Origin of the sequence: Brevundimonas sp., assembly GCF_046299595.1 — a bacterium.
In the GTDB taxonomy this organism is placed as follows: Bacteria; Pseudomonadota; Alphaproteobacteria; order Caulobacterales; family Caulobacteraceae; genus Brevundimonas.
In genome coordinates, this window is the sequence record NZ_JBKBHQ010000001.1 from 1,255,214 (window position 1) to 1,477,559 (window position 222,346).

Genomic DNA, 222,346 nt, shown 5'->3' on the forward strand with positions numbered 1-222,346 from the left:
CCTTCGACGAGGCCACGGTCGGCGCCGCGCGCCATGTGGCCCAGAAGGTGCGCGAAGGCCAGCTCACCGCCGTGGCCGGCGGCGGCGACACGGTGGCGGCGCTGGCCCATGCGGGCGTCACCGGCGACATGAGCTTTGTGTCCACGGCCGGCGGCGCTTTCCTGGAGTGGATGGAAGGCAAGGCCCTGCCCGGCGTCGAGGCCCTGCGCGAACCGGCCTGATTGCCCGCAGCCGCTCATGCTGCGCACCCCGGCGGGTGACAAATGCGGCCAAGGCAGCTAGAGACCGGCCCCATCAGCGGTCCGGGCCAGATCTCAGGGTCGGCGTCCGGGCCCGACAAGAAACGCACGGCAAAGCTCGCTTCACAACCCAGGGGACACCACGCATGGATCTCGCAGCGCTTAACGCAGTGGCAACGGCAATGGTGGCGCCGGGCAAGGGCATTCTGGCCGCAGACGAGTCCACCGGCACCATCAAGAAGCGCTTTGACGCCATCGGGGTCGAGAACACCGAGCAGAACCGGCGCGACTATCGCGAGCTGATGTTCCGCACCGATGTGGCCATGCGCGAGCACATCTCGGGCGTGATCCTGTTCGAGGAGACGCTCTATCAGAACGCCGCAGACGGCACGCCCCTGGTCGAGCTGATCACGGCGGCCGGTGCCGTGCCCGGCATCAAGGTCGACAAGGGTGCCAAGCTGCTGCCCGGCTTCCCCGGCGAGACCATCACCGAAGGGCTGGACGGCCTGCCCGAGCGCCTGATGAAGGACCGCGCCCGCGGCGCGCGCTTCGCCAAGTGGCGCGCCGTGATCGACATCGCCGACGGCATTCCCTCGTGGGGCGCCATCAAGGCCAATGCCCACGCCCTGGCCCGCTATGCCGCCATCTGCCAGCACTCGGACATCGTGCCCATCGTCGAGCCGGAAGTGCTGATGGACGGTGCCCACGACCTGGATCGCTGTGACGAGGTCACGCGACTGGTCCTGCAGACCGTGTTCGACGAGCTGTTCCAGCTTCGCGTGGCGCTGGAGGGCATCGTGCTCAAGCCCAACATGGTCATCAGCGGCAAGAAGTGCCCCGATCAGGCCAGCGTGGAGCAGGTCGCCGAGCGCACCATCGCCGCACTCAAGGCCACGGTGCCCTCGGCCGTGCCCGGCATCGCCTATCTGTCAGGCGGCCAGAGCGACGAGCAGGCCACCGCCCATCTCGATGCCATGAACCGCATCGGCGGCTTCCCATGGCCCATGACCTTCTCCTATGGCCGCGCCCTGCAGGCGGCACCGCAGAAGGCCTGGTCAGGCAAGGCCGAGAATGTGCAGGCGGCCCAGGATGCCTTCACCCATCGCGCCCGCATGAACGGCCTGGCCGCGCTCGGCCAATGGAGCGAGGCGCTGGAAAAGGCGGCCTGATCGCGGACCGCTACCAGCTTCCGTACTGACGGCGGAAGCGCGAGCGCAGATTGTCGACCTCGGCCTCGGCCCAGCGCAGCTCGGGACCGACATCGCGGCTGTCGTCCAGCGCCCGGTCGCGGTCGCGGCGCAGGCGGCGCAGGCGCTCGCGCACCGCATCGCGCTCGGCGTCGCTCAGCGCGCTGTCGGCCAGGCGATCCTCCTCGCGGCGAATCTCGGCCTCAAGCTGGCGCGCGCGCTGGTCCGCCTCGTCACGGATACGCACCAGATCGTTGACGCGATTCACCGCAGCATGGACCAGCAGGCCATCCTCGATGCCATAGCTGAAGGCCGCCTCAAGCTCGCGCGGGCAAACGCCGGTGCTGCGTCCGCCCTGCATTCCGACGCGAAAGCCGTTCTCGGGCGTGCAATAGACCACCAGACCGCGCTGACGCCCCCGGTCCCAGGCGACCGGATCAGGGCTCACGCCGTGACGCGCGCAGGCCTCCTGATGGGCCGAAAGCCTGCCCGGTCCATAACCATTCGTGCCGTCCGCATAGCCGATGCCGGCCCAGTCGCCAGCAAGGCACTGTTCCTGATTGAGCGTGGCGCAGCTCGACAGAGCCACGGCGCCAAGCCCGCCGACCACCGCCATGGCGGCCCAACGACAAGCTGTCATGATCTTCCCCCGATCCCGATGTCAGCTTGACCATAGCGGGCGATCAGCGGCTTGTCAGCGCCGCAGCCTCGCCCTTGCCCGCCGCCGCCGCCTCGGTCTTAATCGCGGGCGACATCACCGACGAGGAGCCCGCCCATGCGCCGCCGCACCTTTCTCGCCAGCCTTCCGGCCAGCGCCGCCATGATCAGCGAGGCTGCGGCCCAGTCGGTGGCGGGCAGGTACCTCGGCATCCCGCCCGGAGATCGCATCACCGGCCCGGCCTTTTCAACCCGCTCGGTGGTCTGGGGCACGGGCGGCGCGGCGGCGACGGCCCATCCTCTGGCGACCCTGATCGGGATCGACACCCTGAGGCGCGGCGGCTCGGCCATTGATGCGGCCATCGCCATCAATGCGGCGCTCGGCTTTCTGGAACCGGTCGGCTGCGGCATCGGCGGCGATGCCTATGCCCTGATCTGGGATCCCGAGACCGCTCGCGTCACCGGTCTGAACGGCTCGGGCCGCAGCCCGCGCGCCCTGTCGCTGGAAACGGTGCGCGCGCGCGCCGTCGACGGGCACATTCCGTCCTATGGCGCCATTACCGTCAGCGTGCCGGGGGCGGTCGACGCCTGGTGGCAGGCCCATCAGCGATACGGCCGCCTGCCCTGGGCCGATGTGCTGGAGCCGGTCGCCAATCTGTGCGAGCGCGGCGCGCCCGTGCCCCAGCTGATCGCCTGGTATCTGGAGCGCGCCATGGCCGGATACCAGCGGCCCGAACGCAACATCGAGGAGATCGCCAACGCCGTCAGGGTGTTCATGACCCACGGGCCGGGCGGCGGGCGCACGCCGCGCGAGGGCGAGGTGTTCGCCAATCCCGATCTGGCGCGCACCTATCGTGCCATTGCCGCGGGCGGGCGTGACGCCTTTTACGAAGGCGAGCTGGCCGAGCACATGGAGCGCTATTTCGCGCGCATCGGCGGCTGGATGACGCGGGCCGATCTGGCTGCGCACCGCAGCGAATGGGTCACGCCCCTGATGAGCCCCTATCGCGGCGTGGAGGTCTATCAGCTCGGGCCCAACACCCAGGGCCTCTCCACCCTGCAGATCCTGAACATCTGCGAACAGTTCGACATGGCGGGCATGGGATTTCTCAGTGCCGCCTCCCTGCACCATCAGGCCGAGGCCAAGCGGCTCGCCTTCGAGGACCGGGCGCGCTATTTCGCCGACGAGGCCTTTGTCGCCACCCCGACGCAGTGGCTGAACTCCAAGGAGTACGCGCGCGAGCGTGCCGCCCTGATCCGCCCCGACCGCCTGATGGAGCGGCCTTCGTTCGGCGAGGCGCCGCACCAGGGCGACACGACCTACTTCTCGGTGGCGGACGGCAACGGCATGATGGTCAGCTGGATCCAGTCCAACTATCGCGGCATGGGCTCGGGGCTGGTTCCCGACGGGCCGGACGGGCGCACGCTGGGCTTCATGTTCCAGAACCGGGGCGAGCTGTTCGCCCTGCGCGACGGGCACCCCAACATCTACGCACCCGGCAAGCGGCCCTTCCACACCATCATCCCGGGCTTTGCCACGCGCGAAGGGCGTCCCTGGATGGCGTTCGGCGTCATGGGCGGGGGGATGCAACCTCAGGGCCAGGCCCAGATCGTGATGAACATGGTCGATCACGGCCTCGATGCCCAGGCAGCGGGCGATGCGCCGCGCTGGCAGCACTATGGCTCGTCCGAGCCCACAGGCCAGATGGCCGTTGATGCCGGCACGCTTCACCTCGAGAGCGGCGTGCCCGCCCAGACGCGGCGCGAGCTGGAGGCCATCGGCTGGCGGCTCGGCCCGCCCGACGGCGGCTTTGGCGGCTATCAGAACGTGGTGCGGATGGACCACGAAGACGGCAGTTTCACTCTGGGTGCGGCATCGGAATCGCGCAAGGACGGGCTGGCCCTGGCCTGGTGAGGCGCCATCAGCCAAGGCCCCGCTTGCACGCGCGCGCCGTCGCCCCACATGGCAGGCATCATCTGCACAGGAGTCCTCATGATCACGCGCACGCTGCACGGCTTCGAGATTCCGGCCCTGGGCCTCGGCACCTGGAAGCTTCGCGATGACGAGGCGCGCCACATCGTCGAAGCGGCGCTGAAGGGCGGATGGCGTCACATCGATACCGCCGCCATCTATGAGAACGAGGTCGAGGTGGGCGAGGGCCTGCGGGCCTCGGGCGTGGCACGCGATCAGGTCTGGCTGACCACCAAGGTCTGGAACGATGCGCGCGATGCCGACGCGGTGCTGCGCGCCGCCGAGGCCAGCGTGAAGCGCCTTGGCGTGGACCGCGTGGACCTGCTCCTGCTGCACTGGCCTGTGGATGCGCCGCTGAAGGATCGCGTGCGCGGGCTGGAGCGTGCGGTGCGCGAGGGCCTGACCCGCGCCGTGGGCGTCTCGAACTTCACCCGCGCCATGTTCGAGGAGGCGTGCGCGCGCTGTGACGAGCCAATCCTGACCAATCAGGTCGAGTATCACCCCTATCTGGACCAGTCCGCCCTGATCGCGGCGGCGGCGGCGCGAGGCGCTGCCCTGACGGCCTATTCCCCCCTGGCCCAAGGGGCTCTGGTGCGTGACCCGGTGATCGGACGGATTGCGCAGGAAAAGGGCGCTTCGGCGTCTCAGGTCGCCCTGGCCTGGTTCCTTGCCCAGCCCGAGGTCATGGTCATTCCCAAGACGGCCACGCCCGAGCGCCTGCCTGAGAATCTGGGCGCCATGGACCTCAGCCTCGACGAGGCCGACATGGACGCCATCTCGGCCCTGAAGCGCCCCGATGGTCGCACCATCAATCCCTCGTGGGCACCGCACTGGGACAGCTGAGCGAGGCTGTGCGGCCCTGCGGCGGCGCGACGCTCCAGTCGGACCGTGACACGGCGCGCGCGCGCGCCTAAGCCTTGGCCATGGCCTATTCCTCTCTGCGCGATTTTCTGGACACTCTCGAGGCTGCGGGCGAGCTGGTGCGGGTGCGCGAGCCCGTCTCCACCGTGCTGGAGATGACCGAGATCCATACCCGCCTGCTGCGCAATGGCGGCCCGGCGGTGCTGTTCGAGAAACCCGTGCTGGCGTCGGGCGAGATCAGCGACACGCCCGTGCTGGTCAATCTGTTCGGCACGGTGCGCCGCGTGGCCATGGGCGTGACGATGGAGGGGCGCACGCGCACCACCGCCGAGGAACTGCGCGAAGTGGGCGAGCTGCTGGCCTTTCTCAAGAACCCCGAGCCGCCGCGCGGTCTCAAAGAGGCCGTGGACCTGCTGCCGCTGGCACGTACCGTGATGGGCATGCGTCCCAAGGTGGTGAAGAAGGCTCCGGTTCAGGAGGTGGTGCTGAAGGGCGATGACATCGACCTGAACCGCCTGCCCGTCCAGACCTGCTGGCCCGGAGAGCCCGCGCCGCTGATCACCTGGGGGCTGGTGGTGACGCGCGGCCCGTCCGATGCGCGCGAGGACGACTTCAATCTGGGCATCTACCGCATGCAGGTGCTGGGGCGCGACAGGGCCATCATGCGCTGGCTGGCCCATCGCGGCGGTGCCCAGCACTATGCGCGCCACAAGCGCTCCGGGCGCCGCGAGCCCTTGCCCGCCGCTGTGGTGCTCGGCGCGGACCCCGGCACGATCCTGGCGGCGGTGACGCCCGTGCCCGATACCCTGTCGGAGTATCAGTTCGCCGGCCTGCTGCGCGGCGCGCGCGCCGAGCTGGTCGCGTGCAGGACCGTCCCCCTGATGGTGCCTGCCCAGGCCGAGATCGTGCTGGAGGGCCACGTCCTGCTGGACGAGCACGCCGACGAGGGGCCGTATGGCGATCACACCGGCTATTACAACTCGGTCGAGCCCTTTCCGGTCTTCGAGGTCAGCGCCATCACCATGAGGCGCGATCCGATCTATCTGTCCACCTTCACCGGACGCCCGCCCGACGAGCCGAGCGTGCTGGGCGAGGCGCTCAACGAGGTATTCATCCCGCTTCTGCGCGCCCAGTTCCCCGAGATCACCGACTTCTGGCTCCCACCCGAGGGGTGTTCCTATCGCATCGCCGTGGTGTCGATGAAGAAGGCCTATCCGGGCCACGCCAAGCGGGTCATGCTGGGCGTCTGGAGCTACCTGCGCCAGTTCATGTACACCAAGTGGGTGATCGTGGTGGACGACACCATCAATGCGCGCGACTGGAAGGATGTCTGGTGGGCCGTCTCGACCAAGATGGACCCGGCGCGCGACATCACCCTGATCGAGAACACCCCCATCGACTATCTCGACTTTGCCAGCCCCGAGAGCGGGCTGGGCTCCAAGATCGGTCTGGATGCCACCGACAAGTGGCCCCCCGAAACGAAGCGCGAATGGGGCGAGGAAATCCGCATGAGCGAGGATGTGATCGCCCGCGTCGATGACCTGTGGGACAGCCTCGGCCTGCCCGGCGACGGCTCGCCGATCTGGAAGCCGGGGAGCTGACCGCCATCGCCTGTCCGATCACGCCACATCCGCTACAGAGGCCGCCGTGCGCCTGATATTGCCGATCCTCCTGACCCTTTCGATGACGAGCGCAGCCATGTCTCAGGACTCCTTGCCCAATGCCGCACCGTGGGACCGCGAGTTCCTGCCGCCGGTGCCCGCCTGGTCCGGGGCCAGCGAGGCGCTGATGGTGGCCGACGATCACCCCTGGGTGACGCACTTCGAGCTGTCGCGCGGCATGGCCAGCCCGTCTTACGAGGAAACGCGGGCCTGGTTCGAGCGGGCAGCGGCGGCGTCCGATCTGGTGCGCATCGAGGTGATCGGCATCTCGCCGGAAGGGCGCGAGATCTTCGCCGTGATCGTCAGCCGCGACGGCGCCACACTCGACCCGCAAAAGCCGGTCCTGCTGGTGCAGTCAGGCATCCACCCCGGCGAAATCGACGGCAACGACGCCAGCCAGATGCTGCTGCGCGACATCGTGTTCGGGGATCGCGGCGAGCTGATCGATCAGGTCAATCTGGTGCTGGTGCCGATCCTGAGCGTCGATGGCCATGCGCGCGCCTCGGCCCATTCGAGGCCCAACCAGCGCGGGCCGGAGGTGCAGGGCTGGCGGCACACGGCGCGCAACCTCAATCTCAACCGCGACTTCATGAAGCTGGACAGCCCCGAACTGCGCGCGGTCTTCTCGCTGATCCAGCGCTATCCGCCATCGCTTTACCTCGACGTGCACGTCACCGACGGCGTCGATTACCAGTACGACATCACCTATGGCTTCGAGGGCGAACAGGGCCGCTTTGCCCGCTCGCCCGCCATCGGGCGCTGGCTCGATCAGGTGTGGCGTCCGCGCGCCGATGCCGCCCTCGCCCAAGCCGGGCACATCCCCGGCCCGCTGGTCTTTGCCGTCGATGACCGCGAGCCGCGGCGCGGGCTGTCGGTGGGCATGCTGGGCGAGCGTTTCTCCAACGGATGGGGCGATGCGGCGCACATCCCCACCGTTCTGGTTGAGAACCATTCGCTCAAGCCGTTTCGCCAGCGGGTGCTGGGCACCTATGTGCTGATCGAGCAGTCGCTCGTCATCCTCGCCGAGGACGCGGGCGGCGTGCGCGCGGCGATTGCATCCGATCGCGCCCTTCGCCCCGAGCGCGTGCCGGGAAACTGGCGCCCGGACGAGACACCCACGGGCGAGATGCAGGGCTTTCTGGGCATCCGCTTCGAGATGTACGACAGCGCCGTCTCGGGCGGCCAGGAGGTGCGCTGGCTGGGCGAGCCGGACCCCGAGCCCTGGACCATGCCGCTGTATGGCTCGTCACCCGGGCGCCATTTCGAGCGCGCTTCCGCCTATCTGGTGCCCGCGACCCATCCCGAGATCATCGAGCGCCTGCGCGCCCACGGAATCGAGATGCAGGTGCTGGACGCGCCTGCCACCGTCGAGGCCGAACGCATCCGTCTCGGCCCGGTGCAGATTTCCTCGCGCGTCAGCGAGGGCCGCATCCCCATGAGCGTGGAGGAGGTCACGACCTTCACCGCGCCCCATGCCCTGCCCGCCGGATCGGTCCGCGTGCCCACCGACCAGCCGCTGGGCGACATCGTTGTCCTGCTGCTTGAGCCACAGTCCTCCGAGAGCTTCTTTGCCTGGGGCATGTTCGCCGAGGTGCTGCAGCGGGTCGAATACATCGAGGGCTATGCCATCGCCCCGCTGGCCGAGGCCATGCTGGAGGCCGACCCGCAGCTGCGGGCCGACTTCGAAGCCCGGCTGGCCGACGACGAGGCGTTCCGAAACAACCCCGATGCACGCCTGCAATGGTTTTATGAGCGCACGCCCTTCTACGATGATCGCTTCCGACTCTATCCCGTCTCGCGCGTGCCCTGACCGGGCCAGCATGAAAGGCTGATCCCATGCCTCTGGAGTCTCCCGTCCATGCCCTCGCCCTGTGGGCCGGGCTGCATATCCTCCTTCTTCTGGTGCTGGCGGCCCTGGTGATCCGCATCCGCAGGCGCGAGCGGATCGGCCTTGGCGACGGCGGCAATCCGGCGCTGGCGCGCGCGATCCGGGTGTTCGGCAATGCGGTCGAATATGCCGCCCCCGCCCTGATCGGCATGGCTGTTCTGGTGATGGTGGGTGCAGGCGCCCTGCTGATCCATCTGTGCGGTGCCCTGATGCTGACGGGACGGGCGCTGCACGCCTTCGGCCTGACACGCACCAGCGGCGCCAGCCGGGCGCGGCTGGGCGGGATGCTGCTGACGCTGGGAGCCTGGCTGCTCATTGGCCTCAGCCTGCTGGCACTGGCCTTCAGCAGCCCGGTCCTCGTCTAGCAGCAGCGGTTGCGCCTCACCGGCCTTGCGGCCATATGAGCGGCCATGTCCGATGACGCCTCCTCCGCCGCAAGCCCCGATCTTCTGCACGATCTCGTCACCAAGGCCCTGAAGGCCGGGGCCGATGCGGCCGAGGCCGTCTCGACCGCACGCGCCACCTTGTCCGTCTCGGTGCGCAAGGGCGCGCTCGAGGAGGTCGAGCGGGAGGAATCGCGCGATCTGGGCCTGAGGGTCTTCATCGGGCGACGTCAGGCCAGCGTGTCTTCCAGTGACCTGTCAGAGCCCACCCGCACGCGACTTGTCGAGCGCGCCGTGGCCATGGCCCGCCTGGCGCCCGAAGACCCCCATGCCTCGCTGGCACCTCAGGACCGGCTGGCGCGCGCGCCTCATGCCGATCTCGACCTGTTCGACCCCAGCCAGCTCAGCCCCGCCCAGCTGGAGGAGCGCGCGCGCGAGGTCGAGGCCATCGCCCTGTCCCAGTCCGGCGTGACGCGCTCGGAGGGCGGCTCGGCCAGCCATTCCACAGGGCACTGGACGCTGGTGACCAGCCACGGCTTTTCCGGTCAGCACCGGGGCAGCGCCTTTTCGCTCTCGGCCAGCGTGATCGCCGAGCGCGACGGCCAGATGGAGCGCGACGGCGAGGGGCGCACGCTGCGCCACCTTGCCGACCTGCCCTCGGCCGAGACCATCGGGCGCGTGGCTGGCGAGCGCGCCGTACGCAGACTGGGGGCGCGCAAGGTGGCCTCCACCACCGCGCCGGTGATCATCGACCGCCGATCGAGCGCGGCCCTGCTCTCGCCGCTGATCCAGGCCATGGCCGGACCGTCGGTGGCGCGCGGCGTCTCGTTCCTCAAGGACCGCATGGGCGAGCAGATCCTGCCCGAGGCCATCACCCTGATCGATGATCCCCTGCGTCCGCGCGCGCTCGGCTCGACCCCTTTCGACGACGAGGGCGTGAGCGTCCGGCCCCTGCGCCTGATCGATCAGGGCCGCCTGGCGAGCTGGCTGCTGAACACCGCTTCCGCCGCCCAGCTCGGCCTTGAGAGCACCGGCCATGCCTCGCGCGCGCTCGCCGGTCCGCCCGGCGTCTCGGGCCACAACATCCATCTGGAGCCGGGAGAACGCAGCCGCGAGCAGATGATGAAGGATGCCGGCACGGGCCTGCTGGTCACCGAGATGTTCAGCCCGGCCCTCAACCCCAACACCGGCGACTGGTCTGCAGGCGTGAGCGGCTTCTGGTTCGAGAACGGAGAGATCGTTCATCCGGTCAGCGAGGTGACGGTGGCGGGCCAGCTTCTGTCGCTCTATGGCCGCATGATCGCGGGCTCGGACCTGGAATTCCGCGGATCGACCAATGCGCCCTCGCTCATGTTTGACAAGGTGGCCATCGCCGGGCTCTAGAGACCGCGCCCTGCCCTCCACCCCCAAGCCATCAGGACATCCAGCACCATGACCGATCATCGCCAGCTTCTGCATCTCGTCATCGGCGGAGAGCTCAAGGAACTGGGCGGCGTCGAGTTCCGCGACCTCTCCAAGGTCGATCTGGTGGGCGCGTTCCCCAACTACGAGGAGGCGCGCAAGGCGTGGAAGGCCCGCGCCCAGGCGACCGTGGACAATGCCCACATGCGCTATTTCATCATCCACGCGCACCGCCTGATCGACCCCGACGGGGACGGACGCGCCGACTGAGGGTGCGCGTGTGCCCAGCTGCATCCGCCACAGGCGCGCGCGCGAACCTCTCATGGCCCTTACGCCCTCTCGCCACCCCTGCTAAGGTTCTGCGATCATGACCCTGTTCGGCACCACGATAGAGCCCCAGCAGCTCATGGCCCTGATCATGCTGCTGACCCTGATCGCGTTCTGGAGCGTGGTGCTGATGCGCGAGCGCGCATGGGAGAAGTGGTATCGGGAGTGGGAAGCCCAGCGCAAGGCGCGCCGCCAGGCGCAGGTCGGGCGCACTCCCGATGACCCGAACCGCCCGCGCGGCCCCTGGGGGTGAAGACGGCAAGGCTGTCGCTATTCGCGCCGCAGCACCTTTTCGGTCAGCATCTTGCCCCACCAGTTGGCCTTGAAGGTGGCCTTGAGCGCATCGGGGTCGAACCGGTCGCTCATCACCCAGTCGATGAAGCTGATGCCGCGCGGCTCGACCTCGGCGAGATAATGCTCAAAGAAATAGTCCAGCACGCCGGTCAGGCCCTGGCGCACGTGCAGGGTGCGAAAGCCCAGCTCCTCCACCGCCTCCGATATGGGATGGCCAAGATGAAAGTGGCGGTAGAGCACGGCCATCAGCCCGGCCCGGTCCGCGCCGGATTTGCAGTGCATCAGGGCCGGATATTCGATGCGCTCGAACAGATCGCGCGCCAGCAAGATGCGCTCGCGCGAAGGCACCTCGCGCGAGCCGAGCGGCGCAGTCACCAGCGTCATGCCCAGCGCTTCGGTCGCCTCCTGCTCAAGCAGGTACCACGACTGGGGCGAGCACCCGCGCAGGTTCAGCACGGTGCGGATGCCACGTTCCTGCCAATACTTCAGCTGATAGGGCCAGGGCTGGTTGGTGCGCACCATCTTTTCGTCGATCCAGTGCGCATTGGTGAAGGCGGTCCGCAAGATGCCGTGGTCCGACATGGCGAAATGCCAGTAGGCGCCGAGGCGTCCGTCGATCCGGGCAAGGTCATGTCTGGCCATCAGCGCCCCTTAGCGGGTGAATGTGACAGAGTCACCTCGTGCGCACCGCTTGACTTGTCGCCCGTAAGGTCCGACCGGAGAACATCTGGATCATGGCCCGACGAGACGACGACGTGAGCGCGCCCGCGCACGATACCCCCCCTGACCGCACCGGGCCTACCGGCGCTGACATCCCCGACGAAAAAGCCGCGCGCTCGGCACCCGTGCGGGCCCTGATGGCGCGCATCTGGCGCGACTATCTGAGAAGGCGGCTGGGGCCGCTGCTCACCGCCATGGCTCTGGCGGGGGTCACGGCGGTGCTGACCGGTGTGCTGCTGCGCCTGCTCGAGCCTGCGGTCAACGGCCTGTTCGTCGAGCGCAATCCGCGCGACCTGTGGCTTATTCCGCTGGCCATCGTGTGCGTGGGGCTGGTGCGGGGCCTCGCGTCCATGGGCCAGGCCCTGCTGGTGAACCGCATCGGTCACGGACTGGTAGGCGAGATACAGGTCGCCCTGTTCCAGCGCATGGTCCACGCCGACCTCGCCCGCCTCAAGGCCCAGCACTCCGGCAGCTATGTCGCCTCGGTGCTGTTCGACGCCAATCTGGTGCGCGAGGCCTTTACCAAGGGGGCGGTCGACTATGTGCAGCACGGCCTGACCCTGATCGTGCTGATCGGCTTCATGCTGAGCATCGACCCGCTGCTGACGGTGGTGGTGCTGCTGGCCATACCGGCGGTCAACGCCATATTGCGCGTGTTCTCGCGGCGCACCCGCAAGGCCGCCAGCGGTGCCATGAACGAGACCTCGGTGCTGTCCACGGCGCTGATGGAAAACCTAGACGGCATCCGCGTGGTCAAGATCGAGAACCGCGAGAGCGCCGAGGAGGCGCGCATCACCGAGGTCATCCGCCGCCGCCAGAAGTTCGTGATCAAGGGTGCCGACGCGCGCGCCCTGTCCGCCCCGGTCTCGGAGATGATCTCCATGACCGTCGTGGCCGCCGTCATGCTTGTGGCGGGGTGGCAGGCCCAGCAGGGGGCCATGAACGTGGGCCAGTTCGCCGCCTACATCGGCCTTCTGATGGCGGCGGGTCAGGCGGTGCGCCACCTGTCGGTGCTCCAGACCATCATGAGCGAGGGCTTCACCGCCTCGTCGCGCCTGTTCGACGCCCTCGACGTGGAGCCCGAGATCCGCGACAGCGGGCAGGCGCGCGCCGTGCCCGAAGGCCCGCTGTCGATCGAGCTGAGGGATGTCGACTTCGCCTATGGCCAGGATGCCCACACCTTGCAGGGCGTCTCGATGAAGGTCGAGCCGGGCGAGACGGTGGCCCTGGTCGGCACCTCGGGCGGGGGCAAGAGCACCATCCTCAGCCTGATCCCGCGCTTCTACGACGTGGCGGGCGGATCGGTCAGGGTGGGCGATGCCGACGTGCGCGAGCTGTCACTGGCGTCGCTGCGCTCGCGCATCGCTCTGGTGACGCAGGAGCCGTTCCTGTTCGACGACACCATCGCCGCCAACATCGCCTATGGCCGCCCCGAGGCCGGGCAGGACGAGATCGAGGCGGCGGCGCGCGCGGCGGCGGCCCACGACTTCATCATGAGCCTGCCGCAAGGGTACGCCACCCGCGTAGGCGAGGCGGGCGGTCAGGTCTCGGGCGGCCAGCGCCAGCGCATCGCCATCGCCCGGGCCTTCCTGAAGGATGCGCCCATCCTGCTGCTCGACGAGGCCACAAGCGCGCTGGACACAGAGAGCGAGACACTGGTGCAAAGCGCGCTCGAGGAACTGATGAAGGGGCGCTCCACCCTGATCATCGCCCATCGCCTCAGCACCGTGGCGCGCGCAGACCGCATCTATGTCATCTCGGGCGGGCGCGTGGTCCAGCAGGGCACCCACGCCTCGCTCTCGCGCGAGGACGGGCTCTATGCGCGCCTCGCCCGCTCCCAGAATCTCAGCGGTGAGCCGCTGATGCCCGAGATGACCGGCTGATGCGGCCGCTGCGCAATCCCGTGGTCCAGGCCCTGGCCGCGCGCCTGCTGTCGGGGTGGATGAAGCTGTGCTTTGCCACCATGCGCTGGCGCCATGAAAATCTCGACCAGGCCGAGCAGGTCTGGCGCGAGGGCGGCGGCGTCATCGTGGCCTTCTGGCATTCGCGCATCGCCCTGTCGCCCGCCGCATGGCCGCTGGATCGCGCCCAGCCCGCGCGCGCCCTGATCTCGCTGTCGCCCGACGGGCAGTTCATCGCCCGCGCCGTGGCGCGCCTCGGCTTTCCGGCCATCCACGGCTCCACCGCCAAAAAGGAAGCGCCCGAGCGCGCCAAGGGCGGCTCGCGCGCGCTGCGCGAGGGCCTGCGCCAGCTTCGCATCGGTGCGCTCGCGGTCACGCCGGACGGGCCGCGCGGGCCGGACCGCAGCATGGGCGAGGGCGTGCCCCTGATGGCCAGGATGTCGGGCCGCCCGGTGCTGCTGCTGGGCCTCGCCTCCAGCCCGGCCATCCGCCTGTCGAGCTGGGACCGCGCGCTCATCCCCCTGCCGTTCTCGAAAGGCGCCGTCGTCTGGGAGCTGCACCACTATCCCGAGGACACCGCCACGGGCGAGGTGGCCGCGCAGTGGAAGGCCGCGCTTGATCGCGTGACCGAGCGTGCCGAGGCTCTGGTGGGCTCATGACCCTGATGCTGGGCCTGTGGCGTCTGGCCACCCAGGCGATGGAGCCCGTGGCCCCGCACATCCTGCGGGCACGGGCGCAGCGCGGCAAGGAAGACCCGGCGCGCCTCGCGGAGCGGCTCGGCCAAGCCAGTGCCCCGCGCGCCAGCGGGCCGCTGGTGTGGGTGCACGGGGTCAGCGTGGGCGAGAGCGTTTCGGCCCTGCCGCTGGTGCGCCGCATCGCCGCGAGCGGGGCACGGGTGCTGATGACCTCAGGCACGCCGGCCTCAGCCGAAGTTCTGGCCACGCGCCTCGGCCACGCCGATTTCGGCGGGCGCGTGGTGCACCAGTACGCTCCCCTCGATGCGCCGGGCGTGGTGGGCCGGTTTCTCGATCACTGGCAGCCGGATCTGGCCCTGTTCGTCGAGAGCGAGCTGTGGCCCAACACCCTGATGACGCTCAGGGTGCGCAACATTCCCTCGGCCCTGATCTCGGCGCGCATCACCGAGCATACCGAGGCCGGCTGGCGCCGCTTTCCCCGCTCGGCGCGCGCGCTGCTGTCGTGCTTCGACCTCATCCTGGCCCAGGACGAGACCAGTGCCGCGCGGCTGGAGAGCCTTGGTGCGCGCACCAGTGGCCTGCTCAATCTCAAGCTGGCGGGCGAGGCCCTGTCCCACGACGCCGCTGTCTTCTCCCGCCTGTCCGAAGCCATCGGTGACCGACCGGTGGTGCTGCTTTTGTCCACCCACGAGGGCGAGGATCTGCCGCTGCTGCGGGCCTGTCGCGCCATCCGGCCCCGTCCGCTCATGATCGTCATGCCGCGCCACCCCGCCAGAGCCGATCATCTGTGCGATGCCCTGAGGGCCGAGGGCTTCACCCTCTCCCAGCGCAGCCAGCAGGAAGCCATCGCACCGGATATCGATGTCTATGTGGCCGACACCCTGGGCGAAGCGGGGCTTTTCATCCGCCTTGCCGATATGGTTGTGGTGGCGGGCTCGTTCCTCAGCGGCATCGGCGGGCACAATCCGCTGGAGCCCGCGCGCCTCTCCCGAGGGGTCATCACGGGGCCGGACATCGCCAACTGGGCCGGCGTCTATGAGGAACTGATCGGTGCGGGCGGAGCACTCAAGGTCGAGACCGCCGCAGACATCACCGCCGTGCTCTCGCAGCTTCTGGCCGATAACGATGCGTCGCGGCGCATGGGGCAGGCGGCGCAGCGGCATACGCTCAGCCTCGATGCCGGACTCGATCAGCTCTGGCCCCGGCTCGAGCGCCTGATGCAGGGGCCGGGCGCATGATGCTGAAAACCCCGCGCTGGTGGTATGCGAGACGGCCCGCGCCCGGCCGCGTGGTGCGCGCCCTGCTCACGCCGCTGTCGTGGCTGTGGGCCGCCGTGACGGCACGAAGGCTGCGCAAGGCCGTGCCCGAGGACGTGGGCGGCCCGGTGATCTCGGTCGGCAATCTGACCATGGGCGGCTCGGGCAAGACGCCCGTGGCACGCGAGATCATGCGCCTGCTGCGCCAGGACGGCCTGTCGGTCCACGGCCTCTCGCGCGGGCACGGCGGGCGCGAGCGCGGACCCTTGCGCGTCGATCCGGCCCTCCACAGCGCCCTTGATGTGGGCGACGAGCCCCTGATGCTGGCCCACGATGGTCCCCAGTGGATCGCAAGGGACCGCGCCGCTGGCGCGCGATCCGCCCTCGCGGCCGGAGCAGGCATCATCGTCATGGATGACGGCCACCAGAACCCGACACTGCGCAAGGCGCTGTCCCTCGTGGTGGTCGATGGCGAGACCCGCGATGGCGAATGGCCCTTTGGCGACGGGCGCGTGTTCCCTGCCGGTCCCATGCGCGAGCCGCTGAAGGCGGGTCTGGCGCGCGCCGATGGCGTCGTGATCCTGCTGCCCCAGGGGCTGGAGCGGCCCGACCCGGAGCTTGAGGCCCTGTTCGCGCCCCTGCCCGTCTTCATTGCGCGCCTGCGGGCGCAGGAAGCCCCGCCGGAAGGGCCGCTGGTCGGCTTTGCGGGCATCGCCAAGCCCTGGCGCGTGGAGCGGGACCTGCGCGCGGCAGGCGCGGACCTGCGCAACTTCGTGCCCCTGGCCGATCATGCCACCGTGAGCGAGGCGAGCTTTGCCCACCTCGTGGCCTGCGCCCGCGACGAAGGGGCCCGTCTGGTGACCACCGAAAAGGACTGGGTGCGCCTTAGCCCCGCCCGGCGCGCTCAGGTGACGCCATGGCGGGTGCGCGCCGTCCTTGCGGACGAGGCGCGGTTCCTGGTCTTCCTCCGGGACCGGCTCGGTCAGTCGCGGCGATAGATGCGCCCAGCGCGCATGACGAAGCGCACGCGCTCAAGCTCGGTGACATCGGCCAGAGGATCACCGCTGACGGCGATGATGTCGGCGGCCATGCCGGGGCGAAGGCGGCCGATCTGACGATCGAGACGCAGGTGCTGGGCCGCATTGACCGTGGCGGTCTGAATGGCCTGGAGCGGGGTGAGGCCAGCGCGCACCAGCAGGGCGAACTCCTGGGCATTGTCGCCGTGGCGGCTGACGCCGGAGTCTGTGCCAAAGGCAATCCGCACCCCGCCCCTGTGGGCGCGCCGCACCATTTCCAGCATGAGTGGCCCGGCCTCCAGCGCCTTGGCGCGCTGGTTGGGTGTGAGCCAGGTGTCGGGACGGGCCGCCTCGCGCGCCACGAAGTCACCGGCCATCAGGGTCGGCACCAGCCACGCCCCGCTGGTGCGGAACAGACGGATGGACTCCTCGTCCAGATAGGTGCCGTGCTCAATGGAATCGCCGCCCGCGCGCAGGAAGCTGTTGACCCCGTCCGTGCCGTGGGCGTGAGCGGTGACAATGCGGCCCATGGCATGACCGGCCTCGACGATGGCCTCCAGCTCGGCCTGGCTGAACTGCTGGTTCAGGCCCGCCGCCGTATCGGACAGAACCCCGCCCGTGGCCGTGATCTTGATGATGTCGGCCCCCGCGCGCACCCGCTCGCGCACGGCCCGGCGGCAGTCGTCCGCGCCCGAGCAGACCGAAGGCGGGCGCAGCACCGGCACCAGCTCCTCGCGCACGCCATTGGCGTCGCCGTGACCGCCGTGGGGCGAGACGCTGCCCGCCGACACCAGCATCCGCGGGCCGGGCACGACGCCGCGCGCAATCGCGTTGCGCAGCGCGATCACAGCCTCGCCCTGACCGCCGAGGTCCGCCACGGTCGTGAAGCCGGCCTCGAGCGTGATGCGGGCATAGTGGGCGCCGTCAAACGCGCTTTCCGCCGCGCTCTTGGTCATGCGGTCGAAGCGACTGGTCGGGCTTTGCTCCGAGGTGATGTGGACATGGCTGTCGATCAGGCCCGGCAGCACGAAGCGGTCCGACAGGTCCACCACCTCGCCCTCGCCCACGAAGCCGTCGCGAATCTCGCGGATCAGCCCGTTCTCGACCACGATGGTCTGGCGGCTGCGCACCTCGCCGGTGGACGGATCGGCCAGCAGGCGACCGGCGTGGATGTAGATCACACTGGTGGCCGCATCGCTGGTCTGGCGCGCATCGGCTCCCGGCCCGGCCAGAGCCAGGGCGAGCACGCCCAATGCGGCGGTGATGACACGTTTCATGAGCGGCTCTCCCGATCCCCTGCAAACTCCCGAAAGGCACAATAACCTCTGCGTGATCGAAGCCAAGGCTCAGGTTGATCGCATCGGGATTTGGCGGAATAATCGGCTACACGCCGTGAACGGGGCGGAGCATCGCGGGGCGGTCGCATGCAGTTTTCCAGACGCCGACTTCTGAGCATGGGTGCGGGGGCCGCAGGCGCGGGCCTGACCGGCGCCCTGTCAGCGTGTTCGTCTCATATGAATGGCCCCGAGCCGGTTATGGCGTCAGCGCCCGTGCGCGCCGCGCTTGAAGTGCGCCCCATCCAGATCAGCGTGCGCCCCACGCTCGACCCGGCAGGGCTGATCCGCCCCGAGCTGCTGTCACGCGCCCGCGAGGCGCTCGATTTCCATGCCGGGCGCATTGCCAACCGCGATCGCATCTATCTGGTCGATTTCGCCATGCACTCGGCCGAGCCGCGCCTCTTTGAGCTCAACATGATCTCGGGCGAGGTGGAGGCGTTTCGCACCGCCCACGGTCGCGGGTCGGACCCCGAGCACAGCGGCTTTGCGCATCGCTTTTCCAATGTTCAGGATTCCCACCAGTCCAGCGTGGGCGCCTATCTGATCGCCGGGCCGGGCCATGGCACGATCCACGGGCCGAACGTGCTGCTGGACGGTCTCGACTACACCAATTCGCTGGCGCGTCAGCGGGCGATCATCATTCACGGCGCCGACTATGCCGAGCCCGACTTCCTGGCCCGCGAGGGCAAGCTGGGGCGCTCTTTCGGCTGTTTCTCGACGGCCCATGCCGACCTTCACACCCTGCGCCAGCGCATGGGCGAGGGCCGGATGCTGTTCGCCTTCGGGTGAAATCCCCGGAAATATCGGCCCTGCGCCGCCCCCGCGCTTGAGCCCGGCAGGGTGATCGTTCACCATTTGGCGCGATGAACGCCCCCCTGAAACCCGAGAGCCTGAGGCCAGACGCCCATGGCACCGCCCCGCAAGGCAGAGCCGAGCCGGTGATCGCGCCGGGCACCACGCCGGTGATGGCGCAGTTCCTTCAGGTCAAGGCGGCCCATCCCGACGCGCTCGTGTTCTTTCGCATGGGCGATTTCTACGAACTGTTCTTCGAGGACGCCGAGCGCGCAGCTGCGGTGCTGGGCCTTGCTCTGACCAAACGCGGCAAGCATCTGGGCGAGGACATCCCCATGGCGGGCGTGCCCGTCCATGCCGCCGAGGGCTACATGGCGCGCCTGATCCGCGCAGGCCTGCGCGTGGCGGTGTGCGAGCAGGTCGAGGACCCGGCCGAGGCGCGCAAGCGGGGCTCGAAAGCGGTGGTGCGCCGCGAGGTCGTGCGCGTGGTCACGCCGGGCACCCTGACCGAGGACAGCCTGCTCGACCCCAAGCGCTCCAGCCTGCTGGCGGCGGTGGTCAGCCACCGGGGGCGCTGCGCCATCGCCGTGGCCGACCTGTCGTCGGGGCGCCTTGAGTGCCTCGCCTGCGCGCCCGCCGACCTTGCCACCGAACTGGCGGCCTTCGCGCCCTCGGAGCTTCTGGTTGCGGATGGCCAGATGAACAGCGAGGAGCTGGCACCCCTGATCGCTGCGGCGCGCGCGCGCGCAGAGCCCGCATTGCAGGCCCTGCACCACGGCGTGGCGGATGTGGCCGCCCATCGCAACCGGCTGGAGCGTTTGTACGGCGTGCTCACCCTTGACGGGTTTGGTGAATTCAGCCCCGCAGAAGTCTCGGCCATGGGCCTGATCGGGGCCTATATCGAGCTGACCCAGGCCGGGCGCGTGCCCGCGCTCAAGCCTCCGCGCCGCCATGGCGAGAGCCCGTGGCTGGCCATCGACGCCGCCACCCGAACCAGTCTGGAGATCGAGCGCAACACCTCGGGCGGACGCGAGGGCAGCCTGGTCGATACGCTGGACCGCACCCTGACCGCAGCGGGCAGCCGCGCCCTGCTCGACCGCCTCGCGCGCCCGCTGCGCGCGCCCGAGGCCATCAACGCACGGCTCGATCAGATCGAGGCCCTGCTGAGCGATTCCGTCCTGCGCCAGAGCGTGCGCGAGCACCTGCGCGGCTGTGCCGACATCCAGCGCGCCCTGTCGCGGCTGGCGCTTGCCCGGGGCGGGCCGCGCGATCTCAAGGCCCTCGCTCTGGGTCTGTCCTGCGCGAGAGATCTGTCAAACCTGACCCACGGTGCCCATGGGGCGCTCGCATCGCTTGCACACAGCCTTACCCTGCCCGACGCGATCACGGCCCTGCTCGATGACCTGTCGCGCGCCCTGGTGGACGAGCCGGGCCACAACCTGCGCGACGGCGGCTTCATCGCACCGGGCTTCCGGCCCGATCTGGACGAGACGCGCGCCCTGCGTGACGACAGCCGCCGCATCATTGCGGCGCTGGAAGGCGAGGCCCAGAGCGAGACCGGCCTCCCGCTCAAGGTCCGGCACAATGCCGTGCTGGGCTATTTTCTCGAGACCACCGCGCGCCATGGCGAGAGCCTGATGCGCGAGCCGCTGAACGCGCGCTATTTCCATCGCCAGACCCTGGCCAGTCAGGTGCGCTTCACCACCCGCGAGCTGTCCGAGCTGGACGCGCGCATCAGCAAGGCCGCCGCCACGGCCCTGGCCATCGAGATCGAGACGTTCGAGGCCCTTCGCGAGCGCGCGATCGGCCTCAATGGCGCCCTCCAGCTCATCGCCGACGCCCTGGCCGAGATCGACGTCGCTGCGGGCCTCGCCGAATGGGCCGAGGATCATCGCGCGGTGCGCCCCCTCGTCGACGACAGCCTGTGCTTCCATGCCGAGGGTGCGCGTCACCCGGTGGTCGAGGCAGCGCTGCGACGCGAGGCCAGGCCCTTTACCGCCAACGACTGTCGGCTGGATGCCAGCGGCGAGCAGGGCGCGCGCCTGATCATCGTCACCGGACCGAACATGGCGGGCAAGTCGACCTTCCTGCGCCAGAACGCCCTGCTGGTGGTCATGGCCCAGGCGGGCTGTTTCGTCCCGGCCGTCAGCCTGCGCCTAGGCGTCGCCGACCGCCTGTTCAGCCGCGTGGGCGCGGGCGATGATCTGGCCAGCGGGCGCTCCACCTTCATGATGGAGATGGTCGAGACCGCCGCCATCCTGACCCAGGCCAGCGAGCGCTCTTTCGTGGTGCTGGACGAGATCGGGCGCGGCACCGCCACCTGGGACGGACTGGCCATCGCCCACGCCACCGCCGAGGCCCTGCACGAGCAAAATCGCGCGCGCACATTGTTCGCCACCCACTATCACGAGCTGGCCACGCTGGAATCCAGCCTGTCGAGCGTGGCCAACCTGTCCATGCGCGCACGCGAGTGGAACGGCGATCTGGTATTCCTGCACGAGGCGGCACCGGGCGCGGCAGACCGCTCCTACGGGGTGCAGGTGGCGCGGCTGGCGGGCGTTCCCCATGCGGTAGTCGAGCGCGCGCGTCAGGTGCTCGAGCGCCTCGAATCGAGCGCCGGTCCCACGGCGCGCCTCGACGACCTGCCCCTGTTCGCCGTGGCCGAGCCTGCGCCAGCCATCCTCGATGACCGGCTGCACAAGGCGCTCGCCGACCTTGACCCCGACGATCTGAGCCCGCGAGACGCGCTCGATGCGCTCTACAGGCTCAAGTCCCTGCTCTCGTGAGCCCGCGCGCCAGCCGCCAGCGTCATGACGAGGCCCTTGAGCGCCTGATCAGGGAGGCCAGCGCGGCCGGTCTCGATGCCCCTCAGTTGCGCGAGCGCCTGAAGGAGCCTCTGCGCCAGTGGTGGCTGGAACGCCTGCGCCGGGCCGAGGCCCGCCTGATCGCAGGCACCGGCGGGCTGGAGGTCGCGCGCTCGCTCGCCCGGCGGGCCGATGCCCTGCTGGTCCATCTGTGGACCCTGGCCACCGAGCAGCTCTATCCGGCCCCGAACGCACTGGACTCCGAGCGCCTCAGCCTGCTGGCCACAGGCGGATACGGGCGCGGGGTGCTGGCGCCCCATTCGGACCTCGACCTGCTGTTCCTGCGCCCGTGGAAGGCCAATGCCCGCGCCGAGGCGGTGACGGAGTTCATCCTCTATGTGCTGTGGGACATGGGGCTGAAGGTGGGCTGGGCCGCCCGCAGCCTCGATGACAATCTGCGCGTGGCGCGCAGCGACATGACCGTGCGCACCACCTTGCTGGAGGCGCGCCCTGTCGCAGGCGACGAGAGCCTGAGCGCGGCCTTTCTGGAGCGGTTCTACCGCTTCATCGACCGCAGCGATCCGCGCCCCTTCATCGCCGCCAAGCTGGAGGAGCGCGACCGGCGCCACATGAAAGCCGGGCGCTCGCGCTATCGCGTCGAGCCGAACGTCAAGGACGGCAAGGGCGGCCTGCGCGATCTCAACAGCCTGTTCTGGATCGCCCGCCACCTGGCCCCTGACAGCCCGCTGGGCGCGCGGGTCATGGGCGATCTGCTGACTGCACGCGAGGAGCGGCGCTTCGAGGAGGCTTTCGACTTCCTGTGGAGCGTGCGCGCCCATCTGCATTTTCTGGCCGGGCGGGCCGAGGAGCGGCTCAGCTTCGATCTCCAGCCCGAGATCGCCCGGCGCATGGGCTGGTCCGGTCGGGGCGAGGAACCGGCGGTGGAGCGGTTCATGCGCCGCTATTTCCTTAATGCGCGCGAGGTGGGTGCACTGACCCGCGCCCTGTGCGCCAAGCTGGAGGAACGCGGTCAGAAGACCGCCCATGGCCTGTCGCGACTGCTGCCGCGCCGGGTCAGGAAGCTCGATGAGCCCGGCCTGATCATCGCGGGCGGACGCCTCAGCGTGGAAGGGCCCCATGTCTTTACCGAGCGTCCGGCCATGCTCATGGGCCTGTTCGCCGCCGCCGACCGGCTGGACCTCGACCTGCACCCCGATGCCTTTGCCGCCGTGATGCGCAGCATGGCGCGCGTCGGCCCCTCCCTGCGCCGCGACGCCGGAGCGGCAGGTGCGTTTCTCGATGTGCTGGCGCGAGGGCGCGAGCCCTACCGCGTGCTCAGCCTGATGAACGAGACCGGCCTGCTGGGCCGCTTCATGCCCGAGTTCGCGCGCGTGGTCGGCCAGACCCAGTTCAACATGTATCACGCCTATACGGTCGACGAGCACACCTTGCGTGCCATCGGCATTGTCAGCGACATCGCCAGAGGGCGGCTGCGCGACGATCACCCGCTGGCCAGCGAGATCGTGCCGCGCATCATCGACCGCGAGGCCCTGATGCTGGCCATGCTGCTGCACGATGTGGGCAAGGGCGGCGCGCGCGGCCAGCTCGAGGACGGTGCCATCGCCGCGCGCCGGGCCTGCGAGCGGCTGGGCCTGAGTGCCGCGAGATGCGAGCTGGTCGCCTGGCTGGTGCGCCATCACCTGCTGCTGTCCGATACCGCCCAGAAGCGCGACGTGAGCGATCCCGACACCGTGCGCTGGTTCGCCCGCCAGGTGGGAGAGCCTGAGCGGCTGCGCATGCTGCTGGTGATGACCGTGGCGGACATCCGCGCGGTCGGGCCGGGCATCTGGAACGGCTGGAAGGGCCAGCTGATGCGCGATCTTTACAAGGCCACCTTGCGCGTGTTCCGCGGCGAGAGCCTGGAGCCGGTGCGCGTGGACGAGGACTTTGCTCCGCTGATCGCACGGGCGGGACGCAGCGGGGCCGCCGCCCTGCTGCGAGAGCGCACGGACCTCAACACCACCGAGCTGCTGGTCTGCGCGCCTGATCGCAAGGGACTGTTCGCGGACATCACCGCCGCCCTCGCACGCCTGCACGCCAATGTCATCAGCGCGCGCATCGTGACCCACGACGACATGGCGCTTGACCTGTTCGAGCTTCAGGACCGGGGCGGCGCGCCCTTTGCCCGGTCCGATGAGGCCCTGCGCTCCAGGCTCGTCTCGCTGGTGGAGCGCGCCGCACGCGGCGAGGTCTCGCCCTCGGCGAGGGAAGCGCCGCCCGATGCGCGCACGGCGGCCTTCGAGGTCATCGCCTCGGTCAGCTTCGACAACAGCGTGAGCGCCGAGGCGACCGTCATCGAGACGTCAGGGGTGGACCGGCCGGGCCTGCTGGCACGTCTGGCGGCCACACTCAGCGATCACGGGCTGTCGATCCGATCGGCCCATGCCGCCAGTTTCGGCGAGCGGGCGGTGGACGCCTTCTATGTCACGCGCGATGACGCTCCGCTCGACGACAAGCGCCTCGACGCCCTGCTGAAAGCCGATCTGCTGGAAGCGCTGGGCATCGAGCGCGCGCCTCCGCGCCGCGCCGACCGTGCCCTGCCGCGCGCGCGTGCGAGCCGCAGCGAGTAAGCCCTTGCAGGGCGCGGCGCTAAGGCATAGAGCGGCATTTCGCCGGGCGGCCACAGGCGCGCTCCGTTTCCACCTTGCAGGCGCCCGCGCGCCCCTGAGGGCCAGAGCTTGAGCGATCCCGCGAAGTCCCGCCCTGAAACCATGAACCCATCGGATACCGGCAAGGGTGGTGGCTCTGGCAGCGGTAGCACTGGGGGTGGCTCTGGCGGCATGATCCGCTCCAGCATCGTCTATGGCGGGCTCACCCTGATAAGCCGCGTCATGGGCCTGGCCCGCGATACCGTGGCCGCTGCCGTGCTGGGGGCCAGCGCCACCATCGCCGCAGACGCCTATTACACGGCCCTGAGCTTTCCCAACCTGTTCCGCCGCATCTTCGCCGAAGGGGCCTTCACCGCCGCCTTCGTGCCCGCCTATGCACGCACTCTCGCCGAAAAGGGACAGGCCGAGGCGGACCGCGTGGCCGTCGATGCCCTGGCCGTGCTGGCCACGGTGACCACCGCCCTGACCATCGTGGCCATGCTGGCCATGCCGTGGCTGATGACGATCATCAATCCGGGCTTCATCGACAATCCGCAGAAGTTCCAGCTGGCCGTGGTGCTGACCCAGATCACCATGCCCTATCTGCCGGCCATCACCATCGTGGCGCTGCTGTCGGGCGTGCTGAACGCGCGGGGCAAGTTCATCGTCTCGGCCTTGGCGCCCACGCTGCTGAACCTGTTTATCCTGGCGGGACTGCTGATCCCGAACCAGAGCCCGGCTGGCGCGTCGTTCTCGGCCTCGTGGGGGATACTGGCCGCCGGTGTGGGTCAGGCCCTGATGCTGGTCTGGGGCGTGCGCCGGGCCGGGGCCTCGATCCGCCTGCGAATGCCGCGCATCACACCCGAGATCAAGGCCGTGTTCGCCCTGGCCATTCCGGGCGTCATCGCGGGCAGCGCCACCCAGATCAACGTCTTCATCAGCCAGGCCCTGTCCTCGCAGGTCGATGGCGCGCGTGCCTGGCTGAGCAATGCCGACCGGCTCTATCAACTGCCGCTGGGACTGGTCGGCGTGGCCGTGGGTGTGGCGCTGCTGCCCGCCCTGTCGAAGGCCATCGGCGCGGGCGAGGATCAGCGCGCCCAGTCCAGCATGGATGATGCCCTGGGCTTCTCCATGGCCCTGACCCTGCCTGCGGCCACGGCCCTGATGGTCATTCCGCTGCTGCTGGTCGAGGGCCTGTTCCTGCGCGGTGCCTTCAATGCCTTCGATGCCCAGCAGACCGCCGCCGCCCTGTTCCACTACGGCTGGGGCGCGCCCGCCTTCGTGCTGACCAAGGTGCTGGCCCCCGCCTTCTTTGCCCGGCGCGACACCAAGACCCCGATGTATTTCGCCCTGGCGGCAGTGGCCCTGAACGTGGTGCTGTGCTTCGTGCTGTTTCACTTCATCGGCGTGCCGGGTCTGGCCATCGCCACCTCGGCCTCGGCTTGGCTGAACGTGGCCCTGATGGTCGTGACCCTGCAAAGACGCGGCACCTGGTCACCCGGTCGCAGCGTGGTGGTGCGCATCGCCAAGGTGCTGCTGGCGTGCCTCGGCATGGCCGTGATCATCGGGCTGCCCGCCAGCCAGCGCAGCGTGATCGAGCCCGTGCTGCGCGGCAAGGAGATCACCATGCTGGCCATCTGTGCCCTGGGCGCGCTGGGTTACATGGTGCTGCTGGTGGGTCTGCGCGCCATCACCCCGTCCGAGATGCGCGCGGCGCTGAAGCGTCGCTAGCGCCGGTCTTCATTCGCTCGAAAGCTGCTGGTATCACGCGCCCATGACCGACGATTCCTCCCCTGCATACAACGGCCCGCGCCGTATCCTGTCCGGTATCCAGGCCTCGGGTGCGCTGCACCTGGGCAACTATCTCGGGGCACTCAAGCGCTTCGTCGCCCTGCAGGACCAGGGCGCGCCGGTGTTCGTCTTCGTGGCGGACCTGCACGCCATCACCGTGTGGCAGGAGCCGGAGAAGCTGACCTCCCAGACCCGCGAGATCGCGGCGGCCTATCTGGCATCGGGCCTGGATCCGGCCCGCACCATCATCTTTCCGCAGTCGGCCGTGCGCGCCCATGCCGAGCTGGCCTGGGTGTTCAACTGTGTCGCCCGCCTCGGCTGGCTGGACCGCATGACCCAGTTCAAGGAGAAGTCGGGCAAGCACAAGGAGCGCGCGTCGGTGGGGCTCTATACCTATCCGGTGCTGCAGGCCGCCGACATCCTTCTCTACAAGGCGACCGAAGTGCCCGTGGGCGAGGACCAGAAGCAGCACCTGGAGCTGACGCGCGATATCGCCCAGAAGTTCAACAACGATTTCGGTGCGCCCGGCTTCTTCCCCCTGCCCGAGCCCGTGATCCAGGGCCCGGCCACCCGCGTCATGAGCCTGCGCGATGGTCAGGCCAAGATGAGCAAGTCCGACCCTTCCGACCTCAGCCGCATCAATCTGACCGATGATGCCGACACCATCGCGGCCAAGATCCGCAAGGCCAAGACCGACCCCGAGCCCCTGCCCGACAGCCTCGATGCCCTGGGCGAGCGGCCCGAGGCGCGCAACCTGATCGCCATCTATGCCGCCCTGTCCGACCAGAGCCGCGAACAGGTGCTGGCGCAGTTCGCCGGTCAGGGCTTTGGCGCCTTCAAGCCCAAGCTGGCCGAGCTGGCGGTGGAGTCTCTGGCCCCCGTCACCGCAGAGATGCGCCGCCTGATGGGCGATCCCGCCGAGATCGACCGGGTGCTGCGCGCAGGCGCGGAGCGGGCCGCCGAAGTGGCCGACCGCACGGTCGCCGAGGTCAGGCAGATCGTCGGCTTCTGGAACGGATAAAAAAAGCCCCGCTGTCGCCAGCGGGGCTCTTTTCTGGCCGGCGCGAGGGCCGATCAGGCGTTGGCCGCCGTGGGCATGGCCTGAGCGCGGATCATGGCCATGGCCACCAGACGATCCCAGCCGTAGAGCGAGATCAGGTGGGCGTAGATCTGGTGCAGGGCACCGTTGTCACGCAGCTCGGCCATCTTCTCGGGCGAGAGCTTGCGCAGCTTCTCCTCGGAGACGGCGAAATAGTCGGCGATCTTCTGGGGCTCGCCGGGCGAGCCGTCCGGGTTGCGCGGCGTGAAGACCGCGTCGCGCGTGTCGAACAGGTCGAGCTCGGTCAGCAGCTTGACGAAGCTGTCGGTGCGCTGGCGCTCGGTCTCGAAGTCCTGACAGAACTTGAGGCACTGCTCGAGGTAGGGCGTGGGCTTGCCGTCCTCGAACAGACGCACCTCGCCGCCCTCCACCACCTGATCGGAGCCGCGGTCGATGCACAGGATCATGCGCTCGGCCTGCTCGTCGTTGGCGAACACGAACGGATAGCGGCGCACGAAGGCCGGAACATAGGCATCGGCACGGAAGGTGCCATCCGCTTCCACGAACAGGTTGTCGTTGGACGACAGGCCCATCACCGCCAGAGGCATCTTCTGCTCGCCCAGGAAGATGATCGGATAGGACAGGGCGCTCGAGGCGAACTCGGAAACCGTCAGGGGGATCAGATTGCTCTGGGCGACGAACTTGAACGGTGTCGGCGACGGGTTCAGGCCCAGATTGGCGTGCTGCTCGACATTCACCGGCTCGGGGCTGGTGTAGAACAGGACGTTGCCGCTGACCGGGCTGGCGGGGGGATTGGACTGTTGCATGGACTTCGATGATGCTCGCGTAAAGGCGTGGAGGCGGGCCTTCTAGCCCAGGAAGCCCGCCTCGGCAACGCGAGGGCGCCGCTCGCACGAAGTGCGCCCCCTACGATACCCCCGTCAGGCGTGAGGCATGATTAATGCCGCTCCCGGCGCGTTCCCCCGCCTCAGAAGCGATAGGCGAGGCCGACGCGCACATTGCGCCCCGGCAGAGGGGCCAGATCCTTCAGGAACGAGGCGTGCTCGCGCATCTCGGCATCGTTGAGGTTGCGCCCCTCGACATAGAGCATCAGGCCGCGATCGGGGTCGGGACGCCAGCCGGCAAAGGCATTGAGCGTCACATAGCCGTCGGTACCCAGCTCGAAGTCGGCGACGCGCTCCTGTGCCCCGACACGGCGCACCTCGAAGCGGCCCAGCCACGGTCCGCTCTCGGCATTGATCCGCGTGGCAAACGACCACGGCGGGATGCGGGCCGCAGGGCCCAGATCGGTCTCGCCGCGCACCCGGTCGTAGGTGAACTCGACGCCGATGCGATCGCGCCCGCTCGTCCAGACGTCGAAGCCCAGGGTGGCCTCGAGCCCGCGGAAGGTGGCGTCGGTCTGGACATAGTTGAACACCGGCAGGCCATCGTCCTCGGTGCCATCGGGGCGCAGGTCGATGAAGCCGTCATAATCGGCATGGAATACGTGCAGGTCGAGGCGCAGCGGCCCCGAGCGCCAGTGCATCGTGCCCTCGATGGAGGTCACGGTCTCGGAATCGAGGTCCGCATCGCCGATCTCGAAGGCCTGGGTGGCGATGTGCGGCCCCTCGGCGAACAGCTCTGCCTCGGTCGGCGCGCGTCCGTTGCGCGAAACCGACAGGCCGAGGAACAGGGGGGTGACCGGGCGGAAGAATACCCCGGCGCTGGCCGAGACATTGCTGAAATCGCGCGAGGCGGCAGCGGTCTCGAGACTGCGGGTATCGAGGCGCAGGCCTCCTTCAAGCCCCCAGCGGCCGAAGTCCATGCGCTGCAATGTGTAGAGGCCCAGCTCGCGGATGTCGGTCTGGGGCACATAGGCCTCGTCGCCGACCGCATCGAAATCGCGCACCAGACCCTGCACGCCTACCGCGCCGTCCCAGCCGCCGCGCGTGGCCTGGACCAGTTCCAGACGACCCTCGAAACCGCTGGAAGTGAACACCGTGCCGACATCGCCGTCCTCGAACTCGGTGTGGGTGTAGTCGCTGTAGCCGCCCGAGAAGCGCAGGCGCTCGAACGGGCCGAAGCCGAAGCGCCACTCGCCGCGCAGGTCCACGCGGGTCTGACGCAGGCCGATGGTCACGTCCTCATCGTCGTGGTCGTGGTCATGGTCATGATCGTGGTCATGATCGTCGTCGTGATCGTCATGGTCATGATCGTCGTCGTGGTGGTGGTGATGATGGCCGGGCACGCCGTAGTCGCTCTCGGTGCGCTTGACCGACAGCCCGATGAAGCCGTTGGCGCCGATCCACGAGCCGCCGATGCCGTAGGTGCTCAGATTGACGAAGCTGTTGTCGAGGCGCGTGCGGCCGGGAGGGGCGATCTCCTCGCCCTCATCGAAGCGCAGACGGTTGGACTCGGCGTCCACGGGGATGCGGTAGTCGCCCGACTCGCGGCGCTGGCCGTCGATGCTGAAGGCAAAGGGCCCTGCGCCGAAGGTGACGGAGCCCCCGACATTGAAGCCGTCATCGACGCTGGAGCCCTGTGCGAACACGCGCCCGCTCATGCCGCCTTCGGGCAGGGCCTCGGGAATGCGGTCGTCGATGACATTGACCACACCGCCAATGGCCGAGCCACCATAGGCGAGGGTCTGGGGCCCGCGCAGCACCTCGATGCGCACCGCCTCGCCCGGATCGGCCGAGACCTGATGGTCGGGCGACAGCGCGCTGGCGTCGATCAGGCCCAGCCCGTTGGCCAGAACCTGCACGCGCGGCCCGGCAAGACCGCGGATCACGGGGCGGCTGGCTCCGGCCGAAAAGCTGGACGAGCGCACACCCGGAATGCCGTTCAGCAGATCGCCCAGCGTCAGGGCCGGGGCCATCAGAAGCTCGTCCTCGGTGATGACATCCACGGCAATGTTGGTCGCATCCGTTGTGATGCGATAGGGCGCGGCGGTGATCACCACCTCCTCGACGCGCGTGGGCTGGCCCTGGGCCTCCGTCGAGAGGGCCTCGCCGGAGAGGGCAGGCGAGGCCAGCCCGGCAAGCAGGGCGCCGATGGCGCTGGCCCCCATCATGCGGCTGCGGGCAGGGACGTGACGACGGGCAGGGGCAGTGGTCATGGCAGGGGACTCGTTGATGTCTTGACGCTGGAGGCAAACCCGCGCGCTTTCGCCGGGGGCTTGATATTCGAGCGATGTGTTATGAAATAACATCACCTCTCGTCAAGGGGCATGGTGCGGACCGCCCGCCTTGCCCTCTCCACCCGACTGGATTACCGAAAGTTCATGAGCGCCTCCTGCCAGCATCACGACCACTCCAGCGGCCTGTCGGGAACAGGGCTTGAAGATGCGCTGTCAGCTGCCGAGGCGCGTTGTGCGCACAGCGGCGAGCGCATGACCGCCCCGCGTCGGCGTGTGCTCGAACTGCTGCTGGAGGCGGGTGCGCCGGTGAAGGCCTATGATCTGATCAGCGGCTTCGGCGCGGACGGCCAGGCCGCCAAGCCCCCCACGGTCTATCGTGCGCTGGAGTTTCTGGAGAACCAGGGGCTGGTGCACCGCATCGCCTCGATCAGCGCCTATGTCGCCTGCCGCAGCGCCGAGCAGGACCATGCGGCCGCCTTCCTGATCTGCGACTGTTGCGGCGCGACCGCGGAAATCTCGCCCATCGGCAATACAGCCCTTGCCAAGGCTGCGGACGAACAGGGCTTTCGTCTGGCACGCACCACCATCGAGGCCCATGGCCTGTGCGAGGCCTGCGCGGGCAGCAGCCACGCCTGAGCGACGCTCCTGCCGCTCCACGGCCCCTTGCGACGGCAACTCACCTATCACTGATATTTAACCGCCGGGGCGTTAGGAATGTGCCATGTTTGAGGGGCAGATCAGAACGATCGACCACAGCGTGCTCAAACAGGTGCTCGAAGCCCACGCACGCTTCACGTCCGGCCAGCCGGGCGGCAGGCGCGCACGCCTGCGCCTGATCGAGCTGTCAGGCCTGGCCCTCGATGGCGTGGACCTGCGCGGAGCCGACCTGTCCGGTGCGCGCCTGCGCGACACCCTGTTGATGGGAGCCCGGCTGGAGGGGGCAAACCTGTTCGGCGCGGACCTGCGCGGGGCGGACCTGCGCGAGGCGCGCCTCGACGGAGCGGACCTGCGCGGGGCGTGCCTGAAAGGCTGCAATCTGGTGCGCGCCTCGCTCAATGGCTGCGACCTGCGCGAAGGGGCCATCGCCGTCCAGAAGTCGAGCGAGGACTTCCACTTCCTGCGGCACGACCCGCGGGCCGGTGACATGGAGCGCGCGGTGCTGTTTGATACCGCCCTTGCCGGAGCACGGCTGCCGGGCCGCTTCAGCGCCGATTTCTCCGATGCCGACCTGTCCCATGCGGCCCTGCGCGGGACGAAGCTGCATGGCGCGCGCCTTGACGGCGTCATCCTGTCAGGAGCCGATCTCGATCAGGCGGACCTGAAGGGTGCCAGCCTGAAGCGCGCGGTGCTGGCCGGGGCCGACCTGTCGCGCACGGGGCTTGAAGGCGCTGACATGAGCGGTGCACTCGAGCCGCCGCCGCCCATCGTCTTCATCGACGACATGCCCCTGCACCAGCTCATCGCCGATCACCAGCGCTGGTGCGACAGCGAGGGTCTCGATGGCACGCCCTTCCGCTATGCCATGACGGACTTCCGCACGCTCAGGCACCTGAAGGGTGCGCGGCTCAGCGCCATGCGCGCGCGCGGCTCGGTGTTCTTCGGCATGGATCTGGCCGGGGCCGAGCTTCAGGGCGCGGACCTGAGCGGATGCGACTTTCGCCAGGCCAATCTGGAAGGGGCCGATCTGCGCGGCGCACGGCTGACCGATGCCCAGCTGGTGCGGGCCAATCTTCGCGGCGCACGGCTGGGCCCGCTGGATCTCGGACAGGGCCGACAGGCACGTGCCGATCTCACCCGCGCGAACCTCATGATGGCGGACCTGTCGCAGGCCTCGCTGGTGCGCACGCGCCTGCTCGAAGCCGAGCTTCAGGGTGCGTGCTTCACGAGCGCACGCATCGCTCGGGCCGAGTTCGATCCGGGCTTCGATCCTCTCGCAACCCTGGCCGCGTGATCGCCCGCGCTTGCCAAAGCCCCTGTCAGCGCCAACATCCCTCCCCTGCCCGCAGAGCGCCTGAACGGCTGCTCATTTTTTCAGTATCGGCCTCGTAACCAGACGCCCAGCCCATGACAGACAGTTCCCTTCACGCGACCGGAAGGTCCGGGGCACCGCGCCAGCAGGCGATCACCCTCACCATGGCCGATGGCACCATGGGCGCGTTGGACATGGGCGATCCGGCCCGGCCATTCGATCTGGTGTTCCTGCACGCCAATGGCTTCAACGCGCGCACATATCTTGGCCTGCTTGAGCCCCTGTCGCACAACTGGCGCGTACTGGCGCTCGATCTGCGCGGTCACGGAAGCACGCGTCTGCCGACCCGGACCGCAGGACGCCGCAACTGGGCCGACATGCAGGCCGATGTGCGGCTCGCGCTGCAACAGGTCGAGGCCGAGCGGATCGTGCTGGCCGGGCACTCCATGGGCGGCAGCCTGTCGATCCTGACCGGCGCGGGCGCACCCGACCAGGTTGCACAGATCGTGGCCATCGATCCGGTGGTCTGGCCGAGGCTGATAACCGTGGCCCTGAACCTGCCGGGGGTGTCTCGCCTGGCTGCGCGGACCCCGCTGGTCAGTGGCGCGCTGCGCCGACGCAACGGTTTTTCGAGCCCCCGGAGCGCCCTTCAGGGCTGGCGCGGACGCGGCGCCTTCACCGGCTGGCCGGATGCGGTCCTGCAGGACTATGTGGCCGATGCGCTGGAGAGGGGCGAGGACGGGCGCTGGCACCTCACCTGCCCGCCCGTCTGGGAAGCCTCCAACTATGCGGCCCAGGCCCAGAATGTCTGGCGCGCTGCCTCCAGGGCCTCGCAGCCGATACGGGTTCTTCGGGCCGAGCGCGGCTCGACCTGCTTCTTTCCCGAAGGCGACAGCCACGGCGGGCGCATGAGCGTGACCCGCGTGCCGGGCACCACCCACTTCATGCCCATGCTGAGCCCGGAGCCGGTGCGCTCGGCGCTGATTGCGGCGCTTCAGTCGCGCGAGAGCGTCTGAAGAAAGGCCCGCAGCGGGCCGGGCAGGGGCACGGGCCTGCGTGTGGCGCGGTCCACATAGACGTGCACGAAATGGCCCTGGGCCGCCGCGCGCTCAGCGCCCGCAGCGAACAGTCCCACGCCATAGCGAACGCTGGAGGTGCCGATGTGCTCGGCCCGGATGCCCGCCTCGATCACCTGCGGAAAGCTGAGGGCCGCGCCATAGCGACAGCCCGTCTCGACCACCAGGCCGATGACATCGCCCCCTTGCGGGTCGAGCACCCCCGCCTCGATCAGGGCGGCGTTCACGGCGGTGTCGAAATAGCTGTAATAAGTGACGTTGTTGACGTGCCCATAGACGTCATTGTCCATCCATCGCGTGGGAATGTCGCGCCACAGGACGAAGTCCTTGCGCCCCGCCATGGGCTCGCGCGGGCCGCTCACAGGGCCTGCTCGTAGAGCGCGCGCGCATCTGCGAGGCTCACCTCGCGCGGATTGTTCACCAGCAGGCGCGTGACCTGCATGGCATCATGGGCGAGGCGATCAAGATGCTGGCGCTCCACCCCGACCTCGCCAAGCCTCTGCGCCATGGGCATGGCCGCCACCAGCCGCGCCATCTCGTCGACCAGAGCCTCACCTGTGCCGTCGAGACCAAGATGGGCCGAAAGCTCGCCATAGAGCGGCTCGCACCCGGGCAGGTTGAAGCGCATGACCGGCACCAGCACCAGCGCATTGGACAGGCCGTGGGGCACATGAAAGATGCCGCCGACCGGATAGGCAAGGGCATGGACGGCGGCGACAGGCGCATTGGCAAAGGCCATGCCCGCCAGCAGCGATCCCTGAAGCATGGCCCGGCGCGCCTCGATGTCCTGCCCGTGGCTGACCGCGCGTTCGATGTGCGCGTGCAGCAGCTTGAGCGCCGCCACGGCCAAGGCGTCCGAGACCGGGTTCTTGCGATGACGACTGGTATAGGCCTCGATGGCGTGAACCATGGCGTCCACCCCGGTCATGGCCGTGACGGCGGGGGGCAGGCCCAGCGTCAGCTCGGCATCAAGCACCGCCACATCGGGCAGCAGCAGGGGTGAGACCACGCCTTTCTTCTGATCGTCAGGCGTGGTGACGATGGCGATAGGCGTCACCTCGGAGCCCGTGCCGGCTGTGGTGGGCACCTGGATGAGCGGCAGACGCGGGCCTCTGGCCAGGCCGATGCCATAGAGGGACTCCAGCGGCTGGGGCGTACGCGCCAGCAGGGCAATCAGCTTGGCGCAGTCGAGCGAGGAGCCGCCGCCCAGGCCGATCACCACATCACAGTCCTGCGCGGCAGCAAGCCCCTGCATCACGCAGGCCTCGGGCGGATCGGCGGTGACCGCATCGAACAGCACCACCGCGTGTCCGTCCTGCTTCAGTGCCGCGGTGACACGATCGGTGACGCCCGCACTCACAAGGCCCGCATCAGTGACCAGCAGCACGCGGCGCGCAGCCGCATCGCCCGTGACCGACGCCATGATCGCCGACAGCCGCGCGCTGGCGCCATCCTCGCAGACGATCCGGGCCGTGGTCTCGAAGGTGAAGCTGGCAGCTAGGCTCATCGGGGGGCACCGTCACCGGCGTGATAGAGGCGCACAGCAAGCCCCAGAGCCCGCCGACAATCAAGATCACGCAGGGTCAAGAGACGGCCGACACGCAGCGGGCACCGGTCAGACCGGCAGGGCGCCACGCTTGACCACGGTGCGCATGGCCACGCTGGAGGACACGCGCGTCACGCCTGCAATGCTGGTCAGGGCGCGCGCGTGAATGCGCTCCAGATCATCGACATCGCGCACCACGAGGCGCAGCAGATAATCGGCACTACCGGTCATCAGATAGCACTCGGTGACCTCGGGCACGCCCGCGATGGCGGTCTCGAAGGCCTCCAGAGTGGCCTGGGCCTGCGAGGCCAGGGTTACGGTGACGAAGACGCTGAGCGGCAGACCAACAGCGCGCTCGTTCAGCAAGGCGGCATATCGACTGATGACACCGGCATTCTCAAGAGCCCGCAGCCTTCGCAGGCAGGCGGATTCGGACAGGTTCACCCGTCTGGCCAGATCGACGTTGGAGATACGCCCGTCCGTTTGCAGGACTCGCAGCATGTTCCTGTCGATGGCATCCAGCTCAATCGCAGATACCGTCTTCATGATGCGCTTTTATCGCATGACCTGCCAGATGACTACCGCCCTCCACCTGCATTGGGCAGGAACCTGCGTGCCCTGCTGGAGTAAAACATCGCAGGACAAGAAGGCGCGAACAGGCGCGCCCCATCAGGAGGAAATGCCATGCGCGTAGGTGTGCCCAAGGAAATCAAGGCCAATGAGCACCGGATCGGCCTGACCCCGTCAGCGGCCCGGGAATATGTGGCCAACGGCCACGAGGTGCTGATCGAGAAGGGCGCGGGCCTCGGCGCGGGCTTTTCCGACGAGGTGTTCGTGCGCGCGGGTGCCCGCATCGTCGAGAATGCCGACGCGGTGTTCGAGCAGGCCGAGATGGTGGTCAAGGTCAAGGAACCCCAGGCCGTCGAGTGGAAGAAGCTCAGCTCTGACCAGATCCTGTTCACCTATCTGCATCTGGCGCCCGATCCCGACCAGACCAGAGGCCTCATCGACTCGGGCTGTGCGGCCATCGCCTATGAGACCGTGACCGATGCGCGCGGCGGCCTGCCCCTGCTGGCGCCCATGTCGGAAGTGGCCGGACGCATCGCGGTCTTTTCGGCAGCCGAGACCTTGCTCAAGCACAACGGCGGCATGGGTCTGCTGCTGTGCGGCGTGCCCGGCGTGCCGCCCGCGCGCGTGGTGGTGCTGGGCGGCGGCGTGGTCGGCATGAATGCGGCGCGCATGGCCATGGGCCTGAATGCCGAGGTGGTGGTGCTGGAGCGCTCCATCCCCCGTATGCGCGAGATCGACGACATCTTCCTCGGGCGCGTGCTGACCCGCTATTCCTCGCTCGATTCCATCGAGGACGAGATTCTCAAGGCCGATGTGGTGATCGGGGCGGTGCTGACGGCCGGGGCCTCGGCGCCCAAGCTGGTCAAGCGCGAGCACCTGTCGCGCATGAAGCCCGGCTCGGTGCTGGTGGACGTGTCCATCGACCAGGGCGGCTGTTTCGAGACCTCGCGGCCCACGACCCACGCCGAGCCCACCTATGTGATCGACGATGTGGTGCACTACTGCGTCGCCAACATGCCGGGCGCAGCGCCCCGCACCTCGTCCGAGGCGCTGAACAATGCCACCTTGCCCTTTGGTCTGGCGCTGGCCAACCACGGCCTTGCCGCGCTGGAGAAGGACAAGCATCTGGCCCGCGGTCTCAATGTGCTGGGCGGCAAGATCACCCATCCCGCCGTGGCCGAGGCGCTGGGCTACGATTTCCACGACCCCTACAAGGCCTGGTAGGCATCGCCCGCCCCGCGTCATCGCGCGCGGGTGACGCGGGCAGCGCGCTCGTCTAGGAGAGTGGGCCATGAGCATCGAGCCCGGCCCGCCCTCTGGGGAAAAGACCTCGCCCTTCGGCTTTCGCGACGTGGAGGCCGGCGAGAAGGTGCGTCTGGTGCGTGGGGTCTTCGACAGCGTCGCCTCGCGCTACGACCTGATGAACGACCTGATGAGCGCGGGCGTGCACCGTTTGTGGAAGGACGCCACTGCCAGCCGCCTCAATCCCCAGCCCGGCGAGACCATCCTCGACTGCGCAGGCGGCACCGGAGACATGGCGCGGCGCTATCGCGACATGGCCGAGCGCGCGCGTGCCCGGCGCGGCGGCACGCCTGCGCGCATCATGGTGCTGGACTACAACGAGGAGATGATCCGCGCCGGGATCGAGCGGGGAGATGACGAGGGCCTCGAATGGCTGGTGGGCGATGCCATGGCCCTGCCCCTGCCCGATGCCAGCGTGGACGCCTATTCCATCAGCTTCGGCATCCGCAATGTCGCCGATGTGCCAAAGGCGCTGAGCGAGGCGCGGCGCGTTCTGAAGCCGGGCGGGCGCTTCCTGTGCCTCGAGTTCTCGACCCCGTCCGCGGCGGCGATCCGCAAGGCCTATGACCTGTTTTCGTTCAAGGTGATCCCGGTGCTGGGCGAGAAGGTCACGGGCGATCGCGAGAGCTATCAGTATCTGGTCGAGAGCATCCGCCGCTTTCCCGACCAGCAGCGCTTTGCGGCCATGATCCGCGACGCCGGGTTCTCGCAGGTGGGCTTCACCAGCTTCTCGGGCGGCATTGCGGCCCTGCATACGGGTCGTGCGTGATGAAGCCGGGCGTGTCGGCGGGTGTGCGGCTGATAGGCTGGGGCTGGGTGCTGGTGCGCCATGACGCCCTGATCCCGCGCGAGATCGCCCATCTTCTGCCCGCATGGCTGCGCCTTGTCACCGCGCCCCTGCGCCTGCTCGCCGGGCCGCAGGCACGCGCGGGCCGCCCCGGCCAGCGGCTAGGTGCCGCCTTCGAGACGCTGGGGCCGGTGGCGATCAAGCTGGGTCAGGTGCTGGCGACGCGCGCCGACATCTTCGGCACCGAATTCGCCACCGATCTGGGACGACTGAAAGACCGGATCGACCCCTTCCCCCTCGATCAGGCCCGCGCCGAGGTCGAGCGCTCGCTGGGCCGGCCCATCGAGAGCCTTTTTGCCACGTTCGACGCGCCGCTGGGCGCAGCCTCTCTGGCACAGGCCCACCCGGCCACTTTGCATGACGGTCGGCGCGTGGCGGTCAAGGTGCTGCGGCGCGGCATAGAGCGGCGCGTGGCCGAAGGGCTCGATGCGCTGCGCCTCGGCGCGCGACTGACCCGGCGCTTCGTCCCCCCCGCACGCCGTCTGGAGCCCGAGGCCTTCGTCGAGACGATCGCCAGCGCCCTTCGCCTTGAACTGGATATGCGCCTCGAGGCCGCCGCCGCCAGCGAGCTGGGCGAGATCATGGCGAAAAGCGATTACATGGGCGCCCCTGCCGTGATCTGGGAGGGCGTCGGCAAGCGCGTGCTGACGCTGGAGTGGGCGCCGGGAGAGCCCATGACGCGCCAGTCGGCACTGGAACAGCCGGGGCTGGACCGCAACCTTCTGGCCGACAATGTGGTGCGTGCCTTCCTGACCCAGGCGCTCGATCACGGCACCTTCCATGCCGACCTGCACGAGGGCAACCTGTTCTGCGCCCCGCCCGCGCGGGTCACGGCGGTGGACTTTGGCATCGTCGGGCGGCTCGATCCGGCCCAGCGGCGCTATCTGGCCGAAATCCTGTGGGGCTTCATCAGCCGGGACTACGGCCGCATCGCGCGCGTCCATTTCGAGGCCGGATACGTGCCCCCGCACCATTCGGTCGAAACCTTTGCCCAGGCCCTGCGCGCGGTCGGCGAGCCGGTGGTGGGGCGACAGGCCAGTCAGGTCTCCATGGGCCGCCTGCTGGGCCAGTTGTTCGAGATCACGGCCCTGTTCGACATGCACCTGCGCCCCGAGCTGGTCCTTCTGCAAAAGACCATGGTGTCCGTGGAGGGCGTGGCGCGCAGGCTCAATCCCGACCATGACCTGTGGGCGGCGGCCAAGCCGGTCGTGGAGGCCTGGATCGCGCGCGAGCTTGGCCCCAGGGCTCAGGCTCGGGACATCTTGATGGAAGCGCGCGACGTGCTCAAGGCCCTGTCCCGACAGGCGCGCCAGCCCCAGCCCCCGCACACGGTCATCATCCGGGAAGGCCCCTTCGCCCTGCCCGTCGGGCTATCGCTGCTGGCGGCGGGGCTGGCGGCGGCGGCCCTGATCGTCACCCTCACCTAGACCTGCCGCCTTGATAATGCCGCGAGGGCGCGCCATGAGCGCGTCATGCCTCTTGCCTGCCCAAAGGAAACCGCGATGAAATCCTCGAAATCCACCGCTCTGATGGCCGCCGCCCTCGCCGCCGCCATGCTGGCCGCCCCCGCCAGCGCCGCAGTCCTGGCCCAGCAGGACGCCGCAGCCCAGGTCGTCATCAGCGACGACCTCGCCCTCAATGAGCAGCGCCTGCGCGAGACCATCGCCTCGCTTCAGGCCGGAACGCCCGAGTATGACCGCATGAGCGCCGAGATGGCCGAGCTGGTGCGTGCCCAGTCTCCGGCCCTGAGCGGCCTGTTCCAGCAGCTCGGCGAGTTGCAGGGCGTCGAGCACCTTACCGAGCAGAACGAGCTTCAGGTCTATCGCGTCACCTTTGCCAATGCTTCGACCCTGTGGGCGATCGGCGTCTCGACGGATGGCACGGTTCAGGCCCTGAGCATCGGCCCCGATCAGTAAGGCCAGAGTGGGTCAGCAGGCCCGAAGGGGAGCCTCGCGCTCCCCTTTTTCTTTTCAGTTCGGCTGCAGCCGATAGCCGCCCGAATCGGTGATCAGCAGCCGCGCATTGGACGGATCAGGCTCGATCTTCTGGCGCAGGCGATAGACGTGCGTTTCCAGGGTGTGGGTCGTGACCCCCGCATTGTAGCCCCACACCTCGGCCAGCAGCTCCTCGCGCGAGACGGCCTTGCTGCCCGCACGATAGAGATACTTGAGGATGTTGGTTTCCTTCTCGGTCAGCCTGATCTTGCGATCCCTGGCATCGGTCAGGGTCTTGAGCGCCGGGCGGAACTCATAGGGGCCGATGGTGAAGACCGCGTCTTCGGACTGCTCGTGGCTACGCAGGTGGGCACGGATGCGCGCCAGCAGCACCGCAAAGCGGAAGGGCTTGGTCACATAGTCATTGGCGCCTGAATCGAGACCCAGGATCGCGTCGGAATCGCCCGCCGCCGCGGTCAGCATGATGACCGGGGTGCGCACCCCTGCCTGACGAAGCTGGCGACAGGCCTCGCGCCCGTCCATGTCCGGCAGGTCCACATCGAGCAGGATCAGGTCCGCGCGCACCTCCTTGCCCATGCGCACGCCCTCGGTGGCCGTGCCCGCCTGGATGGCGCGAAACTCCTCATGAAGCTCAAGCTGCTCGGCCAGGGCCTCGCGCAGTTCGGCATCGTCATCAATGATCAGCAGGGTCTTGATCTGGGGCATGGGTGCAAAATGGGCTTATTCCGTCCGAATCGCCAAGGGGCGAGGGCCAAAAAGCTCTGATCCGATGCGAACATGGGTCGCGCCAAGGCGCACGGCGGTCTCGAAATCGCCGCTCATGCCCATGGAAAGGCGCGAAATGCCGTTGCGCGCCGCGATTCTGGCCAGAAGCGCGAAGTGCATGGCCGGCTCCTCCTCCATGGGAGGAATCACCATCAGGCCCGCAGGCTCGATCTGAAAGTCGCGGCGCAAGGTCGCGATGAACGCATCGGCGTGCCCGGGAAGCACACCGCCCTTCTGGGGCTCTGCACCGGTGTTGACCTGCACGAAGATCTCCGGCCTGCGGTCCAGTCTGTCCATGGCCTCGGCCAGCGCGCGCGCCAGGCTGGGCCGATCAAGGCTCTCGATCGCATCGAACAGGGCGACGGCATCTTCGGCCTTGTTGCTCTGAAGCTGGCCGATGAGGCGAAGCTGAAGGCCCTCGCGCCGGTGAGCCCAGCGCGCCGCAGCCTCCTGGACGCGGTTCTCGCCGAACACCCTTTGCCCTGCCGCCAGCGCCGCCTCGATGCGGGCCTCGGGCTGCTGCTTTGAGACGGCCACGAGTGTGACGCCCGCCCCCTCACGGCCCGCCGCGCGGGCGGCACGCGCAATGCGATGGTTGATGCGCGCGCACTGTTCGGTAAAGCCCGCTATAGCTGTGCTCATGGCCGTGCCGTCCGATCCCATGGATGCCCTTTTGAACGCCGCCGAGGCCCTGATGGCTGCACGGCACGCTCAGTCACAGGCTTTAGGCGCAGGCACGGGCGCTGTCAGCCTGCCTTGCCTGTGGTTCTTCACCGATCCGAAGCGCACGCCCGACCCGCTAAAGGTCATTGCGAGACTGCCGCAGGGCACAGGGGTGGTGCATAGGGCCTTCGGGCGCGACGAGGCGCTCTCACACGCAATCATCGACGCCTGCAAGGCGCGCGGGATCATCGTGCTGATCGGAAAGGATGAGCGTCTTGCCCGATCAGGCGGTGCGCACGGCGTGCACCTGCCTGCCAGCGACATGGCGCGCGCAGCGGCCATCCGCGAGGCGTGGCCGCGCGCCATCATCACCGCATCCCACCACGAACAGGAACCGCCGCCGGCCGTGCAGGCGCTGGACGCCCTGTTTCTATCACCGCTGTTCGAGACCCGCTCTGGCGCAGGGCGCAGGCCTCTGGGGACGGATGTGGCCAGAGCAATCAGTGCATCGGTGACATGCCCGGTCTACGGCCTTGGCGGCATTACGGTCGCGCGGGCGCGGGCGCTGAAAGGCACAGGCCTTGCGGGCTTTGCGGCCATCGATGCTGTGGTGAGCGCGGCAGCTTACGGCCAAGGCCGCAGGCCGGATTGAGCGATCAGAAGCGGAAGATGCTCTCGAGGCGAACGCGCGGCTGGCTGCGGCGGTCGCTCTCGGCGGCACGGGCCGGATCGGCCTCGGGCTCGCCCAGACCCACGGCACCGCCGACGCGCAGGCGCGGGTTGACGCGATAGAAGGCCCCGGCCTCCACATCGCTCCAGTCCGCATCCCGGCCCACGGGCTGATTCTGGTTGAGATTGAGGCCCCAGCGCCCCCCCTCGTAGAACTGCACACCGCGGCGCGCGGTGGCAGGCTGGCCAGACGGCGGCGTGGTCAGGGAAATGGACGGCGCAGTCATGGCGCGCGAGGCCGTCGGGCCCTGCTGGGAGCCCTGCGCCCGAGCATCGACCACGCCCGCCACAAGAGCGAGCGCCGCAGCCGTGCCAGCAACCATAATCAGACGACGCATAATCCTGACCCTTCAAGTTCCGCGCGGCGCGGAACCCAACTCATCGCTGATATGGTGACAAAGCCCTTCGGGAAAAAGGCCCGCCCCCTCGCCAGCGATGGCCCCGGCACCTGCTGGCACCGAAGTCCCCTCCATAAGCCACGCGCTCGCTCGCGGCGTCAATGAAACGGCGGTTTCCCAAACCAGTTCCACCGGCATCTGTGGCTCGCGTGACACGAGAATCGCAACCGGGCGGTAAAGAGGGGCGGATTCTGCGCGCTACCGGTGTCTGGCGCATGGCCTACTGAGCGCCCTGTCAGAACCCCTTGGCCCAGCTGCGGGCCCAGACTGCGGGCCCAGGCTGCGGGCCAGGGCTGCTGCCTGATCCCATTGTCAGCGCACGCCCTTCCCATGCTATAGCGCCATGTTATAGGAAGATGCGGACTTGACGGGGGCGTTCGCGCCGCCTGATGGCCTCAATTGCCGTCTTGAGTGGTCGCTGGCCCACAAGACCGGCGATAGGGTCGGACGGGTCGGCCATTTCGGTTCATATGGAGACAGCCTGATGGGCTTCATTCGCGGTGCCTCGATCGTTGTGATCGCCTCGACCCTCGCGCTTGCCGGCTGTGCCCAGCGCGGCGAGGGCGGCCTGTTCAATCGCGGTGCCGCTCGCACCTCGGGCAGCGCCGACGCAACCATCGGCGTCAATGCCTTCCTGTGGCGCGCCGCGCTGGACACCCTCTCGTTCCTGCCGCTGGAGTCTGCTGATCCCTGGGGCGGCATCCTCAACTATGGCTGGGTCGAGAACCCCGAAGCGCCCGGCGAGCGGGTCAAGACCACGGTGTTCATCCTCGATACGCGCCTGCGCGCCGATGCGCTGAACGTCACCGTGACGCGCGAAGTGCGCAACGCCGAGGGCAACTGGGTGGCCGCACCGGTCTCGCCCCAGACCGAGGCCGACCTGAAGAACGCGATCCTGACGCGCGCGCGCCAGCTCAACCTCGCCACCATCAACAACTGATCTGACACATCTGAGGCGCGTGCGAGCGCGCGCCCGCCCAAGGACTCATGGCCCGTTACAATCCCAAGGACGTCGAGCCCCGGCAGCGTGCGCGCTGGGAAGCCGAGGATGTATTCGCTGCGGGAGACGGGTCGGACGGGCGACCCAAATATTTCGTGCTCGAGATGTTTCCCTATCCGTCGGGCAACATCCACATGGGTCACGCACGCAACTATGTGATGGGCGATGTGGTGGCGCGCTACAAGCGCGCGCGCGGCTTTGACGTGCTGCACCCCATGGGCTGGGACGCTTTCGGCATGCCCGCCGAGAACGCCGCCATGGAGCGGGGCATCCACCCGGGCGAGTGGACATGGTCGAACATCGCGGCCATGCGCGAACAGCTCAAGCTGCTGGGGCTGGCCATCGACTGGAGCCGGGAGTTCGCCACCTGTGACCCGGCCTACTACGGCCGCCAGCAGGCCCTGTTTCTCGACCTCTATCGGCGCGGCCTCGTCTATCGCAAGGAAGGCGTGGTCAACTGGGATCCGGTCGACAATACGGTGCTGGCCAACGAACAGGTCATCGAAGGGCGCGGCTGGCGCTCGGGCGCCCTGATCGAGAAGCGCAAGCTGAACCAGTGGTTCCTGCGCATCACCGACTATGCCGACGAACTGCTCGAGGGTCTCGGCTCGCTGGATCGCTGGCCCGAAAAGGTCCGGCTGATGCAGGAGAACTGGATCGGCCGTTCGGTCGGCGCGCGCGTCAACTGGGTGCTGGAGGGCGATCCTCCCGAAGGCGCCGAGTCCACGCTCACGGTTTTCACCACACGACCCGACACGCTTTACGGGGCATCCTTCGTGGGCCTAGCGCCCGATCACCCGCTGTCGGCGGCCCTCGCCCAGCAGCAGCACGCCATCGCCGATTTCATCAGCGAATGCCGCAAGGGCGGCGTCTCCCAGGCCGAAATCGAACAGGCCGAGAAGATCGGCATCGACACCGGCCTGCGCGTGATCCACCCGCTCGACCCTGACCGCCGCGTCCCGGTGTGGATCGCCAATTTCATCCTGTCGGACTATGGCACCGGAGCCATCTTCGGCTGTCCCGCCCATGACCAGCGCGACCTCGACTTTGCGCGCAAGTATGACCTGCCGGTGCTTCCCGTGGTGCTGCCGGACGGCGTGGATGCGGACAGTTTCGCGGTGGGCGACGAGGCCTATGTGGGCCCCGGCGTGATCTACAACTCCCAGTTCCTCGACGGGCTCTCCATCGAGGACGCCAAGGCGCGCGTCATCGCCCGTCTCGAGGCCGAGGGCCTTGGCCAGGGCACCACGCTCTATCGCCTGCGTGACTGGGGCGTCAGCCGCCAGCGTTACTGGGGCTGTCCGATCCCGATCATCCACTGCGAGGCCTGCGGCCCCGTGGGCGTGCCCGAGGACCAGCTCCCGGTCGAACTGCCCGGGGACGTCACCTTCGATGTGCCCGGCAATCCGCTAGAGCGGCACCCCACATGGAAGAAGGCCTCGTGCCCGTCATGCGGTGCCGATGCGCGGCGCGAGACGGACACGCTGGACACCTTCGTGGACAGCTCCTGGTACTACGCGCGCTTTGCCGATCCGAAGGCGGACGCGCCCATCAATGCCGAGGCCGCGAACCGCTGGCTGCCGGTGGACCAGTATATCGGCGGGGTCGAGCACGCGGTGCTGCACCTGCTCTATGCCCGCTTCATTTCACGCGCCCTGTCCGACGGCGGCCATATGGAGGTGAAGGAGCCCTTCGCGGGCCTGTTCACCCAGGGCATGGTCGTGCACGAGACCTATCACGAAGGCACCGACGAGGTCGGCAAGCCGCGCTGGGTCGAGCCTGCGGACGTGCGCATCGAGCTGCGCGATGGCGAACGCATCGCGACCCGCATCTCGAATGGTGCACCGCTGGTCATCGGCGACATCGAAAAGATGTCCAAGTCCAAGAAGAACGTCGTCGCGCCCGAGGAAATCCTCGAAACCTATGGCGTCGATGCCGGTCGCCTGTTCGTGCTGTCCGACAGCCCGCCCGAGCGCGACGTGCAATGGACCACCGGCGGGGTGGAGGGCGCGCACCGCTTCGTCAACCGCGCCTGGGCCGAGTTCCAGATCGCAGGTGAGAGCCCTGGCGATGGTGCCCAGTCCGAGAGCTTGCGACGCGCCACCCACAAGCTCATCCGGGCCGTGACAGAAGGGCTGGAGAGCTTCCGTTTCAATGCGGCCATCGCCCGGCTCTATGGTCATCTGGGCGTGCTGAAAGCCTGTGCCCTTGCCTCCATCGAGGCCCGGCGCGAGGCGCTGACGGTCTATGCCCAGCTGATTGCGCCCTTCGTGCCCCACCTGGCCGAGGAAGCCTGGACGCACCTTGGTCATGAGGGCCTGATTGCCCGCGCGCCATGGCCCGAGTTCGATCCGGCGCTGGCCGAGGACGACGAGATCGTCCTGCCCATCCAGATCAACGGCAAGCGCAGAGGCGAGATCCGCATTGCGCGCGAGGCGCCCGACGCCGATGTCGAGGCTGCCGCACTGGCCAATGGTGCCGTTCAGGCCTACCTTGCCGACCATGGCCTCGGCGTGCGCAAGGTGATCGTAGTGAAGGGACGCATTATCAACATCGTGGCCGCGCCATGAGAGCGGTGCTGGCCGCCGTGATGGCGCTGATGCTGGCCGGATGCGGCTTCACCCCGCTCTATGGAACGGCGCAGGGCGGCGGTGTGCAGGGCGGCGGCGTGCAGGGCCTCTCGGCCACCGAAGTCAGCGTGCCCGACACGCGCGCGGGCTATCTGCTGCGCGAGGCCATCACCGACACCTTCGCCATCGCTGGCGCGCCGCAGTACCGACTGGAAACCGACATCGAGGCCCAGCGCCTGGCTCTCGGCCGGCGCGTTGACGACACGGCCACGCGCTACGAGCTGCGTCACATCGTGCGCTACCGCCTGACGCCGCTGGCAGGCGGGCGCGTGTTCGAGGGCGAAGTCAGCGTCAGCACCACCTACGCCGATGCCGAACAGCCCTATGCCGGGGTGATCGCCATGCAGGATGCCGAGGCGCGGCTGGCATCGGATGCGGCGCGGCGCATCCATCGCGATCTGGCGCGACAGCTTCACGCCAGCCGCTGAGCGGGCGTCATGATCCTCTCCAAGCGCCCCGAGATCGAGCGGTTCATCAAATCGCCGCCTGACGATGTGCGCGCCTGCCTGATCCACGGACGCGACCGGGGCGGCGTGCACGAGCGCGCCACCTTGCTGGCCAAGGCCCTGGTGCCCGACATCCACGATCCGTTCGATGTCTCTGCCCTCTCCGAGAGCGACATCGATGCCGATGCCGCCCGGCTCGACGACGCGCTGTCGGCCCTGTCGATGATGGGCGGTCGCCGCCTCGTCTGGCTGCGCCTCACAACGGAAAAGGCAGGAGCCGACAAGGCCTGCGCGGCGGCGCTGAAGGCGCACCTCGACGGTCAGTTCAACCCGGAGGCCTTTTTCCTGATCGAGGGCGGGGCACTCGGCCGTGACAGCGCGCTGCGCAAGGCCGCCGAAAGCGGGGCCGCCAGCGTCAGCATCCCCGTCTATGAGGACGAAACCGGCGATGTGGCGCGCATGACGCGCGAGGTGCTTGCGCGCGATGATGTCGGGCTGTCGCGCGATGCGCTGGACCTGTTCGTCGGCCGCCTGCCGCGCGAGCGGGCACTGGCGCGTGCCGAGATCGAGCGGCTGGCACTTTTCATCGGGCCGGGCTCGGGGCGCACCATAGATGTGGCCGAGCTTGAGGCCCATCTCGGCGTCGAGCCCGAGGCCTCCTTGTCGGATGCGGCCATGGCGGCCTTTGGTGCGCGTGCAGGCGAGGCGCAGAAGATGCTGCGGCTGGCCTTCGGCGAGGGCGAGACCCCGCCCGCGGCGGCGCGCGCCGCCATCGCTCACCTGACCCGCCTTCAGCGCATCCATACCCTGACCCGCAACGGGGCCTCGGCCAAGGAAGCGGCGAAGGCCGCAGGGGTGTTCTGGAAGCAGGAGGCCGAAATGCTGCGTCAGGCGCGCGTCTGGGGCGATGCCCTGCTGGCCGAGGTGCGAGAGCGGGCCATCGAGGTCGAGGTGGCGACCAAATCCACCGGACAGCCCGGCGCGCTCATGGTCGAGCGCCTGCTGATGGAGGTCGCCGGACGCGCGCGGCGCATGGGTCTCTAGTCGTAATCGACACCCACCAGATAAAGCCCGCACGCCGGGGCCACGGGGCCACAGGCGGTTCGGTCGCGCGCGAGAAGTGCGGCGCGCACATCCTCGCGGCTCCAGCGGTCCAGACCGACCTCGGCGAGGGTGCCGGTCATGGATCGGACCTGGCGGTGCAGGAACGAGCGGGCCGAGAAGCGAAGCTGAACTTCATCGCCGTGAGCCTTGACCTCGGCCACTTCCAGCGTCTTTTCCGGCGAGCGCGCCTGACACTCGATGTCGCGAAAGGTGGTGAAGTCGTGATGACCCAGCAGCTCTAAGGCCGCATCGGCCATGGCCGCCACATCCATGGGTCGTTTGACGTGCCAGACCCGCCCCTGATCGAGCGCAGGCGGGCCGGGGCGGCTGAGAATACGATAGAGATAGTGCCTGCGCGTGGCGCTGAAGCGGGCGTGCCAGTCGCCCTCCATGCGCTCGGCGCTGAGGATCGAGACGGGTTGGGGCACCAGATGGGCGTTGATCGCATTGGCCACGGTGCGCGCGGGCCATTCGCGAACGAGGTCTGCATGCACCACCTGCGCGGTGGCATGAACGCCCGTGTCGGTGCGCCCGGCGGCCTGAAGGCGGATGCGCTCGCCGCTGAAGGCAAGAATGGCGTCCTCGATGGCCTGCTGAACGCTCGGCAGGCGGGCCTGGGCCTGATAGCCATGGAAGGCCGAGCCATCATATTCGACGATCAGGCGATAGCGCGGCATCAGCCCAGCACCGCGCCCGCCGCCAGCGGATAGCCGCGCAGGAAATCGGCGCTGGACTGCACCGCACGTCCCTCGCGCTGCAACCGCGTCAGGCGCACGGCACCGTCTGCGCACGCCACCACGACGCCGCCCTCATTCGCCGCCAGAACCGTGCCTGCCTCAACCGTGCCCCCCTGAACCGTGCCCCCCTGAACCGTGCCTGGCTGAGCCTTTCCTTCCTGCGCCCCATCAGCGAGGTCGTGGTCTGGCTCGCACGCGGACATCAGCACCTTGATGCGCACGCCTTCATGCATGAAGTAGGCGCCGGGCACGCTGGACAGGCCGCGGATGTGCCCGTCCACCTGCCGAGCGGGGCGCGTCCAGTCGATGCGCGCCTCGGCCGCGCTGATCTTCCTGGCATAGGTGCTCTCGCCCACCTGCTCGACAAAGTTGGCCCCGCCGCGCTCCAGAGCGCCCAGAGCCCGTGGCCACAGGCTCGCGCCGAGCGTGCTCAGCGCCTCGCCCAGCGTACTGGCCGTATCCTCCGGTCCGATGGCCAGCCGCTCGGACAGCAGCACCGGGCCTTCGTCGAGGCCCTCGCTCATGCGCATGATCTGGACGCCGGTCTCGGTATCACCGGCCATGATGGCCCGCTGGATCGGCGCGGCACCGCGCCAGCGCGGCAGCAGGCTGGCGTGAAGATTATAGGCGCCGAGCCGCGCGGCATCGAGCACGCGCGGCTTCAGGATCTGGCCATAGGCGACCACGATCAGGGCATCGAGATCGAGCGCCTCGATCGCCTCGGCCTCACCGGCAAGCGTCGCCGGTGTGCGCACCTCGATACCGAGGCTCTCGGCCAGTTCCTGAACCGGAGAGGGCCGAAGCTGCTGGCCACGGCCGCGCGGCCTTGGCGGCTGGCTGTAGACGCAAACCACCTCGTGACCGGCCGAGACGATCTCGACCAGCGAAGGGACGGCAAAGGCGGGGGTTCCCATGAAGACCAGGCGCATGGGTGGGCTCTAGACCAGCGCGGCTGCGGGCGGAAGCCCGACGCGCAAAACCTCAGTACCAGCGGGTGCGCACGCCGCCGCCCTCGTCCCACTCGCCGCCCGCGTCAATGACCTCATCGAAGCTGATCAGGCGGTTGAGCAGCACACCGGCCACGACGCCAAGCGCGGTCACGGCCGCCAGAGTGGCCAGACCGCCGAGGCCGACCTTCTGGGCGCGGGTGAGGCGGCGCGAGGACGGCAAGGCACGCGCGGCGCGGGCAACCTGCTGCTTGATCCGGCGGGGCGCTGTTCGGGCCATCAGGCAGCCTTCCTTTCGCGCATGGTCTTCTTGACCTTCGCCATGGCGCGATCGCGGCGAAGGCGGGACAGGTGATCGATGAACAGCTTGCCGTTCAGGTGGTCGATCTCGTGCTGGATGCACACGGCATACAGGCCGTCGGCCTCCTCCTCCACCGCATTGCCGTGATAGTCGAGATAGCGCAGCCGCACGCGCGCGGGCCGCTCCACGGTATCGAAATATTCGGGGATGGACAGGCACCCTTCTTCGTAAGGCGCCGTCTCTTCGGATGCCCAGGTGATCTCGGGATTGACGAAGTAGCGCGGCTCACGCACCGGCTCGGCGGGCGCTGCGTCGCTGCCCGGCCCTTCGCGCTCCGACCCATCGCCCTCTGAGGCTTCACGCTCGCCCAGATCCATGACCACGACCCGCTGCATGACACCGATCTGGATGGCCGCAAGGCCGATGCCGGGCGCGTCGTACATGGTCTCGAGCATGTCATCCATCAGGGCGCGCGTCTCGTCCGTGACCTCGGCCACGGGCGCGCAGACGCTCTTGAGCACGACAAGATCGGCAGGGTTGTTCACGGTCAGAATGCGTCGGATGGCCATGGCCGTGAGGTAGGCTCTCGCGCCGCTCAGGTCAAGATTTCCGAGCGCTGCGCTGGGTCTTGCGCCCTGCGTTCAGGCCTGCTCCGAAGCGGTTTTCAGAGCGGGTCCTGCAAAGACCAGTCGCGGTTGGCCAGCGCCTCGTCGAGGGGGCGCGGGCGCCGGTGCTGATCTATGGCCACATAGGTGAACACGCCCTCGGTCACGCGCTGCATCTCGTCCTGACCGCGCCCGCGCTTCCACGCCTCGACGTGCGCGGCGATGGAGGTTCGCCCCGTACGGATCACGCGCGCATAGATGCTCACCTCGTCGCCCACCGCGACGGGCTGGTGAAACACCATCGAGTCCACCGCGACCGTGGCACAGCGACCGCGCGCCAGATTGAAGGCCGGCGATGAGCCCGCCAGATCCATCTGGGCCAGCAGCCAGCCGCCGAAGATGTCGCCTTCGGGGTTGGTGTCGGCGGGCATGGCGATCATGCGCCCGACGGGGGCCTCATCGGGCGGGGTGTGTTCGCTGGGCGAGGGGGAGGCGGACATGAGGGCGGCATAGGCGCTGGCGCGGGCGGCGTCCAGAGGCCGGGCGATCAGGCCTGATCGCTCCCGTCTGTGCCGATCAGTTCGGGCCGGGTGAGGGCGCGCGGCGAGGAGTCCACCGGTGCCAGCTCCGGCAGGGCCTTGCCCTGATGATCGGCCTGCAAGTCCTCGAAGCGGCGCGCCTGCACCATCACCTGGCTCTCCAGAGAGCCGACGAACTGGTTGTAGCGGCGCACGGCACGATCAAGGTCCGCCCCGACGCCTGCGGCATGGGCGCCCATCACCGACAGGCGCTTGTAAAGCTCCTTGCCGAGGGCCGCGATCTTGTCGGCATTGGCGCTCTGCTCCTCTGCCCGCCAGCCATAGGCCACGGCCTTGCACAGGGCGAACAGGGTGCTCGGCGTCACGATCACGACCCGCGCGTTCATCGCCTGGGTCATCAGGTCGGGTTCGTGGTCCAGCGCCGACGACAGGAACGCATCTCCCGGCACGAACATGGCCACGAAATCGGGGCTCTGCGCGAACTGGTCCTGATAGGCCTTGGAGCCGAGGCCGCGCACATGGGCCTTCAGGCTGGCGGCGATCCGGGCCGAACGAAGCTGATCGCGCGCGGTCTCGTCGGCCTCGTCCTCGCCCTCGAAGCTGAGCGGCACCTTGGCATCGATGACGAACATACCGCCGCCGGGCAGGCGCACAAGGAAGTCGGGGCGTGACTGGCGGCCCTCGTCATCGGCGCGCGAGGACTGTTCCACGAAGTCGAAACGGCCCGCCATGCCGGCGGCTTCCAGCACGTTGCGACAGGTCTGCTCGCCCCAGCGCCCGCGTCGCCCCGTATTGCCGCGCAGGGCCTCGGTGAGACGGCGCGTCTCGTCGCGCGTGACCGTGTTTGCCTGCATCAAGAGCGCAAGCTGTTCCTTCAGGCCCCCTGTATCTGCCGCGCGCACCTTCTCTACCGCCTCGAGCTGCTCGCGGAACTTTTCGAGGGTCTCGGCCACGGGCTTTAGCTGGGCCTCGACCCGCTCTCTCGCCACACGGTCCTGAGCCTGAAAGGTCTCGCTGGCGCGCGCCACCAGCCTGGCGGCCACGTCCTCGGCCGATCGGGCCGCCTGGGCGCGCACGAATTCGGCAGCAGAGGCACGCTCGTCCTCCATCATCTCGATGCGGCCCTCGGCCGTGCGCAGGTCCGCAGTCGTGCGCTGCCAGCGCGCGAAGACCCACAGGAAAGCCCCGGCAAAGACGGCAAGCAGGACGGCCAGAATGATCGTAATTTCGTTCATGCTCCGTTCCTACAGGATTCGCGCATCCGCAGGAAGCGGACAGAGCCCCCGCCCTCAGCCCCCGCCCTCAGGCCCCGCCGTCAGGCCGGGCGGCGCGCGCGCAGGGCCTGGACGATGGTGCCGTCATCCAGCCAGTCCAGCTCGCCGCCCACCGGAACGCCCCGCGCGAGCGAGCTGATCGTCACCTGCGCCCCGGCCAGCCGGTCGGCCAGATAGTGCGCGGTGGTCTGGCCATCGACGGTGGCGGGCAGGGCGAGGATGACCTCGCTGACCTCGGGCGCTGCGGCCCGCTCCACCAGCTCGCCCACGCGCAGCGCCTCCGGCCCCACGCCGTCCAGCGCCGACAGAAGCCCGCCCAGAACGTGATAGCGCCCGCGAAAGCCGCCCGCGCGCTCCATGGCCCACAGGGCACCCGCCTCCTCGACCACGCACAAGAGCGAGCCGTCGCGGGCCGGATCGGCGCATATGGCGCAGGGATCGCGCGTGTCCGGCGCCCCGCAGCGCGAGCAGGCGCGCACCTTGTCTGCGGTCTCGCGCAACGAGGCAGCCAGAGGCTCCAGAAGCTGTTCACGGCGCTTGAGCAGGGCCAGGGCCGCACGCCGAGCCGAGCGCGGTCCCATGCCGGGCAGCTTGGCCAGCAGGCCGATCAGCCGCTCGATCTCGGGTCCGGCAAAGCTGGCCACGCGCGCCTCAGAACAGCTTGGGCATGCCGGGCAGGTTCATGCCCGCCATGGGGCCCGCTGCCTCACGCATCAGCTCGGCATTGGCCTCGTCCAGCCTGCGCTTGGCGTCGGCATGGGCCGCCACGATCAGGTCCGAGAGGATCTCGCCCTCGCCTTCGGACAGCAGGCTGTCGTCGATGCGCATGGAGACCAGCTCGCCCGAACCCTTGAGCGTCAGCGCCACCATGCCCCCGCCCGAGGAGCCCTCGGCGGTGGTGTTGGCCATCTTGACCTGGGCCTCCTGCAATTTCTGCTGCATGGCCTGCGCCTGTTTCATCAGGCCGGAGATGTCTTTCATGGCAGTGTTTCCTGTTCGATGGGCATTCAGGAGGCGTCGTCGTCATCGAGGGCGTCAGCCTCGATGATCTCGGGCAGGACGGGGCTGGGCGCGGGCGTGCGTACCTCGATGACCTCGGCACCCGGAAAGCTGTCGAGCAGGGCGCGGATGGCGGGCTGCGACAGGGCGGACTCGCGCGCCTCGCCCTTGCGGCGGCGCTCGCTCTCGTGGCGCGTCTCGCCCCCGCCGCCGCTTTCGGTGACGATCAGCCATGTGCGCCCGGTCCACTCCTTGAGGCGGCTGGCCAGCCTGCGCGACAGATCGGCGGGCGCGCCCTGTGCGGGCTCGAAGGTGATGGCTCCGGGTCGGAAGCTGATCGGGCGCACATAGCGCTCGACATCCAGTTGCAGGCGGATGTCGCGCTTCTCGCCGATCAGGCGCAGCGCCTGCTCGAAGCTCTGCGGATCGGCGAGGGATGAGACCTGAGGGGCGGGGCTAAGGGCCGCACGCGCCCCCCCGCCCGCACCGCCGCCGCCGCGTGGCCCTGTGCCCTGGGCGTCGGGCGAGGCCCCTGCACCCAGCAGCTTGAGCGCTTCTTCCGGGCCGGGCAGGTCCGCCGCATAGGCCAGACGGATGATCGCCATCTCCAGCGCATCGCTGGGCACGGGCGCGCGGCGCACCTCATCGTGGGCCTTGAGCAGCATCTGCCACAGGCGCGACAGGGTTCCCGCCGAGGCTGCCGCGCCCAGCGCTGCCAGCCTCGAGGCCTGATCGGCAGGCAGGCGTGTCGCCTCTGGTCCCAATGTCTTGGCCAGGGCGCTGGCATGGGCGTGCTCGAGCAGATCGCTGACCACCTGCACAGGATCGGCCCCAAAGCCGTAGAGCGTGCGATAAAGCTCCAGGGCGCGCGGGGTCTCGCCCGACAGGATCGCCTCGAACAGGGCGATGGTCTGGGTGCGGTCGGCAAGACCGAGCATGTCGCGCACCACCTCGGCCCGCACGATCTCGCCGCGCCCGCCCTGCACCAGCGCCTGATCCAGCAGGGACAGGCCATCGCGCACCGAGCCCTCGGCGGCCCGTGCGATCAGGGCCAGGGCATCCTGCTCCAGCCGCGCGCCCTCGCGCTCGGCCACGCGCGCCAGGTGCGAAGACAGGACTTCAGGCTCGACGCGGCGCAGGTCGAAGCGCTGGCAGCGCGACAGGATGGTCACCGGCACCTTGCGGATCTCGGTGGTGGCAAAGATGAACTTGGCGTGGGGCGGCGGCTCTTCGAGGGTTTTCAGCAGGGCATTGAAGGCCTGGTTTGACAGCATGTGCACTTCATCGAGCACATAGACCTTGTAGCGCGCCTCGACGGGCGCATAGCGCACGCTGTCGAGAATGTCGCGGATGTCGCCCACGCCGGTGTGGCTGGCGGCATCCATCTCCAGCACGTCCATGTGCTGACCGGCCATGATCGCGGCACAGTGCCGCCCCTCGCGCGAGAGGTCCATGCTGGGCCCGCCCGCACCGTCCTGCGCCTCGAAGTTCAGCGCCCGCGCCAGCAGCCGCGCGGTGGTCGTCTTGCCCACACCGCGCACGCCGGTCAGCATGAAGGCATGGGCGATGCGGCCCGTGGCAAAGGCATTGGTCAGGGTGCGCACCATGGCGTCCTGACCGATCAGATCCTCGAAGGTGCGCGGCCGGTATTTTCGCGCCAGCACCGTATAGGCCGCGCCGTCGGCCTCGGCAGGGGCATCGGTGCGGGCCGCAGCCTGAGCCTGAGCCTGTTCCGGTTCCGCCCCGAACATGTCGTTGGTGTCGGGATCACGCTCGGGCGCATCGGGCGGAGCATCCGACAGCGGTCCGGCGGCGCGCGCCTCATCATCCTCCCACGGAGGATGGGCCTCGGTGTGCGGCGGGGCATCACTGCTCATGTCTTCGTCTTAGCCGAGCGCCGCAGCGGGCGCGAGACGCAAAAGGGCTGCAAGCCCGCCATGCGCCTCTGGCGTCCACAGCCGTTTCGCCACCCTGGCGAGCCGTGAGCGCCATGAGTCATGCCGCAGCGCAGCGCCTCATGCCGCGCCCAAGCTGACTTTAGGCGGGCATGATGATCAAGAGGGGGAAAATGAGGTGGAGACTGGACAGCGACCCGAAGGGGAAATCGTTGTGGCTGCTTCCTTCCGGACCTGACCAGGTTGGCGATGCCTTCGCCCGCGCCAGTCTCCAAGGCCTATATCGCCCTGCGCGGCGGCAAGATCAAGGCGGCAGATGGCAAAGAAGGGCTGGCGCGCGCCGCCCGGATGCCGTTCAGTCGCGCCGATGAGGTCTCCGTTTCACAATACCTTTGCTTCAGGTCCGCTGGATCGCGGCGGCGATCAGCGCAACGCGCCCGGCTTTGTCGCGCATCACACGGGCGATCCCGCCGCGCGCATGATCGGCTTTGTCGGCGGCGAGCCGCTGCTGGAGGGTGCGCATCTGGCGCGCCTGCCGCTCGGGGAGAGCACGCCGGAGATTTTCCTCGGCTTCGAGAACGGTGCGCCGCTGTTCGCCTGCAAGCTCGAGCAGGCCCCGCCTGCGCTCGAAGCCGTCGGCCTGCGCGCCGCCGCCGCCCTGATCGGCGAGGCGGACAGCGCCATCGCCGCAGCGGGCCGCAGCCTCATTCACTGGCATGAGCGCAACGCCTTCTGTGCCGCGTGCGGGGGCGCGAGCACAGTGTCGGGCGCAGGCTGGCGCCGGTGGTGCGCGCACTGCAAGCTGGAGCATTTCGCGCGCGTCGATCCGGTGGTCATCATGCTGGCCATCCATGGACGGGGCGATGATGCGGTCTGTCTGGTCGGACGCCAGTCAGGCTGGCCGGAGGGGCGCTTTTCCGCCCTGGCGGGCTTCATCGAGCCCGGCGAGAGCCTGGAGGATGCGTGCGCGCGCGAACTGTTCGAGGAGGCAGGCGTGAGGGCCGTGCGCTTTGCCTATCACTCCAGCCAGCCGTGGCCGTTTCCCGGCCAGCTCATGATCGCCATGATGGCCGAGGTCAGCGGGCGCGATCTCACCCTCGATCCTGCCGAGCTGTCAGAGGCGCGCTGGCTTGACCGCGCCAGCGTGCGGGCCATCCTCGCCAGCGAGGCCGGCCATGACGGCGTGATCGCCCCGCCCCGGCTGGCCATCGCGCGCAGCCTGCTGGAAGCCTTCGCTCAGGAGCGCTCCGTCACGTCGCCCGTGCGCGCAGGCGCGCCGTCGAACTCGTCGGCATAGGCGGCATTGAGCAGCCCGCGAAAGGCGCTGAGCGGCACGGCGATCTCATAGCCGCCTTCCGCATGAGGCCCCACCACATAGGGTCCGATCAGGAATATCAGCCCGCCCGCACGGCCCGGCGTGGTGGAGGGGGCCAGCACATAGGGCGTGTCGGCAGCCCTCGGGCAGGCCCAGCCGTCGCTGCGCTCTAAGGTGAGAATCTCGCTCGAGCCGGTGCGTGCGCGCTTGGCCTGGTTGATGGCCTGGCACAGGGCGCGATCAAGAGCCGTCAGGTCCGCGCCGCGCCGGAACAGGTCGCGCGCCCCGACCTCGCGGCGCAGGGCCTTGTCCCACAGCACCGAGCCATAGGCATTGTTGGGATGCGCCCCGCCCGCATATTCGTAATCCAGACGGCGCAGGCTGAGCAGCTTGCCGGTCTCCAGCGCCAGGGCGTATTCGATGTTGCGCGCATAGGGGGGAAGCTCGATCTCGCCCTGGAACTCGCTGCGGTCGGCCTGGGCCCCCTCGCTGAACTGGCGCAGCACCCTTACGCCTTCGCGATAGAGGCGCGCGTGCAGGTCGGGCTGGCTGCGAATGGCGTCGGGAAAACTCATCTCGACGCTGGCATAGGGGCTGCTTTCCTCGAAGCTCATGGGCGCGCCTGCATCGGCGGGCGTGACCTCGGGCTCCTCGACGGCGGGGGCGGGCTGCGGCGCGGGCTCCTGCGGCTCCTCGCGGCGCTGGCAGCCGGCCAGGAGAGCCGTCGCCACGAGACCCGTCAGGGCCAGAGTCTTCACCATACGAGCGTTCATCTGCAGCGCCTTCCCGTCATGCTCACCGGCCTAGAGCCCCCACTGACCCAGCAGCAGCGCCAGAAGCAGCAGCAGGCCCGTCTCGCGGTTGGAGCGGAACAGGCTGAGCGCGCGCGCCGGGCTGTCGGGCTTCATTCTAGCCACCTGTGCCGACAGATGGCCAGCCACCAGAACCAGCCCCCCGAAGTAGGCTCCGCCCGCCCCGGCCACCACGCCCGCCGCCAACAGCAGGGCAAGCATGATACCATAGAACAGGCCCACACCCGTGCGGGCATGAGCCCCCAGCCGCAGGGCCGAGGACTTCACGCCGATCAGGGCATCGTCTTCCATGTCCTGCTGGGCATAGAGGGTGTCATAGCCAAGCGTCCAGAACACCAGCGCCGCGTAGAGAAGCCAGACGGACAGGTCGAGCCTGCCGCCCGGCTCCAGCGCCGAGAGAAACGCCAGAGGGGTAAAGGCCGCCGCAAATCCCATCAGCGCGCCCCAGTTGAAGGTCAGGCCCAGCCAGGCCTGGGGCCACCAGGTGATGCGCTTCATGAACGGATAGGCGGCCACCAGGGCCAGCGAGCCCACGCCCAGCAGCACGGCGGTGCGGCTGAGGCTGAGCAGGATCAGCAGCGAGATCAGGGCGCAGCCAGCCACGAATGCAGCGGCGGCGCGCACGCTGATCACACCCGAGGCGACGGGGCGGCTGGCGGTGCGCGCCACCTTCGCGTCGATGTCGCGGTCGATGATGTCGTTGTAGGCGCAGCCTGCCGCGCGCATCAGGCAGGCGCCAAGCCCGAACACCAGCGCCATGGCCGCCATGCGCGACCAGCTGATGTGGGCATTGACGATGGCAGCCAGCGCCAGACCGTGCAGGCACGGCAGCCACAGCAGCCAGATGCCGATGGGCCGGTCGAAGCGCCCGAGCTTCAGCCAGGGGCGCAGGGCAGGCGGCGCAAGGCGATCCACCCAGTTGTCCGCGCCGGCGTCTGGCAGGCGGGTCACGCGACCGCCCCGACTGGCCTAGCGCGCAGGCACCTGGGGCCGCGCTGCCACGGTGTCGGACCACTGCACGATCTGGTCCGTGATCTGGTCGGTGCCTGCGCTGTAGGCAGCCACGATGGCAGAGACACGATTGTCGGCGGCGGGCACTGTGGTGGCAAAGGTGCGCTCCTCGGCGATGACGCGCTCGGGATACTGCAACATGCGCGCGTGCACCACCATGTGCACCGTGGGCGCGGCTCCCTGTCCGCCGTCATAGCGCGCCTCGAACTGGCGCACGTCCAGTTCCAGCATCAGGTCGGCCGGGGTCAGTTCGTTGCGACCGATCAGGCGGACCTGGCGCGAGCGCACCGAAAAGCTGTTCTCCAGGGCATCGGTGAACAGCACGTCCGCAGGCGACACCCAGCGCGCACCGGCCAGATAGGCGGCCTGATCGCCCGTGACCGCCAGGATGCGCTCGCCCGAAGTGGCGCGCGGGAACTGCACCCGGCGCAGAGCCACGGGCCGGGTGCCCGCCCTCGCCAGCCCCTCGGACTGCAGGTCAAGGTTGGCGCCGAAGCGGTAGAGCTGCACCGGATCGGGGCTCGAGAGCAGGGCGCACGCCGACAGACCCAGAGCTGTGGCTGACGCAATGGCGGCGGTGAAGGCACGGTTCATCGGGATCACTGTTCGACCTCCAGTTCACGCGAGGGGGCACGCTGGATGAAGTCCCGTGGGCTCTGGCGCACGTCCTCGACCAGACGCTCAAGGGATTCGGTGGCGGCCTCGAGGCCACGGATAGCCGAACTGAGCTGAGGCAGACCGGTGTTGGCAAAGTCGTTGACCGGGCCTTCGAGCCCGCCGGTGATGCGGCGCACGTCGGACATGGCGCGCTCGGCCTCGCCCGCAGCCCGCTCCAGGCTGGCGAGAGCCCGCGCGCCGTCGCCCTCGACGAGCCCGCGCGCCGAAGTGGCGAGCTGGCGATATTCGGCAAGGGCATCGGCCGCCTCGCGCATGGCGCGCTCGGCCTCGGCGATGATCGAACGGCGCGCTTCCAGCTCGGCCGTCACCGCTTCCACGCTGGAAAGCGAGGCGGAGAACGAGCGGATGTTGTCGTCGGACAGCACCCGGTTGATGCGGTTGAGCGCATCTACGGCCTGGGCCAGCACCGTGCCGCCGCCCTGAAGCAGCTCGGCGATGGGCGAGGGCTGGCTCTGGATCACCGGCACCTGATTGTCGGCAAACTGGGTCTTGAGCAGCGGCGTGTCGGGCGTGCCCGCCGTGATCTGGATGTAGTTGACCCCGGTGATGCCCTGAGGCTCGAGCTGGGCGCGACTGTCCACGCGCACGGGGGTCTGGGAATCGAGACGGATGCGCGCGATCACGCGGTTGCCGGTGCGCCGGTCCAGATTGAGCTGTGTGACCTCACCCACGCGGATGCCGTTGAAGTGCACCTCGCCGCCCGTGGACAGGCCGCGCACGGGGCCATCAAACACGATGTCGTACACATCGTAGTCGCGCGAGAACTGGAACCTCGCCAGCCAGATGGAGAACACGACCAGCGCCGCCACCAGGGCAATGGTGGCGAGGCCGACGGCTGCATAATGGGCGTCTCTTTCCATGGACACTCAACCTTCGTCTGGGCGGGAGGGCGGCCTGCCCTTGGTTTGTTCGGGTCCGGGGCCTTTGCCTTGGCCATGCGTCCCGTCAGGATCGGCGGGGGCTTTCGCGGCCACCGCAGCGCGCCCGCGCGGCCCCAGGAAATACTCCCGGATCCACGGATGGTCCGAACGCTCCAGTTCGGAAAGGGTTGTGTGGGCCACGACCCTTTTGTCGGCCAGCACCGCCACGCGGTCACACATGGCATAGAGGCTGTCGAGGTCGTGGGTGATCATGAACACCGTCAGGCCCAGATCGCGCGACAGATCGCGGATCAGCGCATCAAAGGCGGCGGCCCCGATGGGATCGAGACCGGCGGTAGGCTCGTCGAGAAAGAGCAGTTCGGGATCCAGCGCCAGAGCCCGCGCCAGGGCCGCGCGCTTTCTCATGCCGCCCGACAGCTCGGCGGGCTTCTGATGGTGGCTTTCGGGCCTGAGGCCGACCATGGCGATCTTGAGCTGCGCCAGCTCGTCGATCACGGCACGCGGCAGGCGGGTGTGCTCGATCAGGGGCGCGGCCACGTTCTGAAGCACGGTGAGCGATGAGAACAGGGCGCCATGCTGGAACAGCACGCCGATCTTGCGGTCCAGCCATGCACGCTGGGACGGGCGCAGCGTGGCCACGTCCTCGCCCAGCAGACGAACCTCGCCCGCATCGGGGCTTTTCAGGCCGATAATGGTGTTGAGCAGCACCGTCTTGCCGGTGCCCGAGCCGCCGACCACGCCCACCACCTCGCCGCGCGGCACGACCAGGTCGAGGTCCTCGTGGATGACCAGGTCGCCGAACTGGCTGCGAAGACCGCGCACCTCGATGGCGGGCCCGGTGGCCTCGCGCGCATCTGGCGCATCGGCAACGAGGGTTTCGGGCGCACTCACAGGCCCATCTCCAGATAGATCAGGGCAAAGACCGCATCGATGGCGATGATGGCAAAGATGGCCTGCACCACAGCCGCCGTCACCCGCCGCCCGAGGGACTCCACGTCGCCGCCCACGCTCATGCCCTGGCGCGCGCCTATACCGGCGATGATGATGGCGAACACAGGGGCCTTGGACATGCCGACCCAGAAATGCTGGGACATGAAGGCGTCGGACGACAGGCGCGTCAGGAAGAAGGCCGGGCCGAGATCCAGCTTGGCCCAGGTCACCAGCATCCCGCCCAGCAGGCCAGAGACCATGGCGATGAAGGTCAGCAGGGGCAGCATCACCAGCAGGGCGGCCAGACGCGGAATCACAAGCGCCTGGAAGGGGTCCACGCCCATGACCTGCATGGCGTCGATCTCCTGGTTCATCCGCATCGAACCGATCTCGGCGGCAAAGCTGGAGGCCGAGCGGCCCGCCAGCAGCACGGCGGTGATGACCACAGCAAACTCGCGCAGCACCGAAGAGCCTATAAGCGGCACCGAAAAGACCGCCGCGCCGAACTGGGTCAGGATGTCGGCGGCCAGAAAGGCGATCACGGCCCCGACGAAGAAATTGGTCATGGCCACGATGGGTATGGCGTCGAGACCGGCGCGCTCCATGTGGCTGAACCAGGCCGGCCAGCGAATCCTGCCGGGCGAACGCAAGGTCTTGCCCGACGCCACCAGCAGGCGCCCCAGAAAGGCCAGCGACAGCCACAGCTCATTGGCGAAGTCCAGCGTGCCGCGCCCGACCCGGGCCATCATGCGCGTCAGCCAGTCGGCCTTTCGCGGTGGCGCAGCGGCATTGCGCTCGAGCCGCTCGACCATGGCGAACAGGCGCCCGGCCTCTGGGCGGCCTGCAAAGGCCCTGTTGCTGATGCGCCCGCCCGAGGCGTGAACGAGAACATGGGCACCGGAGGTGTCGAAAGCGCCAAGATCATCGAGATCGACACGATGGACCTCACGTCCGGCCAGTCTGCGTGCCAGCCGCTCGGGAACGCGGCCCAGCGACAGGGCCGTCCAGTCGCCGCTGAGCCGCAGCACCAGTCCCTTGCCGTCCTCCAGGATGTCGAAGTCCGCAGCCGTCATGGCCGAGATATACCCCGTGCACCGCAAGCGCGGATGCACCCATTGAGGGCACGCCAGCCAGCCCGGTCATGACTGCGGCAAAACGGCATCAGTTCTGATTTCCCCGACAAGACCCGCACGCTGGCGCGCCGGGTTGAAAAACGATTCCGCCTCCTCAACGCCCGGGTGCAAAAATCGTTCAACCACAGTCGCTTCCGGCCTTGTCAGCGCTCCAGCGCGGCACGCTGAAGACGGAACAGCTCCGCGCAGCCCGTCTCGGCCAGGGCGAACAGCTGATCCAGCTCGTCTCGGGAAAAGCCGCGCTTCTCGCCCGTGGCCTGCACCTCGATGATCTGGCCCTTGCCCGTGAGAACGAAGTTGGCATCGGCCTCGGCGCCCGAGTCCTCCTCATAGTCGAGATCAAGGCGCGCCTGCCCGCCCACCAGCCCGCAGGAGACCGCCGCCACCTGATCGATCAGGGGATCGGTCTTGAGAACGCCCTCGGCCTTCAGATAGCCGAGCGCCTGCGCCAGGGCGACCCAGGCCCCCGTGATCGAGGCGGTGCGTGTGCCGCCATCGGCCTGGATCACGTCGCAGTCGATCAGCACCTGCCGCTCGCCCAGCGCCCTGAGATCGACCACCGCGCGCAGCGAGCGCCCGATCAGCCGCTGGATTTCCTGGGTCCGCCCTCCGACCTTGCCCGCCGTCGCCTCGCGGCGTCCGCGCGTGTGGGTGGCGCGGGGCAGCATGCCGTACTCCGCCGTGACCCAACCCTGTCCCTTGCCGCGCAGCCAGCCGGGCAGGCTCTCCTCCACCGTGGCCGTGACGTGCACGCGGGTGTGGCCAAAGGCGATTAGGCACGAGCCCTCGGCATAGCGGCTGATGCCCGTCTCGATGACGACGGGACGAAGCTGGTCGGTGGAGCGGTCGGCGGCGCGCATGGCGGAAATCCGGTGGCATGAGAAGGGAAGGCGGGCATATTGGAACCCGGCCGGGCGCTGCTTATACTCCGAAACGTGCGAGTGTCGCCCCTCACCCCTGATCGCCGTGTCCGCCTGCGCCCTGCCGTTGCCGGCGACGCCGTGCGTCTGCGCGTCTGGGATGCCCAGCCCCATGTCATCAGTGCGACCACCGACAGGCACGATGCCGAGCGGGCCTTCCCCGATTCGGACTGGGACGAGGAACTGGCCGCTCAGAGCGACGTATTTCGCTATTTCATTGCCGAGCTGGATGGTCGGCCCATCGGGGCCATGCTGGTGATCGATCCCGCCCGCGAGCCCAGTCACTACTGGGGTGTGATCGAGCCGGACCTTCGTGCCATAGACATCTGGATCGGAGAGCCGGACGCGCTCGGCCAGGGCCATGGCTCGGACATGATGGCCCAGATGATCGAGGCCTGTTTTGCCGAACCCGAGGTGGTCGCCGTCGTCATCGACCCGCTGGCCTCGAACGCGCGCGCGCATCGCTTCTATCAGCGCCTCGGCTTCGAGGTGGTGGGGCGGCGCCGGTTCGGTGAGGACGACTGTCTGGTTCATCGGCTGGAGCGTGAGCGCTGGACTGCGCGCGGCCCCCATGGCGCAACGGAGGTGACCCCTTGAGCGCCGACACACTGGCTGCGCTGGACGCCCGCGCGCGCGAGATCTTCCGCAAGGTGGTCGAGGCCTATCTCGATACGGGCGAGCCGGTCGGATCGCGCACATTGTCGAAAAGCGGGGTGGCCCTCTCGCCCGCCTCGATCCGCAACACCTTGCAGGATCTGGCCCAGGCAGGGCTTTTGTCTTCGCCCCATACCAGCGCCGGGCGCCTGCCGACCCACGCGGGCCTGCGCCTGTTCGTGGACGGGCTGATGCAGGTGGGCGACCTCAACGAGGAGGAACGGCGCGAGATCGACGCGCGCCTCAGCGCACGCGGGCGCGGTGGACCCAGCGGGTTTGCAGAAGCCCTCGACGAGGCCAGCGCCCTTCTGTCAGGGCTGGCGGGAGGTGCGGGCGTGGTAGCCTCGCCCGTGCGCGATGCGGGCGTGCGCCAGGTGGAGTTCGTGCCCCTCGGCGATGGTCAGGCGCTCGCCATTCTGGTGGCCGATGACGGGGCGGTCGAGAACCGCCTGATCCGCCTGCCGCCCGGCGTGGCCAGCAGCAGCCTTCAGGAAGCGTCCAACTATCTCAATGCCCGCCTGCGCGGTCGCCGCCTCGCCGAGGCACGCAGCGAGGTGCTCGGCGAGATCGAGGCGGCGCGCAGCGCCCTCGATGCCACAGCCGCGCGTCTGGTTGAGGATGGACTGGCCGCTTGGTCCGGCGGTCAGGGGCGTGAGCGCAGCCTGATCGTGCGCGGGCGCGCCAACCTGCTGCATGACGCCGAGGCCCTGGCCGATCTGGAGCGCGTGCGCTCGCTGTTCGATGACCTGGAGCAGAAGGAACAGCTGATCGAGCTGATGGACGATGTTCAGACCGGCGAGGGTGTGCGCATCTTCATCGGCGCCGAGACCCGGCTTTTCTCGCTTTCGGGTTCCGCTGTGATCGCCGCGCCCTATATGACAGGCCGACAGCGCGTGCTGGGCTCGATCGGGGTGATCGGACCGGCGCGCCTGAACTATGCCCGCATCATCCCGCTGGTGGACTATACCGCCCGGGCCCTCAGTCGCATTCTGGATGAACAGTCGTGACCCAAGATTTCCCCGAGCATGACCCTGATCAGAACGAGCCTGTCGATGTCATCGAGGCCGAGGGTGCAGAGGACGCCCCTGCCGATGACGACGGCATGGATGTCGAAGCGCTCCTAGAGGAGCTGGCGCAGTGGAAGGACCGCGCGCTGCGCGCCGCTGCCGATGCCGACAACATCCGCCGCCGCGCCGAGCGCGAGACGAATGATGCGCGCGCCTATGCCATCCAGCGCTTCGCCAAGGATCTGCTGGGCGTGGCCGACAACCTGACCCGCGCCATGGGCGCTGCGCCACGCGACAGCCTTGATGCCCAGACCCAGGGCCTCGTCACCGGACTGGAAATGACCGAAAAGGCCCTGCTGGCCGCCTTCGAGGCCAACGGCCTGTCGCGCCTGGCCCCGGAGGCAGGAGAGCGCTTTGACCCCAACCAGCATCAGGCCATGATGGAGCAGGTCTCGGACCAGCACGAGGCAGGTCAGGTCACGGCCCTTCTTCAGCCCGGCTATGCGCTGTTCGGCCGGGTACTGAGACCGGCCATGGTGGCCGTGGCCGCCAAGGGCTCGGGCACCGGGATCGTCGGCGAGGGCGGGGCCTCCACCTCGGCGGCCTCGGGCGCCGCGGCCTATCAGAAGGTGGCCCGCGATACCGGCCAGACGAGCTGACCGCGCCTTCGCCCTCTGGCCGCCGCCGCACAACGAAAGAACCCCGCCTCGATCGAGACGGGGTTCTTTTTTCGCCCTCAGACAGGCGGATCAGGGAGCCGGTCAGAAGGTCCGGCGCCAGCTTCCCATCACGGCAAAGCCGGGGCGGGCGTCGGCACGGTGGTTCTCCTGATGGATATAGACCGTGTCCAGTTGCAGGTCGGCCCCGCCCGGCAGGCGGAACAGGCTGCGCAGGCCCAGATCGATCTGGCGTCCGCTCGGGGCGGCCGAGAACTCGCGGCGCGAGAAGCTGACCGGATCGAAATACTCGTCCGGCACATTGGCCAGATCGGCGACGAAGGTGCCGCGCTCGACCCGCAGGGGCTGGGACAGCTCCAGCGTCATGCTGCGGCAGGCGAACTCGCCGGGCAGGCGCAGGCCGCCGCAGTCCTGGGTCACGCCCATGCGCCAGCTCGAGGTCATGGCCGCCTCGCCCAGCGAGAGGAAGCGACCTTCGATCTCGGTGCGACCCGCGCCGTATTCCAGCGACAAGGTGCGCGTCGGGCTGAGGTTGAAGCTGGCACCCACGGCGGCAAAGCGCGTCTCTGACGGCAGGGCGAAGTCGGAGGTCGAGGGCATATAGGTGCCCAGCGGCCCGAGGCGCTCGCTCAGGGTGCCGGCATTGAAGCCGAGGGTGAAGTTGTCGCCGATGAAGTTGATGCCCGTGCGTGCATAGGTCGAGGCCTCGACCTCGCGCTGACGGAACGGCGAGTAGCGATCGCCGAGGCCCAGCTCCGAGGACACGAGGAAGCGGCCGAACAGGCTCTGGGCCCGCACGGCGCGGTCGGCCTGGGCCAGGGCGGCGAAGCCGTCACCCACGCCGGTGCGGAAGGGCGCGCGCGCGCCGCCGCGGCCAGACCAGGCATCGAAGGCCAGACGATCACCGAAGCTGACGCTCATGGACATCTCGGCGCGCTCCTCGTGGCCCAGCCAGGGCGCATCGAACGGGCTGATGCGCCGCACGATGGGCTCGGGCGCAGAGCGATCGGGCGCACCTGCGCGGAAGGCGAAAGCGAGGCCCGCAGGACCGGCCATCTCGATGGCCACATGGCGCGTGGGCTCGGCGGTCTCGGGCTGGAAGCTGCGCCGCGCGGCGGTGGGATACATGGAGCCCATGTCGATGGTGAACAGGCGATCAAAGCTGTCATAGGCAATGGTGGTCAGACCGTCATGACCGCGCAGGGCATCGCCAAAGGCCGCGCCGATGAAGGCGCCAGGCTCTGGCGTGATGCGCACAGCGTGTCCGTTGCCCATCGGGCTGGAGGTCGGGCCCACAGGGGCGAAGGCGCGCTCGAGGTCCAGAAGGCCGCGCCCGAACTCGATGTCGGTGCCCGGCGCACCGGCATCACGCGCCGTGGTCAGCAGGATCTCGATGGCCTGGGCACCGGTCAGGTTGGGGAAAGCCTGCAGCAGCAGGGCCAGGGCACCCGAGACGTGCGGCGCGGCAAAGCTGGTGCCGTTGACCCGCCAGCACGAGGTGCCGTCACAGGCGGTGATGATGTCCGAGCCCGGCGCGGTGATGGTGCCCGACATGGCCACGCCCGCCCGGTTGGAGAAGCCCGAGAGCTGCTCGGCCGCATTGCTGGAGCCGACCGCGATCACCCGGCCCTGGAAGCGCGGATCCACCGCATAGCGGGCGGGCCATTTGGGATTGTCCTCGGAATCGTTGCCCGAGGCAGCCACGATCACGACACCGGCGTTGACCGCGCGCAGCAGTGCGGCCTCGAAGGCGGCGCCCTGAGGCCCGCCGCCGCCAAGCGACAGGTTGATCACCCGCGCGCCGTTGGCGACCGCATAGTCCAGCGAACGAGCCAGGTCGCCCGAGCTGAAGCACACGTCATTGTCCGGGTCCGAGCAGGTCGAGATGTCGGCACGGATCGACAGGATGGTCGACTGATAGGCGACGCCGATGGTGCCGAAGCCATTGAAGTTCGAGGCGATCACGCCGGAAACGAAGGTGCCATGGCGGCTGGTGCTGCCGCTGGGCAGGTTGCGCCCGATGATGATGTCGGTGGAGTTGGGCGAGATGCGACCGACCAGATCGGCCTGGTCAAACTCGATGCCCGTGTCGACCACGGCCACGGTGATGCCTGCGCCCGTCGCGCCCTGGTTGAAGGCGGCGCTGGCGCGGATCTGGCCCAGGCCATAGTTGCGCATGTACTCGGCGCTGGCCGGATTGGGCGGCGGTGGCGGAGGCGGTGGCGGAGGGGGCGGTGGCGGCGGAGGGGGAGGAGGCGGGGGAGGCGGCGGGGGCGGGGGCGTGACGACGCCACCTCCGGCTCCGCCTCCGCCACCGCCGCCGCAAGCCGCGAGCGTGCCGCCCATGGCGATGACAGACAGAGCCACTGCAAGCCGCAGACCGGCCAGTTTCGCCTTGCTCAACATATCGAACTCCCTCGCGCCCAGCCTCGAGGAAGCCACTGACGCAGACCAAGGATCACCCTTCCGGGTGTCATAAAACGGCAATCACGAACACTTTTCACCTAAAAAGAGCAGTCGCGGGCCATTTTTCGCCTCAATGAGACAGCCAGCGCCGCGACAGGCCCGTCACAGGTGCGCGGAGAAGTGCGCCAGCAGCGCCGCCCAGCCCTCACGCGCGGCGGCCTCGTCGTATGAGGCGCGATAGTCGGCGTGAAAGCCGTGCTGCGTGCCGGGATAGACGTCGATCCGGCTGCCCTCCTGCCCGCCCGCGATCAGGGCCTCGCGCATCTGTTCGACGCTGGACAGCGGAATCCCGGCATCGTTCTCGGCATAGAGCCCGAGCACGGGAGCCTTGAGGTCGGCGGCGACGTCCACAGGCCAGGAACGCGCCTCGCCCGTGGGCTGTTCGGGCGGCACGAGGCGACCGTACCAGGCGACGCCCGCGTCGAAGGCGGCAAAACGCGCGCACGCCATCCAGGTGACGGCCCCGCCCCAGCAGAAGCCCGTGATGCCCAGGCGTTCGGCATCGGCATAGAGCTGGCCCGACAGCCATTCCAGCGTGGCGGAGACATCGCCCATGACCTGTTCGTGGCTGGCGGCGTTGACGATCTGGCGGATGCGCGCCATGTCCGAAAGGGGCGCAGGGTCTTCCACCCGCACGAAAAAGGCCGGAGCGACGGCGACATAGCCCGATCGAGCCAGGCGGCGGCACACATCCTTGATGTAGTCGTGCACGCCAAAGATTTCCGAGACCACCACCACGCACGGGTGCGGCCCGTCGCCGGCGGGGCGCGCCACATAGGCGGGCAGATCAAAGCCGTCGGGGGCGGGATAGCTCACCTCGTCGATCACCAGGCCCTCGGCGCTGGTCGTGACCGGCTGGGCCGACTGGGCCAGCGCTGCGGTCGCATAGCCGGAGAAGAACAGCCCGCCCAGCATCCGCCGCGTCAGCTTGAGCTCGTCCCCGGTGTGGCCCTCGGGCCTGAGCAGATGGGTCATGGTCGGCAACTCCCGCAGCGATCAAGGGCCGTCAGTGGTCCTCGAAACGGCGCGGTTGTCGAGTCCCGATTTCGTGCGCGCCGCACTCCGGTCGTGACGGCCGCCCTGCTGTGGAAAGCCGCGCAAATGCCCTCGTCCATGCCCTTGCACAGATGAGGGTCTTTCCCATATGCGAGCCTGACAGCGGACCTTGAGGACTGCACGGCCCCGCCCGCATTCCCCCCGGTCGAAACCCGCTGCCGCGAGGCCTTGCCCTCGAGGTGGCACAACACGGGGGCGGTCGAAACGGCGCTCAAGCACACCGAGGCCTGCGCACCGCCCGCCAATATGGAGTGAAACGAAAACGCCCATGAGCAAGATCATCGGCATTGACCTCGGCACGACCAACTCGTGCGTGGCCGTCATGGACGGCAAGAACCCCAAGGTGATCGAGAATGCGGAAGGCAACCGCACGACGCCTTCGGTGGTCGCCCTCCAGGACGACGGACAGATTCTCGTCGGCCAGCCTGCCAAGCGTCAGGCGGTGACGAACCCGTCGAACACCTTCTTTGCCATCAAGCGCCTGATCGGGCGCAGCTTCGATGATCCGGTGGTGGCCAAGGACAAGGGCATGGTGCCCTACGAGATCGTCAAGGGCCCCAACGGCGATGCCTGGGTGCGCGCCCACGGCAAGGACTATTCGCCCCAGCAGATTTCCGCCTTTACCCTGCAAAAGATGAAGGAAGCCGCCGAGGCTTACCTGGGCGAAAAGGTCGAGAAGGCGGTCATCACCGTTCCGGCCTATTTCAACGACGCCCAGCGCCAGGCGACCAAGGACGCGGGCAAGATCGCGGGCCTTGAGGTGCTGCGCATCATCAACGAGCCCACGGCAGCGGCGCTGGCCTATGGTCTCGACAAGAACGACGGCAAGAAGATCGCGGTCTATGACCTCGGCGGCGGCACTTTCGATGTGTCGATCCTCGAGATCGGTGACGGCGTGTTCGAGGTGAAATCCACCAACGGCGACACCTTCCTTGGCGGCGAGGACTTCGACCTGCGCCTGGTCGACTATCTGGCCGACGAGTTCAAGAAGGAGCAGGGCGTCGACCTGCGCGCCGACAAGCTGGCGCTGCAACGCCTGAAGGAAGAGGCCGAGAAGGCCAAGAAGGAACTGTCTTCGACCACCCAGTACGAGGTCAACCTGCCCTTCATCACCATGAATGCCTCCGGGCCGCTGCACCTGAACATCAAGCTCAGCCGCGCCAAGCTGGAGGCCCTGGTCGAGGATCTGGTCCAGCGCACCATCGGGCCGTGCGAAAAGGCCCTGAAGGATGCCGGCCTCAAGGCCTCGGACATCGACGAGGTGGTGCTGGTGGGCGGCATGACGCGCATGCCCAAGGTCGTGGAGGCGGTGAAGGCCTTCTTCGGCAAGGAGCCGCACAAGGGGGTCAACCCCGACGAGGTGGTGGCACTGGGTGCCGCCGTTCAGGCCGGCGTGCTGCAAGGCGACGTCAAGGACGTGCTGCTGCTCGACGTGACGCCTCTGACGCTGGGCATTGAGACGCTGGGCGGGGTGTTCACGCCCCTGATCGAGCGCAACACCACCATCCCGACCAAGAAGAGCCAGACCTTCTCGACCGCCGACGACAACCAGTCGGCGGTGACCATCCGCGTGTTCCAGGGCGAGCGGCCCATGGCGGCCGACAACAAGCTGCTGGGCCAGTTCGATCTGGTCGGCATTCCCCCCGCACCGCGCGGCGTACCCCAGGTCGAGGTCACCTTCGACATCGACGCCAACGGCATCGTGCACGTGGCGGCCAAGGACAAGGCGACCAACAAGGAACAGTCGATCCGCATCCAGGCCAACGGCGGCCTGTCGGACGACGACATCGAGAAGATGGTCAAGGAAGCCGAGGCCAACGCCGCCGCCGACAAGGCCCGCAAGGAACTGGTCGAGGCCCAGAACGCGGCCGACAGCCTGATCCATTCCAGCGAAAAGGCTCTGGCCGAGCACGGCGACAAGGTCTCTGCCGACGACAAGGCCGCCATCGAGACGGCCCTGGCCGATCTCAAGACCGCGCGTGAAGGCGACAACGCCGAGGACATCCGGGCCAGAACCCAGACTCTGGTGCAGGCCTCCATGAAGCTGGGCGAAGCCATGTATCAATCCCAGGGCGGTGCTGGCGGTGCCTCCGAGGCCGCCGACACCGCGCCTGCCGACGACAGCGTGGTCGATGCCGAGTTCGAGGACGTGACGCCCTCGGATGACGAGCAGAAAAGCGCCTGACGCGATCCTGCGATCCGTTCACGACAATCAGGGCGGGCCTTCGGGTCCGCCCTTTTTTTGTGACCGGGCCTCTTACCGCGACCCATGCGGGGGCATGCAGACAGAAGGTGTTGCAGGCGGAAGGTATGGGGTCAGGGCCACACCGGTGCGCCGAACACGGCTGAAATACCCCTCACCTGCCAAGGGTCATTGCATCTGCGGCGCTACCACCTATGTCGGTGCCATCAGTTGTCGAGACCATGGCCACCCGGAAAACCGGGGGCCGGACGTCAGGAGTTCAGGGCCAGGGCGCAGGCACAGCGCGCTGATCCCCCTGGGGCGAGAGGTTGGAAAGACGCGTCATGGCGCGCTGTTTCTATGAAGTTCTGGGCGTCGAGCGCAGCGTTGACGCCAATGGCCTGAAGGTCGCTTACCGCAAGCTGGCCATGCAGTATCACCCCGATCGCAACAACGGCGATGCGGAGGCAGAGGCGCGCTTCAAGGAAGTGGGCGAGGCCTATTCGATCCTGTCCGATCCCAACAAACGCGCGGCCTATGACCGCTTTGGCCACGCAGGCGTGAACGGCGCAGCCGCAGGCGGCGGTGCGGGCTTTCACGACGTCAATGACATCTTTGCCGAAGTGTTCGGCGACGTGTTCGGCGATGTGTTCGCGCGCGCAGGCGGCGGGCGCGGGCGCTCCGGCCCCCGGCGCGGCTCGGACATCCGCTATGATCTCGAAATATCGCTGGAGCAGGCCTATCGCGGCGAGGAGGTCACCATCGAGGTGCCCACCACCTCGGCCTGCGACACCTGCCAGGGCTCGGGCGCCAAGCCCGGTTCCTCGCCGGTCACCTGCCAGGGCTGTCACGGCGCGGGGCGCGTGCGCCAGGCCAACGGCTTCTTTGCGGTCGAGCGCACCTGTCCGCAGTGCGGCGGGCGCGGACAGGTGATCCGTGATCGCTGCGAGCCCTGCTTTGGCCAGGGCTACGTGCGCAAGCACCGTAGCCTGTCACTCAAGGTGCCCGCAGGCGTGGACGACGGCTCGCGCATCCGCCTGGCGGGCGAGGGCGACATCGGCCTTGGCGGCGGTCCGCGCGGCGATCTCTACATCTTCGTCTCGGTGCAGCCGCACGAGCTGTTCGAACGCGACAACCTCGACCTGCTGGTCACCGTGCCCGTGCCCATGGCCGTAGCGGCCCTGGGCGGCGAGATCGAGGCGCCCTGCCTGGTGTCCGAGGCCTGCGACGGCCAGTGCAAGGCCAGCGTGAAAGTGCCCGAAGGCTCTCAGACCGGCCGCACCATCCGCATCAAGGGCAAGGGGATGCCGCACCTGAACGGTCGCCAGCGCGGCGACCTGGTGGTCGAGCTGTTCGTGGAAACCCCCACCAATCTCAATGCGCGTCAGAAAGAATTGCTGCGGGAGCTTGCAGCCTGCTGCGGAGAAGGCCAGCATCCGCGCAACACGGGCTTTGTGAAGAAGGCGAGACGATTCTGGAGCGAGATCATCGGTCAGGAAACGCCCACGGCGTGAAGGCCCCCGTTCACATCGGACTTTCGGGCGCGCGCGGGCGCATGGGCCGGGCGGTATCGAGCGTGCTCGACGAGCGCGAGGATCTGGTCGTGGCGGCCCGCTTTGATCGCGGCGAGAGCCCCGACCTGTCGCTGTGCGATGTCATCATCGACTTTTCCACCCCTGACGCCTCGGTCGAGCTGGCCGAGGCCTGCGCCGCGCGCCGGGGCCCGGCCCTGGTGATCGGCTCTACGGGCCTCTCGCCCGAGCAGGACCAAGCCATCGCCCGCGCGGCCGATCACGTCGCCATCGTGCGCAGCGGCAACTTCTCGCTCGGGGTCAACATACTGGTGGGCCTGATCCAGCAGGCGGCCGAGCGGCTGGACGGCGAGACCTGGGACATCGAGATCCTGGAAGCCCACCACCGGCGCAAGGCCGATGCCCCGTCCGGCACGGCGCTGATGCTGGGGGAGGCGGCGGCCAGGGGGCGCGGTCGCAGCCTCACTGAGCTGCGCGAGCCTGCACGAGAAGGCATCACCGAAGAGCGCGCGCGCGGCACCATCGGCTTTGCGGCCCTGCGCGCGGGAGGCATCATCGGCGAGCACACCGCCCTGTTCGCCGCCGAGGACGAGGTGATCACCCTCAGCCATTCGGCGCGCAATCGCCTGCTGTTCGCCAGGGGCGCGGTCGCCGCGGCCCTGTGGGTGCGCAGCCAGCCGCCGGGGCTCTACACCATGCAGGATGTGCTGGGCTTTCGCTGAGGCCGGCACTCGCGAACCGGCCCTGTGAGCGCTCGCGACTGTGCGCGCCCGATTATGCACTCATGAAAACGGGCGCGACCCGCCAGAATCGCGCCCATCATCAGTCTGTTCAAGGGTTTGCCTACGAGGGCGCACCCCGGCAGGGGATCGGGGCCGGGGCGCGGTTCTCGATCTCAGAGGCTCAGGTCACCCCAGATCAGTTGGCCCAGATCAGGCCACCTTGGACTTGCGGCCCTCGATCAGCTTCTTATCGCTGACGATGTCGATGCGGCGGGGCTTGAGCGCCTCGGGCAGCTCGCGCTCCAGCGCGATGGACAGAAGGCCGTTTTCAAGACGGGCCTCCTTGACCACCACATAGTCCGCCAGCTGGAAGCGCCGCTCGAAGTCCCGCTCGGCCAGGCCGCGATGCAGGAACTGGCGCTCGCCGCTGTCATTGGCGGCCTTGCGACCGGTCACGGTAAGCAGGTTCTCGCGCACCTCGATGTTCAGCTCATCGGGCGAGAAACCGGCCACGGCGATCTCGACGCGATAGCGGTTCTCGCCGGTGGTCTCGATGTTGTAGGGGGGCCAGCCCGCCTGCTCTGCACGGGATGCGCTCTCGAGCATGCTCGCCAGACGATCAAAGCCGACGGCAGAGCGATAGAGGGGGGTCAGGTCAAGGGTACGCATGGTGTCCTCCTGTTCACAGCAAGGCGTGGAGCCGGACGCGTCAGCCCGGCCCTCGGTTGTCGATGAGAGCGGATGCCCGAAGATGGCGCATCGCCCCCGAAGAGCCCGTCATTCGGCGCCCTTCAGCCAGGGATTTAGGTGGCCCGGATCGCGTTGCAAGGGGTGCGCGTCAGGCCACTTGTCCCCTTGCACCCGAGGCCCTTTCGCTTAGGGTGGCCGCTTCCCTATTGCCTTGCGGAGCCCCTGCCATGCGCACGTTGAGCTGCCTTGCTGCCGGAACCCTTCTTCTCGCCGCTGCCTTCGCGGGACAGCCTGCCGCGGCCCAGGCCCAGCAGGGGGCGGGCGTGTTCGCCACCCAGCGCGGCCAGGCCCAGCCGCCGCGCTTCGACGAGGAAGACCGGCTGGCCGCCATCATCGCCTCGGACAGGCGCAGTGAGGCAGACCAGGCGCGCGACGTGCATCGCCGTCCCTATGAGGCCCTGACCTTCTGGGGGCTTCAGCCGGGCATGACCATCGTCGAGATCGAACCCGGCGTCGGTGGCTGGTGGACCGAGATTCTGGGGCCTTACGCGGCTGAAACCCAGGGTCAGTACATCGCGGCCTGGATCGATCTGGCCAACCCCGCCACCAGCGATGCCGCCCGCACGGCCCGCGCCAATCTCGAGCAGCGCCTGGCCGATCCGCGCTATGGGCAGGGACGCGCGGTCAACTTTGGCCCGCAGTCGGGCCTCGACCTGCCTGACGGGTCCGCCGATTTCATCCTGGTGGCGCGGGCGTTTCACAATTGGGCGCGGGCCGAGGGGCGCACCGACCAGTACATGAGCGAGTTCTATCGCGTGCTGCGCCCCGGCGGGATTCTGGCCATCGAGCAGCACCGCGCCGAGGAGGGGCTCAATGTCGCCGATACCGCGCCCACCGGCTATGTGCCCGAAAGCTATGTCATCCAGGCCGGACAGCGCGCTGGCTTCGTGCTGGACGGACGCTCGGAGCTGAACGCCAATGCGCGCGACACCCGCGATCACCCGTTCGGGGTCTGGACCCTGCCGCCGGTCCGCCGTGACAGCCAGGACGGGCGCACCCTGACCGAGGCCGAGCGGGCGCGCTTCGATGCCATCGGCGAGAGCGACCGGATGACCCTGAGATTTCGCAAGCCCGAGTGATCGCCCTGCTTTGACGATGCGGGGTGATGGAGTTAAGGCCGTGGCCACCGATGACAGCGAGAGCGCTGAGCGGGCGGGCGGGCAAGCTGAGGGGTCGAGAGACCATGAACCATAGTCTGATCGGGCGAGGCCCGCTGTCGCGCCGGGGTTTGCTGGCCGGTGCCGGTGCCCTCGCCCTTGCCGGCGTTTCAGCCTGTGACAGCAACCGCCCTGCGCCCGACAGCAGCGATGAACCCGCCGATCCCAACGCTCCCTCGCAAGGGTCGCTGGAATGGGCCGTGGCCGGTGACTGGCGTGCGGCGGACAGGGCCAGGGACGTCTATCGCCACCCCATCGAGACCCTGAACTTCTTTGGTCTTGCCCCGCGCATGACCGTGATCGAGTTCTGGCCGGGCGCTGGCTGGTGGACCGAGATTCTGGCGCCCTATCTCGCGGCCAATGGCGGCACGCTCTATGCCGCAACCTTCCAGAACACGCCCGAGTCCGATCAGAGCCTCAACCAGATCGTGGCCCGCTTCGAAAACCGCTTTGCGTCGAACCGCAGGCTCTATGGCGATGTGCGCATCAGCGAGTTCGGCCCCACCAGCGGGCCGGTCGCGCCCGAGGCCAGCGCGGACCTGGTGATGTTCATGCGCAATCTGCACAACTGGATGGCGGCGGGCATCGCGGAGAAGGCCTTTGCCGATGCCTATGCGGCCCTGAAGCCCGGCGGTGTTCTGGGAATCGAGCAGCACCGCGCCGATGCCGGTGCCGTGCAGGACCCCGTGGCGGCCAACGGCTATGTGCAGGAAGCCTTCGTCAAGCAGCTCGCCGCCGAGGCCGGTTTCGCCTTCGTTGCCGCTTCCGAGGCCAATGCCAATCCGGCCGACACCAAGGACCACCCCTTCGGCGTCTGGACCCTGCCGCCCCAGAGCCTGACAGCGCCGCGCGGCGATCCGCCGGATCCCGAGTTCGACCGCTCTGCCTATGACGCCATCGGCGAGAGCGACCGCATGACCTTGAAGTTCAGGAAGCCCGAGTGAACCGAGCCGCCGCCTTCGCTGCCCAGGCCCCTCTGATGGGCGTGCCCGGTGCCATGCCGCCGCCGTCTGGCCGGGGGGACTGGTTCCGAGGTGCCGGTGGCCTGCGCCTGAGAGCCGGCCTTTGGACGCCTGCGGGCGGTGTGGTGCGCGGCACGGTGGTGCTCAGTCCCGGACGCACCGAGCCGATCGAGAAATATTACGAGCTGATCGGCAATCTTCTGGCGCGCGGCTTCTGCGTTCTGGCCCACGACTGGCGCGGTCAGGGCCTGTCGGCGCGCCTGCTGCCCGACCGCCTGAAAGGCCATGCGCGCGCCGTAGAGGAGTTTCTCGACGACTATCAGCGCCTGCTGGAAACCTATGAGGCGCGCCTGCCCCGGCCCTGGATCATGATCGGCCATTCCATGGGCGGGGCGCTCAACCTGCTGACGCTGCAAGAAGGCGAGGCACGCTTCTCGGCGGCCCTTCTGTCCAGCCCCATGCTGCGCATCCGCACCGACAAGCGCTCGATGTGGTCGGTCAAGCTGGCCGTGCGCTGGAACCTGCGCCATGGGCGCGCGGCGGACTACGTGCTGGGCAACAGCGACGATCCGTTCGAGCACAGCTTCGAGACCGACGCCCTGACGCGTGACGAGGTGCGCTACGAGCTGTGGCGCCAGCAGCTCTATGCCTGCCCGCACCTGGCCATCGGCGGTCCCACCTGGGGATGGCTGGCCTTTGCGCTCGATGCCGGAGAGCGCGCGCTCAAGCCCAAGGCGCTCAAATCCGTCAAGATTCCCGTCTGCATCGTTCAGGGTGCCGATGACAGCCGCGTGTGGAAGCAGACCGCGCGCTGGGCCGCCAGGCGTCTGGGCCGGGGGCGCTATGTCGAGGTGGAAGGCGCCGAGCACGAGGTCATCATGGAAACCGATGACCGCCGGGCCCTGTTCCTGCGCGAGTTCGACGCCATGGCCGACTATGTGGCGCCGCGCGAGGAAGCGGCCTGATCGCTCACGCCTCGGCTGAGCGCGCAAAGGCCACAAGTGCCTCGTCGAGCACGGCGCGCTGGCCGCACGCGATCACCTGACGCGCACCACCGGCAAAATCGCGGGCCGGATCGAGGCGCAGCGGCTCGCCGCGCCAGTCGGTGAAGCTGCCCCCTGCCCCCTCCACGACGGGCTGGAGCGCCATCCAGTCCCAGACCTTGAGGCCCGACTCCGCCACCAGATCGATGTGACCGCTGGCGCACATGGCGTAGGCATAGGCATCGCAGCCCAGCCGCGCGAGGCGCGCCGCATGCGCCACCTGCCGCCAGGCGCCCAGCTCCGCGCCGTTGAACAGCCCCGGGTCCGTGGTCGCCAAGGTCGCTGCACCAAGGGTTTCGCACGGGCGGACCCTCAGCACCTGATCGGCACCGTTGTCGCGATGCAGGACGCTGCCCGTCTCGGTGCCCACGAACACCTCGCCCAGATACGGCTGGGCGATCAGCCCCAGCACCGGGCGGCCCTGGTGGCACAGGGCGATCAGCGTGGTCCACAGCGGCAGACCCGAGATGAAGGCGCGCGTGCCGTCGATGGGATCGAGCACCCAGACGAACTCGGCATCGGGCCGGTCCTGACCATATTCTTCGCCCACGACGCCATGATCAGGCAGGACATCTCCCAGAACCTTCCTGATGGCGGCCTCGGCCCCGCGGTCGGCCTCGGTGACCGGATCGAAGGCGGCACCGGGCTTGGTCTCGGCCAGCAAGGGCGAGCGGAACAGCGGCAGAGCCACCTCGGAAGCCGCCCTGGCGCAGGCACGCGCGGTCAGGACCAGATGGTCGAGATGATCGGAAGCGAGGGCACCGGAGGACTTGGACATGGCAAGCGCTTAGCCCAAGCCACCGGCAAGGTCACCTGCACACCACGCCCGATCAGGCCGCCTCGCCGTCGGTATGCAGCGACTTGGCCAGGTCGAGAAGGCGGCGGCGCGGACGCTCGCCGAGCTGGTAGTAGGCCTGGATCAGGTCGAGGGTTTCTTTTCTGGAAAACATCTCTCCGCGGTCGCTCGCGGCCTCCTTGCGCTCCAGCGCGTCCTCGATGCCGTCATAGAAATAGCTGACGGGGGTCTCGAGCGCCTCGGCCAGTTGCCACAGACGCGCGGCGGAGATGCGGTTGGCGCCGCACTCGTACTTCTGCACCTGCTGGAAGCGGATGCCGACCTGATTGGCCAGTTGCTGCTGGGTAAGGCCGAGCAGGCGGCGGCGGCGGCGCAGCCTGCGTCCCAGATGAAGATCGATTTCAGTAGCCATGCCCCTGTCCCTTCATGTGCGTGGCACCGTCCCGATCTGGGACGGCTCGCGTGACACGCGGCAAGGCCCGTGCCGCATTCGCCTCCACAGGGAACCCGGCACCCCTGTGGGCGAGTTCGAGGGTTAACGCTCGCCACTCTGGCGGCAGAGTGTGACGGGCTTGCGAAAGGGCGGGTTCGGCGCAATCGTAGCATCGAGGAATCGTCGCGAATCGGGGGCGCGGCGAACTCTCGGGCCTGCAAGAACGGCCACGGCTGGCGCGGCCGCGCAGGCCCTCTCGCAGAGGGAGGAAACATCATGACCGGATTTGGCATCATTGCCTGGATCGTCATCGGCATAATTGCCGGGTGGCTGGCCGAAAAGATCATGAAGCGCGACCATGGCCTGATCACCAACCTTATCGTCGGTGTGGTCGGCGCGCTGATCGGTGGCTTCATCGCCAACTCGCTGGGCTATGACGCGGCCGGCAACTGGATACCGGGCATTCTGATCGCCACCTTGGGTGCTGTGGTCCTGCTGGCCATCCTCGGCCTCATCCGCAGGAAGTAGCGTGAGGCAAAAGGGCGGCCCGCGCATGCAGGCCGCCCTTTCCACGCTTTCGGGCCCCTATTCGTAGGGGCTGATCTCACCCTGGCGTTCGCGCTCGGAAGAGCCGCCCGACTGCGGCGGACTCTCCATACGCTCCTGCGGCGCACGCTCGAAGCGCGCCCGGGTCCAGCCCATCACCATGGCATCGCCCTCGATGCTGGCGCTGCCCGCAGGCACGGAGCGCACCACGCCATCAGAGGTGCGAACCAGAACGCTCTGGACATAACCGCGGGTGTTGCGCGTGGTGCCGACCACATGACCGAGCATCTCGCCGTCGCGGGCGTAGACGCTGGTTCCAGCGTTCACATCGGCCTGTGTGGAAACGCGGCGACGCTCGACGCTCACACGGGCGCTGGCATCGGCATCGGCACCTGCTCGCGCATCCGTGCCGCGCACGGCATCACGCGTGCCCGACAGCGTGTCGCGGCCGAAATCGCGGGTGTCACGAACCGTGTCGCGCACGCCCAGATCAGGGCGGCTGGTCTCGATCCCGCCGGTCACGCCGCCCGTGACACGTCCGGTTACGCCCCCGGCCACCTGGGCCATGGCAGGCACAGCCGCCATCATGGCGACTGTCACCCCCGCCAACAGTAACGACTTGCGCATGAGAACTCTAAGCTCCTGAAACACCGGAAAAGACGCTCCGGCAGGTCAGGAAACGCCGCCGCCGCGACTCGGGTTCCAGCTTTGCCTTGAATTTTCTGCAAGTTAACAGCGTTAACCGCAGATCATCAGACTCAGTCCTCGCGCACGCGCTTCTTGCGGAAGCTGGGGTTCAGCACCTTTTTGCGCAGGCGGATCGACTTGGGCGTCACCTCGACCAGCTCGTCTTCCTCGATATAGGCAATGGCCTGCTCCAGGCTCATGATGCGCGGCGGCGTGAGGCGCACGGCCTCGTCCTTGCCCGAAGCGCGCACATTGGTGAGCTGCTTGCCCTTGATCGGGTTCACGTCCAGATCGTCCGAGCGCGAGTTCTCGCCGATGATCATGCCCTGATAGGTCTTTTCGCCCGCGCCCACGAACATGACGCCGCGCTCCTCCAGGTTCCACAGCGCATAGGCCGCCGTATCGCCGTCCGAGTTCGAGACCAGCACGCCCTTGAGGCGCCCCTCTATGGCCCCCTTGTGGGGCTCGTAGTGCGAGAAGACACGGTTGAGCACGCCCGAGCCGCGCGTGTCGGTCAGGAATTCGCCCTGATAGCCGATCAGGGCGCGCGAGGGGGCCTTGAGACTGATGCGGGTCTTGCCGGTGCCGCTGGGGCCCATGTCGGCCAGCTCGGCCTTGCGCGCCGACAGCTTCTCGATCACCACGCCGGTGTATTCATCATCGACGTCCACTACCACGTCCTCGATCGGCTCGAGCCGCTCGCCATTCTCGCCGCTCTGATAGACCACGCGCGGGCGCGAGATCGACACCTCGAAGCCCTCGCGGCGCATGTTCTCGATCAGAACGCCAAGCTGAAGCTCGCCTCTGCCGGCCACCTCATAGGCATCGGCACCCGGCGTCTCGGTCACGCGGATGGCGACATTGGCCTCGGCCTCGCGCAGCAGTCGGTCGCGGATGACGCGGCTTTGCACCTTGTCGCCCTCGCGACCGGCGAGCGGGCTGTCGTTGACGCCCACGGTCATGGAGATGGTCGGCGGGTCGATGGGCTGGGAGGGCAGGGCCTCGCTGACCTCAAGGGCGCACAGGGTGTCGGCCACGGTCGCCTTGCTCATGCCCGCGATGGCCACGATGTCGCCGGCCTCCGCACCCTCCTCGATGGGCTGGCGCTTCAGGCCGCGGAAGGCGAGCACCTTGGTGATGCGGCCCTGTTCGATGGTCTTGCCGTCACGCGACAGGGCCTTGATGGCCATGCCCGGCTGGGCCCGGCCCGACTCGATGCGCCCGGTCAGAAGGCGGCCGAGGAACGGATCGCTCTCGATCAGCACATTGAGCATCTGGAACGGCTCGTCGCGGCGCTGCATCTGGGCGGGGGCGGGAACGTGCTCGACGATCAGGTCGAACAGGGGTGCCAGATTGTCGTTGGGCTGGTCGAGGTCGCGCGTGGCCCAGCCCGCCAGGCCCGAGGCATAGATGTGCGGGAAGTCGAGCTGCTCGTCCGTGGCACCCAGCGCCGCGAACAGGTCGAAGGTCTCGTTGTGCACGCGGTCCGGCTCGGCATTGGGGCGGTCGGCCTTGTTGATGCACAGGATCGGGCGCAGGCCCATGCGCAGGGCCTTGGTCAGCACGAACTTGGTCTGGGGCATGACGCCCTCGACGGCATCGACCAGCAGCACGCAGCCGTCCACCATGCCCAGGATGCGCTCCACCTCACCACCGAAGTCGGCGTGGCCGGGCGTGTCGATGATGTTGATGCGCGTCTCGCCCGCTGCGCCCTTCCACACCACCGAGGTGCATTTGGCCAGAATGGTGATGCCGCGCTCACGCTCCTGATCGTTGGAGTCCATGGCGCGCTCGACGGTCGCCTCGTTGGCGCGGAACACGCCCGACTGGGCGAGAAGCTGGTCGACGAGGGTGGTCTTGCCGTGGTCGACGTGGGCAATGATGGCGATGTTACGAAGGTTCATGGATCTGGGCCTGGTGAGGCGGACGGGAGTGACCGGCGCGGGCGGCGGTCATGGCCGAAGGGTTGGCGCAGCTCTGCGGCCAGCGATTTCAGCGCGGCGAAAAGGGGAAGGCGCGCGCTCCATACCCCCCCGCCCGCCAAAAGACCAGAGCCCAAAACACCCGAGACCTAAGACATGCTCCGCCCCCCCTGTGCTCATTTGGCGCTTTCGCCCCCTCGCCTATGGCGCTAATCGCCTCAGGCAATGAGCGAGCTACAGACCGTTCCGGGCGTGCCGGACGCCTCCCACCGCGAGCCGGACCCCCGCCCGAGAGCCGACGGCATCGGCGCGCTCGCCGTGCTGTTCGCGGTGGCCTTCATCAATCTGGTCGGCTTCGGCCTCGTCATTCCGCTGCTGCCCTTCTTCGGCCAGAGCCTGACAGCGGACGCCTGGCAGATCACCCTGATGTTCGCGGCCTACTCGCTGGGCCAGTTCTTTGCCGAGCCGTTCTGGGGGCGTCTGTCCGACCGGATCGGGCGCAAGCCGGTGCTGCTGGTCACGGTCATGGCCAATGCGATCGGTTATCTTATGCTCGCCTTCGTGCCGAACATCTGGCTGGCGATCTTCGTGCGCCTGTTCACGGGCCTCGGCGCGGGCAACATCTCGACCATCCAGGGCTATGTGGCCGACGTGACCCCGCCGGAAAAGCGGGCGGGGCGCATGGGCCTGATCGGGGCGGCGTTCGGGCTCGGCTTCATCGTCGGGCCGGGGCTGGGCGGCCTGCTGGTGCGCCCCGAGCTGGGCCGCCTCGGCTATCAGCTGCCGATGTTCGTGGCTGCGGCCCTCGCCCTGGCTGCCGTGATCGGAGTGGCGGTATTCCTGAAAGAAAGCCTGCGCCCCAGCGCCGCGGGCAGCACCCGGCCCGGCTTCCTCAGCGGGCTGTCGAGCGCGCGTGCCCACCCCGTCATCTCGCGCGTGCTGATGGTCACATTGATCTATATGGCGGGCTTTGCGGGCATGGAGGCGGCCTTCGGCCTGTGGACCGAGGCCCGCTACGACTGGGGCGCGCGCGAGGTGGGCCTGGCCTTCATGGTAGTGGGGGTGGTCTCGGTCATCAGTCAGGGCTTTCTGGCCGGGCGGCTGGCGCGGCGCTTCGGCGAGGCGCGGGTGCTGGCGTTCGGAATGCTGCTGTTCGGCGCATCCCTCGTCGCCCAGGTGCTGAGCACGGCTGCGTGGATGGTGCCCATGGTCATGAGTTTTGGCGCATTCGGCATGGCCATGGCGATGCCCAACATCTCGGCCCTGATCTCGCGCTCGGTCGAGCCGGACCGCCAGGGCGCCATGCTGGGGCTGAACATGGCCACCGGCTCGCTGTCGAGGATCGTCGGACCGATCACCGCCGGCGTGCTGTTTTCCCACCTGGGGCCTGACTGGCCGTTCCTGATCGGCGCCCTGCTGACCGTGCCTGCTGCGGTCATGGCCATCAACGCCGGGCGCGCCTTTCGCAAGGAACAGCAGCGACTTGCCGGGCAGGCGTAGCGCTTTTCGCGTTGCTTTTTGCACCGCACTCGCGTAATGACGCGCGCTCACAAAAGCCGCCGGGCTTATTCAGGCATGCCTGGGCGGCGCCAACACCAAAAGAGGACGGAGCGTATGCTCCGCTGAGAAATGCCGAAGCTGAAGACGAAATCGGGCGCCAAGAAGCGCTTCAAACTGACCGCGACCGGCAAGGTCAAGGCCGGGGTCGCCGGCAAGCGTCACCGCCTCATCAGCCACAATGGCAAGTATATCCGCCAGAACCGTGGCACCCAGGTGATGGCCGACGCCGACGCCAAGAAGATCAAGTCCTACATGCCCTACGCCTGATCGGCGCAGCGCACATAGCAACGATCCTCTCCATCTCAGTTTGAAACCAAGCCCCCTCAAGCAGTGAGCCGCCGCGCGGCGAACCTCAGGGGCCTCCCGAAGGAATAACATCATGGCTCGCGTCAAGAGGGGCGTTACGTCCCACGCCAAGCACAAGAAGGTTCTCGCCCAGGCCAAGGGCTTCTACGGCCGTCGCAAGAACACCATCCGCGCCGCCAAGGCCGCCGTCGACAAGGCCGGTCAGTACGCCTACCGCGACCGCCGCAACAAGAAGCGCAGCTTCCGCGCCCTGTGGATCCAGCGCATCAACGCCGCTGCCCGCATGGAAGGCTTCACCTACAGCCAGTTCATTCATGGTCTGGACAAGGCTGGCATCACGCTCGACCGCAAGGTGCTCGCCGCCATGGCCGCCGACGAGGCCGGGTTCAAGGCCGTGGCCGACAAGGTGCGCGCCGCCCTGGCCTGAGCGTCATCACCGCGATGATCTGCAACAAGGCCCTCCGGCACGCGCCGGGGGGCCTTTGTTCTGCGCCAGGCCTGATAGACCCTTGCACCACCGGCCCAAGCCACTAGACCCGTCCTGAACCTGCCAGACACCGACCTGAGACACGACTTTCAGAGGCGCCGAGCCCATGTCCGCTGACCTTGAGACCATCGAACTGGACCTGATCACCGCCATCGGCTCGGCCGAGACCGTGGCCGATCTGGAGGCCGTGCGTGTGGCCAGCCTCGGCAAGCAGGGTACCATCTCGGGCCTGCTCAAGGGGCTCGGGGCCATGAGCGATGAAGAACGCCGCGTGATGGGTCCACGCCTCAACGGTCTGCGCGACCGGGTCAATGCCGCCATCGCCAGTCGCCGCGCCGCACTGGAGGATGCGCAGTTGCAGGCTCAGCTGGCGCGCGAGCGCATCGATCTCAGCCTTCCCCCGCGCCCGCGCCGCCAGGGCAGCGTGCACCCCACCATGCAGGTGATGGACGAGATGATCGCCATCTTTGCCGAGATGGGCTTTGCCGTGGCCGAGGGGCCGGACATCGAGGACGACTTTCACAACTTCACGGCGCTCAACTTTCCGCCCGGCCACCCGGCGCGCGAGATGCACGACACCTTCTTTCTGACGCCCGATCCGCAGACAGGCGAGCGCAAGGTGCTGCGCACCCACACCAGTCCCGTTCAGGTCCGCACCATGCGTGTCGGCAACGAAAAGCCCCCGGCCAGCTGGATCGCCGCAGGTCAGGAGCCGCCGATCCGCATCATCGCGCCGGGGCGCACCTTCCGCTGCGATTCCGATGCCACCCACACGCCCATGTTCCACCAGATCGAGGGTCTGGTGATCGACCGCGACATCCACATGGGCCATCTGAAGTGGACGCTGGAGACGTTCATCGCGCGCTTTTTCGAGATGGATGCCGTGCGCGCGCGATTCCGTCCGCACCATTTCCCCTTCACCGAGCCATCGGCGGAAATGGACATACTGTGCGACCGCTCGGGCGGCACCCTGCGACTGAACGAGGGCGACAGCTGGATGGAGATCCTGGGCTGCGGCATGGTCCATCCCAATGTGCTGCGCAACTGCGGCCTTGATCCCGATCAGTGGCAGGGTTTTGCGTTCGGCATGGGGGTCGATCGCCTCGCCATGCTGAAATACGGCATCCCCGACCTGCGCCCGATGTTCGAGGCCGATGTGCGCTGGCTTTCCCACTATGGCTTTTCCGCCCACGCCGTGCCGAACCCGGCCAGCGGGCTTTCCTGATCTCGTCAGCACCATCTCACAAGCCCCATTCCATTACCCAAGAGCGGAACGACGCCATGACCACCAGCCACTCGGTGCAGTCCATGCCCAACCTCGCCACCTCGAGCACCATCGAGGATCAGGCGATCTTTCTGCCCCTGATGATGTACGACGTCTTCAAGGCGGGAAAATCGGTGATCGAGGGGCGCACCTTCCGCAATTGCCGCATCGAGGGCCCTGCCGTGCTGCTGGCCACGGACGGGGTGAACTTTGACGGCTGTGACCTCGGCTATACGGGCGGCGACATCCGCAACCTGCTGCTCAGCCCGCGCGGGGCCAGCGTGATCGGGGCGATCCCCGTGCAGAACTGCAGGTTCATCAACTGCCAGTTCTTTGCCGTGGGCTACACCGGCTCGCAGACCTGGCTGGACGAGATCGAGCGCGCCCTCGGCGCTGGCGGGGGCGGTGCATCGTGAAGTTCTCCCTGAGCTGGCTCAAGACCCATCTTCGCCTTGATGCCGACATCCATGGCGTGGCCGAGGCCATGACCATGGCCGGGCTCGAGGTCGAGGAGGTGCTCGATCCGGGCGCGGCGCTGGCCCCGTTCTCGGTGGCGCGTATTGTCGAGGCGCGCCCCCATCCCGACGCCGACCGCCTGCAGGTCTGCCTCGTCGAGACGCGCGACGGCATGAAGGAGATCGTGTGCGGTGCGCCCAATGCGCGCGCGGGCCTCAACACCATCTATGCACCCATTGGGGCCTATGTGCCGGGCCTTGGCGTGACCCTGGTAGAAAAGCCGGTGCGCGGCGTGGTCTCCAACGGTATGCTGTGTTCGGCCAGCGAACTGGAGCAGCCCGGCGGCCATGACGGCATCATGGAGCTGGACGCAGGTCTGGCCGTGGGCACGCCCGCCGCCGAAGTCTTTGCCGCCGAGCCCGTCATCGATTTCGAGGTCACGCCCAACCGTCCCGACTGGCTGGGCGTGGAGGGCATCGCGCGCGATCTGGCAGCGACGGGGCTCGGCCAGGTGATCACGCCCTCAATCGAGCCGGTCGAGGGGCGCTTTTCCTGCCCCGTGTCGGTGCGCATCGAGGCGCCCGATCTGTGCCCGGTCTTTGCCGGGCGCGTGGTGCGCGGGGTCAGGAACGGGCCTTCGCCCCAGTGGCTGCAGCAGCGCCTCGCCTCCATCGGGCTGCGCCCCATCAATGCGCTGGTCGATATCACCAATCTGATCGCCTACGACCGCGCACGGCCGCTGCACGTCTATGATCTGGCCAAGGTCACGGGCAGCGTCATCGTGGCGCGCAGGGGGCGCGGCGAGGCCATCGAGGCGCTGGACCAGCGGACCTACAGCGCCGCAGAGGAGATGTGCGTCATCGCCGATGACAATGGGGCGCGCGCCATCGGCCTTGGCGGCGTCATGGGCGGCGAGAGCACCGGCTGCACCGAGGCCACCGTCGATGTCTTCATCGAAAGCGCCTGGTTCGATCCGCTCACCATCGCGCGCACAGGCCGCGCGCTCGGCATCAGCTCGGATGCCCAGTACCGCTTTGCGCGCGGGGTCGATCCGGCCTCCGTTGTGCCCGGTCTGGAACTGGCCACGCGGCTGATCCTCGATATCTGCGGCGGCGAGGCTTCCGAGGTGGTGGTGGCCGGTCAGGCCCCCGCCCTGCCCGCGCCCTTTGACTTCGATCCGGCCCATGTGGCGCGCCTCTCCGGCCTGACGCTGGGCCGCGAGGGGGTGGTGGCCATTCTGGAGCGCCTGGGCTTTGAGATCACGTCGGCGGCCGGAACCCTGATCCGCGTGCAGCCGCCGAGCTGGCGGCGCGATGTGGAAGGCCCTGCCGATCTGGTCGAGGAAGTGGCGCGCATTGCCGGATACGACCAGCTTCCCTCCACGCCCCTGCCCGAGGTTGCGCGCCTCGCAGGCGGTGTGCTGAGCCAGCGCCAGAGCCGCATACAGCGCGCGCGCCGCTATCTGGCCTCGCGCGGCTATGGCGAGGCGATCACATGGTCCTTCACCAGCCGCGAAGCCGCCAGGGCGTTCGGCGGCGGCAGCGAGCGTCTGGTGCTCGAAAATCCGATCTCGCCCGATCTGGACTGTATGCGGCCCACGCCCCTGCCCAACCTGATCCGGGCCGCCCAGCGCAATGCCGCCCGGGGCCGCCCGGACCTCGCCCTGTTCGAGATCGGGCCGGTTTACGGCGGCGACCAGCCGGAAGATCAGAAGACCGTGATTTCCGCCCTCGTCAGTCCCCGCCCCCCCCGCCACTGGGCCGGGCAGGACGAAGACCCCCTGTTCGCGCTCAAGGCCGATCTGCTGGGCCTGATGGACGCCATCGGTGCGCCGACAGCCTCGCTCCAGCTCGTGCAGGGCAGCAATCCGCCATGGTGGCATCCGGGGCGCTCGGCGCGCCTGCAACTGGGGCCCAAGGGCGTGATGGCCCACTTCGGTGCGCTTCATCCGGGCGTGCTGAGGGGCCTCGATGCCGAGGCGCCCCTGCTGGCCTTCGAGATCGTGCTCGATGCCGTGCCTGAGCCGCGCGCACGCACGGGCAAGTCGCGCGGCAGCGCCGCCCTCTCGCCCCTGATGCCCCTGACCCGCGATTTTGCCTTCGTGGTTGATGAGAGCGTGCCTGCTCAGGATGTCATCCGCGCGGTCTCGGGTGCCGACAAGGCCTTGATCCGCGAGGTGCGGGTGTTCGATGTCTATCGCGGCGAGCGGATCGGCGAGGGCAAGGTGTCCCTGGCCCTCGAGGTGGTGATCGAGCCCAGCGAGGCCACCCTCACCGAGGCCGAGATCGAGGCGCTGAGCAGCCGCATCGTGGCGGCCGCAGGCAAGGTCGGCGCACTTTTGCGCGCCTGACCGGGCATTACAGCTCCGGGCATTACAGCTTCAGTCGAGGGCGTGAACGGCGGGCAGGCCGCGCAGCCGCCCCGCATCGTCCAGACCGTAGCCCACCAGATAGCGCGCAGGCGCCTCCCAGCCGACATGGTCGGGCTCCAGCGGGCGGGGTCTTGGCCACGGCTTGCGGGCAAAGACACAGGTTCTGACCTCGCACGCACCGGCCTCGGTGACGATCTCGACGGCCCCTGCCAGCGACAGGCCGCTGTCGATCACGTCATCGAGGATTAGCACGCGACAGCCGGTCACGGGCCGTTGCAGGGGTGCGCGCAGGCTCACCTCGCCGGAGCTTTCGTGATCGTCGCCATAGGAACTCAGCCACAGGGCCTCGAAGCCGGGATTGCATCCGCGCCGCGACAGGGCCCGCGTCAGGTCCGCCGTGAACCACAGGCCGCCGGTCAGCAGGCACACCACGATCCAGTCATCGTCCATGACAGGAGCAAGCGCGTCCGCCAGACGCTCGATGCAGGCTTTGATGGCGTTCTCATCGAGCAGGACTTCGCTGTGCATCGCTTCCGATAACCCTCAGCCGGGCGGGCTGTCGAGGGCCTCGATCACACGGGCATCGACCGGCGCCGTATCGGCCAGACCGCGGGTCGGCCTGAGAGCCGGGCTGGTGGCGGCGGGCGGCTCGGGCGCGGCAGCTTCGTCAGGCCCGGCTTCGGCGGCAGGGACAGGCTCGGCCTCCGGCAGGGGTGCCGGATCATGGCGGGCGTGGCGCAAGGTGGGCTGGGCCTCGCTGACGCGCGTGGCATGGAAATCGAAACGCACGTCCACGTCCGCCCCTTGCGAGGCCGGATCGTCCAGCACCACCGCAAAGCCCTTCAGCGCCCCTCCTGCCAGATGCTGGCGCTCCATGGGCACCACAGCCGAGCCGATCCGGCGACCGCGAGCATCGAGCAGGCTGACGCGAATGGGGGGAATGACCGCTTCGTGGCCACGGATGTTTCGCACCGCGCCAGAAATGACCACACGGCCGGGCAAGGTGCGATGATCGCGCGCCCTGAGCGCCTGAAACTCCAGCCCGACCGGGTTCACCGGCACGCCTGCAAGCGCATAGGCCGATGCGGCGCGCGGATAAAGCTCAACCAACTCAACCCTATAGATGAAGGCCGCCGCGATCAGGCCGACAAAGGCCGCGCCGATCCCGCCCCAGATGGCGCCCTGGGCAGCCAGGCGGCGCGTGCGGCGCTCCTGCTCGGCGCGAGCGCGGAAGGCGCGCGGCAGCTCGGGCGCCGAGGCCTGTTCCATGGGCGGGGGAACGGAGGCGCTGGCCCCTTCCTCGGGCGTGAGGGTCAGCTCCATAGGCGCGTCCGCACTGGCCATCCAGGTGTGGGCGCAGGCCTGGCAGCGCACGCGCCGACCCGATGGCCCGAGACTTTCGTCGGGCACAAAATAGCGGGTGGAACACTCGGGACAGGTCAGTATCATGCCGACACGCTTTGCGCGTCCGGGCCTCGAAGGCTCCGGGGGCGGTGCGCCCGACGCATGAAAGCTGTTGCCAAGCCGATCATCGAACCCTTGCGTCCCATTCCTGTGACCCGCCCCGACACCATCGAAGACACCCTGGAGCCAGACCACACGACCGAGGCGTCGCCGGGCCTCGCGCCCATGGTACAGCTTCGCCATGTCAGCCTTGCGGGCAGGGGGAATCGCCTCCTGCTGGACCGGGTCAATCTCAGCTTGCCGCGCGGCTCTTTCCACTTCCTTACCGGAGCCGACGAGGAGGCACTGGCTCGGGTCGTGGACATGATCGCACTGGCATATCCGCCACAGTCGGGCAGCCTCAGCGTGATGGGCGAGGCGCACGATGGCCTCGATGCCCTCGCCATTGCCCGGCTGCGCCGCGACATGGGCCTTGTGCTCGACACATACGGCCTGATCGAGGGTGCCAGCGTGCGTGACAACATCGCCCTCGCCCAGATCGTGAGAAAGCGGCCCCTGGCGGATGTGGACGAGATGCTGCGCTGGCTCGGCATCGACGCCCTTGCCGAGCGGCCCGTGGATGGGCTGGACCTGCGCGAGCGGGCCCTCGTGAAGCTGGCGCGCGCTCTGGTGCCTGCTCCCCCGCTGATCCTTGCCCACAACGCCCTGGCCGATCTTGGCGATGCCGACATCAGCCGTCTGCTCGGCCTGTTCGCGGCCCTGTCACGCGCAGGGACCACGGTTCTTCTCTCCGCCCCCGTTTCAGGCTCGCCGCGTCCTGGCACCATGGCCGCCTCCCGCCTGCACCTCGCCGAAGGCCGGATCACGCGAGGCGGATCTTGAAACGCCAGCCGGTATTCGCGGGCGCGGCCCGCATCCTGAACTTCCCGCCCGCCCTGCTGCCCGGCGGGCCGGGATGGCTGTCCATGACGATGGTGGCCCTGATGGTGATGCTGAGCGCCCTGGCCCTCGCCGGAACCCTGGCGGCCCATGATGCGAGCAGCGCGCGCGCCGCCCTGCTGGGGCGCGAGGTGAGCGTGCTGGTCCGGCCCCGGGTGGACGAGAGCCCGGAGCGGGCGGCAGTAAGGGCTGCGGAGACCCTTGCGGGTGCTCCGGGCGTGGACGAGGCCGCTGCCCTGACGCGCGACGAGGCCGAGCGCCTGCTGCGGCCCTGGCTGGCAGGGGTCGAGATTGACGATGTGGCCCTGCCACCGCTGGTCAGCGTGCGCCTCTCGCAGGACAGTCCGGCTACGGCCAGCGGGCTGTCGCGGCTTCTGGCCAGCGCCGGGATCGATGCCACCGTCGAGGATCACGGCCTGTGGCGCAGCGAGGCCGAGGCGGCGGCCCTGAGACTGGTGATCCTGCTGGGCGCGCTGTCTGCCCTGCTGTTCTGCGCTATGGTCGCAGCCGTGCTTCTGGTCGTCAGGGGCGCTGTGAGCGGCTGGCGCGCATCGGCGGCCATATTCGCACTCACCGGGGCCGCGCCCGGCTGGATCGTGGCGAGGATGCAGGGGCGGGTGCTGCGCATCGTCGCACCGGCCTGTCTGATCGGCGCGGTCGGCGCCAGCGCCCTGACCGGGCTGGCCGGCCTGTTGCTGGGAACCAGTGCCCCCGTCCTGGCATTCGGCGCAGGAACGCACGTTCTGATCGGTGCGGTCGCTTTATTCTCGCTCAGCTTGGCCGTAGTCTCCGTCCGGCTTATCGACGGGGGCAGGAGGCCCGGCGCATGAGGACCATGATTGCCATACTTGTGCTGATCGCCGTCTGGATGATCGGCCTGCTGGTCTTCGCCGCGCGGGTGCAACAGGCCACGCCGCCGGACGATCCGCCGCGCGCCGATGGCATCGTCGCCCTGACCGGCGCTTCGGATGCACGCATCGTGGCGGGCATGCGCCTGCTGGAAAACGGCAAGGGACGGCGCCTGCTGATCTCCGGGGTCAATCCCGAGGTGCGACCCGAGGAACTGCGCGAAATCCTGCCGGGCTCCAATGCGGTGTTCGACTGCTGTGTCGATCTGGGCTTCGCAGCCCAGAACACCATGGGCAATGCCCAGGAGATCGCCGACTGGACGCGCCAGCGCGGCTTCGAGAGCCTGATCGTGGTGACGTCCGACTATCACATGCCCCGCTCGCTGCTCGAGATTCGCGGCATGGCCGAGGGGGTCGAGCTGATCCCCTATGCGGTTGCCACGCCGTCTCTCAATGCGCGCGACTGGTGGAAGAGCGAAACGGGGCTGCGGCGCATGGTGCTGGAGTACAACAAGTATCTGGTCGTGCTGGTGCGCGAGACCGTCCTTGCCCTCAGCGGCGGACGCCAAGACGGCAGCCAGGGCGAGCCAGCAGGGGCACCCGCTTCGTGAACACGATTCGATCGCTGCTTTTCACCCTCTGGCTCTATCTGTCCATGCCGGTCTACGCCATCGGCCTGTCGCCCGCCCTTCTCATGCCCCATCGCCCGGCCATGGGCGTGATCAAGCTGTGGGCACGCGCGGTGCTGTTCGGGCTGAGGCACATTGCGGGGGTGCGTGTCGAGGTGCGCGGGCTCGAGCACAGGCCCGAGGGCGGTGCGCTGGTCGCCGCCAAGCATCAGGGCATGCTGGACGTGATCGCCCCCTTCACCTTCCTGCACGACCCCTGCTTCGTCATGAAGAAGGAGCTGATGCCCCTGCCCTTCTTCGGCTGGTTCGCCTGGAAGACGCGCATGATCCCGGTCGATCGCGCCGCCCATGCCAAAGCCCTCAAGGACATGGTGCGCCATACCCGCCAGCGCATCGCGGAGGATGCGCGCCAGGTGGTCATCTTCCCCGAAGGCACGCGCACACGCCCCGGCGACGAGGCGGCCTACAAGCCCGGTGTGGCCGCCCTCTATCGCGATCTCGACGGGCCGTGCGTGCCGGTGGCGACCAACTCGGGCCTGCACTGGCCCGCCAAGGGCTATCGGCGCCTGCCCGGCACGGTGGTGTTCGAGTTCCTCGAGCCCATCCCCGCAGGCCTGTCACGCGCGGAGTTCATGCGAACCTTGCAGGCGCGCATCGAGGACGCCTCGAACCGCCTGATCGCCGAGAGCCGCGCGGGCCGCTGAAGGCTTGCGGCCTCAGACCTGGGCGGCGAACTCGCTCAGGGCATCGAGCACGGCCCGGTTCTGATCCTCGGTGCCGATGGTGATGCGCAGCGCCTCGTGCAGTCCGTATCCGCCCACAGGCCTGACGATGATCCCCCGCGCGTTCAGGTGCGCATTGGCCGCTGCCGCGCGCTCACTGCTGCCAAAGCGCACCAGCACGAAATTGCCCGCCGACGGCAGCACCTCGAAGCCGAAGCCGCCGATGGCCTGGATCATGCGCGGCACCCAGCTCTGCACCAGCTCGCGCGAGGCGCGGATGTGGGCTTCGTCGGACAGGGCCGCGATGGCCGCTTCCTGACCCGGTATCGAGACGTTGAAGGGCAGGCGGATACGGTCCACCGCCTCGGCGACAGCCAGGGGCGCGTAGCCGAACCCTACGCGCAGCGCCGCAAGGCCGTGAATCTTGGAGAAGGTGCGCGTGACAACCACATTGGACGCCTCGCGCGCCAGTGGCAGGGCCGTCTCCCATCCCGGCGCGGTGACATATTCGGCATAGGCCTCGTCCACCACCAGCAGCACCGAGGGATCGAGACGCGCGTGCAGGTCGCGGATTTCGTCGATGGTGTTGTAGCTGCCCGTGGGGTTCGAGGGGTTCGAGACATAGAGGATGCGCGTGCGCTCATCGACTGCCTCGAGCAGGGCGTCCACCTCGGCCTTGAAGCCGGGCTCGGGCGCCAGTTTCACCTCGGCCTGATTGGCGAGGGCCGAGATGCGATAGGCCAGAAAGCCGTACTGACCGGTGACGATGTTGTCGCCCGCCTGCAGATAGGTCTGGTTCAGAAGCGCGAACACCTCGTCCGAGCCGTTGCCGAAGATCAGCCGCTCGGCTTCAAGACCGTGGTGCTCCGCCACCGCCTCGCGCAGGCGCACCGCGCGACCGTCGGGATAAAGCGCCAGGCGATCCAGCGCGCCCGCATAGGCCTCGCGCGCCTTTTCGCCCGCGCCGAGCGCGTTCTCGTTCGACGACAGCTTCATCGGCTCGGCCACGCCCTCGATGCGCGCCTTGCCGCCCACATAGGGCGCGATGTCGAGAATACCGGGCTTGGGAGCGGGCGCGGCCTTGTCTGCGGTCATGGTTCGGTCTCGGGCTGAAAAAGAAAGAAGATCGTGAAAAATCAGAAGCGCGGCGCAGCGCCGATCACGCCCGACAGGCGGTTGGCTCGGTAAAGGGGCGCGCTGTGAAGACGCATATCATGGGCCTCGACATAGCCTGCAAGGGCAAACAGCTTCAACCCGGCGCCCTCGTCGATGCGCTGTCCGCTCAACCCGGCAGCGGCGAGCGCCGCGAGTATCTCGCCATCGCTCTGGTCCGCCTCTGTGACCCAGAAGGTGCGGTCCTCGCCCGTCGGCCCGGTCTGGGCAGCGCCGATCATGAGGGCTTCGGGCCGCCGGTAACCGCACTCGGGAAAGGCGCCGATGACGCGAAGATCACGCCGCGCCAGCAGCCGCGACCACCAGGCGCGACCGTCCAGCGCGATCAGGGCGCGCGAGAGTGCCGTGCACTGGGCAAGGGCGCGATCGGGATCATCGACCAGGGTAGGGTGATCGTGTCCGCTGGCCCCGAGCTGGCGCAGGGCTGCCTGCCCCGAGACGATCAGGGCGGCAGGCGCGCGGGCCACCTCGATCCTTCGCCACAGCGCCGCCATCAAGGCCGGATCGAGCGCAGGCCGGTCGGCGAGCAGGGCCCGCAGCGCCAGCGCCGAGGCATCCACGCCGCGCGACGGCGAGGACTGCACGCAGGCGAACAGTGCCTCCATCAGGGCCTTTTCATCGGCTGTCGGCTCGCCCAGGGGACCGGGATCGGTGAGAGTCACGGGCCGGGATCGCCCTCTGCCGCACTGCGCCACAGGGCCGGTGCCGGGGCAATGTTGAGGGGGCCAAGGCGCGTGCGCCCGCCCGTGAAATCGACGATCAGGGTGACATCCCCACCGATGGCCTCGTTCAGGCGCGCCGCTGCCGCTGCGCCCGTCGCCGCGCCGCCATCTATGCCCTCGGCGCGCGCCAGACCATTGAGGGCCGGTGAGGCATTGGAGGCCTGAAAGCGCACGCGGCCCTCAAGGCGTCCGTCGTCCCGCACCGACAGGCGCTCGCTGCTCAGCTCGGCGCGCGCCTCGCCCGCGCGCATCTCGCCCGCCAGATCGAGCAGGGCGCCCTCTGCCGCCGCCCAGCCGCGCAGGGGACCGAGCGGTCCGCTCAGATGGTCGATGCCGCTGACGCGCGTCTCGATCACAACGCTGAGGCGGTCGTTCTGGGCGAAGCTCTCCACTGGTCCACCGGGGCGGCCCTCGCCGTCGAGCAGGCGCAGTCGCAGCCCCGCCTCGCCCAGCAGGATGCGTGCATCCGCGCTGCGCACGGGCCGGGTCTCGATCTCGACGCGCGCGGCCCGGGCCAGGGGAAAGACCTCGGCACCCTGCGCAGGCGTGAACACCGGCTCCACAAGCTCCAGCGCCAGATTGGGTATGGGCCGGTCAAGGTGCGTGGCGCTGGCGCGGATACGCCGGGCACTTATCGTGACATCGCCCTTGTCCGCGCGCGTCAGCGTCAGGCCTTCGGGCGCCAGAAGCACCCAGTGTGCCGGGTTGTAGGCCATGGCCTCGGCAATGAGGCGCGGCGCATGAAGCGCATGGCCCGATGCGGCTCTCACCCGCACCTCGGGGCTCTCGACGCGCACGCGAAACGGCCAGCCGGAGATGCTCACCGCTCCGTGCGAGACGCCGATGCCGCTCTCGCCCGAGGCCGCGACGGCGGCGCTGATCTCGGAGCGCACCTCGCGCGAGAGGTGCCACCACCACACGCTCCAGCCCGCCACGACGACGACCAGCAGCAGGAAGGGAATGGCGATACCGGGGAAGGAGGACTTGCGGCTCATGCCGACAGCTTTACGGCCTTTGCAGGAACGCGCCAACCGCCTCGACCGCATCGGCAAGGCCCATCCGCTCGATCTCGACGCCTTCGGGCAGGCCCGCGAACAGCCGCGTGGGCGCCGCCGCATCCAGCATGACGAACACGCCCCGGTCCTCGCTGCGCCGGATCAGACGCCCGAAGGCCTGAGCGATGCGCGCGCGCGCCAGTGCATCGTCATAGGCCCGCCCGCCAAAGTGTTCGCGCCGGGCCTTGTGCAGCAGGTCGGGGCGGGGCCAGGGCACCCGGTCGAACACCAGCAGGCGCAGCGAGCGTCCCGGAACATCCACCCCGTCGCGCACCGCATCGGTGCCCAGCAGGCAGGCATCGGGCTCTATGCGGAAGATGTCGATCAGCGATCCGACCTCGATGGGATCGACGTGCTGGGCATAGAGCGGCAGCCCCGCCTCGGCCAGATCGGGGGCCAGCCGCTCATAGGCAGCCCGCAGCCGCCTGATGGCCGTAAAAAGACCGATGGCCCCGCCGCCCGACGCCATGAACAGCGCCCGCATGGCCGCCGCGCTCTGGCGCACGTCGCCGCGCACCAGATCATTGACCACGATCAGCCGCGCCTGGCTGGCATAATCGAAGGGGCTGGGAACCTGCACGGTGCGCGCGGGCGCGGCAATGTGCACCGCGCCGCTGCGAAGGCGTGCCAGATCGAACGGCTCGGCCTGCATCGGATCGGTCAGGGTGGCGCTGGTAACCATCACGCCGTGCGCCGGGGCGATCACGGCCTCGCTCAATGGCTCGGTCGGGTCCAGCCAGTGCCGGTTGAGACCGACATCGAGGATGCGGCCAAAGCCTGCGTCCGCCGACAGCCAGTCCACGAAGCGTTCCGAAGGCACCTCATCATCCTGCGACAGGCGCGAGAGCATGTTCCGCCATGCCGGAAGCATCAGCCGCGCGCGCCGCTCCAGACCGCGAAGCGCGCCTTCCATGCGCGCCCGTGCGGCGGGCTCCAGCGTGTCGGCCTCCTCATCGAGCCGGTCTTCCAGATGGCGTGCCAGCGCCTTGAGCGGCCCTTCCAGCTCGGCCAGGGCGAGGGCTGCGGCACGCGCAGCGTCTGTCAGGGGCGCGATAGCCGGGTGCAGCGCGCACTCCAGCCCGCCCTCCAGATCGTTCGGATCGGGGCTGCGCGCGCGAAGCTGATCCAGTGCAGCCTTGAAGAACTGCTCGAGTGGCCCCGACGGCGATGCCTCGCCCACGGGCGGCGCGATACGCCCGGCGAAGCCCTCGGCGGGAAGCTGGCCAGCCGCGCGGATGGCCTGCTGCATGGCCCTCATGGCCGTCTCGTCATCGCTGAACAGCTCGCCCAGTCGCTGCTCCAGCCCGCGCCCCCGACGCCCGCGCGTCTCGGGCCCGCGTATCCAGCGGCGCAGCTCCCAGGTCTCCTGCCCCGAGAGACGCGCGGAAAAGGCACTGTCGGCGGCCTCGAACAGATGGTGCCCCTCGTCAAAGACGATGCGGGTCGTGGCCAGGGTCTCGACATCGGCACGCTGGCCGCCCTGCTCGCGCACCCGGTCGAACGCGGCCTGACTCATGACCAGGGCGTGATTGGCAATGACGATGTCGGCGCGCCGCGACGCGCGCACGGTGCGCTCGATGAAACAGCGGCGATAGTGCAGGCAGGCCGAATGGATGCATTCGCCGCGCCGGTCGACCAGATTGGCAGGTGAGGCCTGCGCGCCCGCGCCCACCGCGAACAGCCCCGGCAGCCAGGAGGGAAAGTCGGCCCCGTTCATGTCGCCGTCCACACTGTGCAGCGCCCACCAGGCGACCAGAGCCATGCCGATGCCGTCGCCCTGGCCCAGCTGGCTGGCCTGAACGCGCTCCTGAAGATTGAGCAGGCACAGATAGTTCTCCCGCCCCTTGCGCACCACGACCCGCCCTTTCTCGGGCCACAGGCTGGCGCTCTCGCGCGCGATCTGGCGTTGCAGGGCCCGGGTGTAGGTCGAGACCCAGACCCCGCCGCGATTGCGCTCGGCATAGACGCTGGCCGGTGCCAGATAGCCCAGCGTCTTGCCCGTGCCGGTGCCCGCCTCGGCCAGCAGCAGGCGCACGCCCCCCTCCTCGTCACGCGGGGCAAAGACGTGGGCGGCCTCGGCGGCGTAATCGGACTGGCTCGGGCGCGCCTCGTCGAGGCCGCGAGACTGAAGCAGGTGATCGAGGCGGATGCGCACGCTCTCGGAGTCGACGGGTCGGCTGCCCGGATCGCCGCGCGGGGCCTCATCCTCCCACTCGGGCAGGCGGTTCCAGACATCAAGGCCGGAGCCGCGCGCGCGGCGCTGGCGCACGCCGCCCTTCTCCATCGCTTCGAGGACCAGCGGCCCCCAGGGCCAGCCCATGCGCGAGAGGCTCAGCGCCAGATCATAGGCTTCCTCGCGGTGCGCCAGGGCGGGGCCTTCCAGTTCGCGCAGCAGCAGGCCCGCGGCCTCGCGCAGCACGCTGGCCTGATCGGCAGGGGTGCGCGGCTCGGCCAGACCCAGCCCCAGCGCCAGGCCGGAGGGCGAGGGCGCGCAGAACTGGGCGGGGCGCACAAAGGCCCACAGTTCAAGCACATCGAGATGCCGGTGCGAGCGCGGCGGCGGCTCCAGCTTGAGCCTGCGCGCCGTCAGCGAGGCATGGGCCAGCAGCAGCGGTCCGGCCTCGAACAGGGCCACGGCCTCGCGTCGCGGCACCGCACGCGCGCCTGCACCGTCGGCGATGGCACCGGCACCGGGCGGGCAGGCAAGGGCCGCCAGCGTCTCCAGCGAGACGCCGGCGCCGTCGCGCTCTTGCGCCGGTAGGTGGCTGGATTCGGTCATGCTCACCGCCTTGACATAGCGGTGACGACAGCGAAACGGAACAGGAACATCAGGTGCGCCGGAACCAGGCCGACACGCCCCACCCTGTCAGCATGGCCAGAATGAGGGCCAGAAAGCCATAGAACCAGGCTCGGTCATGGGCAAAGTCGTAGAGCGCGCGCTCGACGCCGACCTTTTCGACGCTGAGCGTACCCCGGCGCACCGACACCGGCTCTCCGTCTAGAAACAGCCACACCTCGGTTTCGTAGATGCCCGTCGGCGCGGTGACCGGCAGCACCACCTCGGCTCGGAACAGGTCGTCGTCGACGAAGGTGACGCCTCTGGGCAGGGTGTCGTAGAGCCCCGCGTTCTCAAGCAGGCGGATCACCGCGCGGCGCCAGTCCAGATAGTCTTCCTCGAGGCGCGAGATGACCACGTCGCGCACGCCATAGCGCGTGACGCTGATCTGCTCCTCGGGGGCATTGATGCGAAGGTGATCGACCCCGACCGCCAGCCTGCGCAGCGTGCCGAAATCGGCCACCTCGCTCAGCGGCCGGGTGGAGGCAGTCATGTAATAGCCCGGCGCGCCCTCGAACAGCACCGGGCGCGAGTTCAGCCACATGCCCAGCACGCGCACCTTGCGCACCAGACGCACAGGCCGGTCGGGACCGCGCACCACCACCACCACATCGGCGGGCACATCGCCGGGATTGAACACCGCCCCGTAGAGCACGATCGAGGCCCCCGCATAGCCGGTGTCGACCTCGACCAGACTTTCGGTCAGGGCTGCCGCGATGCGCGCCTCGCCCTGCTCGGGCTCGAAGGGCGCCTCGACCAGCGGCTGAGGAGCGGGCCGCTGCGGCTCGTCCGGCGTCTCGGGGCGGGTGATGCCGGGAATGGGCAGCAGGGCCTCGGGCGTGGCCGGGCGGCCGGGAATGGGCACCGCCATGACCAGCAGGGCACCGATGGCTCCGGCCAGCATCACTGGTCCACTCCCGGCGCGATGGCGAACATCTCGTCAGGGCGGATGAACAGCTCGAGACCCATCTGAAGGCCGACCAGCAGAACGATCAGGGCGAGCAGGGCACGCAGCTCATCGGCGCGGAACCGTCCTGCCGCGCGCGCGCCGTACTGGGCACCGACCACCCCGCCCAGCATCAGCAGCCCGGCCAGCACGAGATCTACGGTCTGGTTGCGCCCCGCTTGCAGCACCGTCGTCACTCCGGCGGTGATGATGATCTGGAACAGGCTGGTGCCCACCACCACAGAGGCGCGCATCCTCAGGATATAGAGCATGGCCGGGATCAGGATGAAGCCTCCGCCCACGCCCATGATCGCCGACAGCACCCCGGCCAGCACGCCGAGGCCGAAGGGAGGAATGGCACTGATGTAGAGGCCCGACTTGGGAAACTTCATGCGCAGCGGCAGTCCATAGAGCCACAGCGGTCGGCGATGCTGGATGCGCCTGGGGGCCTCGCCGCGCTTGCGGCGCAGGATGGTCTGGAGGCTCTCGAGCAGCATCATGCCGCCCACCGCACCCAGAAAGATCAGATAGGACAGGGCGATGACCAGATCGGCCTGTCCCATCAGGCGGAGATAGCGGAACAGCTCCACCCCCAGCACGGCCCCGAGGATCCCGCCGCTGGCCATCAGCAGGCCCATGCGGAAATCCACGCCCCTCTGGCGGGTATAGGCCAGCACGCTGGAGGTGGATGAGGCCACGACGTGGTTGGCCTGGCTGGCCACGGCCACGGGTGCGGGCACGCCGAGAAACACCAGCACCGGCGCCATCAGAAAGCCGCCGCCGATGCCGAACAGTCCCGATATGAAGCCCACGAGCGCGCCCAGCGCCACGATCAGCGGCGCATTCACCGATACCTCGGCAATGGGCAGATAGATGTCCAAGGGACGACGCTCGTATCTAGGCCTTGCGGCGCGCGGGAAGGACGGCTGCGCCTTCCTCGCAAGATCGACGCCACCTTTCAACACGCAGCACCGCCAAAGACCTCGGCCATGGCGCTCGCGACACATGGCGCGCGCCGTGCAGATCGCCTAGGCGCCCGGTGCCGTGCCTCGCGCGGCCTCGTAAGCGTCCGCAGCCTCCTCGGCGCGACGGCGAATCTCGGCTGACAGAGAGGGCTCCAGCCTGCGTGCGGCCTGGGCTGCCTGCTCGTCGCCCGAGCGCGCAGCGATGCGATACCAGCGGTACGCCTCCGACGGCTGGGCACGCACGCCCTCGGCGCCGTTCTCGAGAATCTGGGCCAGATTGTACTGGGCGTCGATCAGCCCCGCATCCGCAGAGCGGCGGAACCACTGGGCGGCCTCGGCCTGATTGCGGCTGCCTCCCACGCCATCAAACAGATAGACGCCGAGATTGTACATGGCCCCGGCATCACCGGCGCGCGCGGCGCGCTCGGTCCACAGACGCGCCTCGGCCGGATCGGCACTCTCACCGGCTTCGCCCAGATCGTACACGCGCGCCATGTAGAGCTGGGCGCCGGTGTGGCCCTGCTCGGCCGCCGCACGCACCAGAGCCAGACCCGCACGATCATTGCCCTCCAGCAGCTCTCGCCCGCGCTGGAAATCGGCATCGAGCGCGGCAGAAGCCCCCGTGGTCACGACAGCCGCCGCAGCCAGGGGTGCGCCAGGCGCATCCTCGCGCTCGCCCGCGCCGATGCCCGCACCCGGCAACAGGCCCTCGCCGGAGGTCAGGCGGGTGTAACCGAACACCGCGCTGACAAGGGCCACCGCCGTCACCGACGAGAGCAGGGCCTTGCGGAAGGTCGAGCCGTCCTTGCGCGACTGGCGCTCGAGGCGTTCCTGCAAGCGGGTTCTGGAGGCCTTGCGAGACGAGGGGCGTGTGTCTTCGGGGCCTGCGCCCATGGCGGCGCGCGCCGCCTGGATGGCATCGCGGGTCGATCCGGCGCGCAACTCCCGCGCCGAGACGAAATCGGTTTCTGCCGCATAGCCCACATCGTCAAGCCCTTCGCCCGACAGCCCGGACGCATCTGCCCCGGGGCGCGGATCGAGGATGGCGGAGGCCTGGTAGGCAGCGGGCCGGGACTCGGCAAGCGTTTCGCTGCGCGTGCCGAACACGGGACGGATGGGCGGCGCTTCGTCGGGAGCGGTGGCGTCGGGCTCCGCCGGAGCGGCTTCCGGCTCGACCAGGGCCGAGGGCGCAAGGTCGGCGAAGTCAGGCGTGTCGGGGAACGGCGCGACGCCAGGTGCCTGCCATCCGGGCGCGGGCGCGCCGGGATCGGCTGCCGCCGCCGAAACGCTCTGGTCGGCGAAGCTGCCGTCGCCGAACGCATCGTCGCCGAACGCATCGTCGCCGAAGGCACTGGCGCGCCAGTCAGGACCGCGCGCTGACCCGTCCTGCGGACGCGCCTCGCTCGCGCGGCGCTCGATGCTCTCGCGGGCCTCGGCCAGCAGGCGGGCGGTACGCTCCTCGCTCTGGCGCAGGCGCTCGGCCAGCTCCCCCGAAGTGCGCTCGTGACGCTGTTCGATCTTTTCGGAGGCCCGGTTGAGGCGCTGGCCGATGTCCTCGATGGCCTGGGCCGAGCGGCGCTCGGACTGGGCGATCCGCTCGGAGAGCCGCTCGGAGATACGCGAGATCTCGGTACCCAGCTTCTCCAGCGCGGCGGCGTGCTGGTCGGAATCGCGCACCAGCCGCTGCTCCAGCGCCTGGGCCACGCGGCTCACGTCCTGGCCGAGGGTGCGGCTGAGATCCTGACCCAGCGCCTCGACGCGCCGTGCGCTGTCGGTCTCGGCATTGACCATGCGCGCATCAAGGTTCCGGGCGATGCGGATGACTTCCTTGCCCATGGCCTCGACGGCGGCGGCAGAGCGCCTTTCGGCGGCCTGAACCTGCTCGCCGATGTGGGCCACCGCACGCTCGATCTTGTCGACGCGGTTTTCGGCGGCGGCGGCATCGAGACGGCGCATCATCTCGTTGCGGCTGTCCTCGACACTGCGTGCCAGAGCCTCGGCCAGCTTCTCGAAGCGGGCCGCCTCGCGCGCCGCGCCCTCGCCCGCCCCGACCCGCTCCAGCGGGGCAAGGCGGCGATCGAGCCCGGCAAAAGACGTTTCCAGAACCCGCAGGGCCTCTGCCGTTCGGGCCTGGGCGGCATCGAGGCGCGCGCCCATCTGGGCCACCAGCTCGGCGCCGCCGCCGCGCAGACTGTCACGATCCAGCCGCTCGACCTTCTCGCGCAGCTCGCTCAGCGCAAGGCGCGTGCGATCTTCGGTCTCATAGACCCGCCCCGCCAGACCGCCGAGGGAGCCCTCGAGCTTCTGGAAGGCCTCGGCGACACGCGGCCCCGCCTCGTGCTCGAGCTTGCGCAGCCGCTTGTGGCCCTCACGCAGCTCTTCGGCGATGTCCTCGATGCGGCGGGTCTGCTGCGAGCGGGTCTGCTCCTCGGCATCGAAGCGGCGCACCAGCCCCGCGACCGCCTGGTCTATGCCGGAAATCGCGGTGGCGGAGCGCGCCTCCGCTGCCTCGAGGCGGCTGGCCATCATCTCGATGCGCGCCAGCACGCGGGCCAGATCGTCAGCGGCGCCCGCAGAACCGTAATGCCCGCCGCCCATGATACCGGACTCACCGGAGCCATAGGCATCGTCGAAACGGCGCGCGCGCCCGCGGCGCTCGAAGCTGTCGGTCGCATGGGCGCGGCGCGAGAGCGGCACCACGCCCTCGTCGTCGTCGCCTTCCATGATCATGGAGTTGAGCCACTCGCCGAGCGTCATGCCGGAGCGACGGGCAAGATCCTTGGCGACCTCCCGGGCTTTGGGATCGATTCCCTTCACGCTCCACGGCGACGCCGCGCTCATTGATTCGCCTCCCAGCCAACCGGGTTCACGGTAACCATCCATCTGTGGGGTGTAAACGCGCCTTTAACCCCAACATCTGGTGGCTCGTTCAACTTCCTGTGGAAGGATCACACCTCACGGCCAGACATCAGCGCGCAAAGCTTACCGAGCCCTTAACGATTAAGGACTCGCTAAGGAATATCGGTCTTGCGAAAGCCTGTGGGAAAGCGCACTTGCGCTGGTGATGAGCCTTGCCCACACCTTGATCGCGCTGGCCCTCTCGCTCGGCTTCACCCTGTGGTGCGCCTGGCGCGAGTCACGTCCGCCGGACCTGATCCGCGGGCCGCGCATGCTGCCCTATTCGCTTCTGATGGTGCTGGGGCTGGGGCTGACGGTCATGCTGGTGATCCATCTCCTGAATCTGGCCGGGCTCGACACCGGCCAGCGCACCCGCATCCCCGGCGTCGGCTGAGCGAGGCAGAGGGAACAGCGCGGCCCGCCCGGCTGTTGGCAGGGGGACACGCCTTAACCCAAGCCAGATGCGGAGACCCGTCATGAGCCACGACATCACCCCCAAGGACGCCGAAGACAAGCTGTGGAAAGCGATAGAGGACAGCCGCTTTGGCATGCTCTCGCTGGACCAGCCGGGCGAGCACGCCCAGCCCATGACCGCGTTCTGCGAGCGCGTTACGGGCAGCCTGTGGTTCTTCACCTATCGTGACAGCGATCTGGCCCGCGAGGCCGGCGAGGGCGGCATGGCCGCCATGTTCAGCTTCATTTCCAAGGACCAGAAGGTCTTTGCCTGCATGGCCGGACGCCTGCACATCCACGATGACGAGGGGCGCAAGGCCCGGTTCTGGAACCCCGTCGTGGCCGCCTGGTATCCCGAGGGCCGGGACGATCCGCGCGTGTGCCTGATGCACATGAAGCTGGAGGATGCGCGGGTCTGGATCAGCGAGGCCGGCCCGATCCGCTTCAGCTACGAGATCGCCAAGGCCAATCTGACCGACAGCAGGCCCGACGTGGGCGCTCAGGCCGACATCCGCTTCCAGTAGCCCGGCCTTCGACCAGCAACGCTTCGGCCAGCAAAGCCTAGATGGCAAGCTGGCCGGGCACCCGGCGGCGGCGGCGCGCGCGCGAGACCGCAAATATCAGAATACCCAGCAGGATCAGGGCACCGAGGATCATCCACTGCGGATCGATTCCGGCGCTCTGTGCGCTGCGCTCGACCGAATAGGGCACCAGCTCGTCCGAAGCGGCAGAACCGCCCGCAGCCCGCGCAGACAGCGCCAGACGCAGCACCGCGTCGGCGGCAAAGCCCAGAGCATAGGCCGCCACCGCGCGCGGATTTCCCGCGCCCAGAAGCCCGGCACTGATGAGATAGAGAATGATGGCTGCCGACCACAGGGCGATGCGAACGCCATTGCCCTCGGCCGCGAGCACCGCGCTGGCGCCCGCGCGGCTGAGCGATTCCTCAAGGCCCGAGCCTTCAAAGAACGGGGACACCAGCGGCCAGGCCAGCCAGCCCGCATAGGCCAGCAGCACGATCAGGACCACGAACCGCAGCAGCTTCATCGCCTCACTCCGCTCCCATCGCCCAGGGCTCAAGTCGCCCCGAAGGCAATCCCCCCCGGCCGCGTGCACCGGGTCGGAAAGGGTTAACACGAGCCCGGCCCACTGCAAAGCTGGCGGCGCGATCAGTCGGCGCTGCCGCCTTGCGCATCATCCTCCAGCGGCAGGGCGAGACGCACGCGGGCGCCCTGTCCCGGTGCGCTTTCGATCTCCAGATCCCCGCCCACGCTGCGCGCCAGGCCAGAGACCTGCGACAGCCCAAGCCCCGCCTGCCCCTCGCGGGTGGTGAAGAAGGGCTCTCGCGCCCGCGCCAGGGTCTCGGCATCCATGCCCGAGCCATCATCCGCGACCGTGATGACGGCGCGACCGGCCTCGCGGGTCAGGCTGAGGCTCACCGTGCCCCCGCTTTGAAGCCCATTGTCGATCAGCGCAATCAGCGCGGCGCGAAGCGAAAGCGGGTCGACGCGCACGCTCATCGGCTCGCCGACCGGCTCCACGGCTACGCGCCCCTCGCCCCGGCGCATCAGCGCGGCGGCCTCGCCTTGCAGATACCCTGACAGTTCCAGCGCAGCCGTCTCATGAGGATCGGCACCCTGGGTGAAGGCCAGCAGCCTGCGCGACAGCGCCTCGCCCCGGCGGCCCGCTTCCAGTGCCACATCGCCGAGCCTTCTCACGCGCTCGGGGTTGTCGGCCTGATCGCGCATCACCTCCAGCGCGCTGGTCAGCACGCCGAGCATGGCATTGAAATCCTGCACCAGTCCGCCGGTCAGCCGGCCGAGCTGTTCGTGATGGTGTGCGCGCTCCTCGGCCTCACGCCCCGCCTCGCTCTCGTGCGCCAGACGCTCGCGCAGGGCCACGACCTCGGCCTCGGCACCTGCAGGAGGCGCGGGCGCATCCCGCTCGGGCGTGCTGTCGATCACCACCGCCTCGGCCTCGGCCGCGACACGGTCGCCCGCCATCAGCAGGTCGCCCTCGTCGCCCTCCAGCTTGAGAAAGCGCCAGCGGGTACGCGTGCCGTCCTTGAGCACAACCTCGACCGGCTCCGCCTCGCCCGGCTCGGCCATGTAGGCTGCGGCAATGGCCTGACGGGTCTCGGTGCGATGGCTCTCGCTGATGAGGGCATCAGCGAAGTCACTGCCTGCGAGCGCTTCGGCATCGAGGCCCAGCGGCGCGGCCAGGGTGCGATTGAGGGCGCGGATCACCCCGCCCGGCCCCACAACGGCCAGGAAACTGGCGGCGGCATCGAACACCTTGCGCGTCAGGGCGGCGGCCAGGGCCTGATCGCCGGCAAGTCCGCCGAGGGCCTCGGGCGTGGTCAGGCTCTCGGTCTCGACGATGGCGGCGGTCGAGCCCAGCACCTCGCCGCCTTCGCTGACGATGGGCATGGCCGTGACCGAGACGAGCATGCTGCGGCGCGTGGCCGGATTGGCCATCAGATGCTGGAAGCCCTTGACCGTCTGTCCCCGCAGCGCGCGGGCGCTGGGCAGCAGGTCAGGGGGCACCGGGCGTCCGTCAGGATAGGTGATGCCCCAGGTGGCCGAATGAAAGCGCAGGCCAAGAAGTTCGGCGTCGCGGCGTCCCAGAAGCTGGTGCGCGGCCCGGTTGGCAAAGGTGAACTTGCCCGAGATGTCGGTCTGGACCAGGGCCACGGGGATGGCGTTGAGAATCTCCATCTGGCGGCGGTCGGCGGTCTCGGCCTTGTGACGCGCCTGTTCCAGATCGGCACTCAGGCGGCGGTAGGCGAGCGCCCAGCGTCCCGCCGCCCACAGGCCGAACAGCCCCAGCAGGGCAAGGCCCGCACCTGCGGCCAGAAACACCAGTGCCCAGTTGAACTCGCCTTCGAGAAACATCGCCGCTCAAACATCCAGACGGCCCCCGCCATCGCGGATAAGACCATGCGCCAAAACAGCCCGGAAAGGCCACAGTGCACTTGTCGCTGCAAGAGGCGGGCCGCGATTTGTCGCCATGCGAGGCGCGCTGTCGTCCAGGGCCTGTATCGCAGCGTGCGCGCATCCGGGACCGCCATCCGGCAACGGTCCTGCGCGCAGGGGCTGAGGCCTGACAGACAGATTGTCGGGAGGCTGTCGACTGGAGCGGGCGAGGCGATTCGAACGCCCGACCCTCACCTTGGCAAGGTGATGCTCTACCCCTGAGCTACGCCCGCGCTCTCAGTCGAGAGCGGGGCGTATAGCCGAGCGCGGGGCGGGTCCGCAAGGGGGAAATCGGAAAAATAGCGCCCCTTCACTCGGTCCCGTCAGCGCGGCGCCAGACGGATCGCGCCATCGAGGCGGATGCACTCGCCGTTGATATACACGTTCTCGGCCAGATGCCGGACCAGGGCGGCATAGTCCTCGGGCGTGCCAAGGCGCTTGGGGAACGGGATCATGGCGGCCAGCGCGTCCTGAACCTTCTGGTCCATACCCGCCATCATCGGCGTCCACATGATGCCCGGCAAGATGGTGTTGACGCGGATACCCTCGTTCATCAGGTCGCGCGCCATGGGCAGGGTCATGGCATAGACCCCGCCCTTGGAGGCCGAATAGGCGGCCTGCCCGATCTGGCCGTCCTGCGCTGCGACTGAGGCCGTGTTGACGATCAGACCGCGCTCGCCGTCATCCATGGGATCCAGCGTGACCATACCCGCCGCCGAGCGCGAGGCGACGCGGAAGGTGCCGAACAGATTGATGCGCACGGTGCGCTCGAAGGCGGCCATGTCATGGGCGCGGATCTCGCCGCTGTCCTTCTTGCGCGAAACGGTCTTCTGGCCGGTGGCGATGCCTGCACAGTTGACGCAGATGCGCTCCTGACCGTGGGCGGCGCGCGCCTTGGCAAAGGCCGCTTCGACCTCCTCGTCCGAGGTGACATCGACCTTGCAGAACACCCCGCCGATCTCGGCCGCCAGGGCCTCGCCCGCCTCCTCGTTGAGGTCGAACAGCGCGACACGCACACCGTGCTGCGCCAGCGCACGGGCCGTGCCCGCGCCAAGGCCGGAAGCTCCTCCGGTGACAACAGCGGCGATCGAGGAGTCGAGTTTCATGGCGGGAACCTGTAGGATGACGTCAGGGTGAATAAGAGTGTGCGTGAGGGTTTAGGGCCGATGGCCGGATTTTCCAAGAAGCCGGATCAGAACGCGCGGGCGCGGGCCGAGGAAAGACAGAGGCGCATCGAAGAGGCCATCAGGGAAGCCACCGAGCCCGAGCGGGCGCTGGTGCCCTCGGTGGTGCATCTGAACGAACAGAAGGTGCGCACGCGCTTCCTGCCCAAGCTGCAAAGGCATATCGCGCGCCTGCCTTTCGCGCGCGAGGCCCTGTGGGCCTATTATTGTGCGAGGGATTCCGAAACCCCCGCTGCGGTGCGCGGCGTCCTGCTGGCGGCCCTGGCCTATTTCGTCCTGCCTGCCGATGCGATCCCCGATGTCATGGCCGGGCTGGGCTTCACCGACGATGCGGCCGTGCTGGCCGCTGTGCTGGCCATGGTCTCGGCCAACATCCGCCCCGCGCACAAACAGGCGGCGGAGGATGCCTTGCGCGCCATGCGCGGCGAGAGCGAGCCTTAGGCGTCACGGCGCGTCAGATCCGGCCAGCGTCAGGTCACACGCGGCCAAATTGAAAACGGGCGGAGACTGGATCAGCCTCCGCCCGTCATTTCAGGGGTATGAGCCCGGATCGAAAGACTAGCCTTCGACCTTCAGGTTCACAGCCGCTTCCTTGCCAGAGCGACGGTCGCGCTCCAGCTCGAACGAGACGGCCTGGCCGTCGTTCAGGCCGCGCAGGCCGGCCGCTTCCACGGCGCTGATGTGCACGAACACATCCTTGCCGCCATCGCTCGGAGCGATGAAGCCGTAGCCCTTGGTGCTGTTAAACCATTTCACATTGCCGGTTGCCATTTCAGAACCTTCTCAGTCTGGCAGTGCCCCGCAAGGAAAGTCTCGCGGGATTTGGTGTCGGGTCTGAAAGATCGGCCTTGGACCTAAAGCGCGTGTGCGAAAAGGACGTCAGCGTTACGCTCAAGATGTTCGACGCCCGCTCTATAGGCGTTTGAGAGGCTCAAGGCAAATAAGGCGAAGCGGCGGCGGATGCCTCATGGCTCCATCAGGACGACCAGCTTGCCCGACGCCCTGCGCGCCGCCAGAGCGGCAATGGCCTCGCCTGCCTGCTCCAGACGATAGGTCTGCGTCACGCGCGGTGCGATGGCCCCGCGCCGGTAGAGGTCGAACAGATCGGCCATGTTCGCGCGGTGCAGATCGGGCTCGCGCGCGACGTGCGCGCCCCAGAACACGCCGACAATGGCCGTGGACTTGAGCAAGGTCAGATTGAGAGGTGGCGCGGGAATGCCTGCGGGGAAACCGATGACGAGGTGCCTTCCGCCCCAGTTCAGCGCACGCAAAGCCGCCTCGCTCAGCGGTCCGCCCACGGCGTCATAGACCACATCGGGACCCCGGCCGCCGCTGGCGGCGCGAAAGGCCTCGCTGACGGCCTTGAGGCTCTGCCGGTCCGGCTCGCCATCGAGGCGCGGATAGATCACGGCCTCATCGGCTCCCAGCTCAAGGCACAGCGCGCGCTTTTCCTCCGACGAGACGGCGGCGATCACCCGCGCACCCATGGCCTTGCCCAGTTCCACCGCCGCACTGCCCACACCCCCGGCCGCGCCTAGCACCAGAAGCTGTTCGCCTGCCTTCAGCGCGCCGCGGTCCTTGAGCGCATACCAGGAGGTGCCATAGGTCATCAGGAATGCGGCTGCGTGCTCGCGGCTCATCACTCCGTCGAGATCGGCGGGAATGGCCAGCAGGCGGTCCTGGCCCACCACCACCTTCCCGGCGAGCCCGCCCCATCCTGTCAGGGCGATGACGCGATCGCCCTTCGCGTAGCCGGTGACACCCTCGCCCACCTGATCGATGCGCCCCGTTACCTCGCCGCCCGGCGCAAACGGGCGCTCGGGGCGGAACTGGTAGCGGTCTTCGATGATCAGCACGTCGGGGTAGTTGATCGAGCAGGCCTCCACCACGATGCGAACCTCGCCGCGACCGGCCTTGGGCTCGGCCACCTCATCGTAGCTGAGGGTCTCGGGGCCGCCGGGGGAATGGGAGAGGAGCGCGCGCATGGGCCAGTTCCTGTGCTTGTCGAGAAGGGCCTGCGACGCTAACGAGCGCAGCACGCAATAGAAAGGTCCAAGATGAGCCGTCCCTATGCGCTCGTTCTTCATGGCGGCGCCGGTGCGCGCCGCTCGCGCAGCTATGAGGCCGAGATCGCCCACATGGCCGAGGTGGCCACGCGCGCGCGCGATCGTCTGGCAGCAGGTGCCAGCGCGCTCGATGTGGTGTGCGAAGTGGTGGTGGGGCTGGAGGATTCGGGGCTCTATGTCGCCGGGTGCGGCGCCTCGCCCAATCTGGCCGGAGCCTTCGAGCTGGACGCCAGCATCATGACCGGCCCTGAACGCCGCGCCGGGGCGGTGGCTGCCTTGCAGGGCTTTCGCAACCCCATCCTGTGCGCCCGCGCCGTCATGGAGCGTACGCCCCACGTCATGCTGGCGGGAGAGGGCGCGGCCCTGTTCGCCGCCGATCAAGGCCTTGAGCCCATCGCCGACGAGGCGGCCTGGTACACCAAAGCCGGTGCGGGCGAGGACAATCATCCGCCCGGCACCCTGTCGCATGGCACGGTGGGCTGCGTGGCGCTGGACACCGCAGGCAGGCTGGCGGCGGCGACCTCGACGGCGGGGGTGTTCGGCAAAATGGCCGGGCGCGTGGGTGACACGCCGATCCCCGCTGCCGGCACGTGGGCTGATGGCCATGTGGCGGTGTCGGGCACGGGCCAGGGCGAATATTTCATCCGCACCGCCGCCTGCGCACAGGTGTCCTGGCGGGTGGCCTCAGGCCAGTCGCTGGATGAGGCCGCACGCGCGGCCCTGGGCGAGATCGAGGCCATGGGCGGCAATGGCGGCCTGATCGGCGTGGACCGTGAGGGCAACATCACCCACCCCTTCAACAGCCAGGGCATGAAGCGCGCCTGGGTGACGCGCGAGGGCGAGGTGGGCGTCGACGTCTTCGGCATCTGAGCGCCACGACCATCAGCCACAAAAAAAGACCCCGGTGCGAGACCGGGGCCTTTGCGTCAGCGCTGATCGGCGGATCAGGGGTTGACGCGCTCGGAGGCGATGCCGCGCTGTTCGAGGAACACCTGCACGCTGTCCGGCCCGATCAGATGGCCTGCGCCGACCGCGATGAAGGCGGTGCCAGAGCCTTGCAACAGGGTCTCGATCTGTTCGGCCCAGTTGCGGTTGCGCTCGACGATCAGCACCTCATAGGTGCCGCCCCACTGCTCGCGCATCTCGTCGAGCATGATGCGTTCCATGGCGGTCACATCGCCAACGGCCCAGGCGTCGACCAGGCCATCGAGCATGGCCGCGCCATCGTTGTAGCCCTCGATGGCGGACTCCAGAAACTCGATCTGGGCGGCCTCGGGCATATCGGCGAAGAAGCGCATCTGCTGCTCCACCGTCTCCAGCTCGCGCACGGGTCGGCCCGTCTCGGCCCAGGTCGACTTGAGCCGGATTTCGACGCCCGAAGTCGGGTCATATCCCGCCTGGACGATGCCCATGGAGCTGATGGTCAGACCCACCAGCCACGGCTGCATCGCCTCGATGGCCTGGGCAGGCAGGCCGAGCGCATCGGTGACCTCGGTGACGCGCGCGAACATCTCCGGCCCGACGCGCCGGGACAGGGGCGTGGTCGAGAGACCGTAACGCTGGATGTAGGGCAGGGCCGCATTGGGATTGTCGACGTCGGCAATCTCGAACCACAGTTCGTCCGCACGGCTCATGGCCTCGTCGATGCTGGGGGTGCGCCACTGCGTCTCGGGCCGCAGCAGGTGCACCGTGCCGAACAGATAGATGGTGCTGTCGTGATCGCGCACCACCCACAGGGCGGGCTCGTTGCTGGAGGACGGCTGGGCCAGCGCTCCGGTCGGCACGAAAGCCAGGGCAAGAGCGAGGCCGAGGGCCACACCTGTCACGGCGCGGGCGGCATCCTTGGCGCGCGCCCTGAGAGTTTCAGTCAAGGTCATTGTGGTCTCCATCAGATGTCCGGCAAGAGGATGCCGGAGGTTTGTCACAGCTTTGCGGTCGGTCCTGGTCGGGGGTGAGAACTCAGGTCAGGCGACAGCGGCGCGCGGCCACCACACACGACACGATCAGATAGGTGGCCAGCAGCACGGTCACGGCGTCCCACGCGGTGATGGCGGGCACCAGGGCGAGGCGTTCGGCGGCGGCATAGAGGAACAGGACGCCCTGCAAACCCCAGAAGCTCACCGCACCGGCCTCGACCATCAGGCGGCGCACCAGCTCATCGCCCCGGAACCAGAGCATGGCATTGAGCGCGCTCTGGATCACGAACAGGCCGAGGATGATCACATAGGTGAGCGCGGGACTCTCATCTCCGATCAGGGCCGCGCCCACGGGGATGAACAGCATCACCCCCGCGAGACCGGTTACGGAAGCCTGCCTGCGCGCATCGGCGACCTCGCTGCCGGTGGCCTCGCCTTCCATGTTGAGCATCCGGCCCAGTGCCGCGCGGTTCATGGAATTGACAGTGACGATGGCGGCGGTGGCCAGCAGGGCGACCGACAGCACGAGTGCCAGATGGTCCGACCAGGAGAAGCCCCCGGTCATCTCACGGGTCAGGCCTGCGACGCCATAGCCGACGATGCCACCGGCAATCGCCAGCAACACCAGCACCAGGATTCGGCGCCACAGCGGCGGGCGGGGTTTGGTCGTTTGAACGGACTGGGACGACATGATGACGGCTCCCTATTCTGAAAAGATGTCTTCGATGCGCAGGCTGAAGGTGCGCGCGATGCGAAAGGCCAGAGGCAGGGACGGATCGTAGCGTCCGGTCTCCAGCGCGTTGACGGTCTGGCGCGATACGCCCAGCGCTTCGGCCAGATCGGCCTGGCTCCAGTTGCGCTCGGCCCGCAGGACCTTGAGACGGTTGTTCATGACATCACCGCCGTGACAGCCACCACAGCGACCAGCACAGGGCGTAGCCCAGCGTCTGGGCCAGCACGATCGCCAGCGCGCCGTGATAGAAGATGGCCGTGGAGCTGTCGCCAAGCAGGCTGCCGACAACGGCGTCGCGGTCGAGCAGATAGAACCCGCCGATCACGATGAAGCCCGCGGCCATGCCCCATGAGCCGCCCCACCACCACGCCCACTTGTGAGCCTCCTGGGCCGCCTCGTCGAGCGTGCGCCACCACTTCAGGCTGATGAAGAACACGGCCACGAACACCAGCGCCAGAATGAGGGCGGGCACGATGGCATTCATGATCCCGCCATCGGGGCGCAGCAGGACCGAGGCCGCGCCCGCCGCGCCGCCCAGCACAAGGCAGGTGAGCAGAAGGGCAAGAAAGGTGGCCATCGGCCCCAGCTTCGGCCTCGACGCAGGCCCGGAAGAAGGTTTGGGTGGTGAGACGTTCATGGGTGTGAATCCTGCCAAGTGAGCTTTCCACTATGGAAAGGACATTTGACACATCCGGCCGCGACTGTCAAGCACCCTTGTCAAATGATCAAGGACCATTGTCCATTCGGCCCTGAGAAGCCTCGCCGGGCCGCGCGCGCCCGCCCTACCCCTGCCAGGGGCGGAACAGCTTGGAGAGCTTCAGGCCCTGGCGCTGATAGTGGGAGCCGCCCTCACCGTAGAGGCGGCTGGGACGCTCGATCAGCGGCTCATAGACAAGACGCGCCACCGTCTGGCCGTCCTCGAGCAGGAACGGCGTGTCGTGGGTGCGCACTTCCAGCACCGCGCGCGAGCCCGCACCGTGGGCCTCGTCGGTGCCGAAGCCGGGGTCGAAGAAGCCCGCATAATGCACCCGGAACTCACCGACCGAGGGGTCGATGGGCGTCATCTCGGCCGCCTGCAGCACGGGAATCTCGACAGGCTCCTTGGAGGCCAGGATGTAGAACTCGCCCGGGTCCAGCAGCAGCTCGCCCAGCCCCGAGCCGCCCGCGCGCGGGCTCAGCGGCTCCCAGAAGTCGCTCGGGTCATGCCCGTCCACATTGTCGAGATCGACCACACCGGCATGGCGCCGCCCGCGAAAGCCCGCGATCTCGCCGACGCTGAGGTCCACGCCGACGCTGACGGTGGCCAGCCGGGGCGGCTCTCCGGCCTTGAGGCGAAGCTGATTGAGCCGCGTGCCCGGCCTTACCAGCACCGAAAAGGTCTGGGGCGCGATCTCGAGATAGAGCGGGCCTTCATAGCCCTCGGCCACGTCATCGAAGGTGGCACCGCGATCGGTGAGCAGGCGCACGAACACATCGACACGGCCCGTGGAACTCTTGGGATTGGCGCGCGCGTTCAGCCCGGCGGGCAGCTTAAGGCGCTCCTGCAGGCGCACGATATAGACGCAGCCCTTCTCCAGAACCTCGCCGCCGGTCAGATCGAGCCGGTGCATGGCCACATCCGCCAGGCGCTCCTCGACCTTGCGCGCACCGGGCAGGAACGAGGCGCGCACCCGCCAGGCCTGAGACGACAGGCGCAGATCCAGACTGGCCGGCTGCACCTGATCGGCATCGAACGGGCTGTCCGAGGCAATGGCTCCGCCCGCGACCAGCGCCTCGATCATCTGGCAGGGCAGGATGCCGGAACCGGGGCCGCCTTCAGGGGATTGTCCGTGGGGGGAGCGAAGATAGGCGTCGAGGGTCATGGTCGTCCGGAAATCTTGTCTGCTGCGCACACGCGCCGAGGAAAATGCCCCAGCCCGCCTGCGAAAGCTCCGGTCATGAGCCGTCCGGATGTCTATGAGGCCCGCACCGGCGACGTGATCGTGCGTGCGCGCCCCACCTATCTCGACAGCCAGTCCGAACCCGACGAGGGGCGCTGGGTCTGGGCCTATAGCATCGAAATTGAAAATCGGGGACAGGAAGCGATCCAGCTGATCAGCCGCCACTGGATCATCATAGACGCCACAGGCCACGTCGAGCAGGTGCGCGGGCCCGGCGTGGTCGGCGAACAGCCCGTGATCGCGCCCGGCGACACCTTTATCTATGCCTCGGGATGCCCCCTGCCCACACCCTCGGGCAGCATGAGCGGGCGCTATCAGATGGTGCGTGCGGACGGCGAGGGGTTCGAGGCCGTGATCCCGACATTCTCCCTGCACACGCCGGACGCCAGAAGCAGGCTCAACTGAGCCCGTCTCATGAGGATGTCCTGGGGTTCAGGAGCCGGGTAGGGGCTGCGTCAACCCGGATAACCGCAGCCCCGCCCCGCCGCTCGCCAGCGTGAAGGCCCCTGCGGGCCGCCTGCCGACGCGACGATGGCGCGCTCTCTAGGGAGCAATTGTGACAATCAGATGTAGCGGCGCAGCGAGCGGGCCAGATCGGCACCGCTGTCGCGGCTCGCGCGCTTGGCCTGTGGCTGATAGGCCACCTTGGCGTGCTCCACGCAGTAGGGAATGCCGTCACCGGCGCGGCGCCCGCAGAAACTGAACTCGGAGGTGGACGGATCGCCGATGGGCCACTTGCACATGTGCGCGCCCAGCGTCAGCACGGTTGCGGTGCCGGGCAGCTCGGGCTCGACCACGCGCGGCGAGGGCGGGGTCGGGCGCGGCGGGGGCGCCTCGGCGGCCTCGATGCGGCGCGGCGCGGACGGCTGGGAGGGCGGGCTCTGCACCGTGCGGGCGCGCGGCGGACGCAGCGCGGCGCGCACGGGCTGCGAGGGCGCGGCGCGGCCCGACAGGCCGAGGCGGTGGACCTTGCCGATGACGGCGTTGCGCGTGACGCCTCCGCCCAGCTGCTTGGCGATCTGGCTGGCCGACTGGCCCTCGAGCCAGAGCTTTTTCAGCGTGCCCACGCGTTCGTCCGTCCAGCTCATCGATCCGTCTCCCCCGCCCTCAACCGACCCAGGCGGCACAAGATGTTGATTCATGAACGCGCAAAATGCGTCCTCGACCACCACCAATCGTAAAGCAGTCCTTAATTGTCGCAATATGTAGGATTTCGGGTGTCCACAGAAACTATATATGGTTAGCGGCAGCGCAGGCAGCACGCACAGGCTCGGTCCCGCGCGGCCCGCAGGACTGAAGGACGGGTCATCGCAGGGGGCCTTGCGGTATGGCCCCGGCAGGCGCATCTGGCTCCCATGAGCAAGACACCGCCCCCCACGCTGGAAAGCGCCATAGAGATCGACGGATTGCCCGAGCCGCGCCGCTATGGCGGAATGAACTGGCTGGGCGTGTGGACGCTCTATCTGCGCGAGGTGCGCCGCTTCTGGAAGGTCGGCATGCAGACCGTGGCCGCGCCCGTGGTCACGACCTTGCTCTACATGATGGTGTTCGTGGTGGCGATGCAGGGGGCACGCCCTACCGTGCAGGGCGTGAGCTTCTCGGAGTTCGTCGCGCCGGGCCTGATCATGATGGCCATACTGAACAACGCCTTTGCCAACGCCTCGTCCTCGCTGATCCAGGCCAAGATCATGGGCACGGCCACCGACTTTCTCACCCCGCCGCTGAGCCCGCTTGAGCTGGCGATCGGCTTTGGCGCAGGCGCGGCGACGCGCGGCGTGGTGGTCGGCCTGATCACCGCCCTGTGCGTGGCACCTTTCGCCAATCTGGCCTTCCAGCAGATCTGGGCCATCGCCTATTTCGGCTTCATCGCCTCGCTGATGATGGGCTTGCTCGGTGTGCTGGCCGGGCTGTGGTCGGAGAAGTTCGATCACCTCGCCGCAGTGCAGAACTTCATCGTCATGCCCATGACCTTTCTTTCGGGCACCTTCTATCTGGTGGGCAACCTGCCCGAGCCATTTGCCACAGCCAGCCACTTCAACCCGATGTTCTATCTGATCGATGGCTTCCGCTTCGGCTTCATCGGTGCCTCGGAGGGCATGATCGCCACGGGCATGATCGTCAGCGCCCTGTTCACCCTGCTGCTGGCCGCCCTGACATGGTGGGTGTTCCGCAAGGGCTGGCGCCTCAAGAGCTGATCGGCGCGCGGGCGGCTTGCGCCCCGCCTCCCGCCCTGCCAGCCTTGGCCCGCACTGGAGAGCCCACCATGAGAGCGCACCGTCCCGCCATTGCCAGCATGCTGCTGGCTGCAGCCCTGATCCTGCCCGCCCTGATCCTGGTGATGCCGCTGCGCGCCCTTGGCGACGAGGCGATGCGCGCCGAGGTCGCCACCTTCGTCCAGCCGACCCACGAAGCGCGCCAGCAGGCCATGACCGCCCACCTGGACCGGATGGGGCTGAGCTATCGCACCGAGGCCTTTCAGCCCGCCCGCCCGGGCGTGGCCGAGGGACGCAACATCATCGTGGACCTGGCCACGGGCGCGCCCGCCGATGCACCCGTGATCGTGCTGAGCGCCCATTACGATGCGGCCCGTGATCGTCAGGGCCGGTTCTTTGACGGGGTGGTCGACAATGCCGCATCGGCGGTGATCCTCAGTCATGTGGCAAGCGACATCGAGGCGCGGGCGCTGGCACATCCCTATCGCCACCGCATCCGGGTGATCTTCTTCGATCACGAGGAACTGGGCCTTCTTGGCGCGCGGCACCATGTCGAGAGCGCGGGCGTGGCCGATGTGGCCTTCGTGCTCAACTCCGATGTCGCAGCCTACGGCGACACCCTGATGTATTCCGAGCACGCCAGTTTCCCGCAGGTCAGGCGCGCCGTTCTCATGGCCTGTGCCGAGCTGGCGCTGACCTGCATCGGCTATCCCGCCTATCCGCCCAGCGACGACCGCGTGTTCACGGCCGCGGGCGTGCCCAACACCTCGCTGGGCTTTCAGCCGCGCGTGGCCGCCCATCAGCTGTGGCTGGCGCTCAATGGCGGGACCGATTCAGGCCTGAGAGCGGGCTTTGTGCCCCCCGTGTTCAATGCGATCCATTCGCCGCAAGACACAATGGACGCGGTGGATGCCGAAACGCTGTCCACGGCGCGCGCGGTCTATGGCGCCATCGTGCGCCACCTCGATCAGCTGCCGCTCGCGCACTGAGCTTCGCCTGAGCCCCGCCGCGAGTCCGGTGCGGGTGTTGACTATCGCGGGCAGCGGGCGGAAGAAGTGCGCGCACGTCCCGCGTCCTCTGGCTACGTCCTCTGGCCAAGTCCTCTGGCACGGGACGGTTTTCATTTCACGCCTCCCTTGCGGAGCATTGTGGGTAAGGAGCCCTGCCGTGTCCGGTCATCTGATGGGTGTCTATAATCGCGCACCTCTGGAAGTGGAGCGCGGCGAGGGTGCCCGCCTCTACGCCACCGACGGCACGGCCTATCTGGACTGTGTGGCCGGGATCGCCACCAATGCGCTGGGCCACGCCCATCCGCGCCTGATCGAGGCCCTGCGCGCCCAGGCCGACAAGCTGTGGCACACCTCCAACATCTTCCGCATCCCCGGTCAGGAGGCGCTGGCCGACCGCCTGTGCGAACTGAGCTTTGCGGACCGGGTGTTCTTCACCAACTCCGGCTCCGAGGCGGTCGAGACGGCGCTCAAGACCGCGCGGCGCTATCACTTCGCCAACGGCGCGCCCGAGCGCGTGACGGTCTACGGTTTTGACGGCGCCTTTCACGGGCGCACCTACGGAGCCATGAACGCTGCGGGCAATCCCGCCTATGTCGAGGGCTTCGGCCCGAAGCTGCCCGCCTATCAGCAGATCACCTTCGGCGATCATGAGGCGATCAGGGCCGCCATCGCGCGGCCCGACACCGCAGCCATCATCCTTGAGCCCGTGCAGGGAGAGGGCGGTGCGCGCGCGGTGCCCGAGGTCTGCCTGCGCGGCCTGCGCGATCTGTGTGACGAGCACGGCGTGCTGATCATCTTCGACGAGGTGCAGTCGGGCATGGGCCGTACGGGCCGGCTGTGGGCGCACGAATGGGCCGGCATGACCCCCGACATCATGGCCGTGGCCAAGGCGCTGGGCGGCGGCTTTCCCATCGGCGCGTGCCTGGCCACCGAAAAGGCCGCCAGCGGCATGGTCGTGGGCGTGCACGGCTCGACCTTCGGGGGCAACCCCCTGGCCATGGCCGTGGGCCTGGCGGCCCTGGACGAGATCGCGCGGCCCGAAACGCTGGCCAATGTCAACGAGGTGGCGGGCTATCTGACCCAGCAGCTTCACGGACTGAAGGCGCGCTTTGAGGACATCATCGTCGATGTGCGCGGCAAGGGTTTCCTGATCGGCATCAAGCTCATTCCGAACAATCGCGAGTTCATGGCCATGGCCCGCGACCAGCATCTGCTGGTGGCAGGCGGCGGGGACAACTGCGTGCGCCTGCTGCCGCCCCTGACCCTGACCATGGACGAGGCCCGCGAGGCGATCGAGAAGCTGGAGCGCACCTGCGAGCAGGTCCGCGCGCGTCAGGCCTCGTAAGCAAGGAGCCACAGCCCATGGTGCGGCACTTTCTCGACATTCACCGCCACGACGGGGAAACGCTGCGCGCCATCCTCGATGATGCCCTGGCCCGCAAGAAGGCCCGTGCCGGCTGGCCGAAGGGCCGCGTCGATGCCGATGCGCCCGCGAAGGACCGCGTGCTGGCCATGATCTTCGAGAAGAACTCGACGCGCACGCGCTTCTCGTTCGATGCGGCCATACGCCAGCTGGGCGGGGCCAGCATCATCGCCAATGCCAGCGACATGCAGCTGGGCCGCGGCGAGCCCGTCGAGGACACCGCACGGGTGCTCTCGCGCATGGTCGATGCCGTGATGATCCGCGCCAACAGACACGAGGATGTCGAGCGCTTCGCCCAGGCCTCAAGCGTGCCTGTCATCAACGGCCTGACCGACCGCAGCCATCCCTGTCAGATCATGGCGGACCTGATGACCATCGAGGAGCATCGCGGACCGGTCACGGGCAAGACCCTGGCATGGGTCGGCGATGGCAACAACGTCTGTGCCAGCTTCATTCACGCCGCGCCGAAGCTGGGCTTTACCCTGAAAATTGCCTGCCCGTCCGACTATCACCCCGACCTGCACGATCTGGCGCGCGGCGGCAGCGCCGTGCACCTGACCAGCGATCCCGAAGAGGCGGTCAACGGCGCGGACGCCGTGATTACCGACACCTGGGTCAGCATGGGCGATGCGGACTATGACGCGCGCATGAGGGCGCTGGAGCCCTACGGCGTGGACGAGGCCCTGATGGACCGTGCCGCCCAGGACGCCGTTTTCCTGCACTGCCTGCCCGCCCACCGGGGCGAGGAAGTCACCGACGCGGTGATCGACGGGCCGCGTTCGCTGGTCTGGGACGAGGCCGAGAACCGCATCCACGCCCAGAAGGCCGTGCTGGCATGGTGCCTGGCGGGCTGACGCTCAGCATGGCTGGCGCCGCGCGCACCGGCGAGATGCGCGAAATATCCGCCAGGGCCTTCCAACCGGGTGTCGAAATCCCCTAGTTAGCGCACCACATCTCCAATCGGCCCGACGCCGGGCCAGAGCCCAGCAAACGAGCCTGCCATGACCGATACGCCCAGCACCTTTGATGTCGTGATCATCGGCGGGGGACCGGGCGGATACAATGCCGCCATCCGCGCAGGTCAGCTCGGCATGAAGGTCGCCTGCGTCGAGATGCGCGCCACCCTGGGCGGCACATGCCTGAACGTGGGCTGCATGCCCTCCAAGGCGCTGCTGCACGCCTCGGAGCTTTACGAGGCGGCGCGCAACGACTTCGCCTCCATCGGCATCGAGGTGAAGCCCAAGCTCAACCTCGCCCAGATGATGGCCTCCAAGGACAGCTCCGTCGAGCAGCTGACCAAGGGCATCCAGTTCCTGTTCCGCAAGAACAAGGTCGAGTGGCTGCAGGGCCGTGGCCGCCTCAAGGGCCGCGAGGGTGATCTCAATGTCGTCGAGATCGAGGCCGCCGATGGCCAGCGCGCGAAGGTTCTGGCGCGCAACGTCGTGATCGCAACGGGCTCGGAGCCCACACCCCTGCCCGGCGTGGCCTTCGAGGACGGCAAGGTGGTCGATTCCACTGGCGCCCTGTCACTGGGTGCCGTGCCAAAGCATCTGATCGTGGTCGGCGCAGGCATCATCGGCCTGGAGCTGGGCTCGGTGTGGCGACGCCTCGGTGCCGAGGTGACGGTGATCGAATATCTTGACCGCATCACGCCGGGCATGGACTCGGACCTGGCCAAGGCCTTCCAGCGGACCCTGGAAAAGCAGGGCATGAGCTTCCGCCTCGGCCAGAAGGTCACGGCGGCCAAGGCGGGCAAGGACGGCGTGCGCCTCGGCATCGAACCGGCGAGCGGCGGCGAGGCGAGCGAGATCTCGGGCGACGTGGTGCTGGTGGCTATCGGGCGACGCCCCTACACGGCGGACCTCGGGCTGGAGACGGTCGGCCTGAAGACCGATGCGCGCGGCTTCATCGCCCAGGATCACTTCCGCACCGAAGCGCCGGGCATCTGGGCCATCGGCGACGTCACCCACGGCCCCATGCTGGCCCACAAGGCCGAGGAAGATGCCGTGGCCTGCATCGAGCTGATCGCGGGCAAGGCCGGACACGTCGACTATGGCCTCGTGCCCAGCGTCGTCTACACCGCACCCGAAGTGGCGTGGGTGGGCCGCACCGAAGATCAGCTCAAGGCCGAAGGCTTGGCCTACAAGGCGGGCAAGTTCCCCTTTGCCGCCAACTCGCGCGCCAAGATCAACCACGAGACCGACGGCTTCGTGAAGGTGCTGGCCGATGCGGCCACCGACCGTATTCTGGGGGTGCACATCATGGGGCCGCAGGCGGGCGAGCTGATCGCGGAAGCGGCACTCGCCATGGCTTTTGGCGGGGCGTCAGAGGACATCGCGCGCACCTGTCACGCCCATCCGACCCGCTCCGAGGCCGTGCGTCAGGCGGCCATGGGCGTCGAGGGCTGGACCATGCAGGCGTGACCGCTCTGCTGCGCGGTCGGATCAGCCGGAGTCCGGGGTCCAGCTGAATACCTCTGTTAACGGGCGCCCGAAGACCTCGGCGATGCGGAAGGCCGCTTCCAGACTGGGGGAATAGCGTCCCGCCTCTATGGCGGCGACTGTTTGACGTGTCAGGCCTATGCGGTGGCCCAGCTCGGCCTGGGTCATTTCGCCTTGCTCGAAGCGCAGGGCACGGATGCGGTTGTTCAGGGCCATCCTCAGCTACCGTACCGGTAGTTCCAGATCACGACAGCGCCTTGCACCCCCTGAGCAAGTCCTATGGCTGCGACCGCCGGATTGATCAGATCCCACCCGCTGCGATCAAAGGGCAGCACCACACCCACTACAATCGTGCCCGCCATCAGCGTGCCATAGGCAGCACCCACGGCGCGCCTTTCGATCTCGCGATCACGCTCGTCCCTCACCCGGTCCTGCGATGGGGTGCGCGCCCGCAGCCACAGCCTGGTAGCTCCCAGCAGCAGAGCCTCCCCGCCAAGAGCCATGCCCAACGCCAGCAATCTCGCGCCCTCAGTCTCCGGCTGTGCCAGCGACACCCAGACAAAGTAGGGGACCAGAGTGAGCGCGATGGCGGCAATGGCCAGCCAGGCCTGATTTTCCCGATATGACATTCAGACTTCCTCCCGGCGACAGCGCGTCGCCAGAAGTGATGTCTAATATTTTTAACATTGAGTCAAATATTATTTACGCAGATCAGCGCCTAGGGTGCGCATGGTCATAGGCGCTCATCAGATGCTCGGCATCCACGCCCAGATACCTCTGGGTGGTCGAGAGCGAGGCGTGGCCCAGCAGTTCCTGAACGTCGCGCAGACCCGCGCCCTCACCCAGCAGGTGCGTGGCAAAGCTGTGGCGAAGGGCGTGCGGCGTGGTCCGCTCGTGCAGCCCCATGCGCGAACGCAGCGCCTTGACCAGCGCCTGCACATGGCGCGCCGACAGCGGACCGCCGCGCGGCGCCCTGAACAGGGTATCGTCGGGCATGAGATCAAACGGCTGGGCCGCGCCATAGGCAGCCATCGCCTCGCGCACCTCGTCCAACACCGGCACCATGCGCACCTTGCCGCCCTTGCCGTGGATGCGGAGACTGGCGCCCGGCTCGCGCTCGCGCCACGTCAGGGACAGGGCCTCTGACACGCGCAGGCCGCACCCATAGAGCAGCAGCAGCACCGCCCGGTCTCTCAGACCCTCCCACTCGGCCTCGCGCACCAGAGCCGCTTCCTCCATCAGGCCCAGCGCCTGATCGGTGCTGACCGGGCGCGGCAGGCTCTCGCGGGAGCGGGGTCCGCGCACCAGGGCGATCTCGGGCGTGGGAATGTCGCAGCGGCGGTCCAGCCAGCGATGAAAGCTGCGAATGGCGGATAGTGTCTGGGACAGGCTGCGTGCGCCGCGCCGCTCGCGTCTGCGGCTGAGGTGGGCGCGGACATCGGCAGCCTTGAGCGCGCCCATGGCGGCCAGATCGGGAACCCCGCCGAGGTGCTCGCCAAGGTGGGCGACATAGAGCCTCAGCTCGTGCCCATAGGCCTCAAGAGTGCGCGCAGAAAGTCGGCGCTCATGGGCGAGATGATCCAGAAAGGCGGCAACGCCCTCATCCGCCCCGCTCGCGCGGCTCAGTCCAGCACCGGCCATCGCTCGATCATCCGCTCGACCACCCGGCTGAGAAACGCCACCAGCTCACCGCCCTGCGTGGCCATGAAACCCTCGGGCTCGGACGAGCCGAAGGCGCACAGCGCCAGCCGGTGCGGCACCCAAGGCGCCATGCGCACCAGCGCCACGCTTCTGACCTGATCGGCCTGGGCACCGAACAGGGGCGAGCCCTTCCAGTTGGCGTCCTCGAAAGCCGGACCAAGCCAGGTGAGGCCATCTGGCCCCAGCAGGCGATCGACCTCGCCGGATTTCAGCGCGCGCCAGCCGAACGGCACCGGGCCGGGCTTTTCCAGCGCGATCACCGCGCCCACCAGGCCGAAGCGGGCCTGGGCGCTGGCATCGAGGCGCCGCGCCAGATCGGAGTGACTGCGCGCTTCCATCAGGTCGAGAGCGGCCACATGGGTCTGGGTCTGGGCGGCAAAGTTGGCGCGGGCGACCTGCTCGATGGCCATGCGCGCTCCCGCCTCGCGGGCGCAGGCCTCCTCGAGGCGCGTCAGGGCCGCGCGGCCCAGTTCCACGACATTGCGCCCTGTGGGCCGCAGCCCCAGTTCCTCGAGCAGGGCGCGATCCTCCAGCACAAGCGGTGCATGAGCCTGAAGCCAGTCCCTGACCTCGCGCCAGTTCAGCCGGTTCGTCTCTTCCAGCGTTTCGCTCTGCCGGTCCATGCGCGTCTCGAAAGGGGCCCAGGGTCAGGACCGGCACCGCGCGGAAGTTCAGAGAATCGTCTGTCCCGTGGCGCGCCAGTCGCTCAGGAATTGATCAAGCCCCCTGTCGGTTAAGGGGTGCTTGACGAGGCTGCGGAAAATATCGGGCGGCAGGGTCGCGGCGTCCGCGCCTGCGAGCGCCGCACCGGTCACATGGGCAGGGGTGCGCAAGGATGCGGCCAGAACCTCGGTCTCGAACCCGTGCTGGTCATAGAGATCGCGGATCTCCTCGATCAGCGACAGGCCATCGGCGCCATGATCGTCCAGCCGTCCCACGAAAGGCGAGATGAAGCTAGCGCCCGCCTTGGCCGCCAGCAGGGCCTGGGCAGCCGAAAAGCACAGCGTCACATTGGTGCCGATCCCGTCCTGTGAAAAGCGGCGCGCTGCCTTCAGCCCGTCCCAGGTCAGGGGCAGCTTGACCAGCACATTCCCGGCGATGCCCGCAAGGTGGCGCCCCTCGCTGATCATGCCCTCAAGATCGGTCGCCGTGACCTCGGCCGAAACCGGCCCCTCGACGCAGGCGCAAATCTCGGCGATGACCTCGGCGATGTTGCGACCGGATTTGGCGATCAGCGATGGATTGGTGGTCACGCCGTCCACTAGGCCCGTTTCGGCCAGTTCGCGGATGACGGCGACGTCTGCGGTGTCGAGAAAGAGTTTCATGAGGCCTTCCATAGCGAGTTGGCGCGGTTTGTGCGAGGGCGCACGCGGGAGGCATCGCCCATGACCTGCCCCACCATCTGCATTGCCTCGGTGCTGGTTCCCCTGCCGGTCATGGAAGCGTTCGACTATTCGGTTCCGCAGGACATGACCCTCAAGCGCGGCCAGCGCGTGCGCGTGCCTCTGGGGCGGCGCGAGGTGATCGGCATCGTCGAGGCGGTGCGCCACAGCCCTGCCAGCAATATGCGCCTTCGCGACGTGATCGGGCCTCTGGACGGGCCGCCACTGCCGGGGCCGCTGCTGGATTTTCTGGTTTGGTCGGCGCGCTGGACCCTGAATCCACCCGGCCTGATGGCCCAGATGGCCCTGCGCGGCAGTTTCCACCCCCCGCCCCGCCCCGGCGTCGCGGTGGTCTCGAGCGACTGGCAGAAGGTGCGCGAGACGCCTGCGCGCGCACGCATCCGCGAGGTGCTGGACAGTGCCGACGGTCCGGTGCCGCGCAGCGATCTGCTTGAGCAGGCCGGGGCTTCGCCCGCCGTTCTGGCCGAACTGGTGCGCCAGGGCGCCTGCACCCTGATCGACATTGCTGCGCCGGACCCGTTTGCTCCCCCCCGACCGGACTTCGCCCCGGCCACACTCAGCGCCGGACAGGACGCGGTCAGGGCGCGGCTCGATCAGGCCCTGATAGCCGATGCGTTCAGCGCGCACCTGCTCGATGGCGTGACCGGCTCGGGCAAGACCGAGACCTATCTGGAAGTGCTGGCGGGCCTGCTGGCCCGCGAACCCGACGCCCAGGCCCTGATCCTGCTGCCCGAGATCGCTTTGACCCAGGCGGTGATGACGCGCTTTGCCGAGCGCTTCGGCGCCCTGCCCGCAGAGTGGCACTCGGCCATGCCCCCCCAGAGACGCCGCCAGGTGTGGGACGCAGTGGCCCAGGGGCGCGCACGCATCGTGGTCGGCGCACGCTCCGCCCTGTTCCTGCCCTTTCCCGCCCTGCGCCTGATCGTGGTCGATGAGGAGCATGACGGCGCCTACAAGCAGGAGGACGGCCTGATCTATCAGGCCCGCGATCTGGCGGTGGCACGCGCGCGCTTCGAGGGCGCGGTTTGCGTGCTGGCCTCGGCCACGCCATCGATGGAGACTCTCAGCAATGCGCGAAGCGGTCGCTATGGCTGGCTGAAGCTGCGCGAACGGCACGGCCCTGCGGTCATGCCCGATGTGAGCCTGATCGATCTTCGCGCCCATCCGCCGGAGCCCGGCCAGTGGCTCTCGACCCCGCTCAGGATCGCCCTGCGCGAGACGCTCGAGGCCGGCCAGCAGGCCATGCTGTTTCTCAACCGGCGCGGCTATGCGCCCGTGGTCCTGTGCCGCGCCTGCGGACACCGGCTCAGCGCGCCGGACACCGACAGCTGGCTGGTCGAGCATCGCTACAGCGGCAGGCTGGTCTGTCACCTGACCGGCTTTTCCATGCCCCGGCCCGAGAGCTGCCCCCACTGCCACCAGCGCGACTCCCTCGTGTCGGTCGGACCGGGGGTGGAGCGCATCGAGGAGGAGGTGGCGAGCCTGTTTCCCGAGGCCCGCACGGCGGTGTTCTCCTCCGATACCGTGGCCGGGGCCGCCAGTGCGCGCGCGATGATCGACAGGATGCGCGATGGCGAGATCGACGTGATGGTCGCCACCCAGGCCGCCGCCAAGGGCCACAACTTTCCGGGACTGACCCTCGTGGGGGTTGTGGATGCGGATCTTGGGCTGAAAGGCGGAGACCTGCGCGCCGCCGAGCGCACCTTCCAGCTTCTGACCCAGGCCAGCGGACGGGCCGGACGCGCCGAGGCGCGCGGGCGCGCCCTGATCCAGACCTGGACGCCCGAGCATCCCGTGATGCAGGCGCTCGCGGCCACGGACCGCGACCGGTTCTGCGAGACCGAGCTGGGCGAGCGCGAGGTGGCGCGCCTGCCGCCCTTCGGCCGCCTGTGCGCCCTGATCCTGTCGTCCGAGAACGTGCATGCGCTCGATGAGGTGACGCGCGCGCTCTCACGCGCCATCCCGAGGGGCGAGCGCCTTCAGGTGTTCGGCCCGGCCGAAGCGCCTCTGGCGCTGGTGCGCGGGCGCAGACGGCGGCGCTTTCTGGTCCGGGCAGACCGCGATGTCGACCTCCAGGCCTATGTGCGCCAGTGGACGTCCGCCGTGAAAGTGCCCGCCAGCGTGCGCCTGACCATCGACGTGGACCCCTATTCGTTTCTGTAGGGCATCTCTGTTCGGCCTGGGTGGTTGCGGGATATAAAGATATCTTTATATGTGCCCCTGAACCATCGTCATGGAGAGTGGGTGTGACCCGTCAGAGCTATCTGTTCACCAGCGAGAGCGTTTCGGAAGGCCACCCCGACAAGGTTGCGGATCGCATCTCGGACGAGGTGGTGGACGCCTTCCTCGCGGTCGAGCCCGAGGCCCGCGTGGCCTGCGAGACGCTGGTCACCACCAACCGCATCATTCTTGCGGGCGAGTATCGCGGCCCGAAGGAGATCATCTCGGGCCTCGAGGCGCGGGTGCGCGAGGCGGTGCGCGACATCGGCTATGCCCAGGACGGCTTCCACTGGCAGAAGGCGCACTATGAGTGCCACCTGCACGATCAGTCCACGCACATCGCCAAGGGCGTGGATGCCGCCGAGGGCAAGGATGAGGGCGCGGGCGATCAGGGCATCATGTTCGGCTATGCCACGGACGAAACGCCAGAGCTGATGCCCGCCACCTTGCAGCACAGCCACAACATCCTGCGTGAACTGGCGCGGGCCCGCCACGCCGGTGAGGCACCCGAGCTGGAGCCCGATTCCAAGAGCCAGGTCACCTTGCGCTACGAGAACGAGCGCCCCGTCGAGGCCACCTCCATCGTCCTGTCGAGCCAGCACAAAAAGGGCCTGAGCAGCGCGGACGTGGCCGAGATCGTCAAGCCCTATATCCTGAAGGTGCTGCCCGAGGGACTCGTGAACGAAAGGACCGTGTGGCACATCAATCCCACCGGCATCTTCGAGACGGGCGGGCCTGACGGCGATACGGGCCTGACCGGGCGCAAGATCATCGTCGACACCTATGGCGGGGCCGCGCCCCATGGCGGCGGCGCCTTCTCGGGCAAGGATCCGACCAAGGTGGACCGCTCGGCCGCCTATGCCAGCCGCTATCTGGCCAAGAACGTTGTGGCCGCCGGGCTGGCGCGCCGCTGCACCATCCAGCTTTCCTATGCCATCGGCGTCTCCCATCCCCTGAGCGTGCACGTCGACCTGCACGGCACCGGCGAGATCGACCCCGCCCGGCTGGAAAAGACCCTGCCCGAACTGATCGGCGGGGCCAGCCCGCGCGCCATCCGTCAGCACCTGAAGCTCAATGCGCCCATCTATGCGCGCACCGCAGCCTATGGCCATTTCGGGCGCACGCCCGACGATGACGGCGGCTTCACCTGGGAGCGGACCGATCTGGTCGACAGCCTGCGCGGCCTCGCCTGACGCTGGCAGCGGCGCACCCGCCATTGCCATGACGGGCCCGGGGGTCTAAGGGCGCGCACCCATGAATGATCCCAAAGACCCACCCGCGCCAGACGCCGTGCCGACCTGGGGGCCCATGCGCTCGTTCGGGCGCATCCGCTCGCGCACCCTGAAACCCAGACAGGCGGCCCTGTTCGACACCCTGCTGCCCAAGGTCGCCCTGCCCGACCCGTCACAAGGACCGATAGACCCGCTCGCGCTCATGCCCGGCGCTCAGGCGGTGTGGCTTGAGATCGGCTTTGGCGGAGGCGAGCACCTGTGCGCCCAGGCCGCCCGCCATCCCGAGGCCCTGATGATCGGCTGCGAGCCGTTCCTGAACGGGGTGGGCAGCGCACTGCGCCACATCGAGGAGGCGAGCCTGACCAATGTGCGCCTTCACGCGGGCGATGCGCGCGACGTGATCAAGGCCCTGCCGCCTTCCTCGCTGGACCGGGTGATGATCCTGTTTCCCGATCCCTGGCCCAAGGCGCGCCATCACAAGCGCCGCCTGATCCAGCCCGATTTCGTCGCCGAACTGGTCAGCCGCATGAAGCCGGGCGCGGAGCTGCGCTTCGTCACCGACTGGAAGGCTTACGGCGCCCATGCGCTGGAGATTCTCGGCGCCAGCGAGGCGCTGGAATGGATGGCCGAGGAGGCGTACGACTGGCGCCAGGCGCCCCACGATCACGTCACCACCCGCTATGAGGAAAAGAAGCTGGGCGACACGGCCCCGATCTTCCTGCGCTTTCGCCGCCGCTAGGGCAGCAGCGCGCGGGTGGAGCGGATGAAGCCGCCGCCCAGCACCCGGTCCGGGTCATCCGGCCCGTAAAGCACGCACGCCTGACCCGGCGCGACGCCCTCCTCGCCGCTATCGAACACCACGCGCACCTCGCCGTCGATCATCTCGAGGCGTGCAGGCGAGGGCTGACGGGTGGAGCGCACGCGCGCCAGCACGCCAAGGCCCGCCATGGCGGCGGTTGCGAGGTCAGGCTCGTCACCCAGCCAGTTGGCTTCTTCCAGCGTCAGGCTGTGCGTCAGCAGGGCGTCTCTCGGTCCGACGATCACGCGGCGGGCCTCGGGCTCGAGGCGCACCACGAACAGGGGCTCGCCCACAGCCACGTTCAGGCCGCGGCGCTGGCCGATGGTGAAGTCGGTGATGCCGCCATGGTGCCCCAGCACGCGCCCGTCCATGTGCACGATCTCGCCGGCCTCGCGGCCCTGCGGGCGCAGGCGGTCGATCAAGGTGCGATAGTCGCCCGAGGGCACGAAGCAGATGTCCTGGCTGTCGGGCTTGGCCGCGATCTTGAGGCCCAGCGAAGCGGCCACGCCGCGCACCTGCGGCTTCTCCAGGTCGGCGAGGGGAAAGCGCAGATAGTCGAGCTGCTGGCGGGTCGTGGCGAACAGGAAATAGGACTGATCGCGCGAGTGGTCGATGGCGCGGCGCATCTGTACCTGCCCGCCCGGCGTCTGCGCGCGGCGCACATAATGCCCCGTCGCCATGGCCTCGGCCCCGAGATCGCGCGCCACGTCCAGCAGGTCGCGGAACTTGACCGTCTGGTTGCAGCGGATGCACGGCACCGGCGTCTGGCCACGCAGGTATGAGTCGGCGAACTGGTCGATCACCGCATCGCGAAAGCGGCTTTCATAATCCAGCACATAGTGGGCGATGCCGATGATCTCTGCGGCCAGACGCGCATCGTGGATGTCCTGACCCGCACAGCAGGCGCCCTTCTTCTTCAGGGCCTGACCGTGATCGTAGAGCTGCAAGGTGACGCCGACGACCTCATAACCTGCACGGTGCAGGAGCGCAGCCACCACCGTGGAGTCCACGCCGCCCGACATGGCCGCCACCACGCGCGCGCCCGCAGGCAGGCCAACCGCCTCGCGCGCAAGCGAAATCGCCGCCTCCATGTCGAAGGCGGCGATGTCGGGCACGGGACAGAGCGTGTCTGTCATCATGGGATCGACCTTGGCCATGGAGGCCATTTAGTCTTCAAAGCGCGCAAAATCGAGGCCTGAGACGATCAGGCGGTGTCCGGGCTTGGGACGTCCTATCCGCGATACTGCTGGATGCGCGTGGTGCGCAGGCCCTGCATGCCCCACTTGTCGATCGCCTTCTGCCACGCGAGGAACTCCTCGGCGGTAAGACGATAGCGCGTCAGCGCATCTTCGAGGCTGATCAGCCCACCGCGCACGGCAGCGACAACCTCCGCCTTGCGCCGGATCACCCAGCGGTCCGTGTTCGGCGGCGGCAGGTCCGCCAGCGTCAGCGGCGCGCCTGTCGGACCGACCACATATTTCTCGCCTTTGCTGTTAAGGCGGTGCTCTTGAAGCATGGGCTTAAGCCTCTTTCACCATCACCAGAGGCCAAGCATAGGCACCCGCCGCTAAGGGCCGCTTAAGCGCTGTGGTAAAGGCGAACCTAATCATGAACTTCGCGGGTAAGAGATTCCAAAGGCCTTGGGTCAGTATGGGACACCCTGGCGGGCTTTCAGCCCGCCAGGGCCCTCATCAGCGCTTGATGCGGATCAACTCTTCGAGCATCTCGTCCGCGGTGGTGATGATCTTGGACGAGGCCGAATAGGCGCGCTGGGTGGTGATCAGGCCCGTGAACTCGGTCGACAGGTCCACCGTCGAGGCCTCCAGCTGGGATGCGCCGATATAGCCCGCCCCGCCCGTGCCCGGTGCCTTGAGGTTGTAGGTGCCCGATGCCTGGCTGACGCGATAGGCGTTGCCCGAGGTCGGGCGCAGGTTGTCGGTCGAGGGGAAGGTCGCCAGAGCCACCTGGGCGATGCGGCGCGTCACCCCGTTGTCGAAGATGGCCGTGACGAAGCCGCTCTCGTCGATCTCGATATTGGTCAGGTTGCCGAACGGCGTGCCGTTGGTCAGCACCGCCTGCACCACCGACTGGCTGTCATACTGGGTCAGGCCGCCTGCCGAGGCGTTCAGATTCAGCGAGATGCTCTGATCGTCGATGCCGAGGCCCGGTGCCCAGTTGATCTGGCCTGCACCCGGTGCCGCCGCATTGGAGGCACCAAAGGTCAGGGTCGCGGTCTCGGGATCATCGAACAGGGCCTGGGCACCCAGCGCCTGCATGGCGTTCACATCGAGGCGGCCGTCCTGGGTAAAGGCCACCAGACCCGTGCGGATCTGGCCATTGGTCAGACCGGCGCCGGTCACCACGTCGCTGGCGGGAATGGCGCGGATTTCCGCATACCACTGGTTGGGCACATCGCTCTTGAGAAAGGCGATGGCGATGGTGCGCTGGCCACCCTTGGAGTCCGAGACCGGAATGGTCATCTCGAAGTCGGGCTTCACGCCGTCGCCCGTCTCGGGGTTCCACATGGCCATGGAATTGGTGGCGGGATCATAGGCATTGGGGCCGGGCGGGATCAGGGCCGCATCCGCCGCCTCGGGCGAGACCGGCTGGCTGGAGCGCAGATTGGCATTGAGCTGGGCGCGCGTCGTGGGCTCGGCCGTGCCGCCGACCGAGCCGACATTGATCGAGCGCAGGCGCGTCAGGTCGGAAGGATCGGCATTGATGTTGCCCTCGGCATCGACCAGCCAGCCCTGAAGGTAGAGCCCGGCGGTGTTCTGCAGGTAGCCCAGATTGTCCACGCGGAAGGAGCCCGCGCGTGTGAACAGGCGCGCATCGGTCACCTGCAGGTTCTCAGGCCGCTCGGTGACGACGAAGAAGCCCTGACCGGCAATGCCAAGATCGGTGGCATTGTTGGTGCGCTGGAGCTGGCCTTCCTGACTGATGAAATGGCGGTTGGTCGCCAGAACGCCCCCGGCGCTGTAGCCGGTGCCCTGGCTCTGGGAGTTGATCACGGTCTGGAAGTCGGCCTGGCTGCGCTTGTAGCCAACCGTGTTCACATTGGCGATGTTCTGGGAGATGGCCGCGAGAGAGGCGGAGTTGGCGGTGAGGCCGGAGACGCCGGCCAGCATGGCGCTGTTGATACTCATGGTCCTGGCTCTTTCTTGGAAGCGGTTAGAACAGGTTGAGGGGGTTGAGACGGGCGGCGATGCTCGACAGCAGGCCTCCCCCGTCATCGTTGTCGTTGTTGGTGCCGGTGCCCGCGCCCGTGCCCGCATTGGCCGCGCGTGCCTCATCGAGGGCGATCACCGAGGACAGCGGCAAGGTGGTGGCGCCCAGCGTCAGATAGGGCTGGCCCTGGTACAGCTCGACGCCCGTCACGCGCCCGCGCATCAGGATCTGGGCGGGAACGCTCGCGCCCGTCGAGTCCGTTGCGGCGATGCGAAGGGTATAGATGCCCCCGTCGGGAAGCTGATTGCCGGCATTGTCGCGCCCGTTCCAGGTGAAGTCGTGCAGGCCCTCGGCGGTGTTGGGCGCCTGACCGCTCCACACCACGCTGCCCTGGGCGTTGAGGATTTCGAGGCGCGCGCCCGAGGCCTGGCGGCCCAGCTCATAGGACCAGCTCGCCTGGCCGCCATCGAGCTTGGTCGTGTTCCACACCGCCGTGACGTCGCGGCCCATGAACTGGGTGGCGTTGACCAGGCTCGTTTCCTGGTTCTGGTTCAGCAGGGCGGTGAGCAGATCGTTGGTCAGAAGCTGCTGCTCCACCCCGGCCATCTGCACGAGCTGGGCGGTGAACTGGTTGGAATCGACCGGAGACAGGGGGTCCTGATTGCGAAGCTGGGCGGTCAGCAGCGACAGGAAGGTCTCGTAGTTGGTCATCAAGGTGGCACGCCCGGTGCTCACCCTCTGGGTGGAGGCGACGGTATCGACGGCTGTGACCATGCTCAGATCCTCACATCCACGCCCTCGCGGGCGGGGCCGAGCGCCAGCCAGCGGGCGGGCGTCACGGTCTCGGTTTCAGGGTTGGGGGCGCGGCCCGGTGCGTCGTGCCGCTCCCAAAGAGGGAGTGCCTCGCGGCGCTCGCGCTCGGTGAACTCGAAGCCCTCGTCGGACAAGGTGAAGCCGGCCGCCTCAAGCTCGCGGCGCAGCTCGTCGGCGCGCCCGCGAAAATCGGTCATGGCCAGCGGATTGTCGAAGGCGAGGCGGGCCGCCACGCGCCCGTCGCCGTCCACGCTCATCTTCACGTCCACGCGCCCGAGACTTTCAGGCGTCAAGGTCATGTCAAAGCGCGTGGCGCGCCCCTGAAGGGTCTGGATGAAGCGGGCCGAGACCAGAGCCAGGGTCTGGGCATTGAGGGCGGTGGCGCGGGCGGGCGCGGACTTGTCGGAGGCTTGCGTATCAGCACTGCCTGCTCCTCCACCCGCAGCACCGCTCGCGACTCCGCTCGTCATGGCTGAGAAGGCGCCCTGTCCCGCAGGCGCAGCCTCAGCGGATGCGGCGGGCATGGGCGCGGCGCGCGCGCTCGCCTGGGCCAGGGCATCGACAAAGCCGGGAGCGCCCTGTGCAGGCGGGCCGGCCTGCGGACCGGTCTGGGAGTCAGGTGCTGCGGCGGAGGCTGCACCTGAACGCGCGCCATTCATCGCGCCAGCGGTTGCGCCACCGGACGCAGCCTGAACGGCGGACATGCGCGCCGTCCCGGGGCGCATCTCGATGCGGCCATCTTCCGAGAGCTTCCAGCCATCGCGCAGGCCGACGCGCTGGGCAATCATCTGGGTCGCGGGCTCCTGCCCATCCTCGCCCGCGCCGGGCGCACCCTCTGCCGGCAGGGGCGCTGCGCCCTCATCACCTGAAGGAACGGGGCCTGTCGGAGCGGGGGCAGAAGCACCGGCGCCTTGCACCGGCAGCGCCGCGCCGATCCGGGGCGAAACATTAGGGGTTGCCGCCATCTGGGCCGAGCCGGGCTCAGCGCCCGCAGCAGCACGCGCCAGATCGGACAGCGGCGCGGACAGGCCTTCGCTCTTGTCCCCGAGGCCAGAGGGCGAGGCAGGCCCCGGCAAGTCATCGCCCGGCGCGGTCCACGCCTCGCCGATTGCGCCGTCACCGGCGTACATTGCCTGTACTGGGGCCTGTGCTGGGGCCTGTGCTGGGGCCTGTGCTTGCGCCTGTGCCGGGCCAAACTGTGCGATGACCGACAGGCCAGAGCCTTGTGCAGGCGAGGCGGGCACCAAGGCGTTTTCCTGGCCCGTCATAGGCCCAAGCAGGGCCGCAAACGGCGAGGCATCGCCCTCGCCCGCCGTCTCACCCGCCCCATCATTCCTGACCGCACGCGCACTCAGGGGCGCAGCACCGCCGACAGCGGGCTTCACCGGGCTTGAGAGAGGAGCGGGCACACTCATGTCGGTGGCGGTCAACTTGCGAAGCTTCCCCGGCGCTTCGGCCATGGGGAGTTTTGGGTCAGGCCCCGACCGCGTTCTGGCAGCCGATCATTCGGCACAGCCCAAGCAACGCCCGCGCCACTTGCTCAAAATACTGAAAAAGCGACGCTTTTCATCTCGCACCCATCGCGTGTGGTGCCCGGCTGCGGCGGATTTTGCCGGGGCAGCGAGCGGTTTTTTGCCGGGGCAGGCGCGCAGAACCGGTCTGGCTGTCGGCGGGCACGGCGTCTGGCCCGCCCCTTGCGCCACACAGGAGGCATCAGGGCGCGCCCTGAACAGAAAGTACAATATTATCAAAGCTATGGCCAAGATCGCAGGACGACTTCGTGGGCAAAAAACGCCGCAGGGGCTGCAAAGCCTGCCGGGTGCGCCTCGCCCGTCCGGCCTGGTTCGACTACTGCGCGCGGGCACCGGGCGATCACGGGTGTCCGCTGGAAAGGGGGCGAGGGTGACATGTCGCTGAATGCCATCATCAACACGGGCACTTCAGGGCTGATGACGGCCCAGACCCAGCTGCGGGTCGTGTCCGACAACGTCGCCAACGTGAACACCCCCGGCTATGTGCGCAAGGTGGCCGAGCAGCAGTCCTTGACCAGTCAGGGCATGGGCATGGGCGTGGAGGTGACGCGCATCAAGCTGGCCACCGACCGCTTCCTGCAGGCGGCCAGCCTGAACTCCGGCTCGGATGCGGCGCGCTTCGGGGTGCGTCATGAACTGTTCGAGCGCGTGCAGTCCCTGTTCGGCGATCCGGGTGCCTCGACCGGCTTCTTCAACCAGATCGACGCCATGTTCGCGGCCTTCGCCGCTGCGGCCGAGGACAGCGTCTCGGGGCCGCGCCGCCAGGATGCCCTGTTCCGCGTCCAGTCCCTGTTCGACGAGTGCGCGCGCATCACCGGCCAGATCAATGCGGTGCGCGAGGATGCGGACGGGCGCATCAAGTCGGCGGTCGAGAAGGTCAACAACCTGCTGGCCCAGATCGAGGCGCTGAACGTCGAGATCTCGCGTGCCTCCATCCTTCAGCAGGATGCCTCGGGCGCGGAGAGCAAGCAGTCGGCCCTGATCGAACAGCTCTCGCAGCTCATGGACATCCGGGTGTCGGTGCGCGCGGTCGGCGGCGTGTCGATCCGCACGGGCTCTGGCCTGATGCTGGCGGGCGACGGCCATGCCACGCTCGATTATGCGCGCGCAGGCGCCATCAACGCGGAAAGCAGCTTCGACGAGATCTGGATCACCGAGCCGCGCGGCGTGAAACGCTCGCTGGCCGACCACCTGAACAGTGGCGAGATCAAGGGTCTGCTTGAGGTTCGCGACCGCGAGGCCCCGGCGGCGCTGGAGCGCCTGTCCGAGCTGATGTCGCGCATCGCCGACGAGCTGAACCGCGCCCACAATGCCAACAGCGCCGTGCCCGCCCCCAATGCCCTGACGGGCCGCAACGTGGGCCAGAGCCTCGAGAGCGCCCTGACCGGCTTTACCGGCACCACCACCATCGCCGTCACCAATGCCTCAGGCGTGATCGTGACCCAGGCCGAGATCGTGTTCGCAGGCGGCACGCTCAGCATCAATGGCGCGCCTTCCAGCCCGGCCAGCTTCCTTGCCGACCTCAATGCCCAGCTGGGCGGTCAGGCCGTGGCCAGCTTTTCACAGGGCCGCCTGTCGATCACCGCCGCCGCGGGCAGCAACGGCATTGCCATCGCCGATGACCCGGCCAGCCCCTCCAGCAAGACCGGACGGGGCTTCTCGCATTTCTTCGGCCTCAACGACCTGATCAGCACCGACCGCCCGGCCATCTATGAGACGGGTCTCGGCCTTGCCTCGGCGCACGGCTTCACGCCGGGCGAGAGCATCACCTTCCGCTTCACGGACGAGAACGGCGCCAAGCTGCGCGACATCAATGTCACCGTGCCGCCCGGCGCGAGCATGGCCGATCTGATCGCGCGCCTGAACGATCAGGCCGAGGGTGTGGGCCGGTTCGGACAGTTCAGTCTCGATGCCAACGGTGCCCTGCACTTTGCCGCCTTCGCCCAGCCCGCGCCCGGCCTCGGCGTTCTGGCGGATACCACCACCCAGGTGCCCTCGGGCGTGTCCCTGACCGAGCTGTTCGGCATCGGTGGCGGCGTGCGTGCCTCGCGCGGCGACGGCTTCTCCATTCGCACCGACATCGCCCACAATCCCTCGCGGCTTGCGCTGGCCCAGCTCAACCTGTCGGTGGCTCCCGGTGCCCAGGCGCTCTCCTCGGGCGACGGTCGGGGCGCGCTGGCACTGGCCGATGCCGGACAGGTTGCCTCGCGCTTCGCCAATGCAGGCGGCGCGGTCGGCGGCGAGATCAGCATCTCGCGCTATGCTTCGGAGCTGGCCGGAGAGATCGGCGGCAAGGCCGCCAGCGCCAGAGATCGCCAGCAGGCGTCGCTGGCCCTCTACACCGAGGCGCGCGCACGCCAGACCGCCTTCGAGGGCGTCAATCTGGACGAGGAACTGGTGCTGATGACCGTCTATCAGCAGGCATTCAATGCCTCGGCCCGGCTGATCCAGGCGGCCAGCGACATGTACGACACCCTTCTTGGCATGCTGAGGTAAGGCCATGACCCGCGTCTCCACGCTCGGCAACTATCAGTCCGCCCTGCTTGACCTGATGAGCGCCCAGTCGCGCGGACTGGATGCCCAGAAGCGCGTATCGACCCAGAAGGTCGCCACCTCGCTGGAGGGTTTCGGGCGCACCTCCGAGACGCTCACGGCGCTGAAGTCCATGCAGTCACGCATTCAGGGCTTCATGGACACCGGACAGGCGGTGGCCTCGCGCCTCGCCACCCAGGCGCTTGCGTTTGATCGCGTGGCCGATGGCGTGATCGGTGCGCGCAACGCCATCGCCGAGGCGCTGGCGGCAGGCAGGCTCGACGGGCTGATGCTCGATCTTCAGGGCCAGTTCCAGATCGTGCAGGACGGACTGAACGCCAAGCATCAGGGCCGCTATCTGTTCGCAGGCGCCAACAGCGAACAGGCCCCGGTGACAGCCCTGTCTCTTGGCCAGCTTGCCGCCGCCCCCGATGTGGCGTCGGTGTTCATCAACGATCAGCTTCGCTCTGTCTCGCGCATCGACACCGGCACCAGCCTTCAGACAGGCTTCCTCGCCGACGAGGTGGGCTCTGATGCCCTGACGATCTTTCGCGAGCTGCAGCAGTTTCACACCGGCCCCGACGGCCCCATCGACGGGCACATCCCCGATGCCGTGCGCGACTTCCTGACCCAGAAGCTGGGCGAGCTGGACGTGGCCTATCGCCATGTCACCGATCTGGCGGCGCGAAACGGCTCGATGCAGAACCGGGTCGAGTCGGTGATGAAGGCCCACGACGACCAGCGCATCTCGATCGAGGAACTGGTCTCCAAGCGCACGGATGCGGACATGGCCAAGGCCATCACCGACCTCGAGCTGTCGCAGATTGCCATTCAGGCCTCGGCCCAGGTCATCAGCCAGCTGCGGCGTGTCTCCCTGCTGGAGATCCTGCGCTACTAGGCCTCAGCCCTTCGAGCGTGCCGCCTCGCGCAGACCGGACAGGGTGCGGCCCGGCGCGATGTCTTCGGCATCGGTCAGAATGTGGATCAGGGCGGGCGCGCCCGCGTCCATGGCCGCCTTGAGCGCAGGGGCAAAGGCCTCGGTGGTCTCCACCCTGTATCCTCTGGCCCCGAAGCTTTCCGCCAGGGCCACGAAATCGGGATTGCGCAGGTCGGTGGCCACCACGCGGCCCGGATAGTGGCTCTCCTGATGCATGCGGATGGTGCCATAGGCGCCGTTGTCGACCACCAGAGTGATGATGTTCAGCCCATGCTGGGCCGCCGTCGCCATTTCGGACACGCTCATCATGAAATCGCCGTCGCCGGTCACGGCCACGACCACCTTGTCAGGATGCACGCTTTTGGCCGCAAGGGCGGCGGGCAGGCCATAGCCCATGGCGCCGGATGTGGGCGCAAGCTGGGTGCGGCAGGCGCGGTGGCGATAGAAGCGGTGCAGCCAGGCGGCAAAATTGCCCGCGCCATTGGTGACGATGGCATCGGCGGGCAGGGCCTCACCCAGCGCCTTGACCACCTCGGACATATTGACCCGACCGCCCACCGTGACCGGCGTGCTGAAGGAATCATAGGTCGCGCGCGCAGCGCTCGCCTCTCCGTCCCAGCGGCGACCGGGATCGATGCGCGAGATGGCCATGGCCGCAAGGCTGACGTCCGCACAGGCGGAAAGGCGCGTGGGCCACACGCGGCCCAGCTCCTCGGGGCCGGGATGGACATGCACCAGGCGCGTGCCGATCTGCGCCCGCTCGAACAGGCTGTAGCCCTGGGTGGGATTCTCGCCCAGCCGCGCCCCTATGGCGATGATCAGATCGCTGTCGCGCGCGCGCTGCATCAGCTCGGGATTGCACCCCAGTCCCAGATCGCCGCCATAGCAGGGATGATCGTTGGACAGGATGTCCTTGCGACGGAACGACAGGGTGAGCGGGATGCGGTGGCGCTCGCACCACTGGCCGATGGCGTCCGATGCCGCTTGGGTCCAGCCCGAGCCGCCCAGAACCAGCAGGGGCCGCTCGGCCCCGCTCAGCAAGCGGGTCAGTTCGGCAAGAAAGTCGTCAGACAGGGCGCTGGCCGCAGCCACGACAGGAGCTTGCGGCGCCGGTCCGCCATCACAGTGCAGAATGTCCTCGGGCAAGGCGACGACGACCGGGCCCATGCGCCCCTGCAAGGCGGTGGAAAAGGCCCGCTCGACGATCTCGGTGGTGCGCTCGGGGCTCTCGATCTCGGTGGCCCACTTGGCCAGACCGCCGAACACCTGGCGATAGTCCACCTCCTGAAAGGCGCCGCGGCCCCGGTCGGTCAGGGCGATCTGGCCGACAAACAGGATCATGGGCGTGGAGTCCTGATGGGCCGTATGCACGCCGATGGCGGCCTGGGTTGCACCCGGCCCCCGCGTGACCATGCACACGCCCGGCTTTCCGGTCAGCTTGCCGTAGGCCTCGGCCATGTTGGCCGCGCCTGCCTCGTGGCGACAGGTGATGACCTTGATGGCATCGCGGTGGTCGCCCAGGGCATCGAGCACCGCCAGATAGCTTTCGCCCGGCACGCAGAACACCCGGTCGATACCGTTCATGACGAGGGTTTCGACGAGGCGGCGCGCGGCGGTGCCGGACGTCTGGGGCGAGGCGGGAAGCGGGGATGCTGTATCGCTCATGGCTGGGCTATAACGCGCCTGCGGGCCAATTGTAGAGGGGCCTTGCCTCAACTATTTTCACCCCGATGATCCAGACCCGTATTTCCCGGAGGAAAGCGTGATGCGCAAAGTCGTGATGCTTCTGGCGGTCTCGGCCATGATCGGCCTTGGCGGATGCAACACCGTGGCGGGGCTGGGCCGCGATGCCCAGGCGGCCGGCCAGGCGGTCGAGGAGACGGCGCAGCGCGTGCGGCGCAACTGATCGCTCAGGCGGCGCGCCGCCCGGTCCTGCCTGAGCGGGGGCGGGTGTCCTGCTGCTCGAACAGCTCGGCCAGGTTCTCGATCATGGCGCCGCCCAGCTGCTCGACGTCGATCAGGGTGACGGCGCGGCGATACCAGCGCGTGACGTCATGGCCGATCCCGATCGCCATCAGCTCCACGTCCGAGCGGGTCTCGATGTGGTCTATGACCGCGCGCAGGTGCCTGTCGAGATAAAGCGCGGCGTTGCTGGTCAGGGTCGAGTCGTCCACCGGCGCACCGTCCGAGATCACCATCAGTATGCGCCGGGCCTCTGGCCGCGCCAGCAGGCGCTCGTGAGCCCACAGAAGCGCCTCGCCGTCGATGTTTTCCTTCAGCAGGCCTTCGCGCATCATCAGGCCGAGATTCTTCTTGGCCCGGCGCCAGGGCGCATCGGCGCGCTTGTAGATGATATGGCGAAGATCGTTCAGGCGGCCCGGCTGGGCCGGCTTGCCCGCCGACACCCACGCCTCGCGCGACAGCCCCCCCTTCCAGGCCCGCGTGGTGAAGCCGAGAATCTCGACCCTCACGCCGCAGCGCTCCAGGGTGCGCGCCAGAATGTCGGCACAGACCGCCGCCACCATGATCGGGCGCCCGCGCATGGAGCCCGAGTTGTCGAGCAGCAAGGTCACCACCGTGTCGCGGAAGGGCGAGGCGCTTTCTTCCTTGAACGACAGGGGCGCGGACGGATCGGTGATCACGCGGGTCAGGCGCGCGGTGTCCAGCACCCCTTCCTCCAGATCGAAGATCCATGAGCGGTTCTGCTGGGCCAGCAGACGCCGTTGCAGGCGGTTGGCGAGGCGCGCGACCACGCTCGACAGGGTGCTGAGCTGCTGATCGAGCAGGCGGCGCAGGCGCGAAAGCTCGTCGGGATCGCACAGATCGTCGGCATCCACGATCTCGTCATGGGCGGTGGTGAAGACCCGATACTGTCCGATCTCGCGCCCGTCGTCCGCCGCGACGCTGCGGTTGGGCCGCTCGCCCTCGCCCAGCGCCTCGTCGGGATCGCCGCCCTCGCGCTCCACGGCGCTGCCGTCACCCGAAGGGCTGGAGGGCGCATCGCCTGGCGAGGCCGGGCTCTCGTCGCCTCCCGAGGGCGGAGCGCTCTCGTCTTCGCTGTCCTCGTCGCTGTCGTCCGGGCTGTCTGCGGCATCATCCTCGGGCGGCTCGCCGGGATCGGCATCCTCGGCATCGGGCGTGGTGCCATCGGAAGGATCGAGGTCGAGCGCCTCCAGAACCGCCGCGCTGGCCCGCGCAAATCCATCCTGTTCGCCCGCCGCCTCGCTCAGGGCATCGAGCGCGCCCGACACCCGCGCCTCCAGCGCCTCGCGCACGCCCGCCAGCCGCGCCGTGAGGTCCGCACTGAGGGGGCTGTGGCACAAGCGCTCGCGCAGCAAAAGGCCCACGGCCTCGGCGGTGGACAGCGGTTGATCGGGCAGACGCTGGCGCTCCAGCCTGCGAGAGAGGGCCTCATCGAGATTGTCGCGCACGCCGCGCAGTGCGCCCGAGCCGACACATTCGATGCGCGTCTGCTCCAGCGCCTCGAACACCTCTGCGGCACGCGGCTCGACCGGGCGGTGGCGGGCGTGTATCGCCGTGTCATGATGGGCAAGGCGCAGCGCCAGCCGGTCAGCCTCTCCGCGCACCGCCCGCGCCTCCTGCCCGGCCTCATCAAGATTGCGCGGCGGCAGGGGCAGGACCATGGCATCGCCCGAGAGGCGCGGGCCGTCGCCCGAGAAGCGCACATCCAGATCGGCACGCTCCGCCAGCGCCCGGGCCGTGTGGGCCAGCGCGCGCCTGAAACGCTCCTGAGGGGTCTCGGAACCTGCCATCGCCTCTCACATAGGACGGGGCGTGCGCGCCGTCACGCCCCGGCGATCAGCTCAGCCCTGATCGGGCTTCGCCTGGAGGGCCTCGTGAGCCAGCATGCCCTGGCGGACCAGCTCTGCGGCCTCGGCGGCATCGGCCCAGCGCGTGATGTTGGTGACCTTGCCCTTTTCCAGATCCTTGTAGCGGCTGAAGAAGTGCTCGATCTGCTCGATCAGGATCTGGGGCAGCTGGCGGTACGAGGCGATGTCCGAGTAGAAGGGATTGAGCTTGTCCACCGGCACGGCGAGGATCTTTTCGTCCTTGCCCGCCTCGTCCTCCATCATCAGCGCTCCGATGGGACGCGCGCGGATCACGCAACCGGGCACCACCGGCGTCGGGTTGATCACCATGACATCGCAGGGATCGCCGTCATCCGACAGGGTGTGGGGCACAAAGCCGTAGTTGCCCGGATAGTACATGGCCGTGTGCAGGAAGCGGTCCACGAACAGGGCGCCTGACGCCTTGTCCATCTCGTATTTCACCGGCAGGCCGCCTTGCGGGATTTCGATGACGACATGGATGTCCCAGGGCGGATTGGGGCCGACGGTAATGGCGTCGAGTTTCATGGGCAGACCTTTGCTTCACGCATACGCTTTGCTGGCGCGCTCTGGCGCTTCGGGGGGAGGGCGCCTGCATAGAGGCTCGTGCCCGCGAGGGGAAGCACGCAGGTGCTGCAAGTGCGAAGACGCCTGCTTGCGAAATCGGGCCGGGGCGCGCACAGCTATGGGCGGAGGCCCAAGCACCCATGAACCTTCTCGACTGGATCGCCGTCAGCATCTTTGCCGCGAGCTGGATCGGCTATGAGCCGGTGCTGAAATGGCTGGCGCGCCGGGGCGAGTGCCTGAACGACGACATGCTGGTGGTGCGCTCGGCATGGATGCGGGCCATGAGCGTGCGCGAGATCAGGCTGGTGGACAGCCAGCTCATGGGCCATTCGATCAATTCGGCCAGCTTCTTTGCCTCGGCCAACCTGCTGCTGATCGCGGCGGTGGCAGGCGTGTTGTTCGGCGGCGAACAGGCGCTGTCGGGCGTGGCCATGGTCGGAGACGCCGGAGCGCCCCTGGAGCTGCTGGAAATAAAGCTGGGCCTTGTGACCGTGTGCCTGGCGCGCGGCCTGCTCGATTTCATCTGGTCGATCCGCCAGATGAACTACACCCTCGCCCTGATCGGAGCCATGCCGGATGACGGATCGGGACCTGACGCGCAAGCCTATGCCGCCGCCAGCGTTTCGGTGCTGAACCCGGCACTGTCCGCCTTCAGCCGCGGGGTGCGCACCTATTATTTCGCCCTGGCGGCGGGGGCGTGGCTGTTCGGCCCGCTGTGGCTGCTGATCGGTGCCGTACTGGGCTTTTCGCTGCTTGTCTGGCGCCAGAGAAGCTCGCCTGCGGCCCTCGGCGTTCGCGAGGCGCGCCGCCTGTTCGAGGGCCGGGCGATGCCGCAGCGCAAAAAACCTGAAGCAGGATGAGATTGCGACACCTCAAGTGATCGCCGATCACTTTCGTAACCCTTTGTGATCGCAAGCGCGAAAAACGACTTGACGGATTTGTGCGTTGCAGCGAAAGTCGTAGGTGAGCTTTGTGCTCATGCCCTTCCTGGGCGTTTCCTCCCTACAGACTTTCACCGCGCCTTCGGGCGCGGTTTTTTTATGCCTGATGCGCGATGACGGGGACGGCCAAGCCCTATTCAGCAGCGCGGGCAGAGGGCCTGGCGGCGCGCCCCTGCCCCCAAATATCCACCAGAGACTGCGTGATCCGCCCGATCATGGCCTGAACGGCGGCAAAGCCCGGGCCGGGCTTGAGGCGCGCCTCATCGAGATAGAGCGCGCGGTTCAGCTCGACCTGCAAGGCATGAAGGCCCTCTGCGGGCCGACCCCAGCGCTCGGTGGTATAGCCCCCCGCATAGGGCCGGTTCAGAGCCACGCTCAGCCCCTCGGCGCGAAAGGCTGCGGCCATGTGCTCGGTGATCTCGCGCGCGCATGAGCCGCCATAGCGATCGCCCAGAACGATGTCGGCGACCGGTTCGGGCCTTGCCGGGCCTGCCACGCGCACGGTGGAGGGCATGGAGTGCCAGTCGATCAGCAGGCCACGGCCGCTGTGCTGCATCGCTGCGTCCATCAGGGCCTTCAGCGCCTCGTGATAGGGCCGATGTACCCGCTCCACCCGACGGTGAAACTCATCAAGGTCCAGCATGGCCGGATAAAGCACCTCTCCCGTACCGTTCAGCCGCGGAATGACGCCGAGGCCCGCACGCACGCGCGCATTGAGAGGCTCGCTCACCCTCGCGCCCCGGATCAGCAGGGGGTCAATGTCGTCGGCGCTGCGATTCAGGTCGACATAGACGCGCGAAATCATCGCCAGCAGAACGGCAATCCCGTGCTCGCGCGCGGCCGGCACGATCAGCTCGTCGACAAGCGCGTCCTCGCTCTCGCGCAAGCCCGGCGCGCCGCTCGCGGCCGGGCGCAAGGTCCGGCGCACGCCCGCATCCTCGGGCAGATCGCGGCCCGAGTGGGGAGAGGCATAGACCAGAGTGCTGTCGGCGGCCCCGGCAATAAGGCGGTAAGGGATCATCGCCTAGGCCTAACGCCGTTTTCCGCTTCAGACCAGTTTCGCGCCGCAATGGGTGGGGATCGCATCATCCCTCGCGCGCATTTTCATCGCTGATTTACGCGCGCACGCCTATCGTGTGCGGATTGAGCCGGGCGCGTCTTGCGCGGCTCGGCCGCGAACACTTGGGACCAAGAAACCATGGCGAGAATCCTGCTGGCCGAAGACGATGCCTCGTTGCGCGGCTTTCTCAGCCGTGCGCTCGAGCGCGCCGGGCACGAGGTGGTGGCCTGCGAGAACGGCGATGATGCCATTGACGCGCTCGAGAACGGGCCGTGGGACTTGCTGCTTTCCGACATCGTGATGCCGGGCGCCGATGGCATCGAGGTCGCCCGTGTGGCCGCCGCGCGCCAGCCGGGCCTGCGCATCATGTTCATCACGGGTTTTGCCGCCGTGGCCCTGACCGCCGCCGAGGCCGCACCGCAGGCCAAGGTTCTGTCCAAGCCCGTGCACCTGCGCGATCTGGTCAACGAGGTCGAGCGCATGGTGGCGGCCTGAGGCGCATAGCGCTTACTGCCGAAATCCGGGGCGCACGGCACCTCTTGCGAAGACTGCGCCTGACGGGCTATAGACCCGCTCCCGCCCGCACTCGGTGGATCAAGTGGCACGGACGCGTAGCTCAGCGGTAGAGCACTACGTTGACATCGTAGGGGTCACAGGTTCAATCCCTGTCGCGTCCACCACCGTTCCGCACGGAAAGCGGATCACGCTCTCTTGCTGATATTGCCCCGCCCCTGCCCGTCACGGGCGGCTGATCAGCGTCGGCGAGGGCATCGCGCCTGGGTGGAACCTCCGGGCGGATGGAGCCATTGTGGGCACGGGCCGGTCATCGTGCCTTGCGGAGGCATGTCATAATTTTCGACCTTCCCCCACAGGTGCCGCCGCAAGCCTCGTCGGACGTGCGGGCCGAGGCGCTAGCCGATGAGGCGAGCCCGCCGCCCGTGCGCGTCGAGGCGGTGATCGTCACTGCCGCGCGCCTCAGTCCCGCGCGCGCAGCCGATGCCTTTTCGCAGGCGCGCCTTGAAGAGGCCGATCTTTCGCGCGCGGCCAGGGTCGATGAGGCGGTGCTGGCCATTCCTGCCGCCTCCCTGTTTCGCCGCACCACCAGCCTAGAAGCCAACCCGACCACACAGGGTCTTTCCCTGCGTGCCATCGCGCCGTCCGGGGCGGGCCGCGCCCTCGTGACCCTGGACGGCGTGCCGCTGAACGATCCGTTTGGCGGCTGGGTGATCTGGTCGCAGGTGCCCGCAGAGGCGCTGGAGAGCATTGCCATCATCCGGGGCGCAGGCGCCGGCCCCTACGGAGCAGGCGCTCTGACAGGCACCGTGGCTCTCAGCGAACGTGAAAGAGGCGGGGCAATCGACGCATCGGCTGCGGGGCGCGGCGGGGGCCGTCTTGGAGGCGCCTGGAGCGCTGCATCAGGCCGGCTGCGCCTGACCGCCTCCGGCCTTCTTGATCGCAGCGATGGCTATGTCGCCGTCAGGCGCGAGGGCCGAGGCGATGCCGACCAGCCGCTGGACCTGGACGTGCGCTCGGGCGCCGTGAGGCTGGATGGGCGGCTTTCCGGCGAGGTCCGGGCCTCGCTGCGCATCGGGACTTACGACGAGCGCAGGGGCGCGGGGCTGGAGGGCGCGCGCTCGCGTGCCCGCGGCCAGCTCTACAGCCTCGCCCTGGTGCGCGAGAGCCATGAGGGCGCACTGGGCTGGAGGGTGCAGCTTTGGCATCACGACAGCGATCTGCAGAATGTTTCGGTCACTGTGCTGCCCGGACGCACGGGCACCCTGCCTGCCAACGACCAGTTCGCCTCCCCTGCCACAGGCACCGGTGGCAATGCGGCCTTGCGGCTGCGCCGGTCGCTGGCCGGGGGCGAGATCGAGGCCGAGGCGGGCGTCGATGTGCGCCGTTTCGCCGGGGAAGTCTCGTCCGACTATGCCTATCAGGGCGGCGCCTTCACTCGCAGGCGCGTCTCGGGCGGGCGAAGCCATGTGGCGGGCGCCTATGTGGACGGCGCGTGGAGCGATGGGCGCTGGCTGATGGTGGCAGGCGTGCGCGCGGACGCCTTCGCCAGCAGCGCAGGCTTTCGCCGCGAGAGCGATATTGCGGGAAGCAGCTTCTTTCTCGACGAACGCTTCGAGGGCGCGCGCGGACAGGTGATCAGCGCGCGCGCAGGCGTGCGGCGCGAGCTTGGCCGGGGCCTGCATCTGCACGCGGCTGCCTATGGCGGGTTTCGCCCGCCCACTCTGAACGAGCTTTATCGTCCCTTTCGCGTCGGCAATGACATCACCGAGGCCAATGACGCCCTCTCGCCCGAGCGGCTGATAGGTGTGGAGATCGGGACGGGGCTCTCGCGGGGTGTTTTCTCGGCCACGCTCGGCGTGTTCGCCAACCGGCTGGACGATGCCATCGTCAATGTGACCCTGGCCGAGGGGCCTGGCACCTTCCCCATAGCGGGCTTCGTTCCGGCAGGCGGCGTGCTGCGCCAGCGCCGCAACGCCGGGCGCATCGAGGCACTGGGCGTCGAAGGCGAGATGAGATGGCGCATGGCGGGCGAGAACGAGCTGTCGCTTGGCTTTGCCCTGACCGATGCGGAAGTTGACGGGGGCGATGCGGCGCCGCAGCTCACGGGTCTGCGCCCCGCCCAGGCACCGCGATTGAGCTTGAGCGCCAGCGCACGCCTGCGCCCGCTGGAGCAGATGAGCGCGACCTTCACCCTGCGCCACGAGAGCGCGCGCTTTGACGACGATCTGAACAGCCGCACCCTCGATGCCGCGACCACGCTGGACGTGCGCGTCGGATGGACGAGCAGGCAGGGCATCGAGATTTATGGCGCGCTCGACAATGCGCTGGATGCCGATGTGGCCACCTCGCGCACCTTTGACGGGATTACCGGTTACGGCCCGCCACGCACCTTGCGCATCGGCCTGCGCTGGCAGCGCTGATCAGCGCGGGCGGCGGTCGCTGAAGCGCTCGCCCGAGCGCGGGTTACGCCTGTCGCGATCGCTGTGGCTGTCGCGCGGGCGCTCGCGCCAGCGGTCACGGTCTTTGTAGGGCACATAGGTGCCCGGCGGCAGCGGGCAGAACGTCTCCCAGTAGCCATGCCGGTTCAGATGGCGATAGCAGCGCGCGTCATGAGCCTGGGCTGCGGTCTCGGCGGCAATGGCCTCGGTGGCCATGGCCAGTCCCTCGAGGAAGGCCGGATCGCTGACACAGCCCGACAGGGTGATGGCGGCAATGCCGCCGCCAAGGCCGAGGCGCAGGCGCCTGCAAGCTTGAGAATTCATCGAGAGGCCTCCCGTCCCCGAAGTGGCCTTCATAAGTCCGGCTGCCACATGAATGGCACATGAATGGCCGACCGGCGTTATGCGAGGCCCGGCCTAGTCTTCGGATCGCGGGCGGGCGCGGGCGCTTTTCACGCTCGAGCGCACCGACTTCTGCTTCAGGCGACGCTCTTTTGACGCCAGCGTCGGACGGGTGGCGCGGCGCGGGCGGGGCCGCTCCATGGCGCGGGCGACAAGGGCCTCAAGGCGCGCGATGGCGTCCTCGCGGTTGCGCTCCTGCGAGCGGAAACGGCTGGCGGCAATCACGATCTCGTCCAGCTGGTTGAGGCGCGCACCGGCGAGCTTTCGCAGACGCTCGGCCACGTCAGGATCGAGGTGCAGCTCTCCGACGCTGGCGCGCAGCTCGATGGCCGTGGCGACCTTGTTGACGTGCTGGCCGCCGGGGCCGCCTGCGGTATAGGCCCGAAAGCGCAGGGCGCTTTCGCGCAGGCGCGCCCCGGGCACGATCAGTTGCGATAGGCCGGGGGCAGACCCGGCTGCTGGCCGGGCCGATAGCGGTCGCGCAGCTCCAGACCCCGGCTGTAGAGCGGCTGGGCCACACCGCGGATATATATGGCCACGGGCTGCGATAGCGGCTCGAGCGGATCGCCCGACCAGATCACCACATCGGCCTCCAGCCCCGGCGCAATGGCCCCGAAGCGCTGCTGCTGGCCGAAGATGCGCGCCGGATTGACCGTCAGCGCCGCAATGCCCGCCTCATAGGGAAGACCGTGGGCCACCGCGTTTCCGGCATTGTAGCGGGCCTCGCGCGCCCGGTGCACCGAGCCCTCGTTGCCCTTGATGGCGATCAGCACACCGGCGGCATGAAGACGCGCGGCGTTCTCCAGGCTGGACGCGCGACGCTCGAACGAGCCGGGCAGATTGGCCAGCGCATTGAGCAGCACCGGCACATTGGCCGCCGCGATCTGGTCAGCCACCATCCAGCCCTCCTCGGCACCATCGAGGATCAGGCGGATGTTCTCCTCGCGGGCGATGCGCAGGGCCATCAGAATGTCATTGGCCTTGTGAACCGTGACGATCAGCGGCATGCGGCCCTCGACCACCGGCACCAGGGCCTCGAGGTCGGCGCGCGACAGCGACAGGGCACGCACATCGCCCCGGTCATAGGCGGCGCGGTTTCTCGCATAGAGGCGCACCTCGGCGAAGGTCTCGCGCAGCAGGGTATAGAGCGCACCGCGTGCGCCGCCCGCCACATTGGCCCCGGCGTTGCCGAATGGCGCGACCATGGCCACGCGCGGCTGCACGATGATCTCGGTGCCCTCGGCCAGATGGATCACGGCGGCCTGACCGGCGAACAGGCCCGGCTCGTGGTGACCGCTGGCACCCAGTCCCGCAAAGTCGTGATTGTGGTCGTGCCCGCCGCTCGATCCCGGATGGCTGGGCACCACGATGGCGCGGGTCACGCCGCCAAGGCGCGCCACCGGCAGGGTGATGGACCACGGATCCAGCCCCCAGGAGAGGTCGAAGGCCGCGCTGATGGAGTTGGACGACTGGCGAAGATCGTTGGCCTCGGGCTGGGACGAGACCTCATTGCCCCCGAGCCCGGAGTCGACCGCGACAAAGCCCGGCGCGACCACGCGGCCCGCCGCGCTGATCACCTCGGCCCCTGCGGGAACGGGCACCGATGCGCCCACGGCGGCAATGCGGCCATCGCGGATGATCACCGTGCCGTTCTCGATGATGCCGCTGCCGGTCAGGATACGGCCGTCGGTGATGGCGATGGTCTGGGCGCTGGCGCTTGCCGCCATCAGCGCAAGACCGGCAAGGGCGCCGCCCGCGAGGCCGAGCACGGCGCGCACAGAGCTTTTCATATCAGCCATGAAGCGTATCATCGGCGGCCTCCGTTGCGGGGCTGACCCGGCTGGCCCAGCTCGAAGTCCGAGCGCGGCTGATAGGCGGGGTTGTTGCGGTCATAGGCGAGCGCACCGTCCACATAGACCTGCTCGGCACGCGCATAGATCGAGAAGGGATTGTGGCTCCAGATCACCACGTCAGCGCGCTTGCCCGGCTCCAGTGAGCCGGTCTGGTCAGCAATGCCCAGCATGCGCGCGGCATTGATCGTGACCCAGGCGATGGCATCGGCCTCGCTGATCTCCAGGCCCGCCCGGCGTCCCGCCGACAGGGCCGCGGCCGCTTCCTGATTGAGGCGCTGGACCAAGGTGGCGTCATCGGAGTGCACCACCGCGCAGGCGCCGGATGCATGGAGCAGGGCCACGTTCTCCTCGATGCCGTCCAGAGCCTCCATCTTGAAGCCCCACCAGCCGGTCCAGGTGGCCGAGCAGATGTTCTCCTCGCGCAGCATGTCCGCGACCTTGTAGGCCTCGGAGGCATGGTGGAAGGCCGTGATGCGGAAGTCGAACTCACGCGACAGATCGACCATCAGGGCCATCTCGTCAGCCCGGTAGCAGTGGTTCTGAACAAGAATGTCGCCTGACAGCACACCAGCGATGGTCTCGAGCTGAAGGTCGCGGCCGGGCGGATCGCCAGATCCGGTGCGCCGCCAGTTGTCCCACCGGCGCATGTAGTTGCGCGCCTCGATGAAGGCGCGGCGGTATCCGGCCATGTTGCCCATGCCCGTGGCCGGCGACTGGTTGCGCCCGCCATAGACCCGCGAGGGGTTCTCGCCACACGCCATCTTGAGGGTATAGGGCGCGCCCGGCATCTTCATGCCCTGCATGGTCACGGACGGCACATTGCGCACAGTCACGCCGCGCCCGCCGAAAAGGTTGGCCGAGCCCGGCAGGATGTGAAGCGTGGTCACGCCCCCGGCACGCGCGGTGTTGAAGCCGGGATCCTGCGGCCACAGCGAGTGCTCTGCCCAGACCTGGGCGGTGTTGGGATTGGTCGCCTCGTTGCCGTCCGACAGGGCGGGCACGCCCGGCGAGGGATAGACACCGAGGTGGCTGTGGGCGTCGATCAGGCCCGGCGTGACATAGCGCCCGCGCGCATCGACCACCTGATAGCCTTGGGGCACCGGGGTCGAGGCCCCGCCGACCGCCTCGACTCGCCCGTCGCGCACCAGCACCACACCGTTGTCGATCACCTGGCCGGTGGCGGTGAAGACCGTGCCGCCCACGATCGCCATGTCGCGCCGGGGCAGGGCCTGATAGGTCGAGGGATAGGGGTCGGGATTGGCAGCGCCATCGAGGCCCGGCGGCAGGGCGCGGTTGCCGGAGGCGGGAGCGGGCTGGCCGCCCGAGGGGCTGCCAGAGCCTGCGGCAGGTGCCCCGCCCGTGCTGGCGCATGACGCCAGGGCAAAGGCCAGACCCAGCGCCAGCGCGCCGCTGCGCAGCGGAGTCGGGCGGGTCGCCATGGGCCCTGTCCCGCTGATGTCATGACCGGTGCGCTGCAAGCTGCTCTTGCGAGATCCCATCCCGTTCCCCCCTCGAATGTCGAGCGCGTGATTGCAGGCGCACTCTAGGAGGGGAAGCGCGGCGGTGAAAAGCTATTTTCGCCCCGGCCCGCCGTGAAAGCGAAGCCTAGAAGGTCAGCAGGCCGGCCAGGGCCGCACAGGCAGGCGGCAGCAGATAGGCCCGCACGCCTTGCAGGATCAGCAGGGCGATCAGGGGCGTGATGTCGATGGCCCCCAGCGGTGGGATGATCCTGCGCAGAGGTGCCATCACCGGCGCGGTGAACATCTCGAGGAAATAGAGCACCTGGCTGACCAGACGGTTGCGCGGATTGATGACATCAAAGGCCAGCAGCCAGCTCAGGACCACCTGAATGATGATCGCCAGCACCCACAGCCCGATCAGGCCGTTGATGATGAAGCAGATGAAGCCTGCGATGCCGACACCAAATCCCAAGATCATGTCTCCTGACGTAGCCGGGCCCGAGGTGGAAGCACCCGCCGGGCCGATGCCCCTCTCTAGCGCGCGCCCCGCGCCAAGGCCAAGACCAATCGACACCCTGCGACATCGGCAGGATCACCGGGCCTTGCCTGATGCGCCCGGCGCAGCGGCAAGGCGGCACAAACGCATTGACACCCGGCGCTCCTCACGCCTATGTCGCGCGCTTCTGCACCGGGGCGCGCAAAGCGCACCCGTGACTGCCTGGGGCCGTAGCTCAGTTGGTAGAGCGCGTCGTTCGCAATGACGAGGTCAGGGGTTCGATTCCCCTCGGCTCCACCAGGCAGGATCAGCGCAAATTGATCACGCCCTGTCGTGCGCGCCGAGCTGGCGGGCCGCCTCGTTCATGAACTCGGCCATGCGCACGTCCAGCGCCGTGACCCCACCCGCATCGTGGGTGGTCAGCAGCACCTCGACCCGGTCATAGACGTTCGACCACTCGGGATGATGGTCCAGCTTCTCGGCCAGCAGGGCGACCCGCGCCATGAAGCCGAAGGCATGGCTGAAATCGCTGAAATGGAAGGTGCGCGTGATCGCCGGGCGATCGCCATCGTCCGCGCTCCAGCCGGGCAGCCCCGCGACAGCCCTTTCCGCCTCGATCACGCTTTTCCGATCCATGATCCTGTCCCTTGCTGCTGGCGCGCGCCGGACGCGCACCGTGTTCATGAAGCGCCCCGGATGGCTACCCCGGATGGCTGCCCTAATGGCTGAACGCGCGAGCGGGCGAAAGAGGCACGCACCCGCACCTACAGTGAAAATCACGATGTTTCGGCCCGTGGTTACGGCCCGTGGCAACGCTTGTTCGCGAACGGCGTTCTGTCTGCGCTCCGGACGTGAGCCCAACCTTCGAGCAGACATCATGGACACCGAACGTCACCCGCCCCGCCCCGAAGACACGATCAACCTCTGGCTCGCCTCGCTGGGCGAGAGCGCGCGCCGCCAGCTTGAACCCCACCTGCGCGAGGCCCGCTTCGAGCAGGGCGAGCGGCTGTACGACTCCGGCGAGGCGGTCACCACCGTCTGGTTCCCGGTGCGCGGCGTGGTGTCTCTGATGACGGTGCTCGATGACGAGCGCATGGTCGAGACCGCCGTGATCGGGCGCGAGGGGCTGGTGGGCGTGACCTGCGGGCCGATGAACGGGCGCGCGGTCAGCCGGGCCATCGCCCAGACGCCGGGCATGGCCCTGTGTGCGGATGTGGACAGCTTCGGCAAGGTGCTGGACGCCCACGCCGAGGCGCGCGAGGCGCTGTCCCGCTATACCGAGGCCCTGTTCGCACAGGTCCAGCAGACGGCCGCGTGCAATGCCCAGCACAAGCTGGAGGAGCGCTTCGCGCGCTGGCTTCTCACCCTTCATGACCGTGCCGATGCCGACACATTCCATCTGACGCAGTCCGACATCGCCGGAATGCTGGGTGCGCGCAGGGCCACCGTCAGCGAGATCGGCAGCGCGCTGGAGGCCAAGGGCCTGATCGAGCGCGGGCGCGGCAAGGTCACGATTCTGGACCGCGCGGGGCTGGAAGCAGCCTCCTGCGGCTGCTACGCGGCCATCGCCTCAGTGCTGGTAGAGCTTGACGTCAGCCCCGTGAGCGATACCGATGTGGCGGCATGATCTCTGTCACCGACAACACCGAGCTTGGCCGCTACGAGATCCATCAGGATGGTGAGATCGCCTATGCGGAATACCGCAAGCTGGCCAGCGGCACCCTGTTTCCGCATACCGAGGTGCCCGAGGCCCTGGAAGGGCGTGGCCTAGGTGCCGCGCTCGTGCGCCACGCCATGATGGTGCTGCGCAAGGAAGGGGGACTGGCCCTGCCGGTATGCACCTTCTTCGCGGGCTATATCGCCCGTCACCCCGAGTATCACGATCTGGTGCATCCCGATTATCGGGCCGCGCTCGGCATCTAGGCTCATCCGCTTGCGCCCCGTCGCGTATCTCCTGCCCATGAGCCCTGTCCGATCCCCAGCATCCCAAACGCGCCGGTCATGATCCGCCGCACCGTGCTGACGAGCGCCCTCTCTGCCATGGCCGCAGCCTGCTCGCCGCTGGGCGCGCTGAATGCGCTCGGCCCGCGCGACAGGGGCGCATCATGCATTGCCCGCGATGTCGTCTATGGCGCCCATGCCCGCCAGCGCCTCGACATCTATGCCCCCGACACCACGGACGCGCCCCTGCCCACCGTGGTGTTCTTTTACGGCGGCGGCTGGCATTCGGGATCGAAAGGGCTTTACGGCTGGGCCGGGCAGGCGCTGGCCGCCCAGGGCTTTGTCGTGATGGTGCCCGACTATCGGCTGGTGCCCGAGGTGCATTTTCCCGCCTTCATCGAGGATGCGGCTGCAGCCACGGCCCATGGCGCGCAGATCGCCGAGCGCCATGGCGGCGACCCGCGAAAGCTGGGCGTGATCGGTCACTCGGCGGGGGCGCATCTGGCCACCATGATCACGCTCGACGAGCGCTATATGCGAGGCGTGGGGCACGCGGGCGCGATCCGGGCCTGCGTCGGACTTGCCGGCCCCTACGAGTTCCTGCCGCTGGACGTGGCCGCCAGCATCAACGCCTTTTCGCGCGCACCGGACCTCAGCCAGACCCAGCCCATCACCTTCGCCAGGGCCGATGCACCGCCCATGTGGCTGGGCCACGGTTCCGAAGACAGGACCGTCCACGCCGAGGACACGCACCTTCTGCACCAGGCACTCACGGAAGCGGGTGCGCCTTGCGAGAAGCGCATCTATGAGGGCTTGAACCACGCCGACCTGATCGCGACCTTCTCGCCCATGTTCCGGCGCAAGGCCCCGGTGCTGGCGGATGTCACCGCCTTTCTTGCCCGCACCCTGACCTGACCCCCTTCGTTCCGGGGGTTGCGCGCGCCAGCCCTCAGGGATGATCTTCGCCCCGTCACAGGGGAGGCACCCATGAACGGTTCCATCAAGGGTCTTGTCGCCGCCGTGCTGGTCTCGGCCCTCGCCCTTTCGCCTCACGCGGTCGCGCAGCCAGCCGTTCAGGAGGCAAGCCCGCCAATCCCCCACGATACGGCACACGCTGTCCCCGATGCGCTGCCCGATGCGCTACTTGAGGCCTATCGCTCGGCTCTGGCGGTCACGCCCAGCCCGCGCGCGCTTGAAGCCACATGGCGCTCGTGGCTGCTGGACATCGCAGAGACGCCGCCGGAGGGCCGCGATGATCTTTACGCCTTCATGCTCGAGGAACTGGAGCGCTTCGAGGCCCGCGACGTGCGCCTGCGAGCACTCAGGATCGATACCGCCGACCTCGAGAGCGGATGCGTCGACGTGTGGCTGGAAGATTGCCAGTGGCGAAACACGCGCATCGCCCTGGCCTCGGGCGTGGTGCTCCATGTCCAGCATCAGGGAGGCTTCAGCGAACATGACGGCGTAGGCGCGGCCTTCGTGGTCCTCGCACAGCGGGATGCGGGGCTGGCCCCCATAGCCTGGGGGGCCGGTGCCGCATCCTATGAGCCGCCCGTCTCCTTCAGCATCGGTAATCAGCCCTATATCGCCGTGCCCGGCCGTCACGGCGGCACCGGAGCCTTCAATGCCGATCACCTCTGGGCCGTCATGCCCGGATATGACCTGCGCGACATCGACATCTGGAGCTGGCAGGCTAGGGCGGCAGAGCATCTGCCCGCGGGTCTGGAAATCTGGAAAGGCGTCGAGTTCGACTGGCCGGGCCTGAGCGCACGAACCTCCCTCTGGCGCGAGAGCGATGCCAACTGCTGTCCCACCGGGGGCGAGGCGCACCTGCTGTTCGCCATCGACGATGACACCCTGTTGCTGCGCGAGGTGCGCGTGCTGCCCTGAAGGCGTGCGCCATCGCGGGGCACTGTCTCGCCAAAGTCATGAACCTTCGCTACAGGAGGCCATGACAGAGAAACTGAATGCATCGGCGGCGCTGGACCGCCTCGAGACCCTCTACCAGCAGTCCGTCGCCAGCCTGCGCGCGGCGGTGCGCACCTTCATCGACACGGGCGAGCGGCCCGATGCTGCGGCACGGGCGAGCGGCCTGTTCGCATACCCCGAGCTTCGCGTGAGCTGGTTCGGCGAGCGGCCCGAGAATCTGGATGCGCGGTCCTATGCGCGCCTGTCCAGGCCCGGCACCTATTCAACCACCGTGACCCGGCCCGAGCTTTACCGCCCCTATCTTCTTGAACAGCTCACCTTGCTCGAAAAGGACTATGGCGCCAGTTTCACGGTGCGCGCCTCCGAGCAGGAAATCCCCTTTCCCTATGTGATGGACGGCTCGGACGTGGTGCTCGACCGCTCCATGACCGCTGCCATCGCCCGCCACTTCCCCACGACCGAGCTGGCCCACATCGGCGACGAGATCTCGGACGGCATGTTCGATCCGGGCGAGGACTTTCCGCTGTCCCAGTTCGATGCCCTGCGCACGGACTTCTCTCTGGCGCGCCTGCGCCACTACACGGGCACGCCCGTGGACGATGTGCAGTCCTTCGTCCTGTTCACCAACTACCACCGCTATGTCGACGAGTTCGTGCGCTGGGCCTGTGCCCAGCTGGCCGATCCGGACAGCCCCTATGAAAAGCTGGTCTGCGCGGGCGGCATCGTCATCGGGCGCGACAATCCCGACCCGGAACTGGCCATCAGCGACACCGCGTGGCGCAAACACCAGATGCCCGCCTATCACCTGACCGCCAAGGGCTGGAACGGCATCACCCTGGTGAACATCGGCGTGGGGCCATCGAACGCCAAGACCATCTGCGACCATCTGGCCGTCACCCGCCCCCATGCCTGGCTGATGATCGGCCACTGCGGCGGCCTGCGCCCCAGCCAGTCCATCGGCGACTATGTGCTGGCCCACGCTTACCTGCGCGACGATCACGTTCTGGACGCCGTGCTGCCGCCGGACATCCCCATCCCCTCGATCGCCGAGGTGCAGCGCGCGCTCTATGACGCCTCCAAACAGGTGTCCGGCGCGCCCGGCGAGGAGGTCAAGCGCCGCCTTCGCACCGGCACGGTGGTGACGACGGACGACCGCAACTGGGAGCTGCGCTATTCAAAGTCGGCCCTGCGCTTCAACCAGAGCCGGGCCGTGGCCATCGACATGGAATCAGCCACCATTGCCGCCCAGGGCTACCGGTTCCGGGTGCCGTACGGCACGCTGCTGTGCGTGTCGGACAAGCCGCTGCACGGCGAGATCAAGCTGCCCGGCCAGGCCAACCGCTTCTATGAGGGGGCCATCTCCGAGCACCTTCAGATCGGCATTCAGGCGGTGGACATCCTGCGCCGCGAGGGCCATCGCCTGCACTCGCGCAAGCTGCGTGCCTTCGACGAGCCGCCGTTCCGCTGATCGCTGATCGCTGATCGCCGATTGTCAGGGTCCAAAGCCCCGATCAGGCCGGAGCCTTGCGGAACAGGTAGAGGCCAAAGCCCATGGTCTCGCGCCCCTCGATGATGAACATGTCGCGGATCATGCGCGCACGCATCAGGAGCATGGCGCCCTCGGGCCGCTCGGGATTGGCGCGCACCCACGCCTCGGTCGCCTGCCAGGTGTCCCAGATCAGGTCGTCCCAGTCCTGCTGGGGGCTGGTCGTGGCGTAAAAGGGCTCCAGCCCGGCCGCGCGTCCAGCCTCGATCCAGCCCTGATGGCTCTCGAAATGGTTGGTGATGCCGATGATCTGGCGCATCGGATCACTGGGCGGGCGCGCCCAGAACACATCGGCCCAGAACAGCCAGCCACCCGGCTCCAGCGCCTGGGCGAGGGTGCGGAAGGTGCGCTCGGCATCGCGCTCGTCACGTCCGGCCGCGCCCGTGGTGCCAAGAGCGCTGATGAAATGGACCGGCGCGATCGTGGAGAGATAATCGCCCGATTCCACCGTCTCGATGCTGAGGCTGCCCGGCGCACCGCGGCCTTTGGTGCGCTCGCGCGCCAGCGCCGCCATTTCGGGGTCGCGCTCCAGCGCCGTGATCTCAAGCCCGAAGGTCTCGGCGATGTGAGCCGCCACCATGCCGTTGCCGGTGCCGATGTCGAGCGCGCGCGCGCCGGGCCTCAGCCCCGCCCTGGCCAGCACATGATCCAGCCGCTCGAAGGTGAGAGGATTGCAGATCTCACGCACGCCATAGGCGATGCGGTTCATGCTCATGGCCACGGTGACGCCCCTGCTTCTGGCCAGCCGCGACACGACTCATGCGCTGGCATGGGCACGCTTCCCGCGCGGCTCCGGCAATGGCAAGCATGAAGCACTTTACATTTCAAAGTGCATTGCGTATGAATGTCGCCAGCTCGGGGCATAATGCCCCGCGAGACAGGGAGGGCCTGGGATGAGCCGGGACGACATGAGCCAGAACGATCTGCACAGCCTCAAGGACGATATCGACTATCTGCGCCAGATTTCGGAGGAAGGGCGCCATGCGCCGCCCATGTTCGGCCCCGTGCTGGTGGCCGCTGCCCTGATCTTCGGAACGGCCAGTGCAGGCCAGTGGGCCCTGGCTGCGGGCCTGATCGCGCTCAGCCCGTGGGCGGCGCTGTGGCTGTGGATCGGGGCGGGCGGCGTCTTTGCAGTGGCACTGACACTCATCTTGCGGCGCATGAGGCACCAGAGCGGTTACAACAGCCTGCGCAACACGGCGGTCGGCTCGGCGTGGTCTGCCATCGGCTTCCTGATCTTCGCAGTCTGGCTGTCGCTGGTGGCCATGGGCTTCAGCAGCGGCGACTGGAGCGCCATGCGCGTCATGCCCTCGCTGGTCTTTGCGGCCTATGGTGCCGCCTGGACGATTGCCGCCACCATGAATGCCCGGCCATGGATGAACGCTGTCGCCCTGATCTGCTTCGGCGGCGCGGTGGCGCTGGGCCTCACGTCCGGCATGAGCGAGGGCTATCTGGTGTTCGCCCTGCTGCTCGCGCTCGGCGCGCTCCTGCCCGGACTGGTGCTGATGCGCCAGCAGCACCGCGCACAGGCGAAGGCGGCATGAGCGCCGCCCAGATCAGCGACATCGACGAGGTGATCCACGGGCGCATGCGCCTTGGCATCATGGCTTATCTCTCGGGTGTCCATGAAGCCGACTTCAACGCGCTGAAAGCCCGCCTGCAAGCCAGCGACGGCAATCTCTCGATCCATCTGCGCAAGCTGGAGGAAGCGGGCTACATCACCCTCGACAAGAGCTTTCGCGAGCGCAAGCCGCTGACGCGCGCGCGCCTGACCGAGCAGGGGCGCGAGGCCTATATCGCCTATCTCGACACCTTGCGCGCCGTGATCGGCGAGGGCAGCGTCTAGGGCTCTCACACCTGTCGCCCTGATCGGCTAGGAAGGGGCCATGACAGCGCGCATTTTCGAGTTTCAGGGCATCGACAACTTCCGGGACTACGGCGGCTATCGCACCAAGGGTGCCGCCGCCATAGCCAGAGGTCGCCTGCTGCGCTCGGCCCACCATGCCCGTGCGAGCGACAGTGATCTTGAGAAGCTGGCTGGACTGGACATATCCACCATCGTCGATCTGAGGCGCGCAAACGAGCGGCGTGAGCAGCCCTCGCGGCGCTGGGCGGGCTGTGTCGCCGAAGTCATCGCCTCGGACCATGGCGCCGAGGGCGATGCGCCCCACATCGCATTTCTCAAGAGCGAGGTGCTGACCCCGACCTCGGGCCGGGCCTTCATGACCGGCACCTATCGAAGGATGCCTTTCGGTCCCGCCCACGTCGAACTGTTCGCGCGCTACTTCCGTGCCCTGGCCGAGGCACCGGGCGCCGTCGTGATCCACTGTGCGGCGGGCAAGGACCGCACCGGCCTTCTGGCCGCGCTCACCCATCACCTGCTGGGCGCGCACAGGGACGACCTGATGGAAGACTATCTTCTGACCAATACGGCGGTGAACCTCGATGAGCGCGCGCCCGGCATCGCCCGCCAGATCGCCGCCATGACGGGGCGCACGCCCGATCATGATGCCGTCGTGGCCTTCCTGGGTGTCGAGCCAGACTATCTGCACGCGGCCTTTGAAGAGATCGCAGCACGCTCGGGCAGCGTGGACGACTATCTCGAGGGCGTGCTCGGTGTCGATCAGGCCCTGCGCGCGCGCATAGAGGCGCGTCTTATGGCCCCGGAGCCAGCCCCCAAGGCATAAAAAAGACGCCCGGCAGGGCGACCTGCGGGCGTCAGATGTCAGGACTTGGACCTCCATCCACACGCGCACTGTGGCGCTCGATCGGCTCACGTTCTAATCACCATGGCGTGAAGGCGCCCTTGCACACCCACGTCCTGCCCCTTGCCTGGCGCGATCCCGCCGAGATCGCGCTGCTTGCGTGCAGCGCTCCCATGAGCGCCGCCCTGATCTCCGATGGCAGCACACATGCGCGCTGGTCCTATGTCATGACCGGCCTGGAGCAGGCCAGCGAGCCCGCGGGCGGTGCGGCAGCGCCAGGCCCGCATCTGATGTCGGGCACCTTGTCGCTCTATCCCTATGCCTGGAACACAGACCATGCGCCCGATCCGGCCTGGCCACAGCCCGTGCACCTGCGCCTGACACGCGCCCTGGTGTTCGATCACCATCAGCGCCGCGCCGTGGCGCTCGGCTGCGGACAGGACGCCGGTGAGGCACAGCGCCGCGCCCACCAGATCGCCGGCCTGATCACATCATCTGGCCAGATGGCGCCCCCCCGGCGCGGGGCTCTGGCCGAGCGCTTCACGCCCGAACAGCCGGATACGCACTATCTGGAGAGCGTTCGCGCAGTGGTGGAGGCCATCGAGGCGGGCGAGATCTTTCAGGCCAACATCGCGCGGGCATGGTCAGGCGCGCTGGTCAGCGGTGTGCGGCCGCTGGACGTTTTTGCGCGGCTGCTGGAGACGAGCCCGGCCCCTTACGCGGCCTATCTGGACCTGGGCGAGCGCGCCCTGGTGTCGAACTCGCCCGAGACCTTTCTCGAAGTCGAGGCAAGCAGCCGCACGATCAGGTCACGTCCCATCAAGGGCACGCGCCCGCGCAAGCCAGACCCAGCCGCCGATGCCGCTGCCGCCGCAGAGCTGGCCGCCAGCGCCAAGGACCGGGCCGAAAACCTGATGATCGTCGATCTGATGCGCAACGATCTGGCGCAGGTGTGCAAGGCGGGCAGCATCCGTGTGCCCGAACTTCATCAGGTGCACAGCTATGCCAATGTCCACCACCTGATCTCGACCGTCGAGGGGCGGCTGCTATCGGGCATGGGCGTGGACGAGATCATGAAAGCAACCTTTCCGCCCGGCTCGATCACCGGCGCGCCCAAGCATCAGGCCATGCGGGTCATTGCGCGCCATGAGGGCTCGCGTGGGCCATGGTGCGGCGCTCTGGTTCTGGCGGGGGATGACGGCGCACTCAGTGCCAGTGTGCTGATCCGCACCCTGGCCTTCACGCGCGAGGGCGGGCGCTGGCGCTATCGCACGCTCGCAGGGGCGGGCATCGTCGCCGACAGCGTGGCCGAGCATGAACTGGCCGAAACGGATGCCAAGATTTCAGCCATCGCGCGTGCGCTCGCAGAGCCTTAAGAACGCAGGGCACCTGCGCGCCAGGGCGTGATGCCGCGCGTGTCGATCAGACGCTTCGCCCCGTCGATCAGCGCCGCCTGGCGCTTGAAGGGCGTGTGATCAACCAGCACCAGCACCAGATCGGCCCCCATGGCCTCCTCGAGTCCGACCAGCTTCACGCCCTGGGCGGACAGGGCTTCGGGCAAGGTGGTGATGTTGGGCTCGACCGCCAGAACGCTGAGGTCATCGCGCGCGCCAAGGGCCATGGCCACCTCCACGGCGGGGCTTTCGCGCAGGTCATCGATGTCGGGCTTGAAGGCAAGGCCGAGGCAGGCCACCACGGGCCGCTCCAGCCCATGAATAGCCTCGCTCACCTGTTCCAGCACCCGGTGCGGTCGCGCATCATTGACCGTACGCGCGGCCTTGATGAGCGGCGTGTCGTGCGGGGCGGCCTCGACGATGAACCAGGGATCGACGGCAATGCAGTGCCCGCCCACGCCGGGGCCGGGCCTGAGAATGTTCACGCGCGGGTGGCGATTGGCCAGGGCGATCACCTCCCACACGTCGATGCCCTTGATGTCGCAGACATTGGCCAGCTCGTTGGCAAAGGCGATGTTCACGTCGCGAAACGCATTTTCCGCCAGCTTGGTCAGTTCGGCGGCCCGCGTGCTGGTGCCGATCAGTTCGCCCTCGACGAACAGGCGGTAAAGCGCCTTGGCCCGGGCGGTGCAATGCGGTGTCATGCCGCCGATGGCGCGATCGTTCGAGACCAGTTCCTCGACCACACGGCCCGGCAGAACGCGTTCGGGGCAATAGGCGACGTGAATGTCGTGCTCGCCCGAACCGGGAAAGCGAAGATCGGGGCGCATCTCGGCCATGACCGCAATCATGGCTTCGGTGGCGCCCACCGGCGAAGTCGATTCCAGCACCACCAGATCGCCGCGCTTGAGCACCGGCGCCACCGCGCGCGCGGCCGAGAGCACATAGCGAAGATCGGCGCACTTCTCGCTGGTGATCGGGGTGGGCACGGCAATGATGAAGGCGTCGCACGGCTCGGGCGCAGTGGCAGCCTTGAGACAGCCCGAAGCCACCGCCTTGCTGACCACGGCATCGAGCAGGGGTTCGACGATGTGAATCTCGCCCCTATTGACCGTCTCGACCACATGGGGGTCCACGTCCACGCCCAGCACCTTGACGCCGTGCGACGCCATGACCGCGGCGGTCGGCAGTCCGATGTAGCCGAGGCCCACCATGCACACCCGGTCGAAGCCCCGCTCGTCGTTGCTGTGTCCGCTGTGGCTGGAGGGGCTCATGGCGCGTCCTTGTGGGCTGGGGTCTGGTCGCTGAGATAGCGGCGGCGCAGGGCCTCGACGATGCGCGCCGACGCCTGGCCATCGCCATAGGGAGAGCGTTCGGTGGTCATGAGCGCGCGCGCATCCGCATCGGTGATCAGGCGCTCGGCCTCCCGGCGCACCGCCTCGGGGTCGATACCCACCAGACGCGCCACGCCCGCCTCTATGCCCTCGGGCCGCTCGGTCTCGGTGCGCAGGACAAGCACGGGCTTCTTCAGGGAGGGTGCTTCCTCCTGCACCCCACCCGAATCCGACAGGGCGAAGTCACAGCCCGACAGGGCCGAGAGAAACTCCACATAGTCCAGCGGCGCGCTGAGGCGCACATTGGCAAGGCCCTCCAGCGTCTCATGCACATGGTCGCGGACATTGGGATTGGGGTGCACCGGCCAGACAAAGCCGAAGTCTGGATGCTTCAGGGCCAGCTCTCGCACCACCCGGGTGATGTCGCGCACGGGCGCGCCGAAATTCTCGCGCCGGTGAAGGGTGACGAGCGCATAGCCCCTCATGCCCTCAAAGCGGTAGGGCGCGATGCGCCGGGATGCGATCAGCAGGGCGTCGATGACCGTGTTGCCGGTCAGGATGTTGTCGTCATCGGCCACGCCCTCGGCTGTCAGGGTGCGCCGCGCCGCCTCGGTCGGTGGGAAGTGCAGGGCCGCCAGCCTGCCCGCCGCAATGCGGTTCCATTCCTCGGGAAAGGGGCTGTGAATGTTGCCGCTGCGCAGACCCGCCTCGACGTGGGCAAAGGGGATCTGGCGATAGAAGGCAGCGAGAGCGGCGCAAAAGACCGTGGTGGTGTCGCCCTGCCCGACCACACAGGCCGGTGCGATCTGCGCGAAGATCTCGTCGAGGCGCGCCAGGCACCGCACCGTCAGGCCGGCCAGGGTCTGGTTCGGGAGCATCAGGTCGAGATCGACATCGGGGGTGATGGCGAACAGCTCCAGCACCTGATCGAGCAGGTGGCGGTGCTGGGCGGTGGTGACGACCACGGTCGGCAGACCCGCAGCCTTCAGGGCCAGGATCACCGGGGCCATCTTGATCGCCTCGGGCCGGGTGCCCAGCACGCAGACGATGGCGCCGCGCGGCAGATGCTCCAGACTGTCCCTGCTCGATGCGCTCACGATGGGTGCCGCCCCTGATGCTGCCTGATCATTACACCGTTCCCCCCGCTGGCGCGTGATGGTGCGCGCCCAACCCTTGCATCCTGCCGGGCCTGTCGCGGCCAGCTTTAAATCGTGATTGTGAAGCTCTGATGGGCCGCGGCCCGTGGGCGTGAACTCTGTGGTGACTTGGAGCGGGTAGCGGGAATCGAACCCGCGCGTTCAGCTTGGGAAGCTGACAGGCTACCATTACATCATACCCGCCAGGGCACCTTTGTGGGGCGCACCCTTACCTCAGCCCTGCTCTTGGCCGAAGCGTGCCTCCAGGTCAATGCGGAGGAAGTGGCCCTCAGGCGGCGGTGGCCTGTTGCTCGCTCAGGAACAGGGCGTGAAGGGCATCGACATCGCGTGCATGGCGCAGGCGCTCGCGCAGCTCGGCCGATCGCATGAGGCGCGAGACCGCCGCAAGGGCGCGCAGGTGCGCCGCACCGTCGGCCGCTGGCGCGAAAAGGGCAAAGATCAGGTCCACGGGCCGGTCGTCGATGGCCTCGAAGGCCACGGGGGTCTCGAGACGCAGGAACACGCCGGTCAGGCGCGGGATCTCGGGCAGGCGCGCATGGGGCACGGCAACGCCCGAGCCGAGCCCCGTCGAGCCGAGGGCCTCGCGCTCCATCAACGCCTCGAACAGGCGCGAGGCAGGCAGGCCGAGCGCACCGGCGGCGGCCTCGGCGACCTGTTGCAGCGCCTGACGCTTGCCGCCCGCGCCTGCGCGCGTCACGACCGTGTCGCGCGAAAGCAGTTGTCCGATTTCCATGACTAACCCCAAAGCACGCGATACGTCTCGACCGCGCCTGGACCGTTGAGTCGATCCTTAGCGCCCTATTGAGAAGGGATTATGGCAATCATCCCTTCCCATTCGATGAACGGCGCGTTCTCTCTGGGTCAATCCACCCGATGTTGCCGTCGGGGCGGCGATAGACCACCGACAGCCCGCCGTGTCCAGCATTTCGGAACAGGATCACGGGATAGTTGGAAAGGTCCAGCTCCAGCACGGCCTGACCTACGGTCAGGGTGCGCACCTCGGCCTCGGTCTCTGCGATCACCATGGCTGGCGGCGGGGTCTGATCGGGCTCGCCCGCTTCGCCGAAGTCTTCGTCCCCGACCGAATCGGGATCGCGCAGCACGGTCATCATCGCCACTTCGCGCGCCGCGATCTCTTCCTTTTCGGGCGAGAGGCCGCGCGGCCCGGCAGAATGATTTTTCAGACGGCGCTTGTAGCGTCTGACGCGCTTCTCGATCTTGTCGAGCGCTTCGGTGAAGGCAGAATGGGCGTCACCACCAAAGCCGTGGCTGACCAGCGTCTGCCCGGAGGCCAGACGAACCCAGCAATCGACCTTGAACAGGTGCCCTTCGCGGGTGACCACAACCTCGGCCTCGCCGCCACGTTCGAAATACTTGGCGATCCCATCCGAGAGCTCATCGACGATCCGCGAGCCTAACGCTTCGCCGACCTCGACATGCTTGCCGCTGACCTGGACTTGCATACCCCTATGAACGCGCCTCCCGGACAAAAGTGTCAAGGCGGAACGGCGTTCTTTTCGGAAAGCGCAGCGGCGGCCGTCGGCGGACGGTGCGCGCGTCAGCCTGCCGACTTGAAGCGGCGGCGGCGCTCGACCGAGGACGGGATGCGCAGGGCCTCACGATACTTGGCCACCGTGCGCCGGGCGATGTCCACGCCGGCCTCTTTCAGAATCTCGACGATGCGGTCGTCCGACAGAACCGAGTCCTCCGCATTCTCGGCATCGATCATGGTCTTGATGCGGTGGCGCACCGCCTCGGCTGAATGGGTCGCGCCGCCGCTGGTCGAGGCGATGGCCGCGGTAAAGAAGAACTTCAGCTCATAGGTGCCGCGCGGGGTCAGCACATACTTGTTGGACGTGACGCGGCTGACGGTGGACTCGTGCATGCCGATGGCGTCGGCCACGGTCTTGAGATTGAGCGGGCGCAGGCATTCGACGCCAAAGGCCAGGAAGGCATCCTGCTGGCGCACGATCTCGCTGGCGACCTTGAGGATGGTGCGCGCGCGCTGGTCCAGGCTCTTGATCAGCCAGTTGGCCTGGTTGAGGCATTCGGCCACGAACACCTTTTCCGCATCCGAGCGGGCACCGGCCTGAACGCTGGCATGATAGCGACGGTCGATCAGCAGGCGCGGCAGGGTGTCCGCATTCAGCTCGACGCGCCAGCCGCCCAGCGGGTCGGCGCTGACCACCACGTCGGGCACCACCGTCTGGGCCACCTCGTGACCGAAGGCGGCTCCCGGGCGCGGCGTGAGGTTTCTCAGCTCGGCGATCATGTCGCGCAGATCGTCCATGTCGACGCCGCACACGCGCATCAGCCCCGCCATGTCGGAGCGCGCCAGCAGGGCCAGATTGCCCACCAGGGCCGCCATGGCCGGATCGAGGCGGTCGCGCTCGCGCAGCTGCAGTGACAGGCACTCCTCGACCGAGCGCGCCATCACGCCCGTGGGCTCGAAGCCCTGGCAGCGGCTCAGCACCTGCTCCACGCGCGCCAGCTCGCAGCCGAGCTGATCGGCCACCTCCTCCAGCGCGCCGCGCAGGTAGCCCCCCTCGTCGACCATGTCGATCAGCACCAGGGCAATGGCGCTGTCCACCGCCGAGAATCCCGCGCGCGTGACCTGCTCGACCAGATGATCGCGCAGGCTGATCTCACCCGTGCCGAGGCGGTCCAGACCGTCGCCCTCACCATCCCAGCCGGGACCGCGCCCGGCCCGGTCGGCACCGGCGAGGCCATACTGTTCGGGCGCGGCATCCGTGGCGCGGTCCGCGCCGCGCTCGCCGGGTGCGGCATCGCCATAGAGGTCGTCCTCGCGGGCATCGAGCGCCTCGCGCGCATCGCTGGCCGAGCCCATGTCGAGGCCCCCGCCCGAATCCTCGCCATAGTCCGTGCCGGGCTCGCCGCCGGAGTCATCGCGCTCCTCGGCGCTGTTCGAGGGCGTTTCTCCCTCCTCGTCGCGCGAGAGGATGGGGTTCTTCTCAAGCTCGGCCTCCACAAAGGCTTCCAGCTCGAGGTTGGACAGCTGCAACAGCTTGATCGCCTGCTGGAGCTGGGGGGTGATGACCAGCCCCTGCCCCTGCCTGATTTCCAGCCTCTGTCCGATCACGGCCACGCCCCTGCACGCCCCTGCGCACTCATGGGCCGCAATGCTGGCCCGTTTCTTGCGTGGGAAGATTGGCGCGCGGATCGTTAACAGAGCGCGAACGCTCTGCGGGAGGCATCAGCCGTACATGTCGCCCAGATAGACCCGGCGCACCTCGGCATTGTCGACGATCTCGCCGGGCGTGCCCTCGAACAGAACCTCACCGCCGTGAATGATGGCCGCCCGGTCGATGATGTCGAGGGTCTCGCGCACATTGTGGTCGGTGATCAGCACGCCAAGGCCGCGCCGGGCCAGATAGCGGATCACCTCGCGGATGTCGGCGATGGCCAGGGGATCGATACCGGCAAAGGGCTCGTCCAGCAGAATGAAGGATGGCCGCCCGGCCAGAGCGCGCGCGATCTCGACACGCCTGCGCTCACCGCCCGACAGGCCCGTGGCGGGAGAAGAGCGGATATGGGTGATGTTCAGCTCGTCTAGCAGGCGCGCCGTCTCCTCGCGCGCCGCCTTCGGGTCGCGCTCGCGCAGCTCGACCACCGAGAGCACGTTCTGCTCGACGTTCATGCCCCGGAAGATCGAGGCCTCCTGAGGCAGATAGCCCAGTCCCATGCGCGCGCGCTGGTACATGGGCTGGGCGGTGATGTCCTGCCCGTCGAGCCAGATGGTGCCATGGTCGGCCGGAATGAGGCCGGTGATCATGTAGAAACAGGTGGTCTTGCCCGCGCCATTGGGGCCGAGAAGGCCCGCGACCTCGCCGCGCCTCAGCCGCAGGGACACATTGCGCACCACCTTGCGCTCGCCAAAGCTGCGCCCGACCCCGTCGACGAACAGGCCGGAGGTATCGGCATCCGCTGCCGGCTGGGCACCATCCACACCGTTCTGAGACGCGCCGGGTGTCTCGACCGCAGCCTTGCTCGCCCGTGGCGGACGACGGGTTCTGATGGAGCGCGCCTCCATCAGCGGTTGGTGCCGCCTGGATAGAACACGCCCTGCACGCGCCGCCCGGCACCGGGGGTCTGGGCCCCCTCCATGGTGCTGCGGCCCGTGGAGACCCGCACGGTCAGGCGAGAGCCCGTCAGCACGTTCTCGCCCTGATTCAGGATCACGTCCCCGCTGACGACCAGGGTGTCATCGCCGAGGGTGTAGACGGCGCGATCGCCGCGCACCACCTGATCGTCCGAGACGAAATAGACATTTCCGATCGCCTCGATGCGGCTGACATCCCCGAAGCCCGAGCCCGTGCGGGCCTGCAAGACCCGCAGTTCATCGGCGCGCAGGCGCACGTCATCCTGAATGGCCTCGGCGCGGCCGCGCCAGACCTGAAGGCCCTCGCTCTCGATCACTTCCAGCTCGTCCGAACCGATCATGATGGGTCCGCCGCGCTGGGAAATCTGGGCGTCGGCCCCGCCGAGACCGAGCACGGCAAGCGCTGCGAGCGAGGCAAGGGCAAGGCTCAGGGACCGGGGCAGAAACTGCGGCACTTGCGGGGATCGGGCGAGGCTGGTCATGGCAGGGGTCCGGTAAGGGGATTGGGTGTTCTTAGCGTCTTTGCCGCGTCGTGTTGAGAGTGGCGCGCACTTTATCATCGCCGGAGCCGCGGAAGATGACCCGCCGCCCCTCGTCGGTGATCTCGTAGGAGGAAGCCTCGAGCGTGCCCACAGGCCCCTGGCCCGTGATTCCCTGCTCGCCCGTGATGCGCCCGCTGCGGGTATCGATGCGCGCTTCGTCGGTGGTGAAGTCAAAGCCCGCGCCGCCGTCGGTGATGCGGACCTGATCGCGCATGACGAGCTGGCGCGAGCGCTCGTCATAGATGCCCTCGCCCGCACGGATCTCGGTGACACGCCCGGCGGAAAGGTCGAGGCGGAACAGGGGGCCGTCGAGCCGGAAGCTCTGGTCGCGGGGGCTGCGCACGGCCTGCTCGGCGCCGATGACGAAGCTGCGGCCCTGTCCGTCCTGACCGTGGAACATGGGGTTGGAGAGGCGAATCTCGCTGGTGCGCACCGCGCGCGCCTCCAGCCCCGAAATCACCGAGCGCGCCCCGATCCACAGGGCAGTCAGGCCGGCGAGCACCGCGATGGTGATCGGCAGGGCCCGGCGCATGAAACGCACCCGCCGCGAGCGCGACTTCCAGCGCTCGGCGGCCTGCACCACACGGGTCCGGTCGGCCGCATCCAGGGCCTCGCGTTGCGCATCGGGGGGCAGGGGCTCGTTCATGGCGCGCGATCAGGCGTGAGCGAAGATGTCGATGTCGGGCCAGCCGGCCAGATCGAGCCGCGCGCGCGTGGGCAGGAAATCGAAACAGGCCCGCGCCAGCTCGTCACGGCCCTCGCGCTCGAGCATCTGGTCCAGCCGGGCCTTGATGGCGTGCAGGTGCAGCACGTCGGAGGCCGCATAGGCGAGCTGTTCGGGCGACAGCACGTCCGCCCCCCAGTCCGAGCTTTGCTGGGTCTTGGAAATCTCGATGCCCAGAAGCTCGCGCGAGACGTCCTTGAGCCCGTGGCGGTCGGTGTAGGTGCGCGACAGGCGCGAGGCGATCTTGGTGCAGTAGACCGGCCGGGTCACGACGCCGAGATGGCGCTCGAACATGGCCACATCGAAGCGGGCGAAGTGAAAGATCTTCAGCACGTTCTGGCTCGACAGCAGGGCCTTGAGATTGGGTGCGTCGTAGTTCCCGCGCTCGAAGCGCACGATGTGCGCATCGCCGTCCCCGGCCGAGAGCTGCACGAGGCACAGGCGGTCGCGGCCGAGCGAAAGGCCCAGCGTCTCGCTGTCCACCGCCACGCTGGTGCCGAAATCGATGCCGGAGGGCAGGTCGCCCTGATGAAGATGGATCGTCACGCGCTTCTCATAAGACTGTTCAGGTGAACGTCGGCAAAACAGCCGCTGCACAACGCCTATAAGCCGCCGCGCCCCGTTTGGCGATCATTGCGCGCTGCCATGTCATCGCCGTGGCCGGGCGGATACGAAAACGGCACCGGCTCTGGCGTGAGCGCGGTGCCGTTTCAGGCGTCTCGATCCTGCATTGCGATGGTGCCCAGGAGAGGACTCGAACCTCCACGACCGTTAAGTCACTGGCACCTGAAGCCAGCGCGTCTACCAATTCCGCCACCTGGGCCGATCACCAACAGCGATCGAAGGCGCGGACGCATAGACGAGGCGAGGTCCTTGGTCAATCACCTTGCATCATCCTTTGCGCATATCACCGCCATGCTGCGACTTCTGACGCGTTGCGGGCGGGCGCGCTCTGGTCTAAGCCCGGCGCAACAAATCCCCGAGGCGCTTGCCGGTGATGCCTCGGCGGTCGTCCGAAAATTGATGCTGCGAGCAGACCCAGATGAGCGCTCCTTCCCTTCGCGTCCAGCCTCTCTCGATCAGGCAGGTAACGGTTTTCGGCGGATCCGGCTTTGTCGGAACCCAGGTGGTCAGAGCCCTTGCGCGCCTCGGCTATCGCGTGCGTGTGGGCGTGCGCCGTCCCCATCTGGCCTTTGACCTGCGCCCTCTGGGCGATGTGGGACAGATCCAGCCCGAGCGCTGCGACATCCGTAACCGCGAAGATGTCGCCCGTCTGGTGAGCGGATCGGACGCGGTGGTCAATCTGGTCGGCATCCTGCACGAGGGCCCCGGTCGCAAGTTCCGCGCCCTTCAGGTGGACGGAGCCGTCAATATCGCCGAGGCGTGCCGCGATGCCGGGATCACCCGGCTGGTCCAGATCTCGGCCATCGGTGCGGACGAGGGCTCGGATTCGGCCTATGCCGCAACCAAGGGCGAGGCCGAGCGGCGCGTGCGCGAAATCGTGCCGGGCGCCATCGTGATCCGCCCCTCGATCATCTTCGGTCCCAAGGACGGGTTCCTCAACCGCTTTGCCACCCTGGCGGGCTTTGCGCCGGCCCTGCCGCTGATCGACGGTGGCCATACCCGCTTTCAGCCGGTGTTCGTGGGCGATGTGGCCGAAGCGGTGGCGCGCTGCGTCAGCGACGGGGCGCTGGCCGGGCGCACCTTCGAGCTGGGCGGCCCGGCCACCTACAGCTTCCGCGAGATTCTCGAACTGATCATGAGCGAGACCGGTCGCCGCCGCGCGCTCGTTCCCCTGCCCGGTCCGGTGGCGCGGTTCATCGGCTGGAAAGGCGATCTGATCGCCTCTGTGGGCATCACCCCGCCCCTGACGCTGGATCAGGTCAAGATGCTGGCGCGCGACAATGTTGTCGCCGAGGGGGCCGAAGGCTTCGAAGCGCTCGGCATCACGCCCACCGGTCTGAAGGCCGTGGCACCGACCTATCTGTGGCGCTATCGCCGCGGGGGCCAGTTCGCCGCACGTCCCGCGCCCGCACCGGCCACGCCGATCACCGAATAGGCGTCACGACAGGTTCAGCGTCACGGCCTTGATGTCGAGATATTCGTCAATGCCGTGGGTCGAGCCCTCGCGCCCGTAACCGGACTGCTTGACCCCGCCAAAGGGGGCCACCGGCGTCGAGAGCAGGCCCGTGTTCACGCCCACGATGCCGTTCTCCAGCGCCCGCGCCACGCGCATGGCCCGGTCCAGATCGCGCGTGAACAGATAGGAGGCGAGGCCATAGGGCGTGTCGTTCGCCTTTTCGATCACCTCGGCCTCGTCCTCGAAGGCGAACACCGGCACCAGCGGGCCGAAGGTCTCCTCGGTGCGGAACAGGGTGTCATCGCCGCCAAGGGTCACGCTGGGCTCGAAGAAGCGCCCGCCCAGCTTGTGACGGCTGCCCCCGGTCAGAAGGCGCGCGCCCGAGGCGGTAACTTTCGCGATGTGGGCCTCGACCTTCTCCAGTGCCTTGTCCTCGATCAGCGGGCCGATCTTCACGCCGCGGGTGAAGGCATTGCCGACCTTGAGACCGGCCACCTTCTCGGCCAGCGCCTCGGCGAAGGCCCTGGCCACCTTCTTGTGGACGTAGACGCGGTTGGGACAGACGCAGGTCTGGCCCGAGTTGCGGAACTTGCCCTTGATGGTCTCGTCCACGCTGGCGTCGATGTCCGCATCCTCGAACACGATCAGGGGCGCGGCACCGCCCAGCTCCATGGACACGCGCTTGAGGGTGGGCGCGCACTGCTCTGCCAGCATCCGCCCCACGCCCGTCGAGCCGGTGAAGCTCAGCTTTCTGATGTGATCCGAGCCGGTCAGGGCCGCGCCGATCGGCCCCGCCTCGCCCGTGACGATCGAGAGCACGCCATCGGGTAGGCCTGCCTGCTGCGCCAGTTCGACCAGGGCGATGGCGGTAAAGGGCGTCTGGCTCGCGGGCTTGACCACCGCCGTGCAGCCCGCCGCAAAGGCCGGGCCGAGCTTGCGCGTCAGCATGGCGGCCGGAAAGTTCCACGGCGTGATCAGGGCACAGGGACCGACCGGCTCGCGCAGGGTGATGAGCGTATGGCCCAGCGGGCTTCGCTGGCTCTCACCCATGATGCGCTCGGCCTCTCCGGCGGACCACTTGATGAAGCCGTTGGCATAAGAGACCTCGCCGCGCGCTTCTTCCAGCGGCTTGCCGTTCTCGAGCGACATCAGGGCCGCCAGGGCCTCGGCGTGATCGTCGATGAGTGCCGCCCATCGGCGCAGGAAGGCAGCGCGCTCGTGCGGATTCTCGCGGCCCCAGTCGCGCTGGGCCTTCGCGGCCGCGCTGATGGCCGTCTCGGTCTGGTCCGCGCCGAGGTTGGGCACATGGCCGATGATCTCGCCCGTCGCCGGATCGTCCACGGCGATGGTGTCCGAGCCCGAGGTCACGGGTTTGCCCGCAATGATGGCGTGTTCGCGGATCAGGCCCTGACCGAGCGTGCGGCTGTCTTCACTCATGATGATGATCTCCTCGCCAGACCCAACGCACGAGGGCGCGCTCAGGTCCGCGCGCGCTCAGGTTCGTCCTGACCTATGGCATCGAGATTGCGCCCTCTTGTCTCGGGCAGGAACAGCAGGGCCACCACCACCGCCACTGCGGTGAAACCGATGGCGTACCAGAGGCCAAAATAGATGTCGCCCGATGCGGCCACCAGAGCAAAGCTGGCCGCAGGCAGCATTCCGCCCACCCAGCCGGTGCCGACGTGATAGGGCAGGCTCATGGCCGTGTATCGCACCCGCGTGGGAAACAGCTCGACGAGGGCGGCCGCCTGGGGGCCATAAAGCGCCGTCGCCGCCACGATGAACACCAGCAGGATCGCGATCACCAGCGGCAGGTTGATCCGGTCGGGATCGGCGCGCTCGGGATAGCCCGCCGTGGCCAGGGCCGTGAGCACGCGCTGGCGCACTTCTGCGGTGGCCACCGCCAGATCGGCCGCCGAGAGGCTGCTGCCCTCGATGGATGCCACGCTCACGGCGCCTACGCGCACGCTGGCCACGGAACCTGGCACGGCCTCGACATTGGTGTAGCTGATGCCTGCATCGGTCAGGGCGCGCTTGGCCAGATCACAGGAGGAGGTGAAGCGCGCCTTGCCCACCGGATCGAACTGGACCGAGCAGGTGGCCGGATCGGCAATCACGCTGACGGGGCTCTCGATCTGGGCGCGTGCCAGCGCCGGGTTGGCCGCCTCGGTCAGCATCCTGAAGCCGGGGAAGAAGGTGACGAGGGCGAGGATCATGCCGAACAGCATCACCGGCTTGCGTCCCACCTTGTCTGACAGCCAGCCGAAAAAGACATAGAGAAACGCCGAGATCACCGTCACGATCAGTATGACCTGATCGACCAGGGCAGCATCGACCTTCAGAACCCGCTCCATGAAGAAGCGCGAGTAGAAATAGCCCGCATACCAGACCGCGCCCTGGGCGATCATGATGCCGAACAGGGCGATGAGCACGAAGCGACCGTTGCGCCAGGTGCCGAAGGCCTCGCGGTAGGGCGCGCGCTTCTCGCTGCTCTCGGCCTCCATGCGCCTGAACGCCGGGCTCTCGTTAAGCTTCAGCCTGATCCACAGCGAGATGACCAGCAGGAAGGCCGACAGCAGGAAGGGGATGCGCCAGCCCCATTCGCCGAACGCCTCGGCGCCCACGATCAGGCGGGTGATGATGATGACGCCCAGCGCGCCGATCAGGCCCAGCGCGGCGGTGGTCTGGATCCAGCCCGTCAGATAGCCGCGTCGCTCGTCAGGTGCGTGCTCCGCCACATAGATGGCCGCGCCGCCATATTCTCCGCCCAGCGCAAAACCTTGCAGGATGCGCATGGTGATCAGCAGGACCGGCGCGATGATGCCCGCCTGGCTGTAGTCGGGCAGAAGGCCGATGGCGACGGTGGCAACGCCCATCAGGGTGATGGTGACCAGAAAGGTGCGCTTTCGCCCCGTGCGATCACCGAACCAGCCGAATACCAGTGCGCCCAGCGGCCGCACGACGAAGCCGACACCGAACGTCAGCAGGGCGAGGATATAGCTGGTGGCCTCGCCCACCTCCGAATAGAAATGCCGCGCGATGATGGTGGTCAGGGCACCGAAGATGAAGAAGTCGTACCACTCGAAGGCGTTGCCCGCCGCCGAGGCTCCCACCACGGTCCTGAGCCTTGCAGGTGCCTCCGAAGCAGGCCCGTCATAAGCCATGCCCTGACGCTCTGCGTTGCGATCAAGCCTGTCGCCCATGTTTCCCCCCTGATCGCCCCGGCCGAAGCCAGCTTCGCGGGCCGCGCTTCCGGGCAGATCGGAGAATCGCTTTAGCGCGCCCGAACAGGGGCGAAAAGAGCCCGCCGACCGGAGTAGAGACGCTGTGGTCCCGGCGCCGTCGCCCAAGCACGAAAAACCCCGCCGCGGGGGGCGTGCGGCGGGGTCTCAACACCTCCGGCCCTCGCATGAGGCGGTGCCGAAGGGATATGCCAGGACGCCGCGATGGCGTCCTGAAAGGCAGGTCTTACTGAACGTCGCGCGCGGCGTCCTCGACGGCCTGACCGGCGGCCTGGGTGTCACGCCCGATACCGGCGACGGTGTTGCACGCAGCGGTGGTGAGGGCCGCGGCAGCCGCGAAAAGAACGAAGAACTTACGCATGATGGTCACGCTCCTGTCTGGCGGAGGGTCGGGGCTGCAGGCCCTGATACCCGGTGTTCTGACTTGCCCACAGAGAACGGCGATGACGCCCTGCGGTTCCCGCCCGCAGATCAGTCGGCCTCGGCCATGTGAGGTTTGGGGAAGGTGAGGCACACCCGCACCCCGCCCGCAGCCCCGCGCGTCACCTCCACCCGCCCGCGCAGCTGGCGCGAGAAAGCCGTCATCAGGGTCATGCCCACGCCTGATGCCATGGCCTCGGGCATGGCGCCGGGGCCATCGTCCTCGACTTCGAGAACGCACTCCTGAGCGGTGCAGGAAAAGCGCACCCACAGCTTGCCCCCGCGCCCCCGGAACGCGTGCTTCTGGGCATTTGAGACGGCCTCCACCACCCACAGGGCCACAGGCGCAAGCCGGTCGGGATCGATGATCAGGCTGTCGGCAGTGACACTGCTGTCGACGACGATGCTGCGATCAGGCTCATTGGCCAGGATCTGTCCCACCAGATCGGGCAGAAAGGCCTTGAGGTCGGCCCGGCGGATGTCGGCGCTCTGGTACAATGTGCGATAGATCAGCGCGAGCGCCGAGATGCGCTGGCGCGTGTCGCCCAGTGCCGCGCGCGCGCCATCATCGCTGACGGCCCGCTGCTGCATGCTGAGCAGCGAGGAGATGATCTGAAGATTGTTCTTCACCCGGTGGTGAATCTCGCGCATCAGCGCGTCCTTCTCCGCCAAGGACTCGTTCAGCGCCGCATCGCGAGCCCCGATGGTCTCGGCCATTTCGTCCAGCGTCTCGGCCAGCACGCGGATTTCCGCCGGCGCATTGCGCGCCTGAACGGGGCGGATGTGGAACTTGCCCTTGGCATAGACCGCCGCGATGCGCTCAAGATAGTCGAGCCAGCGGATCACGATGCGCTCGGTGAAGATCAGCACGGCCAGCAGGGCCGCCAGCCACGCCATCAGCGGCATGATGAACACGCCGATCGGATTGAGCCGCGCCCACGACCACAGGCCGGGGTCCGGGGCCGCCATCAGCACGAAGATGTCGCCCCCCGAGATCGGCGCACCCGCATAGACCCGGCGCCGCCCCTCGCCGTCGCGGGCGGTGAAGCTGTCGCGCCGGCCCGAGGTCAGATCGGCGGTCCAGCGCGAGAGCCTGCCCTGCACATCTTCGCCGAACGCGGCATCGCGCGTGGCGATCAGCACGCTGCCCGAGCGGTCGATCAGAGCCACTTCGGTGTGCTGCGAAAGGCCGGGATCGCGCACATCGGGCCTGAAGTCCTCGATGGGCATGATTGCCACCAGCGCCCCGTCGAAGGTGCCCAGCGGGCGCTCGGCGCGCACACCGGCCAGAAGGGCCGGACCGCGGGCCATGGCCTCGGGCGCGCGCACGGTCACCAGGCGCTCACCGGCCATCAGGCGCGAGAACCACGCCTCGCCCCGCTGAGAGATGGCCTCGCCCTCCGGCGAAGATTGCGTCTCGCCATCGCCCACACCCATTGCCCCGCGCGAGGCGCAGGCCACGCGGCCTGTCTCGCTGAAACGATAGAGTGCCTCATAGCCCTCGAGCCGCTCGACCAGCGCCTGAAGCCGGGGCACGCAGTAGAGGCCCAGCGATTCGGGACGCAGTGTCTCCAGCAGGATCACGGCGCTGTCGATGCGCGCGCGCGCCGTGGTGGCGCTGCGCTCTGCGGCCATGACGAGATCGCTGCGGCGATCCTCGGCATCGCGCTGAAAGGCCGCGCGCGACTGCACGGCACTGAGAAGAAGTATGGGCAGCAGGGCAATGGCCATGGCCACGCCAAGGCGATAGCGGATGCCGCTCACGCCCCGGCGTGACAGCCTGCGCCTCAGGCTGGACACGGGTGCTAGCGCCCGCTCAGGCGATCGGCGTCGGCGAGGATCGAGCGCATGGCATCGCCAGCAGGCCTGCCGTCGCGACCGTATTCTCCGCGCGCCAGGGCCGCCTGCAACGCCTTGCGCGCCCGGCTGACGCGGCTCTTAACCGTGCCGACGGCACAACGGCAGATCTCGGCCGCTTCCTCGTAGGCAAAGCCACCGGCACCCACCAGCACCAGCGCCTCACGCTGTTCGTCGGGCAGGCCGGCAAGGGCGAGGCGCAGCTCATCCAGAGCCACGGGGGCCTCGGGATCGTCCACTGCGATCAAGGTGCGCTCGGCCGCTTCCTGGTCGAGCTGGGTCTGCCGCCACGAGCGGCGCTTGTCGGAATAGAACTGGTTGCGAAGGATCATGAAGGTCCAGGCCTTCATGTTTGTGCCCAGCTGGAAGCTGGCGCGCGCATCCCACGCCTTGACCATGGCATCCTGCGCCAGATCGTCGGCAGCGGTGGGATCGCCGGTCAGTGTGCGGGCAAAGGCGCGCAGGTGGGGGATCAGCTTGACCAGTTCCGTCTTGAACGCGTTGTCGTCCTCGAGGGATCGGTCAGCCCTTGTGGCTGTGCTCATGCGTCGTTGCCCCCGGAAGACCCGCGCGCGTCCGCACGGCGCAGGATGTCGAGGAAGTCGTCTGGCACAGGCTCGTTCACAACGGCATCGAACATGTGCCGCAGCTTAACACCGATAGCCTGCTGGCGAAGTCTGGCTTCGTCCAATTCTTCCTCGCTGCCTTCCGGGGGCGGGAGATCACTCCCCTGCCCTGATCCGCTGTCCTGATCCATCATCCGGTTGCCCGCCCCTGGGATACGCTCGATAGGCCCGCCTCAGCACCCGCGCCGACCCCGGAGAACGGGCTGAGAGGCGTTGAGGGTGTGCGCGATTGGTTGGCCTAACGGTATCAGTGGCTGCACGGTTCCGGAAAATCACCATTTCGCAGATAAAATTTCGCCCGAGGCCCGCCACAGGCCCGGAACCCTCGGCATGACAGCGCGTTTGGAAGAATTGGCGAGCGTCAGGGGGCACGATCAGCGCCCGGCTGCGCCGTCGCTTACGGCACTGCTCTTGTTATCAAGTCGGGGACGATCAAGATGAGCCTACTTGCCAGGCTGGCACCGCACCTTCCCTATGTGCGCCGTTACGCGCGCGCGCTCACGGGCGATCAGTCCACGGGCGACAACTATGTGCGCGTGGCGCTCGAGGCGCTCGCGGCCGGAGAGCAGACCCTCAATGCCGAGGTCTCCCCGCGCGTGGCGCTTTATCAGGTCTTTCACGCCATATGGCTGAGCACGGGCGCGCGCCTTGAGGACTCGGGCAGCCACGGCCTCGACGATGAGCCCAGCCAGAGGCTGATGCGCATTGCGCCGCGCTCGCGCCAGGCGTTCCTGCTGACTGCCCTGGAGGGCTTCACCCCGTCCGAGGCCGCCCAGATCCTGTCGTCGGACATGGGCGAGATCGAAGGCCTTATCCGCGACGCCCAGCGCGAGATCGACGCCGAGCTGGCCACCGACGTGCTGATCATCGAGGACGAGCCGGTCATCGCCACCGACATCGAGGCTCTGGTGCGTGAACTCGGCCACAATGTCACCGAGGTGGCCACCACCCACGACGAAGCCGTGGACGCCGTTTCGCGCCGCCGCCCGGGCCTGGTGCTGGCCGACATCCAGCTTGCCGACGGCTCGTCCGGCATCGATGCGGTCAAGGACATCCTGCAGAGCATCAAGGTGCCGGTGATCTTCATCACCGCCTTCCCCGAGCGGCTGCTGACCGGAGAGAGGCCCGAGCCGACCTTCCTGATCACCAAGCCGTTCCAGCCCGAAACGGTGAAGGCGGCGATCAGCCAGGCGCTGTTCTTCCACCCCAGCCGCGAGAAGGTGCCCGCATAGGCGGGGGGCCAAACCGGAAAGCCCTGAAAACCAGGAACGGCGGCCCCGCACCGGAGCCGCCGTTTTTCTGCACGCGGAGTTCCTCAGGAGGCGCAGCAGCCGCGCCGCTTACTGCGCAGGGACGTCCTGCTCGCGCAGGGCCGCTGGCTCGCCCGCTTCCTCGATGGCCTGAGCTTCCGCCTGAACGGGCGCGGTCGGCTCGCCGTCCTCGGCAAAAGTGGCCACGGCAGCCGGCTCGGGCGTGGCCGAGGTCTGCTCGTCAATCGCCGGAGACGACAGGGCGAAATAGCCCAGCAGCACGATGACAGCGAGAGTCACCGAGACCACCAGCACCATCACCATGCGCCCGCCCTTGCGGCCCTGACGCACATACTGGGCCTCTACTGGCCGTCCCGCCTCGACGGCATCGGCTGCATGGGAATGAGGGTCCACCCGATCGGTGTAGTTGATGTCGTTCTCGTCCCTGGGACGATCGTCGCTGGAGTTCGTCATGGCGCTTTCCTGTGAATGATGCCGTCTGGCGTGCCGCCCGGATCGCCGTGCGGACAGCGGCCCGCCGCGTTCCAGAACAACGCAGGCCCGGCGATTTGCGTTCCGGTGAAGCTTGGTCACGGCCACTTGCGACTTTTTTGGCGAACCATCGGAACCCCTGCGGCGTAGCATCGTTATTGGCGTGCGGAGGCGGCAACGCCCCCCCGACTTGAGACCGCTTCCCATACCGAAACGGTCTGCTGCCTCCGCGCTTTTCTCGATGATGCGACTATTCAGGCGGGTTCCTAACGGAGCCCGCCTTTTTCTTTGGGCCTCATCGCCACGGCCCTTGCCAGTGCGGTCCGCCTGATCTCAAATGAGCGTTCTCAAAGAAAACGCCCCGAGCGCGCATCAGGCACAGGAGCCAGCCATGACCGAGCCGAACCTTCCGCGAACCAACCGCCAGTGGGTGCTGCGCCAGCGGCCCAAGGGCCTCGTTCAGGACGGCGATCTCGAACTGGTCGAGGTGCCCATTCCTGCGCTTGGCGATGGCGAGGTTCTGGTGCGCACGGTCTATCTGTCGCTCGACCCTACCAACCGCACCTGGATGAATGATGCCGAGGGCTATCTGCCGCCCGTGGCGCTGGGCGAGGTGATGCGGGGTCTCACCCTGGGTGTGGTCGAGGACAGCCGCTCGTCCCGCTTCAGCCGGGGTGATCTGGTCACGCCGCTCGCGGGCGGCTGGGCCGAATATGCCGTGGTCCATGAAAGCGGACTTTGTCCCACGCGCAAGGTGCCCGGCCTGCCGCTGACCGCCAACCTCAGCGTCATGGGCATGACCGGCATGACGGCCTATTTCGGCGTCACGGACATTCTGCGCCCCAAGCCCGGCGACACCCTGGTGATCACGGCCGCGGCCGGTGCGGTGGGTTCCATCGCCGGTCAGATCGCCAGACAGAAGGGCGCGCGCGTCATCGGCATCGCGGGAGGCCCGGACAAGTGCCGCTGGCTGACCGAGGAACTCGGGTTTGACGGCGCCATTGACTACAAGGGCGAAGACGTGGGCGAGGCGCTGGACCGTCTGTGCCCGGACGGCATCGATCTCAGCTTCGAGAACGTCGGCGGCGACATCATGAACGCCGTCTTCAACCGCCTGAAGGTGCACGGCACCATGGCCCTGTGCGGACTGATCTCGGCCTATAATGCCACGCGCCCGCCGCCCTCGCCCAACCTGGGACGGATCATCACCCAGCGCCTGAACGTGCGCGGCTTCCTCGTGCTCGACTATGTGCCGCGCGCGCGCGAGATGTTCGACGAGATGGGCCCCTGGGTCGCGGACGGAAAGATTCAGTGGAAGGTCCACGTTGACGAGGGCATCGAGCAGGCCTTGTCCGCACTCAATCGCCTGTTTACGGGTGATCACGACGGCAAGCTTCTCGTGAGGGTCTCTGAGGAACCCTGACCGGCGGGAGGGGCGCTGCGTCACGGCCCTTGATCTGCGGCGGACACCATGAGCGACAACGAGCCCCCCTTTCCCGTCAGCCCTGCGGCGCTGCACTACGAGGATCTAGAGGTCGGACAGGTGATCGCACTGGGTGCCTGCGCCGTCGAGCCGCGCGCCATGACCGATTTCATCGACCGCTTCGTGCCGGGCTGGCCCGGCGAGAAGGGCGCACCCGAAGCCCTGATGTTCTGTCTGTGGTCGCGCCTGTTCACCGAGCGGGCTCAGGGGCTGGCCCAGATCAAGATGCTGGCCACCGACGCCCTGCGTTTTGCCCGCCACCCCCCCGCCGGGGAGCTGCTGCGCGGGCGCATGACCGTAATGGGCAAGGATCCCGTCGGCGATGAGCGCGGCATCATCATCGCCCAGCACGACCTGCTGGACGAGGACGGGCGCCTCGTATTTTCCTGTCTGACCAGGGCGATCTTCGCGCGTCGGACCTGAGCGGCGCCGCGCTTTCTCCAGGACTGGCTTGTCCCTAGGGTCCGACGTCGCGCGGGTCGGCGCGACCGTCATCGATGACGCGCGGCAGCGACAGATTGATGCCCAGCGCCTCGGCCAGCCGCTGATCGCGCGAATAGACATCCTCGCGGAACGCCACCCGGCCCTGACCGTCTACAAAGGCCGTCCAGTAAAGCAGGCGCACGGAAATCTCGCGGCCCGTCTCGACCCTCTGGGTCCGGCGGCTGTCGATGGCGCTATCGAAGGTGCCAAGCTGGGCGGGATCGGGCGAGAGCAGCAGGCGCGCGAACTCCACCGCATCCTGCACGCGCACACAGCCGTGGCTGCGATGGCGGTAGGCGTTGTTGAAAGCGGCCTTGGACGGGGTGTCGTGCAGGAAGATGGCGTGACTGTCGCGCAGCTCGAACTTCACCAGACCCAGTGCGGCATTCGGCCCGGCGCGCTGGACCACATTGCCGCCCGGCGCGATGTACATGTTCTGTGAGGCCAGATAGGCCGGTCCGCGCGGCAGGATTTCGTTGCGCGCGATCGAGGCCGGCACATACCAGGGCGGATTGGCGACCACCGAGGCGAAGGGCTTTTCCAGGCTGGGGGTCTGGTTGCGCGGCGTGCCGACCACGACGCGGTTCGAGTGCACCGGGCGGTTGTCGCGCCAGTAGACCATGATGGCCGCCGCCGTGTTCACCTCGATGCGCTCGGGGCTCAGCTCGCGGCGCAGCCAGCGGCGGCGCTCCAGATTGAGGGCGATCTGGCGGGCGCGATCCTCGGCCGAGGCGGTAAGGGCGTTCTGGGTCGCCTGACCGATGATGCCGTCGGCCAGCAGGCCGTGACGGGTCTGGAACGAGCGCACGCCCGCCTCCAGAGACGGCGCATAGAGCGTGCCCGTGCCTGCCAGCACGGCGTCCTGCTCGCGCGTGATGTCTCCTTCGGCCAGCAGGCGGGCGCGCAGGGCGGGGATACGGCTGTCGGTGCCGCCCACATCGATGCGGGCACCGGCACGGAAGGCCGGCCAGCCGCCGCGCTCGGCCAGCTGGCGATAGCGCACATAGCCCGCAGAAAGATTGGTGTAGCCGATATCGGTGGGCGCCAGCGACTCCATCCAGTCCACCAGCCGGTTGGCTGCCAGAGCGGTGCCAAGACCCGTGGCGATGTCCGCACGGTTGCGCTGCATCTCCCAGAGGCTCTCGACGCTCTCGGGGCGCACCCGCCCTTCCGAGAGCACGCGCGCATAGGCGAACACGGCCTCGGTGGTGCGCATCTCGGCGCGCGAGGGGTCGGAGGCAAGGCCGACGAAATCGAAATGGTCCTGGGGCGACAGGCCATGGCGCGGGGCGAGGTTGGCAATCTCTCCTAGGGCGCGGCGCTGTTCGCTGGTCCAGACCGGGCGCCAGTCCTGCGCCTCGTAGAAGCGGCGGATGTCGGGCTGCAGATCGGCACGTACGCGCGCGAGCTGATCATTGAAACTGGTGTAGAACTCGGAGCGGCTGCCCGGTGCTGGCTGGCCGGCCGCGCTGATGCCAGGTCCGCTTTGGGCGCTGGCCCGGCCCGCCAGTGCGGCAGCGCCCAGCGCAGCGGCGCCGGTGCCAAGGTCGCGCCGACTGAACCCGCCCTTGCTCATGCTCTTACCCGTCACCTTTCGCACGAAAGCCCCATCCATCCCGGAGACAACCGCCCAAACCTTAACGGCGTTCCGGAAAAACAAAAAGCGCCGGTCCTTCGACCGGCGCCCGACTGTGGCCCGAATGCACCTTCGGGCCACGCAGAGATTGATCGGCTTACTTCTTGCCGAGGAACCCGCCGTACTTGTTGGTGAAACGCGACACGCGCCCGCCACGGTCCAGCAGGTGCTGGTTGCCGCCCGTCCACGCCGGATGGGTCTTGGGGTCGATGTCGAGATTCAGCGTCGCGCCTTCCTTGCCGTAGGTCGAGCGCGTCTGATAGGTCGTCCCGTCCGTCATCACCACCGTGATGAAGTGATAGTCGGGGTGAATGTCCTTCTTCATCGCCATCGATCCAGCTAGAGGCCGCACCCATATGTGGGTGGGCAGAAACGCGAAAACCCGCCGGGCCACCGGCGGGAGGGCGTGCCATTACACGCGAAGGCCCCGTCAGGCAAGAGGCATATGACCGAATCGAGTGCGAACCCGACGACTCACGACCACCGCCACGGCGGGCGCCCTTCGGCCGGAGCCGTCCTCATCGAGCAGATGAACGAGGCCGGGGGCAAGCGCCCGCGGGCCCGCGACGTGCGGCCGCTGCTGCGGCTGTGGCCCTATCTGGTCCACCACAGGCTCGACGCGCTTATCGCAGGCTTCTGGCTGATCATGGCCACCGTGACGTCTCTGGGCCTGACGGTGAGCGCGCGCGCGACGCTGGACAACGGCTTTGACGGCGGGGTCGAGGCGGTCAATCTCTGGTTCGGCCTGCTGGCGCTCAATGCCCTGGCGCTGGGTCTGGCCACGGCGTTTCGCTACTATTACGTGACCAAGACCGGTGAGCGCATCGTCGCGGACCTGCGCCAGGGGCTGTTTGCCCAGGTGCTGAGGCTGGATCCGTCGTTCTTCAACGCGATCCGAACCGGCGAGGTGCTCTCGCGCCTGACCACCGATCTTCAGCTGATCGACACCTTGCTGACCACCTCGGTGTCCTATGCCCTGCGCAATGTGCTGACCCTGATCGGGGCGGTGATCCTTCTCCTGTTCGTCAGCCTGAAGCTGACCGGGCTGGTGCTTCTGGTGGTGCCGCTGCTGATCGTTCCGCTGTTCTTCTACGGGCGGCGCGTGCGGGCCCTGACCGAGCAGACCCAGGACCGCTTCGCCAATGCGGTCGGCTTTGCCGGCGAGAGCATCGAGGCGCTCGAGACGGTGCAGGCCTTCGGCCGCGAGAAAAGCGCCACCCGCCGCTTCAGCGGGGCCGTGGATGCCTCCTTCAACGTCTCGCTCAAGCGTATGCGGGCGCGGGCGCTGATGACCGCCATGATCATTCTGGTGATGTTCGGCGGAGTGACTTGGGTGCTCTGGCTGGGCGCGCGCGATGTCATCGCCGGAGCCATGAGCGCGGGCACGCTTTTGCAGTTCGTGCTGCTTTCGGTGTTCGCCGCTGGCGCCGTCAGCGCCCTGGGCGAGAGCTGGGGCGACATCCAGAAGGCCGCCGGCGCCATGTCGCGGGTGGACGAGATCCTGCGCGCAAGGCCCGCCATTTCTGCTCCGGCTGCGCCCAGGGCCCTGCCCGAGCCGGCCAGCGGACATATCGTCATGCGCGATGTGGCCTTCAGCTATCCGGGCAGGCCCGACCTGCCAGCGCTGCGTGGTCTTGATCTGGATGTGCGTCCCGGCGAGACCGTGGCCCTCGTCGGGCCATCGGGTGCGGGCAAGAGCACGGTGTTCCGCCTGCTGCTGCGCTTTTACGACCCTCAGGCCGGGGCGATCACCCTTGACGGCGTGGACCTGCGCGAAGCCGACCCGGCAGCGGTGCGAGAGCGCATGGCCTGGGTGTCGCAGGAGGCCCCCCTGTTCTCGGGCTCGGCGCTGGAGAACATCGCCTTTGGCCACGAGGGGCTGAGCCTTGAACAGGCGCGCGCCGTAGCCTCCAAGGCCCAGGCACTCGGTTTCATCGAGGCCCTGCCCCAGGGCTTTGACACTCCGCTCGGAGAGCGGGGCCGCACCCTCTCGGGCGGTCAGCGACAGCGCCTCGCCATCGCCCGCGCCCTGATCCGCTCGGCACCCGTGCTGCTGCTCGATGAGGCCACCAGCGCGCTCGATGCCGAGAACGAGCGCCTTGTGCAGGCCGCACTGGCCGAGGCCATGGGCGAGCGCACCACCCTGGTGATCGCGCACCGGCTGGCCACGGTGCTGAAGGCCGACCGCATCGTGGTGCTCGATGACGGGCGCGTGGCCGAATCCGGCACCCACGCCGAGCTGATGGCGCGCAGGGGCCTCTATGCGCGGCTGGCCGAGCTTCAGTTCGGTATCAGCTAGGGGCGCAGCGCCGCGCGCGTCAGGGCCGGGGCGTCGGTGAACAGACCCTGCACGCCCATGTCCGCCAGCAGGCGCGCCTCGCTGCCGTGCTCGCCCTGAAGGCGCAGATAGTCGGGCCGTGCCCGGTCGCCCCGGCGCATGTCCTCGCGCAGGAAATGGTTCTCGGGCCGCAAGGTCCAGACATGAACGCCGAGCCCGTGGGCGCGCGCCCAGGCGATGCGCTGACGGCCCACAGCCTCGTCACCCAGCAGGTGCGCCTTGTCGAGACCCAGGGCGTCGGCATAGGTCGCGATGCGCGCCAGACCATCAGGAGAGAGTATGTCTTCCATGCTCCAGTATGGCCGGTCGTAAGGCGCGCCCGTGCCCAGCAGCTGCACCAGAGGCAGGGGTGTGCGCGCGCGAAGGCGCATGAGAGGCTCGACCTCGAAGCACTGGATGAACACCGGTGCACCCTGGCGGTTCAGACCCGCCGCATCGAGGTCCGCCAGCAGGGCCGTTTCCATGTCGAGGCCGCGGGCTGCGAAATAGGCCGGGTGCTTCAGCTCGGGATAGATGCCGATCTCGCGCCCGAGCCTGGCAGAGGCCTCCGCCGCGATCGCGATCACCTCGGCAAAGGTAAGAATGCCGTCCTCGCCCTCATGGGCCTGATTGCCGGGCCTGAGCTGGGGCAGGCGCTCGCGGGCGCGAAGTGTGCGCAGCTCGGCCAAGGTGAAGTCCTCTGTAAACCAGCCGCTCACGCTGACGCCATCGATGACGCGGCTGGTATGGCGGTCCGCAAACTCGGGACGGGAGGCCACGTCGGTGGTCTGGGAAATCTCGTTCTCGTGCCGCGCCACCAGCACGCCGTCGCGCGTCATGACCAGATCGGGCTCGATGAAATCGGCGCCCTGGGCAATGGCCAGTTCATAGGCGCCGCGCGTATGCTCGGGCCGCTCGAAGGAGGCGCCGCGGTGCGCGATGATGAGGGGCTGATGGTCCATGGGCACGGCACCAGTCTCCGCCTGCGCCGAGACGAGCGCAATCACGAACACCAGCAGGGGAGCCATGAGCATGCGGATCATGAACGCCGGTGTGACGCAAGATCACGACAGGGCCGTCACAGGCCCTTTACGGGCGTGCGAAGTTTCGGCTCAGACGCCCCGCAGGACGTCGAGCAGTCGTGACTGGATATCCTCACCGCCTGCACAGATGGAGGCCCCGTCATGGGGATCGCCGCCCTCGTCGATGGCGCTGATCACGCCACCGGCCTCGCGGATCATCAGAATGCCCGCTGCCACATCCCAGGGCTTGAGCCCACGCTCCCAGAAGGCATCGTACCGCCCCGCCGCCACCCAGGCGAGATCGAGCGCCGCCGAGCCCAGACGGCGGATGCCCGCCACCCGCTGCCCGACCGCGTGAATCTCACGGATGGCCTGGGCATGGCCACTGCGGCCCTGGAAGGGCAGGCCCGTGCTGATCAGGGCGTCGCCCAGATCGCGGCGCGCCGCCACGCGGATGCGCGTGTCGTTGAGATAGCAGCCCTTGCCCTTTTCGGCCCAGAACAGCTCGTTCTGGATCGGGTTGTAGGTGACGCCCGCCACGATCTCGCGGCTGCCGTCTGGCGCGGCGCGTTCAAGACCCACCGTGATGGCGAAGTGGGGCATGGCGTGCATGAAGTTGGTGGTGCCGTCGATCGGATCGACGATCCAGGTGTGGGTCTTGTCCGTGCCCTCGACCAGACCGCGCTCCTCGCCCAGAAAGCCATAGCCGGGCCGAGCCTTGGTCAGCAGCTCGAACAGGGTCTGCTCGGCCTTGAGATCGGCAGCGGTCACGAAGTCGGACGGACCCTTGCGCGAGACCTGCAACTGGCTGACCTCGCCAAAATCGCGCACCATCGGACGCGCCGTCTTGCGCACGGCATCGATGATGACCTGAACGAGGGAGGATGCCAGGGCCATCGCCGGTCAGTCCGCGCGCCGGACGTATTCGCCCGTGGCCGTGTCCACGACGATGCGCTCGCCCGCGCTCATATAGGGCGGGATCATGATGCGAAGGCCGTTCGAAGCGGTGGCGGGCTTGTAGGACGACGAGGCGGTCTGGCCCTTTACCGTGGGCTCGGTCTCGGCCACCTCCAGCACCACCTGCTCGGGCAGGGACAGGCCGATGGCACGCTCCTCGTGAAACTCGATCACCACCTGCATGCCGTCCTGAAGGTAGGGGATGCGCTCATCGCCCACCCAGTCCTTCTGCAACTCGATCTGCTCGTAGGTGGCCTGGTCCATGAACACCAGCGCATCACCGCTCTCATAGAGATAGGAGAAGTCGCGCTGCTCCAGCGTCACGCGCTCCACCGTGTCGTCCGAGCGGAAGCGCTCGTTCAGCTTGGTGCCCGTCTCGATGTTCTTCATCTCGACCTGGGCAAAGGCCCCGCCCTTGCCGGGCTTGACGTGCGCGGTCTTGACCACGACCCACAGGCCCTTGTCGTGTTGCAGGATCATGCCGGGCTTGATGGTGTTGGCGTTGATTTTCATGGGAACAACCGGTGGGTTCGGCGCGCGGGGCGGCCTTGGGGGCGACGAGGGTGCGGTGCCGGGTGCGCGCAGCATCAGGAGGGGACCGGTGGTCCGCGCCCCTGCGCGCGAGGCGGACATCGGGCGCGTTCCCTAGAGTATGGCGTGCGCCCCCGCAAGGCCCATGCCGATCAGGGCGCGCCCGTCTCGCGGCTCCAGGCCGGACCCGAAGCCACCGGGAGCCGCCGTCAGGTGCTGCCGGGAATGCCGATCTGGAAATCCTTGCGCGCCGAAATGATCGTCACGATGAAGCCCGCCAGCACGTCGAGCAGCACCATGGTGGTGATCAGGAAGAAGGTCGAGGTGGCAAAGCCCCGGATCAGCAGGAACTCCACCAGGCAGACCACGAACAGGATCAGCGACAGGGCGTGATTGACGATGGCGACGCGCTGGCTGGACGTCGACTTGAGCAGCTCGAAGAACAAAAGCACCAGCGCAAACAAAAGCAGGGCATCGCCCACGCCCACTTCCCAGTTCGCCCCCGAGGCCATGGGGATGGAGAACATCGGCTCGCGCAAGGTGGCGTCGGGGCTGACCGCCGCCGTGCCGCCCGTCATGCCGAACAGAACGATCAGATTGTAGATCACCACCGGGATGAGCAGCAGGGGCAGCGCAATCAGCATCGGACGTCCTCCCATGGGATCATTAGGCTTAATAGCGCTGTTCGGTTCCCGAGCCTAGCCGGGTTCGCCCCGCAGGAGAACGCCGTTTTCCGAGCCTAGTGCTCCTCGATCTGGCCGGTCAGGCGCCCGCGCGAGCGCAGCCACATGATGCCGATCAGGTCCGACAGGGCCGCCCAGAGCCTGCCGAGGTTGGTGTATTTCGAGCGGCCCTCGCCCCTCGCCCGGTGACTGACGGGCAGGAACCGGCACTGGTAGCCCTCCCGGATCACCAGAGCGGGCAGGTAGCGGTGCATGTGATCGAAGTAGGGCAGGCGCAGGAACACGTCACGGCGCATGGCTTTCAGCCCGCAGCCGGTATCGTTGGCGCTGTCCTTGAGAAGCCACTTGCGAATGCCGTTGGCCAGGCGCGAGGCGCTGCGCTTGGAGGCCGTGTCCTGCCTGTCGACGCGCTCGCCGCCCACCAGCGCCACGCGCGGCCCCGCCTCGATCAGCGCATCGACCAGCTTCGGGGCCTCGAACGGGGGGTTCTGGCCGTCGCCGTCCAGTGTCACCACCACAGGCGCGCGCGCCGCCAGGATTCCGGTCTGGACCGCGCGGCTCTGACCGGCATTGCGGGTATGGCTGAGCACGCGAAGCTGGGGCACGTCCTCGCGGGCCGCGAGCAGTTCGCTGCGCGTGGAATCGCGGCTGGCGTCATCGACGAAGATCACCTCGAAACTGCGACCCGAAAAGGCGGCAGCGATCTCGCGCGCCAGCGCGGCGGCGTTGCCGGCCTCGTCATGAACGGGAACCACCACGGCAACATCGGGCGTGAAGGGCGAGGCGGAGGGGCGAGCTATGGCGGGCATGGCGATCCGGCGCGGACTTGAGGACGGCATCGCCCCCGCAATCGCCTTCGCGACCATCGGGGGCCATGCGCCTATAGCCGCTCCCGAGCGAAAGCGGGAGTTCCTGCGCGCTTTTCTCCCCGTCGCAAGCGTCCTATGAGTGGGCGCATGAAAAGACCCAATCTCGATCCTTGGATCATGGGCTGGCGCGGTCCCGTTCTGGCGGCGCTGATCGCCATGCTTGCCGGACTGCCCTCGCTGATGCTGCTGCATCCGCTGGACCGCGATGAATCGCGCTTCGCCCAGGCCACCACCCAGATGATCGAGACGGGTGACTATGTGGACATCCGCTTTCAGGACGAGGCGCGCCACAAGAAGCCCGTAGGCATCTACTGGATGCAGGCCGCCAGTGTGCAGCTTCTGTCATCGCCCGAAGCGCGCGACATATGGGCCTTCCGCATCCCCTCGCTGCTGGGAGCCATGCTGGCCGCCTTTGCCTGTGCCTGGGGCGGGGCCGCCCTGTTCGGTGCGCGGGCGGGCTTTCTGGCCGGTGCCATGCTGGGCACCACATTCCTGCTGTCCACCGAAGCGGGCATCGCCAAGACCGACGCCATGCTGGCCGGGACTGTCACTCTGGCGCTGGCGGCGCTCGCGCGGCTCTATGTGGCGCGGGCAAGAGGCGAGGCGGTGGCGGGCCATCTTAAGTTCGTGTTCTGGATCGCGCTGGCGGTCTCCATCCTCGTCAAGGGCCCGATCGGCGCGCTTGTCGTGGCCCTGACAGTGCTGGCGCTTTGCCTGTGGGACCGGCAGTGGCGCTGGCTGGGCGAGCTGAAGCCCGGCTGGGGGCTGGTGATCCTTGCGGTCATTCTGGCACCCTGGGCCGTCGCGGTCAGTGTGGCTACCGACGGGGCCTTCTGGCGCGAGGCCATCATGGGCGATCTGGCCCCCAAGATCGTGGGCGGACACGAAGGCCACTGGGGGCCTCCGGGTCAGTATCTGCTGCTGGCACCGCTGCTGCTGTTTCCCATGACCCTGATGGTGCCCGCCGCCGTGATGGCCGGGATCACCCGACGCGCCGAGCCGGCTATCCGCTTTGCCTTGTGCTGGCTGGTGCCGAGCTGGCTGATGTTCGAGCTGGCGCCCACCAAGCTGTGGCACTACACCCTGCCGACCTTCGGCGCGATCGCGTGGCTGGCCGCTGCCGCCCTGACCCAGCCCATCGGAAAGTGGAGCATGCGCACCGGCGTGGGCCTGTCCGCCCTTGCAGCCCTGCTGGTCACGGCCATCACCCTTTATGGCCTGAGCGAGTTCGGCACCTCCACTGCCCAGACCTGGGCCAGCTTCACCATCGGGCTCGCGCTCGTGGGCGCGGCGGCCAGCGGCTATCTTCTGCTCAACCGCATGGCCGTAACCGCCGTGGTCACGGCGCTGGTGTTCGGCGTGCTGTCCCATGCGGCCCTGTCCGGCGTGATCCGTCAGCTCAAGCCCCTGTGGGTGTCGCCCCGTCTGGAGCAGGCGCTGGAGACCACCCGGCTGCACCCGCGCGCGGGCTTCCTGCCCGGCCCCGTCGCCATCGCCGGATACCACGAGCCGAGCTTCGTCTTCCTGACCGGCACCCGCACCGAACTGACGGATGGTGCAGGCGCGGCGCGCGCGATCCGGCTGGGTCGTCCGGCGATCGTGGAGGCGCGCGAGGAGGACGCCTTCCGCGCGGCGCTCGCGGGACTGGATGCCGTCGCGGTCGGCGACAGCGTCGAGGGGCGCAACTATTCCAACGGCGACGAGGTCAGCCTTCGCCTCTATCGGCCCGCCTCCGCAAGCCTTCCTGAGCCCGCCACAGGGCGCGAGGATGCTCGCTGATGGCCTCTCCAGCCCTTGAAATCGTCGAGGTCGGCCCGCGCGACGGGCTTCAGAACGAGGCTCTGGCTCTGGAGCCGGAAGTGCGCGCCGAGTTCATCCGGCGGCTGGAGGCATGCGGTGCGCGCAGGCTGGAAGCGGTCTCGTTCGTGCACCCGCGCCTGGTGCCCCAGATGGCCGCCGCCGAAGAGGTCCTGGCCGCCCTCAGCCCCGATCCGTCGCGCACCCGCATCGGGCTGGTGCTGAACGAAAAGGGGCTGGAGCGCGCGCTGGCCGCCGGTGTCGACGAGGTCAACATCTCGGTCTCGGCCACCGAGAGCTTCGGTGTGAGAAATCAGGGGCTTGGGCTGGCGGCCCAGCGCCAGATGCTGGAGCGCTTTGCGGCGCGCCCGGATTTTCGGGCCTCGCAGGCTTCGGTCACCGTATCGTGCGTGTTCGGCTGCCCCTTCGAAGGCGAGGTGGATGAGGCGGGCGTGCTGTCGCTGGTGGCCGACATCGCCGCGCTCGGCTATGGCGAGGTCGCCCTGGCCGACACCATTGGTGCGGGCGATCCGTGGCGGGTGCGGCGCCTTTGCGAGCAGAGCCTGCCGCGCCTGAGCAATGCGCGCCTGCGCCTGCATTTCCATGACACGCGCGGCACCGGTCTGGCCAATGCCTTCGCCGGCTACGAGGCCGGAGCGCGGGTTCTGGATGCCTCGTGCGGCGGCTTTGGCGGCTGCCCGTTTGCGCCGGGCGCCAGCGGCAATATCGCCACCGAGGATCTGGTGTTCATGTTCGAGCGAGCGGGCATCGAGACCGGCTATGATCTCGGCGGGCTGGTCGAGACGGCAGCCTTCATCGGTGCGCACCTGGCCAAGAGCCCGCCATCGCGGCTTTCGCGGGCGCGGCCCTTTCCGGGTTGATGCGGGTTGCGGGCTGGGGGCGGGGGGCCGATGGGAAGCGGCCGGGTCATGGCGACGCCCCCGGACTCTAGCTGAGGGGCTCTGAGGCGATGATGGCTTCCAGCCCCTCGCGCCAGCTCGGATAGTCGGGCCGCCAGCCAAGCTCGGCCTTGGCGCGCGCGTTCGAGACGCGCTTGGAGTCGCGATAGAACCGGCGCATGGCATCGGACACGCGCTCGTCGGTCCAGCAGACCTCCGGCGGCAGGGCGAGGCCGAGACGTTGCGCGGCCCATTCCATCACCTTGTCCGCTGCTGCCGGTTCGTCATCGACCACATTGTAGGCGCGCGAGGGCCGGGGATTGGCCATGGCCGCGTCCAGCGCACGCGCCGCATCGCGCACATGGATGCGGTTGAAGATCTGTCCGGGTTTTCGCACCAGCAGGGCCTTGTTGGCGCGCAGCCGGTCGAGCACCGAGCGGCCCGGCCCGTAGATGCCCGGCAGGCGAAAGAGCTGCACCGTCAGGCCCAGCCCGCGGGCCGCGTCCAGCCATTCGCGCTCGGCCCGCACGCGACGCGCACCTTCCAGGCTGGCGGCATTGAGCGCGCCGTCCTCGAACACCCAGCCACCGGCGCGATCGCCATAGACGCCCGTGGACGAGACATAGCCGATCCAGTCGGGAAAACTGTGCGTGCGCGACAGGGCCGGGATCAGCGCGCGGGCTGCGGGACAGCCGCCTGCATCGGGCGGCGCGGTCACGAGTATGGCCGAAGCTCTGGAGGCTGCACCCTTCAGGGCTGCCTCATCCCCCGGGTCAAGCGCCTCGATACCGAGGTTCTGAAGCGCCTGCCTGCGCTCGCCCTGGCGCGAAGTGGCCATGACCGGCTGCCCGCGGGCCAGGGCACGGCGCGCCGCTACCTCGCCGAGATAGCCGCAGCCGAACACCAGGAGCGGACCGGCACCGGTCATCGCCTAGCGTGCAGCCTGACCGGCGGCCATGGACGCCTCGCGGCCCGGCCCTTCGCCCGCCCTGGCCTGCGTCGCTGCCTGAGAGCGCTCGGCGTTCCAGTGCGAGACACAGGGAATGCGCTCGGGGTTGACCCTCTCGGCATATTTGCGCGCGATGGCCGTCACCTCGTCCATCAGGCCATCCTCCAGCGTGATGGGATCAAGGCCCAGGGCGAGAAACTGGTCGTTGGCGACCACCAGTTCGTTCTCGTCGGCCTCCAGACGCGGATTGGGCACGAAGTTGACGTCCGCGCCGGTCATGCGCGAGATCATCTGCGCCAGATCGCGCACGCGGTGGCTCTCGGTCATCTGGTTGAGAATGCGCACGCGCTCGCCCCGTTCCGGCGGGCTGGCCAGAGCCAGTTCGATGCAGCGCACCGTGTCCTGAATGTGGATGAAGGCGCGGGTCTGACCGCCCGTGCCGTGCACCGTCAGCGGATGACCCACCGCCGCCTGCATCAGAAAGCGGTTCAGGACCGTGCCATAGTCCCCGTCATAGTCGAACCGGTTGATCAGCCGCTCGTCGAGGCGCGTCTCGCGCGTCTGTGTGCCCCAGACGATGCCCTGATGCAGGTCGGTGATCCGCAGGCCGTCGTTTTTGGCATAGAACTGGAAGAACAGGGCGTCCTGGGTCTTGGTCATGTGGTAGATCGAGCCCGGATTGGGCGGGAACAGGATGTCCTGGCGCGTCGGCCCGAAGTCGGTATCGACCGTCACCGACAGATAGCCCTCGGGGATCTTCAGCCCGGCGGTGGTGTAGCCATAGACCCCCATGGTGCCCAGGTGCGCCAGGTGGATGTCACGCCCGCTCTCGACCATGGCCGCCAGCAGGTGATGGGTGGCATTGAGGTTGTTGTCGACGGTGTAGAGCTTGTGCCGGGCCGACTTCATCGAATAGGGCGCGGCGCGCTGCTCGGCGAAGTGGACCACCGCATCGGGCGCAAAATCACGCAGCAGGGCCACGAGACGCTCGAAATCCTCGCCCAGTGTCATGTTGAAGAAGGCGATGTCGCGGCCCGACACCTCGCGCCAGGCCCGGATGCGCTCGCCCATGGGGCGGATCGGCGTGAGGGAGCCCGCTTCCAGCTCGTTGTCGATGTTGCGACGTGACAGATTGTCGAGGATGCCGACCTCGTGACCGAGGTTCGAGAGATGAAGCGCCGTGGGCCAGCCGCAGAAGCCGTCTCCGCCCAGGATCAGAACGCGCATGTTGTCACTCTTGCTGGAGCTACTGGAATCGCCAGTAACGCAATCGTGAACGCCCTGCCAGCGGCAGATTTATGGCACGGCCCCGCCACAGCATACCCGCCCCACGCACCTGTGGATAAGTCAGCGCGCGGCCAGCGCCTCCTCGATGGCGCGGCGGGCGGCCACGCCCAGATCGGCACGCTTCAGGGCCAGGGCGACATTGGCGCGCAGCAGGCCGATCTTGTCGCCGCAGTCGTGGGTTGCACCCTCGTACTGCACGGCGGTGAAGGGCTGGCTCTTCATCAGGCGGGCCATGGCATCGGTCAGCTGAATCTCGCCGCCCGCGCCGCGCTCCTGGGTCTCGAGGATCGAGAAGATTTCCGGCTGCAGCACATAACGGCCCGAGATGGCCAGGGTGGAAGGCGCCGTGCCTGCGGCGGGCTTCTCGACCATGCCCTTCATGCGCCGGGTGCGCCCCTGCGCCTCACCGGCCGGATCGATGATGCCATACTTGTGGGTCTCGGCCTCGGGCACGGCCTCCACGCCGATCACATTGCCCCCCTCGCGCCCGTAAACCTCGATCAGCTGGCTGAGAGCGCCGGGGCGGGCGTCGACGATCACATCGGGCAGCAGCACGGCAAACGGCTCATCGCCCACCACATCGCGCGCGCACCAGATGGCGTGGCCGAGACCCAGCGGGCGCATCTGGCGCGTGAAGCTCATCTCGCCCGCCCGCGCCAGCTCGCTGTTCATCTGGGCGAGGATGTCGGTCTTGCCCTTGGCCTCGAGCTGCGCCTCCAGTTCGATCTGGTGATCGAAATAGTCCTCGATCGCACCCTTGGACCGCCCGGTGACGAAGACAATGTGCTCGATGCCCGCCTCACGCGCTTCTTCCACGATGTAGCTCAGGATCGGACGATCAACGACGTTGAGCAGTTCCTTCGGCGTGGTCTTGGTGCCCGGCAGCACCCGCGTGCCAAGGCCCGCGACCGGCAGCACCGCCTTGCGAACCTTGCGCGGCACCTGGGTTTCCACAAACGACATGCTCGTCAATCCCTGCACTGCGGCCCTTGCGGGCAAAAACCTGTCAAGGGCCGTGATCTTCAGACCCGTCATCCCGGGGCCTGTCATCGCCGCGTCAGACGCCGATGTTAGCGACAGGGCCCACGCCTCGCCGCTAGCCAGACGCGGCACAACGCTGATAAGGCTTTCACACACGCTTTGAAACCACGAGGTGGCCATGACCGACCAACCGTGCCCGAAAATCACTTCCGGAACAGCGCTTCTGGCCTTGACCGCCGCTGCCACCCTGGTCCTGTCCGCCTGCGGTCCGGGTGCGGGCGATGCGCGCGGCAATGCCGCCAATCCGGCCCCCGATCCCGAGCGCGCCGCCGCCGTCAATGGCACCGGACCGGACGGACAGCCCATCGACGCTGTCACGGCTGCGGAAATGGATGCGGCCGACCTGCCCCCGCTCAAGGGCGCTGCGGCACCGGCCAGCCCCGGAGGCCAGCCATGAAAAATGCGATGATCCGCATTCTGACGATCGGCGCTGTCTTAGGCCTTCTGGTGGCCTGCAATCAGGGGGAGGAGCAGCGCGCACCGACCGAAGCCGAGGTCGCCGCCGCCCTGGAGCGTCAGGATCGCGAGAACCAGCCCCAGCCCCAGCCCCAGACCGTTCCCGCCCAGCCCGCAGAAGGCGCACCGACGCCCGACGACCTGCTGCCGCCCGAAGAAGCAGACTATCTGAACACCTCGCCGCCCGAACGTTGAGCCCGGCGCTGACCCCGGCGATGACCCCGCTGCGGGCGCTGATCGCCGCCGGACCGGCGGGTCACTCGACCGTGACGGACTTGGCGAGGTTGCGGGGCTGATCGACGTCCGTGCCCTTCTGGACCGCGGTGTAATAGGCCAGAAGCTGCACGGGCACGGCATAGACCAGCGGCGCGATCAGCGGATCACAGTCCGGCACCTCCAGGCGCACCGCAGCATCGCCCAGCGGATCGGGTGCCGAGCGGCCGGTGATCATGATGACGGGACCGCCGCGCGCGGCCACTTCCTGAAGGTTGGAGGCGGTCTTCTCGAAAAGGTCGTCATGAGGCGCCAGGGCGACGATGGGCGTCTGTTCGTCCACCAGGGCGATGGGCCCGTGCTTCAGTTCGCCAGCCGCATAGCCCTCGGCATGGATATAGCTGATTTCCTTGAGCTTAAGCGCGCCTTCCATGGCGAGCGGGAACATGGAACCGCGCCCCAGGAACAGCACATCGCTGGCTCGCGCCAGATCGGTGCAGACATCACGCAGCAGCGGGTCCAGCGTCAGGGTCTCGGCAATCAGGCGCGGTGCCTCGAATAGGGTGCGCACCAGCCGAGCCTCCTCGGACGGATCGATGCGCCCGCGCGCAACGCCCGCGCGCACGGCCAGGGCCAGCAGCGCCGAGACCTGGGCCGTAAAGGCCTTGGTGGACGCCACCCCGATCTCGGGACCGGCATAGGTCGGCCACAGAACATCGGCCTCGCGCGCCATGCTGGAGGTATGCACATTGACCACGGCCCCGGTCTTTAGCCCCTGCGCCTTGCACCAGGTGAGGCACGCCAGCGTGTCGGCGGTCTCGCCCGACTGGGACACGGCCACGGCCATGGTGCCCTCGCCAAGGGCCGGCTCGCGATAGCGGAACTCCGAGGCGATCTCGACATCGCACGGCAGGCCCGCCAGCTTCTCGAAGGCATAGCGCCCGATCTGACCAGCGTAGAAGGCCGTGCCGCAGGCGATGATCTGAAGGCGCGATAGGGTGGCAAAATCCACGTCACCGACCGCGCGGGTTTTCAGCCCGGCAATGTCGAGATAGGCCGCGAGCGTCTGCTGACAGCTGTCGGGCTGCTCGTGGATTTCCTTTTCCATGAAGTGGCGATAGTTGCCCTTCTCGACCATGGCCGCCGAGGCCGAGACCTGCACCACGGCGCGCTCGACCTTTTTGCCCGAAACATCGAAAACCTGAGCGCCATCACGGCGCAGGGCCACATAGTCGCCTTCCTCAAGATAGGTGATCTTCTGGGTGAAAGGGCCGACCGCGAGGGCATCGGAGCCCAGATACATTTCGCCCTCGCCCCATCCGACCACCAGCGGGCTTCCCCGGCGCGCGCCCATGATCAGGTCGTCGTGCCCCTCGACCAGCACGCCCAGCGCATAGGCCCCCGTCAGGCGATCGAGCACGCTCTTGAAGGCCGCCAGAGGATCGCTCTCGCGCGTCAGTTCCGCATCGATCAGATGGGCAACCACCTCGGTGTCGGTCTGGCTCTCGAAGGTGCGCCCCGCCGCTTCCAGCTCGCGCTTCAGCTCGGCGAAGTTCTCGATGATGCCGTTGTGGACCACCGCCACCTTGCCCGCGCGATGGGGATGGGCGTTCTCGTCGGTGGGAGAGCCGTGGGTGGCCCAGCGCGTGTGGCCGATGCCGATCACGGACGACAGGGCATCCGTGTCCAGAACACGCTCCAGCGCCCTGATCTTGCCCGCCGCCCTGCGCCGCGCGATGCGCCCGTCCTGCAAGGCCGCAACACCCGCAGAGTCATAGCCGCGATATTCCAGCCGCTTCAGGCTGTCGATCAGCCGCGGCACTACATCGTCTCGCCCCGTCACCCCGATGATGCCGCACATAGCTCAACTCTCCCTGACGCCGTGCCCGGAGGCGGCGTTCTAATGCGTTGCACTCAAGCCTCGCGATACGCCTGCGAGGAAACACCCGTTTTTCTGCATGGGACGCAGCCTCGCCGAGGCTATCTAGCAGCGATCGGGCCTTTGGCACCTAAAAAGGCGTTACGGGGGGTAACGGCTTGTCAGGCTCGCCATGAGAAGGCAATGGCACGGAAGGCAGCGCGAGGGCACATGGCCAAGAGACATTATTTCGGCACCGACGGCATCCGCGGGCGCGCCAACCGTCATCCGATGACCGCAGAGGTCGCCCTGCGCGTAGGGCTTGCCGCCGGGCGCATCTTCCAGTCCGACGATGACCGCCGTCATCTGGTGGTGATCGGCAAGGACACGCGCCTGTCCGGCTACATGATCGAGCCTGCCCTTGTGGCCGGCTTCACCTCTCTGGGCATGGACGTGCGTCTGCTGGGGCCGATCCCGACACCGGGCGTGGCCATGATGACCCGCTCGATGCGCGCGGATCTGGGCGTGATGATCTCGGCCTCGCACAACGGTTTTGGCGACAACGGCATCAAGCTGTTCGGACCGGACGGCTACAAACTGTCGGATGCCCTGGAGCTTCAGATCGAGGCCCTCATGGACAAGGGGCTGACCGAGGCCCTGCCCGACGGCGACCGGCTGGGCCGGGTCAAGCGCATCGACGATTCCCAGGCGCGCTACATCGAGATCGCCAAGGCCACCTTCCCCCGCTCCCAGAGCCTGTCGGGCCTTCGCGTGGTGGTCGACTGCGCCAACGGGGCCGCCTACAAGGTCGCGCCCGTCGCCCTGTTCGAACTGGGCGCGGAGGTGTTCTCGGTCGGCGTGGCACCCAACGGCCTCAACATCAATGCCGACTGCGGCTCGACCCACCCCAAGCACATGATCGAGGCGGTCAGGACGCACCGCGCCGACATCGGCATTGCGCTGGACGGCGATGCCGACCGGGTGATCATCTGCGACGAGAAGGGGCAGGTGATCGACGGTGACCAGCTGATGGCCCTGATCGCCCAGGACTGGGCCGAGAAGAACCGGCTCAAGGGCGGCGGCATCGTGGCCACCATCATGTCCAATCTGGGCCTGGAGCGCCTGATGACCTCGCGCGGCCTGACGCTGGAGCGCGCAGGCGTGGGCGACCGCTATGTCATGGAGCGCATGAAGGAGGGCGGCTTCAATCTGGGCGGCGAGCAGTCCGGCCACATCATCCTGCGCGATCATGCCACCACCGGCGACGGGCTGATGGCCGCCTTGCAGGTGCTGGCGGTGATGGTGGAGAAGAAGCGGCCGCTGTCCGAGCTGGCCAACCAGTTCGAGCCCGTGCCCCAGCTGCTCGAGAACGTGCGGCACACCGGCGGCAAGCCTCTTGAGAAGGCCAGCGTCAAAGATGCCATCAAGGCGGGCGAAAGCCGCCTGGGCTCCGGCGGGCGGGTGGTCGTGCGCGCCTCGGGCACCGAGCCGGTGATCCGCATCATGGCCGAAGGTGACGACGCCGCTCTCGTGCGCGCCGTGGTCGGCGATATCGCCGAGGCCGTGCGCTCAGGAAGCTGAGACCGGGGTTTCAGCCAGAGTCTCGACAAGCGCCTCGATCCGCTCGCGGATGTCGGGCACGGCCACGGTCTCCCACAGGGCTGCGCGGGCGGGCGGGCCGAGGGCCCACAGGCGGTCGGAGGCGCTGCCGTCTGCGCCGATCAGGGCGCCCGCAGGCGTGACATCGAGGCCCAGACCCAGCGGTGCGGGCCGCGCCAGGCCCTGTTCGATCAGGCTGCGCACCAGAGGGTCGGTGGATCTGGCCGGATCGAAGCCCGGCCCCGTGCAGTCAATCATCCACTGACCGCGCCACAGCGTGACTTCGGCCCCGCCGCGCGGACGCCAGCGGATCGCGAGACCGGCACCGTCTGCGGCGTCTTCACCATGCGTGACAGAGACCAGGCGCCCTGCCGCCACGCGCACATCGGCCCCCGCAAAGCGCTCCCAAATGGCCGGCGCGATGCGGTGGCGGTGCACATCCCACCACGGGCGCAGATGGCGCAGGAAGCGAGCGCGCTGCGTGTAATCGAGGCCCTGCCACAGATCGGCATTGAACGGGCGAAGCTCGTCCATCATGGCGCCCCAGCCGATCTGCCCTGCCCTCGCCCGTGCGGACGACAGCCGCTGCGACAGGGCACCCTTGGCGGGCGCGCGCGCTGCCACCTCGGGCTGATCGCTGTCATGGGGGCGCGGCAGCAGCCCCCGGCGCGACACGGCCAGGGCCGAACCGCGCCATCCGTGCTGCAACAGGGCCAGAACCATGTCGATCATGGTCAGCCCCGACCCGAGTAGAAAGATTTGATCCGTAGGCTGAATGTCTCTCAGGGCGCCCTGCGCCCACGGGTCGGAAATGACGCGCGGGTGGGCACTGTTGCCCGCGCCGTCCGGGGAAGGGTTGCCCGTGGCCAGCACCACATGATCCGCATCAATGTGTTGATCCCCCACACTGACCCTGCCCTTGCCGATCGCGTGCGCCGCACCGCGCACATGGGTGATCCGTCCCTCAGGCGCGAGAGCCAGCTGATGAGTGATATAGGTGCCGAACAGGCGCCGCGGCGCAAAGCCATCAGGGTCGGCAAGTTCGGGCGCATGGACTTGCAGCCAGCGCACGAAATGATCGGGATCGCCGGCGCGCGCGCTCATCCGTCCCGAGCGCACATTCAGCAGATGACAGTCCTCGCCCGTGCCATAGGCCACCCCGCGACCGGGCCGCGCGCAAGGGTCGATCAGAACCGAGGCGAGACCGCGCTCGGCAAGGCGCACGGCCAGCATGGTGCCGCTGTAGCCCCCGCCGATGATTGCGACCGGGGCCAGGCTAGATTTCCTGATTGTAGGCACCGACCTCGCGGTGACGGGCGAGGCGCGGCTTGACCTCGTCGCGGAACAGGGCGCGCATGTCATCGGCCGAGCGCATGCTCTCGACCACGACCACCAGCTCGGGCTTGTTGGACGAGGCGCGCACCAGCACCCACGATCCGTCCTCCAGATGCACGCGCGCGCCGTTCACATCGATGACCTCGACCACGCGCCGCCCGAGGATGGAGCCGCCCTCGGCCAGCAGGGCACGATATTCGTCCTGTATCTTTCCGATGACGGCATATTTCAGCTCGTCATCGCAGTGCGGGCTCATGGTGAGGGAGGTATGGGCTTCGGGCAGGGCGGTCTTGAGCTGCGAGAGCGAGCGGCCCGGATTGCGGTCCAGCATGGCGAGGATGGCACCCGCCGCCACCACCGCATCGTCATAGCCGCGCCCGATGGGGGCGTTGAAGAAGAAGTGGCCCGATTTCTCGAAGCCTGCCAGTGCGCCCAGCTCGGCGGTCTTGCGCTTGATGTAGGAGTGGCCTGTCTTCCAGTAGTGGGTCGCGGCACCGTTCTCGCTCAGCACCGGATCGGTCTTGTAGAGGCCCGTGGATTTCACATCGACCACGAACTGTGCACCCGGATGCAGCGCCGACAGGTCGCGCGCCAGCATCAGTCCGATCTTGTCGGCAAAGATTTCCTCGCCCGTGTCATCAACCACGCCGCAGCGGTCTCCGTCACCGTCGAAGCCCAGCGCCAGGTCCGCCCCCTCGGCCCTGACCCGCTCGGCCATGGCGCTCAGCATGGCGTGGTCTTCCGGGTTCGGATTATAGTTGGGAAAGTCGTGATCGGGCGTGGTGTCCATCTCGATCACCTCGGCGCCCATGCGCCGCAGCGCCTCGGGCACAAAGGCCCCGGCGGTGCCGTTGCCGCACGCGCAGACCACCTTCAGGGGGCGGCTGAGACGCACACCCGCCGTCACCTCGTCCAGCCATAGATCGTTCAGGTTCTCGATCCGGGTGAGCCGCCCGCCCTCGCGCGCCACGGCCTCGTTGCCCAGCACGATCGCCTTGAGCCGCCCGATCTCGTCGGGGCCGAAGGTCAGCGGGGCCTGCGCTCCCATCTTCACGCCCGTCCAGCCGTTCTCGTTGTGGCTGGCCGTGACCATGGCCACGCAGGGCGCATCGAGGGCGAACTGGGCGAAATAGGCCATGGGCGAGAGCGCGAGGCCGATATCGATCACCTCGCAGCCCGCCTCCATCAGCCCGAGGATCAGCGCCTGTTTCACCGACAGCGAATAGGCCCGGTAGTCGTGCCCCACGACGACGCGCGGCGCGACGCCGCATTCGTGGAAATAGGTGCCGAGCCCCAGACCCAGCTTCTGCACGCCCACAAGGTTCAGCTCTCGCCCCAGGATCCAGCGCGCATCGTACTCGCGAAAGCCGGTGGGCTTGATGAGCGGCAAGGTCTCGTACTCGGGCGTATTGGGGACGATTTCGGCGCGCGGTGCGGTCATGGGCTGGCTCTAGATCACGCCTGCGCGCAGCAGGTCATGGATGTGAAGAATGCCGACGGGACGGCGGTCCTCGACGACGAACAGAACGGTAATGCCCCTGTCGTTCATGCGCTTAAGGGCCTCGGCGGCGAGCAGGTCCGGCGTGACCGTCAGGGGATCGGGGGTCATGACCTCGGCGGCCCGGGCCTGCATCAGGCCCTCCATGTGGCGGCGCAGGTCGCCATCGGTGATCAGGCCCGCAAGCAGGCCATCCTTGTCCACCACCCCGACCGAGCCGAAGCGGCGCTCGGTCATGGTGATCAGGGCCTCGGGCATGGGCGTGTCCACCGAGACAAGCGGTGTCTCGGACCCGCCATGCATCAGGTCGCCCACCGTGCGCAGCATGGCCCCCAGCTTGCCGCCGGGATGAAAGGTGCGAAAATCGCTGGCGGTAAAGCCGCGCTGCTCGATCAGGGCCACGGCCAGCGCATCGCCCAGCGCGATCTGCAAGGTCGTGGAGGTGGTGGGCGCATCAACGCCTGACGCCGCCTCGGGCGCGTCGGGGATCAGCAGCACCACGTCGGACTGACGGGCCAAGGTGCTCGAGGCCTTGGCCGTCATGCTGATGAGCGGCACGCCGAAGCGGCGGCTGTAGGCCACCACATCGGATAGCTCGCGCGTCTCGCCCGATCGCGACAGGGCCAGAACGACATCGCCCGCGCCAATCATGCCCAGATCGCCGTGGCTGGCCTCGGTGGCATGGACGAACATGGCCGGAGCCCCGGTCGAGGCGAGGGTGGCGGCGATCTTGCGACCGACATGGCCGGACTTGCCCACGCCCGTGCAGACGATGCGCCCGCTGGCACCGGCCATGATCTCTATGGCCCGCTCGAAGCGCTCATCGAGACCGTCCGCCAGGGCCTCGAGCGCGCGCGCCTCGTCGCGCAGCACGCGCCGGCCCGTCTCGCGCACGCTCACGCGCCGCTCTCCGCCGGAACCTGGGGCGCAGGCTCTGCGCCGGACACGCGCCCTCCCTGGGGCCAGAACAGGGCGAGGGTCAGCATCAGGATCGCCACAATGGCCGCCGCGCCGAAGAACAGTTTGTCGCTCATGGGTGGGCTATAGCAGGGTGCGGCGAGCGCCGTCACCCACCCACAGGGTTAAAGCGCACAGCGTTCTGCGACACGCGCGGTGCCGGTATGCCTGGCTTGAGGGGCGCTTGGTTGATCTTTGCGCAGGCCCGCCCTAAGCGAAGCGGGTGGCGCGAGCCAGCACGCGCGGACACCATCGAGGACAAGCCATGCCAACCCTGATCCTTCTGCGACACGGTCAGAGCCAGTGGAACCTCGAGAACCGCTTCACCGGCTGGGTCGACGTGCCGCTGACCCGCGAGGGCGAGGCCCAGGCCGATCAGGCCGGAGCCCTGCTGCGCGAGGCGGGCCTCAAGCCCGACATCATGTTCACCTCAGTTCTGCGCCGCGCACAGGAGACAGGCGCCCGCGCCCTTGCCGCAGGGGGATTTCAGGCGGTGCCGGTGCACGAGGACTGGCGGCTCAACGAGCGGCACTACGGCGCACTCACGGGTCTAGACAAGGCCGAGACCGCCGCGCGCCACGGCGATGAGCAGGTGCATGTGTGGCGGCGCAGCTATGACATTCCGCCCCCGCCCCTGGAGCCCGGCGGCGAGCACGATTTCGCGGCCGACCCGCGCTATCAGGGCAAGAGCGTGCCCGCCACCGAAAGCCTCAAGACCACGCTGGAGCGGGTCATGCCGTTCTGGAGCGCCGAGATCGCACCGAAGCTGTCTGGCGACGCCGTCGTGCTGGTCGCCGCCCACGGCAACTCGCTCAGGGCCATCGCCAAGCATCTGTTCGCCATTGCCGATGACGCCATCACCGCGCTGGAAATCCCGACCGGCAACCCGCTGGTCATCACCCTCGACGAAGCGCTGAAGCCCTTGAGCGCGCGCTATCTGGACAGCGCCCGCGCGCAGGCCCTGCCGGAGCCGGCCTGATGGCACCGGTCAGCGATACCGAGGCCATGCGCCGGGCCATCGCCCTTGCCCGCTCGCGCATGGGCTACACCTGGCCGAACCCTGCGGTCGGCTGCGTGATCGTCAAGGACGGCGCCATCATCGGCGAGGCCGCCACGGCCAACGGGGGCCGTCCCCACGCCGAGGAGCAGGCTGTGCCTGCCGCAGGCGAGGCCGCGCGCGGTGCCACCGCCTTTGTCACGCTGGAGCCCTGCGGTGCGCGCTCGTCGGGTCGCACGTCCTGCGCCTCGCATCTGGTCGAGGCAGGCATATCGCGCGTGGTGGTCGCCTGCCTTGACCCCTCGCCCTTTGCCTCGGGGCGAGGCATCGCCCGGCTAGAGGCTGCGGGCCTCACCGTGGAGACAGGCCTGCTGGCCGAAGAGGCCCTTGGCCTGTGCGAGGGCTTCGTGCACCGGCTCAGAACCGGGCGCCCCCTGCTTGAGGTCAGCGCGGAGGGCACAGGCTACGACGGGCGCTACACGGCGGCACTGGGCGCGGATCACGAAGCCGAACTGCTGCGGCTGGGCGAAGCGGGCTATACGCGCCTGCACGTGCTGCCCGGACCGCTGGCCGAAGCCTTGCGGGAAAAGCGGCTTCTCGCCTGAAGGTTGCGTGCGCCGCGCATCGACGCAAACCCCTTCTGATCATTGGCAAATCTTCCTTAATCGCTGGGCGTTAGCGTGGCTGCATGTCGGCCCGGCCCCAACAGCCCAGAACCAGACGCCGCCTCGACCAGAGCGAGTTGGACGCCATCTGTGCGCGGCACGATCGCCTGTGGCAGGCCCGGCCCGGCGGGGCGAGAGCCATGCTGGCCTGGACCGACCTCAGCGGGCTTTCGCTGCGGGGGCGCAATCTGGCCGATGCAGACCTGTCGGCAGCTTGCTTGGTCGAGTGCGACCTGACGGGCTCGCGGCTCGACAATGCGACCTTGTTCGGCACCGACCTTCAGGACGCCGTGCTGAAGGATGCCAGCTTGCGGCGCGCCGACCTGCGCGGGGCGTGCCTTCGCGGTGCGGACCTGACCGGCGCGGACCTGTTCGAGGCGGACCTGCGCGAAGGCACCATCGCCGCCGCCGACGCCGCCCACGGCTATAGGGTGGTCGAGCCCAGCGCCCGTCCCGCAGGGGCCGTAGCCAGCAATGCGCGCGGTGCCAATCTGTCGGGAGCCAATCTGGAGCGCTCGCGCCTGACGGGCATCGTCGCCGTGCAGGCCGACTTCTCGGGCGCGATGATGAAGGGCTGCCGCCTCGTGCGCGCCAATCTGAAACAGGCCAATATGGAAGGCGCTGACCTGGCCGGGGCGGACCTGTCGGGCGCGGACCTGTCGGGAGCCAACCTCAAGGACGCCGTCCTGGTGGGCATCACCGCAACGCTGTGGCGGCGGGACGGTGCAGACATGACCGGCGCGCTCACCGACGACCGGCCCTCGGGCACCGATGCCTCGACCCTTCCGGCCGCCGAGATGCTGCGCGAGCACGCGCACTGGTGCGAGACCAGCGGTCGCGAGGGCAAGCCCTCAAGGTTCGATGGAGTCGACCTGAGGGTGCTCAAGTCCATCCGCGGGCTGAACCTCACGGCCCTGTCGGCGCGCGGCGCGGTCTTCTATGGCCTCGACATGGAAGGCGTGCAGCTTCAGGGCGCGCATCTCGAGGAGGCCGACCTTCGTTCGTGCAGGATGCGCGGGGCCGACCTGCGCGGGGCGCGTCTGAAGGGCGCGCGACTGGCCGGAGCCGACCTGCGCGAAGCCCAGATCGGGCCGCTGATGATCGCCGATGACCGCCTTCTTCCTGCCGATCTGACGCGGGCGGGGCTGCGCGGGGCCGACCTGAGCGGGGCAGACCTGCGCCACGCCACCCTGGTGCTGGCCGATCTCACCCGGGCCAATCTGCACGGCGCCCAGCTTCGCCATGCCGACACCACCGCCGCCATCACCACGGGCGCGCGCGGCTTCGAGGAGGCTCTGGGTTGAGCGCGCGCCGCAAGCTGTCGCAAGGCGACTTCGATCTGATCGCAGCGGCCCACGCGCGCTATGTGGAGGGCAAGCCGGGCGGGCGGCGCCTGGTGCTGAAGTTCGTGGACCTAGGCGGGCTCGACCTGTCGGGCCGCCTGCTGGACGATGCCGATTTCACCGGCTCCAGTTTCGAGGGTACGCGCCTGATCCGTGCATGGCTGGAGCGCGCGATCCTGTTCGGATGCGATCTGCGCAAGGCCGACATGCGCGGCGCGCGCCTGCGGCGGGCGGACCTGCGCGGCGTCAGCCTGCGCGGGGCAAATCTGGCGCTGGCCGATCTGACCCAGGCGGATTTTCGCGAAGGGCGCATCGCCGTGCCCCATCCCGAGAAGGGCCTGACCCAGCTTCGCCACGAGACCCGCGCCTCCGATGCCGAGCAGACCAATTTCGCCGGCGCGACGCTGGATCACTCGCGCTTTGACGGCACCTCGGCCTTCCGGGCCGACTTCACCGACTGTTCCATGCGCGGGGCGGTTCTCAGCGGAGCCAACCTCAAGGACGCCAATCTGACCGGTGCCATGATGGAGGGGGCCATGGTCGCGGGCACCAACCTCGAAGGGGCCAGCCTGCGCGGTGCCGTGTTGACGGGTGTTGATGTCGAGAGCGCACGGCTGGATCGCACCGAGCTTTCAGGCAGCCTCAGAAGCCTCGATGCCGATGCCGCCGACCGTGCGGAGGCCCTCATGGCGCGCATCGAGGCGGCCGAGCGCTGGGCGCGCACGGGCGGGCGCGAGGGAACTCCGGCCAATCTCGACGGCGAGGATATGCGCCTGCTGTTCGAGCGCATGAAAGGCCGCATCCTGCCGGGCGTATCGGCGCGCGGCGCCTGCCTTGTCGGCGTGGACCTGAGCGGAACCCTGCTTCCCGGCGCCAATCTGGAAGGCGCGGACCTGCGCGGCGCGAAGCTGGTCGGCGCGGACCTGCGCGGCGCGAGGCTGACCGGTGCCAATTTGACAAGGGTCAGCGCGGCGAAGGTGATGCTCGGGCCGCTACCGCTCGGCGCGGGCCGACAGTCCCCGGCCCTTCTGGGCAGCGCGCGCCTGCGCTATGGCGATCTGCGTGATGCCGACCTGAGTTCGGCCGTGCTCGACAGCGCCGACTTCACCGGTGCGCTTCTGTCCGGGGCGCGCCTTGCCGGCTGCTCCATGCGCGCCATCGTGCTCGACGAAACCGAGGGCCTCGACCTCGTGGCCTGATCCACACCTGTGCCCCACCCTTGATTTTGCGGGAAATCCCCGTCATAAGCCGCCCTTTCCGGCGCAAGTGACCTTCGCGCCTCCTCCGCCACGACAGTCCCACACCCCTTGCAGGGCAGGGAAACGAGGGCGGAGAGGACCCCTGTCGACGTGATCGTCCACAGGGGCTGAAGGCTTTGTGCGCCCCATGAGGCAAGAATGTTCGAGGCCCTGAACGAGCGACTGACAGGCGTTTTCGACCGGATTTCCGGTCGCGGCGCGCTGTCCGAGGCGGACATCGACGCGGCGCTGCGCGAGGTTCGCATCGCCCTGCTCGAGGCCGACGTCGCCCTGCCCGTGGTCAAGGACTTCATCGCCCTTGCCCGCGAGCGCGCCCGGGGCGAGGAAGTCATCCGCGCGGTCAAGCCCGCCGATCAGGTCATCAAGATCGTCCACGACGGGCTGATCGAGATGCTGGGCGGCGAGGAGCCCGTCGCGCTCAATCTCAATGCCGCGCCCCCCGCCGTGATCATGATGGCGGGCCTGCAGGGCTCGGGCAAGACGACCACTTCGGCCAAGCTGGCCCTGCGCCTGACGCGCCACGACCGGCGCAAGGTCATGATGGCCTCGCTCGACACGCGCCGACCTGCGGCCATGGAGCAGCTCGAGACCCTTGGCCGCCAGATCGAGGTGGCCACCTTGCCCATCGTGAAGGGCGAGAGCGCGGTCGAAATCACCCGTCGGGCGTTGCAGGCGGCCAGGCTTCAGGGCTTTGACGTCCTGATCCTCGACACCGCCGGTCGCACCACCCTCGACGAGGCCATGATGGCCGAGGCCGCCGAGGTCGCCGACATCGCCCGGCCCGTCGAAACCCTGCTGGTCGCCGACAGCCTGACCGGTCAGGACGCCGTTCGCACCGCCACCGCCTTTCACGAGCGCCTGCCCCTGACCGGCCTCGTTCTCACGCGCGCCGACGGCGACGGACGCGGCGGGGCCATGCTGTCCATGCGTGCCGTCACCGGCCTGCCGATCAAGTATCTGGGCGCGGGCGAGAAGGTCGATCAGCTCGACGTCTTCGATGCGCGCCGGGTGGCCGGTCGCATCCTGGGTCAGGGCGACATCGTGGCCCTGGTCGAAAAGGCCAGCGAGGAGCTGGATCAGGCCCGCGCCGAGACCATGGCGCGCAAGCTGGCCAAGGGGCAGTTCGATCTGGACGACCTGGCCGCCCAGCTTCAGCAGATGCGCCGCATGGGCGGGCTGCAAGGCATCATGGGGCTGCTGCCCGGGGTGGCCAAGCTCAAGAACCAGATGGCCGACGCCAACATCGACGACCGCATGATCGCGCGTCAGGAAGCGATCCTCAGCTCCATGACACGCAAGGAGCGCAAGAAGCCTGACCTGCTCAACGCCTCGCGCAAGCGCCGCATCGCGGCCGGTGCCGGCGTCGAGGTCAGCGAGATCAACCGCCTGCTCAAGCAGCACCGCCAGATGGCTGACACGGTCAAGGCCCTGTCGCGCGGCGGCAACAAGAATCTGGCCCGCATGGCCCAGATGATGGGCGGCCAGATGCCCGGGGGCATGCCCGCCGGTGCCGACCTTGCGCGCCTCAAGGCCATGGGCGGGGGCAAGCTGCCCCAAAGCCTGCCCGATGGCCTGCCCGCCTCCCTGCCCGGCCTGCCCGGCGCAGATGGCCAGACACCCCGGCTTCCTGGCGGGCTCCCCGGCCTGCCTCGCAAGAAATAACCCCGATCAACGAGCAAGAAGAGACCTTAGATGCTGAAGATCCGACTGTCCCGCGGCGGTGCCAAGAAGCGCCCCTACTATCACATCGTGGTGGCCGACAGCCGCGCGCCCCGCGACGGCAAGTTCCTGGAAAAGGTGGGTTCCTACAACCCCATGCTGCCCAAGGACGGACCCACCCCGCGTGTGGTACTCAAGGCCGAGAGCATCGCCGAGTGGCTGCGCAAGGGTGCCCAGCCGACCGATCGCGTCGCCCGCTTCCTGAGCCAGGACGAGACCCTCTCCTCGATGGTGAAGTGGCAGGCCGGTAACAACCCCCAGAAGGGCCAGCCCGGCAAGAAGGCCCAGGAGCGCGCCGAAGAGCGTGCCCAGCGTGAGGCCGACCGCGCCGAGGCCGAAGCTGCAGCCAAGGCTGAAGCCGAGGCGGCCGCTGCCGCCCCCGCCGAAGAAGCGCCCGCCGAAGAAGCGGCCGCCGCGGAGACTCCTGCCGAAGAGGCTCCGGCCGCCGAAAGCGCCGCCGAAGACGCTCCCGCCGAGGAAAAGACCGAGGCCTGATGATGAAGGCCCCGGGGCACGACGCTCCGGGGCCTTTTTTCCAGTCGATCCATGACCAAGCCCCCCTCATCGCAAGATGCCCCAGCGGATTCAGGTCTGGTGCTGGTCGGCCATGTCATGGGCGCGTTCGGCGTGCGCGGCGAGATACGCCTAAAGCCCTATACCGAAGCGGCCGATGCGCTGCTGACCTATAAGACGCTGCGTGACCGGAGCGGGGCGGTGCGCCTGACGCTGGAAGGCGGGCGTGTGGTCAAGGGCGATCTCATCGGCCGGGCAGCAGAGGTGCAGACGCGCGAGCAGGCCGAGGCGCTGCGCGGCCTGAAGCTTCATGTGCCCCGCGAGGCCCTGCCGCCGCTGGATGAGGACGAGTTCTATCTCGTGGACCTGATCGGGCTGGCGGTTCGCACGCAGGACGGCAAGGCCATGGGCACCGTGCGCGCGGTGCAGAACTATGGCGCATCCGATCTGATCGAGGTGGCTCCGGCAGGCGGCGGCGAGAGCTGGTATCTGCCCTTCACGCGCGAGGCCGTGCCAACGGTCAATATTGCTCAGGGCTGGATCGTGGCCGTGCCTCCGGCCGAGACTGGCGAGAGAGAGACTGGCGAAGGCGGGGCCTCCTGATCGCCTATTTCTGATGCGGTGCCGAACCGGGGTGGCTCTGCTGCGTTAGGAGGGCATGACACGGGGGTTGCTGCAAGGCGGAGGCGATGGCGCATGGGCTCTGGGGGCCTATTGCGGACCCGCACCACAGCGCGACACCCTGTGGCTTCACTGGAATTTTGATCCCGTCCTGATACTCGGGCTGCTGGTGCTTGCGGGCATTCACCTGATGCTGCGGGTCAGAGGCGCCGTTCGAGGTGAGGATATCGCCTTTGCGGGCGGATGGCTGGTGCTGGTGATCGCGTTCGTCTCGCCTTTGTGCGCGCTCAGCGTGGCGCTGTTCTCGGCCCGCGCCGCTCACCACCTGCTGATGGTGGCCCTGGCCGCACCCCTGATCGCCTGGGCGTGGCGCGCGCGTTTCTCGGCTCTGGTGACAGGCGAGCGGTCTGCGCTGGTGTGGCTGGTGCCCACGGCCCTGCACATCGGCCTGTTCTGGTTCTGGCACGCGCCTGAACCCTATGGCGCAGCCCTGCAATGGGTGCCGCTGTACTGGCTGATGCAGGGCTCGCTGGCGCTTTCGGCCCTTCTGTTCTGGGGCTTGGTCATGGCCCCGAGACCCTGGCACGGGCCTGCCGAGGTGCTGGCCATCACCACCGCCATGAGCCTGATGGGCCTGCTGGGTGCCTTGCTGACCTTTGCCGGAGCGCCGCTCTACGCACCGCACCTGATGACCACAGGGGCCTTCGGCCTCACGCCTCTTGAGGACCAGCAGCTTGCAGGCCTTCTGATGTGGGTTCCGGGTGCCCTGCCGTATCTGGTCGCGGCCATCGTCACGGGCGCGAGATGCCTGCGCGAGCGGCTCGACGCGGTCCCGAAGGAGCAGGCACCGTGACCCTGGCCCTGCTGAAGTCCCTGCACATCGCCTCTCTGGTGGTGTGGGTCGCGGGGCTGTTCTACCTGCCCGGCCTGCTGATGGCCCATCGTCACATCGGCAGCGATGACGAGTTCATCCGCATCCGGCGCACCTCCCGCTTTGCCTACACCGCCCTGACGTCGCCCGCCGCGTTCATCGCCGTGGTATCGGGCACGGCACTGGTGTTCGCCGCGCGGGTGGTCGAGCCGTGGTTCGTGCTCAAGCTGGTGTTCGTGGGCCTGATGGTGATGTTGCACATCCACTATGGCTATGTGCTGACAAGGCTCTCTTCACGCGCCGAGGTGCCGCCGCGCGTGCGCCTCATGATTCTCTACGGCGCTCTGGTTCTGGTCGTGGGCGCAATCCTGTGGGCGGTGCTGGCCAAGCCGGACCTGGCCGAAAGCCTGTTTCCCTCATGGCTGCTTCAGCCTCGCGAGTCCTCGCTGTCGATGGGGGTCACACCGATCTGATGCTCGAACACCAGCTTGCCGCCGTACCATCCGGCCAGACCCACGAAGATCAGGCCCAGCAACGACAGCATCAGGCCCCACGGCAGGATGCCGCCCTCGCCCCAGACGATTCGCCATGCCCAGTTGGTGCCCAGAACCGACAGCAGCATCAGGGCCGCGACCCCGTGACTCCACGGCGCCACCCGGCGGCGGATACCGCGCACCAGCAGCATCTCGACCGTACCCGACAGGGCTGCAAGACAGCCCATTCCAAAGCCCCAGCCGCTGGTCCACAGCCCGACGCGCACAAAGAAGTCGTCGCCCGTCCACCAGTAGAAGCCGTCCGCACCGAGGGTGGCGCACACCAGGGCGATGGGAAAGGTCACCAGCATGACGTGGATCGGGTGCCCGGCCACTGCCACCAGGCTCTGCACCTGTTCGAAATGGGGATCGCGCGCACCGGCATCGGCGAAGGTGCCCTGCGATGGACCGGGCGGCGTGGCGGAAGAGTAGCGGCTGCTCATGGCCCTCTAACGCCGCAAGGCCCCGCGCGTTTCATGAAGCGCCCGGCCCTCGCACCCATGATGCTGATAGCGCTTGGCGCGTGCGAAGCGCCGCTCTCCACACTGGACCCCGCTTCGCGCACGGCCAGCGAGATCGCCGGATTGTGGTGGGCCATGCTGATCACAGCCTGCCTGCTGCTGTCCCTTGTCATGGCCCTGGCCCTTCACGCCCTCAGAGGCAGGCGAAGGCAGAGCCCTGTCAGCACCCGCACCTTCCTGATCGGCGGCGGGCTGGCCATGCCTGCCTTCGTGCTGCTGGCGGCCCTGGTCGCCGGGCTGGTCATCGGGGAGCGCGCCCTGCCCCATGACGCGCCGGACATCTTCGAGGTCGAGGCCACCGCCAGCCAGTGGCAGTGGCAGTTCCGCTACGGCGACGGGAGCGTCAGCGAGAACGTGCTCTACATTCCCGCGCGCCGCCCCGTGAACGTGATCGTCCGCTCGCAGGATGTGATCCACAGCTTCTGGGTGCCGCGCCTGGCGGGCAAGATCGACGCCATACCCGGCCAGACCAATGTCATCCGGCTGCGGGCCGACCGGGCCGGGCGCTTTGCGGGTGCCTGCGCCGAGTTCTGCGGCACGGGACATGCCGACATGCTGTTCGAGGCCGTCGCGCTCGAAGATGAAGCCCTGCGCGAGGCCCTCGGGTCTCTGGAGACCGCCCCATGAGCGAGGCGCCCCTGTCACCTCTGGCCCGGCACCGGGCATTCGAGCGCATCTACGCCACGCCGCCCGGCCTGCTGGGGCGGCTGTCGGCGGTGAACCATTCGGTCATCGGCCTGCGCTTCATCGTCACGGCCTTCGTGTTCTTCCTGATCGGGGGCGTGCTCTCGATGCTGATCCGCGCCCAGCTGGCCGGATCGGGCACCGCGTTCCTGGACGCACCCGCCTATGCCCAGGTCTTCACCATGCATGGCACGGTGATGATGTTCCTGTTCGCCATTCCGATGATCGAGGGCATCGCGCTCTATATGCTGCCCAAGCTGCTGGGCGCGCGCGACCTGGCCTTTCCGCGCCTCAGTGCCTTTGGCTACTGGTGCTATCTGTTCGGCGGCTCGATCCTGATCATCGCCATGCTGGCCGGCGTTGCCCCGGATGCGGGCTGGTTCATGTACACGCCCCTGTCGTCCAGCACCTTCACGCCGGGAATCAATTCGGACGTCTGGCTGATCGGCGTGACCTTCGTCGAGGTCTCAGCCGTGTGCGCGGCCGTGGAGTTCATGGCCACGGTGCTCAAGGTGCGAACCGACGGCATGGCGCTCAACCGCATGCCGATCATGGTCTGGTATCTGTGGGTCACGGCCGCGATGATGCTGTTCGGCTTTCCGCCGCTGATCCTGGGCTCGATCCTGCTCGAGATCGAACGCGCATTCGGCTGGGCCTTCTTCGACCCCGAGCGCGGCGGTCACCCGCTTCTGTGGCAGCACCTGTTCTGGCTGTTCGGCCACCCGGAGGTCTACATCATCTTCCTGCCCGGTGCCGGGATCGTCTCGACGCTGATCCCGGTGTTCGCGCGCACCAGGCTGGTCGGCTACGGCTGGATCGTGTGCAGCCTGATCGCTCTGGGCTTCCTCAGCTTCGGCCTGTGGGTGCACCACATGTTCACCACGGGCATACCACACCTGTCCCTTGCGTTCTTCTCGGCGGCAAGCACGCTGGTGGCGGTGCCGACGGCCGTCCAGGTGTTTGCATGGCTGGCCACTCTGCTGAACGGCAGGCCACGGCTCACCTTGCCCATGCTCTATATCTACGGCTTCCTGTTCGTGTTCGTGGTCGGCGGGCTGACCGGGGTGATGCTGGCGGTGGTGCCCTTCGACTGGCAGGCCCACGATACCCACTTCGTGGTCGCGCACCTGCACTATGTGCTGATCGGGGCGCTGGTGTTTCCCATGCTGGCTGCGGCCTATCACTGGCTGCCCCACATCACGGGCCGCGCCCACGAGCCCGCACGCAGCCATGTCGCCTTCTGGATGATCTTCGGCGGGCTGAACCTCACCTTCCTGCCCATGCATCTGACCGGCCTGCTGGGAATGCCCCGGCGCGTGCACACCTACGACAGCGCCTTTGGCTGGGACTGGCTGAACCTGATCAGCTCCATCGGCGGCTTCGTCATGACCATCGGCTTTGCCCTGTTCGTGGTCGATGTGATCCAGCAGACCCGCTTTGGTACGCGCGCGCGCCGCAACCTTTGGGGTGCCACGACGCTGGAGTGGGCCATGTCGACCCCGCCGCCCAGCTACAATATCGCCGCCCAGCCAACCGTCACCTCCCGTGACCCACTGGAGGACAATCCGCGCCTTGCCGCCGATCTGGCCGGTGGGCGCGGCCTGCTGGCATCGCCTGAGCGCGGGCGCATGGAGACCCTGAGCGTTGCCATGATCACGGGTCGGCCCGATGCCGTGATCGTCCTGCCCGGCCCGTCGCTGTGGCCCCTGCTGACCGCCCTTGCATGCGGCGTGTTCTTCGTCTCGCTCCTGCTGAAGTTCTACATCGTCTCACTTGTGGGACTTGCTCTTGTCGTGGTTGCGGGCTTCTGCTGGAGCTGGCGCGGCGGACTGAAGAAAGATCCCTTACCCATCGACATCGGCGACGGGCGCGCACTGCTGCCCCATGCCGCGACGCGCGATCCGCCCAGCCTGTGGGGCATGGTCTTCACCCTGATGGCCAACGGCACCCTGTTTGCCTGCCTGGTATTCGGATATCTCTATCTTCGCGTCGTCCAGGCCGAAGGTGCCGCGTCTGCGCCCCTCGTCAGTCTCCCATGGATCGGGCTCGGTCTTGTGTGCGTTGTTGCTGCGCTCGGCCTCGGGGCTGCATCCCTCGCGCAGCGCCGCGTCAGCGCCGGCAAGGCGGGTGTCGCCCCGCTCATGGCCGCCATCGCCTTCAACGCCCTTGCGGTGGCAGCCTTGACCTGGCTGGTGCTGGCCGCAGGCGATCCGACGCAGCATGCCGAGAGCGCCACGCGGGTCTTCACCCTCGCCTATGTGGGCGTGCAGGCCGCCATCGGCGCGCTGATCGCGCTGTATGCCTGGCTTCGCATGTCCGCAGGCTATGTCTCGGCCATGAGAAATGTCGAGACACGCGCCCTGGTGCTGTGGCAGGGCTGGACACTAGTGACCACGGTTATCGCGGCGCTGATGGTGGGGCTTCTGTGATGGTCACAGGAGCGAGACAGGCCTTTGGGCGGCTGATCGGCCTGACCGCGGGATTTCTTCTGTGGTCGCTCATGCTGGTGCTGCTCTACGCGGGCCACGCGGTCAACTGCGCTTCCGGGCGTACCGGGCTGGCCCCTTCAGTGTGGCTTTGGGTCATACTGGCGGCAGGACTCCTTGCCCATGTCGCACTGGTCCTTGTTCTGGCAAAGAGGCTCGACTGGCGGCGCAATACAGACACGATCAACTTCATCAATGCGTTGACGATCGCCCTCGCCGTGCTCAGCGCCGTCGCCACGGTCTGGACGGCCATACCGGTGTTCGGCCTCACCCCCTGCCTCTAGGGTGCGACCACCTGCATGCCCAGCCACTCGGCAATCAGGGCGGGCTTGTCCTCGCCCTCGATCTCGACGCTGACCTCGTGGCGGATGAGCCAGCGCCCGGCGCCCTTCTCTTCAATCGAGAGCAATGTGAAATGCCCGCGGATGCGCTTGCCTGCGCGCACCGGCTGCAGGAACCTGACCTTGTCGAAGCCGTAGTTGATACCCATGACCACACCATCGAGGGGCCTGAGCGCCTGCATGCTCATGCGTGACAGCATCGAAAGCGTGAGAAAGCCGTGGGCGATGGTGCCGCCGAAGGGCGTGCGCGCCGCCGCCGCCTGATCGACATGGATGAACTGTTCGTCCTCAGTCACGCCCGCGAAGGCGTTGATGCGCATCTGGTCGATGCGGATCCAGTCCGAGGTTCCCACCACCTCGCCCAGCCTGTCTTTCAGTGCCTCGGGCCTCATCAGGGGGTCTCCTCTCGCAAGATTTCGGCCAGCAGTGCCGGGTCGATGTTGCCGCCCGACACGATCACCGCCGTGATGCGCCCGGCGGCATCCACGCGTCCCGACAGCAGGGCCGCCAGCGAGACCGCCCCGCCCGGCTCCACGATCAGCTTCAGCGTGCTGGCGGCATAGCGGATCGCATTGCGCACCTCATGGTCGCCGACGCTGACTGCGTCCGTCAGTCTGGGGCCATTGACGGAAAAGGTGAGGTTGCCCGGCTGCGGCGCCATGAGGGCATCACAGATCGAAGGCCGGGGCTCGGGTGCGTGGGCGGTGATGGTCCCCTGGCGCAGCGACAGGGCATGATCATCGAAGCCCTCGGGCTCGACAGCATAGGTCTCGGGGGAAAGCCCGTGATGCTCCAGCGCCAGATGGATGCCTGCCAGAAGTCCGCCGCCCGAGGCACCGCACAGAAGCTGGTCGATGTGCGCCCCGCCGGCCTGATCGACCAGCTCCAGACCCACCGTGCCCTGGCCCTCGATCACATGAGGATCGTCGAAAGGCGGGACGAGTACACAGCCGCGCTCGGCCGCGATCTGCGCACCGATGGCCTCGCGGCTCTCGCACCAGCGGTCATAGAAGCGCACCTCGCCGCCGTGCTGTCTCACGCCCGCGACTTTCACCGCCGGGCAATCGTGGGGCATGACGATCAGGGCGTGGGTGCCCGCCAGACGCGCGGCCGCCGCCACGCCCTGGGCATGATTGCCCGAGGAATAGGCCACGACCCCGCGCCGCTTTTCCTCCGGGGAGAGGCGCGAGATGCGGTTCCATGCCCCGCGAAACTTGAAGCTGCCCGCCCACTGAAAGCACTCGGCCTTAAGCAGCACCCGCCCACCGACGCGCGCGTTCAGGGCCGGGTGCTCGATCAGGGGCGTGCGCACCGCCACGCCCGCAAGCTGTCGCGCGGCGTCCAGCACGCCGGCGCTGGTAGGGGCCCGGTGCGATTCGCTCATCTTGCCACTTAACCTGAAGCCCGCGCGTTCGTTAAGGTGAGATGCGACACCCGCCCGATCGCCCAGGAGCGCCCATGGCCCGCATTCTCACCCTCGATCAGGGCACCACCTCGACCCGGGCCATGATCTTCGATGACCACTACCGCCTGCAAGGCCTGTCCCAGATCGAACTGACCCAGTACTTTCCGGCATCCGGCTGGGTCGAGCACGACGCCATGGAAATCTGGAAGGCGGCATTGCAGACCGCGCGCGAGGCCGTGGACCAGAGCGGAGGGGTCGCACGCATCGAGGCGCTCGGCCTGACCAACCAGCGCGAGACGGCCGTGCTGTGGGACCGCAGCACCGGCGAGCCCCTGCACCGCGCCATTGTCTGGCAGGACCGTCGCACCACGCCCGAGTGCCAGCGCCTGTACCGTGAGGGCCATGAGGCCGAGGTGAGCGCGCGCACGGGCCTGCTGCTCGATCCCTATTTTTCGGCCACCAAGTTCGCCTGGCTGCTCGACCATGTGCCCGGCGCACGCGCGCGCGCCGAGGCGGGCGAGGTGTGCCTTGGCACTATTGACAGCTGGCTGATCTACAATCTGACCGGCAAGCGGCGCTTCGTGACCGATGCTACCAACGCGGCGCGCACCTCGCTGATGAATCTGCGCACCCTGGAGTGGGACACCGATCTTTGTTCACTTTTTCGCGTGCCCGTGACGGCCCTGCCGCAGATCCTTCCCTGCGCAGGCGTGTTCGGCGAGACCCGCCCTGATCTGTTCGGTCGCGCCCTGCCCGTCACCGGATGCGCGGGCGATCAGCACGCCGCCCTGATCGGCCACAACGCCCTGCAGGCGGGCGAGGCCAAGGTCACCTATGGCACCGGCGCCTTTCTGGTCGCCCACGTGGGCGCATCGCCGCTCGCATCGGGCAGCCGGCTTTTGTCGACCCTTGCCTATGAGGCGGGCGAGCGGGCCTATGCGCTGGAGGGCTCGATCTTCTCGGCCGGTTCCACCATCCAGTGGCTGCGCGATGGCCTCGGCCTGATCGGCCAGTCGCGCGAGACCGAGGCGCTCGCCCAGTCGCTTGGTGACAACGGGGGCGTCTATCTGGTGCCCGGCTTCACGGGCCTGGGAGCGCCGTGGTGGCAGCCACAGGCGCGCGCATGCGTCACCGGCATGAGCCGCGACACCAGCCCTGCCCATCTGGTGCGGGCGGGGCTGGAGGCCATGGCCTATCAGACCGCCGACCTGATCGAGGCGCTGATACGCGACGGCGCACCGGCCCTGTCGCGCCTTCGCGTCGATGGCGGGGTTACGGCCAACGGCTTTGCCATGCAGCACCTGGCCGACATCTGTGGCCTCAGTGTCGAGCGACCGGCCTTTCAGGAGGCCACGGCCCTGGGCGCGGCCAAGCTGGCGGCGCTGGGGGCCGGGCTCGGCGACAGCCTGTTGCACACGCCCGAGGACGAAAGCGTCGTGTTCGAGCCTCGCATGACTGATGGGGAGCGGGCACGCCTGAAACAGGGCTGGCGCCGCGCGGTGCGCTCGGCAATCATCGCCGCCGGTATCGACGAGGAGGCTTCATGAGCGCAGACGATCGCTTCACCGGCACGCGCGAGGTGGACCCGCGCCACGCCCCTGACGAGGCGCGCCTGACCCGCTGGCTCGAACAGAACGTCGAGGGCTTCGAGGGGCCGCTGAGGCTGCGCCAGTTCAAGGGCGGGCAGTCCAATCCCACCTTCGAGGTCACGGCCGCCTCGGGCACCTATGTGCTGCGGCGAAAGCCCCCCGGCCCGCTACTGCCCTCGGCCCATGCGGTGGACCGTGAATACCGGGTTATCTCGGCGCTGTGGTCAGCCGGTTTTCCCGTGCCGAGACCATATGGTCTGTGTACTGACGATAGCGTCATCGGCTCCATGTTCTATGTCATGGAAAAGGTCGAGGGGCGCATCTTGTGGAACCTGTCCCTGCCCGACCAGAGCCCGGAGCAGAGGCGCGCCATCTATCTGTCGCAGATCGACACCCTGGCCCATCTTCACCGGCTTGATCCCGAGGCGCTGGGTCTGGCCGACTTCGGCCGCGAGGGCAATTATTTCGCCCGTCAGGTCACGCGCTGGACGCGACAGTATCAGGCGTCCGAGACCGAGACCATCAGCGAGATGGACCGCCTCATGGCCTGGCTGCCCGGGGGCCTGCCGCCCGAGCGCCCGGCGCGCATCGTCCATGGCGACTTTCGCCTAGACAATCTGGTGCTGAGCCATGACGGGCCGCAGGTGAAGGCGGTGCTGGACTGGGAGCTGTCCACCCTGGGCGATCCCATGGCCGACTTTTCCTATTTCCTGATTGCCTGGGCCATACCGGCCAGCGAGCGCAACGGCATCGGCGGGCTCGATCTTGCAGCGCTGGGCATTCCCTCCATCGAAGAGGCGGTGGAACACTATGCCAAGGCCACGGGCGCCCGGCCGGACAATCTCGACTGGCTGATGGCCTATAACCTGTTTCGTCTGGCGGCCATCTGTCAGGGTATCGCCGGTCGCGTGCGCGACGGCACGGCGGCCAGTGCCCATGCCCTGTCCATGGCCGAGCGGGTCAGGCCGCTGGCGCAGGCGGCCATGTCCTTTGCCGTCAGGGCCGGAGCGTAACAGGAGCGGGGCCTGACAGAAGCGGGGCCTAGCTGCCCTCGGCGCGGCGCGAGGCCGCCAGAATGCGGCCATCGCTGCGCGACTGGACCAGCACGACTTCCTCGAGGCTCTGGTCGGCCAGTTCGGGCAGGTCAAAGCTGGCCGCACGCCCGCGCCACTGGCCCAGTGAGACGATCTCGCGCACCACATTGACGTGGCGCACCGCCACGCCGCGGTTGTCGCCCTCACGCACCTCGACCACGCGCGAGCCCGGCGCATAGCGCACCAGCCAGACATCCGCCCCCTCGGACGCCACCGGGGCCTGACCGATGGCCACGCGGGTGCCGTTGAAGCGCACGGCAGGCACCCGCTCGCGGCGCTCGGCTTCCTCGGCGACGGCGCTTCGGACCTCGGGCGGGCGGGCACCCGACACCTGGCGGTGACCGTCGACAACGATCTGGGGGGTGTAGACGTCTCTCAGGCGCATCAGGGACTGATAGGCGCGCTGGCGATCAGTGAACTCGGGCCGCGCGAAGGTGTCCGCCCAGCCCAGATAGTCCCAGTAATCCACCGCATAGGTAAGGGCCAGCACGTTCGGCGCGCCCGACAGCCCCTCGACCAGCACATTGGCACCCGGACACTCCGAACAGCCCTGGGCGGTGAACAGCTCGACCACCACAAGGTCCGCCGTCTCGCCCTGGGCCGCCGGGCGGGCACCGGGCTGGGCGAGGCCCATCAGGGCGAGCGCAAGCACGCCAAGGGCGGCGGTGCCTCCCATGCCGGTCCTAGTCAACGGATGTGCCCTTCTGGTCATGGAAGGCTTTTAACCCCGCACCGGGCCGGGACGGACTCAACTTCGCGTGAGCCCGCCAGAACGCCGGTTTTTCAGCCTCGCGCCCGGAGAGCGGGTCAGTCCACCAGCTGCTGGCTGAGATAGACGTAGTGCCGCGCCCAGCGCCGGGCATTGGCCGCTGGATCGGCGTCATAGGAGTGACCGCCCGCCGTGTCCTCGAAATACAGAACGTCCTGCCCCATGGCCTCCAGCCGCGCCGCAAACTTGCGCGCATGGGCGGGGTGAACGCGGTCATCGAGGGTGTTGGTGGTCAGATAGATGCGCGGATACTGCACATCGGGGCTGAGGCGCTGATAGGCCGAATAGCGCGAGATGAAGGCGGCATCGCCGGGAATGCGCGGATCACCGTACTCGCCGATCCACGAGGCACCCGCAGGCAGCTCGTGATAGCGCATCATGTCCACCAGCGGGCTCTCGATCACCACCGCATTGAACAGGTCGGGGTTCTGGGTCACGGAAACCGAGGTCAGCACTCCGCCGTTGGAGCGGCCATAGATGCCAAGACGCCTCGGGCTGGTCAGGCCCCGGTCGATCAGGTCGCGCGCCACGGCGGCAAAGTCGTCAAAGCTGTTCTGGCGGCGCTCGCGCAGGGCATCCTGGTGCCACTGGGGCCCGAACTCGCCCCCGCCGCGGATGTTGGCGATCACATAGGCCCCGCCCTGTTCCAGCCACAGCCTGCCCATCTGCGGGATGTAGGTCGGCGGGAAGGAGATCTGGAAGCCGCCATAGCCGAACAGGATGGTCGGCGTGCTGCCGTCCATGGGCGCATTGCGCGGGCGCACCAGGAAATAGGGGATCAGGGTGCCATCGCGCGAACGGGCCTGGAACTGTTCGACCACATGGGTGGAGCCATCGAAGCGCTCGGGCGTGGTGCGCACCGCCGCGCTCTCGCCCGTGGCGGCATTGGCCAGAAGCAGGGTCTGAGGAGTCAGCAGGCCCTGGACCGAGACGAAGAACTGATCGCGCGAGGACGATGTGTCGACGATGGACACGGCGCTGTTGGCGGGCAGCTCGAAGCGGCGGATCTGGCTCCAGCCGCCTGCGCCATAGCCATGAAGCGCCAGCTGGCCGACCACTTCCTCGTTGAAGTTGATCGCCAGGCCCGAGCGGGTGACGGCCACGGATTCGATGGACTGACGCGGGCCCGGCTGCGTGATCAGCTCGGGAGCGGGCATCTGGCCACCGGCGAGCACCACATCTATGGGCCAGGAAAGAAGCGCGCCCGCTCCATAACCCGCGAAGGGCTCCTCGATGGTGAACACCACCTGATCAAAGGCCAGGGCCCGCACGGTGGAGCGCTCGGGCAGGGCGAGTCGGTGGCTGGCCTGTCCGTTCTGGATCACCCAGGTCTCGCGCCGGAAGGTGTCGAGGGGGCGGTTGACCAGCACGAGGCGCGCCACGCCCTGCGGATCACGCAGGACATATGGCGAGACGCCGTAGCCGCCGTCGCGGATGTCGCCGCGATAGACCTCGCGCGCCTGCTCCAGCGTCTGACCGCGTGTCAGCGCGCGCACGATGTAGGGATAGCCCGACTCCGTCAGGCTGGCCTGACCGCCGACGGCACCGAAATCGGTCGCCACCAGCAAGGTGTTGTCGTCGGCCCAGGTAAAACGGTGCTTGCCCTCGGGCAGACGGAAACCGCCCGGCACGAAGCGGCCCACGCGGGTGTCGAACTCGCGCACCTCGACCGCGTCGCGCCCGCCGTCCGACAGAGAGATCAGGCACAGGCTCTCGTCGGGCGGCAGGCAGGTGGCGCCTTTCCAGACCCAGTCGCGCCCCTCCTCGCGGGCCAGGGCGTCCAGATCGAGGATCATCTCCCAGGGCGTGCGATCCGAGCGATAGCCGTCCAGCGAGGTGCGCCGCCACAGCCCCTTGGGATTGCGCTCGTCCTGCCAGAAGTTGGTGACCTGTCCGCCCTGAAAGCGCGGCATGGGGATGCGGTCCTGCGCCGAGAGGATGGCGAAGGCCTGCTGGCGGAACGGCTCAAAGCGCGGGTCGGCATCGAGACGTGACTGGGCATCGCGATTGCGCGCCTGCACCCACTCCAGTGCGCGTGCGCCCTGAACCTCCTCGAGCCACAGGAACTCGTCGGCCGCTGCTACGGCCTCGGGCGTCAGCGAGGCCGGAAAGAAGGGCATGGACGGGCCGCTCGGGCCGGTGGCGCAGGCCGACAGCACGAAAGGCAGCAGGGCGGCGCCCATCAGGGCATGGCGCAGGGGCTTCATGACACGAACTCCACGAAACAAGGGGACTTGGCCCTCAATCCATCAGACGGCGGGTGAGATAGGTGTATTCCAGCGCGATGCGCCGCGCGGTCTCGCGCAGGTTCGCCCCCGCCGCGTGGCCGCCATCGGTGTTCTCGTAGAACAGCACCGGATAGCCCAGCTCCTCGAGGCGGGCTGCGGCCTTGCGGGCATGGCCCGGATGCACCCGGTCATCCTTGGTCGAGGTATGGATGAACACCTCGGGGTAGGGCTCGCCGGCGCGCAGGTTCTGATAGGGCGAATAGGCCGCGATCCACGCGCGCTCCTCGGGGATGTCGGGGTTGCCGTACTCGGCCATCCACGAAGCACCGGCCAGCAGCAGGTGATAGCGCAGCATGTCGAACAGGGGCACCTGGATCACCGCAGCATTGATCAGGTCGGGGCGCTGGGTCAGGATCGCACCCATGAACAGGCCGCCCTGGCTGCCGCCCATCACGCCAAGGCGCGAAGGCGAGGTGATCTCGCGCGCGATCAGGTCCGAGGCCACGGCCTGAAAGTCCTCGTGGGCGCGCTGGCGGTTCTCTCTCAGGGCCGCCTGGTGCCAGCGCGGGCCGAACTCGCCGCCGCCGCGGGTGTTGGCGATCACATAGATTCCTCCCCGCTCGAGCCACAGCCGACCCACGGTGGGCGAATAGCCCGGCAGCAGCGAGCTCTGGAACCCGCCATAACCATAGAGCAGGGTCGGATTGGAGCCATCCAGCGCCACATCCTCGCGGTGGACAACGAAGTAGGGAATCATCGTCCCGTCTTCGGAGCGCGCCTCGAACTGGGTGACGGTCAGGCCCTCGGTATCGAACTTGGGCGGCAGGCTCTTGGCCTGTTCGACCGCGCCGGTGGCGGCATCGGCCAGCCACAGGCTCGACGGATTGAGATAACCGGTCACCGACACGAACAGCTGGTCGTCCTGCGAGGACGAGGTGCCCAGACCCACGGTGACATTCTCGGGCAGGTCCATGCGCTCCCGCGACCAGCCCGCACCCTCGGGGCGATAGACATAAATGCTGCCGCGCACGTTCTCGTAGAGGGCCACCACC

General features: G+C 68.2%; 216 protein-coding genes, 5 tRNA genes, 1 other RNA gene and 1 pseudogene (2 of these 223 cut by a window edge). 106 read left to right on the forward strand and 117 right to left on the reverse strand.

The window, feature by feature from the left end; translation table 11 throughout:
• Positions 1–221, forward strand: the 3' portion of a protein-coding gene (locus ACK4E3_RS06265; protein ID WP_409697902.1) for a phosphoglycerate kinase. It extends 1,003 nt beyond the left edge of the window; 221 of the gene's 1,224 nt are visible here — the last part of the coding sequence; the start codon falls outside the window, past its left edge; its stop codon occupies positions 219–221.
• A 164-nt stretch (positions 222–385) separates the two neighbouring features.
• On the forward strand, positions 386–1,408 hold the full coding sequence (locus ACK4E3_RS06270) for a class I fructose-bisphosphate aldolase (RefSeq protein ID WP_409697905.1): 1,023 nt from the start codon (positions 386–388) through the stop codon (positions 1,406–1,408).
• Between the two features lie 10 nt (positions 1,409–1,418).
• Here the strand turns inward: ACK4E3_RS06270 and ACK4E3_RS06275 are convergent, their stop codons facing one another.
• Entirely contained in the window at positions 1,419–2,066 is a 648-nt protein-coding gene (locus tag ACK4E3_RS06275) for a DUF2799 domain-containing protein (protein WP_409697908.1), read from the reverse strand.
• A gap of 135 nt (positions 2,067–2,201) precedes the next feature.
• Here ACK4E3_RS06275 and ACK4E3_RS06280 point away from each other — a divergent pair, with 135 nt between their 5' ends.
• The 8 genes from ACK4E3_RS06280 (at position 2,202) to ACK4E3_RS06315 (ending at position 10,829) form a co-directional block, all read left to right on the forward strand.
• Positions 2,202–3,998, forward strand: coding sequence for a gamma-glutamyltransferase family protein (locus tag ACK4E3_RS06280; protein ID WP_409697911.1), 1,797 nt, complete (start codon positions 2,202–2,204; stop codon positions 3,996–3,998).
• A 78-nt stretch (positions 3,999–4,076) separates the two neighbouring features.
• Complete coding sequence (locus ACK4E3_RS06285) at positions 4,077–4,898, forward strand: aldo/keto reductase (protein ID WP_409697914.1); 822 nt, start codon at positions 4,077–4,079, stop codon at positions 4,896–4,898.
• A gap of 80 nt (positions 4,899–4,978) precedes the next feature.
• Complete coding sequence (locus tag ACK4E3_RS06290; RefSeq protein WP_409697917.1) at positions 4,979–6,517, forward strand: UbiD family decarboxylase; 1,539 nt, start codon at positions 4,979–4,981, stop codon at positions 6,515–6,517.
• A gap of 97 nt (positions 6,518–6,614) precedes the next feature.
• Positions 6,615–8,387, forward strand: coding sequence for a M14 family metallopeptidase (locus ACK4E3_RS06295; protein WP_409697920.1), 1,773 nt, complete (start codon positions 6,615–6,617; stop codon positions 8,385–8,387).
• A 26-nt stretch (positions 8,388–8,413) separates the two neighbouring features.
• Complete coding sequence (locus ACK4E3_RS06300; RefSeq protein ID WP_409697923.1) at positions 8,414–8,830, forward strand: MAPEG family protein; 417 nt, start codon at positions 8,414–8,416, stop codon at positions 8,828–8,830.
• A 45-nt stretch (positions 8,831–8,875) separates the two neighbouring features.
• Positions 8,876–10,231: a TldD/PmbA family protein gene (locus ACK4E3_RS06305; RefSeq protein ID WP_409697926.1), complete on the forward strand. Its 1,356-nt coding sequence runs from the start codon at positions 8,876–8,878 to the stop codon at positions 10,229–10,231.
• Positions 10,232–10,279: 48 nt separating this feature from the next.
• Positions 10,280–10,519 carry a DUF4170 domain-containing protein gene (locus ACK4E3_RS06310; RefSeq protein WP_409697929.1) on the forward strand — a complete coding sequence of 80 codons (240 nt, stop codon included), beginning with the start codon at positions 10,280–10,282 and terminating at the stop codon, positions 10,517–10,519.
• 97 nt (positions 10,520–10,616) lie between these two features.
• Positions 10,617–10,829 carry a hypothetical protein gene (locus ACK4E3_RS06315; protein WP_409697932.1) on the forward strand — a complete coding sequence of 71 codons (213 nt, stop codon included), beginning with the start codon at positions 10,617–10,619 and terminating at the stop codon, positions 10,827–10,829.
• Positions 10,830–10,846: 17 nt separating this feature from the next.
• Here the strand turns inward: ACK4E3_RS06315 and ACK4E3_RS06320 are convergent, their stop codons facing one another.
• Entirely contained in the window at positions 10,847–11,512 is a 666-nt protein-coding gene (locus ACK4E3_RS06320; RefSeq protein ID WP_409697939.1) for a fused DSP-PTPase phosphatase/NAD kinase-like protein, read from the reverse strand.
• A 215-nt stretch (positions 11,513–11,727) separates the two neighbouring features.
• Here ACK4E3_RS06320 and ACK4E3_RS06325 point away from each other — a divergent pair, with 215 nt between their 5' ends.
• The 4 genes from ACK4E3_RS06325 to lpxK are packed head-to-tail and all read left to right on the forward strand — an operon-like array spanning position 11,728 to position 16,440.
• Positions 11,728–13,473 carry an ABC transporter ATP-binding protein gene (locus ACK4E3_RS06325; protein WP_409701134.1) on the forward strand — a complete coding sequence of 582 codons (1,746 nt, stop codon included), beginning with the start codon at positions 11,728–11,730 and terminating at the stop codon, positions 13,471–13,473.
• Positions 13,473–14,150, forward strand: coding sequence for a lysophospholipid acyltransferase family protein (locus tag ACK4E3_RS06330; protein ID WP_409697942.1), 678 nt, complete (start codon positions 13,473–13,475; stop codon positions 14,148–14,150). The genes ACK4E3_RS06325 and ACK4E3_RS06330 overlap by 1 nt, the downstream gene beginning before the upstream one ends.
• On the forward strand, positions 14,147–15,424 hold the full coding sequence (locus ACK4E3_RS06335; protein WP_409697945.1) for a 3-deoxy-D-manno-octulosonic acid transferase: 1,278 nt from the start codon (positions 14,147–14,149) through the stop codon (positions 15,422–15,424). Before ACK4E3_RS06330 ends, ACK4E3_RS06335 begins: the two co-directional genes overlap by 4 nt.
• Positions 15,421–16,440 (forward strand): tetraacyldisaccharide 4'-kinase, encoded by a 1,020-nt coding sequence (gene lpxK / locus ACK4E3_RS06340; protein WP_409697948.1) that lies wholly within the window; start codon positions 15,421–15,423, stop codon positions 16,438–16,440. Before ACK4E3_RS06335 ends, lpxK begins: the two co-directional genes overlap by 4 nt.
• Here the strand turns inward: lpxK and ACK4E3_RS06345 are convergent.
• Positions 16,425–17,735, reverse strand: coding sequence for an amidohydrolase family protein (locus ACK4E3_RS06345; protein ID WP_409697951.1), 1,311 nt, complete (start codon positions 17,733–17,735; stop codon positions 16,425–16,427). The two genes, lpxK and ACK4E3_RS06345, sit on opposite strands and share 16 nt — an antisense overlap.
• A 258-nt stretch (positions 17,736–17,993) precedes the next feature.
• Between ACK4E3_RS06345 and ACK4E3_RS06350 the strand changes: the two genes are divergently transcribed.
• The 5 genes from ACK4E3_RS06350 to trpS all read left to right on the forward strand — a co-directional run bounded on the left by ACK4E3_RS06350 (position 17,994) and on the right by trpS (position 26,851).
• Complete coding sequence (locus ACK4E3_RS06350; protein ID WP_409697954.1) at positions 17,994–18,584, forward strand: murein L,D-transpeptidase catalytic domain-containing protein; 591 nt, start codon at positions 17,994–17,996, stop codon at positions 18,582–18,584.
• A 74-nt stretch (positions 18,585–18,658) separates the two neighbouring features.
• The gene (mutS, locus tag ACK4E3_RS06355; RefSeq protein WP_409697957.1) at positions 18,659–21,373 is read left to right on the forward strand and encodes a DNA mismatch repair protein MutS; all 2,715 of its coding nucleotides are present in this window, start codon (positions 18,659–18,661) and stop codon (positions 21,371–21,373) included.
• Positions 21,370–24,021, forward strand: a complete 2,652-nt coding sequence (gene glnD, locus ACK4E3_RS06360; protein WP_409697960.1) for a [protein-PII] uridylyltransferase — start codon at positions 21,370–21,372, stop codon at positions 24,019–24,021. The genes mutS and glnD overlap by 4 nt, the downstream gene beginning before the upstream one ends.
• 210 nt (positions 24,022–24,231) lie before the next feature.
• On the forward strand, positions 24,232–25,770 hold the full coding sequence (gene murJ / locus ACK4E3_RS06365; RefSeq protein ID WP_409697963.1) for a murein biosynthesis integral membrane protein MurJ: 1,539 nt from the start codon (positions 24,232–24,234) through the stop codon (positions 25,768–25,770).
• Positions 25,771–25,813: 43 nt separating this feature from the next.
• Positions 25,814–26,851, forward strand: coding sequence for a tryptophan--tRNA ligase (trpS, locus tag ACK4E3_RS06370; RefSeq protein ID WP_409697966.1), 1,038 nt, complete (start codon positions 25,814–25,816; stop codon positions 26,849–26,851).
• A 53-nt stretch (positions 26,852–26,904) separates the two neighbouring features.
• Here trpS and ACK4E3_RS06375 read toward each other — a convergent pair whose 3' ends face one another.
• Together ACK4E3_RS06375 and ACK4E3_RS06380 are read right to left on the reverse strand one after the other, a co-directional pair.
• Positions 26,905–27,696 carry a SapC family protein gene (locus ACK4E3_RS06375; protein WP_409697969.1) on the reverse strand — a complete coding sequence of 264 codons (792 nt, stop codon included), beginning with the start codon at positions 27,694–27,696 and terminating at the stop codon, positions 26,905–26,907.
• Between the two features lie 161 nt (positions 27,697–27,857).
• Positions 27,858–29,987, reverse strand: coding sequence for a TonB-dependent receptor domain-containing protein (locus ACK4E3_RS06380; RefSeq protein ID WP_409697972.1), 2,130 nt, complete (start codon positions 29,985–29,987; stop codon positions 27,858–27,860).
• Between the two features lie 165 nt (positions 29,988–30,152).
• Here ACK4E3_RS06380 and ACK4E3_RS06385 point away from each other — a divergent pair, with 165 nt between their 5' ends.
• The 3 genes from ACK4E3_RS06385 to ACK4E3_RS06395 all read left to right on the forward strand — a co-directional run bounded on the left by ACK4E3_RS06385 (position 30,153) and on the right by ACK4E3_RS06395 (position 32,993).
• Positions 30,153–30,644, forward strand: coding sequence for a Fur family transcriptional regulator (locus ACK4E3_RS06385; protein WP_409697975.1), 492 nt, complete (start codon positions 30,153–30,155; stop codon positions 30,642–30,644).
• 85 nt (positions 30,645–30,729) lie between these two features.
• Positions 30,730–31,959: a pentapeptide repeat-containing protein gene (locus ACK4E3_RS06390; protein WP_409697978.1), complete on the forward strand. Its 1,230-nt coding sequence runs from the start codon at positions 30,730–30,732 to the stop codon at positions 31,957–31,959.
• A gap of 113 nt (positions 31,960–32,072) precedes the next feature.
• The gene (locus ACK4E3_RS06395; RefSeq protein WP_409697981.1) at positions 32,073–32,993 is read left to right on the forward strand and encodes an alpha/beta fold hydrolase; all 921 of its coding nucleotides are present in this window, start codon (positions 32,073–32,075) and stop codon (positions 32,991–32,993) included.
• On the opposite strand, the gene ACK4E3_RS06400 is transcribed toward ACK4E3_RS06395, so the two are convergent.
• The 3 genes from ACK4E3_RS06400 to ACK4E3_RS06410 form a co-directional block, all read right to left on the reverse strand.
• Positions 32,972–33,415, reverse strand: coding sequence for an acyl-CoA thioesterase (locus tag ACK4E3_RS06400; protein WP_409697984.1), 444 nt, complete (start codon positions 33,413–33,415; stop codon positions 32,972–32,974). The two genes, ACK4E3_RS06395 and ACK4E3_RS06400, sit on opposite strands and share 22 nt — an antisense overlap.
• Complete coding sequence (locus tag ACK4E3_RS06405; RefSeq protein WP_409697987.1) at positions 33,412–34,560, reverse strand: iron-containing alcohol dehydrogenase; 1,149 nt, start codon at positions 34,558–34,560, stop codon at positions 33,412–33,414. Before ACK4E3_RS06405 ends, ACK4E3_RS06400 begins: the two co-directional genes overlap by 4 nt.
• A 108-nt stretch (positions 34,561–34,668) precedes the next feature.
• A complete protein-coding gene (locus tag ACK4E3_RS06410; RefSeq protein WP_409697990.1) occupies positions 34,669–35,145 on the reverse strand; it encodes an Lrp/AsnC family transcriptional regulator in 477 nt (158 codons plus the stop codon).
• 138 nt (positions 35,146–35,283) lie between these two features.
• Between ACK4E3_RS06410 and ald the strand changes: the two genes are divergently transcribed.
• From ald to ACK4E3_RS06430, 4 genes are all read left to right on the forward strand, one after another.
• Positions 35,284–36,393, forward strand: coding sequence for an alanine dehydrogenase (ald, locus tag ACK4E3_RS06415; RefSeq protein WP_409697993.1), 1,110 nt, complete (start codon positions 35,284–35,286; stop codon positions 36,391–36,393).
• A 67-nt stretch (positions 36,394–36,460) separates the two neighbouring features.
• The gene (locus ACK4E3_RS06420) at positions 36,461–37,240 is read left to right on the forward strand and encodes a class I SAM-dependent methyltransferase (protein ID WP_409697996.1); all 780 of its coding nucleotides are present in this window, start codon (positions 36,461–36,463) and stop codon (positions 37,238–37,240) included.
• Complete coding sequence (gene ubiB, locus ACK4E3_RS06425) at positions 37,240–38,745, forward strand: 2-polyprenylphenol 6-hydroxylase (RefSeq protein WP_409697999.1); 1,506 nt, start codon at positions 37,240–37,242, stop codon at positions 38,743–38,745. Before ACK4E3_RS06420 ends, ubiB begins: the two co-directional genes overlap by 1 nt.
• Before the next feature lie 75 nt (positions 38,746–38,820).
• A complete protein-coding gene (locus ACK4E3_RS06430) occupies positions 38,821–39,234 on the forward strand; it encodes a hypothetical protein (RefSeq protein ID WP_409698002.1) in 414 nt (137 codons plus the stop codon).
• Between the two features lie 54 nt (positions 39,235–39,288).
• On the opposite strand, the gene ACK4E3_RS06435 is transcribed toward ACK4E3_RS06430, so the two are convergent.
• Positions 39,289–39,978: a response regulator transcription factor gene (locus ACK4E3_RS06435; RefSeq protein ID WP_409698005.1), complete on the reverse strand. Its 690-nt coding sequence runs from the start codon at positions 39,976–39,978 to the stop codon at positions 39,289–39,291.
• A gap of 15 nt (positions 39,979–39,993) precedes the next feature.
• A complete protein-coding gene (locus tag ACK4E3_RS06440) occupies positions 39,994–40,680 on the reverse strand; it encodes a YggS family pyridoxal phosphate-dependent enzyme (RefSeq protein ID WP_409698008.1) in 687 nt (228 codons plus the stop codon).
• Between ACK4E3_RS06440 and ACK4E3_RS06445 the strand changes: the two genes are divergently transcribed.
• A complete protein-coding gene (locus ACK4E3_RS06445) occupies positions 40,679–41,353 on the forward strand; it encodes a thiamine phosphate synthase (protein WP_409698010.1) in 675 nt (224 codons plus the stop codon). The genes ACK4E3_RS06440 and ACK4E3_RS06445 overlap by 2 nt on opposite strands.
• A gap of 4 nt (positions 41,354–41,357) precedes the next feature.
• Here ACK4E3_RS06445 and ACK4E3_RS06450 read toward each other — a convergent pair whose 3' ends face one another.
• Positions 41,358–41,768, reverse strand: a complete 411-nt coding sequence (locus ACK4E3_RS06450) for an NtrZ family periplasmic regulatory protein (protein ID WP_409698013.1) — start codon at positions 41,766–41,768, stop codon at positions 41,358–41,360.
• Between the two features lie 424 nt (positions 41,769–42,192).
• On the opposite strand from ACK4E3_RS06450, the gene ACK4E3_RS06455 reads away from it, so the two are divergent.
• Genes ACK4E3_RS06455 through holA form a run of 4 tightly spaced genes read left to right on the forward strand, consistent with a single transcriptional unit; the run spans position 42,193 to position 46,948 of the window.
• Positions 42,193–42,768, forward strand: a complete 576-nt coding sequence (locus ACK4E3_RS06455) for a DUF3576 domain-containing protein (RefSeq protein WP_409698016.1) — start codon at positions 42,193–42,195, stop codon at positions 42,766–42,768.
• Positions 42,769–42,815: 47 nt separating this feature from the next.
• Positions 42,816–45,398, forward strand: coding sequence for a leucine--tRNA ligase (leuS, locus tag ACK4E3_RS06460; RefSeq protein WP_409698020.1), 2,583 nt, complete (start codon positions 42,816–42,818; stop codon positions 45,396–45,398).
• Positions 45,395–45,886 carry an LPS assembly lipoprotein LptE gene (gene lptE / locus ACK4E3_RS06465; RefSeq protein WP_409698024.1) on the forward strand — a complete coding sequence of 164 codons (492 nt, stop codon included), beginning with the start codon at positions 45,395–45,397 and terminating at the stop codon, positions 45,884–45,886. The genes leuS and lptE overlap by 4 nt, the downstream gene beginning before the upstream one ends.
• Positions 45,887–45,895: 9 nt before the next feature.
• A complete protein-coding gene (gene holA, locus ACK4E3_RS06470) occupies positions 45,896–46,948 on the forward strand; it encodes a DNA polymerase III subunit delta (protein ID WP_409698027.1) in 1,053 nt (350 codons plus the stop codon).
• Here holA and truA read toward each other — a convergent pair.
• From truA to ffs, 10 genes are all read right to left on the reverse strand, one after another.
• Entirely contained in the window at positions 46,945–47,685 is a 741-nt protein-coding gene (gene truA / locus ACK4E3_RS06475) for a tRNA pseudouridine(38-40) synthase TruA (RefSeq protein ID WP_409698030.1), read from the reverse strand. The genes holA and truA overlap by 4 nt on opposite strands.
• The gene (fmt, locus tag ACK4E3_RS06480) at positions 47,685–48,674 is read right to left on the reverse strand and encodes a methionyl-tRNA formyltransferase (RefSeq protein ID WP_409698033.1); all 990 of its coding nucleotides are present in this window, start codon (positions 48,672–48,674) and stop codon (positions 47,685–47,687) included. Before fmt ends, truA begins: the two co-directional genes overlap by 1 nt.
• Before the next feature lie 52 nt (positions 48,675–48,726).
• A complete protein-coding gene (locus ACK4E3_RS06485; RefSeq protein WP_409698036.1) occupies positions 48,727–48,972 on the reverse strand; it encodes a hypothetical protein in 246 nt (81 codons plus the stop codon).
• Positions 48,972–49,562 (reverse strand): peptide deformylase, encoded by a 591-nt coding sequence (locus ACK4E3_RS06490; RefSeq protein WP_409698039.1) that lies wholly within the window; start codon positions 49,560–49,562, stop codon positions 48,972–48,974. The genes ACK4E3_RS06485 and ACK4E3_RS06490 overlap by 1 nt, the downstream gene beginning before the upstream one ends.
• Before the next feature lie 95 nt (positions 49,563–49,657).
• Positions 49,658–50,098: an acyl-CoA thioesterase gene (locus ACK4E3_RS06495; protein WP_409698042.1), complete on the reverse strand. Its 441-nt coding sequence runs from the start codon at positions 50,096–50,098 to the stop codon at positions 49,658–49,660.
• A gap of 47 nt (positions 50,099–50,145) precedes the next feature.
• A complete protein-coding gene (rmuC, locus tag ACK4E3_RS06500) occupies positions 50,146–51,372 on the reverse strand; it encodes a DNA recombination protein RmuC (protein ID WP_409698045.1) in 1,227 nt (408 codons plus the stop codon).
• An 80-nt stretch (positions 51,373–51,452) separates the two neighbouring features.
• Complete coding sequence (gene recR, locus ACK4E3_RS06505; RefSeq protein WP_409698049.1) at positions 51,453–52,055, reverse strand: recombination mediator RecR; 603 nt, start codon at positions 52,053–52,055, stop codon at positions 51,453–51,455.
• 7 nt (positions 52,056–52,062) lie between these two features.
• Complete coding sequence (locus tag ACK4E3_RS06510) at positions 52,063–52,392, reverse strand: YbaB/EbfC family nucleoid-associated protein (protein ID WP_409698052.1); 330 nt, start codon at positions 52,390–52,392, stop codon at positions 52,063–52,065.
• A gap of 26 nt (positions 52,393–52,418) precedes the next feature.
• Complete coding sequence (locus ACK4E3_RS06515) at positions 52,419–54,287, reverse strand: DNA polymerase III subunit gamma/tau (RefSeq protein WP_409698055.1); 1,869 nt, start codon at positions 54,285–54,287, stop codon at positions 52,419–52,421.
• Positions 54,288–54,481: 194 nt separating this feature from the next.
• Positions 54,482–54,579: signal recognition particle sRNA small type (gene ffs, locus ACK4E3_RS06520), an RNA gene on the reverse strand.
• 93 nt (positions 54,580–54,672) lie between these two features.
• Between ffs and nudC the strand changes: the two genes are divergently transcribed.
• Positions 54,673–55,602, forward strand: a complete 930-nt coding sequence (gene nudC, locus ACK4E3_RS06525) for an NAD(+) diphosphatase (RefSeq protein WP_409698058.1) — start codon at positions 54,673–54,675, stop codon at positions 55,600–55,602.
• On the opposite strand, the gene ACK4E3_RS06530 is transcribed toward nudC, so the two are convergent.
• The 7 genes from ACK4E3_RS06530 to rph all read right to left on the reverse strand — a co-directional run bounded on the left by ACK4E3_RS06530 (position 55,542) and on the right by rph (position 61,925).
• Positions 55,542–56,381 (reverse strand): PdaC/SigV domain-containing protein, encoded by an 840-nt coding sequence (locus tag ACK4E3_RS06530; RefSeq protein ID WP_409698061.1) that lies wholly within the window; start codon positions 56,379–56,381, stop codon positions 55,542–55,544. The two genes, nudC and ACK4E3_RS06530, sit on opposite strands and share 61 nt — an antisense overlap.
• Positions 56,382–56,423: 42 nt before the next feature.
• Positions 56,424–57,383, reverse strand: coding sequence for a 4-hydroxybenzoate octaprenyltransferase (gene ubiA, locus ACK4E3_RS06535; RefSeq protein WP_409698064.1), 960 nt, complete (start codon positions 57,381–57,383; stop codon positions 56,424–56,426).
• Between the two features lie 18 nt (positions 57,384–57,401).
• On the reverse strand, positions 57,402–58,037 hold the full coding sequence (locus tag ACK4E3_RS06540) for an ABC-type transport auxiliary lipoprotein family protein (protein WP_409701137.1): 636 nt from the start codon (positions 58,035–58,037) through the stop codon (positions 57,402–57,404).
• A gap of 5 nt (positions 58,038–58,042) precedes the next feature.
• Positions 58,043–58,981 carry an MlaD family protein gene (locus ACK4E3_RS06545; RefSeq protein WP_409698068.1) on the reverse strand — a complete coding sequence of 313 codons (939 nt, stop codon included), beginning with the start codon at positions 58,979–58,981 and terminating at the stop codon, positions 58,043–58,045.
• A gap of 6 nt (positions 58,982–58,987) precedes the next feature.
• Positions 58,988–59,893: an ABC transporter ATP-binding protein gene (locus ACK4E3_RS06550; RefSeq protein WP_409698071.1), complete on the reverse strand. Its 906-nt coding sequence runs from the start codon at positions 59,891–59,893 to the stop codon at positions 58,988–58,990.
• The gene (locus ACK4E3_RS06555; RefSeq protein WP_409698074.1) at positions 59,890–61,005 is read right to left on the reverse strand and encodes an ABC transporter permease; all 1,116 of its coding nucleotides are present in this window, start codon (positions 61,003–61,005) and stop codon (positions 59,890–59,892) included. The genes ACK4E3_RS06550 and ACK4E3_RS06555 overlap by 4 nt, the downstream gene beginning before the upstream one ends.
• Positions 61,006–61,208: 203 nt before the next feature.
• Complete coding sequence (gene rph, locus ACK4E3_RS06560; RefSeq protein WP_409698077.1) at positions 61,209–61,925, reverse strand: ribonuclease PH; 717 nt, start codon at positions 61,923–61,925, stop codon at positions 61,209–61,211.
• Positions 61,926–62,006: 81 nt separating this feature from the next.
• Here rph and ACK4E3_RS06565 point away from each other — a divergent pair, with 81 nt between their 5' ends.
• From ACK4E3_RS06565 to grpE, 3 genes are read left to right on the forward strand one after another with little or no spacing between them, the layout of a single operon-like run.
• Positions 62,007–62,582, forward strand: a complete 576-nt coding sequence (locus tag ACK4E3_RS06565; protein ID WP_409698080.1) for a GNAT family N-acetyltransferase — start codon at positions 62,007–62,009, stop codon at positions 62,580–62,582.
• Positions 62,579–63,646 (forward strand): heat-inducible transcriptional repressor HrcA, encoded by a 1,068-nt coding sequence (hrcA, locus tag ACK4E3_RS06570; protein WP_409698083.1) that lies wholly within the window; start codon positions 62,579–62,581, stop codon positions 63,644–63,646. The genes ACK4E3_RS06565 and hrcA overlap by 4 nt, the downstream gene beginning before the upstream one ends.
• Before the next feature lie 50 nt (positions 63,647–63,696).
• Complete coding sequence (gene grpE / locus ACK4E3_RS06575) at positions 63,697–64,305, forward strand: nucleotide exchange factor GrpE (RefSeq protein ID WP_409701140.1); 609 nt, start codon at positions 63,697–63,699, stop codon at positions 64,303–64,305.
• A gap of 102 nt (positions 64,306–64,407) precedes the next feature.
• On the opposite strand, the gene ACK4E3_RS06580 is transcribed toward grpE, so the two are convergent.
• Both ACK4E3_RS06580 and ACK4E3_RS06585 read right to left on the reverse strand, forming a co-directional pair.
• On the reverse strand, positions 64,408–66,501 hold the full coding sequence (locus tag ACK4E3_RS06580; protein WP_409698086.1) for a S8 family peptidase: 2,094 nt from the start codon (positions 66,499–66,501) through the stop codon (positions 64,408–64,410).
• A 390-nt stretch (positions 66,502–66,891) separates the two neighbouring features.
• Positions 66,892–67,764 carry a dienelactone hydrolase family protein gene (locus tag ACK4E3_RS06585; RefSeq protein WP_409698089.1) on the reverse strand — a complete coding sequence of 291 codons (873 nt, stop codon included), beginning with the start codon at positions 67,762–67,764 and terminating at the stop codon, positions 66,892–66,894.
• A 349-nt stretch (positions 67,765–68,113) separates the two neighbouring features.
• Between ACK4E3_RS06585 and dnaK the strand changes: the two genes are divergently transcribed.
• The 3 genes from dnaK (at position 68,114) to dapB (ending at position 72,281) form a co-directional block, all read left to right on the forward strand.
• Entirely contained in the window at positions 68,114–70,030 is a 1,917-nt protein-coding gene (gene dnaK, locus ACK4E3_RS06590; RefSeq protein WP_409698092.1) for a molecular chaperone DnaK, read from the forward strand.
• A 341-nt stretch (positions 70,031–70,371) separates the two neighbouring features.
• On the forward strand, positions 70,372–71,541 hold the full coding sequence (dnaJ, locus tag ACK4E3_RS06595) for a molecular chaperone DnaJ (RefSeq protein ID WP_409698095.1): 1,170 nt from the start codon (positions 70,372–70,374) through the stop codon (positions 71,539–71,541).
• Positions 71,538–72,281 (forward strand): 4-hydroxy-tetrahydrodipicolinate reductase, encoded by a 744-nt coding sequence (gene dapB / locus ACK4E3_RS06600; RefSeq protein WP_409698098.1) that lies wholly within the window; start codon positions 71,538–71,540, stop codon positions 72,279–72,281. Before dnaJ ends, dapB begins: the two co-directional genes overlap by 4 nt.
• A gap of 210 nt (positions 72,282–72,491) precedes the next feature.
• Here dapB and ACK4E3_RS06605 read toward each other — a convergent pair whose 3' ends face one another.
• Positions 72,492–72,950: an Hsp20 family protein gene (locus tag ACK4E3_RS06605; protein ID WP_409698101.1), complete on the reverse strand. Its 459-nt coding sequence runs from the start codon at positions 72,948–72,950 to the stop codon at positions 72,492–72,494.
• Positions 72,951–73,198: 248 nt separating this feature from the next.
• On the opposite strand from ACK4E3_RS06605, the gene ACK4E3_RS06610 reads away from it, so the two are divergent.
• The 3 genes from ACK4E3_RS06610 to ACK4E3_RS06620 all read left to right on the forward strand — a co-directional run bounded on the left by ACK4E3_RS06610 (position 73,199) and on the right by ACK4E3_RS06620 (position 76,115).
• Entirely contained in the window at positions 73,199–74,110 is a 912-nt protein-coding gene (locus ACK4E3_RS06610) for a class I SAM-dependent methyltransferase (RefSeq protein ID WP_409698104.1), read from the forward strand.
• Between the two features lie 104 nt (positions 74,111–74,214).
• The gene (locus ACK4E3_RS06615; protein ID WP_409698106.1) at positions 74,215–75,132 is read left to right on the forward strand and encodes a class I SAM-dependent methyltransferase; all 918 of its coding nucleotides are present in this window, start codon (positions 74,215–74,217) and stop codon (positions 75,130–75,132) included.
• A complete protein-coding gene (locus ACK4E3_RS06620) occupies positions 75,129–76,115 on the forward strand; it encodes an alpha/beta fold hydrolase (protein ID WP_409698109.1) in 987 nt (328 codons plus the stop codon). The genes ACK4E3_RS06615 and ACK4E3_RS06620 overlap by 4 nt, the downstream gene beginning before the upstream one ends.
• A 4-nt stretch (positions 76,116–76,119) precedes the next feature.
• Here the strand turns inward: ACK4E3_RS06620 and hisN are convergent, their stop codons facing one another.
• Both hisN and ACK4E3_RS06630 read right to left on the reverse strand, forming a co-directional pair.
• The gene (gene hisN / locus ACK4E3_RS06625; RefSeq protein WP_409698112.1) at positions 76,120–76,971 is read right to left on the reverse strand and encodes a histidinol-phosphatase; all 852 of its coding nucleotides are present in this window, start codon (positions 76,969–76,971) and stop codon (positions 76,120–76,122) included.
• Positions 76,972–77,023: 52 nt separating this feature from the next.
• Positions 77,024–77,401, reverse strand: coding sequence for a helix-turn-helix domain-containing protein (locus tag ACK4E3_RS06630; RefSeq protein WP_409698115.1), 378 nt, complete (start codon positions 77,399–77,401; stop codon positions 77,024–77,026).
• Between the two features lie 297 nt (positions 77,402–77,698).
• Here ACK4E3_RS06630 and ACK4E3_RS06635 point away from each other — a divergent pair, with 297 nt between their 5' ends.
• The gene (locus ACK4E3_RS06635; protein ID WP_409698118.1) at positions 77,699–77,950 is read left to right on the forward strand and encodes a GlsB/YeaQ/YmgE family stress response membrane protein; all 252 of its coding nucleotides are present in this window, start codon (positions 77,699–77,701) and stop codon (positions 77,948–77,950) included.
• A 57-nt stretch (positions 77,951–78,007) separates the two neighbouring features.
• Here the strand turns inward: ACK4E3_RS06635 and ACK4E3_RS06640 are convergent, their stop codons facing one another.
• Together ACK4E3_RS06640 and typA are read right to left on the reverse strand one after the other, a co-directional pair.
• On the reverse strand, positions 78,008–78,595 hold the full coding sequence (locus ACK4E3_RS06640; RefSeq protein WP_409698121.1) for a hypothetical protein: 588 nt from the start codon (positions 78,593–78,595) through the stop codon (positions 78,008–78,010).
• A 131-nt stretch (positions 78,596–78,726) separates the two neighbouring features.
• A complete protein-coding gene (typA, locus tag ACK4E3_RS06645; RefSeq protein WP_409698124.1) occupies positions 78,727–80,559 on the reverse strand; it encodes a translational GTPase TypA in 1,833 nt (610 codons plus the stop codon).
• Between the two features lie 243 nt (positions 80,560–80,802).
• On the opposite strand from typA, the gene ACK4E3_RS06650 reads away from it, so the two are divergent.
• From ACK4E3_RS06650 to pheT, 6 genes are all read left to right on the forward strand, one after another.
• Positions 80,803–82,077 (forward strand): MFS transporter, encoded by a 1,275-nt coding sequence (locus ACK4E3_RS06650; protein ID WP_409698127.1) that lies wholly within the window; start codon positions 80,803–80,805, stop codon positions 82,075–82,077.
• Positions 82,078–82,206: 129 nt separating this feature from the next.
• Positions 82,207–82,404, forward strand: a complete 198-nt coding sequence (rpmI, locus tag ACK4E3_RS06655) for a 50S ribosomal protein L35 (protein ID WP_409698130.1) — start codon at positions 82,207–82,209, stop codon at positions 82,402–82,404.
• 112 nt (positions 82,405–82,516) lie between these two features.
• Positions 82,517–82,870 carry a 50S ribosomal protein L20 gene (gene rplT / locus ACK4E3_RS06660; RefSeq protein WP_409698133.1) on the forward strand — a complete coding sequence of 118 codons (354 nt, stop codon included), beginning with the start codon at positions 82,517–82,519 and terminating at the stop codon, positions 82,868–82,870.
• A 166-nt stretch (positions 82,871–83,036) separates the two neighbouring features.
• Complete coding sequence (pheS, locus tag ACK4E3_RS06665; RefSeq protein ID WP_409698136.1) at positions 83,037–84,155, forward strand: phenylalanine--tRNA ligase subunit alpha; 1,119 nt, start codon at positions 83,037–83,039, stop codon at positions 84,153–84,155.
• Between the two features lie 56 nt (positions 84,156–84,211).
• Positions 84,212–84,610: a hypothetical protein gene (locus tag ACK4E3_RS06670; RefSeq protein WP_409698139.1), complete on the forward strand. Its 399-nt coding sequence runs from the start codon at positions 84,212–84,214 to the stop codon at positions 84,608–84,610.
• Positions 84,607–87,000: a phenylalanine--tRNA ligase subunit beta gene (pheT, locus tag ACK4E3_RS06675; RefSeq protein ID WP_409698142.1), complete on the forward strand. Its 2,394-nt coding sequence runs from the start codon at positions 84,607–84,609 to the stop codon at positions 86,998–87,000. The genes ACK4E3_RS06670 and pheT overlap by 4 nt, the downstream gene beginning before the upstream one ends.
• A gap of 30 nt (positions 87,001–87,030) precedes the next feature.
• On the opposite strand, the gene ACK4E3_RS06680 is transcribed toward pheT, so the two are convergent.
• Complete coding sequence (locus ACK4E3_RS06680; RefSeq protein ID WP_409698146.1) at positions 87,031–87,549, reverse strand: phosphoribosyltransferase; 519 nt, start codon at positions 87,547–87,549, stop codon at positions 87,031–87,033.
• Between the two features lie 15 nt (positions 87,550–87,564).
• The gene (locus ACK4E3_RS06685; protein ID WP_409698149.1) at positions 87,565–88,470 is read right to left on the reverse strand and encodes an MJ0042-type zinc finger domain-containing protein; all 906 of its coding nucleotides are present in this window, start codon (positions 88,468–88,470) and stop codon (positions 87,565–87,567) included.
• Between the two features lie 57 nt (positions 88,471–88,527).
• On the opposite strand from ACK4E3_RS06685, the gene ACK4E3_RS06690 reads away from it, so the two are divergent.
• From ACK4E3_RS06690 to ACK4E3_RS06705, 4 genes are read left to right on the forward strand one after another with little or no spacing between them, the layout of a single operon-like run.
• Positions 88,528–89,307 (forward strand): ATP-binding cassette domain-containing protein, encoded by a 780-nt coding sequence (locus ACK4E3_RS06690; protein ID WP_409698152.1) that lies wholly within the window; start codon positions 88,528–88,530, stop codon positions 89,305–89,307.
• The gene (locus ACK4E3_RS06695; RefSeq protein ID WP_409698155.1) at positions 89,304–90,194 is read left to right on the forward strand and encodes an ABC transporter permease; all 891 of its coding nucleotides are present in this window, start codon (positions 89,304–89,306) and stop codon (positions 90,192–90,194) included. The genes ACK4E3_RS06690 and ACK4E3_RS06695 overlap by 4 nt, the downstream gene beginning before the upstream one ends.
• On the forward strand, positions 90,191–90,823 hold the full coding sequence (locus tag ACK4E3_RS06700; protein WP_409698157.1) for a YdcF family protein: 633 nt from the start codon (positions 90,191–90,193) through the stop codon (positions 90,821–90,823). Before ACK4E3_RS06695 ends, ACK4E3_RS06700 begins: the two co-directional genes overlap by 4 nt.
• Positions 90,820–91,545, forward strand: a complete 726-nt coding sequence (locus tag ACK4E3_RS06705; protein WP_409698160.1) for a lysophospholipid acyltransferase family protein — start codon at positions 90,820–90,822, stop codon at positions 91,543–91,545. Before ACK4E3_RS06700 ends, ACK4E3_RS06705 begins: the two co-directional genes overlap by 4 nt.
• A 12-nt stretch (positions 91,546–91,557) precedes the next feature.
• On the opposite strand, the gene hisC is transcribed toward ACK4E3_RS06705, so the two are convergent.
• From hisC to ACK4E3_RS06745, 8 genes and pseudogenes are all read right to left on the reverse strand, one after another.
• A complete protein-coding gene (hisC, locus tag ACK4E3_RS06710) occupies positions 91,558–92,658 on the reverse strand; it encodes a histidinol-phosphate transaminase (RefSeq protein WP_409698163.1) in 1,101 nt (366 codons plus the stop codon).
• 41 nt (positions 92,659–92,699) lie between these two features.
• Positions 92,700–93,398 (reverse strand): hypothetical protein, encoded by a 699-nt coding sequence (locus ACK4E3_RS06715; protein ID WP_409698166.1) that lies wholly within the window; start codon positions 93,396–93,398, stop codon positions 92,700–92,702.
• Positions 93,395–94,453: a DUF2125 domain-containing protein gene (locus ACK4E3_RS06720; RefSeq protein WP_409698169.1), complete on the reverse strand. Its 1,059-nt coding sequence runs from the start codon at positions 94,451–94,453 to the stop codon at positions 93,395–93,397. Before ACK4E3_RS06720 ends, ACK4E3_RS06715 begins: the two co-directional genes overlap by 4 nt.
• Positions 94,454–94,463: 10 nt before the next feature.
• Entirely contained in the window at positions 94,464–97,292 is a 2,829-nt protein-coding gene (locus tag ACK4E3_RS06725; protein ID WP_409698172.1) for an ATP-dependent DNA helicase, read from the reverse strand.
• Between the two features lie 49 nt (positions 97,293–97,341).
• The gene (locus tag ACK4E3_RS06730; protein WP_409698175.1) at positions 97,342–98,253 is read right to left on the reverse strand and encodes a TIGR02186 family protein; all 912 of its coding nucleotides are present in this window, start codon (positions 98,251–98,253) and stop codon (positions 97,342–97,344) included.
• Complete coding sequence (locus ACK4E3_RS06735) at positions 98,253–99,176, reverse strand: sulfite exporter TauE/SafE family protein (RefSeq protein WP_409698178.1); 924 nt, start codon at positions 99,174–99,176, stop codon at positions 98,253–98,255. Before ACK4E3_RS06735 ends, ACK4E3_RS06730 begins: the two co-directional genes overlap by 1 nt.
• Before the next feature lie 147 nt (positions 99,177–99,323).
• Positions 99,324–101,990 (reverse strand): hypothetical protein, encoded by a 2,667-nt coding sequence (locus ACK4E3_RS06740; RefSeq protein ID WP_409701143.1) that lies wholly within the window; start codon positions 101,988–101,990, stop codon positions 99,324–99,326.
• Positions 101,969–102,101: pseudogene (locus ACK4E3_RS06745) on the reverse strand (hypothetical protein); the annotation flags it as partial. The pseudogene ACK4E3_RS06745 and the gene ACK4E3_RS06740, both read right to left, overlap by 22 nt.
• Positions 102,102–102,324: 223 nt before the next feature.
• On the opposite strand from ACK4E3_RS06745, the gene ACK4E3_RS06750 reads away from it, so the two are divergent.
• Together ACK4E3_RS06750 and ACK4E3_RS06755 are read left to right on the forward strand one after the other, a co-directional pair.
• Complete coding sequence (locus ACK4E3_RS06750; protein WP_409698181.1) at positions 102,325–102,552, forward strand: hypothetical protein; 228 nt, start codon at positions 102,325–102,327, stop codon at positions 102,550–102,552.
• Between the two features lie 82 nt (positions 102,553–102,634).
• Positions 102,635–103,135 (forward strand): pyridoxamine 5'-phosphate oxidase family protein, encoded by a 501-nt coding sequence (locus tag ACK4E3_RS06755; protein WP_409698184.1) that lies wholly within the window; start codon positions 102,635–102,637, stop codon positions 103,133–103,135.
• A 37-nt stretch (positions 103,136–103,172) separates the two neighbouring features.
• Here ACK4E3_RS06755 and ACK4E3_RS06760 read toward each other — a convergent pair whose 3' ends face one another.
• The 4 genes from ACK4E3_RS06760 to ACK4E3_RS06775 all read right to left on the reverse strand — a co-directional run bounded on the left by ACK4E3_RS06760 (position 103,173) and on the right by ACK4E3_RS06775 (position 106,689).
• Positions 103,173–103,655 carry a hypothetical protein gene (locus ACK4E3_RS06760; protein ID WP_409698187.1) on the reverse strand — a complete coding sequence of 161 codons (483 nt, stop codon included), beginning with the start codon at positions 103,653–103,655 and terminating at the stop codon, positions 103,173–103,175.
• A gap of 122 nt (positions 103,656–103,777) precedes the next feature.
• On the reverse strand, positions 103,778–105,502 hold the full coding sequence (locus tag ACK4E3_RS06765; RefSeq protein ID WP_409698190.1) for an ATP-binding protein: 1,725 nt from the start codon (positions 105,500–105,502) through the stop codon (positions 103,778–103,780).
• Positions 105,503–105,741: 239 nt separating this feature from the next.
• Positions 105,742–105,816 (reverse strand) — tRNA-Gly (locus tag ACK4E3_RS06770).
• A 90-nt stretch (positions 105,817–105,906) separates the two neighbouring features.
• A complete protein-coding gene (locus tag ACK4E3_RS06775) occupies positions 105,907–106,689 on the reverse strand; it encodes an SDR family oxidoreductase (protein WP_409698193.1) in 783 nt (260 codons plus the stop codon).
• Between the two features lie 60 nt (positions 106,690–106,749).
• On the opposite strand from ACK4E3_RS06775, the gene ACK4E3_RS06780 reads away from it, so the two are divergent.
• Positions 106,750–107,208: a YkvA family protein gene (locus ACK4E3_RS06780; protein WP_409698196.1), complete on the forward strand. Its 459-nt coding sequence runs from the start codon at positions 106,750–106,752 to the stop codon at positions 107,206–107,208.
• Positions 107,209–107,325: 117 nt separating this feature from the next.
• On the opposite strand, the gene ACK4E3_RS06785 is transcribed toward ACK4E3_RS06780, so the two are convergent.
• Complete coding sequence (locus ACK4E3_RS06785; RefSeq protein WP_409698199.1) at positions 107,326–107,538, reverse strand: cold-shock protein; 213 nt, start codon at positions 107,536–107,538, stop codon at positions 107,326–107,328.
• A 194-nt stretch (positions 107,539–107,732) separates the two neighbouring features.
• Entirely contained in the window at positions 107,733–108,752 is a 1,020-nt protein-coding gene (locus tag ACK4E3_RS06790; protein ID WP_409698202.1) for an NADPH:quinone oxidoreductase family protein, read from the reverse strand.
• Positions 108,753–108,824: 72 nt separating this feature from the next.
• On the opposite strand from ACK4E3_RS06790, the gene ACK4E3_RS06795 reads away from it, so the two are divergent.
• The gene (locus ACK4E3_RS06795) at positions 108,825–109,703 is read left to right on the forward strand and encodes an isoaspartyl peptidase/L-asparaginase family protein (protein WP_409698205.1); all 879 of its coding nucleotides are present in this window, start codon (positions 108,825–108,827) and stop codon (positions 109,701–109,703) included.
• Positions 109,704–109,777: 74 nt separating this feature from the next.
• Here ACK4E3_RS06795 and ACK4E3_RS06800 read toward each other — a convergent pair whose 3' ends face one another.
• From ACK4E3_RS06800 to ACK4E3_RS06820, 5 genes are all read right to left on the reverse strand, one after another.
• A complete protein-coding gene (locus ACK4E3_RS06800) occupies positions 109,778–110,710 on the reverse strand; it encodes a TraB/GumN family protein (RefSeq protein WP_409698208.1) in 933 nt (310 codons plus the stop codon).
• An 82-nt stretch (positions 110,711–110,792) separates the two neighbouring features.
• Complete coding sequence (locus ACK4E3_RS06805; RefSeq protein ID WP_409698211.1) at positions 110,793–111,440, reverse strand: hypothetical protein; 648 nt, start codon at positions 111,438–111,440, stop codon at positions 110,793–110,795.
• Between the two features lie 12 nt (positions 111,441–111,452).
• On the reverse strand, positions 111,453–111,641 hold the full coding sequence (locus ACK4E3_RS06810; protein ID WP_409698214.1) for a helix-turn-helix transcriptional regulator: 189 nt from the start codon (positions 111,639–111,641) through the stop codon (positions 111,453–111,455).
• A gap of 4 nt (positions 111,642–111,645) precedes the next feature.
• On the reverse strand, positions 111,646–112,059 hold the full coding sequence (locus ACK4E3_RS06815; protein ID WP_409698217.1) for a hypothetical protein: 414 nt from the start codon (positions 112,057–112,059) through the stop codon (positions 111,646–111,648).
• A gap of 205 nt (positions 112,060–112,264) precedes the next feature.
• Positions 112,265–113,344, reverse strand: a complete 1,080-nt coding sequence (locus ACK4E3_RS06820) for a 2'-deoxycytidine 5'-triphosphate deaminase (protein ID WP_409698220.1) — start codon at positions 113,342–113,344, stop codon at positions 112,265–112,267.
• A 75-nt stretch (positions 113,345–113,419) separates the two neighbouring features.
• Between ACK4E3_RS06820 and apaG the strand changes: the two genes are divergently transcribed.
• On the forward strand, positions 113,420–113,827 hold the full coding sequence (gene apaG / locus ACK4E3_RS06825) for a Co2+/Mg2+ efflux protein ApaG (RefSeq protein WP_409698223.1): 408 nt from the start codon (positions 113,420–113,422) through the stop codon (positions 113,825–113,827).
• A gap of 158 nt (positions 113,828–113,985) precedes the next feature.
• Here the strand turns inward: apaG and ACK4E3_RS06830 are convergent, their stop codons facing one another.
• Positions 113,986–114,510, reverse strand: coding sequence for a GcrA family cell cycle regulator (locus ACK4E3_RS06830; protein ID WP_409698226.1), 525 nt, complete (start codon positions 114,508–114,510; stop codon positions 113,986–113,988).
• Positions 114,511–114,777: 267 nt separating this feature from the next.
• On the opposite strand from ACK4E3_RS06830, the gene ACK4E3_RS06835 reads away from it, so the two are divergent.
• From ACK4E3_RS06835 to lpdA, 5 genes are all read left to right on the forward strand, one after another.
• Positions 114,778–115,617, forward strand: coding sequence for an ABC transporter permease (locus ACK4E3_RS06835; protein ID WP_409698229.1), 840 nt, complete (start codon positions 114,778–114,780; stop codon positions 115,615–115,617).
• 68 nt (positions 115,618–115,685) lie between these two features.
• Complete coding sequence (locus tag ACK4E3_RS06840) at positions 115,686–116,624, forward strand: M28 family metallopeptidase (RefSeq protein WP_409698232.1); 939 nt, start codon at positions 115,686–115,688, stop codon at positions 116,622–116,624.
• 193 nt (positions 116,625–116,817) lie between these two features.
• A complete protein-coding gene (locus ACK4E3_RS06845) occupies positions 116,818–117,990 on the forward strand; it encodes an aspartate aminotransferase family protein (protein ID WP_409701146.1) in 1,173 nt (390 codons plus the stop codon).
• A gap of 17 nt (positions 117,991–118,007) precedes the next feature.
• Positions 118,008–118,922, forward strand: a complete 915-nt coding sequence (gene argF, locus ACK4E3_RS06850; RefSeq protein WP_409698235.1) for an ornithine carbamoyltransferase — start codon at positions 118,008–118,010, stop codon at positions 118,920–118,922.
• 147 nt (positions 118,923–119,069) lie between these two features.
• The gene (gene lpdA / locus ACK4E3_RS06855; RefSeq protein WP_409698238.1) at positions 119,070–120,491 is read left to right on the forward strand and encodes a dihydrolipoyl dehydrogenase; all 1,422 of its coding nucleotides are present in this window, start codon (positions 119,070–119,072) and stop codon (positions 120,489–120,491) included.
• A gap of 21 nt (positions 120,492–120,512) precedes the next feature.
• Here the strand turns inward: lpdA and ACK4E3_RS06860 are convergent, their stop codons facing one another.
• From ACK4E3_RS06860 to fsa, 5 genes are all read right to left on the reverse strand, one after another.
• Positions 120,513–120,725 (reverse strand): helix-turn-helix transcriptional regulator, encoded by a 213-nt coding sequence (locus tag ACK4E3_RS06860; protein ID WP_409698242.1) that lies wholly within the window; start codon positions 120,723–120,725, stop codon positions 120,513–120,515.
• Positions 120,726–120,727: 2 nt separating this feature from the next.
• Positions 120,728–121,138, reverse strand: a complete 411-nt coding sequence (locus ACK4E3_RS06865) for a hypothetical protein (protein ID WP_409698245.1) — start codon at positions 121,136–121,138, stop codon at positions 120,728–120,730.
• 82 nt (positions 121,139–121,220) lie between these two features.
• Positions 121,221–122,150 carry a tyrosine recombinase XerC gene (locus ACK4E3_RS06870; protein ID WP_409698248.1) on the reverse strand — a complete coding sequence of 310 codons (930 nt, stop codon included), beginning with the start codon at positions 122,148–122,150 and terminating at the stop codon, positions 121,221–121,223.
• The gene (locus tag ACK4E3_RS06875; RefSeq protein ID WP_409698251.1) at positions 122,132–122,833 is read right to left on the reverse strand and encodes a DUF484 family protein; all 702 of its coding nucleotides are present in this window, start codon (positions 122,831–122,833) and stop codon (positions 122,132–122,134) included. The genes ACK4E3_RS06870 and ACK4E3_RS06875 overlap by 19 nt, the downstream gene beginning before the upstream one ends.
• Before the next feature lie 48 nt (positions 122,834–122,881).
• Entirely contained in the window at positions 122,882–123,535 is a 654-nt protein-coding gene (gene fsa / locus ACK4E3_RS06880; RefSeq protein ID WP_409698254.1) for a fructose-6-phosphate aldolase, read from the reverse strand.
• A gap of 60 nt (positions 123,536–123,595) precedes the next feature.
• Between fsa and ACK4E3_RS06885 the strand changes: the two genes are divergently transcribed.
• From ACK4E3_RS06885 to trmB, 3 genes are all read left to right on the forward strand, one after another.
• Entirely contained in the window at positions 123,596–125,776 is a 2,181-nt protein-coding gene (locus tag ACK4E3_RS06885) for a primosomal protein N' (protein ID WP_409698257.1), read from the forward strand.
• Between the two features lie 83 nt (positions 125,777–125,859).
• Complete coding sequence (gene metK, locus ACK4E3_RS06890; RefSeq protein WP_409698260.1) at positions 125,860–127,026, forward strand: methionine adenosyltransferase; 1,167 nt, start codon at positions 125,860–125,862, stop codon at positions 127,024–127,026.
• A gap of 61 nt (positions 127,027–127,087) precedes the next feature.
• Positions 127,088–127,804, forward strand: a complete 717-nt coding sequence (gene trmB / locus ACK4E3_RS06895; protein WP_409698263.1) for a tRNA (guanosine(46)-N7)-methyltransferase TrmB — start codon at positions 127,088–127,090, stop codon at positions 127,802–127,804.
• Here trmB and mnmA read toward each other — a convergent pair.
• The 5 genes from mnmA to ACK4E3_RS06920 all read right to left on the reverse strand — a co-directional run bounded on the left by mnmA (position 127,801) and on the right by ACK4E3_RS06920 (position 132,975).
• Complete coding sequence (gene mnmA, locus ACK4E3_RS06900; protein ID WP_409698266.1) at positions 127,801–129,030, reverse strand: tRNA 2-thiouridine(34) synthase MnmA; 1,230 nt, start codon at positions 129,028–129,030, stop codon at positions 127,801–127,803. The two genes, trmB and mnmA, sit on opposite strands and share 4 nt — an antisense overlap.
• Before the next feature lie 65 nt (positions 129,031–129,095).
• Positions 129,096–129,380: a DUF1153 domain-containing protein gene (locus tag ACK4E3_RS06905; protein WP_409698268.1), complete on the reverse strand. Its 285-nt coding sequence runs from the start codon at positions 129,378–129,380 to the stop codon at positions 129,096–129,098.
• A 175-nt stretch (positions 129,381–129,555) separates the two neighbouring features.
• On the reverse strand, positions 129,556–131,010 hold the full coding sequence (flgE, locus tag ACK4E3_RS06910) for a flagellar hook protein FlgE (RefSeq protein WP_409698271.1): 1,455 nt from the start codon (positions 131,008–131,010) through the stop codon (positions 129,556–129,558).
• Between the two features lie 25 nt (positions 131,011–131,035).
• Complete coding sequence (locus tag ACK4E3_RS06915; RefSeq protein WP_409698274.1) at positions 131,036–131,806, reverse strand: flagellar hook assembly protein FlgD; 771 nt, start codon at positions 131,804–131,806, stop codon at positions 131,036–131,038.
• A 2-nt stretch (positions 131,807–131,808) separates the two neighbouring features.
• Positions 131,809–132,975, reverse strand: a complete 1,167-nt coding sequence (locus tag ACK4E3_RS06920) for a flagellar hook-length control protein FliK (RefSeq protein WP_409698277.1) — start codon at positions 132,973–132,975, stop codon at positions 131,809–131,811.
• A gap of 777 nt (positions 132,976–133,752) precedes the next feature.
• Between ACK4E3_RS06920 and flgK the strand changes: the two genes are divergently transcribed.
• The gene (gene flgK, locus ACK4E3_RS06925) at positions 133,753–135,873 is read left to right on the forward strand and encodes a flagellar hook-associated protein FlgK (protein WP_409698280.1); all 2,121 of its coding nucleotides are present in this window, start codon (positions 133,753–133,755) and stop codon (positions 135,871–135,873) included.
• 4 nt (positions 135,874–135,877) lie between these two features.
• A complete protein-coding gene (locus ACK4E3_RS06930) occupies positions 135,878–136,807 on the forward strand; it encodes a flagellin (RefSeq protein ID WP_409698282.1) in 930 nt (309 codons plus the stop codon).
• A 3-nt stretch (positions 136,808–136,810) separates the two neighbouring features.
• On the opposite strand, the gene ACK4E3_RS06935 is transcribed toward ACK4E3_RS06930, so the two are convergent.
• Positions 136,811–138,511, reverse strand: coding sequence for a thiamine pyrophosphate-binding protein (locus tag ACK4E3_RS06935; RefSeq protein ID WP_409698285.1), 1,701 nt, complete (start codon positions 138,509–138,511; stop codon positions 136,811–136,813).
• Positions 138,512–138,611: 100 nt separating this feature from the next.
• Between ACK4E3_RS06935 and ACK4E3_RS06940 the strand changes: the two genes are divergently transcribed.
• Entirely contained in the window at positions 138,612–138,752 is a 141-nt protein-coding gene (locus ACK4E3_RS06940) for an entericidin A/B family lipoprotein (protein WP_409698288.1), read from the forward strand.
• 4 nt (positions 138,753–138,756) lie between these two features.
• On the opposite strand, the gene cobT is transcribed toward ACK4E3_RS06940, so the two are convergent.
• Positions 138,757–140,619: a cobaltochelatase subunit CobT gene (gene cobT, locus ACK4E3_RS06945; protein WP_409698291.1), complete on the reverse strand. Its 1,863-nt coding sequence runs from the start codon at positions 140,617–140,619 to the stop codon at positions 138,757–138,759.
• 51 nt (positions 140,620–140,670) lie between these two features.
• Complete coding sequence (gene ppa, locus ACK4E3_RS06950; protein WP_409698294.1) at positions 140,671–141,222, reverse strand: inorganic diphosphatase; 552 nt, start codon at positions 141,220–141,222, stop codon at positions 140,671–140,673.
• A gap of 179 nt (positions 141,223–141,401) precedes the next feature.
• Between ppa and ACK4E3_RS06955 the strand changes: the two genes are divergently transcribed.
• Entirely contained in the window at positions 141,402–142,121 is a 720-nt protein-coding gene (locus tag ACK4E3_RS06955) for a DUF599 domain-containing protein (RefSeq protein WP_409698297.1), read from the forward strand.
• 214 nt (positions 142,122–142,335) lie between these two features.
• On the opposite strand, the gene ACK4E3_RS06960 is transcribed toward ACK4E3_RS06955, so the two are convergent.
• The gene (locus ACK4E3_RS06960; protein ID WP_409698300.1) at positions 142,336–143,223 is read right to left on the reverse strand and encodes an N-formylglutamate amidohydrolase; all 888 of its coding nucleotides are present in this window, start codon (positions 143,221–143,223) and stop codon (positions 142,336–142,338) included.
• A 177-nt stretch (positions 143,224–143,400) separates the two neighbouring features.
• On the opposite strand from ACK4E3_RS06960, the gene cpdR reads away from it, so the two are divergent.
• The 3 genes from cpdR to ACK4E3_RS06975 all read left to right on the forward strand — a co-directional run bounded on the left by cpdR (position 143,401) and on the right by ACK4E3_RS06975 (position 146,198).
• Positions 143,401–143,757 carry a cell cycle two-component system response regulator CpdR gene (gene cpdR / locus ACK4E3_RS06965; protein WP_409698303.1) on the forward strand — a complete coding sequence of 119 codons (357 nt, stop codon included), beginning with the start codon at positions 143,401–143,403 and terminating at the stop codon, positions 143,755–143,757.
• A gap of 110 nt (positions 143,758–143,867) precedes the next feature.
• Positions 143,868–143,942: transfer RNA gene (locus tag ACK4E3_RS06970), tRNA-Val, on the forward strand.
• A gap of 192 nt (positions 143,943–144,134) precedes the next feature.
• Positions 144,135–146,198, forward strand: coding sequence for a TonB-dependent receptor (locus ACK4E3_RS06975; RefSeq protein WP_409698306.1), 2,064 nt, complete (start codon positions 144,135–144,137; stop codon positions 146,196–146,198).
• Here the strand turns inward: ACK4E3_RS06975 and ACK4E3_RS06980 are convergent, their stop codons facing one another.
• From ACK4E3_RS06980 to ACK4E3_RS07000, 5 genes are all read right to left on the reverse strand, one after another.
• Positions 146,199–146,540, reverse strand: coding sequence for a hypothetical protein (locus ACK4E3_RS06980; RefSeq protein ID WP_409698309.1), 342 nt, complete (start codon positions 146,538–146,540; stop codon positions 146,199–146,201).
• Positions 146,541–146,633: 93 nt separating this feature from the next.
• Positions 146,634–147,041 (reverse strand): alternative ribosome rescue aminoacyl-tRNA hydrolase ArfB, encoded by a 408-nt coding sequence (arfB, locus tag ACK4E3_RS06985; RefSeq protein WP_409698312.1) that lies wholly within the window; start codon positions 147,039–147,041, stop codon positions 146,634–146,636.
• A gap of 2 nt (positions 147,042–147,043) precedes the next feature.
• Positions 147,044–148,408, reverse strand: a complete 1,365-nt coding sequence (locus ACK4E3_RS06990) for an amidohydrolase family protein (protein WP_409701149.1) — start codon at positions 148,406–148,408, stop codon at positions 147,044–147,046.
• A gap of 17 nt (positions 148,409–148,425) precedes the next feature.
• On the reverse strand, positions 148,426–149,910 hold the full coding sequence (locus tag ACK4E3_RS06995) for an amidohydrolase (RefSeq protein ID WP_409698315.1): 1,485 nt from the start codon (positions 149,908–149,910) through the stop codon (positions 148,426–148,428).
• A 166-nt stretch (positions 149,911–150,076) separates the two neighbouring features.
• Complete coding sequence (locus ACK4E3_RS07000; RefSeq protein ID WP_409698318.1) at positions 150,077–150,409, reverse strand: YggT family protein; 333 nt, start codon at positions 150,407–150,409, stop codon at positions 150,077–150,079.
• 242 nt (positions 150,410–150,651) lie between these two features.
• On the opposite strand from ACK4E3_RS07000, the gene ACK4E3_RS07005 reads away from it, so the two are divergent.
• Positions 150,652–150,727 (forward strand) — tRNA-Ala (locus tag ACK4E3_RS07005).
• 21 nt (positions 150,728–150,748) lie between these two features.
• On the opposite strand, the gene ACK4E3_RS07010 is transcribed toward ACK4E3_RS07005, so the two are convergent.
• Entirely contained in the window at positions 150,749–151,063 is a 315-nt protein-coding gene (locus tag ACK4E3_RS07010) for a 4a-hydroxytetrahydrobiopterin dehydratase (protein WP_409698320.1), read from the reverse strand.
• 241 nt (positions 151,064–151,304) lie between these two features.
• Here ACK4E3_RS07010 and ACK4E3_RS07015 point away from each other — a divergent pair, with 241 nt between their 5' ends.
• From ACK4E3_RS07015 to ACK4E3_RS07035, 5 genes are all read left to right on the forward strand, one after another.
• A complete protein-coding gene (locus tag ACK4E3_RS07015) occupies positions 151,305–152,054 on the forward strand; it encodes a Crp/Fnr family transcriptional regulator (RefSeq protein WP_409698323.1) in 750 nt (249 codons plus the stop codon).
• Positions 152,051–152,350, forward strand: coding sequence for a GNAT family N-acetyltransferase (locus ACK4E3_RS07020; protein WP_409698326.1), 300 nt, complete (start codon positions 152,051–152,053; stop codon positions 152,348–152,350). Before ACK4E3_RS07015 ends, ACK4E3_RS07020 begins: the two co-directional genes overlap by 4 nt.
• A 78-nt stretch (positions 152,351–152,428) precedes the next feature.
• Complete coding sequence (locus ACK4E3_RS07025; protein WP_409698329.1) at positions 152,429–153,283, forward strand: alpha/beta hydrolase; 855 nt, start codon at positions 152,429–152,431, stop codon at positions 153,281–153,283.
• A gap of 72 nt (positions 153,284–153,355) precedes the next feature.
• Positions 153,356–154,258 carry a hypothetical protein gene (locus ACK4E3_RS07030; RefSeq protein WP_409698332.1) on the forward strand — a complete coding sequence of 301 codons (903 nt, stop codon included), beginning with the start codon at positions 153,356–153,358 and terminating at the stop codon, positions 154,256–154,258.
• 61 nt (positions 154,259–154,319) lie between these two features.
• Entirely contained in the window at positions 154,320–155,765 is a 1,446-nt protein-coding gene (locus ACK4E3_RS07035) for an AMP nucleosidase (protein WP_409698335.1), read from the forward strand.
• 43 nt (positions 155,766–155,808) lie between these two features.
• Here ACK4E3_RS07035 and ACK4E3_RS07040 read toward each other — a convergent pair whose 3' ends face one another.
• Entirely contained in the window at positions 155,809–156,558 is a 750-nt protein-coding gene (locus ACK4E3_RS07040; RefSeq protein WP_409701152.1) for an SAM-dependent methyltransferase, read from the reverse strand.
• A gap of 178 nt (positions 156,559–156,736) precedes the next feature.
• On the opposite strand from ACK4E3_RS07040, the gene ACK4E3_RS07045 reads away from it, so the two are divergent.
• From ACK4E3_RS07045 to ACK4E3_RS07060, 4 genes are all read left to right on the forward strand, one after another.
• Positions 156,737–157,387, forward strand: coding sequence for a hypothetical protein (locus ACK4E3_RS07045; RefSeq protein WP_409698338.1), 651 nt, complete (start codon positions 156,737–156,739; stop codon positions 157,385–157,387).
• Positions 157,384–157,689: a winged helix-turn-helix domain-containing protein gene (locus tag ACK4E3_RS07050; RefSeq protein ID WP_409698341.1), complete on the forward strand. Its 306-nt coding sequence runs from the start codon at positions 157,384–157,386 to the stop codon at positions 157,687–157,689. Before ACK4E3_RS07045 ends, ACK4E3_RS07050 begins: the two co-directional genes overlap by 4 nt.
• A 40-nt stretch (positions 157,690–157,729) precedes the next feature.
• A complete protein-coding gene (locus ACK4E3_RS07055) occupies positions 157,730–158,530 on the forward strand; it encodes a tyrosine-protein phosphatase (RefSeq protein ID WP_409698344.1) in 801 nt (266 codons plus the stop codon).
• A 119-nt stretch (positions 158,531–158,649) separates the two neighbouring features.
• On the forward strand, positions 158,650–159,924 hold the full coding sequence (locus ACK4E3_RS07060) for an anthranilate synthase component I family protein (protein WP_409698347.1): 1,275 nt from the start codon (positions 158,650–158,652) through the stop codon (positions 159,922–159,924).
• Here ACK4E3_RS07060 and wecC read toward each other — a convergent pair.
• The 11 genes from wecC to ACK4E3_RS07115 form a co-directional block, all read right to left on the reverse strand.
• Positions 159,921–161,216 carry a UDP-N-acetyl-D-mannosamine dehydrogenase gene (gene wecC, locus ACK4E3_RS07065; protein ID WP_409698350.1) on the reverse strand — a complete coding sequence of 432 codons (1,296 nt, stop codon included), beginning with the start codon at positions 161,214–161,216 and terminating at the stop codon, positions 159,921–159,923. The two genes, ACK4E3_RS07060 and wecC, sit on opposite strands and share 4 nt — an antisense overlap.
• Positions 161,213–162,373, reverse strand: a complete 1,161-nt coding sequence (wecB, locus tag ACK4E3_RS07070; protein ID WP_409698353.1) for a non-hydrolyzing UDP-N-acetylglucosamine 2-epimerase — start codon at positions 162,371–162,373, stop codon at positions 161,213–161,215. The genes wecC and wecB overlap by 4 nt, the downstream gene beginning before the upstream one ends.
• Positions 162,374–162,542: 169 nt before the next feature.
• Positions 162,543–162,616 (reverse strand) — tRNA-Gly (locus ACK4E3_RS07075).
• Positions 162,617–162,701: 85 nt separating this feature from the next.
• The gene (locus ACK4E3_RS07080; RefSeq protein WP_409698356.1) at positions 162,702–163,166 is read right to left on the reverse strand and encodes a PTS sugar transporter subunit IIA; all 465 of its coding nucleotides are present in this window, start codon (positions 163,164–163,166) and stop codon (positions 162,702–162,704) included.
• Between the two features lie 88 nt (positions 163,167–163,254).
• Positions 163,255–163,896, reverse strand: coding sequence for a ribosome hibernation-promoting factor, HPF/YfiA family (gene hpf, locus ACK4E3_RS07085; RefSeq protein WP_409698359.1), 642 nt, complete (start codon positions 163,894–163,896; stop codon positions 163,255–163,257).
• A 95-nt stretch (positions 163,897–163,991) separates the two neighbouring features.
• Positions 163,992–165,533 (reverse strand): RNA polymerase factor sigma-54, encoded by a 1,542-nt coding sequence (rpoN, locus tag ACK4E3_RS07090; RefSeq protein ID WP_409698362.1) that lies wholly within the window; start codon positions 165,531–165,533, stop codon positions 163,992–163,994.
• 114 nt (positions 165,534–165,647) lie between these two features.
• Positions 165,648–166,484 (reverse strand): LPS export ABC transporter ATP-binding protein, encoded by an 837-nt coding sequence (lptB, locus tag ACK4E3_RS07095; protein ID WP_409698365.1) that lies wholly within the window; start codon positions 166,482–166,484, stop codon positions 165,648–165,650.
• The gene (locus ACK4E3_RS07100) at positions 166,484–167,035 is read right to left on the reverse strand and encodes an LptA/OstA family protein (protein WP_409698368.1); all 552 of its coding nucleotides are present in this window, start codon (positions 167,033–167,035) and stop codon (positions 166,484–166,486) included. The genes lptB and ACK4E3_RS07100 overlap by 1 nt, the downstream gene beginning before the upstream one ends.
• A gap of 31 nt (positions 167,036–167,066) precedes the next feature.
• Positions 167,067–167,741 carry an LPS export ABC transporter periplasmic protein LptC gene (lptC, locus tag ACK4E3_RS07105; RefSeq protein ID WP_409698374.1) on the reverse strand — a complete coding sequence of 225 codons (675 nt, stop codon included), beginning with the start codon at positions 167,739–167,741 and terminating at the stop codon, positions 167,067–167,069.
• A gap of 9 nt (positions 167,742–167,750) precedes the next feature.
• Positions 167,751–168,365: a ribonuclease D gene (locus tag ACK4E3_RS07110; RefSeq protein ID WP_409698377.1), complete on the reverse strand. Its 615-nt coding sequence runs from the start codon at positions 168,363–168,365 to the stop codon at positions 167,751–167,753.
• Between the two features lie 190 nt (positions 168,366–168,555).
• Positions 168,556–168,642 (reverse strand) — tRNA-Leu (locus tag ACK4E3_RS07115).
• A 219-nt stretch (positions 168,643–168,861) separates the two neighbouring features.
• Between ACK4E3_RS07115 and ACK4E3_RS07120 the strand changes: the two genes are divergently transcribed.
• On the forward strand, positions 168,862–169,878 hold the full coding sequence (locus ACK4E3_RS07120; protein ID WP_409698380.1) for a complex I NDUFA9 subunit family protein: 1,017 nt from the start codon (positions 168,862–168,864) through the stop codon (positions 169,876–169,878).
• Between the two features lie 3 nt (positions 169,879–169,881).
• Here ACK4E3_RS07120 and ACK4E3_RS07125 read toward each other — a convergent pair whose 3' ends face one another.
• From ACK4E3_RS07125 to ACK4E3_RS07150, 6 genes are all read right to left on the reverse strand, one after another.
• A complete protein-coding gene (locus tag ACK4E3_RS07125; RefSeq protein ID WP_409698383.1) occupies positions 169,882–171,336 on the reverse strand; it encodes an NAD-dependent succinate-semialdehyde dehydrogenase in 1,455 nt (484 codons plus the stop codon).
• Between the two features lie 41 nt (positions 171,337–171,377).
• Positions 171,378–173,063, reverse strand: a complete 1,686-nt coding sequence (locus ACK4E3_RS07130) for an MFS transporter (RefSeq protein ID WP_409701155.1) — start codon at positions 173,061–173,063, stop codon at positions 171,378–171,380.
• Positions 173,064–173,367: 304 nt separating this feature from the next.
• Complete coding sequence (locus tag ACK4E3_RS07135; protein WP_409698386.1) at positions 173,368–173,502, reverse strand: entericidin A/B family lipoprotein; 135 nt, start codon at positions 173,500–173,502, stop codon at positions 173,368–173,370.
• Between the two features lie 110 nt (positions 173,503–173,612).
• Complete coding sequence (locus tag ACK4E3_RS07140) at positions 173,613–175,361, reverse strand: sensor histidine kinase (protein WP_409698389.1); 1,749 nt, start codon at positions 175,359–175,361, stop codon at positions 173,613–173,615.
• A 5-nt stretch (positions 175,362–175,366) separates the two neighbouring features.
• Complete coding sequence (locus ACK4E3_RS07145; RefSeq protein ID WP_409698392.1) at positions 175,367–175,963, reverse strand: sigma-70 family RNA polymerase sigma factor; 597 nt, start codon at positions 175,961–175,963, stop codon at positions 175,367–175,369.
• On the reverse strand, positions 175,960–176,175 hold the full coding sequence (locus ACK4E3_RS07150) for a NepR family anti-sigma factor (RefSeq protein WP_409701157.1): 216 nt from the start codon (positions 176,173–176,175) through the stop codon (positions 175,960–175,962). Before ACK4E3_RS07150 ends, ACK4E3_RS07145 begins: the two co-directional genes overlap by 4 nt.
• Before the next feature lie 306 nt (positions 176,176–176,481).
• Here ACK4E3_RS07150 and ACK4E3_RS07155 point away from each other — a divergent pair, with 306 nt between their 5' ends.
• Positions 176,482–177,276, forward strand: coding sequence for a response regulator (locus ACK4E3_RS07155; RefSeq protein WP_409698395.1), 795 nt, complete (start codon positions 176,482–176,484; stop codon positions 177,274–177,276).
• A 108-nt stretch (positions 177,277–177,384) separates the two neighbouring features.
• Here the strand turns inward: ACK4E3_RS07155 and ACK4E3_RS07160 are convergent, their stop codons facing one another.
• The gene (locus tag ACK4E3_RS07160) at positions 177,385–177,768 is read right to left on the reverse strand and encodes a hypothetical protein (protein ID WP_409698398.1); all 384 of its coding nucleotides are present in this window, start codon (positions 177,766–177,768) and stop codon (positions 177,385–177,387) included.
• Positions 177,769–178,177: 409 nt separating this feature from the next.
• Here ACK4E3_RS07160 and ACK4E3_RS07165 point away from each other — a divergent pair, with 409 nt between their 5' ends.
• Together ACK4E3_RS07165 and ACK4E3_RS07170 are read left to right on the forward strand one after the other, a co-directional pair.
• Positions 178,178–179,209 (forward strand): NADP-dependent oxidoreductase, encoded by a 1,032-nt coding sequence (locus ACK4E3_RS07165; protein WP_409698401.1) that lies wholly within the window; start codon positions 178,178–178,180, stop codon positions 179,207–179,209.
• A gap of 48 nt (positions 179,210–179,257) precedes the next feature.
• Positions 179,258–179,692 (forward strand): acyl dehydratase, encoded by a 435-nt coding sequence (locus ACK4E3_RS07170; protein ID WP_409698404.1) that lies wholly within the window; start codon positions 179,258–179,260, stop codon positions 179,690–179,692.
• Between the two features lie 34 nt (positions 179,693–179,726).
• Here the strand turns inward: ACK4E3_RS07170 and ACK4E3_RS07175 are convergent, their stop codons facing one another.
• Together ACK4E3_RS07175 and rpmE are read right to left on the reverse strand one after the other, a co-directional pair.
• The gene (locus ACK4E3_RS07175; RefSeq protein ID WP_409698407.1) at positions 179,727–181,328 is read right to left on the reverse strand and encodes a murein L,D-transpeptidase; all 1,602 of its coding nucleotides are present in this window, start codon (positions 181,326–181,328) and stop codon (positions 179,727–179,729) included.
• 157 nt (positions 181,329–181,485) lie between these two features.
• On the reverse strand, positions 181,486–181,713 hold the full coding sequence (gene rpmE, locus ACK4E3_RS07180; protein ID WP_409698410.1) for a 50S ribosomal protein L31: 228 nt from the start codon (positions 181,711–181,713) through the stop codon (positions 181,486–181,488).
• A gap of 120 nt (positions 181,714–181,833) precedes the next feature.
• On the opposite strand from rpmE, the gene ACK4E3_RS07185 reads away from it, so the two are divergent.
• On the forward strand, positions 181,834–183,687 hold the full coding sequence (locus ACK4E3_RS07185) for an ABC transporter transmembrane domain-containing protein (RefSeq protein ID WP_409698413.1): 1,854 nt from the start codon (positions 181,834–181,836) through the stop codon (positions 183,685–183,687).
• Here the strand turns inward: ACK4E3_RS07185 and ACK4E3_RS07190 are convergent.
• The 5 genes from ACK4E3_RS07190 to ACK4E3_RS07210 all read right to left on the reverse strand — a co-directional run bounded on the left by ACK4E3_RS07190 (position 183,684) and on the right by ACK4E3_RS07210 (position 187,737).
• Positions 183,684–184,748: a glycerophosphodiester phosphodiesterase family protein gene (locus tag ACK4E3_RS07190; protein ID WP_409698416.1), complete on the reverse strand. Its 1,065-nt coding sequence runs from the start codon at positions 184,746–184,748 to the stop codon at positions 183,684–183,686. The two genes, ACK4E3_RS07185 and ACK4E3_RS07190, sit on opposite strands and share 4 nt — an antisense overlap.
• A gap of 69 nt (positions 184,749–184,817) precedes the next feature.
• The gene (locus ACK4E3_RS07195; RefSeq protein WP_409698420.1) at positions 184,818–185,624 is read right to left on the reverse strand and encodes an inositol monophosphatase family protein; all 807 of its coding nucleotides are present in this window, start codon (positions 185,622–185,624) and stop codon (positions 184,818–184,820) included.
• Between the two features lie 6 nt (positions 185,625–185,630).
• Positions 185,631–186,197 (reverse strand): elongation factor P, encoded by a 567-nt coding sequence (efp, locus tag ACK4E3_RS07200; RefSeq protein WP_409698423.1) that lies wholly within the window; start codon positions 186,195–186,197, stop codon positions 185,631–185,633.
• Positions 186,198–186,424: 227 nt separating this feature from the next.
• Entirely contained in the window at positions 186,425–186,859 is a 435-nt protein-coding gene (locus tag ACK4E3_RS07205) for a hypothetical protein (protein WP_409698426.1), read from the reverse strand.
• 95 nt (positions 186,860–186,954) lie between these two features.
• A complete protein-coding gene (locus ACK4E3_RS07210; RefSeq protein WP_409698429.1) occupies positions 186,955–187,737 on the reverse strand; it encodes a glycosyltransferase family 2 protein in 783 nt (260 codons plus the stop codon).
• Between the two features lie 117 nt (positions 187,738–187,854).
• Between ACK4E3_RS07210 and ACK4E3_RS07215 the strand changes: the two genes are divergently transcribed.
• Both ACK4E3_RS07215 and ACK4E3_RS07220 read left to right on the forward strand, forming a co-directional pair.
• Entirely contained in the window at positions 187,855–189,546 is a 1,692-nt protein-coding gene (locus ACK4E3_RS07215; protein WP_409698432.1) for an ArnT family glycosyltransferase, read from the forward strand.
• A complete protein-coding gene (locus tag ACK4E3_RS07220; RefSeq protein ID WP_409698435.1) occupies positions 189,546–190,445 on the forward strand; it encodes a hydroxymethylglutaryl-CoA lyase in 900 nt (299 codons plus the stop codon). The genes ACK4E3_RS07215 and ACK4E3_RS07220 overlap by 1 nt, the downstream gene beginning before the upstream one ends.
• Before the next feature lie 67 nt (positions 190,446–190,512).
• Here the strand turns inward: ACK4E3_RS07220 and ACK4E3_RS07225 are convergent, their stop codons facing one another.
• The 3 genes from ACK4E3_RS07225 to galU all read right to left on the reverse strand — a co-directional run bounded on the left by ACK4E3_RS07225 (position 190,513) and on the right by galU (position 193,662).
• Positions 190,513–191,391, reverse strand: coding sequence for an NAD-dependent epimerase/dehydratase family protein (locus ACK4E3_RS07225; RefSeq protein ID WP_409698439.1), 879 nt, complete (start codon positions 191,389–191,391; stop codon positions 190,513–190,515).
• Between the two features lie 3 nt (positions 191,392–191,394).
• Positions 191,395–192,639, reverse strand: a complete 1,245-nt coding sequence (locus ACK4E3_RS07230; protein WP_409698442.1) for an NAD-dependent epimerase/dehydratase family protein — start codon at positions 192,637–192,639, stop codon at positions 191,395–191,397.
• A gap of 120 nt (positions 192,640–192,759) precedes the next feature.
• Positions 192,760–193,662, reverse strand: a complete 903-nt coding sequence (gene galU, locus ACK4E3_RS07235; RefSeq protein WP_409698445.1) for a UTP--glucose-1-phosphate uridylyltransferase GalU — start codon at positions 193,660–193,662, stop codon at positions 192,760–192,762.
• 247 nt (positions 193,663–193,909) lie between these two features.
• Between galU and ACK4E3_RS07240 the strand changes: the two genes are divergently transcribed.
• Together ACK4E3_RS07240 and ACK4E3_RS07245 are read left to right on the forward strand one after the other, a co-directional pair.
• Complete coding sequence (locus ACK4E3_RS07240) at positions 193,910–194,137, forward strand: hypothetical protein (RefSeq protein ID WP_409698448.1); 228 nt, start codon at positions 193,910–193,912, stop codon at positions 194,135–194,137.
• Entirely contained in the window at positions 194,134–194,391 is a 258-nt protein-coding gene (locus ACK4E3_RS07245) for a hypothetical protein (RefSeq protein WP_409698450.1), read from the forward strand. The genes ACK4E3_RS07240 and ACK4E3_RS07245 overlap by 4 nt, the downstream gene beginning before the upstream one ends.
• A gap of 61 nt (positions 194,392–194,452) precedes the next feature.
• On the opposite strand, the gene glmS is transcribed toward ACK4E3_RS07245, so the two are convergent.
• On the reverse strand, positions 194,453–196,270 hold the full coding sequence (gene glmS, locus ACK4E3_RS07250) for a glutamine--fructose-6-phosphate transaminase (isomerizing) (RefSeq protein ID WP_409698453.1): 1,818 nt from the start codon (positions 196,268–196,270) through the stop codon (positions 194,453–194,455).
• A gap of 228 nt (positions 196,271–196,498) precedes the next feature.
• Here glmS and glmM point away from each other — a divergent pair, with 228 nt between their 5' ends.
• Positions 196,499–197,848, forward strand: coding sequence for a phosphoglucosamine mutase (glmM, locus tag ACK4E3_RS07255; RefSeq protein ID WP_409698456.1), 1,350 nt, complete (start codon positions 196,499–196,501; stop codon positions 197,846–197,848).
• Here glmM and ACK4E3_RS07260 read toward each other — a convergent pair.
• From ACK4E3_RS07260 to ACK4E3_RS07275, 4 genes are read right to left on the reverse strand one after another with little or no spacing between them, the layout of a single operon-like run.
• The gene (locus tag ACK4E3_RS07260; protein ID WP_409698459.1) at positions 197,837–199,165 is read right to left on the reverse strand and encodes an FAD/NAD(P)-binding protein; all 1,329 of its coding nucleotides are present in this window, start codon (positions 199,163–199,165) and stop codon (positions 197,837–197,839) included. The genes glmM and ACK4E3_RS07260 overlap by 12 nt on opposite strands.
• Positions 199,143–200,642, reverse strand: a complete 1,500-nt coding sequence (locus ACK4E3_RS07265; protein WP_409698462.1) for a phosphomannomutase/phosphoglucomutase — start codon at positions 200,640–200,642, stop codon at positions 199,143–199,145. Before ACK4E3_RS07265 ends, ACK4E3_RS07260 begins: the two co-directional genes overlap by 23 nt.
• Positions 200,643–200,651: 9 nt before the next feature.
• Positions 200,652–201,599, reverse strand: a complete 948-nt coding sequence (locus tag ACK4E3_RS07270; RefSeq protein ID WP_409698465.1) for an SIS domain-containing protein — start codon at positions 201,597–201,599, stop codon at positions 200,652–200,654.
• The gene (locus ACK4E3_RS07275; RefSeq protein WP_409698468.1) at positions 201,596–201,733 is read right to left on the reverse strand and encodes a hypothetical protein; all 138 of its coding nucleotides are present in this window, start codon (positions 201,731–201,733) and stop codon (positions 201,596–201,598) included. Before ACK4E3_RS07275 ends, ACK4E3_RS07270 begins: the two co-directional genes overlap by 4 nt.
• A gap of 188 nt (positions 201,734–201,921) precedes the next feature.
• Here ACK4E3_RS07275 and gpmA point away from each other — a divergent pair, with 188 nt between their 5' ends.
• The 9 genes from gpmA to ACK4E3_RS07320 all read left to right on the forward strand — a co-directional run bounded on the left by gpmA (position 201,922) and on the right by ACK4E3_RS07320 (position 210,117).
• Positions 201,922–202,635, forward strand: a complete 714-nt coding sequence (gpmA, locus tag ACK4E3_RS07280; protein WP_409698471.1) for a 2,3-diphosphoglycerate-dependent phosphoglycerate mutase — start codon at positions 201,922–201,924, stop codon at positions 202,633–202,635.
• Positions 202,635–203,258, forward strand: coding sequence for a bifunctional diaminohydroxyphosphoribosylaminopyrimidine deaminase/5-amino-6-(5-phosphoribosylamino)uracil reductase RibD (locus tag ACK4E3_RS07285; protein WP_409698474.1), 624 nt, complete (start codon positions 202,635–202,637; stop codon positions 203,256–203,258). Before gpmA ends, ACK4E3_RS07285 begins: the two co-directional genes overlap by 1 nt.
• A gap of 83 nt (positions 203,259–203,341) precedes the next feature.
• Positions 203,342–204,622: a pentapeptide repeat-containing protein gene (locus ACK4E3_RS07290; protein ID WP_409698477.1), complete on the forward strand. Its 1,281-nt coding sequence runs from the start codon at positions 203,342–203,344 to the stop codon at positions 204,620–204,622.
• On the forward strand, positions 204,619–205,860 hold the full coding sequence (locus ACK4E3_RS07295; protein ID WP_409698480.1) for a pentapeptide repeat-containing protein: 1,242 nt from the start codon (positions 204,619–204,621) through the stop codon (positions 205,858–205,860). Before ACK4E3_RS07290 ends, ACK4E3_RS07295 begins: the two co-directional genes overlap by 4 nt.
• A 198-nt stretch (positions 205,861–206,058) precedes the next feature.
• Positions 206,059–207,582, forward strand: a complete 1,524-nt coding sequence (ffh, locus tag ACK4E3_RS07300) for a signal recognition particle protein (RefSeq protein ID WP_409698483.1) — start codon at positions 206,059–206,061, stop codon at positions 207,580–207,582.
• Between the two features lie 30 nt (positions 207,583–207,612).
• Positions 207,613–208,134 carry a 30S ribosomal protein S16 gene (gene rpsP, locus ACK4E3_RS07305; RefSeq protein ID WP_409698486.1) on the forward strand — a complete coding sequence of 174 codons (522 nt, stop codon included), beginning with the start codon at positions 207,613–207,615 and terminating at the stop codon, positions 208,132–208,134.
• A 51-nt stretch (positions 208,135–208,185) separates the two neighbouring features.
• Positions 208,186–208,755, forward strand: coding sequence for a ribosome maturation factor RimM (gene rimM, locus ACK4E3_RS07310; protein WP_409698489.1), 570 nt, complete (start codon positions 208,186–208,188; stop codon positions 208,753–208,755).
• 55 nt (positions 208,756–208,810) lie between these two features.
• Positions 208,811–209,626 carry a cytochrome c oxidase assembly protein gene (locus tag ACK4E3_RS07315; RefSeq protein ID WP_409698492.1) on the forward strand — a complete coding sequence of 272 codons (816 nt, stop codon included), beginning with the start codon at positions 208,811–208,813 and terminating at the stop codon, positions 209,624–209,626.
• Positions 209,623–210,117 carry a CopD family protein gene (locus ACK4E3_RS07320; protein ID WP_409698495.1) on the forward strand — a complete coding sequence of 165 codons (495 nt, stop codon included), beginning with the start codon at positions 209,623–209,625 and terminating at the stop codon, positions 210,115–210,117. The genes ACK4E3_RS07315 and ACK4E3_RS07320 overlap by 4 nt, the downstream gene beginning before the upstream one ends.
• On the opposite strand, the gene ACK4E3_RS07325 is transcribed toward ACK4E3_RS07320, so the two are convergent.
• Complete coding sequence (locus ACK4E3_RS07325) at positions 210,072–210,620, reverse strand: DUF2231 domain-containing protein (RefSeq protein WP_409698498.1); 549 nt, start codon at positions 210,618–210,620, stop codon at positions 210,072–210,074. The two genes, ACK4E3_RS07320 and ACK4E3_RS07325, sit on opposite strands and share 46 nt — an antisense overlap.
• A 33-nt stretch (positions 210,621–210,653) precedes the next feature.
• On the opposite strand from ACK4E3_RS07325, the gene coxB reads away from it, so the two are divergent.
• From coxB to ACK4E3_RS07340, 3 genes are read left to right on the forward strand one after another with little or no spacing between them, the layout of a single operon-like run.
• Positions 210,654–211,325 carry a cytochrome c oxidase subunit II gene (coxB, locus tag ACK4E3_RS07330; RefSeq protein ID WP_409698501.1) on the forward strand — a complete coding sequence of 224 codons (672 nt, stop codon included), beginning with the start codon at positions 210,654–210,656 and terminating at the stop codon, positions 211,323–211,325.
• Positions 211,322–213,811, forward strand: a complete 2,490-nt coding sequence (gene ctaD / locus ACK4E3_RS07335; protein WP_409698504.1) for a cytochrome c oxidase subunit I — start codon at positions 211,322–211,324, stop codon at positions 213,809–213,811. The genes coxB and ctaD overlap by 4 nt, the downstream gene beginning before the upstream one ends.
• Positions 213,811–214,152: a hypothetical protein gene (locus tag ACK4E3_RS07340; RefSeq protein ID WP_409698506.1), complete on the forward strand. Its 342-nt coding sequence runs from the start codon at positions 213,811–213,813 to the stop codon at positions 214,150–214,152. The genes ctaD and ACK4E3_RS07340 overlap by 1 nt, the downstream gene beginning before the upstream one ends.
• Here ACK4E3_RS07340 and ACK4E3_RS07345 read toward each other — a convergent pair.
• Both ACK4E3_RS07345 and ACK4E3_RS07350 read right to left on the reverse strand, forming a co-directional pair.
• Positions 214,149–214,601, reverse strand: a complete 453-nt coding sequence (locus ACK4E3_RS07345; RefSeq protein ID WP_409698508.1) for a MaoC family dehydratase — start codon at positions 214,599–214,601, stop codon at positions 214,149–214,151. The two genes, ACK4E3_RS07340 and ACK4E3_RS07345, sit on opposite strands and share 4 nt — an antisense overlap.
• Complete coding sequence (locus ACK4E3_RS07350; protein ID WP_409698511.1) at positions 214,601–215,593, reverse strand: threonine/serine dehydratase; 993 nt, start codon at positions 215,591–215,593, stop codon at positions 214,601–214,603. Before ACK4E3_RS07350 ends, ACK4E3_RS07345 begins: the two co-directional genes overlap by 1 nt.
• A 74-nt stretch (positions 215,594–215,667) precedes the next feature.
• Here ACK4E3_RS07350 and glpK point away from each other — a divergent pair, with 74 nt between their 5' ends.
• Entirely contained in the window at positions 215,668–217,161 is a 1,494-nt protein-coding gene (gene glpK / locus ACK4E3_RS07355) for a glycerol kinase GlpK (RefSeq protein ID WP_409698514.1), read from the forward strand.
• Positions 217,158–218,216: a phosphotransferase family protein gene (locus ACK4E3_RS07360; protein WP_409698517.1), complete on the forward strand. Its 1,059-nt coding sequence runs from the start codon at positions 217,158–217,160 to the stop codon at positions 218,214–218,216. Before glpK ends, ACK4E3_RS07360 begins: the two co-directional genes overlap by 4 nt.
• A 28-nt stretch (positions 218,217–218,244) precedes the next feature.
• Here ACK4E3_RS07360 and ACK4E3_RS07365 read toward each other — a convergent pair whose 3' ends face one another.
• The 3 genes from ACK4E3_RS07365 to ACK4E3_RS07375 form a co-directional block, all read right to left on the reverse strand.
• Positions 218,245–219,009 carry a DUF1223 domain-containing protein gene (locus ACK4E3_RS07365; RefSeq protein WP_409698520.1) on the reverse strand — a complete coding sequence of 255 codons (765 nt, stop codon included), beginning with the start codon at positions 219,007–219,009 and terminating at the stop codon, positions 218,245–218,247.
• 95 nt (positions 219,010–219,104) lie between these two features.
• Positions 219,105–221,273 (reverse strand): prolyl oligopeptidase family serine peptidase, encoded by a 2,169-nt coding sequence (locus ACK4E3_RS07370; protein ID WP_409698523.1) that lies wholly within the window; start codon positions 221,271–221,273, stop codon positions 219,105–219,107.
• Positions 221,274–221,307: 34 nt separating this feature from the next.
• Positions 221,308–222,346 carry the final stretch of a prolyl oligopeptidase family serine peptidase gene (locus ACK4E3_RS07375; RefSeq protein ID WP_409698526.1) on the reverse strand. 1,136 nt of this gene lie beyond the right edge of the window, so the window shows 1,039 of its 2,175 coding nt (coding positions 1,137–2,175); its start codon lies beyond the right edge, outside the window; its stop codon occupies positions 221,308–221,310.

Bases quoted from the DNA above. Each gene is read 5' to 3' on its own strand.
- ACK4E3_RS06270 (WP_409697905.1), top strand. From the start codon at position 386: ATGGATCTCGCAGCGCTTAACGCAGTGGCAACGGCAATGGTGGCGCCG.
- ACK4E3_RS06275 (WP_409697908.1), bottom strand. From the start codon at position 2,066: ATGACAGCTTGTCGTTGGGCCGCCATGGCGGTGGTCGGCGGGCTTGGC.
- ACK4E3_RS06280 (WP_409697911.1), top strand. From the start codon at position 2,202: ATGCGCCGCCGCACCTTTCTCGCCAGCCTTCCGGCCAGCGCCGCCATG.
- ACK4E3_RS06285 (WP_409697914.1), top strand. From the start codon at position 4,077: ATGATCACGCGCACGCTGCACGGCTTCGAGATTCCGGCCCTGGGCCTC.
- ACK4E3_RS06290 (WP_409697917.1), top strand. From the start codon at position 4,979: ATGGCCTATTCCTCTCTGCGCGATTTTCTGGACACTCTCGAGGCTGCG.
- ACK4E3_RS06295 (WP_409697920.1), top strand. From the start codon at position 6,615: ATGTCTCAGGACTCCTTGCCCAATGCCGCACCGTGGGACCGCGAGTTC.
- ACK4E3_RS06300 (WP_409697923.1), top strand. From the start codon at position 8,414: ATGCCTCTGGAGTCTCCCGTCCATGCCCTCGCCCTGTGGGCCGGGCTG.
- ACK4E3_RS06305 (WP_409697926.1), top strand. From the start codon at position 8,876: ATGTCCGATGACGCCTCCTCCGCCGCAAGCCCCGATCTTCTGCACGAT.
- ACK4E3_RS06310 (WP_409697929.1), top strand. From the start codon at position 10,280: ATGACCGATCATCGCCAGCTTCTGCATCTCGTCATCGGCGGAGAGCTC.
- ACK4E3_RS06315 (WP_409697932.1), top strand. From the start codon at position 10,617: ATGACCCTGTTCGGCACCACGATAGAGCCCCAGCAGCTCATGGCCCTG.
- ACK4E3_RS06320 (WP_409697939.1), bottom strand. From the start codon at position 11,512: ATGGCCAGACATGACCTTGCCCGGATCGACGGACGCCTCGGCGCCTAC.
- ACK4E3_RS06325 (WP_409701134.1), top strand. From the start codon at position 11,728: ATGGCGCGCATCTGGCGCGACTATCTGAGAAGGCGGCTGGGGCCGCTG.
- ACK4E3_RS06330 (WP_409697942.1), top strand. From the start codon at position 13,473: ATGCGGCCGCTGCGCAATCCCGTGGTCCAGGCCCTGGCCGCGCGCCTG.
- ACK4E3_RS06335 (WP_409697945.1), top strand. From the start codon at position 14,147: ATGACCCTGATGCTGGGCCTGTGGCGTCTGGCCACCCAGGCGATGGAG.
- lpxK (WP_409697948.1), top strand. From the start codon at position 15,421: ATGATGCTGAAAACCCCGCGCTGGTGGTATGCGAGACGGCCCGCGCCC.
- ACK4E3_RS06345 (WP_409697951.1), bottom strand. From the start codon at position 17,735: ATGAAACGTGTCATCACCGCCGCATTGGGCGTGCTCGCCCTGGCTCTG.
- ACK4E3_RS06350 (WP_409697954.1), top strand. From the start codon at position 17,994: ATGGCGTCAGCGCCCGTGCGCGCCGCGCTTGAAGTGCGCCCCATCCAG.
- mutS (WP_409697957.1), top strand. From the start codon at position 18,659: ATGAACGCCCCCCTGAAACCCGAGAGCCTGAGGCCAGACGCCCATGGC.
- murJ (WP_409697963.1), top strand. From the start codon at position 24,232: ATGATCCGCTCCAGCATCGTCTATGGCGGGCTCACCCTGATAAGCCGC.
- trpS (WP_409697966.1), top strand. From the start codon at position 25,814: ATGACCGACGATTCCTCCCCTGCATACAACGGCCCGCGCCGTATCCTG.
- ACK4E3_RS06375 (WP_409697969.1), bottom strand. From the start codon at position 27,696: ATGCAACAGTCCAATCCCCCCGCCAGCCCGGTCAGCGGCAACGTCCTG.
- ACK4E3_RS06380 (WP_409697972.1), bottom strand. From the start codon at position 29,987: ATGACCACTGCCCCTGCCCGTCGTCACGTCCCTGCCCGCAGCCGCATG.
- ACK4E3_RS06385 (WP_409697975.1), top strand. From the start codon at position 30,153: ATGAGCGCCTCCTGCCAGCATCACGACCACTCCAGCGGCCTGTCGGGA.
- ACK4E3_RS06390 (WP_409697978.1), top strand. From the start codon at position 30,730: ATGTTTGAGGGGCAGATCAGAACGATCGACCACAGCGTGCTCAAACAG.
- ACK4E3_RS06395 (WP_409697981.1), top strand. From the start codon at position 32,073: ATGACAGACAGTTCCCTTCACGCGACCGGAAGGTCCGGGGCACCGCGC.
- ACK4E3_RS06405 (WP_409697987.1), bottom strand. From the start codon at position 34,560: ATGAGCCTAGCTGCCAGCTTCACCTTCGAGACCACGGCCCGGATCGTC.
- ACK4E3_RS06410 (WP_409697990.1), bottom strand. From the start codon at position 35,145: ATGAAGACGGTATCTGCGATTGAGCTGGATGCCATCGACAGGAACATG.
- ald (WP_409697993.1), top strand. From the start codon at position 35,284: ATGCGCGTAGGTGTGCCCAAGGAAATCAAGGCCAATGAGCACCGGATC.
- ACK4E3_RS06420 (WP_409697996.1), top strand. From the start codon at position 36,461: ATGAGCATCGAGCCCGGCCCGCCCTCTGGGGAAAAGACCTCGCCCTTC.
- ubiB (WP_409697999.1), top strand. From the start codon at position 37,240: ATGAAGCCGGGCGTGTCGGCGGGTGTGCGGCTGATAGGCTGGGGCTGG.
- ACK4E3_RS06430 (WP_409698002.1), top strand. From the start codon at position 38,821: ATGAAATCCTCGAAATCCACCGCTCTGATGGCCGCCGCCCTCGCCGCC.
- ACK4E3_RS06435 (WP_409698005.1), bottom strand. From the start codon at position 39,978: ATGCCCCAGATCAAGACCCTGCTGATCATTGATGACGATGCCGAACTG.
- ACK4E3_RS06445 (WP_409698010.1), top strand. From the start codon at position 40,679: ATGGCCGTGCCGTCCGATCCCATGGATGCCCTTTTGAACGCCGCCGAG.
- ACK4E3_RS06440 (WP_409698008.1), bottom strand. From the start codon at position 40,680: ATGAGCACAGCTATAGCGGGCTTTACCGAACAGTGCGCGCGCATCAAC.
- ACK4E3_RS06450 (WP_409698013.1), bottom strand. From the start codon at position 41,768: ATGCGTCGTCTGATTATGGTTGCTGGCACGGCTGCGGCGCTCGCTCTT.
- leuS (WP_409698020.1), top strand. From the start codon at position 42,816: ATGGCCCGTTACAATCCCAAGGACGTCGAGCCCCGGCAGCGTGCGCGC.
- lptE (WP_409698024.1), top strand. From the start codon at position 45,395: ATGAGAGCGGTGCTGGCCGCCGTGATGGCGCTGATGCTGGCCGGATGC.
- holA (WP_409698027.1), top strand. From the start codon at position 45,896: ATGATCCTCTCCAAGCGCCCCGAGATCGAGCGGTTCATCAAATCGCCG.
- truA (WP_409698030.1), bottom strand. From the start codon at position 47,685: ATGCCGCGCTATCGCCTGATCGTCGAATATGATGGCTCGGCCTTCCAT.
- fmt (WP_409698033.1), bottom strand. From the start codon at position 48,674: ATGCGCCTGGTCTTCATGGGAACCCCCGCCTTTGCCGTCCCTTCGCTG.
- ACK4E3_RS06485 (WP_409698036.1), bottom strand. From the start codon at position 48,972: ATGGCCCGAACAGCGCCCCGCCGGATCAAGCAGCAGGTTGCCCGCGCC.
- ACK4E3_RS06490 (WP_409698039.1), bottom strand. From the start codon at position 49,562: ATGGCCATCCGACGCATTCTGACCGTGAACAACCCTGCCGATCTTGTC.
- ACK4E3_RS06495 (WP_409698042.1), bottom strand. From the start codon at position 50,098: ATGTCCGCCTCCCCCTCGCCCAGCGAACACACCCCGCCCGATGAGGCC.
- rmuC (WP_409698045.1), bottom strand. From the start codon at position 51,372: ATGAACGAAATTACGATCATTCTGGCCGTCCTGCTTGCCGTCTTTGCC.
- ACK4E3_RS06510 (WP_409698052.1), bottom strand. From the start codon at position 52,392: ATGAAAGACATCTCCGGCCTGATGAAACAGGCGCAGGCCATGCAGCAG.
- ACK4E3_RS06515 (WP_409698055.1), bottom strand. From the start codon at position 54,287: ATGAGCAGTGATGCCCCGCCGCACACCGAGGCCCATCCTCCGTGGGAG.
- nudC (WP_409698058.1), top strand. From the start codon at position 54,673: ATGAGGTCTCCGTTTCACAATACCTTTGCTTCAGGTCCGCTGGATCGC.
- ACK4E3_RS06530 (WP_409698061.1), bottom strand. From the start codon at position 56,381: ATGGTGAAGACTCTGGCCCTGACGGGTCTCGTGGCGACGGCTCTCCTG.
- ACK4E3_RS06540 (WP_409701137.1), bottom strand. From the start codon at position 58,037: ATGAACCGTGCCTTCACCGCCGCCATTGCGTCAGCCACAGCTCTGGGT.
- ACK4E3_RS06545 (WP_409698068.1), bottom strand. From the start codon at position 58,981: ATGGAAAGAGACGCCCATTATGCAGCCGTCGGCCTCGCCACCATTGCC.
- ACK4E3_RS06555 (WP_409698074.1), bottom strand. From the start codon at position 61,005: ATGACGGCTGCGGACTTCGACATCCTGGAGGACGGCAAGGGACTGGTG.
- rph (WP_409698077.1), bottom strand. From the start codon at position 61,925: ATGCGCGCCGCCGACCGCTCCACCGACCAGCTTCGTCCCGTCGTCATC.
- ACK4E3_RS06580 (WP_409698086.1), bottom strand. From the start codon at position 66,501: ATGCGCAACTATGGCCTGGGCCAGATCCGCGCCAGCGCCGCCTTCAAC.
- ACK4E3_RS06585 (WP_409698089.1), bottom strand. From the start codon at position 67,764: ATGACCCATCTGCTCAGGCCCGAGGGCCACACCGGGGACGAGCTCAAG.
- dnaK (WP_409698092.1), top strand. From the start codon at position 68,114: ATGAGCAAGATCATCGGCATTGACCTCGGCACGACCAACTCGTGCGTG.
- dnaJ (WP_409698095.1), top strand. From the start codon at position 70,372: ATGGCGCGCTGTTTCTATGAAGTTCTGGGCGTCGAGCGCAGCGTTGAC.
- ACK4E3_RS06605 (WP_409698101.1), bottom strand. From the start codon at position 72,950: ATGCGTACCCTTGACCTGACCCCCCTCTATCGCTCTGCCGTCGGCTTT.
- ACK4E3_RS06610 (WP_409698104.1), top strand. From the start codon at position 73,199: ATGCGCACGTTGAGCTGCCTTGCTGCCGGAACCCTTCTTCTCGCCGCT.
- ACK4E3_RS06615 (WP_409698106.1), top strand. From the start codon at position 74,215: ATGAACCATAGTCTGATCGGGCGAGGCCCGCTGTCGCGCCGGGGTTTG.
- hisN (WP_409698112.1), bottom strand. From the start codon at position 76,971: ATGTCCAAGTCCTCCGGTGCCCTCGCTTCCGATCATCTCGACCATCTG.
- ACK4E3_RS06630 (WP_409698115.1), bottom strand. From the start codon at position 77,401: ATGGCTACTGAAATCGATCTTCATCTGGGACGCAGGCTGCGCCGCCGC.
- ACK4E3_RS06635 (WP_409698118.1), top strand. From the start codon at position 77,699: ATGACCGGATTTGGCATCATTGCCTGGATCGTCATCGGCATAATTGCC.
- ACK4E3_RS06640 (WP_409698121.1), bottom strand. From the start codon at position 78,595: ATGCGCAAGTCGTTACTGTTGGCGGGGGTGACAGTCGCCATGATGGCG.
- typA (WP_409698124.1), bottom strand. From the start codon at position 80,559: ATGAACCTTCGTAACATCGCCATCATTGCCCACGTCGACCACGGCAAG.
- ACK4E3_RS06650 (WP_409698127.1), top strand. From the start codon at position 80,803: ATGAGCGAGCTACAGACCGTTCCGGGCGTGCCGGACGCCTCCCACCGC.
- rpmI (WP_409698130.1), top strand. From the start codon at position 82,207: ATGCCGAAGCTGAAGACGAAATCGGGCGCCAAGAAGCGCTTCAAACTG.
- rplT (WP_409698133.1), top strand. From the start codon at position 82,517: ATGGCTCGCGTCAAGAGGGGCGTTACGTCCCACGCCAAGCACAAGAAG.
- pheS (WP_409698136.1), top strand. From the start codon at position 83,037: ATGTCCGCTGACCTTGAGACCATCGAACTGGACCTGATCACCGCCATC.
- ACK4E3_RS06670 (WP_409698139.1), top strand. From the start codon at position 84,212: ATGACCACCAGCCACTCGGTGCAGTCCATGCCCAACCTCGCCACCTCG.
- ACK4E3_RS06680 (WP_409698146.1), bottom strand. From the start codon at position 87,549: ATGCACAGCGAAGTCCTGCTCGATGAGAACGCCATCAAAGCCTGCATC.
- ACK4E3_RS06685 (WP_409698149.1), bottom strand. From the start codon at position 88,470: ATGATACTGACCTGTCCCGAGTGTTCCACCCGCTATTTTGTGCCCGAC.
- ACK4E3_RS06690 (WP_409698152.1), top strand. From the start codon at position 88,528: ATGAAAGCTGTTGCCAAGCCGATCATCGAACCCTTGCGTCCCATTCCT.
- ACK4E3_RS06700 (WP_409698157.1), top strand. From the start codon at position 90,191: ATGAGGACCATGATTGCCATACTTGTGCTGATCGCCGTCTGGATGATC.
- hisC (WP_409698163.1), bottom strand. From the start codon at position 92,658: ATGACCGCAGACAAGGCCGCGCCCGCTCCCAAGCCCGGTATTCTCGAC.
- ACK4E3_RS06720 (WP_409698169.1), bottom strand. From the start codon at position 94,453: ATGAGCCGCAAGTCCTCCTTCCCCGGTATCGCCATTCCCTTCCTGCTG.
- ACK4E3_RS06725 (WP_409698172.1), bottom strand. From the start codon at position 97,292: ATGACCGAATCCAGCCACCTACCGGCGCAAGAGCGCGACGGCGCCGGC.
- ACK4E3_RS06730 (WP_409698175.1), bottom strand. From the start codon at position 98,253: ATGCTGGCCGGAGCCATCGGTGCCCTGCTGGTCATGGCGGTGCCCATT.
- ACK4E3_RS06740 (WP_409701143.1), bottom strand. From the start codon at position 101,990: ATGATCATGGAAGGCGACGACGACGAGGGCGTGGTGCCGCTCTCGCGC.
- ACK4E3_RS06750 (WP_409698181.1), top strand. From the start codon at position 102,325: ATGAGCCTTGCCCACACCTTGATCGCGCTGGCCCTCTCGCTCGGCTTC.
- ACK4E3_RS06755 (WP_409698184.1), top strand. From the start codon at position 102,635: ATGAGCCACGACATCACCCCCAAGGACGCCGAAGACAAGCTGTGGAAA.
- ACK4E3_RS06760 (WP_409698187.1), bottom strand. From the start codon at position 103,655: ATGAAGCTGCTGCGGTTCGTGGTCCTGATCGTGCTGCTGGCCTATGCG.
- ACK4E3_RS06765 (WP_409698190.1), bottom strand. From the start codon at position 105,502: ATGTTTCTCGAAGGCGAGTTCAACTGGGCACTGGTGTTTCTGGCCGCA.
- ACK4E3_RS06775 (WP_409698193.1), bottom strand. From the start codon at position 106,689: ATGAAACTCGACTCCTCGATCGCCGCTGTTGTCACCGGAGGAGCTTCC.
- ACK4E3_RS06780 (WP_409698196.1), top strand. From the start codon at position 106,750: ATGGCCGGATTTTCCAAGAAGCCGGATCAGAACGCGCGGGCGCGGGCC.
- ACK4E3_RS06785 (WP_409698199.1), bottom strand. From the start codon at position 107,538: ATGGCAACCGGCAATGTGAAATGGTTTAACAGCACCAAGGGCTACGGC.
- ACK4E3_RS06790 (WP_409698202.1), bottom strand. From the start codon at position 108,752: ATGCGCGCGCTCCTCTCCCATTCCCCCGGCGGCCCCGAGACCCTCAGC.
- ACK4E3_RS06795 (WP_409698205.1), top strand. From the start codon at position 108,825: ATGAGCCGTCCCTATGCGCTCGTTCTTCATGGCGGCGCCGGTGCGCGC.
- ACK4E3_RS06800 (WP_409698208.1), bottom strand. From the start codon at position 110,710: ATGACCTTGACTGAAACTCTCAGGGCGCGCGCCAAGGATGCCGCCCGC.
- ACK4E3_RS06805 (WP_409698211.1), bottom strand. From the start codon at position 111,440: ATGTCGTCCCAGTCCGTTCAAACGACCAAACCCCGCCCGCCGCTGTGG.
- ACK4E3_RS06810 (WP_409698214.1), bottom strand. From the start codon at position 111,641: ATGAACAACCGTCTCAAGGTCCTGCGGGCCGAGCGCAACTGGAGCCAG.
- ACK4E3_RS06815 (WP_409698217.1), bottom strand. From the start codon at position 112,059: ATGGCCACCTTTCTTGCCCTTCTGCTCACCTGCCTTGTGCTGGGCGGC.
- ACK4E3_RS06820 (WP_409698220.1), bottom strand. From the start codon at position 113,344: ATGACCCTCGACGCCTATCTTCGCTCCCCCCACGGACAATCCCCTGAA.
- apaG (WP_409698223.1), top strand. From the start codon at position 113,420: ATGAGCCGTCCGGATGTCTATGAGGCCCGCACCGGCGACGTGATCGTG.
- ACK4E3_RS06830 (WP_409698226.1), bottom strand. From the start codon at position 114,510: ATGAGCTGGACGGACGAACGCGTGGGCACGCTGAAAAAGCTCTGGCTC.
- ACK4E3_RS06835 (WP_409698229.1), top strand. From the start codon at position 114,778: ATGAGCAAGACACCGCCCCCCACGCTGGAAAGCGCCATAGAGATCGAC.
- ACK4E3_RS06840 (WP_409698232.1), top strand. From the start codon at position 115,686: ATGAGAGCGCACCGTCCCGCCATTGCCAGCATGCTGCTGGCTGCAGCC.
- ACK4E3_RS06845 (WP_409701146.1), top strand. From the start codon at position 116,818: ATGGGTGTCTATAATCGCGCACCTCTGGAAGTGGAGCGCGGCGAGGGT.
- argF (WP_409698235.1), top strand. From the start codon at position 118,008: ATGGTGCGGCACTTTCTCGACATTCACCGCCACGACGGGGAAACGCTG.
- lpdA (WP_409698238.1), top strand. From the start codon at position 119,070: ATGACCGATACGCCCAGCACCTTTGATGTCGTGATCATCGGCGGGGGA.
- ACK4E3_RS06860 (WP_409698242.1), bottom strand. From the start codon at position 120,725: ATGGCCCTGAACAACCGCATCCGTGCCCTGCGCTTCGAGCAAGGCGAA.
- ACK4E3_RS06865 (WP_409698245.1), bottom strand. From the start codon at position 121,138: ATGTCATATCGGGAAAATCAGGCCTGGCTGGCCATTGCCGCCATCGCG.
- ACK4E3_RS06870 (WP_409698248.1), bottom strand. From the start codon at position 122,150: ATGGCCGGTGCTGGACTGAGCCGCGCGAGCGGGGCGGATGAGGGCGTT.
- ACK4E3_RS06875 (WP_409698251.1), bottom strand. From the start codon at position 122,833: ATGGACCGGCAGAGCGAAACGCTGGAAGAGACGAACCGGCTGAACTGG.
- fsa (WP_409698254.1), bottom strand. From the start codon at position 123,535: ATGAAACTCTTTCTCGACACCGCAGACGTCGCCGTCATCCGCGAACTG.
- ACK4E3_RS06885 (WP_409698257.1), top strand. From the start codon at position 123,596: ATGACCTGCCCCACCATCTGCATTGCCTCGGTGCTGGTTCCCCTGCCG.
- trmB (WP_409698263.1), top strand. From the start codon at position 127,088: ATGAATGATCCCAAAGACCCACCCGCGCCAGACGCCGTGCCGACCTGG.
- mnmA (WP_409698266.1), bottom strand. From the start codon at position 129,030: ATGGCCTCCATGGCCAAGGTCGATCCCATGATGACAGACACGCTCTGT.
- ACK4E3_RS06905 (WP_409698268.1), bottom strand. From the start codon at position 129,380: ATGCTTCAAGAGCACCGCCTTAACAGCAAAGGCGAGAAATATGTGGTC.
- flgE (WP_409698271.1), bottom strand. From the start codon at position 131,010: ATGAGTATCAACAGCGCCATGCTGGCCGGCGTCTCCGGCCTCACCGCC.
- ACK4E3_RS06915 (WP_409698274.1), bottom strand. From the start codon at position 131,806: ATGGTCACAGCCGTCGATACCGTCGCCTCCACCCAGAGGGTGAGCACC.
- ACK4E3_RS06920 (WP_409698277.1), bottom strand. From the start codon at position 132,975: ATGTACGCCGGTGACGGCGCAATCGGCGAGGCGTGGACCGCGCCGGGC.
- flgK (WP_409698280.1), top strand. From the start codon at position 133,753: ATGTCGCTGAATGCCATCATCAACACGGGCACTTCAGGGCTGATGACG.
- ACK4E3_RS06930 (WP_409698282.1), top strand. From the start codon at position 135,878: ATGACCCGCGTCTCCACGCTCGGCAACTATCAGTCCGCCCTGCTTGAC.
- ACK4E3_RS06935 (WP_409698285.1), bottom strand. From the start codon at position 138,511: ATGAGCGATACAGCATCCCCGCTTCCCGCCTCGCCCCAGACGTCCGGC.
- ACK4E3_RS06940 (WP_409698288.1), top strand. From the start codon at position 138,612: ATGCGCAAAGTCGTGATGCTTCTGGCGGTCTCGGCCATGATCGGCCTT.
- cobT (WP_409698291.1), bottom strand. From the start codon at position 140,619: ATGGCAGGTTCCGAGACCCCTCAGGAGCGTTTCAGGCGCGCGCTGGCC.
- ppa (WP_409698294.1), bottom strand. From the start codon at position 141,222: ATGAAACTCGACGCCATTACCGTCGGCCCCAATCCGCCCTGGGACATC.
- ACK4E3_RS06955 (WP_409698297.1), top strand. From the start codon at position 141,402: ATGAACCTTCTCGACTGGATCGCCGTCAGCATCTTTGCCGCGAGCTGG.
- ACK4E3_RS06960 (WP_409698300.1), bottom strand. From the start codon at position 143,223: ATGATCCCTTACCGCCTTATTGCCGGGGCCGCCGACAGCACTCTGGTC.
- cpdR (WP_409698303.1), top strand. From the start codon at position 143,401: ATGGCGAGAATCCTGCTGGCCGAAGACGATGCCTCGTTGCGCGGCTTT.
- ACK4E3_RS06980 (WP_409698309.1), bottom strand. From the start codon at position 146,540: ATGAATTCTCAAGCTTGCAGGCGCCTGCGCCTCGGCCTTGGCGGCGGC.
- ACK4E3_RS06990 (WP_409701149.1), bottom strand. From the start codon at position 148,408: ATGAAAAGCTCTGTGCGCGCCGTGCTCGGCCTCGCGGGCGGCGCCCTT.
- ACK4E3_RS06995 (WP_409698315.1), bottom strand. From the start codon at position 149,910: ATGGCGACCCGCCCGACTCCGCTGCGCAGCGGCGCGCTGGCGCTGGGT.
- ACK4E3_RS07000 (WP_409698318.1), bottom strand. From the start codon at position 150,409: ATGATCTTGGGATTTGGTGTCGGCATCGCAGGCTTCATCTGCTTCATC.
- ACK4E3_RS07010 (WP_409698320.1), bottom strand. From the start codon at position 151,063: ATGGATCGGAAAAGCGTGATCGAGGCGGAAAGGGCTGTCGCGGGGCTG.
- ACK4E3_RS07015 (WP_409698323.1), top strand. From the start codon at position 151,305: ATGGACACCGAACGTCACCCGCCCCGCCCCGAAGACACGATCAACCTC.
- ACK4E3_RS07020 (WP_409698326.1), top strand. From the start codon at position 152,051: ATGATCTCTGTCACCGACAACACCGAGCTTGGCCGCTACGAGATCCAT.
- ACK4E3_RS07025 (WP_409698329.1), top strand. From the start codon at position 152,429: ATGATCCGCCGCACCGTGCTGACGAGCGCCCTCTCTGCCATGGCCGCA.
- ACK4E3_RS07030 (WP_409698332.1), top strand. From the start codon at position 153,356: ATGAACGGTTCCATCAAGGGTCTTGTCGCCGCCGTGCTGGTCTCGGCC.
- ACK4E3_RS07035 (WP_409698335.1), top strand. From the start codon at position 154,320: ATGACAGAGAAACTGAATGCATCGGCGGCGCTGGACCGCCTCGAGACC.
- ACK4E3_RS07040 (WP_409701152.1), bottom strand. From the start codon at position 156,558: ATGAGCATGAACCGCATCGCCTATGGCGTGCGTGAGATCTGCAATCCT.
- ACK4E3_RS07045 (WP_409698338.1), top strand. From the start codon at position 156,737: ATGAGCCGGGACGACATGAGCCAGAACGATCTGCACAGCCTCAAGGAC.
- ACK4E3_RS07050 (WP_409698341.1), top strand. From the start codon at position 157,384: ATGAGCGCCGCCCAGATCAGCGACATCGACGAGGTGATCCACGGGCGC.
- ACK4E3_RS07055 (WP_409698344.1), top strand. From the start codon at position 157,730: ATGACAGCGCGCATTTTCGAGTTTCAGGGCATCGACAACTTCCGGGAC.
- wecC (WP_409698350.1), bottom strand. From the start codon at position 161,216: ATGAGCCCCTCCAGCCACAGCGGACACAGCAACGACGAGCGGGGCTTC.
- ACK4E3_RS07080 (WP_409698356.1), bottom strand. From the start codon at position 163,166: ATGGAAATCGGACAACTGCTTTCGCGCGACACGGTCGTGACGCGCGCA.
- hpf (WP_409698359.1), bottom strand. From the start codon at position 163,896: ATGCAAGTCCAGGTCAGCGGCAAGCATGTCGAGGTCGGCGAAGCGTTA.
- lptB (WP_409698365.1), bottom strand. From the start codon at position 166,484: ATGGAGGCGCGCTCCATCAGAACCCGTCGTCCGCCACGGGCGAGCAAG.
- ACK4E3_RS07100 (WP_409698368.1), bottom strand. From the start codon at position 167,035: ATGACCAGCCTCGCCCGATCCCCGCAAGTGCCGCAGTTTCTGCCCCGG.
- lptC (WP_409698374.1), bottom strand. From the start codon at position 167,741: ATGAACGAGCCCCTGCCCCCCGATGCGCAACGCGAGGCCCTGGATGCG.
- ACK4E3_RS07120 (WP_409698380.1), top strand. From the start codon at position 168,862: ATGAGCGCTCCTTCCCTTCGCGTCCAGCCTCTCTCGATCAGGCAGGTA.
- ACK4E3_RS07125 (WP_409698383.1), bottom strand. From the start codon at position 171,336: ATGAGTGAAGACAGCCGCACGCTCGGTCAGGGCCTGATCCGCGAACAC.
- ACK4E3_RS07130 (WP_409701155.1), bottom strand. From the start codon at position 173,063: ATGGCTTATGACGGGCCTGCTTCGGAGGCACCTGCAAGGCTCAGGACC.
- ACK4E3_RS07135 (WP_409698386.1), bottom strand. From the start codon at position 173,502: ATGCGTAAGTTCTTCGTTCTTTTCGCGGCTGCCGCGGCCCTCACCACC.
- ACK4E3_RS07145 (WP_409698392.1), bottom strand. From the start codon at position 175,963: ATGAGCACAGCCACAAGGGCTGACCGATCCCTCGAGGACGACAACGCG.
- ACK4E3_RS07150 (WP_409701157.1), bottom strand. From the start codon at position 176,175: ATGGATCAGGACAGCGGATCAGGGCAGGGGAGTGATCTCCCGCCCCCG.
- ACK4E3_RS07155 (WP_409698395.1), top strand. From the start codon at position 176,482: ATGAGCCTACTTGCCAGGCTGGCACCGCACCTTCCCTATGTGCGCCGT.
- ACK4E3_RS07160 (WP_409698398.1), bottom strand. From the start codon at position 177,768: ATGACGAACTCCAGCGACGATCGTCCCAGGGACGAGAACGACATCAAC.
- ACK4E3_RS07165 (WP_409698401.1), top strand. From the start codon at position 178,178: ATGACCGAGCCGAACCTTCCGCGAACCAACCGCCAGTGGGTGCTGCGC.
- ACK4E3_RS07170 (WP_409698404.1), top strand. From the start codon at position 179,258: ATGAGCGACAACGAGCCCCCCTTTCCCGTCAGCCCTGCGGCGCTGCAC.
- ACK4E3_RS07175 (WP_409698407.1), bottom strand. From the start codon at position 181,328: ATGAGCAAGGGCGGGTTCAGTCGGCGCGACCTTGGCACCGGCGCCGCT.
- rpmE (WP_409698410.1), bottom strand. From the start codon at position 181,713: ATGAAGAAGGACATTCACCCCGACTATCACTTCATCACGGTGGTGATG.
- ACK4E3_RS07185 (WP_409698413.1), top strand. From the start codon at position 181,834: ATGACCGAATCGAGTGCGAACCCGACGACTCACGACCACCGCCACGGC.
- ACK4E3_RS07190 (WP_409698416.1), bottom strand. From the start codon at position 184,748: ATGATCCGCATGCTCATGGCTCCCCTGCTGGTGTTCGTGATTGCGCTC.
- ACK4E3_RS07195 (WP_409698420.1), bottom strand. From the start codon at position 185,624: ATGGCCCTGGCATCCTCCCTCGTTCAGGTCATCATCGATGCCGTGCGC.
- efp (WP_409698423.1), bottom strand. From the start codon at position 186,197: ATGAAAATCAACGCCAACACCATCAAGCCCGGCATGATCCTGCAACAC.
- ACK4E3_RS07205 (WP_409698426.1), bottom strand. From the start codon at position 186,859: ATGCTGATTGCGCTGCCCCTGCTGCTCATCCCGGTGGTGATCTACAAT.
- ACK4E3_RS07210 (WP_409698429.1), bottom strand. From the start codon at position 187,737: ATGCCGTCCTCAAGTCCGCGCCGGATCGCCATGCCCGCCATAGCTCGC.
- ACK4E3_RS07215 (WP_409698432.1), top strand. From the start codon at position 187,855: ATGAAAAGACCCAATCTCGATCCTTGGATCATGGGCTGGCGCGGTCCC.
- ACK4E3_RS07220 (WP_409698435.1), top strand. From the start codon at position 189,546: ATGGCCTCTCCAGCCCTTGAAATCGTCGAGGTCGGCCCGCGCGACGGG.
- ACK4E3_RS07225 (WP_409698439.1), bottom strand. From the start codon at position 191,391: ATGACCGGTGCCGGTCCGCTCCTGGTGTTCGGCTGCGGCTATCTCGGC.
- ACK4E3_RS07230 (WP_409698442.1), bottom strand. From the start codon at position 192,639: ATGCGCGTTCTGATCCTGGGCGGAGACGGCTTCTGCGGCTGGCCCACG.
- galU (WP_409698445.1), bottom strand. From the start codon at position 193,662: ATGTCGTTTGTGGAAACCCAGGTGCCGCGCAAGGTTCGCAAGGCGGTG.
- ACK4E3_RS07245 (WP_409698450.1), top strand. From the start codon at position 194,134: ATGAAAAATGCGATGATCCGCATTCTGACGATCGGCGCTGTCTTAGGC.
- glmS (WP_409698453.1), bottom strand. From the start codon at position 196,270: ATGTGCGGCATCATCGGGGTGACGGGGCGAGACGATGTAGTGCCGCGG.
- glmM (WP_409698456.1), top strand. From the start codon at position 196,499: ATGGCCAAGAGACATTATTTCGGCACCGACGGCATCCGCGGGCGCGCC.
- ACK4E3_RS07265 (WP_409698462.1), bottom strand. From the start codon at position 200,642: ATGACCGCACCGCGCGCCGAAATCGTCCCCAATACGCCCGAGTACGAG.
- ACK4E3_RS07275 (WP_409698468.1), bottom strand. From the start codon at position 201,733: ATGAGCGACAAACTGTTCTTCGGCGCGGCGGCCATTGTGGCGATCCTG.
- gpmA (WP_409698471.1), top strand. From the start codon at position 201,922: ATGCCAACCCTGATCCTTCTGCGACACGGTCAGAGCCAGTGGAACCTC.
- ACK4E3_RS07285 (WP_409698474.1), top strand. From the start codon at position 202,635: ATGGCACCGGTCAGCGATACCGAGGCCATGCGCCGGGCCATCGCCCTT.
- ACK4E3_RS07290 (WP_409698477.1), top strand. From the start codon at position 203,342: ATGTCGGCCCGGCCCCAACAGCCCAGAACCAGACGCCGCCTCGACCAG.
- ffh (WP_409698483.1), top strand. From the start codon at position 206,059: ATGTTCGAGGCCCTGAACGAGCGACTGACAGGCGTTTTCGACCGGATT.
- rpsP (WP_409698486.1), top strand. From the start codon at position 207,613: ATGCTGAAGATCCGACTGTCCCGCGGCGGTGCCAAGAAGCGCCCCTAC.
- rimM (WP_409698489.1), top strand. From the start codon at position 208,186: ATGACCAAGCCCCCCTCATCGCAAGATGCCCCAGCGGATTCAGGTCTG.
- ACK4E3_RS07315 (WP_409698492.1), top strand. From the start codon at position 208,811: ATGACACGGGGGTTGCTGCAAGGCGGAGGCGATGGCGCATGGGCTCTG.
- ACK4E3_RS07325 (WP_409698498.1), bottom strand. From the start codon at position 210,620: ATGAGCAGCCGCTACTCTTCCGCCACGCCGCCCGGTCCATCGCAGGGC.
- coxB (WP_409698501.1), top strand. From the start codon at position 210,654: ATGAAGCGCCCGGCCCTCGCACCCATGATGCTGATAGCGCTTGGCGCG.
- ctaD (WP_409698504.1), top strand. From the start codon at position 211,322: ATGAGCGAGGCGCCCCTGTCACCTCTGGCCCGGCACCGGGCATTCGAG.
- ACK4E3_RS07340 (WP_409698506.1), top strand. From the start codon at position 213,811: ATGGTCACAGGAGCGAGACAGGCCTTTGGGCGGCTGATCGGCCTGACC.
- ACK4E3_RS07345 (WP_409698508.1), bottom strand. From the start codon at position 214,601: ATGAGGCCCGAGGCACTGAAAGACAGGCTGGGCGAGGTGGTGGGAACC.
- ACK4E3_RS07350 (WP_409698511.1), bottom strand. From the start codon at position 215,593: ATGAGCGAATCGCACCGGGCCCCTACCAGCGCCGGCGTGCTGGACGCC.
- glpK (WP_409698514.1), top strand. From the start codon at position 215,668: ATGGCCCGCATTCTCACCCTCGATCAGGGCACCACCTCGACCCGGGCC.
- ACK4E3_RS07360 (WP_409698517.1), top strand. From the start codon at position 217,158: ATGAGCGCAGACGATCGCTTCACCGGCACGCGCGAGGTGGACCCGCGC.
- ACK4E3_RS07365 (WP_409698520.1), bottom strand. From the start codon at position 219,009: ATGACCAGAAGGGCACATCCGTTGACTAGGACCGGCATGGGAGGCACC.
- ACK4E3_RS07370 (WP_409698523.1), bottom strand. From the start codon at position 221,273: ATGAAGCCCCTGCGCCATGCCCTGATGGGCGCCGCCCTGCTGCCTTTC.